Raw genomic sequence first — 178,235 nt, forward strand, 5'->3', positions numbered from 1 at the left:
GCATTATAGGGAGTTCTGATTTGGGCGCAAGGGGTTTTTCTACGATCACCGATCGCAAGACGATCTTTTAATCGCTTTGCTGAATTAACTAGCAATACGCGTCGAATTTAGACAAATCAGGACGAAACCTTTTATATCAAACCTAGCTAAAGTTCGTTTTTTCATCAATATACTAGTGTAATTGCTAATAATTCATTACCATATACGAGCTGTTAACAGTTAATTATCAATTCTTCAGAGAACCAATTATATGCAAAAGCCATTTCTTATTGTTTTGATAGTCGCCATCCTTGGCGCATTGGCAATATCTCAATTCACACCAGAGCTTTATTCGGCAATCGCATTTTTTACTGGTGCCATTATCGCTAGTGTTATTTTTACGCTGCAATCATCACCTTCTGCTGCAGGTACCGCCGAGACCTATACCGGACCAACCATGACACTCTATGTTGGAAACCTGCCTTATCGTGTTCATGAGGGTGAAGTTAAAGAGTTATTTGGAAAGTTTGGCCCGGTTAACTCGGTTCGCCTAGTACGCGATCGCAAGACTGGCCGTCGCAAAGGCTTTGGCTTTATCGAAATGTCTGAGGCGGGCGCGAAAAAGGCAATGAACAAACTAAACGAATTTGAATTTCAGGAGCGTACACTGAAAGTTCGTGAAGCTAAGTCTCAGGACGCTGATAAAAACGAGACCACGCAAGAAAGCTAAGCTTTAAACCACTTAGCCTATTACCGACACTAGCTGCCTGTCTCTATCGCACATTCTGCAAAAGATACTACCGATGAGAATCCCCAGGTAGCCAAGGTCGTTTTAAGACCTTCCGCAATAGTAGTTGTTGTATAGAAAGCCTGGCTTTGACCACGGAGCCCTTGTTTACCTTCCATCTGAATTAAAGTCATCACCCTAGCTGCAATTGCACGGGATGAATCCAGCAGTGTAACTCCCTCACCTAAATAGTCTTGTAGCTCAGATGCTAAAATCGGAAAGTGAGTACAACCTAAAACCAAGGTATCTAACCCAGACTCCTTTATAGGCTTAAGCACCTCATGTAAGGTCTGAAGATCTAATGGCTGCTGTGCCATCTTAGCTTCGGCTATATAGACGAGTTCAGAAGAGCCAAAGCGATCGACTCGGCAGTCACGGGCAAATTTATCGATCAACTCCTGAGTATAACGACGATTCACTGTACCCGGCGTCGCCAGTAAACCGAGGTGTTTATTCTTCGATAGGCGCGCCGCCGGTTTGATGGCTGGCACCACGCCGACAACAGGGATAGTTAAAGTCTCTCGCAACGCTGGCAGAATCAAAGTGCTGGCGCTGTTACAGGCCACGACTACAATATCAGCTTCGCTCAGAGTGACGGCTCGAGCTATCAGCTCAACACAACCTTGGATCAACTCCTGCTCGTCGAGCTCACCATAGGGCAGTCTGGCATTGTCGAACAAATAACAATAGTTGGCCTGAGGAAGTTGTTTGCGCACTTCGGCCAAAATAGATAGGCCCCCTACCCCAGAATCAAACACGAGTATATTTGCAGACAAATTGGCTCTCCGATAAAGATATATGACACTCGAGCAGCGATTTTTTCACATTCAGTGCAAAAGCTAAAGCTGATACGTGCAGATTTGTATCTCATGCGACAAACCTGACTCTATAGACACTTGGAATGTAAAACACCCCCTAGACATCAACGACAGGTAGTATACTATTTGCGCCCCCAATGATAGTAACGGTGTTAAGAAATGAATTTAGACGCAATGGATCCTAAGCAATACGATAAGCAACTCGATGCGAAACGTGAGAAATTAGCTCAGCTATTTGCCGACTTCGAAACACCTGAATTGGAAGTCTTTGCTTCACAAGACGCACATTATCGCATGCGCGCCGAATTTCGCGTCTGGCACGAAGGGGAAGACCTCTACTACTATATGTTCGATAAGGCACTTAACCAGAAGGTGCGTTGTGATCAATTCTTGCCGGCGAGCAAACTGATCAACGAAGTGATGCCAGAGTTGATGGCCGCCCTGCGCCCCAATCAGACACTCAGACACAAGCTGTTTCAGGTGGACTTTTTGTCGACCCTTAGCGGCGAGATCTTAATTTCACTCTTATACCATAAACAGCTAGATGCCCAGTGGGAAGCCGAAGCTAAAGTACTGAAGCAACAGCTATCAGACAGATTCAATGTCAACATCATAGGCCGTGCTCGCAAGCAGAAGCTGGTGCTGGATCGCGACTTCGTAATAGAAACCCTGCCAGTTAACGGGCAGCAGCTAGTCTATAAACAGGTCGAAAACAGCTTTACCCAACCCAATGGCGAAGTCGCCATCAAGATGTTGGAGTGGGCCATAGACATCACTCGTGACAGCAGTGGCGACCTGCTAGAGCTGTATTGTGGCAACGGCAACTTCTCCATCGCTCTGGCACAAAATTTCAATCGCGTCCTAGCCACAGAGCTGGCTAAGCCTTCAGTCGACTCGGCGCAGTACAACATTGAAGCCAATAAAGTCGAAAACCTGCAGATCATTCGCATGTCGGCTGAAGACTTTACCGATGCTCTAGCAAAGAAGCGCAGCTTCAGACGACTAGAAGGGGTGGATTTAGACAGTTACAACTGCAATACCATCTTCGTCGATCCGCCACGGGCAGGGCTCGATGACAATACTCTGACCATGGTGCAAGGCTACGAGCGGATCATGTATATCTCGTGCAACCCTAATACCTTACTCGATAACCTTAAGGTATTAGATAAGACCCACAAGATCACTCGCTTCGGGCTATTTGACCAATTCCCCTATACGGATCATATGGAGTCTGGCGTCCTGTTGGAACGCCGATAATCCGCGATAAAACAAAAAGGGCCAAATGGCCCTTTTTTATTTTATCGTTTTGATAACGCACCCTAGCGATGTTCCATCTTCTGCTGCAAAGATTCGGCGCCTTTCGCCACCATGCGCAGTTGGATCACCAAGCGGTCGGCTAAAATCTTACGATCGACACGTTTCATATCCAACGCCGCCGCGCCGGCATTAAAGACCAAGGTCACCAAAGCTTCGGCCTGCGCCCTGGCCAGTTCAGGCGTACGTTTGGCAGTCGCCTCGGTATAGTGGGCCAACTCAGAGATAAAGTGTTCAATTTCTCGGGCTACCGCGGCGCGAAAAGGTGCTGAAGTGCCCGAGCGCTCATGCAACAAAATGCGAAAGACGTTAGGGTTAGACTCCAACACTTCCATAAAGGTATCGACAGAAATACGAATTACGCTGCCGCCGGCTTCCGCGCGCTGACGCCCTTTACGCATCATCTGTCTCAGGGTCAATCCGCCTTCATCCACCATAGTCAGACCCAGCTCGTTCATATCCTTAAAATGGCGATAAAACGAAGTCGGCGCAATATTGGCTTCACGGGCCACCTCTCGCAAACTCAGACTAGAAAAGCTGCGCTCGGCACTTAATTGATTAAATGCCGCATCGACCAAGGCGCGACGCGTTTTTTCTTTTTGCTGTGCTCTGATACCCATCATGATGAATCCGCTAGATAAAACTCAATCTGCCAATAATACCTTCTTTAATACAAAAACGCAGCCCGCCTTGATCTCTCCAGCGAAGTCAGTAAAATTGGCTTACAGCTGTACGCTCAATATAAACCCTGGAAACAATAATGAAAAAACCTCCCCTCATCTGGACCAATATTTTGCTCTTTGCCATCACCTTCTTGGGTGCTGCCATTCTCGTCCCTTGGTACGGCATTACCCATGGCTACGGCCTGGCAGAATGGGCAGCCTTTATTGGCCTCGCCTTTGCCAGTGGTTTGTCGATAACCGCCGGATACCACAGGCTCTGGTCACATAGAACCTACAAGGCACACTGGTCAGTGCGTTTTCTTTTTGCCTTGGGCGGAGCACTTGCACTGCAAAACAGTGCCCTGCATTGGTCATCGGATCACCGTATCCATCACAAGCATGTCGATGACAACGATAAAGACCCCTATTCGGCTAACATGGGTTTCTGGTACAGCCACATCGGCTGGATGCTAAGAGAGTATCAGGCCCAGCGTTATCACGATTATAAGAACGTACGAGACCTGCAAAACGAAAAAATTGTGATGTGGCAGCACAAATACTATCTGCCGCTGGTCATCCTGATGAATATAGGTCTTCCTGTATTCTTAGGCTGGCTGAACGGCGATATCTGGGGCATGTTGCTGATGGCGGGGCTGCTACGCTTAGTTGTAGTCCATCACTGCACCTTCTTTATTAACTCCCTCGCCCATATCTGGGGAAGCCAGCCTTATACAGACAAAAACACGGCGCGGGACAATGGCCTGTTAGCGGTATTTACCTATGGTGAGGGCTACCATAATTTCCACCATATTTTCGAAAACGATTACCGCAACGGCATCCTCTGGTGGCACTACGATCCAACCAAGTGGCTGATCAACACCCTGGCCTGGACGGGACTGGCCCACAATCTCAGAGTCACTCCCCAGGAGCGTATCGAGAGCGCCAAACTGCAGATGCAACTGAAGAAGGCACAGCACAAGGTCACCCAGCTGGCCAATCACGAAGAGATCCTCGAGAAGATCCATACCGAATATGAACTGCTAAAAAACCATATCGCCGATTACTATCAGGCGCAAAAGGAACTGCTGGAGGCCAAGCGCAAACAGCTGACCACACAGCATTTAATGCAGCAGGTTGAGCATCTCAAACAAGAGCTGATGGCGCGTAAAAAGCAGTGGAAAAACCTCACCACTGGATTTGCCTAACATCCGACTTTCAATAGCCACCCAAACTGGGTGGCTTTTTTATCTCAATAGTACGAAGGTCGTTCTCCCCCTTAGGCACCAGCTTCTGCGTTCACATCTGTAGCGCTGGGCGATTGAAGTGCCGCACCTATGGGTCTATCATGAGCGGCTCATCCTTCATCTAGAGATAGTTTGCGTTCATGTCAGTAGAAAAGATTAAACTCACCGAATATAGCCATGGCGCCGGCTGTGGCTGCAAGATATCGCCAAAGGTACTGGGCACCATACTAGCTTCCCAACTGCCCACCTTCGACGACCCAAACATTCTGGTGGGTAATCAAACCCGCGATGACGCCGCTGTGTATCGTCTCAATGATGAAACCGGCATTATCAGCACTACTGATTTCTTTATGCCGATTGTTGATGACCCCTTTACCTTCGGACGCATCGCCGCCACCAATGCCATTAGCGACATCTATGCCATGGGCGGCACGCCTATGATGGCTATTGCCATTCTTGGGTGGCCGGTCAATACGCTACCCGCAGAGATAGCTCAGCAGGTCGTCGATGGCGGACGCCAGGCCTGTAAAGATGCCGGCATCATGTTGGCCGGTGGCCACAGTATCGACGCCCCAGAACCTATTTTCGGCCTCGCCGTGACCGGACAGATCCCCTTAACCGAGCTCAAACAAAATAATACGGCTAAGGCTGGCGATAAGTTATACCTCACCAAACCTTTAGGAATAGGTATCTTAACGACGGCGCAGAAACAGAAAAAGCTGGCCGAGCAAGATATCAATATCGCCCCTGATGCTATGTGCCAGCTCAACAAGGCAGGGCCGACCATCGCCAAGATCCCAGGCGTTACCGCCATGACTGACGTGACCGGATTTGGTCTGGCGGGCCACCTGATCGAGATGTGCCAAGGGGCTGAACTGGCCGCCAAAGTTGATCTAGCCGCCCTCCCTTTACTACCCAAGGCGATGGATTACCTCAAGCTTGGCTGTATTCCCGGCGGCACTCATCGCAACTACGACAGCTATGGTGAGCACCTCCCCAAGGTCACTGATGAACAAAAAGCGCTGTTATGCGACCCTCAAACCAGCGGTGGCTTATTGATTGCGGTCTCGGCCAGCCATGAATCTCAGCTGCTTGCACTGCTCGAGAAAGAGGGACTCCCGACCCAGTGCATCGGACAATTGGTGCCGCCAACCGAGGCGCAGGCTCTGGTGGAACTGATCTAATGAGCAATCAAATGGGCAGAGTTATCCCCGCGAGCGAATATGCCCGTATCCTGGCCGGCGATCATCCCATCATGGATGTACGCGCCCCGATAGAATTTACCAAGGGCGCCTTTCCCGCCAGTAGCAATCAGCCCCTGATGCAAGATGATGAGCGACAGAAGGTAGGCACCTGTTACAAGGAGCAAGGACAGGACGCCGCCATCGCCCTCGGCCATTCGCTGGTATGCGGCAGCGTCAAGCAACAGCGCGTAGACGCTTGGCTCACCTATCTGAACCAGCACCCCAACGCCTATCTCTACTGTTTTCGTGGCGGCCTGCGTTCACAGCTGACACAACAGTGGCTTAAAGAGGCGGGCAAAGAGGTACCCTATATTCAGGGCGGCTATAAGGCGATGCGCCAGTGCCTAATCGACACCATAGATACGGCGCCGCAGGTCAAGCCCATGCTGATCCTAAGCGGCATAACAGGCAGTGGTAAGACAGACTTTTTGCTGCAACGTCCAGAATCCGTCGATCTTGAGGGCTTGGCCCACCACAGAGGCTCCAGTTTCGGCCGCTATCACGAAGAGCAGCCAACACAGATCAACTTCGAAAATAGCTTGGGTGTCGCGCTACTAAAGCATCAGCAGAGCCAAGCACGAGATCTGTTACTGGAAGATGAGAGTTATCTGATTGGTCGCTCAGCTCTGCCTAAAGCTTTCTACATGGGGATGCAGGCGGCCAAGGTCGTGATCCTAGAGGAACCGATGGAGGCCAGGCTCACCCGATTGCTCGACGAATATGTGCATAAGATGCATCAAGGTTATGTCGAGCGTCTGGGTGAAAAAGCTGGCTTTGAAGCCTTTGGCCATTATCTGGCCAATAGCATCAGCGGCATCAAAAAACGCCTGGGCGGCAAGCAACATGATGAGCTACAAGCCATAATCAAACAGGCATTAGCTGTGCAATGGCAAGATGGGGATACCCAGGCTCATCTGGAGTGGATCGCCCTACTACTCAATAAATATTACGATCCCATGTATCAGTATCAGATAGAGAAAAAGGCCGAGCGGGTGATCTTCCAAGGTGACCATCAGGCTATGCATCAATGGCTGGATGACTACGCCAAGCGATAGAAACAACAAAAAAGCCAGACAAAACGTCTGGCTTTTCTCTTTGTGCATAGCGTCTCTACGACTCAGATAACATGGTCTCAACCCGTTCGCGCAGCTGATGGCGATTGGCCTCTGTACCGGAGATCACATCGGCCAGTCTCACCGATATCTTTGACCAGAAGCGCTTCGGACGCGTACTGAGAGCATGCCCACCATGGTGGCTGAAATAGGAACCCCAGAGGCCGTTGAGCGCCATGGGGATCACAGGCACAGGATCTCGTGCCAATATCTTATCTATCCCAGGTCTGAACTCACCCAACTCGCCGTTAGGCGTCAGGCGTCCCTCAGGGAAGATGCACACCAACTCCTCATTGGCCAATGCCTGATGAATCGACTCGAACGCCTGCTCATAAGTGGCTTCACACTGGCGCGGCGAACAGATGGGGATCACCCCTGCGTGTCTAAACAGATATTTCAGCAAAGGTATCTCGCTGATCGACTTATCCATCACAAAGCGAATCGGTCGAGTCGACGCGCCCATGATGATCAGAGCGTCCACATAACTGACATGATTACAGACTATAATGCCGGCGCCTTCAGTGGGCAGCTTTTCGCGACCAGACACAGTGACGCGATAAAGAATATGACTCAGCAAATAGCTGACAAAGCGCTGGGTAAACTCTGGCACCTGACTATAAACATACAAGGCCACCACGGCATTAAGCAGCGCCAACAATAGAAACAGCTCTGTGATCTGCCACTCAAACACTTCTAGCAGCAAGATAGATAAGAGTGCCGAGACCACCATAAACAAAGCATTCATTATGTTGTTTGCGGCAATCGCCTGAGCACACTCGCCTCTCTCTGCCCTCGACTGAATAAAGGCGTAAAGAGGCACGATAAACAAGCCACCACTCACACCCACCATAAACAGGGCAAACATCACCCGATAGTGTTGTGACTCATCAATAAAGCTACTGAAGGTATAGATCGCCTGTCCCTGAGCAGGTAAGTCGGGAAGCGCCCACAAGAGATCGACCCCAAACAATGTCAGACCCGCCACCCCAAAAGGCAACAACCCCAGCTCGACATGGCCATAGGAGAAACGTTCACACAGAAAGGAGCCTACCGCGATACCAATTGAGAAGAGCGCCAGTAGCAGTGAAACGACAGTAGCGTCTGCGTGCAGATGTAACTTGGCAAAGTTAGGAAATTGGGTCAGATAGGTGGCACCTAGAAACCAAAACCAGCTGATCGCCAAGATTGCCATCCAGATACTTGGCGTATTTCTCACCTTAGCGATACTGCGCCAAGTGCCAGACAAGGGTGCAAAACGTATTTTAGTGATCGCCCCCTGAGGCGGCATGGCAGGTATCGCTCGACTGGCTAAGTATCCAGCGATAGCCAGTACAAATACTGTTAGTGCCGTGGCGATAACGCCTTTATCACTGGCCACCAAGAGCCCGGCGCTTAGGGTACCGATCAAGATAGAGAGAAAGGTGCCCATCTCCACCCAGGCATTGCCCGTCACCAGTTCATCTTCAGCCAACGCTTGAGGCAGCAGAGAGTATTTCACCGGACCGAAATAGGCCGACTGACTACCGGTTAAGAAGAGCAGTACTAACATCACCATATAGCTTTGGGTCAGTATCGCCATGGCCGCGCAGGACATGATCACCAGCTCAAGCTGTTTTAAGCGTCTGATCAGTTTCGCCTTATCCATATTATCGGCCACCATTCCCGCATGAGCGGAAAACAGAAAAAACGGCAAGATAAACACGCCAGCGGCGAGGTTGACGAATAGGTTCACACTAATGGGCAGGGCGTCTATCTGGCTATAGGTCACCATCAGCAGCAGCACATTCTTATAAATATTGTCATTAAGTGCGCCCAGGCACTGAGTGGCAAAATAGGGAAAAAACCGTCTGGTTAGCAGCATAACGTCTCCTTGTGATAACCCAATCCTTTAAGTTGAACCTCTAAATGATGCTGGATGGCTTGGGTAAGGCTAACCCCAGGCGCAAAAAGCTTGTCATCCAGATCCAGACTCACCAAACCATGCACCCCAGCCCATACAGCACGACTTGCCAGCAGACATTGCTGCTGAGGTAGTTCCGGTAACAAACTCGCCAGACGCGACTCGACCAAGGCAAACAACTGCTCAATTAGCCTGGCATGACGCTCGCTTATCCCCTGCTCTTTGGTGGCCTTAAGTTCAAAGATCAATTGAAAGGCTCTTGGCTGTTCAAAGGCAAATTCTTGATAGGCGGCAGCCATAGCCGTTAATCCACCGAACTCTGGCGTTTGCGCTTGACCTGCCAATCGCTCAAATAGCTCACTCAGGGTCTGCTCGGCGACCGCCAGCAACAATCCCTGATAACTGCCAAAGAGATTTACCAGCGTGCTAGGCACATAGCCAATAACCGCCGCCACTTTGCGTAAACTGAGGGAATCGAGCGATTCATTCTTAAGATGCGCCAACACAGCCGCGATGGCCATTACCTTAATCTCTTCATGAGTATGTTCTTTGCGCCTAGCCATCTCATCCCATCCTTTTTAGCTTTTGGGTTAAGTTAGCAGCAAACAAAATAAAAAACAATGTTCATAATAAGTTTGTTTTTTAGCTCTATGTTTAAAAGGGAAGTTTTAACGATCGAGGATCATCAGGATGCGATCTTCATGGGGACCGAAGTAGTCGACTTCTAAACCCTGCTCAATAAACCCCAACCTGGCGTAGAGATGGCGGGCTGGATTGTCGGGCGAGACAGTCAATTTAACTTGCCTGACCTCGGCAGGCAGCGAGGCTAACGTCTCGACAATCAACCGCTTGCCTATTCCTTTGCCCTGAGCGGCACTATCGACAGCCACCGAAAGGATCCAGGCGCAAGCAGGCTGTTCACTTCTGGCCAGCAGGATATAGCCCAGCACACAGCCCAGTGCATCACAGGCAACACGCAGACCACTGGGCCAGCAATCATAACTCTGACGAAAGAAAAAATCGGGGTAGGCATGCTCGCCAAACAGCTGCTGCTCCAAACGATAGAGTGGCAACAACTGCGACTTAGCGGCTGCTTGAATAACAATAGATTGGGGATTATTCACTGGTTAACAGTTTATCCCAAGGCAGGTGGGTTGAGCCCACAACGATAAAATTGGGATTCTCTAACGACTCACGCTCGTTATAACTTAGGGGCTGCAATTCAAGATCCATCACCTGGCCGCCGGCCTCTTCGATGATGATCTGCGCCGCGCCTGTATCCCACTCGCCGGTGGGGCCGATGCGCACATAACAGTCGGCTCGCCCTTCTGCCACCAGGCAGCTCTTTAGTGCTGCGCCCCCCAAAACCACGAGTTCGCAGTGTTTAGGATGATGGAATAACTTCAGCACTGAATGAGGATCTTGACGGCGACTCACCGCCAAGCGTAGACAGGGTTCATCGTCAGTGGTGAGCTGTTTACTGGCGATACGTACCTCACCCTTACTGCTACGTTTGTAGGCACCCAGGCCCGCCACCGCATAATAGACCACGTCCGTCATGGGCACATAGACGATCCCCATGATAGGGCGATTATGCTCAACCAGGGCGATGATCACCGAGAAGTCGCCGCTGCCGGCAATAAATTCACCGGTACCATCCAAGGGATCGACCAACCAGTAGCGTTGCCAGTCGGCGCGCTCAGAGAAAGGAATATCAGCATCTTCTTCGGATAAAACGGGGATATCAGGCGTTAGGCGCTCAAGCTGTGAAGAGATAATCTTATGAGCCGCGATATCGGCAGAGGTCACAGGGGTATTGTCAGACTTTACTTCTCGCTCGAAGCTCCCCTCGAGGTAGATAGTCTTAATCGCCTCTCCCGCCTCGATGGCAATACTTATCGCCTGCTCAATATACTCTTCTGGCTTCATCACAACTCCAACAGCCTACATCTGGCAATGCCTATTTATCGTTTAGATTAACTACTTTAGTTTTAGATGTTTCTGCGCCAAAAACAAGGCGCTAACGCTTCTAGACTCGGAAAAGTCGTCTTCTAATAACAGCTCAGACCACTGACTCAAGGGCCAACGCACCACTTCTATCGGTTCTGGCTCATCACCTTGCAGTCGACTCTCATACAGATCTTCGGCTACGAAGATCTGCATCTTGCTGGCAAAATAGCCTGGCGCCAGACTTAGCTCCATCAGATGGGTCAACTTATGGGCGCCAAAGCCTATCTCTTCTTGCAGCTCTCGATTGGCCGCCTCGGCGTGACTCTCACCTGGATCAACCAAGCCCTTAGGGAAGCCAAGCTCATAGCTATGGGTTCCCGCCGCGTACTCGCGCCCTAAAAGGAGGTCTTTACCATGCACTGGCACCACCATGACGGCGCCACGGGCATTGCCTTTCATGCGCTCATACTGGCGCTCAACCTGATTCGAAAATTTTAAATGCACCTGCTCAATCTGAAATAGACGGCTTTGTGCAACAACTTCGGCATGTAGGATCTGCGGCTTTTTGTCCGGCATGAAACTTCCTGATAAAAATGGCGTTTGCTTAACCACTCAATCTTACTATGATGTGCCTAATCCACAACTCTCACCAAGGAATTTTTTTCACACCTTTATGTTTCCCTGGAATAAGATAGATACTGTGCTGCTCGATATGGACGGCACCCTGCTGGATCTGCATTTCGATAATCACTTCTGGCTCAGCCTGGTTCCTCAATCCTTGTGCCAAGAGAAACAGATCCCCTTAACTGAGGCGCAGCAACTGGTCGAAACCGCCTATGCCAAGGTATTTGGCACCTTAGAATGGTATTGTCTGGAATATTGGCAGCAAGAGCTTGGCCTAGATATTCTTGCCCTGCACCACACTCTGGTAGACAGAATCCAACTGCGCCAAGACAGCATGCCCTTTCTCTCGGCACTTGCCAGGCACAACAAGCAGCGTATCTTAGTCACCAACGCACACCCACAAAGCTTGTCATTAAAGCTCAAACATACCGAGCTGGCTTCCGGGTTAGATCATATGCTCTCAAGCCACCACACTGGTTACCCCAAAGAGCATCCCCAGTTTTGGCTTAGCCTATTTGAGCGCTTCTCCCTAGATCCAAGCCGTTGCCTGTTTATCGACGATAGCGAACCCATCTTGCAGGCTGCCAAAGCCGCAGGAGTTGGCTATCAACTCGGCATCAAGAATCCCGACAGCCAAAAGCCACACAAAACCTTTACCGATTTTCCCGCCATCGATGATTATCATCAGCTGTTGATCTCCCTTGAGAAAACGATTACCGGCTAAATATTCGTGGGGTTAACTCGCTAACCATTTGAGCTGATTGATAGAAAAACTGGTTAATACTTGCACTGTATAAAATACTGTATATACTGACAGGTACTGTATGGAAAGACAGGATTAATCATGAGACCCTTAACACCAAGACAAGCCGAGATTTTAGAGCTAATAAAACGCAATATTGCAGACACGGGCATGCCACCAACCCGTGCCGAAATTGCGCGCCGATTAGGCTTTAAGAGCGCGAATGCCGCCGAAGAGCACCTTAAGGCACTGGCCAAAAAAGGTTGCATCGAGATCATGCCGGGCACCTCTCGCGGCATTAAGCTGACTCAAGAGGAAGAGCCTGAAGATCTCGGTTTACCTCTGATTGGACAGGTAGCAGCCGGTGAGCCGATTCTGGCACAGGAACATGTTGAACAGCACTACCAGGTTGACCCGAGCATGTTTCGCCCAAGTGCCGACTTTCTGTTGCGTGTAAGAGGCGACAGTATGAAAGATATCGGCATCCTTGAGGGCGACCTGCTAGCGGTACATAAGGTCGAACAAGCAAGAAACGGACAGATAGTCGTTGCTCGCGTAGAGGATGATGTGACGGTCAAGCGCTTCGAGAAGCGTGGCAGCACAGTTTATCTACATGCAGAAAATGAAGAATACTCACCTATCGTTGTTGATCTGACGACTCAGAGCCTGAGCATAGAAGGTTTAGCCGTCGGCGTGATTCGTAATGGAGACTGGCAATGAATAATCTCATGGGTATGGCACCTCGTCATCCGGGGCTTTGGATCGATCTCGACAGTTCGCTTAAAAGCGGCAGCAAGAACACTATTTCAACGGTTTCCAGTTCGACTCAGGGCAAGCAAGAGTTACAGAGCCTTACACCTGAACTGGCGAGACTCAGCCAGCAAGGGCAATGGGTCGTTCTGATCAGCCCACCCAATATTGGCTATAAGCAGATGTTGGCCGACGGCGGCGTGCGGATGGATCGCATCTTGCTGGTCCACACTAAAGATGAAGTTGAAGCGCTTTGGGCTATGGAAAAGGCTCTCACAAGTGGTACATCCAGTGCCGTGATCAGCTGGACACAATCATTGGATGCACGGGACAATCGCCGCTTGCAGATCGTCGCGAAAAACACCCGCGCCTTAGGGGTGGTTATCGAAGATGCGAACAGTCACTTACCTGCCAACCCTTTTAGCCAAGAGGATCTTGGTACCAAGGCCACCAATCAGTTTACCTCTCTTCACTGATCATCCTTGCCAATTCTTTCCATACTAACGCCCCGAAAGGGGCGTTTTTGTATCTGTTTTATTTAGCAAAATAAAATAAAAGTGATCTTGATCAATATTTAAACAGCCATTAAGTTAGTAGTAGATATCAACGATTATTTGTTATGTCGAACAATTTGGTTGTCGGCTTGAGCGGCGAATAAATCTGTACCAGATCGCCCTAAGAGCTGAAATTCGTCTGATATATTCAGCCGTAAGTGCAAGCGTGGTTACCACCAGCAAAACAAAAGATTCACCACCGACGCACTTTGAAGTCATCGTTGCTTTTTTGGGAACTGAAGAGTTTGCATAGAGCCGAGACATACTGTGTGGCTCTTCTTTGTAGTTGCCTTCGCAATTGACAGAGGAGAAGTCTAGTGAAGCAAGTGTTGTGTTGTTTGCTGGCGTTGCTAATTACGCCCACCATACTCGCAGCCGATATGCCCCTTAACATGACATCAGGGGTCACAGAGATCAGTAATCAGGTGTTTAGCCTGCATATGACGATTCTCTATATCTGCTGTGCCATAGGCCTGGTCGTCTTTGGGGTGATGATCTATTCCATCATCAACCACAGACGCTCAAAGGGTGCCGTTGCGGCAAACTTTCATGAGAGCACCAAGGTTGAGATCGCCTGGACCATTGTCCCTTTCGTGATCTTAATCGTGATGGCCATCCCGGCAACCAAGACACTTATCGCCATGGAAGACCCCAGCAATGCGGACCTCACCATTAAGGTTACTGGCTCTCAATGGAAGTGGCATTACAGCTACTTTGATCATGACATTGCCTATTTCAGCCTATTGTCGACGCCAAGAGACCAAATAGAGGGCAAAGAAGCCAAAGGCGAGCACTACCTTCTTGAAGTCGACAAACCGTTAGTCCTTCCAGTTAACCGTAAAGTTCGTTTCTTGATGACTTCAGAGGATGTAATTCATTCTTGGTGGGTCCCCGCCTTTGCGGTGAAAAAAGACGCCAACCCCGGCTTTATCAACGAGGCCTGGACCCGCATCGACAAACCCGGCATCTATCGTGGCCAATGCGCCGAACTATGCGGAAAAGACCATGGATTTATGCCTATCGTGGTACAGGTTCTTTCCGAAGCCGACTTCGATAAATGGGTGGTCGATCAAAAAGCCCTGGCCAACGCCGCTGCGGCCGAAGCTCAGGCAGCCCTATCTAAAACTCTGTCGAAAGAAGAACTCATGAGCCGAGGTGAACAGGTCTATATGGCGCAATGTGCAGCCTGCCACCAGCCAAATGGTGCCGGCTTGCCAGGAGTCTTCCCGTCACTGATTGGCAGCCCAGCTATTAAAGGCCCAGTTGCCGAGCATATCGATGTGGTCTTAAATGGCAGAACAGGCACAGCGATGCAGGCGTTTGCGCAGCAGCTGACCGCTACCGATATTGCCGCTGTCGTCACCTTCGAGCGTAATGCTTGGGGTAATGATTCAGGCGACACGGTTCAAGCCGCCGATGTCAGCAATGTAAGCACGCCGTCCGGCAGTGAAGCGACAACACCAGCGGCCAGCGCCGATCAAGTGGCACCCGAGATGGCCACAGAAGAACCTAAAGCTGTTGTGTTAGATGATTTAACCATGGATGAACTGATGACCAAGGGGGAGCAAGTGTATCTGTCCCATTGTGCAGCCTGCCATCAGGCTAACGGAATGGGATTGCCCGGCGCCTTCCCTGCTATGAAAGGTAGCGCCATTGCCACGGGGCCTATGAGTGATCACCTAGAGATGGTGATAAAAGGGAAGCCAGGAACTGCCATGCAGGCATTTGGCCCCCTATTAACCCCGCAAGAACTAGCAGCCGTGATCACCTATGAGCGTAACGCCTGGGGAAACAATACGGGCGATGCGGTTCAGGCAACAGACGTTAACCAACACGGTCAATAGGGAGGCATTATGAATGCAATAACGCGTGAAGCAGAAATGGATGCCACTCATATTGGCGAACATTCAGATCACCACGAGGAGCATCCAACGGGCATAAAACGTTGGTTGTTTACCACTAACCACAAAGATATCGGCACTCTTTACCTCTGGTTCAGTTTCATCATGTTCTTGACCGGTGGCGCCATGGCGATGGTGATCCGTGCCGAACTGTTCCAACCGGGTTTGCAACTGGTGGAGCCTAACTTCTTCAACCAGATGACGACAGTTCACGGCCTTATCATGGTGTTCGGTGCTGTGATGCCAGCCTTTACCGGCCTGGCCAACTGGCTGATCCCTATGATGATAGGGGCGCCCGATATGGCGCTACCGCGCATGAACAACTGGAGCTTCTGGATCCTACCCTTTGCCTTTGCGATCCTCCTTAGCTCACTGTTTATGGAAGGGGGCGGCCCTAACTTCGGTTGGACCTTTTATGCTCCTCTATCGACGACCTACAGCCCGGACAGCACGGCGCTCTTTGTCTTCTCGGTTCACATCATGGGGATCAGCTCCATCATGGGTGCCATCAACGTGATCGTCACCATAGTTAATATGCGTGCCCCCGGCATGACCTGGATGAAACTGCCTCTGTTTGTCTGGACCTGGTTGATCACGGCCTTCCTGTTGATCGCAGTAATGCCGGTGCTCGCCGGTGTGGTCACCATGGTTCTGACCGACAAGTTTTTCGGTACTAGCTTCTTCGATGCCGCCGGGGGCGGGGATCCTGTGATGTTCCAGCATATTTTCTGGTTCTTCGGCCACCCCGAGGTCTATATCATGATCTTGCCATCATTCGGCATCATCTCAGCTATCGTACCGGCTTTCAGCCGTAAGAAACTCTTTGGTTACTCCTCCATGGTTTACGCCACGGCCAGTATCGCGATCCTCTCCTTTCTGGTCTGGGCACATCACATGTTTACCACGGGGATGCCAGTATTTGCAGAGCTCTTCTTTATGTACTGCACCATGCTGATTGCGGTGCCAACAGGGGTCAAGGTATTCAACTGGGTGGCAACCCTCTGGCGTGGTTCGCTCACCTTCGAGACGCCCATGCTATTCGCACTCGCCTTTATCATTCTCTTCACCATAGGGGGCTTCTCCGGGCTGATGCTGGCAATCACGCCAGTCGATTTCCAGTACCATGATACCTACTTCGTTGTGGCTCACTTCCACTACGTATTGGTCTCGGGCGCCATCTTCTCCATCATGGCGGCGGCCTACTATTGGCTACCTAAGTGGACCGGACACATGTACAGCGAGAAATTGGGGAAACTACATTTCTGGTGTTCGGTTATCTCGGTCAATGTACTCTTCTTCCCCATGCACTTCCTGGGACTGGCAGGCATGCCAAGACGTATTCCCGATTACGCGATTCAATTTGCCGATGTGAACCAAATTGTTTCTATCGGCGGTTTTGCCTTCGGCTTGTCGCAATTGATCTTTTTAGTGGTAGTGATCAAGTGTATTCGCGGTGGCGAAGCGGCACCGAGTAAACCTTGGGATGGTGCAGAAGGCTTAGAGTGGACCCTACCGAGTCCAGCACCCTACCATTCATTCTCGACACCACCCGAGGTGAAATAGCATGTCAGACACTAAGGCGCACTCCAACCGTAAACTGATCGGCCTGCTACTGCTTGGTTGCGTGGGCATGTTTGGCTTTGGGTTCGCCTTAGTGCCTCTTTACGATGTGCTGTGCGAAAAATTAGGCATCAATGGCAAAACGCAGTCGACGCCCGCCGAGTATAAACCAATGACCATAGATACCAGTCGCACGGTAACGGTCGAATTTATGGCTCAGACCCAGAAAGATATGCCCTGGGTCTTTGCTCCTGAGGTGAAACGTATGCAGGTGCATCCCGGTGAAGTCATTCGCACCCAGTTTAATGCCAAGAACCTCTCGACGCTGCAGATTGTCGGACAAGCTATCCCCTCCGTTTCTCCAGGACAGGGCGCCGCTTACTTCCACAAGACAGAATGTTTCTGCTTCAACCAGCAGTTACTCGATGCTAATGCCGATGCACAATTACCTTTGATCTTCTATGTCGATACCGAGCTACCAGAGCAGATATCGACACTGACTCTCTCTTATACGCTATACAACATCACCGACAAGGGGTACGTGGGTGCTGTTGAGCAAGGAGCTGTGAAATGACAAGCAAACATGAACATTATTATGTCCCCGCCCAAAGCGCCTGGCCCATTATTGGCGCCATTGGTCTCTTCCTGATCGCCTTCGGCGCAGGCAGCTATATACAACAGTTACAAACGGATAAAACCAGTGGCGGCTACATTCTCACCGCAGGCATTGCAGTTATCCTCTATATGATATTTGGTTGGTTCAGAACCGTGATCAATGAGTCCATGTCCGGGCTCTACTCTAAACAGATGGACCGCTCCTTTCGCCAAGGCATGAGCTGGTTTATCTTTTCTGAGGTGATGTTCTTTGCCGCCTTCTTTGGAGCCCTGCTCTACGCCCGCACTATTTCCGTGCCTTGGCTGGGCGGCGCCTCTAATAACGCTATGACCCACGAGGTGCTCTGGCCAACCTTTCAGGCGGTATGGCCCTTAGTCACCACGCCAGATGGCACTAAGACGGAGGCCATGGGCTGGACAGGCCTCCCCCTATACAACACCATCATACTGCTGACCTCATCAGTCACCCTGCATTTTGCCCACGTAAGCTTAGAAAAGAGCAAGCGCACGGCGCTGACACTTTGGCTCGGCATCACCATACTATTAGGCCTGGTCTTTCTCTACCTGCAGGCGAAAGAGTATGCCCACGCCTACCAAGAGATGGGACTCACCCTCACCTCAGGCATCTATGGCAACACCTTCTTCTTACTCACAGGGTTTCATGGTATGCACGTGACCCTAGGTACTGTCTTCCTGTTCGTGCTGTTTTTACGAGTTCTAAAAGGTCATTTTACACCGGAGAAGCATTTCGCCTTTCAGGCAGGCAGTTGGTATTGGCACTTTGTGGATGTGGTCTGGCTCTGCCTATTCGTGTTCGTCTATGTGCTTTAGCGACAAATCGACAGGCTAATAGGGTCTGGGGTTAGGTGCGATAATGCCGAGCCCCATCGCAATCAAGAGTAAAAGTACCACCAGCACAGAGAAGAGCACGCGCCGACCCAGATACTGGCTCATGGGCGCCTTACCCTCTCCCTTCACCAAGACAAATAAGGCTCTACCAAGATTAAAGATAATGAAGACTAATAGCAGTACTAAGACGATCTTAAACAGCAATATTTCGCTCATGAAGGCTCCCACAATTCGCGGCGGCACGATTTTTATCGTTTTAGTTACTTTGCTGGTATTCGCTATCTTGGTCAAGCTAGGTCTTTGGCAACTCGAAAGAGCGACCGAGAAGCAGGCGCTTGAGCAAACGCTTGAACTCAGGCAAGCAGAGGCACCCCTAACTTATTCCCAGCTTCTGGCGCTGGGAAAAACTGAATCGTTAACTGGTTATCGGCTAGCGGTAACGGCGAGTCCAGTCGATGCGCCAATCATATTGCTCGACAATCAGGTTTACGAAGGACGGGTCGGTTACCTGGCCTACCAAGTCATGCGTGTTGAGGAAAACGGCCCACGACTCTTGGTAGAACTTGGTTTCATTACAGGGGGCCCAGATCGTCGCCAGTTACCTCATCTGGACAGGCTCACCGCCCCCATATTTCTCGAAGGGCGTGTGTACCAGAAATCCACTAACCCCTTGAGTGAACAGCTGCTGGCGGAAACCGGTAACCCCATGCGCATACAGAACCTTAATCTGCCGGAACTGGCACAGCGGCTCCAATTTGCGCTTGCCCCAGCCATACTGCAGCCTCAAGTGATACCCGGTAATGATTTACCTCATCCCTGGCAACCCATTCCCTTGAGCGCGCAGAAGCATCAAGGCTACGCCATACAGTGGTTTTCAATGGCTGGCGCCTTTCTACTACTAATGATTTACCTGTTGATATTGAAGAGGAAAAATAAAAATTTCAAAGACAAATAAAGAGGTTTGTCAAATGTTGCGCTAATGAACCAGACCCTGTAGGTTAAACACTAAGTACTTCTGATCACAGGCGTACTAAACGCAATAAATCGTCACTTCCTAGCCGTCTCGGGGAGTTGATAATTTTTCGGTGTCTGGCCAGCGCTAAGCCCATAAAATAATCAACCAGAGGATTAAGATGAAATCCCCAAAGACACGAGGCGCGAAACCTTTACTCATACTGTTACTGGTATTTGTCTTACCGGTCGCTGTCGCTAAATTGGTGCTCAGCCTTAACCTCTATCATGGTGGCGCCACCAATAAGGGCGAGCTATTACCGCCCGATACCAACTATGCTAGCCTGGCAATGACCAATCCCATGCCTAAGCACTGGCAGATGATCTATCTGCTACCCCAAGATTGTGCTCAAGCCTGTCAGGATAGGCTCTACATACTGCATCAGAGCCAAATAGCACTCGGACGCGATCAACGTAGGGTCAATCCGATTATTTTACTGCAAGAAGATAGCGATCTTGCTGCATTAGAAAAAAGCACATTTAGCTTTATCACGGCCAAGGCCACTGAGGCGATGAGCCAGATGCTCACCCAGCAAGAGATCATCATAGTCGATCCCCTAGGCTCCCTGGTTATGCGCTATCAGCAGGTAGACGATGAACAAGCCCAAATCATGCTTGGCAAGGCGCTGATCGCCGACTTAAGAAAGATGCTTAAACTGTCGAGGGTTGGCTAATGCAGATCACATCCCTACTTAAACTCACCTTAGTCTTTACCCTGTGCGTCATTCTCATGGGTGCCTATACGCGGCTGTCTGACGCGGGTTTGGGGTGCCCAGACTGGCCAGGCTGCTATGGCATGCTCAAGGTGCCTACTCAAAGCCATGAGCTGGCAAAAGCGCAAGACAACTTTCCCGAACACACGATAGAACAAGATAAAGCCTGGCTTGAGATGATACACAGGTATATTGCCGGAACGCTTGGGCTGTTGGTGCTATACATTCTCTTTATCAGCTTCAGACAAGCTGACGCGCCGAAGAAACTGCCCAGTTTCATCGCCTTGCTGATCCTGTTTCAGGCGGCATTAGGGATGTGGACGGTAACGATGAAGCTCATGCCCATAGTAGTGATGTCTCATCTAATCGGCGGCTTCGCCCTCTTCTCCCTGCTGTGGGTGCTTTACCTTAGAACCAAGCCACTACGAATCCCCGGCGGTGACCCCAGGCTCCGAAAGCTGGCCCCCTATGCCCTGCTCTGCCTCATATTACTCATACTGCAGATCATCCTGGGCGGATGGACCTCGTCTAACTATGCTGCGCTGGCCTGTACCACATTGCCAATTTGCGAAGGCGACTGGATGAGCAACTTAGATCCACTGCACGCCTTCTACCCTCTGCATACGACAGAGGGCAGCTATGAGTTTGGCATCCTGGACTATTCATCGAGAATGACGATTCATGTCGCCCACAGGTTTGGGGCAATCATCACCGCCTGCGCCATATTATGGTTGGTGTATCGCATGGTCACACTGTCCCAGTCTCAGCTAATGAAACGCAGTGCCTGGATACTGCTGGGCCTGTTATGCCTTCAAATAGCACTGGGTATCAGCAATGTAGTGCTGCACCTGCCGTTAGGGATAGCCGTCTCTCACAATGCTGGTGCTGCACTCTTATTACTCACGTTAGTCTTCATCAACTACGCCCTGTGGCGTAAAGCATAAGGAGGCACTGCCATGGCCAAACCTATGATAATGACCAAGCATGCCGTAACGCCCCTTCCCTGGCGAGCCTATCTAGAGATGACCAAACCTAAGGTGGTCGCCCTCATGTTACTCACAGTATTAGTGGGGATGTGCCTGGCGGTTCCGGGTGCAGTCCCCCTGCAGCCCTTGGTTGCAGGCCTGGTCGGGATAGGCATGATGGCTGGCGCAGCAGCGGCCTACAATCACCTGATCGATCGCCGCATCGACGGTCTGATGGCTCGCACCTACAACCGACCGCTGCCTAAAGGGCGCGTCTCTATTTCTAAGGCTTTGACCTTTGCCACCAGCATGGCGGTACTTGGCTTTTGGCTACTCTATTGGGCCGTTAACCCGCTTACCGCTTGGCTCACTTTCGCTAGTCTTGTTGGCTACGCCGTGATCTACACCGCCTACCTGAAACGAGCCACACCACAAAACATCGTCGTTGGCGGACTCGCTGGGGCCATGCCACCGCTGCTGGGCTGGACGGCGATCACCGGTGAGTTTCATGGCCATGCCCTGCTGCTGGTCATCATCATCTTCGCTTGGACACCACCCCATTTCTGGGCGCTGGCGATCCACAGACGTGCGGAATACGCCAAGGTCGATGTACCTATGCTGCCCGTCACCCATGGCGTTGAGTTTACCAAGACCTGTATTTTGCTCTATACGGTACTGCTGGCTCTGGCTTGTCTCTACCCTGTGCTCGTGGGCATGTGCGGCCCCCTCTACCTTGTAGGCTCTACCTTGCTAAGCTGCGGCTTTATCTACAAGGCCTGGCAGCTCAAATACCAGGATGAACCGGGTCTTGCCATGCAGGTATTTCGCATCTCAATCTACCATTTGATGCTGCTATTTTTGCTGCTCTTGGTCGACCACTATCTTTGGAGCTAACTCGATGAAGCCAGTATTTGTTATCTCAGCCTTACTCGCTTTTGCCCTGCTGGGAACGCTGGCTGCCGTCAGTTACACGCGGCCTACACCGCCGCCCGAACTACTCACCAGCTACATATATCCTCAGCAGCGGCCACTGTCGCCCTTTGTCCTGACAGATCAGCGAGGAAACCCTTTTACCAATGCGCAGCTAAAAGATAAATGGAGCCTGTTTTTCGTTGGCTACACCTCCTGCCCGGATGTCTGCCCCACCACAATGGGAAAGCTGGCGGCGGCTTATCAGCAACTCGAAGGCGTCGTTGATCTGCAAGTGATCTTTCTCTCCGCGGACCCCGCCAGAGACACCCAGCAAAAGCTCTATGATTACATAAACTTCTTCAATCCAAACTTCATCGCCGTCACGGCACCCCACGCCCAGTTACTCCCACTGACACGGGAGCTGGGTTTCGTCTACACCATGGTGGGTGACGGAGAAAACTATCAGGTCGACCATAGTGCCTCTATGGTACTGATCTCACCCGATGGCACGCGGGTGGCAACGGTAAAGCCTAGCAGCCAAGATCCAAAGCAAATCCCGCAAATCCGCAATAAAGATCTCATCCATGACGTGATCGCTGTCGCCACTCGCTATGGTGAATAGCAGCATAGCCCTACCAACATCCTCTAAGTGGTGGTGACTGGGTCGCTGCCATTACATCAGATTTAGCTAAAAAACTGTTATTTTTCAGGCAAGCCTCTAAATTACCGTCTATCTTTTGATCTTAGTGGAGTTTTAATAACAGGGATTGTAGAGGAGCCCGTCATGACCCAGAGTCCGATTCGCTTAGCATCTGAGCTGACGATTCGTAACATCCAGCAGGTTCACCACGATATTGTCGAACAACTCGCCAATTCTGATGCTTTACATGTCGATGCCAGCCAGTTGTCTCGTATCGATACTGCCGGAGCTCAGCTGCTTTATTTTCTGAGCCACTATTGTCAATCGCATCACCAGAACATCCAGTGGACCCGCCCCGCCACAGAAGTCGATCAGATCTTGGCCGAACTGGGGCTGGACGCTACCCAGATATTTGCGCTTGCCCAGGAGACAAAACAGGAATGAAGAAAATATTAGCTGTGGATGATTCTGCCTCTATGCGCCAAATGGTGGGATTTACCCTAAAAACGGCAGGATTCGATGTAACCGAAGCCTGCAACGGCGATGAAGCACTGACTCAGGCAAAAAGCCAAGACTATGACTTGGTGATCTCGGACGTCAACATGCCTGTTATGGATGGTATCACCCTGATCCGTAATCTACGCAGCCTACCCAACTACAAGTTTACTCCCTTGTTGATGCTCACCACTGAATCGGGCAGCGACAAGAAACAGGAAGGACGTTCGGCTGGCGCTACCGGCTGGATAGTTAAGCCTTTCAATCCAGACCAGCTGCTCGCCACAGTCAACAAGGTCTTACGTTAATCTGATCGCGGATGGTATTGATATGGAAATTGATCTCAGTCAATTTAGCCAAGTCTTCTTCGAAGAAAGTCTAGAAGGCTTAGAAAATATGGAGTCAGAGCTGCTAAAGCTCGATATCTCCTCGCCAGATCCCGAGGCCATCAATACAATTTTTAGGGCTGCACACTCCATCTAGGGGGGCAGTGGTACCTTTGGATTTAACCAAGTCGCCAATTACACCCACCTACTTGAAACTCTACTCGACGAAATCCGTGATGGCCGCCGCGAGATGACTGGTCATCATCAAGATATCTTACTGCTATCGGTCGATTTGCTACGCAACATGCTAGACGCTGTGATGCATCAGCGCACCTTCGACGATCCTATGCTCGCCGAACTGGAACAAAAGTTTGCCGCCGAGTTAAGTCAAGCTCAGCCCCAAGGAGAAACTGCACAAGAAGACACTCCAGCTGAACTCACCACCTGGCAGATCACCTTTAAGGCTGGTATCGACATACTGCGTTACGGCAATGATCCTATCTTGATGTTTAACGAACTCAGACAATGCGGCGAGCTAAGCGTTGAGCTTATTCCTCAGGAGATCCCAGATTTTACCCAGTATGACCCTGAAGCCTGTAACCTCAGTTGGTCTCTTAGCCTTACCACAGATGAGCCACTATCACGTATCAAGGAAGCCTTCGAGTGGGTCGAAGATGAATGCGAGATCGACTATCAGGCTCAGCCCAAGACTCAAGAAGTAAAAATAGATGACAAGCCAGCATCACCAGAACCAACGGCAGCGTAAGTGCGCCAGTTGAAAAGATCGCCCCACCGGCTAAATCCAGCCCTGTCAGCAATAAAACCCAAGACGCTGGCTCTATCCGCGTCAGCATAGAAAAAATTGATCTGCTGATTAACATGGTGGGTGAGTTAGTGATCACCCAGGCGATGCTGAGTCAGATTGGCCAGCAGGACGAGATCACCCCAGAATCCTTTATCACCATGAAGCAAGGGCTAGAGCAGTTGGCCAGCCATACCCGGGATCTTCAAGAGAGCGTCATGCAGATACGCATGCTGCCCATCAGTTTTGCCTTTAACCGCTTTCCTCGACTAGTGCGGGATATCGGCCAACAACTTAACAAGAAGGTTGAGCTTGTCCTTAAAGGGGAAGATACGGAACTTGATAAAACCGTGATGGAAAAAATCGTCGATCCTATGGTGCACCTGGTGCGCAACTCCCTCGATCACGGCCTGGAAACGCCAGAAGTGCGCAAACAGAAAGGTAAGGCGGAAACTGGCACTCTGACACTGAATGCTTTCCATCAGGGCGGCAATATCATCATAGAGATTATCGACGATGGTGCAGGGCTAAACACGCAGAAAATTCTAGCTAAGGCAAGAGAGAAAAGTTTGGTCGGCGCAGAAGAAGAACTGAGTGAAGAAGCAATTCATCAGCTCATCTTTAAGCCTGGATTCTCCACCGCAGAAGCCGTATCTGACCTCTCTGGGCGTGGCGTCGGCATGGATGTGGTACTAAGAAACATTCATGAACTCAGCGGCACCATAGAGCTTAAATCCTCACCAGATAAAGGCAGTCGATTTACCATACGCCTGCCACTGACCTTGGCCATTCTCGACGGCCAGCTGGTGCGCATAGGCAGCCATACCTATGTGATCCCTCTGGTCTCGATCCACGAATCCTTAGAGGTACCACCAGCCCACATCAACCGCCTGGGTGAAGAACATGAAGTGATCCGTTTACGGGACGAGTATCTTCCTGTGATCAAGGTTTTTGATGCCTTTAAACATGACGCCGATGCCAAGAAGATAAAGGATGGCTTGGTGATGGTGGTCGACGCCAATAATGACAAGGTGGGCCTACTGGTTGATGAACTCTTATCCCAACAACAGGTCGTGATTAAGAGCCTGGAGGACAACTACAGCAAAGTTGCGGGGATATCTGGCGCAACCATATTGGGTGATGGAACGGTCGCTCTGATCATAGATATTGCCGGACTAGTAAGCCTCACCGGGATCAATAGCGTCCAAGAACACGCCGCCTAACTTCCGAAATTACAGATGGAGACTCAATCATGACTCTGGCAGATGAAGAGACAATCACCCTAGCGGCAAAAGATGACAGCAGCGCTCAATACCTTACCTTCATCATGGCAGACGAAGAGTACGGTGTAGACATTCTCTCGGTACAAGAGATCCGTGGCTGGGAACCCACCACTGTGATTCCCAATGCCCCTAGCCATGTAAAAGGTGTGATTAATCTGCGGGGCACCATAGTCCCCATCATAGATCTCAGGCAAAGATTTGGTATCGCCAGCCTAGATTATGGCCCCACCACCGTAGTGATCGTTATCAAGGTGAGTGTCGCCGAAGAGCAGAAAGTTATAGGCATTGTGGTCGATGCCGTATCCGATGTCTTTAGCGTCCAGCCAAAAGATCTCAGAGATGCACCCGACTTTGGCGAAGATACAGATCTTACCTTCATTAAGGGGCTGGCCAACCTGGACGACAAGATGGTCATTCTTTTAGATATCAATACCCTGCTAAGCAGTGAGGTACTGCCAGAGGCGGCCCAACTGTCAAACATCATTAATCATATTGACGCTGAATTAACACAGGCTGTCAGCGCCTAACTCGGCATAAGAGGAATTGAGAATGGATGCAATGAACACTAAGACTGACAAAACAAACAGTCTACCGGTAATCGGACTGCTAATCGCAGCCGTAGCAGCCTTATTGGCTTTCACTCAGCAACCGTCGCTGTGGGTGGGGATCACTCAGGTTATTGCCATTGCCATCATCGCCATGGGGATACCGCAACAGGGGCAGATGAAACAAAATCTGCAACAAGCCTTCGAGGAGATCCACCATGCCATTAGCGGCAAGAATCCTCCGAGTTTTTCCTCCTTCGATTACCCTCACTGGAGCGAAATAAGCCAGGGTCTGACCCAGCTTTGGCAAGCCAACCAAAGTCATCAGGCACAACTTAAAGCGCTGGAAATATGTCAGGCAAATGTGATGTTGGCCGATCCACAAGGGAATATCAACTTCCTCAATCAATCGCTGCGTCATACTTTAGAAGAGGCTGAGTCAGATATAAAACAGGCTATCTCGAGTTTTAGTGTCGACACTTTAATCGGCACCAATATGGACACCTTCCACCAACGTCCCAGCCACCAGCAAAAAATTATCGCCGATCTTAAACGTCCTCACTCAGCCCAAATCGAGGTGGGCAACCGCATTTTTTCTTTGATCGCCTCCCCCGTATTTGATGACGATAATCAACGTATTGCTACCGTAGTCGAATGGCAAGATAAAACAGAAGCCCTGGCCAAGGCCGCAGAAGAAAACAAACGAGCCCAGGAGAATAGTCGCATCAAACAGGCACTGGATGTCTGCCGTGCCAATGTGATGGTAGCCGATGCCGACTACAACATCATCTATCTCAACGACTCTGTCACGCAAATGCTCAAAGATAACGAGCCAACGCTACAACAGACGTTAAGCCAGTTTAATACCGATACCCTGGTTGGCAGCAACATAGATATCTTCCACCAAAACCCGGCCCATCAACGCAAGATGCTCGACAAGCTTACCAACAGTTATGACACCAGCATCCAGGTGGCAGGACTCGACTTTACCCTGATCGCCACCCCAGTGTTTGAAAACGGCGTACGCACAGGTACCGTTGTTGAGTGGCAGGATGTCACCGAAAAGCTGGCCAAAGAGGCCAAAGAGCGCCAGCTGGCCGCCGAAAATGCCCGAATCAAGCAGGCTTTAGACAATGTGTCTTCCAATACTATGGTTGCCGACGCCGACCTAAACATCATCTACATGAATAAGGCGGTTAGCCAGATGTTTAAACAGGCCCAAAAGGATATCGTCAAAGATCTGCCTGAGTTCGATGCCAACAAGCTGCTCGGCATCAACATAGACAATTTCCACAAAAATCCTAGCCACCAACGAAACCTACTAAAGAGCCTGACAACTACCTATACCAGCCAACTCAAGGTGGGTGGCCGTACCTTCCAGGTCGTTGCTAACCCTATTCGTGATCCTAACGGTGAGAGCATAGGCACTGTGGTGGAATGGGCCGACAGAACCGCCGAAGTCGCCATAGAACACGAAATTGACTCCATCATCAGCGCCGCAGGTAAAGGCGATCTCTCTCTAAGAGTCGATACTCAGGACAAAGAAGGCTTCTTCCTCAACCTCTCTAATGGCCTTAATCGTCTGGTCGGTATTGCCGATCAAGTGATCGGGGATGTAGTGAATATGTTCGATGGCTTGGCTAAGGGCGATCTTAACCGCCAGATCCAAGGTGAATACCAAGGGCAATTTGGTAAATTGCAGGCCGATGCCAATGCCACCGCTGCCAAGCTGACGGAAGTGCTCGATGGCATCAACCAGTCAGCCAATACCGTCACCTCAGGCGCAGAAGAGATTGCTCAGGGTAATGCTGACCTGAGTCAGCGCACGGAAGAACAGGCCGCCTCGCTGGAAGAAACCGCTTCCAGCATGGAAGAGATGACAGCAACTGTGACCCAAAGTGCACAAAATGCCACAGTTGCCAACCAACTCGCCCAAGAAGCTAATACTAAGGCCGCCCATGGTGGCAAGGTGGTAGAGCAGGCCGTCACCGCGATGGACGCAATCAACGAATCGAGTAAACGCATTGCCGATATCATAGGGGTGATCGACGAGATCGCCTTCCAGACCAATCTACTGGCACTAAACGCTGCCGTCGAAGCCGCAAGAGCCGGTGAGCAGGGACGAGGTTTTGCTGTGGTCGCCGGAGAGGTTCGCAACTTAGCTCAGCGCAGCGCCGGCGCCGCCAAAGAGATCAAGGAGCTGATCCGTGACAGTGTCACCAAGGTAACAGACGGCACCCAGCTGGTTAATCAATCAGGAGAAACCCTTGAGGATATCGTGCAGGCTGTGACTAAGGTGGCCGACATGATAAGCCAGATCAGTATCGCCTCTGATCAGCAATCGGCAGGCATACAAGAGGTCAACAAGGCGATCTCACAGATGGATGAGATGACTCAGCAAAATGCTGCCCTGGTAGAACAGGTATCCGCCGCCGGAGATGCCATGGCCGAACAGGCACGTAACATGAAGGCTCAACTTGGTTTCTTCCAATCTCAGGCACCAGCCCATTCAGGAATGATATCGGCGCCACTCTCGTTAGTGTCGGGCGACAGCCATGGTCCACTGAACATCAGCAACGAAGAGTGGAACGAGTTTTAACTGAGTATCGGCGCCAAGGAATGGCGCCGACACAGTCCACAGTCGAGAGCCACCGCTAGGGGAAAAGATTGGAACAAAGCAACGAAAAGGAATTTCCGATGACGCGGCAAGACTTCGAGTTTATTCGACAGCTTGCCTACAGAGAATCGGGCATAGTGCTGCCTGACAGGAAGCAGCATATGGTCTATTCCCGCCTCAGCAGACGCTTACGCTCGCTCAAATTGAGCAACTTTAATCAGTATTGCCAGCTGTTGCAAAGCGACGCCAACGAGCTGAACAACTTCATCAATGCGCTGACCACCAATCTCACCTCTTTCTTTCGTGAGTCGCATCACTTCGACTATCTGGAGCAGCACCTGGTGCCAACATGGCAAAAAAAGCGCCAGCGTCGACTCAGAGTCTGGTCGTCGGCCTGCTCAACAGGTGAAGAGGCCTACAGCATTGCCATGACCCTCGCCAGACACTTTCCTCCCGCTCACTGGGATCTTAAGATCCTCGCCACAGATCTCGACACTAACGTGCTGGATAAGGCGCGGACCGGTATCTACAACATAGAGGCGATGGCTAACGTGCCCAAGTCACTGCTTAACCAATGTGTCGAACCTGGGCCCAGTCAGGGCGAGGTGCACTTTAACGAATCGATCAAACGGCTCATTCACTTTAAACAACTGAACCTACTGGGAGAGTGGCCTATGCAGGGCCCCTTCGATCTTATCTTCTGCCGCAACGTGCTCATCTATTTCGATGTCCAAACTAAGATTAAGATCATTCACAAATTCAGGAAGCTACTTGCCGACGATGGTTATCTGTTTATCGGTCATTCAGAGACACTGCATAATATCTCCAGTGACTTCAAATTGATCGGTCAAACCATCTATCAACCTCAGCATGCGGCCCTGGTAGGACAACGAATAGGCGTAGGCACATGACACGGATAAATAAACAACAGGAGAGCGTATCATGATAAAGGTGTTGGTCATTGACGATTCTCCCTTGGTCAGACAGATGTTAACCCATATGCTCACCCAAGCACCCGACATTCAGGTTGTCGGTACGGCTGAGGATCCCTACGAGGCGAGAAATCAGATCAAACAGCTGAATCCCGATGTGCTGACACTCGACATTGAGATGCCCAAGATGGACGGCATCGCCTTTTTACGCAATCTGATGAAGCTCAGGCCTATGCCCGTGGTCATGGTCTCCACCCTGACCCACAAGGGCGCAGAGATCACCTTAGAAGCACTGGCATTAGGGGCCGTTGACTTTATCTCAAAACCTAAGTCGGATCTCACCAACACACTATTGGATTATACCGATGAGCTGATCGAAAAAGTTCGCACGGCCGCCGTTAGCCATGTTAATCCACTCACCAACACAGTTAGCAAGATAGTCCAGCCAGGCCGCGAATCGCTCACCAAAAACAAGCTGATTGCCATCGGCGCCTCGACCGGCGGTACCGAGGCTATCCAGAGGGTGATCACGCCATTACCTGCTAATACCCCGCCTATCCTGATCACCCAGCACATTCCGGCGGCCTTTAGCCTCTCCTTTGCTAAACGTCTGGATAGTCATTCGGCAATGAGGGTCATTGAATCACAAGGTGATGAGGCGATAGAAGCCGGCACAGCATATCTGGCCCCCGGAGATGCCCACCTTACGGTCGAGAAGCGTGGTTCCAAACTCTACACTAAGCTGTTGGACTCAGATCCCGTCAACCGGCATAAACCGGCGGTGGACGTGCTGTTTCATAGCATAGCCCAATGCTATGGCGCCAATACCATAGGGATCTTACTCACGGGGATGGGAAAAGATGGTGCTCAAGGACTCAATCAGCTCAAGGCGGCTGGCAGTCATACCATTATTCAAGATGAGGCCAGTTCTGTGGTCTGGGGCATGCCCGGCGCGGCGGCCGAGCTCAATGCTCACAAGGAGATCCTCCATCTAGACAAGATCCCCGCCAGACTCATGCAGTTGTTGCACTCACCTAAAGCAGCCGAAGTCTCTTAGACTGACCTACTCCTCTACCCAGGTGCCATCGTTTTGGGGCCTCACCCAGGCCTGAGAGAACCAGTAATAGCGACCCGTGGCCTTACTCGGCGCGGTACAGTTATAGCGAGAGCGCCCGGGTGGCAGATCCATCAAAGCTTGAATGCTAAATTGATCCTCGCTGATCCAGGTAGGTTTCATTGCACCTTGTCCCTGTACAAAACACATTACCTGACTCGCGATAATATCTGTCATATCCAAGGTGACACGCATCTCTGGGCGCCACTGCCCGGTTGCCAGTTGAGTATTCTGTGGCGAGAGCGCCTGTACCGGCATATTCAAGCTATAGAGTTTGACCTTAAGCGTAGCGAGATCGGCATAGGCTCCTGCAACAGGAAAACGCGGCAGCGAGGTTAGCGAAGAGTAGCTTCCCGCAGCGCCAGACTGCTGGCCAAATCCCACAAAGCCTAAGCTATCGACGAGAGTTTCCAGTGCACTGTTATATTCCCCATAGGGGTAGGCCAGCATCTTCACGCTCTGACCTGTTTGTGCCAATATCTCCGCTTCGGTCGCCAGTAAGTTGCTTTTTACTCTTGCCAGCCAGTCCGACTCACTCTCCCCATCTAAGCGGCGAATCAGATGTTCATGACCCCAGCTATGATTAGCCAAGGTGACACCTTCGTCGCTCAGGCGTTTCAGGGTTGCCCAACTCATCACATTTTTATATTTGCTCTCTATAGGATCGATAGAGATGAAAATCGTGTAGGGATAACCAAACTCTTTTAAAATGGGATGCGCCGTATCGGCAATATTCTGGTAGCCATCGTCAAAGGTGATCACCACTGTCTTGTCAGCCAGCTCTCGCCCTTGTTTTATTGCCTCCACCACCTCAGTTAGGGGTTTCACCTTAAAGCCATTCTCGCTAAGGTAGCTCATCTGCTCGTGAAACTGAGCAGGCGTCACGCTGGTGAGCTTGGGGGTATCCTCTGAGACATGATGATATTGTAAAATCACCACGGCCTGGGCCGAATAGCTAAGACAGACCAATAGCGCCGCCATTAAGCTTCTAAACATATTGAATAACCTCTGAGAGTCTATGTCACCACTAAAGTTATTGTTAAATAAACAGAAAAATGCTCGGCTGTTCGCGCTTGCCGTGCCAATGATTCTGTCTAACATTACGGTTCCCCTGTTAGGCTTGGTGGATACCGCTGTCGTGGGACATCTAAGTAACGCCTATTATTTAGGGGGAGTCGCCGTTGGGTCAACGGTGATCACCCTGATTTTATGGATATTGGGCTTTCTGCGCATGTCCACTACGGGTCTGGTAGCCCAGACCTATGGTGCCAATGACACTCAAGGCCAGTATCGCCTATTGATTCAATCCGCCAGTCTCGCCCTGTTATTCTCACTGCTGATACTCGCACTACAGCAACCTATTATAAAGGCCGCTATGGCGCTATCCGATGCCAGTGAGCAGGTACAATATTACAGTCAGGCCTATTTCAACATCCGTATATGGTCCACGCCTTTTGCCTTGCTGAATCTGGCCCTGCTGGGTTGGCTATTGGGCCGTCAGCAACCTAGAGCCGCCATGTGGCAATTGATCGCCGCCAACCTGTGCAATATCGTATTGGATATCTTGTTTGTGATCGGCTTTGACTGGGGCGTCGAAGGCGCTGCATTGGCTTCGGTACTGGCAGATATCACAGGCTTTGCCGTAGCAGCCACCATGGTCGCCCGAGTCATTGGCCAGCAAGGCAACTTTGCCTTCTTACCTTTGTGCAAAAGCCTGTCACTACAATGCTACCAGCGCCTAGTGCACCTTAATCTAAATATCTTTATTCGCAGTCTCTGTCTGCAACTGGCCTTCGCCTTTATGACATTTCAGGGCGCGAACCTTGGAGACACCACTGTCGCCGCCAATGCCGTACTGCTAAACCTGCTCCTCCTGATCTCCTACGCCCTAGATGGCATCGCCTACTATGGCGAGGCAGAGGTCGGCCGGGCTGTCGGTGAGCGTAATGCCAAGCACATGAATCAGAGCGTGACACTTGCCGGTCTATGGTCAGGGATATTTGCGCTGCTATTTGTGCTGTTCTTTGCCCTTTGGGGTAAGCAAATCATTCAGTTACTCACCAACATACCGCAAGTTCGTCAGGAGGCCGAGGCCTACCTGGGTTGGGTGATCGCAATGCCCCTACTTGCCTTCGGCTCTTACCTGTTCGATGGCGTCTATATTGGCGCCGCCCAAGGTAAGGCAATGCGCAACACCATGATTATAGCAACCTTTGGCGTATTTTTTCCCACATGGGGCCTATTACAAGACTACGGCAATCACGCGCTATGGGCAGCCATGAGCCTGTTTATGCTGACACGCAGCCTGAGCCTGGCATTGGATTACCGCTACCGTCTCAGCAAGATGTTGACCCCAACGAAAACGGGATGACCTAAGTCATCCCGCTGCATCTAATCTTCAAGATTACTGGTAAGAATGTTCACCATGCTGATGCTCGGTGACATCACGCACGCCAGTTAACTCACCTGGGAACAGATCCAGTAGCTGCTTCTCGATACCATCTTTAAGGGTAACATCCACCATAGAACAACCGTTACAACCGCCGCCGAATTGCAAAATAGCGACACCGGCTTCATCGATATCCACTAGCATGATGTTACCACCATGGCTGGCCAGCTGAGGATTGATCTCCGACTGGATAATATACTCGATACGCTCTTTCAGCGGTGCATCGGCGTCAACCTTACGCATCTTGGCATTCGGTGCCTTCAGGGTCAGCTGAGAGCCAAGCTGATCGGTAACGAAATCGATCGAAGCGTCTTCAAGAAATGGTGCACTCTTCTCATCCACCATGGCGTGAAAGCCATTAAATTCGAGTTCGATATCGTCTGCCTCAACGGCATCTGGCGGACAGTAAGACACGCCACATTCAGCCGATGGTGTACCAGGGCTGATAACAAAAACGCGAATATGAGTTCCTTCAGGCTGGTCAGCGAGTAGCTTAACAAAATGCGCCTGAGCTGCATCGGAAATGGTGATCATTAAGACATGCTCCGTCAGGATAAACCCGAGTGTTTTAGTAAGAATTAAGGCTATAATACTCCGACTGTCTTCAGCTTTGTAGCCCCTTTGACGAATAGTCACGAGTTTTTTGCCTAAATCCCTAGGCGTAAAGTCAGGTCGGAAGCTGGAAACTCGCTAGCCTAACTGTTAATTTAGCCTTTATATACAATAATAAAGAGCATTACCATGCTGCGACTCTGCCTTTTGCTGCTTTCTATCGTCCCACTGCTATCTAGCTTCGCATCAATTCGCCAAAGCGTGATCTCAGTCTCGTCCCCTACTCAAGCGGCGGCCAGCATAGAATCACCCAGCCAGTTTTTAGGTTATCCCCTAGGTCACTGGCATCTGCGCCATGATCAGGTCAACTATTATCTCAAGCAACTGGCACAGCAAAGTCCCAGAGTCAGCCTGGAATCCACAGGCCAAAGCCACGAAGCCAGACAACAGATAACGGCGGTGATCACTTCGGCGGCCAATCAAGCCAAGCTGGATGAGATCATCGCTGGACGCCAAAAGGTCAAGTCGGGGCAGGCGCCTGACGGGCCACTGATCATTTGGCTGGCTTATTCGATCCATGGTGACGAAGCCAGCGGTGCTCATGCCGCACTGGAGGTCAGCTATCAACTGAGCCAGAGCCAAGATCCCTGGATTAAGGAGCTACTCGACAAGGCGGTAGTATTAATCACCCCATCTCAAAATCCCGACGGTTTAGATCGCTTCTCCACCTGGGTCAACAACTACCGCAGCAAGATAGAGGTCAGCGACGAGAATCATAATGAGCACAGGCAAAACTGGCCTGCGGGTAGACGCAACCACTATTTTGCCGATCTCAATCGCGACTGGTTATTTGTGCGCCACCCCGAGTCGCAGGGTCGCATCGCACTGTTTCATAAGTGGCAACCTCACTATCTGGGCGACTTCCACGAGATGGGCCACAATCAAACCTTCTTTTTCCAGCCCGGAGTGCCTAGCCGCACACACCCGCTCACCCCCCAAGAGAATCAGGCCATCACCGAAAAGCTTGCCAGCTTCCACGCCAAGGCGTTAGATGAGAGCAAGCAGCGTTATTTTACCAAGCAACAGTTCGATGATTTTTATTACGGTAAAGGTTCGACTTATCCGGACATTAACGGCGCCGTCGGCATCTTATTTGAGCAAGCCAGCGTACGTGGTCAGCAACAAGATTCCGAAAATGGACTGCTGCGATTTAGTCAGGCCATCGAAAACCAGATCGCCACCTCCTTCTCCAGCCTGAAAGGCTCGCTGGCATTAGAAACTGAGCTGAAGCAATACCAGAAGCGTTTCTACCAGCGCAAAGATAAACATCTGCCTTCGGGCCGCGAAGCGGGTTTTCTGGTGAGTGCCAGCGGCGATCCGGCCAGACGCGATGATCTAGCTAACCTGCTGAAACAGCATGAAATACATTTCTTCTATTTGAAGGAGAAGATGAAACAGGGACGCCATCAATATACCCAGGCTGACAGTCTGTTCATCCCCATTAATCAGCCACAAAAATCGTTACTCTTAGCCATGTTCGACCTTCGTACCGAATTTGAAGACGCTACCTTTTACGATGTATCCAGCTGGAACCTCGCCTTCTCCTACAACCTGCAGATGGCGCGTAACGTGAACCTGAATGTGGATGATCTCCTCACCAGCCCACCACAACTTAAGGCCAATCGACTCAGCACATCTAACGTTGCGGTATTGATAGACTGGTGCCAGCAAAATGCGGCTCCACTGCTACAGCAGTTACTCGCTGATGGTATCAAGGTAACATTTGCTGCCAAGCCTTTTAGCCTAAACGCCGATGGTCAAACGCTTGATCTACAAGCCGGAGCCTTGCAGGTCCCAGTTGCTCAAGCCACCCATACGCCCAAGGCGCTGATTGAGAAACTGACCAAACTAGCCACTCAATACGGCGTCCAACTAAAAGGAGTCGACACAGGTTTAGCGACGACAGGCATTGACCTTGGCAGCCCAGATTTTCATGATATCGCCCCCATTAAAGCCATGGTGGTAACTGGCTACGGCACCTCATCGGCTGAAGTCGGCGAACTCTGGTATTTCATGGATAATCTGATCGGTGCCCCTCTCACTCAGGTCGACATCAGCCGCCTGCCCAGTATAGATCTAGACGCCTACACGCATATCTTCTTGGTCGATGGAAGCTACGCTAATTTAGAAGAGAAACATGCACGAAAACTGGGGCAGTTTGCCAATGAAGGCGGCGTGATAGTGGCTCAAAAAGGGGCGCTGCAATGGCTTTCAAATGGTAATTTACTCAAGAGTGATATCCGAGAGAAGCGCTACTTCAGTCAGCTCTTTGCCACAAACGGTTTAACCTTTGGCGACAAGGCTAAACTGGATGCCCGTCAGGCGATAGGCGGCGCCGTTTTGGCACTGGATCTCGATACCAGTCACCCTATCACTTTTGGCTTGGGTGGCAATCGTCTTCCCGTGATGAAAAACAAAGTATTTGGCCTTAGCAAGACACAAGCTCCCTTTGTCACAGCGGCAACCTATGCCGACGAACCTCTGCTAGATGGCTTCTTGGCGATGGAGTACCAACGTAGCCTCAGCCAGACCCCGGCGATCATAGTTGAGCGTCATGGCAAGGGCGCGCTAGTCGCCTTAGCTGACAATCTGTTGTTTCGGAATATCTGGCTAGGTTCACAGAAGGTCTATGCCAATAGCCTCTATTTCATTCCAGCCTTACATTGATTAATCGCTAATTAACCCTTTGCGATGCTAAGGGTTAATTTTACTTTTCAAGCGTGCTGACTATGACCCAATTTCGCCCTATCCTGTTACTCACCCCAGGCGCGGCGGTCTGTCAGCCCGACCTTCAAGTAGCCTTTGCCCCTTACCCTGCGGCGAGGTGATTGAGCATTGGCAGCTCTAATACTAGGAGCACAAAGGTGGCACGTTCCTCCACAAAAAAAGCACCCTAAGGTGCTTTTTATCTTTGCTATTTAGCCAATAAAGCTCAGATAGCCCTGCAGAATCACGGCGTTCACTATGTCGATAAAGAAGGCCCCGACAATAGGCACCACCATAAAGGCTTGCGGTGATGGACCTGTCCGGGTGACCAAGGCCCCCATGTTCATCACGGCCGTGGGCGTAGCCCCCATCCCGAAACCACAATGACCACCGGCCATGACTGCAGCATCATAGTTGCTACCCATTAGCCTAAAGGTGATCCAATAGGCAAATAATGCCAGCACTGCCGTCTGCACCAGCAAGATCATTAGCAGCGGCACAGCCAGGTCAAAGATCTCCCATAGCTTAAGGTTCATCAGTGCCATGGCAAGGAAGAGTGCTAAGGAGACTGTGCCTAGCACGTCAACACATTCACGATTGATCTTAAAGCCGCGTGAGACCTCGGTAATGTTAGTAATCACCACCCCGAAAAATAGTGCATAGACAAAATCAGGCATCTTTAACCAACCTATCCCCAAATAGGCAACTAAAGAACCGAACCACTTGGCACCAGCCACACACAGCAGCAAGATGAAGAGCACCTCTAAGATACTCTTAGCCGTAACCCTATCCTCTTCTAACTGATCATAGGTCACGAGGTCGGGATGATCTTTGTGATGGTTACCACCAACGCCATAGTCGGAGACCAAGCCATTTTTATTAATCAATCGCTGCGCCACCGGGCCGCCTATGATGCCACCCATGACCAAACCAAAGGTCGCAGCGGCCATCGCCAGCTCCAAAGTATTAATACCATACTCATCAGAAAACGTTTGTGCCCAAGCTGCACCAGTACCATGGCCACCCGACAGGGTTATGGAGCCGGCAATCAGTCCCATCAAAGGTTCCAGCCCCAGAGCTGTCGCCATGCTGACACCAACGCCGTTCTGTATGATGATGTAAAGTGAGGCAATCGCCAGGAAGACAAACACCTTACTGCCTCCCTTCATCAACAGCTTATAGCTCGCCGCTAACCCAACGCTGCTAAAGAACATCAACATGAGTGTATTTTGCATCGACAGCGAGAACTCTACCGAAATCTTGTAAAAGTGCAGCAAGGTGATCACAGCGGCGACCAACAAGCCACCCACTATGGGTTCGGGAATATTATATTTTCGAAATGACGCCACATGACGATTAACCGAGTGGCCAATAAAGAGCACTAAAATCGCCACTAGAAATGACTCCAGCTCTCCTACGGTATAAACAGTATTCATGGTTCTCCTTATTCGGTGAGAAGCGATGTCATCATCCAACTCACCAGTTCATCAGGCCGGGTTAATCACAAAGGCCCAACCATTACCCAGCTCAGGAGAGCGATCGCCAACACATCTCCAATTGTAGCCTGTCATCAGACAGTAACCAGAAATGAGCCGCCAATGGGCTCCCAGCATGGGAAAATGATAATAACTAGCGGAAGGTCTCTAGTCTAAGAGACAGATTCTGAGGGTGGTTCGTCTGCCATAGCGAGTCGTTCTCGCTCGGCTTTAGCAATATACTTAGGCTTACCTGAGCGATGAAGTTTAGCATTTGCTTTCTTCGCCTTGGCCTTAAGTGTTTGATTGATCTTTTTCTTTCTATTCATGGCGGCGATTATAGCCTAAAACACCGCCGCAGTGGGTTATCAGAAAGTTAACAGCACAAATTTAGTGCTTATTGCTATCGCTAATAGCTGGTAAATGTCCGCAATCGGACACAAAAAAGCGCAGCCAGGCTGCGCTCTATCTGTGGCCTGCAAACAAGACCTAAGACTTAGTAACCACCCAGAGGGCGTGTAACAAGCCTGGGATAAAAAACAGCAAGCAGAGAATGATGTTGATCAGTAGATCCTTACCGACACCACTCTTTAAAAATACAGCCACTGGCGGTAGCAAAATGGCGATAATCACAAGCAGCAGTTTATTGGTATCCATAACCTAAGTTCCTTCATTTAACTCAATTTCGTTTTGGCCAGTCTAACTTCTCAGGCTTACTCCATGTTTGCAAATGGTTTTTTACTCCATCGAGCGCAAACACTTCGCCCTGGGTTGGCATCTCAACATAATGATAATCAGCCCCCTGCCAATGAAACCCCAGCGCTAAGGCATGCAGATAACCTCGGTCGGCCACTTCGCCCCCATAGAGCTGATCCCCAAGCATGGGGACCCCAAGACTCGCCAGCGCCACTCTGAGCTGATGTGTCTTACCGCTCAGCGGCTTAAGCAGATAGAGACGCAAACCATCGGCCACAGATTGAGAGAAAAATTGAGTGATCGCCGGATTCTCTTTACTGCGTAGCAGTTTATACATACTGCGGCGCGACTTGGCCATGTCACCCACTATGCTCCCCTGCTTTTTCTTCGGCTTGCCTTTCGCCAGCGCCACATAGTACTTCTGCACCTTGTGCTCGCTAAATAGCTGGGTAAAACCTGCCGCGGCTTCGCTAGACTTGGCAAACAGCAGCAAGCCCGAGGTCATGGTATCGAGTCGATGCACTGAATAGAGCTTAATTCCCAGATCGGTCTCAAGCTGCGCCATCACACCGGCATGGCCATCCTGACTATGAAAGTGAACGCCTGGCGCCTTGTCAATCACCAGGAAATCGGCCTCGTCGGCAATAATCTTATACATGGCAGTAGCCCTATGAAAAACTGATGGTCACCAGGAGGCCTGGCTGATTATCGGCCAGCTCAATGCGGGCGTTATGACGCTGCAAGATCGCCTTCACCAGCGAGAGCCCAAGGCCTGTACCCTTGTTGTGGCGGCTTGGATCCAGACGCACCAGACGATCGAACACCCTCTCAGTGGCCTCCGCGGGGATACCCGGACCATTGTCGCGGATCAAAATACGATTCCCCTGCTGAACGATCTCAACCTTAGCGCCTTCACCCGAATATTTAATGGCATTATCCACCAGATTAAACAAGGCCTGGAACAGCAGATACTTATCCCCCATCACGCTGTAATCCTCATCCAGCGACAGGCTTAAGGTCTGGCCATTGGACTCGGCCATCGCCTCGGCCATCTCGAATAGATCCTGACACAAGGCATTCAGGCTCAGAGGCTGCAATTCTAGATCTTGCTGCCCCTCCTCGATGCGAGTGAGTGACAGCATAGCGTCGAAGGTCGCCAGGCAGTGATCCAGCTCCTCGATCAAAATCGCGCTGGCCTCATCTAGCTCCTCTGCAGGCTTTTGCGGTAACTGCTCAAGCCCTATTCTAAGATGCGATAAGGGGGTTCTGAGATCGTGGGCAATATTGTCTGTTGCGCCGCGCACCGCATGCAAGTTGGCCTCCAGGGTATCCAGCACCTGGTTAAAGTTACCCGCCAACATGTCAAACTCATCCTGGCGCCAGCTTACTGGCAGGCGGGTGGAATACTCGCCGCGCTCGATGCGCCTGCTTAAACGGTTGTACTGTACCAGACGGCGTAAGATAGCCTTGGAAAACAGATAACCCAAGGCGAGCGTCAGCACGATTGTCAGCATCAGGGCAGTAATTGCCGCATTGACGAAGCGCTCGATCAGGGTCGCCAATTGGTCGGTTCGGGTCGCGATGAGCACGGGGCCATAACGGGTGATCACCAGGCCGCCGGTTAAGATGTGCAGTTTATCCGGCCCACTGGTGAGAATGGGAAAATCCCGAGTTTCTGGCAGCAAGGGCATATCATCTGGCATCAGACTCAGGGCCCCGACCAGATCCAGCGAGCTGCGCCACACCACCAGCGCCGTCTTAGGATCGGCGGCGCGGATCTGAGTGGCGAAGCTACGCCTGTCCAAAGTGAGCGCCATCTGTTGATAACGCAACTTTTCCGCCGCAAGGTGTTGGTTAGTCTGTAACTCCTGCTCGTTGATCAGCTGACGATACATGCCAAACAACAAGGTGCCGATAATCAGGGTCACCAAAGCAGAGAAAATAATAGTAATGCGCCAGGCACTACTCTGATAGGGTCTAATGCCCTTGACGGAGGCGATAGCCAGCCCCTCGAACCGTTTCAATTAACTCGCCAAAGCCCAGCTCTTCAAACTTACGTCTCAGCTTAGCGATATGCACGTCGATCACATTGGTACGCGGGTCGAAGTGATAATCCCACACAGCCTCGAACAACAAGGTGCGGCTGATCACCTGATTAGGGTGTTCCATCAAATATTTAAGTAGCTGAAACTCTTTGGGTTGCAGCATGATCTCACTGCCCGCCAAGGTCACCTTACGGGTGAGTAGTTCCATCACTAACTCGCCGACCTTAAGCTCAGTCTGAGCTGGCGCCGAGTTACCACGCTGCATCAATTTTTCGGCGCGCACCAAGAGCTCAGAGAAGGCAAAAGGTTTGGTCATATAGTCGTCGCCGCCAGCCCTGAGCCCTTTCACGCGCTCATCCACATGGCTCAGTGCCGAGAGGATCAACACTGGGGTCTGATTGCCGGTTGCTCGTAGTGCGGCCAGCAGTTTTAGGCCGTCGAGTTGTGGCAACATGCGATCTAAGATCACCAAATCATATTGCATACTGGTAGCCAACAAGAGTCCCTGATGACCATCGCTGGCGGTTTCGATATTGTGTCCCTGCTCGGCAAATCCCTTGACCACATAATCTGTGGTGGTCGCATCGTCTTCTACCAGTAATATTTTCATCTGTTAATCCCACTTCAACAGGGGCAAAGGCCGCTGATTTTCGATATCGAAGGCAATCCTATGTTTGCCATTGGCGTCGATAAGCTTGAGTTCTAAATAGCTGATACCCAGATCATGATCCAGCTGGGCTTCCAAAATATGCGCACCGCTTCCACCCATGGCCAACTTGAGCAGTTGAGAGAAGCTCTGATCCATCTCTTTAAGCAGCTTAACCGCCTTGAGTTCATCTTTATCGTCGGCCTCTAAACCTTCTACCTTCTGACGAATGAGTCGGCCATCTTTTGCCCAAAACTCAAATTCGGTAATGGCATCTTCTTTGGTATTGATCATACTGAGCTCATAGATCAGCTGGCCATTTTCCACATCTATCTGAAATTCAGAGATCACTCCAGGGTAGGTTTTTTCCGCCTGCTCGATCATCTTTTGCGGAGTCAGGCTTTGGCTATCCGAAAGCAACTCAAGCACTGCCGGATTTGCCAAGGCGACATTCGTCCCAGCCACTCCAGACAACAGCATTAACCTGATTAACCAACGAGCCATGGCTCCTCCATTAAATTCTTCAATATCGGTATCTTACACGCAAATAATCCCAGTACCAATGGGATAGACAAGGGGGCCTTCGGCTTTCAAGATTAAATTTAGTTTAAACTCAATCTCGCTTTATGCCTTTATCGCCACCTTCACCCAATCATTCAGCTTGACCCACTAGCTCCATACTGTCGATCTCGATCTCCAGTCCACGCCACTCATCATCCACCTCACCTCTGAGAGTCACAGTGTTGTCGCTAGTGATCTCGATATCACGCCAAAGGGCATTATCTATCGCAACTTCGACTTCGCCGCTGGCATCGCGAAACAGATACTTTTCATCTCCTAAGCTCTTGATTAATTTACCTGTTAACTCGACCTGCGTGTCATCTTTGGCCGTCTTGGCATCGGCAGCCTGCTGGATAACACCCGTTGCTTTAAGGCTATTAGAGGCGGCAAAGGCCGGTAAGGTGAGTACCGCAGATAAAATAAGGGTGCCTGTCAGTTTCTTCTGCATCATGTTTCTCCTCGATTCTAGACGCTTAGCATAAGCCAGGGCGATTATCGGGGAGATGGAAACCATATTAAGCTTTGATCATATTGTATTCAGCTGTGCATCAGCTTAGTCATTTTCCAGGATATGAATGAGATCTGACTTGAGCGCCACCTCTGTCTCGACCCCAGGTGACAAGCCCATCTTTTGGGCAAAATGTAACGGCACCTCTGCATTGAGATGGTGTTTAACCCCTTTGATACTGGCAACCAGACGCATGGTTTCTCCCATGCTGAGACAGGACTCTATGGTGATGGCCAGTTTGTTAAAGCTGCGGCACAGGCGCCCCTTGGTGATGGAGTTAAAGCGCACCCCCTGATTGGGGATCACCCAGCGCACCTTAGCGCCGATAGCCAACTGCTCAGAGTAGTTGCTGGCAAGCAGATGCTCACCAAACTTAAGCCAGGTAATGTCGCGCTCTGCCTCTTGGGCTACCACATGGGCATCGAACAGGTTTCTCAAGCCCATTTGCTTGGCAACCGCCTCGTTACGCGGGCGACTTAACACATCGCGGGGATGACCTTGCTGCAGTAAGGTTCCCTGACTAATCAGTATCATACGGTCGGCTAACAGTAGCGCCTCATTCAAATCGTGAGTCACCATGATCACGGGGATCGCTAGCTGTTCCTTGAGCCTCGCCAGCTCCAGGTAGAGTCGCTCGCGAGTTTCTCTATCGACCGCCGAAAAAGGTTCATCTAATAACAAAACTCTGGGCTCTCTTGCGAGTGCTCGGGCCAGCGCAACCCTTTGCCGCTGACCACCTGAAAGGTTTGCCGGCAGACGATCCGGCAGACCATGTAGGTTCACCCGCTCCAGCCAATCTTTAGCCCTGGCCACCCGCTCAGCCTTGGGAATATGATCCAGCGCCGCCACCACATTCGCCAGCGCCGTCATGTTGGGAAACAGACCAAAGTGTTGTGGCACATAGCCCAAGTGACGCTGCTGGGGCGTCAAGTAGCGCCCTGCCTCACTGCTAAACCAGATGTCGTCGCCATAGCGTATCTCGCCCGACTCAGGCTTGGTCAATCCGGCAATCATTCGCATCAGGGTCGATTTACCGCCCCCCGAGGGGCCGACAACTGCCAACACCTCTCCGGCGCGGCAGACAAACTCGGCGTCTAGGGCGATGCCCTCTTGTTGAAAGATCTTACAGCTCAGATCAGCGACGTCTTGAGACACTCACCCCTCCTAATCGACGGGACAGACTGGTGGTCAGCGCCAACGCGGTAATGGCAAACAGCAGGAGCAGCAGCGACATCTGTCCGGCAGAGGCAAAATCGAACGCCTGCACACTGTCGTAGATTGAGATGGCAATCGTCTTGGTCTCGCCGGCAATATTACCGCCCATCATCAAGACCACACCAAACTCGCCGAGCACATGGGAGAAACAGAGCACCAACGCCGTGAGTACCCCGGGCCACACTAAGGGCAGCTCTATCTTAAACAAGACTTTGGCCGGACTCATGCCGCAACAGGCGCCCGCATCACGCACCTCTTCGGGCACAGACTCGAAGGCGCGCTGAATCGGCTGTATAGCAAAGGGAATATTGACCAATACCGAGGCGACAACCAGCCCCGAGAAATGAAACACTAATTGCTGGCCCAACAGGGCCTCTAGGGTCTGCCCCAGCCAGGACTGACTACCAAGCCCCACCAGCAAATAGTAGCCGATCACCGTCGGCGGCAATACCAGAGGCACCATGATCAATGCCTCCACCCAAGACTTGCCCCTAAACTGGCGATACGCGAGAAAACGTCCAGCCCAGATAGCAAAAGGGATCAGCACCAACACGGTAACACAGCTTAATTTGATCGAAAGCAGCAGCGCCTGCCAATCCATTACTGGTCTCCACCTTCACTGACAAGGGGCAGGCCAAAGCCAAATTCGGTGAATATCGCCCTCGCCTTTGGATGACTCAGATAAGCATAAAAAGCCTTGGCCGTTTCTCCCGCCTTAGGAGTAAGCACCATGCGCTGATTCATCGGTGAGTGCCACTCGCTCGGCAGCGCCACATAATGACTGGCGGCGCGAAATTGGGGCGCCATCGCCAGCGACAAGGCGACAATACCGCCATCGGTAGAGCCACTAAGGGCAAATTGCGCCGCCTGCGACACATTCTCGCCATAGATAAGATGCGCTTGCAGCGGCTGCCACAGCCCTAAGCGTTGCAACACCTCCTTGGCGCGTTCACCATAGGGGGCATGTTCAGGGTTGGCGATGGCAAATCGCTTTAGTTTCCCTTGCTCCAGCAGTTGCTTAAGCCCGGCAAGTTCAGCATCAATCACTAAGGGTGAGCGCTTGGGCGCCGCTAATGCTAACCGACCGATAGCGTATACCTCACCATCGCTGTCTGTGACGCCCAGTTTGTGAAGCTGGTAGATATACTTATCATCTGCCGACAGAAACAGCTCAAACGGTGCACCGTGGCGCAGCTGAGCCACAAAGTTACCCGATGAACCATAGGAGATGCGCACCCTTTTGCCCGTATCTTGGGTAAAGTCGGCGGCAATCTTATCCAGCGCAAACTTAATGTTGGCAGCCGCCGCAATAGCCGACACCTCGCTCGCCCAAGCCATAGGCGCCCCCAACAAGATGAGGCAACCTAAGATTAAACCTCTGAGCATATCCATTTCAGCCCTTCCCCATGGTCGCAGCTTAAGCCACGGCTTACTGCTTGTCCCACATCTTGGCCGCCTGTTCATCGGCGTCCTTAGCTTCGACCCAGTTCTTACCCTGATCGCCGGCTTCTAACTTCCAGAACGGCGCCTTGGTCTTGAGAAAATCGATCAAAAATTCACAAGCGGCAAACGCTGCCTTGCGGTGGGCACTGGTCACGCCGATAAAGACGATCTGCTCACCCAACGCCATGGTACCGACTCGGTGAATAATGGTTACATGGGTCAGCGGCCAGCGCTCTCTAGCCTCGACGGCAATTTGATTCAGCACAGCTTCAGTCATACCTGGATAATGTTCCAGCGTCAGATCGGTCACCGCACTGCCATCGTTGAAGTCGCGCACCTTACCCACAAAGGTCACCACGGCGCCGTCACTGTCATCTGCGGCGATACGGGCATATTCATCGGGAACGCTAAAATCCTGAGTCTGCACCAGCACTCTGTCGATCGCTTGGCTCATAATTAACCTCCGGTGACGGGGGGGAAGAAAGCGACTTCGTCGCCATCTTCAACCTGAGTATCCCAGCTACTGATGGTTTGATTGACCGCCACCAACAGCTTATCGGAGGCTAATACCTTGCCCCACTTGTCATCTTTGGCCGCCAATAAGGCTCGTAAACCTTCGGCGGTGGTGGTCTGCTCGCTTGCCTCGACACTTATTGTGCTTTCACCTAACAGCTCGCGCACTTGAGCAAAAAATAGCACATTAATCATTACGTTACCTCTAACCTGTTCAAGGCCTAAACCTTGACTTAAACCTTAAAATGTCCCGACTTACCGCCACGCTTTTCCAGCAGACGCGTCTGAGAGATCACCATATCTTTCTGCACCGCTTTGCACATGTCATAGATGGTCAATGCCGCCACCGAGGCTGCGGTTAGCGCCTCCATCTCGACACCTGTCTTACCCGACAGCTTGCACAGGCTGGTGATACGCACTCGGTTATGCTCGGGCTGCGCTTCGAGATCCACCTCGACCTTGGTCAGCATCAGGGGGTGACACAAAGGAATCAAGTCTGAGGTCTTCTTCGCTGCCTGGATCCCCGCGATACGGGCCGTGGCAAAGACATCCCCCTTATGGTGGCTGCCGCTCATGATCATCTCAAGCGTCTCAGGCGCCATCTCGATAAAGGCCTCGGCACGGGCTTCGCGCTCAGTAACCGCCTTCTCGGTGACATCCACCATATGGGCATTGCCATCGGCATTAATATGGGTAAATTCACTACTCATCAATTGCTACCTTCTTCACGTGCATCACAAAGTTACAGGGTCTGTGAGTGGCATCGAGTTGTTCTTTTAAAATTTTGTTCCAGCCAGTCTTGCAGGCGCCAGTCGAACCCGGCAGACAGAAGATGGCAGTCTTGTTAGCAAAGCCACCCAAGGCTCGGGACTGTACCGTTGAGGTGCCTAGCTCGGTATAAGTGATATGACGAAACAGCTCGCCAAATCCTTCGATTTCGCGGTCAAACAGCGGCTTGACGGCCTCTGGCGTGTTATCCCGCTCGGTAAAGCCTGTGCCGCCGGTGGTAATGATCACCTGTACATCACCTGATGCGATCCACTGAGACAATACCGAACGTATCTGATACTTGTCATCTTTGATCAGTCGACGTTCAGCCAGCTTGTGTCCAGCCTCCAGTAAGGCCTCTTGTAAAAATTGTCCCGAGGTATCTTGGCTTAAGTCTCGACTGTCGGATAGGGTTAATACTGCTATGTTGAGCGGTTCAAATTGAGTTCTCGTACAATGACCCATAACGTCTCTCTTCACTCTTGATCTGTTTTGCTAAAAACTGATGTGCCTACAGGAATACTGGGCAGAGTATACCCAGATAGCGAACGGAATATCTTGCGCTAGCGCAAGCCCGACTAGCCTCCGATAGACGCCAGGTGCTGTGTTACACCCGTAATACCATCGTGGAGGAAGTGGGTCTCTTTCTTAGCCCTGAGCTGACCATGTAAACGCTCGATCAACTCGTCTCGCTGAGTGTGTGACTGAAGTAGATCCCGCAGGTCAACGCCATGCTCGGTAAAGAGGCAAAGATGCAACTTACCCTTGGCCGAGACACGCAGGCGGTTACAGCTGGCGCAGAAGTTCTTCTCATAGGGCATGATCAAGCCTATGCGACCCTTGAAGTCATCATGGCTAAAGTTTTGTGCCGGTCCATCGTCGACAGCCGACTGATCGAGCTGCCAGCCATCCTGAATCAGCTGCGACTTAATGTCGGCACCCGCCAGGTGATGAGCCTTGAAATACTCACGCCCCAGACCGGTTTCCATCAGCTCGATGAAACGCAGATCGATTGGAGTGTGCTTGATCCAGTGCAGAAAGCGGGGCAGGTCTTTATCGTTTAAGCCCTTGAGCAGCACTGCATTGATCTTCACCCGCTCAAAGCCTGCCTCGAGGGCCGCATCGACGCCGCGCATCACCTCATCGAATTTATTTTCGCCGGTGATCTGATAAAACATGCGTGGGTCTAAGCTATCGACCGAGACATTGATACGGCGTAAACCAGCATCGAACCACTCTTTGGCGTGCTTCTCGAGACGATAGCCGTTAGTGGTGGTTGCCAATGTCTTGATCTTGTCGTTGTCGGCCACGATACGCACGATATCGGTAAAATCTTTACGCAGAGTGGGCTCGCCGCCCGTGATGCGGATCTTCTGGGTGCCGACCTCGGCAAAGGCGCCCACCAGATTTTCGATCTCATTGAGATCTAAAAACTTAGGCTTACCATCGGGACGATAACCATCAGGGAGGCAGTAAGTGCATTTGAAGTTACAGACATCGGTAACTGACATCCGTAAATAGTGAAATCTTCGACCAAAATTGTCTTGTAGTTGAGACATGATCACCTTTCCAAGTAAGGGGAGGTGAGTCAATTTCTTTCCTCACCCCGGTGGCATTATTGCCACGGCTGACTCTCCCTATCTGCGGACGTAGGAGAGAAAGCTCGGAGAACCGTCGTTTATCAATTATAGGCTGATATAGACCGAGTTTTATAGTACTAACTTTCCATTTCTTGTCTGAAATCAATCAAGCGTTAACATAATGTGACACCGCTCACGAAGATTAATACTATCAATTAGTCTATCCTGACTGCTTAAACTCTGTGCCATTTCACCATTTTAAGGTAAGGTGGATACAAAGAATAAAACACCCGTTTCAATCGGGGGAAAGCTAAAAAGAGGTGAAGTGATGGAACGCGAATCGATGGAGTTCGACGTCGTAATCGTTGGTGCAGGCCCAGCCGGTCTGGCTACCGCATGTCGACTAATGCAAATCTCTCAAGACTCAGGCCAAGAGCTAAGTGTCTGTGTAGTCGAGAAGGGCTCAGAAGTGGGCGCACACATACTCTCGGGAGCCGTGTTCGAACCTAAGGTGCTCGAAGAACTGTTCGGCGATTGGAAAGAACTGGACGCGCCGCTGCATACGGCCGTCACCCATGATGAGCTCCATATGCTCAGCTCAGACTCGGCATCACGCGCCATGCCCAATGCCTTTATCCCTAAGACGATGCACAACGATGGCAACTATATCATCAGTGTCGGTAACCTGGCTCGCTGGTTAGCAGAACGCGCCGAAGCGCTTGGCGTCGAGATCTTTCCTGGCTTCCCCGCCAGCGAGCTGTTGTTCAATGAAGATGGCAGCGTCAAGGGTATTATCATAGGCGACATGGGCATAGGCGCCGATGGCGAGCCAAAGGACAGCTATGAACCCGGCATGGAGCTGCATGCCAAGTACACAGTATTTAGCGAAGGCTGCCGTGGCCACCTGGGCAAGCAGCTGATTGAAAAATTCCACCTGGACAACGGCAAGACGCCGCAGCACTACGGCCTGGGGTTCAAGGAGATCTGGAAGGTCCCCAGCGAGCAACATGAACAAGGCAAAGTGGTTCACACTGGCGGCTGGCCACTGACCGACGGCACTTCAGGTGGCGGCTTCCTCTATCATATGGAAGACAACCAAGTAGCCGTAGGTCTTATCATAGATCTCAACTATCAGAATCCGCACCTGAGCCCGTTCGATGAGTTCCAGCGTTACAAAACACATCCAGTGATCAGCCAGTACCTCAAGGGTGGTGAGCGCATCAGCTATGGCGCCCGCGCCATCACTAAAGGCGGACTCAACTCTCTGCCTAAGATGAGCTTCCCTGGCGGCCTCATCATCGGCTGTGATGCCGGTACCCTGAACTTCGCCAAGATCAAGGGCACCCATACGGCAATGAAGAGCGGCATGATCGCGGCCGAAACCATCTGTCATGCCCTGCATGCCGGTGTGGAAGGTGGCAAAGATCTCGACTGCTACCAAGAAAAGTTTGAGCAGAGCTGGCTACAAGAAGAACTCTATAGTTCACGCAACTTTGGCCCAGCGATGCACAAGTTTGGAGCCTACCTGGGGGGTGCCTTCAACTATATAGATCAAAACTGGTTTGGCGGTAAGTTCCCTATTACTCTAAGGGACGAAAAAGCCGACTACGCCCAGATGGCCGACGTCAGTGCCTACAGTAAGATTGACTACCCTAAGCCAGACGGTAAGCTCAGCTTCGACAAGCTCTCTTCTGTTTACCTGTCGAACACCTACCATGAGGAAGATCAGCAGTGTCATCTGCGTCTCAAAGATGAGCGGATCCCTATCGAGGTCAATCTGGTTAAGTTCGACGAACCTGCCCAGCGTTACTGTCCTGCGGGGGTATATGAGATAGTGGAAGAAGCTGGCGAGAAGAAGTTTGTCATCAACGGTCAGAACTGCATTCACTGCAAGACCTGTGACATCAAAGACCCAAGCCAGAACATCACCTGGGTGACTCCTGAGGGCGGCGGCGGACCTAACTACCCGAATATGTAATCCGGCTATTAGCACGATAAACGTACAGAATGTAAACGCGCCTTAGGGCGCGTTTTTACTTGCGATTAACATTCTTCGCAACCATAATGGCGCCATACCTACAAGCGTTTTCAAAACGTACCATTTGAATCCAAATGGAACCCTACCTAAAAAAGTTCAATGGTTTAGCGTGTTTAGTAAACAGCGACTAACCTTAAATCAAGTATTCACAACTCCGATAACACTCGGACAGAGTAGATGCGAGTCATAAACGATGAAACTAAACATGCTCACCATAAAGCAGAAGATCTTACTCACGGTTACCGTTGCCGTTTTGCTATCCACGGTACTGGTCGGCGTCTTAAGTCAGCGCAGCGCCAAGGAAGTTGTCGAGCAGCGCATGCTCAGCTCAGAACTGCCTAACACCTTGCAAGCGATACGCAACAAGGTCGAGATGGATATCGCCACCTTGATGAATGCCGCCGAGCAGCTGGCCAGTAGCAAGATGCTCAAGCAGTGGCTGGTCGAGGGTCGCCCGGCCGAGACCGAATCTCTGGTGATCGCCCAACTCAAAGACATTCAGAATCAATACCAGCTGGTACAAGCCTCCTATGCCGACAGGCAAACCGCCGCCTACTACACTCAGGACGGTTTCCTGCGAATTCTCACCCCAGATCAGGATGGCTGGTTCTTCAACTATAAAGATAGCGGCACAGAGCGCATGCTCAATGTATTTACCGAGGCCAATGGTGAGGTCAAGCTGTTCATCAACTACCAGCAACCCAATGATCGCGGTCTAGTGGGACTAGCTAAATCACTGGATGACATGGTGCGCCTACTCAAATCTTTCAAGATTGAAGACACAGGCTTTGTCTACCTGGTGGATGCCAAGGGCGATGTGAAACTGCATTCAGACACCAGCCAGATCGGCAAGGCCAGCCTAGCCTCGCTCTATGGTGGTGACGTGACTCGGCAGCTACTCAACCGTAGCGATTTTGGCCTAACACAGACAGAGCTAAACGGCGAGACACTGCTGGTTGCCAGCAGCTATATTCCTTCTATGGATTGGTATCTGGTCGCCCAAGTGCCTAGGGCCGAAGTATTTGCCCTGCTGGAAGAGTCCGCCTACCAGATCCTTATCTGGACAGTGCTTATCGCCGCCGCCTTTATCGGCCTCTCCACCTTAGTCTCAGCCTCGGTCAGCCAACCTATCGCCAAGGTCGCCGATATGCTACAGGATATAGGTCAGGGCGAAGGCGATCTGCGCCAACGCCTGCCTGTCGAGGGCAACGATGAACTGGCTCAACTGGCCAAGGGCTTCAACAGCTTTATCGAGAAGATCCAGCACTCCATCATAGAGGTGACCGACACCAGTGTGCAGCTGAGTCATGCGGCCAAAGATGTTGCCCATCAGGCACAGCAAACCCAGGATGACAGCCAGCTGCAGAAAGATCAGACCATGATGGTAGTCACCGCCATCAATGAGATGGGTGCCACAGTGCATGAGATCGCCGGCAACGCCGCCCAGGCCGCCGACAATGCTAAAGATGCCGACAACGCCTCCAACAGCGGCCAAGTCGTGGTCACCCGAGCACGTGACACCATCAACCAACTCTCTCTGGATGTGGAGCAGGTGGGCAATGTGATTGAGTCTCTGGCTACCCACACCACCTCGATAGGCAGCATCTTGGATGTGATCCGCGCCGTATCAGATCAAACCAACCTGCTGGCGCTCAATGCCGCCATCGAAGCCGCCAGAGCTGGTGAGGCAGGCCGAGGCTTCGCCGTGGTCGCCGAAGAAGTACGTAACCTCGCCTCACGCACCGCCGCATCGACCGATGAGGTGCAGAAGATGATCGACAACCTGCAAAGTGAAGCGGCTCGCGCCGTCGAAGCCATGACCCAGAGCAAGAGCCGCAGCCAGGAAGGTGTGCAGGCGGTCGATGAGGCCAGCCATGCTCTGACGGAGATCAGCCAGCAGATTGGCGCCATTACGGACATGAATATTCAGGTCGCGGCTGCCACCGAAGAGCAATCCACAGTAGTGGAAGATATCAATCGCAATGTCACAGAGATCAGCGAGATCACCCAGCGTACCAGCGAGACCTCGCAAGCGGTGGCTCAGGCCAGTCAGTCGCTCAATCAGCTGGCCCATCGCCTCGACACCCTGGTCGCTGGCTTCAAGGTATAGCTTTGGCCCCATCAAAAAAGCCCGCGATTGCGGGCTTTTTATTTTGTGCTTAGTGATTAGGGCTTAAGAAACTTAATCGTCAACGGATACTGGTAGCTAATCCCTTCGCTAGCCTTCATGGCGGCAATGATGGTGACGACGATATCGAACACGGCCAAGATACCCAGTAAGATAAAACCGATACCGACAAACATAAGGATCATGCTGATCACCGCATACACCATGACGCTTATCTTAAAGTTCAGGCAGTTGCGGCCACAGGTGTCGACAAAGGCGATCTCCTCACGCTTCATCAACCAGACGATCAGTGGCCCCAAGATAGATCCAAAGGGAATGAGATAACCTGAAAAACTGGCTAAATGTACCGCGACCCCCATGTTTTTATCGTCACGGGATAAGGTTTCAAATTCTGACACGAATGACTCTCCTTGATGATTCATAATCAATGACTACACAATTACTGACCCTTAGGTCCAAATAAGCGCATTTCCCACGCTTCTATCTTCTGACTTTCCAGACGGCGCTGCAAGCTGTTAACCCAAGAAAGCGCCAAGCCCTCAGTGCTGGCCAGTCTATCATAGGCCTTAGCATCAAACTCGGTGGCGAAATAGATGCTCATCGCCTGACGCAGGCTCATATCGCTGCGGCGCTCCAGCAGACGAATGCTATCGCCTAGCCCTATCTCGCCCGGTGTTAACACGCGATAAAACCAGCCACACAAGCCTGAGGTCTGCATGGCCAGGGCAAATTCGGGATGACCAAATTGGTGATTCAGCTTAAAGCAGGGGGAACGCGGCTGAGTCACCTGCAATTCAACGTCGCCAATCCCAATGATGTCGCCGATATTCACCTGGGTCTCATCCAGCCCAACGGTACTGATGTTCTCACCCATAGCGGGCACATCTTTAAATCCCTGCATCATGTCCCAGCGACGATACTGACCATAATGTTCACGAGGAAAATGGTGTAACACTCTGTCGGCGCCGCCGTGATGTTTAGGATCGGCTTGACCATCACCTTGCACACTCATTTCACCCACCACTAAGCGGGAACATGACTGCTTGGCATCGATCATGCTGTTCACCCCAGCATGGACTTTGGCCTGATCACCACGGTACAGACCCGAAATCTTATTCACCAACACACTCATCTCGACAACACTCCCTAATGACCGACCTAGTAGCTCACAGATTCAAGCGCCCCACCCTCAGCGAGCGAGACATTATCATGGCATTTCTGACTTCGTCAGACTAGAAGATTATGTTACAGACAAAAAAAAGCCCCAGAAGATGGGGCGAGAGAACAGAAAAACACGCTATGTTAAAAAAGAAGCTACACAAAACAAGGTCAGGGAACTGCTTGCGACCAATGCAGCTACTCTAGCCCGAGATAATGACATTATGATGACAAATCTCTGCAGCTTAGTGAGTCGCGTGTTCCAGGTAGTCTTTTAACTGTTCTCCCGGTATCGAGCTCTCTGTCGCCACCGCAAACGCCGCCCAACGGGCGCCTTCTGCCATCGCCAGCGTATAATCATCTCCTCGAACCAGGCCGTGAATTAAACCAGCCGCATAGGCATCCCCCGCCCCCGTAGTATCCACTACATCGGCAGGTTCGGCTGCCACTCGAACCTCACCGTCAGCCTGATAAAGCACGGCACCAGAGGCGCCATCGGTCACGATAAAGGCCTGTAAACTGTCACCGGCAATAGAGAGACCATACTCCCAAGGCGATAGCTCACTGCGCCCCTGCATATCGGCACGCGAGGCGATCAATACATGGCAGGGCCGGGTGCGATCATCTTTGGCCAGCTGCGCCACCACCAGACTGTGGGGTAAGGCGGTCTTGGCCCAACTCACCGCGCCTTCAGCCGATGAGTTAATATAGAAGGCATCCCAATTGTGCCAGTTTGGCGGCGCCGCCAACTCAAACTTGGGGCGTTCGGGACGTATGATGGTACGTTCACCATCCGGGGTCATCACCAACAACATCTCACAGGTATGTTGCTGATAACGCTGCATCAGACGACAATCTATGCCCAGAGTGCTCGCCTCAGCCAGCAGCCAATCACCAATCTCATCGCGGCCCACCTGACTCACTAAAGCCACATCATGTCCGGCCCACACCAGACCAATACCGGTATTGGCGCCGCCGCCACCAAGGCGCTGTCCGCCATCTTGATAATGAAAGCGCCCTCCCATCTTTAACGGCTTATTCAGCCTGAGGATACGATCGCAATTAAGATTGGCAACCAGCAAGATATTGGCCATGAATGCTCCGGGTAATAGCGGATCAGCAGAAGATAAGATCGCCTAAACAAGAATGAGGTTTTAGGCCCACATGCTAAATAAACGGGGCCTGCCAAGCTTCATTTATATCAAGGCCTGAAGGCCAGCTCAACTAATTAAGGCTGCAGCAGATACATGCCTTCACTCGCCGGTCGCGAGTACTTAAAGCCAAATTTCAGATAAAGGGCTGGCACATCAGCCATTAAGGTAATGTAGGCGCCCTTTGGCGCCTCGATGTCTAGATAAGCCATGATGTTCTCCATGATCGTACTTCCCAGGCCTCTCCCCTGATATTCAGGGTCTACCGCAATATCCACCAGCTCGAAATTTAGCGCACCATCACCCACCACACGGCCCATGGCAATCACCTTTTCGCCATCTAAGATATGTACGCCAAACAGGCTAAGCGGCAGCCCCTTTTCTGCTGCGCTGCGGCTTCTCGGAGTCAACCCCGTTATCTGCCGAAGATGCAGGAAATCATCCAATGGTGCCACCCGCTTTATCAGGCGAAAACCTTGTATACTCTCTGCCTCATGTACTTCTCGCCACTCACTCGCTAGCAGGGCGTAGCCATACTCGCTGCCCCAACTGCCCTTGAAGAAGATATTGTCCCGATAGTGTGCCTCGCGGCGAAATCCAACACGCTCAAGCAGGCCCCAGGCGGCATGGTTGTCTACATCTGTGATAGCCGAGACCCTGTGTTTCCCTAAGGTCTCAAACAGGTAAAGCAATAATCCCTGCACTGCCTCTCGCGCCAAGCCCTGACCCTGATACTCGCTCGCCAAGGTAAAGCCTATCTCAACCTGCTGCTCATCGATAAAATGCAGCGCCAGATCTCCCAGCAAACTCTTAGTTTGACGACATTCCAGAGCCAGCTGCATCCAGGTGCCCTGCGTGCCAAAGGGGGTTTGTCGCAGCCCCTCAAAGAGCGTCAGCGCATCTTGATATTGGTAATCTTGCCAGCTTTGATAGCGGGCCACCTCAGGGTCGGCGCGGTAGGCGGTAAAAAGCTTTAGATCGGCCAATTCAAAGGCGCGGCAGAGCAGTCGCTGTGTCTCAAAGTAGATCATCTCAGTTGCCTTCGCTTCAGCTAAGCCAGCGCGTAATAACTGCCGCTTGGCGGTGCGGCGAAGAGCACCATGGCCTCTTGCATCTTGTCACTGGGGTAAGCCTGCACCGAGGCGCGGTGCTGCTCGGCAGACGCCCAACGCTCGACCACGACGAAGCGCCCTACTTCATCGAGCGGACACAAGACTTCGTAACTTAGGCAGCCGGGCGATGCGCAAATATAATCACTTAAAGATAAGAGGAAGGCCTTTAATTCGTCAGCCTGACCTGTGGCGGCCTGAAATTCACCTATACGTACTATCATCTGATTTCCCTGTACACAATGAAGAAGTCACCAAACTACCCTATTCACAACGACGTCGCAAAGCTTAGCGGCTATTCATACTGACAGCTTAAAAAGCTTATTTAGATCTCCTCGGCCAACTGCGCGAGAAAGTCTTGCATCACTCTGGTACGATGCTCCGCCTCCTCTTTAGCAGACGCAGTTTGCATGGTATCCGCTAAGGTAAACAGCTTCTGCTTAAAGTGATCTAAGGTGTAGCGGCTATCATCCACCACTCTGGAGTGGCAGAAGGGATCTTCCGAATGATACAGGGCTCGTCCCAAAGAGGTGCCCACCTGCAGGCAACGCACCACGCCAATGGCGCCCAGAGCATCTAGCCTGTCGGCGTCTTGCACTATCTTGGCTTCCAGCGTTTCGGGGGCGATACCAGCACTATAGCTGTGGGCTAAAATGGCATGATGAATCGCCGCCAAATACTGCTCTGGATAGCCAACCTCGGTGAGAAACGCGATCGCCTTGTCGGCAGCCAAAGTAGAACAGAGGTGGCGCTGAGGATCGTCTTTGGCCAACGCCACACAGTCATGCAACCAAGCCGCTGGCACCACCACTTCGGCGCAGGCAGATTCGCTTGCGCACAGGCGCTTGGCCGTTTTCACCACACGGGCAACATGCTGCAGGTCATGGGCAGCATCGCTTGGTGTGATACCTTGTAGAAATTGTGCAAACAGGGGGTCAAAGGCCTGCATTGGTAAAGCTCCGGCAATAAAAAAGGCTGATCTATGATCAGCCTCTTTAGCTCAGATGGCAAATGCCCCTTACATATCACAGGGCTTAAGCGGCTTACGCAGCTGCGCACGCACGTTATCCATGCCTGAGTAGAACTCTTTCATCATCAAGAGGCCCATCATCTTACCGTTATCTGTAACGATCAGGTTATCGGGATCGCTGGGGTCATTCTTGATGGCACCGATCGCCTTCATCGAGGTCATCTCTTTAAAGAGCGCCCAATCCAAGTTCACGCCAAAAGTATCACGGAAATACTTGCGCGACAGACGACCTGAGAACATGCCCAGCAGGAAGCGATACTGCATCACATCTTTCTGGCTGTAGTTCTTCTGCTGCTCAACCCCCATACGGCCAGCGGCAATGTTTTCCTGATACTTGCGCAGAGAGAAGGTATTCACATACAGGGTATCGTTGAGGAAACTGAAGGAGCCTGAACCAACCCCAAGATATTCGTCATAATCGATCACATACTCATCGAAGCCTTCGTTGTTGGCCTTACCGAACGCCCAAGCCGACAGCTGGTTATACTGACCGTTGAGGCTATTGAGGATTTGGCGATACTGACGCGCCATATCCCCTTGAGGGGCCGCCAGCTTACCCTTAACGCTTTTGCGGGTCTGATGAGTGATCATCAGCGGATAGGTGGTGATCTGACGAGGATCGAGACGCGAAGCCATATCCAGATCGTGTTGAATCACTTCATCTGTCTGGCCGCGGAAGCCGAAGATGAGATCCACGTTAATGATGGGAAACAGCTCCTTGGCTGCCATGATCTTATCGAAGGTTTGCTGACCCGAGCCAAACTTCTCCAGACGATCTGTCATGGCAAGAATGTCGTCGTTGAAGCTCTGTACCCCGATAGACATGCGATCCACCAAGCCTTCCAGCAGCTTAAAGCCGGGGCTGTCGAGGTGTTGAGGGTCCGACTCGCAGGAGACCTCTTTTATGCTAGGGAACAGCGTCTTGGCATATTCGATGGTGCGGGCCAGCTCGTCTTCCAATACCGTAGTCGTACCACCGCCGATATACATGGACTCGAAGTCATAACCCAGCGCCTTGACCATCTCCATCTCTTTACGCAGCGACACAAAATAAGCGCGCGCCTTCTCCTCTTTAAACAGGAAGCGATGGAAGGTACAGAAGGAGCATAGCGTATGGCAAAAAGGCACATGGGCATACAGCATATACTTCTTGCCTTCCACAGGAGCAGGCATCATAGAAGCAGACTGGGTATCTAGTCGTAGATTCTTATCAACATAGTACTGCATCACTCGTTCCATCGAGTTCAGCATCCAGTTGGGGACAGTAATATTAGCTTGATAAGGCGTAATCAATTCACCTGGCGCCGTTTGAATAATAGAAGACGAAGACATAGATATTCCTAGCTGAACCGGCCTTGAGAACAAAGCCTTTTAATAAATAAGGACTTAAAGCGATACACATCCATTTGCGGAACACAAAAGTATCACTAAAGGAATATATAAAACGTGAACTGGCTTAGAGTTACAACACCTAACATTAGATTAGCTGAAGAATTGTTAAGCATGTCATGTTTTAGTAAACATTGAACAAAGGTGATCACCCATTATGACCCAATACCAGTAACAATATGGCTTCGCTAGGGTTTTGCAAAAATCGATATGTTGCAGCGATGAACTAAATAACGTAGGTTAAATAACTAATAAAAATAAAGATGTAGGCTCAAGCCCTGCTGGCTCAGCGCTACTCTATACAAGGACGTTAATGATGAAATGGAATTTATTGGTTTCGGTGTTGCTCACCGTCTCACTCGCTCTCTTTGGCTATATCAAATACACCGAACTCGCCGCCAATACTCTCGCCAACAGCCAACGGGTCATCGCCCTTAGCAAACAGATCGCCGAATCCGGAAGCATCATTCCAGCCGGGACTGTTGCCTATTTCGAGCTGGCCAACTGCCCAGAGGGTTGGCAGCGCTATAACGAGGGGGTTGGTCGCGTTACCTTGGCGGCAAATGATCAAGAAAATGATCTGTCTGTACGCAAGCTCAAAGCTATCGGCGGCGAGGAAAAGCATAAACTCACGCTCGCCGAATTACCCAAGCATACCCACGTCTATGACGATTGGTACTACTATGACGCGGGAGACGAGCCGGAATATGCGACTGGCGAAGGCGATGATGTCGGCATGCGACAACACCAAAAGCGTCGCACCGAACCTGAAGGTCACAGCATAGCTCACAACAATATGCCGCCTTTTATCGTCTTATTACAGTGCATCAAGCTGTAACAAGGCTCACCTGACACACTCTCCCGGACTCTGATTAAAGTAGCGCTTAAACTCTCGACTAAACTGAGCCGGGCTTTCATAACCCACCGCGATTGCCGCCTCTTTAACTTTTACGCGCCGTTGCAGCAACAGCTCCTTTGCCTTATTCAGGCGCAGCTTCTTCAGATATTGGATCGGTGATGAGGCGGTGACCTCCTTGAAACAGCGATGAAACGCCGAAGGGCTCATATTTACCAAGGCAGCCAATTGGTCGACCTCTATGCTGGAAGCAAAATGCTTATGCAGATAGCTTAGCGCCTTATCGATACGTGATAGCCGAGTGTGACTCAGCGCTAAGGCATACAGAGGCGCCGCATTGGGCAAAGCCAACAAACGATATAAGATCTCCAGCACCATGGCCTCCCCTAAGGCCTCGGCCTCGAGCGGAGACTGCATTGCCTGCAATAAACGATGAATGCTGCATTCGAGCGACTCGCTGGTCGGTGCAATAAAATAACCTGGCAGGCGTGACTCATTAAGGGACTGGGGTACCTTGTGATAGCTGTCCATGATGGGAATGAGACGATTAAGCTGTGCCAACTCGATATCTATCATCATCACCAGCACGGGCTCCTCTTGGCTGGCAAAGGTTTCACACTCCACCGGCATAGGCACAGTCATCACTAAGGTGTTTTGCGGATCATAATCAAACACCTTGTCATCGAGATAGATCCGCTTCTTGCCTTGGCCGACAATCATGATCCCTTGGGAATAACACAGTGGACCACGTGCGCCATAAGCCGATCCCCGAAACAGCTTGATCCCCGGCAATACGCTGTCATTCATTCCCTCATCGGGAGCCAGCTCAGACATCAATTCGGCAACACTCTTCACGCTTCACCTCAATAACCAGACACAACAAACTGAGGCAATACTACCACCAGGGCAGGAAAAGGCATCAAAAAAGGCCATTTAATTATCATTAAACAGAAATTGAGTAGAAATAGGCAAGCACTGTCCAGCAATAGGTATTTAAAACTCGCGCCAGAAGACTAGTATGTGCAGCATATTCTTAGGTGACACAAGGTATCCCCATGCTTAATTTCGATTATCGCAATCCCACACAGATCGTTTTCGGTAAAGACCGCCTGGCCGAACTAGACAAATTGATCCCTACAGACGCCCGTGTCATGGTGACCTATGGCGGCGGCAGCGTGAAACGCTTCGGCACCTTAGACAAGGTTCTCGGCGCCCTGGGTAATCGCACCGTCGTCGAATTTGGCGGCATTGAGGCCAACCCACAATATGAGACCCTGGCCAAGGCGGCCAAGCTAGCTAAAGAGGAGTCTATCGACTTCCTGCTCGCGGTCGGTGGGGGGTCTGTGATGGATGGCACCAAGTTCATCGCCCTGGCAACACGATTTGAGGGTGACAGTGCCAGCCTACTGTTCCACGGTTTCGCCCCTGTGCCAGTCGAGGCAGATCGAGTTTTGCCACTGGGCACCATAGCCACACTGCCAGCCACAGGCTCTGAAATGAATGCTTTCGGCGTAGTGAGTTATCAGGGCGGTAAGTTTCCTGTCAATCACCCCAGCATCTACCCAAGCTTCTCGCTGCTGGATCCGACCCTGACCTTCACCCTGCCTAAGATCCAGGTAGCGAACGGTGTTGTAGATGCCTTCGTCCATGTGCTGGAGCAGTATGCCACCTACCCTGTCGATGGTCGGGTTCAAGACAGAACCGCCGAAGGGATCATGCGCACCCTGATCGAAATTGGCCCTATCACTCTGGAAGAGCCCGAGAACTACAACGCCAGAGCCAACCTGATGTGGAGCGCCACCTCGGCCCTCAACGGCATGATAGGCGCTGGCGTGCCATTCGACTGGACAACCCATATGATTGGCCACGAACTAACGGCACTGTTTGGCGTTGATCATGCGCAAACTCTGGCCGCAGTGCTGCCATCGGTCTGGCGTGTCCGCAAGAGCCAGAAGCACGCCAAATTGCTGCAATATGCCGAGCGCGTGTGGGATATCACAGAGGGCGACGAAGCGAGCCGCGTCGATCAGGCGATCGACAAAACGGAGCAGTTCTTCCAGCAACTGGGCCTTAAGACCCGCCTGCGTGATTATGATATCGCCCGGGAACAGATTGGTGACATCATAGCTGCACTCGAAGCCCATGGCATGACGGCGCTATCTGAATCTGGCGATCTCAGCCTGGATATCAGCCGTGAGATCTTAGAGATGGCCTGGTAAACACCCAGAGCAGACACTCAAGGCACCTCCACAGGAGGTGCCTTTTTGCTATATCGTCCCTTCTCCGCCTAAGACCTGACGCCAGAACGCTAGGCTCTACTCTACGCCATTATTCCAAGCCACCATGGGTCAGACGCTCGGGGTCAAGTAGCTGCTTAAGCTCTTCATCGCTAAGGTCGGTGAGAGCCTTAGCCACCTCGAAGATAGGTCGCTGCTCCTGATAGGCTTGCTTGACGATTTTAGCGGCTTGCACATAACCCACCTTAGGGCTCAAGGCGGTGACCAGTATCGGATTGCGATGCAGGGAGTCCTCGATTCGCTCGCGATTCACCGTAAAACTGGCAATCGCCTTGTCGGCCAACAGGCGCGAGACGTTACTAAGGATATCTATGCTCTCCAACAGGTTGACCGCGATCAGCGGCTGCATCACGTTCAGTTCGAAGTTCCCTGACTGACCAGCGATGGTGATCGCCATATCATTCCCCATCACTTGGGCGGCCACCATGCAGGCAGACTCAGGGATCACAGGATTCACCTTACCCGGCATGATAGAGGACCCAGGTTGCAGCGGCTGCAGACTAATCTCACCCAGGCCCGCCAGCGGGCCAGAGTTCATCCAGCGCAGGTCATTGCTGATCTTCATGATCGCGACAGCCAGGGTCTTCAACTGGCCCGATAGCGCGACAGCAGTATCATGGCTAGCCATACGGCTAAACAGATTGTCAGCCGGGCGGAACTCGGTACGAGTCAGCGCCGAGAGCTTTTCGCAAAACTGCGCCGAAAATTCCTTATGGGTATTGACCCCAGTCCCTACTGCTGTGCCCCCCGCGGGCAGCTGTGCCAGCTCGCCGCGCAGTCCCTTAATCATATCGCTGCACTGCTCGATTTGACTCGCCCAGCCCCCCAGCACCTGGTCGAAGCGTACCGGCATGGCATCCATCAGATGGGTTCGCCCCGTCTTGGTGATGTCGTTGAGCTGCAGGGCCTTGTCTTGGATGGTTTGGAATAGAAGCGCCAATGAGGGCAGAAGTGACTGCTCTACGGCTAACAAGGCACTAATATGGATTGCGCTGGGAATGATGTCGTTACTGCTTTGGCCCAGATTGATCACATCATTGGGATGCACCTGTGTCCCGAGACTCGTCGACACCAGCGTCGCCAGCACTTCGTTGGCATTCATGTTCGTGCTGGTCGCCGAGCCGGTCTGAAACATATCTATGGGGAAATGGCTCATCATCTGAGGATCTGCCAATAGCTGCTGCACTACCTTGGCCATCGCCTGGCCTATCGGTGGCTCAAGCTGCTTTAGTGCTACATTGGCTTCAGCTGCAGCAAGCTTGGCTAACAATAAGGCGCGAATGAAACTGCGCGGCAGGGTGCGGCCGCTTACCGGAAAGTTCTTAATTGCCCGCGCAGTTTGCGCGCCATATAGGGCGTCTGCGGGAATGTTGAGATCGCCCATACTGTCGCTAACCCGCTTGTTATCCATCTCTGTCTCCTACTTGATGAGGCTACCTTGAGCTTAGGTCAAATCTGTGTGACTGGCGATCAGCGACGAATGTTCCAGACAAGTCGCAACAAGCAGACCTATTCAGAGTGGAAAACTCTCTCAAGCTGAATACTGAGGTCGCCCGAGTCACCAGCAAGATAGTATGAAATCGGGAGTGCGGGTTAAATTAACCGAGCATTGAGCAATAAACTCGGTTTATCCGCTGACCTTGTTGATGAGAAAACGAAACTGTTGATCATCAAAGTCGAGTACGACGGCTTTATCCAAGTCGATAAGCACCTGAGACTGGGTATCATAACCCTTGCCGCTCAGGCTGAAATCGACCAAGACCTGAGCTTCATTGTGTTGGGTCACGTTGACGCTGAACCGATACAGATCGCCCAGTATCACATACTCGGCCTCGGCCTGATTAACCAACAGGGTTGGCGTGCCAAGCAACTCATCTTTCAAGGTGATCTGCGAACTCACCTGAAAATCGTCGGCAAGGCTCACGCCACTGGCAACTAAACCGATTGCCAACAGTATCCCTCTATACATTATTCAACTCCCTTTAAATCATTCATTGCTAACAGCTTAAGCTAGTCGCTTTAGGAAAGTTGTCAATCATCCACCACAGGTTTTCAACACAGGAGTCTTGCCGACAAGGTAAAAATCCACCTTCATAGAAGGTGGCTTTGATTGGCCCCCTATAAGGGGGCTGATTCATTAATCAACGTTCAACTGCAATTGACGCTCGGCCTCTTCCTTCTCTTGTTTGTCCTTATGCCGCACATATCGCCTAATTATTTCTTCGTTTGCTCCTACCGAATCAACAAAATACCCTCGTTGCCAGAAATGATTACCCCACAACTTCTTCTTTCTTAAATACGGATACTTCGCAAACAATCTAATCGCTGTTCTCCCCTTTAAGACACCTACTAATTCTGACACGCTTAAACTCGGCGGGGTTCTCACAACAAGATGAACATGATCCAACTGAACGTTTAATTCGACTACTTTACATTTCTTCATATTACAGAAGATGTAGATACTACGATGAACCTCTTTACCCACATTTCCTTTTAGAATTCGATATCTATACTTTGGAGTCCAAACTATGTGATATTGGCACCTGTAGAAAACATGTGAAGCTGATTCATATCTGCTCATGCTATTTACCTCTCTTTATTTGCTGGTTACAAACAAAGTTAGTATTTAGCATGAGCAACCTTCAGGCATAGCCTAAATCAGACGTTCACCACCTCCATAGGAGGTGGTTTTAGAATGACAATAAAAAAACACCCCGTCAGAGACCCGACGAGGTGTTTGTGTTGTTGAGCGTCGCTTAAAGATTACTCTTTATATTTTAGCGTACCGTTGGCCTTGATCTCATCATACCAAAGGTTGTGATGCTGGCTTGCCCAGTTCTCATCACAGTAACCCGACACCATACACTCCATACCGCCTTCTGACATCACAGTTGCCATGAAGATATGTACGATAGAGAAGGCACAGATGATGATGGCACTCACGGAGTGAAGCACCAAGGCAATCAGGCTTAGGGTGCGGCTAGGCTCGAACAGGTTCGGGAACAGTAACAGCATACCTGAGGCTGAAATAATCAGACCAAATAATGCAAAGGCCCAGAACCACATCTTCTCACCGGCGTTAGCAAAACCAGCATCAGGGTGCTTACCTTTAAACGGACCGAAGTTGATGTAACCACCAACGACCAGGAACCATTTAACGTCATACATCTTAGGTAGCTGGTTCTTTGCCCAGAGTGTGGTCATCAGCGCCCAACCAATCATGAACGGAATCGCCATGAAATCGTGGATCTGCTTGGCGCCATACACTAAGCCAGCCCAGAACCCTTCACCCAGATACGGCTGGAAGAAGAAACGACCCGCCAGCAGCGTCAAACCCGTGAGGATCAACAGCAGACAAGGGATCGCCCCTAACCAGTGAATAGAGACATCAAATTTCGACCAGCGATAGACCATCTTGCCCGAGAAGCCATGATGCAACTTGGAGATACCATTCACCTTGATGAACAGTACGAAGATGATGATCATGCCAAACAGCGCCGCCATTAAGGCAGGTGCCAGCCAATCGCTGCGCAGCTCCAATACCCGCAGATCATAGCTGTTGATCGGCTGGTTATGGAACTCACCGTGAGAGGTAGTGTATCCGGTAGCGCCTGACTGTAGCTCAGACCAGATCTGCCCCTCGGTGGCGGCATGGCTATGGTCGGTCGCATCGCCATGGGCGAACGACAGGGCACTGAATGTGGTACCTATCACTAGCGCTAAGATCACGCTAAATTGTTTGAACCATTTGTTCATATTACATCCTTATCGTCCACACCGGGCGAGCCCGGTGTGGATTGTTGTGGCCTTATACAAGCTGGGGATTAGCCCCAAATCGCATTTTTCGAACCACGGTATGCAACACGCTCGCGGAAGATGTTTGAGATAACCTCAGCATCACCGGCAAGTAGCGACTTAGTCGCACACAACTCGGCACACATTGGCAACTTACCTTCAGCAATACGGTTAGAACCATACTTCTGACGCTCTGCATCTGAATGGTTCTCTTCAGGACCACCAGCACAGAAAGTACACTTATCCATCTTACCGCGGCTGCCAAAGGCACCCTTTTTAGGGAACTGAGGCGCACCAAACGGACAAGCGTATAGGCAGTAACCACAACCGATACAGGTATCTTTGTTGTGCAGCGTCAGACCATCTTCCGTCTTGTAGAAGCAGTTTGCAGGACAAACCGCCTGACAAGGGGCGTCGGTACAGTGCATACAAGCCACAGAGATAGAGGCTTCGCCTGGCTGACCGTCATTGATGGTCACCACGCGGCGACGTTGAATACCCCACTCCAACGCAGAGTCATTTTCGTTTTTACATGCCGTGACACAGCCGTTACATTCGATGCAGCGCTTGGTATCACATAAAAATTTCATTGTAGCCATATTGGCAAATCTCCCGATACTTAAGCTTTAGTGATCTGACAAAGCGACGCTTTGGTCTCTTGCATCTGCGTGACAGGGTCATAACCATAGGTCAATGCCGTGTTTGCAGACTCACCAATCACATAAGGCACAGTACCTTCTGGATAGTTATTCTCTAAGCTCTCACCGTGCATAACACCGGCGAAGTGGTATGGCATCCAAGTCACGCCTGGTTTCACACGAGGTGTCACCATAGCCTTGATCTTGATGCGGCCACCTTCGGCGCCTTCCAGCCATACAGTGTCACCGTTGCGAATGCCACGATCTGCCGCATCGCCTGGGTTGATCTCAACAAACATCTCTTGTTGTAGTTCAGCCAGCCATGGGTTAGAACGCGACTCTTCACCACCACCCTCGTACTCAACCAAACGACCAGAAGTCAGACCCAGTGGGTACTTAGCTGCTGTGTCTTTCTCTTGGATTGACTTGTACAGCGTTGGTAGACGGTGAACTTGCATGTCATCATATGTTGGGTACTTAGACACAAGATCACGACGTGGTGTGTACAGCGGCTCACGGTGTACAGGCACTTGATCAGGGAAGGTCCACACGATACAACGTGCTTTGGCGTTACCAAATGGAATACAACCGTGCTTCATTGCGACACGCTGGATACCACCTGAAAGGTCGGTCTTCCAGTTCTTGCCTTCCGCTTCAGCTTTCTCTTCAGCAGTCAGGTCATCCCACCAGCCAAGTTGCTTAAGCAGCTTGTCGCTAAACTCTGGGTAACCGTCTTGGATTTCGCTGCCCTTAGAGAAGCTACCTTCGGCCAATAGGTTCTTGCCTTGGTATTCAACACCATAACGTGCACGGAAGTTACCACCACCTTGCAGTACGTGCTTGCTTGTGTTGTAAAGAATCTGAGTACCAGGGTGTTTCTGCTCAGGTGTACCCCAACATGGCCATGGTAGACCATAGGTTTCACCCTTAGCTGGGCCACCCTCAGCCTCTAGTGTCTTGTTGTTGAAAGTGCCCCAGTTTTGGGTGTGCAGCTTCAGACGCTCTGGGCTCTGGCCAGACATACCGATAGTCCACATACCGCGGTTAATCTCGCGGGTAATGTCTTCGATCACTAGCATGTCATTGGCATCTTTCGCGATGCGCTTGGTGTACTCTTTATCGAAGCCAAGCTTTTGCGACAGACGGTACATGATTTCGATATCTGTCTTAGATTCGAATAGCGGCTCGATCACCTTCTCACGCCACTGCTGGCTACGGCCAGAGTTAGACACTGAACCTTCGGTCTCGAACTGAGTCGATGCTGGTAGCAGATAAACACCATTCTTACGACGGTGCATAACACCCGCCATGGTTGGGAATGGATCCACAACAACAACTGTGTCCATCTTATCCAGAGCATCACGCACTTCGCGCTGGCGGGTTTCTGTGTTGACAGACTGTCCCCAGAAGAACGCCATACGGACGCGATCTTTTTGCGCTAATTTCTCTGGCGTTTCCAGTACACCATCGTGCCAACGAGAACACGGAATACCAGGAGTGTTCATTGGCACACGACCTAGGTATTCGTTTTGGTCGAAGCGACCCTTAACCCAGTTTAAGTCGAGCTCCCATACATGACTCCAGTGCGCCCAAGCGCCAGAGCTCAAACCGTAGTAACCAGGAAGGTTATCGAACAGTAGACCTAAGTCAGTTGCACCCTGTACGTTATCGTGACCACGGAAGATGTTAGTACCACCACCAGATACACCCATGTTACCCAGGGCTAACTGAAGGATACAGTAGGCACGAGTGTTAGCGTTACCTACGTGGTGCTGGGTACCACCCATACACCAAACTACAGTACCTGGACGGTTTTCAGCCATCAGCTTAGCGGCTTGGTAAACTTCTTCTTCACTACAACCAGTGATGTCCGCAACCTCTTTAGGTGGGAACTTCTTCACTTCTTCGCGAATTGATTCCATCTCGAACACGCGCTGCTCGATAAAGGCCTTATCTTCCCAACCATTTTCGAAGATATGCCACAACATACCGTAGATGAATGGGATATCGGTACCTGGACGCAAAGCACAGTGCAGATCAGAGTGTGCCGCAGTACGAGAGTAACGTGGGTCAACAACGATGATCTTAGCGTTGTTCTTCTCTTTGGCGATCAGAATATGCTGCATGGCAACAGGGTGTGCCTCGGCAGGGTTTGAACCGATAAAGAAGATCGCGTTCGCATTCTGAATGTCGTTAAAAGAGTTAGTTTGCGCACCGTAACCCCAAGTGTTAGCAACACCGGCTACAGTGGTAGAGTGACAGATACGTGCCGAGTGGTCGACGTTGTTAGTACCCCACATGGCCGCAAATTTACGGTACATGTAGCAGCCTTCGTTAGAAAACTTAGCACTACCCATGAAATAGAGTGAATCTGGGCCTGACTCCTGACGGATGCTCTGCATCTGGTCGCCAACTTCATTGAAGGCCTGCTCCCAAGAAAGTCTCTTCCACTTACCGTCAACCAGCTTCATTGGGTACTTAAGACGCTTCTCACCGTGACCATGTTCACGCAGTGCAGCGCCCTTGGCACAGTGACCACCGGCGTTGAATGGGTGATCGAATGCAGGCTCTTGACCAGTCCAAACACCATTTTGTACTTCAGCATATAGACCACAACCGACCGCACAGGCACTACATACTGTGCGCTTGATCTCGATAGGTGCGTCGTGTGGAATATCTTTCGCTTCGGCACGGCGCATCATGCCGGTACCGAGAAGAGAGGCTGCAGCGATGCCACCAGTGGTGATACCTGCGTGCTTCATAAATTGACGACGGCTGATGCCTAAACTTGGCTTAGCCGCTGTTGCTGCCTCATTTGTTTTGCGCGTTAACTTCATCGCTCAAATTCTCCTAATTAGCTACGCAAGCTATTGTAATAACTGCGGATATGTGCAGTTTCATGGTAGCCATCGGTATGTTTTTCTTGAGATTTATTCTCTGTTGCATGGGCAACACTCACACCGCTGGCGGCAATGGCCACACCGGCCGTACCACCAATGGTGAGTGCTTTCAGCAAAGATCTGCGATTCAGATCGGGCTGTTGCTTCTTCATTCTTGCTCCTAGTGGATTTAGGAAATTTCGATTAGTAGGGATGGTTCTATTCAAGCGAAGCCCCTGAACATTGGTTACAGCAATGTTATTTACAGGTGGCTTTTTAGTGAAATTGCTATATTTATTAAAAACATCCGATTAATTGCCGGGGCAATATAGGCAAGAAACAGACAACGGATATTGATCTAAACAGGGGTGGATAAGTAGAAAAAGTGAATAAATGACCAAAGTGTTAAGTCTGTCATGTTTTATTTGGTGCGCTATGATGGCAAACGCCAAAAAAAGGCAAAATCGGGATCCAGCAGATGTAATGAAGTTGTTGTTATTGAAAATAAAAATATCGCTTAAAATATCAACAAAGGTGATCTAAGTCCGCTTCCCCCCCTGTTCATTTCCCCATAAAAAAACACCCCACCTGATAACCAGGAAGGGTGTTTTCTCGATGTGCTTTATTCAAGCTTGAGCGGTCGCTCAGATCTACTATTTGTAGGTCAATGTACCGTTTTCTTTGATCTCGTCGTACCAAAGGTTGTGGTGCTGTATAGCCCAGTTCTCATCACAGTAACCCGACTTCATACACTCCATACCACCTTCACTCAATACTGTCGCCATCCAGATGTGGACGATAGTAAAGGCGATGATGATGATGGCGCTCAGGCCATGGATCAGTAGTGCCGCCATAGACGCTTCGCGAGGTAAATCGAGCGCTGGCATTACCAGCATAATGCCAGAAACAGCGATAAAGAGGCCGAACAGGGTTAGTGTCCAGAACCACATCTTCTCACCAGCATTGGCAAAGCCACTGTCTGGGTGCTTACCCTTGAAAGGACCAAAGTTGATGTAACCACCAACCACAAGGAACCACTTCAGGTCATACAGTTTAAATGTCTGCATCGGCATCCATTTAACCACACATAATGCCCAGGCGACGATAAACAGCGGACCCACATAATCGTGGATAGTCTTACTGCCGTAGATCAGCGAACCCCAAACACCTGTGCCCACATAGGGCTGTAGTACATGCTTACCCAACATGATGTTAAGACCGGTAAAGATCAACGCCAAGCATGAGATAGCCAATACCCAATGTATCCAAAGATCGGCCTTGGTCCAGCGCAATATCATCTTGCCAGAGAAACCATGACTTAACTTTGAAGAGCCATTCACCAGATAGAAGAGCAAGAAAGCACCAAATACACCCATAACGGCTAGTGCCATGATAGGCGTGAGATATTCATTCTTAACATTAGTGCCTTCAATAGCCGACACGTTAATCATGACCCCACCCTCAGCGTCTTTCGCTGTAGTGTATCCTTCGTCTCCTGACTTCACGGCTCGCCATAAATCAGCGTCGCTGGTGTTTGCCATTTGCTGACTGGTTTGGTCGTCAACGGCATAGGCTGACGCTGTCAGACCTAAACCCATTGCCAAGACCAATGGCAATAACAACACAGTGAATAGGCTGCGCAGTGATTTTAATAACATAGTCACTCCTTTACAGACCGTAAGCCCGAAGGCTTACGGTACTATTCACTTTAAACGCCAGTCTTAGGGGTGTAGCCCCAGATCGCATTAGGGTTACCACGTGCTGCCATACGCTCACGGTAGATATTGGAAACCACTTCAGCATCACCGGCAAGCAGCGCTTTGGTTGCACAAAGCTCGGCACACATAGGTAACTTACCCTCGGCCAGACGGTTAGCACCATACTTGGTACGCTCCGCCTCAGAGAAGGTCTCTTCTGGGCCACCGGCACAGAAAGTACACTTATCCATCTTGCCGCGGCTGCCAAAAGCGCCCTTCTTAGGGAACTGAGGCGCGCCGAATGGGCACGCATACAAGCAGTATCCACAACCGATACAGGTATCTTTGTTATGCAGCGTTAGGCCATCTTCCGTCTTGTAGAAACAGTTTGCTGGGCAAACAGCCTGACAAGGGGCGTCGGTACAGTGCATACAAGCCACAGAAATCGAAGCTTCACCTGGTTGACCATCGTTGATGGTCACGACGCGACGGCGTTGAATACCCCACTCGAGAGCGGAATCGTTTTCGTTCTTACATGCTGTGACGCAACCGTTACACTCGATGCAGCGTTTGGTGTCACATAGAAATTTCATGACTGCCATAATGGCTTATCTCCTCATCAAGTTCCGTTAGGCTTTAGTGATCTGACACAAGCTAGACTTAGTCTCTTGCATCTGAGTCACAACGTCATAGCCATAGGTCAATACGGTATTGGCTGATTCACCAATGATGTAAGGTACTGTACCTTCTGGGTAGTTCTTCTCTAGGCTCTCGCCTTCGAACATACCTGCGAAGTGGTACGGCATGAAACACTCGCCTTCGATCACACGCGGTGTCACCATTGCCTGCACCTTGATCTTGGCGCCTTCAGGGCTGTGAACCCATACTTCGTCACCATCACGTAGACCACGATCCGCCGCATCAGCTGGGCTGATTTCGATGAACATCTCTTGCTGCAGCTCGGCTAACCATGGGTTAGAACGTGTCTCTTCACCACCGCCTTCGTACTCAACCAAACGACCAGAGGTCAAGGCGAGTGGGAAGTCTTTAGCAAAGTCCTGATCCTGAATTGACTTGTATAGGGTAGGAAGACGCGCAACCATACGGTCATCGTAAGTTGGGTACTTAGACACAAGATCACGACGTGGCGTATACAGCGGCTCACGATGAACCGGAATATCATCTGGGAAGTTCCAAACGATACAACGTGCCTTAGCGTTACCAAATGGAATACAACCGTGCTTGATAGCAACACGCTGGATACCACCAGAAATGTCTGTCTTCCAGTTCTTACCTTCGGCTGCCGCTTTCTCTTCCGCAGTCAGGTCATCCCACCAACCAAGTTGCTTAAGCATCTTGTCGGTAAACTCTGGGTAACCATCCTTGATCTCACTGCCCTTAGAGTAAGAGCCTTCAGCCAGAATGTTGTTTCCATTGTGCTCAACACCATAACGAGCACGGAAGTTACCACCACCAAAGCGGACTTCACGGTCTGTGCGGTAAAGGATCTGAGTACCTGGATGCTTCATCTCAGGAGTACCCCAACATGGCCAAGGCAGACCATAGGTTTCGCCCTTAGCTGGGCCACCTGGCGCTTCCAGACTCTTGATGTCGAAGGTGCCCCAGTTTTCCTGATGCATCTTGAGACGTTCTGGGCTCTGGCCTGTGTAACCGATGGTCCACATACCCTTGTTGAATTCACGAGTGATATCTTCGATCAGCGGCTCATCACCGTTCACCTTGATATGCTTGCAGAACTCTTTCTCTATACCCCACTTCTTGGCCAACTTGTACATGATGACGTGATCAGGCTTCGACTCAAACAGAGGCTCGATAACCTGTGAACGCCACTGCAGTGAGCGGTTAGAAGCAGATACTGAACCATAGGTCTCGAACTGAGTCGCCGCAGGTAACAGATAAACGCCGTCGGTACGAGTATGCATCACACCCGCCATGGTTGGGAATGGATCCACAACCACCACAGTATCCATCTTGTTCAGTGCTTCACGCACCTCACGGCCACGGGTTTCTGTGTTGACAGACTGACCCCAGAAGAAGGACATACGGATATTGTCTTTCTGAGCGATCTTAGACTTGTCTTCGAGCACACCGTCGTGCCAACGTGAACAAGGAATACCGGTAGAGGTCATAGGATCTTGACCCAAACGTTGTTCCTGGTCGAAGCGGCCTTTCACCCACTCATAATCTAGATCCCAAACATTACACCAGTGCTTCCAAGAACCGGTCTTGAGGCCATAGTAGCCAGGCAGAGTATCGAACAACAGACCGAAGTCAGTCGCGCCCTGTACGTTATCGTGACCACGGAAGATGTTAGTACCGCCACCTGAGATACCCATGTTACCCAGGGCCAACTGCAGAATACAGTAAGCACGGGTGTTGGCATTACCTACGTGGTGCTGAGTACCCCCCATACACCAAACGATGGTGCCTGGCTTAGTCTCGGCCAAGGTCTTAGCCACGCGGTACATCTGTTCTTTTGGTACACCAACAACGTTCTCAACCTCTTCAGGTGTCCACTTAGCGGCAGCTTCGCGAATACGCTCCATGCCGTAAACACGTTGGTCGATAAAGTTTTGATCTTCCCACTTGTTTTCAAAGATATGCCACAGCAGACCATAGATATAAGGAATATCGGTACCAGGGCGAATATGCACGTACTCGTCGGCTTTTGCCGCAGTACGGGTGAAACGAGGATCGACAACGATAATTTTCGCGCCGCGCTCTTTACCTTCCAGAATGTGCTGCATCGCCACAGGGTGAGCTTCTGTAGGGTTAGAACCGATAAACATCATCGCCTTGGCGTTGCGGATATCGTTGAAAGAGTTGGTTTGCGCACCATAGCCCCAAGTGTTAGCAACACCGGCTACAGTGGTAGAGTGACAAATACGTGCCGAGTGGTCGACGTTGTTGGTGCCCCACATGGCAGCGAATTTGCGGTACATGTAAGCCTGCTCGTTAGAGAACTTAGCACTACCCATGAAGAAGATTGAATCTGGACCTGATTCCTTGCGGATATCCAAGGCCTTTTGACCGACTTCTTCGATTGCCTGATCCCAAGAGATACGCTTCCACTTACCGCCTTCTAACTTCATGGGGTACTTGAGGCGCTTCTCACCATGGCCGTGCTCACGCAGTGACGCACCTTTAGCACAGTGACCACCAGCGTTAAATGGATGGTCGAAAGCAGGTTCTTGACCTGTCCACACACCATTTTGAACTTCGGCATAGATACCACAGCCCACTGAACAGTGAGAACAGATGGTACGCTTCACTTCAGTTGGCGCATCATGTGGCACTTCTTTCGCTTCGGCTTTGCGCATCATACCAGCGCCAAGCATAGAGGCCGCGGCAATACCACCAGTTGCAAGACCTGCAGACTGAAGGAACTGACGACGACTGAGACCTAGGGCAGGCTTTTTAGCGACATCTGCCTGGTCTGTTTTGCGGGTTAATCGCATCACACTCTCTCCTAATGTTATTGAATTACTGCGAAATTACTCGTCCAAGCTTACTTGGTACGTAATGACGCGTAATAACTACGAATATGATCTGTCTCGTGGTAGCCATCGCCTTTTGCTGCATCTTTTTCAGGTGCAGGTGTTGCTGCCATAGCTTGACCACTCACGGTTGCCACGGCACCCGCTGCGCTGCCTAGAGCTAATGCTTTTAGCAATTGACGACGACCCATATCGGAAGCTTGCTTCTTCATAGTGTCTCCTAAATGTTGACTCAATTTAGGCACTAGTCTCATCATCTCGGTCAACTCGGCTTACTCTGCCAATTAACACTAAGACCAGAACCCGACGCTTGTTGGGGGCGAACCCCCGGTTTCATTATGTCGGCACTGTACTGCGTGCCGACAACCAAACTAAACCACAACCTAGGACGCGAGCTCGCTGGCTGTAGGTTCAATCTTCTCCGCTTCGCTGCCAGGGCAGTTCACCGGAATATCTAATTGGAGTTGTTCAAATTCATTGGCTTCGACAACAAAGAAGGCCTTGGCCAGTTGCGCCACTGTGGCATAGAAGGCGGCACTCGGCGCCCTGCCCAAATGGTCACAGAAACGATCTATCCAGCTACCAATATGGCGCTGATAGAAGGCCAGCTGACGGAAGCCTGGGGCTTCAAGGATCAAGGTACCCATCACCTCACACAGGGCGGCCACGTGATCTTCAGGCTCTTTAACCTCTTCGCTACGCTCAAAGCCCAGCTGCGCCAGATCTTGTCTGAGCAGAGCCAATGGCTTGTCCATCAAAGACCCTGTCATAAACCAACTACCATAGGGCAAGATCTCACCGCTACCCACCCCAAGGAAGATGTTGAAATACTCATCTTCCAGTTGCTCAGGGGTAAACTGGCCCGCGGCTAACTTTAGCGCCAACCAGGCTTTGGTCATGTCGCTGTCGTCATCTGCGTCTATCTCTAGATTGGCAAGAAACTGCAACAGTTCAGCACTGGGCTGCTTGCGTAATAGCGCCGCCAAAAGCTGGTAAATATCGGCTCTTAACTGATCGTTTTCTGAAACTTCTCTTACTAATTCGGTCATGGCTAAACTCTTATCGCAGTTGCTTTTCAGGATCTTGAAGTATGTCTTCAAACATGTCTTTTACCCGGCAGTCGCTACACATCTTCAGGCGCTCTGTATTGGCACTGAAGGCACTGTGTCCACCGACTACATCCAGCATCCGTTGCACCATGGACTGGGTGGCGAAAGGCGTACCACAACGAATACATTCGAACGGCGCCTCCTCATTCAGGGTTTGACGGCTCTGACGAGCCGCCGCATCAAAGTTAATTTGTGGCGTCAGGCTGATCACCTTCTCGGGACAAGCTGACTCACATAGACCGCACTGCACACAGGCTTGCTCAACAAAATAGAGCGCCGGCTTCTCGCCGCCGTCGGTCAGTGCTTGAGTTGGACAAGTTGACACACATGAGAGACAAAGGGTGCAGTTATCGGTATTAACACTGACCTTACCGTAAGGAATATTGCTCCGGCTCAGGCAAGCATCCGAGGCAGCCGCTTGACTATTGAGATGATCGATCGCTGCATAGAGAGTTTCACGCTTAGTGGTCGCAGCAAACTCACCGGGGACTATCATGGGCCAGCTCGCGCTAGGCTCAATCAGGTCAGTAAGCTCTGACATCTGCTCGACATTAATCACGCTGACTCTTTGTGGCTGACCCATCTCATCAAGGATCTCACTCGCCAGCTTTAGCTCACCATTTAGCATCTGTGTCAGAGTCGGCGCGGTAGCATCAGTGTTAAGTACCAAGATCTGACGGGCACCCCATGCAAGTGCTGACATCCAGTGGTCGATACTGGCAACTGTGATCTCTTCCAACTCTACAGGCAAAATCGCACCTGGCAGGTCGTCGTTGATCAAAGATGCGCCCTTACCCACATCGTGAAACAGGATCACAGGAGCTGTCTGCGCCGCGCTGCGAAAACGTGTCACTAGCTTATTGAGATAAGAGTGCAACGCCTGTGGCGTAGGCAGGTCATAGCTAATCGCGCCGGTTGGGCAGGCGTTGGTACAGCTACCCGCGCCGTGACATAGGTATGGATCTATCTCTATCTTATGATCGACACTGGCAATGGCGTCGGCGGGACAGAAATTTAAACAGCGGTTACAGCCGTCGATACCGTTTCTGTGGTGAGCACATATATCACTGTTCACCTTAACGTAACGCGGCTTATCGAACTCCCCGATCAACTCGGGCAGCTCGGCAATTGCGTCTGCTAATTTGGCTTCATCCTGGCCTACATAGAAATAGCCAGGTGGCAACATTTCTAGGTTAATACAAGGAGATTGGCTTAAATCGAGGATCAGATCGAAGTGGGCCTTACGGATGGCCACCAGACTCAGATCGGCGGTGCCGTTATCATGCTCCACCTTAACTTGGAACTGACCCAAAAAACCTTTGATATCGATGAGTTTATTGTAATAACTCTCGACCCCTTCGGCGGCATTCATCACCTTCTCAAGATGGTCTTCATCTTGGCTGGTAATTGATTCATTGGCCAAGATAGCTCGTTGGCCCATGTTAGACAGTCTATCGGCTGCCAGCCGTGCCAAATCCTCCGGGCCAATGACTAATACATTGCCTTCTGTGGTGTAACTTACCGTTGGCGGGATCAGATTTTGAAGAATTTGCGTCTGTCCCAACACTTGTTGACGCACCTGTTTCAGGTGGGCCAGGTTGTCGCTCGTCTCTAAATGCATGCTCACATTGCGTTCCTAAGCAGTATTGGCTGCTGTATCAGCCCGGGTGGCTGTTGTGCTCTTACGGCATGCGCTTTTCGCGCCAGCTTCACCCGATTTTCAACGAGTTACGACTCGTTGTTACTTGTGGTTAACACAGCAATTCACGTACCAAAATTATGGTTTTAAAAGCACTCTAAACTGACCTTAAACAACAGGTGGTTTAGTTATTGTTTGTATTTCTGGTTCATTTTGGGACACCTCCTCGGGGTCTCTGTCCAAAATGTCCTCGACCTGTGACACCTCTTGCTCACCCTGCTGTGCCAGTTGCTCGGTCGGGGTTTCAGCCTCTGCTTCACCCTCTTCGTCATCCTTCATGATGTGCCTGAAGACTTTCTTAGCCAGTTCGGCGGAGACTTCGGCAGTCAATTTGGGTTGGTTGGTATAATCCAGTGCGTATTCCAGCAGGCCATCTATCTCGCTATAGTGTGGCTGCTTCCACAGTGCTCTTAAGGCGGCGGTTTTCGCATCAGGATCCACGTTGTCGGCCATGAAACTGGCAAAACTACCACCGACCTCAATCTTCTCTGGGTCAGGCAGCTCCTCGGCGGTTAACACCTGCTTATCTTGTTGAACAGGCTCAGCTTGCTCGGCGCTGGTTTCCACCTCAGTTTGCTGCTCTAAGGCTGCCTCTTCTTGAGCCTGTTCGGCTAAACGTGCCGCTTCCTCTTCCGCCTCTACTTCTTGGCGACGCTGGGTCCAGCGTGCGAACAGTCCGCTTGGTTTATCACTCATTAGGACACTATCCCCCGGTTTGGATTGGTGCTTGGCCCCTCGTTCTTACGGCGATTAACATGCTTACGACGGTGAGCGCAGATCTCCACCTCACCATGACGAGTAATGTATGCTTCTATCCAGCAGGCGATCGCCTTGGGCATAGGGAAATTTAAAACCGGGGTGTCCCCCTCAAGGCAACCTGCTGCGACATTTTGGTCGGCCGAGATATAGGCGGGTATCCAGGTACCATCTTCTAACTCGTCACACACCACGTACAGCATGGCATTGTCCATATCGAGATTGATGCGATAGCTGCCACGCTCATCCTTATGCAGCTCCAACATGACTATGTGCGCTCCAGCGGGGGCTGGCTGAGTGGCGGGAACGATTTGATCTAATTCCCAACTTTCAGCTGTCCAGCGTCCCACCTGTTTTTCCACCTTTTTCAGTGAAACATACATGGGCCATTGACTTTCGGTATGTTGCATTCCGTCTCCGTTTTGCCTAACTGGCCGGCCTTTAGAAGATGCGCCGGGCATTGGGTTAGCGATATATCCTACCGAAGCAATTTACGTGCCATCGCTAGAGTCGAAATAGTTTGAACTGGATCATCAAATCCCTACCAAGCGTAGGACAATTTGTCCTAAATGCCATCTTGATAGGGACATAAAAGGGCGACCGCTACCGAAGTCGGCGTCTAGATCACGCATTTACACACCAATTGCTTGCATAGGAACGATAATTGCTATGCTGAAGGCGCCCCAAAGCAACAAGATGAGATTCATGACAACGACTAAACACCCCACTCTGGTTAAGACACAGGCCGATGCGCCGCTCACCCTGGCAGTTAAGGCTGTCAACGAGCAGGGCGAACTGGTTGATAAATTTATCGCCTGCGAACGCCCCCTCACCCTCTATTTGAATTGGCGTCCCATAGTGACACTAATGACACTCGGTGCCCGTCCTGAAGCGCTTGCACTAGGCTATTTGAAAAACCAAGGCTTTATCAGCGATGTTAAGCAGCTAGAGTCTGTGATCGTCGATTGGGGGGTTAACTCGGCGGCGGTGATCACTAAAGAGTCAACCGAGCATCTCGATGAAAAACTGGCAGAAAAGACGGTGACTACAGGTTGCGGACAAGGCACAGTCTATGGCGGTTTTATGGATGGCGTCGATGATATTCGTCTGCCCACACCTAAGCTGAAACAGAGCATGCTCTACAGCCTACTCAACAATATCAGCGCCTACAACGAAACCTATAAGAATGCAGGCGCAGTCCACGGCTGTGGCCTCTGCGAAGGCGACCAAATCATCGGCTTCGTTGAAGATGTGGGACGCCACAATGCGGTAGACACCTTGGCCGGTGAGATGTGGCTTAAACAACAGGGCGGCGGCAACAAGCTGTTTTATACCACGGGACGTCTTACCTCCGAAATGGTGATCAAGGTGGCCAAAATGGGGATCCCGGTGCTACTTTCGCGCAGCGGCGCGACCCAGATGGGACTGGAGTTAGCCCAGAAGCTGGGGATCACCATGATAGCCCGGGCTAAGGGACGTCATTTCCTTATCTACCATGGGGCAGAAAATATCGAATTCGATGCGACGCCGCCGAAACGCAACCAAGGTTAACTGTAGAGGTGTAAAGAATTATCCATGACTGAGCCCAGCGAACTCGTCTACATGAGTGCAAAACAGGTGGCCGAATATCTCGATCTGAATGAGAAAAAGGTCTATTCCATGGCCAACGACCGCATTTTGCCCGCGACAAAAGTTACAGGTAAATGGTTATTTCCAAAGATATTGATAGACCGCTGGGTCATGGACTCTTGCCATAGCGGCATGCTGTCGGATCGCATGCACATCACCGGCAGTGACGATCCGCTGCTCTCTATGTTGGTAGCACGCCTCATGTCTAAGATCGGCAAGAGCGATTTGATCAGCTATAGCGCTACCGGCTCGCGCATGGGGCTGGATCTGCTGTCTCGCGGCTATGCCGATGTCTGCACTCTGCATTGGGGTAATGTCGAAGAGCGCAATATACGGCATCCGGCGCTACTCAAGGGCTATCCCAACCACCAGCAATGGGTCATGGTACACGGCTACACTCGCCAGCAAGGTCTGATGATGCGCAGTGACATGCACCACAGGTGTCAGGAAGAAGACAAGGTGATCTCACTTCCGTGGCGCTGGGTGGGCCGTCAAGCGGGCGCCGGCAGTCAGCAGCATCTGGAACATTGGCTTTTGAAACAAGGCGCTAGCATCACTCAGCTCAATCCCCAGATAACCGCTTACAGTGAGCGGGAACTGGCGGGCTTTATCGCCCGCAACGAAGCCGATATAGGTTTCGGTTGTCAGTCAGTCGCTCTGGAGAGTGGCCTGAGCTTCGTACCTCTGGTGACCGAATCATTCGACTTTGTCATGCCCCAGGGGATTTACTTCCGCCGCCAGTTACAGGCGCTGTTTGACCTGCTGGGTAGCCCTCAAGCTCGGCAATTGGCGGCGCAGCTGGGCGGCTATGATCTCAGTCAGTGTGGCCAGATGTTATGGACGGCGCACTAAAGCAAGGGATCTTTTTAGCTCTTTCACCTCACAAAGCTAAGGCGATGGGTTAGTATGTAAAGCATTGTTGGAGTAAACCCTTGCAGGCAAGCTGATGGAAGCAGAGTTAAACGAGATCCAAAACTTCTTAGTCCAGTATCCACCGTTTAACGCCTTGCCCGAAGAGGTGGTCAGCATGGTGAGTCATCATGTGGAGATCGCCTACTACCGCCAGGGCACACCCATCATTCACTTTGGCGACCAAATCCACGACCTCTACATGGTGCGCAGCGGCGTGGTAGAGGTGTATCGCCGTAAGGGTGAGTTGTATAACCGCCTGGACAGCGGCGACCTATTCGGTCAAATGGGACTGCTCACCAATAACAAGGTGCGCTTTCCGGTTACAGCCATCGAAGACACCTTGGTCTATTGCATCTCTGAGGAGATCTTCCAGCAGCTGTATGAGCAACACGATACCTTTGCCGACTTCGTCGAGGTAGAAGACAATGCCCGCCTGCGACAGGCGGTTTCAAACTCCAACGTTCAGAACGATTTAACTACCTCAAAGGTGAGTACTCTGCTCACCCGTGACGCCCCCTTCATCCATAAAGGCGAGAGCATTCAGCAGGCCGCCATCCTGATGGCACAAGAAAATGTCTCCTCCCTATTAGTCATAGATCCAGACTTACTGGACGACGAAGAATCCGATAGCTCCCCGCTGATGGGGATCATTACAGACAGAGATCTCTGTACCCGGGTGCTGGCAGAAGGGATAGATCCCTCCTCTGAGCTGGCTAACGTGGTCACCCCGGAGCTGATTACCCTTGACCATAACGCCTATGTCTATGAAGCCATGCTCACCATGCTGCGCTACAACGTGCACCATCTGCCGGTATTCAAGGGACGCGACCCCATTGGCATAATAGAAGCCACAGATATCGTCCGCTACGAGTCGCAAAACTCGCTGCTGCTGGTCAGCAGTATCTTTCAGCAACAAAGCCTGGAAGAGCTGGCAATCCTATCGACTCAAGTGAAAGACAGCTTTGTACGCCTGGTAAACGAAGACGCCAACTCACACATGGTCGGCAGCGCCATGTCTGTAATTGGCCGCAGTTTTAAACAGCGCATACTGGAAATGGCCGAAGAGAAATTGGGGCCACCTCCTATTCCCTACTGCTTTCTGGCACTCGGTTCCATGGGGCGGGACGAACAACTGATCGTCACAGATCAGGACAACGCCATCATACTGGATGATAGCTTCGATAAAGCAAAACACGATGAGTACTTTAGCCAGCTGGCCACCTTTGTCTGCGATGGGTTAGATCTCTGCGGCTACAGCTACTGCACTGGCGACATCATGGCGACTAATCCCATGTGGCGCATGACCCGCAAAGAATGGGAAGAGTGCTTCGCCGACTGGATAGATGACCCCAACCCTAAGGCGCTGCTTAACGCTTCAATCTTTTTCGATCTCGATGGTGTCTATGGCCGCCTAAAGTGGGCCGAACAACTCAACGGCTTTATCGTGCGCCGGGCGCGTAAGAATAACCGCTTTCTGGCCTGCCTGGCGCGTAATGCGCTGAATCGTACGCCGCCACTGGGCTTCTTTAAAGACTTTGTGATGGAGAAAGATGGCCGCCATAACAACTCCATCAATCTCAAACGCCGCGGCACGGCACCACTGGCCGATCTGATAAGGGTGCACGCCTTGGCGGTAGGCTCGCGATCGCGCAACTCTTTCGAGCGTTTGGACGACATTATCGATGCCAGCATATTACCCAAGGGCCGTGCCCAGGATCTGCGTGATGCCATGGAGTTTATCTCCATGGTACGTATTCGCCACCAAGCTTTTGATGTCGAGCAAGGCATAGAACCAGATAACAATATAGAACCTGAGCATCTGTCCGATTTTGAGCGCCGCAACCTCAAAGATGCGTTCCAGATCTTAAGTAACGCCCAGAATTTCCTGAAGTTCCGCTACAACGCTAGCAACCAATTTAAGTGAGTCCAGCATGCTGAAGAAGCTATTGTCGCCCCCAAGCATCGACTGGCTGGGCAAGTTTGAGCAGAAGCTTAAGACCACTCAACACAGTGGGCTGCTGCAGTACTATAGTACGCCATTGCCCGACCCACATACGCCGCTGTCTGAGATCGAGTTTCTTGCCATGGATTTTGAAACCACTGGCCTTAACCCCGACAAAGACGATATTGTCAGCATAGGCACTGTGCCTTTCACCTTAAGACGGATTTTTCTCAATCGCGCCCAACACTGGACCGTAAGACCTAGGGACAACCTGGCCGATGAGTCGGTGATCATCCATGGTATCACCCACAGCGACATTCTCGATGCACCGGATCTCTCCGCCATCTTCGAGCAGGTACTGCAGCAGATGGCGGGTAAGATAATGGTTGTGCATTGCCAAGCGATCGAACGGCAGTTTTTCGAACGTGCCCTGCAGCGGCGAATTCACCAAGGAATAGAGTTTCCGGTAATAGATACCATGGCGCTGGAATCGCGCATTCAGCAGCTAAACCATGGCGGTCTGTGGCGACGACTCAAGGGTGAGAAACCCGGTTCGGTAAGGCTCGGACTGAGCAGATTGCGTTATGGCTTACCCAGCTATCCTCCCCACCATGCCCTCACCGATGCCATTGCCAGCGCCGAACTGTTACAGGCACAGATCGCCCATCATTTCGATCCCAACCGTCCCATCAAAGACTTTTGGTGCTAGTTCTGATGTTAGTTCTGGCAATAAAAAAGGAGGCTCAATGGCCTCCTTTTTATAACGCTGAGTCGTGACTAGAAGCGCTCGGTTCGCATCCCCTTGAGCAGGCTGACACACATCAAGAGCAATATCACGGTAAAGGGCAGCGCAGTCGAGATAGCGCCGGCCTGAAGCGCCTGAATCGCCTCTGTGCCGCCAATCCATAGCAAGGCAATCGCAATCGCCCCTTCTAGTAAGGCCCAAAACACACGTTGCGGCACGGGCGCATCTATCTTACCACCCGCTGTAATGCTGTCGATCACCAAAGAACCCGAGTCCGATGAGGTGATAAAAAACACCAATACCAAGACCACGGCGACAATGGATAACAGTGTGCCGAACGGCAGCACATCAAACATCTGGAACATGGCCAAAGGCACATCGGTTAAGCCCTTGGTACCGAGCTCACCCACCTTGTTGACCACCTGATCGATCGCCATACCACCAAATACCGACATCCAAATCAGGGTGACAAAAGTCGGCACCAGCAGGACTGCGGTAATAAATTCACGTACGGTGCGCCCTTTAGATACTCGGGCAATAAACATACCAACGAAAGGAGACCAAGAGATCCACCAAGCCCAGTAGAAGACAGTCCAGCCTTGGAACCACGCCTCATCTGTACGCCCATGAGGATTACTCAGGGGAATGATATTTTCTACATAAGCCATCAGCGTCGTCGGAATCGTCCCCAAGGTTACTGCGTAACCTATCATGGCAACCATGATAAGCAGCACAAAGGCGACAATCATGTTGACATTACTGATCACCTTAACGCCACCATCTATGCCTCTGACCACAGAGACCACAGCCAGTAGGGTAACAGCCACAATCACAATGATCTGCAATCCGATACCGGCATCCAAACCGAACACATGGTGGATACCACTAGCGGCCTGCTGTGCCCCCAAGCCTAATGAGGTCGCCAGACCAAACAGGGTAGCCAGCACAGCCAAGATATCGACAATATGTCCCGCCCAGCCCCAAGCTCTATCCCCAAGTAATGGGTAAAAGATGGAACGAATAGAGAGCGGCATCCCCTTGTTATAGGCGAAAAAGGCCAATGACAGCGCGACGACACCATAGATGGCCCAAGGGTGTAGACCCCAGTGGAACATAGTGGCACCCAGAGCCATTTTTGCCGCCTCTGGTGTGTAGGCCTCAACCCCTAAGGGCGTTTCATACCAGCCGGTAAAGTAGGCTACTGGTTCGGCCACACTCCAGAACATCAGGCCGATTCCCATCCCTGCAGCAAACAGCATAGATAGCCAAGAGAGGAAGGAGTAGTCTGCCGTCGCCTCGTTTCCGCCTAATCGGATTTTACCGTAAGGAGAAACAATTAAGCCTAAGCAAAACAGTACAAAAACATTGCCCGACCAGATAAATAACCAGTCGAAGGAACCAATAATTTTCCACTTGATACCGTCCAGCACAGACTTGGCCGTCTCGGCATCAGTTATCAGGGTGGCCAGCAAAAAAGCGGCAATGAGACCTGCGCTGACCCCAAACACGGGGTTATGCACGTCAAAACCCCACTTCTGCACATTATCCTGGCCGATCGTATAGTCGGTACTTTCTATGCTGTATTTATCAATACCTTTCGTCATCGATTCTCTCCGTTAAAACCTCAAAGAATCACCACCAGGCAATCATTTAGATTTGACTAAAATGATTTGAACTCATAGCAATATGGTAGGAATAATCGCATCTATTGTAACGCCATAGACGCTTACGTCCAATAGTTCCCTATTTTTTAGCCAATTAATGACACAAAAAGGTGCTTAAACGTCTATTAACGTCACAGTCACTACCATGACCCATTGTTTGAGCACTAACAATAAGGCTTGCTTTTGCAATAGATAAACATGCAGTAAAGAGACAAGCCAGCAGCACACTGACACTCTCTTCTATCGACAAATCACTTGAAAGCCCGATTGCGCCACCGCTACTATCAAGGTCACTCACTTACGGCGATAAAAAGGACAAGGATGCAAAACACCATACTCATCACAGGCGTTGGTAAACGCATAGGTCTCTACCTGGCGCAGGCATTTATTGCTCGGGGAGACAAGGTGATTGGCACCTATCGTCGCCACTATCCCAGCATAGAGACTTTACGAACCCAGGGCGCCGACCTCTACCCTTGCGACTTTACTGACCAAATCCAAATTGATGAGCTGATAGCGACATTGCTGCAGCATTATCAAAGTGTAGATGCTGTGATCCATAATGCCTCACTCTGGCTAAGCGACGATGATCCTTTAGGTGCCGATAAAATTATTGAACAGATGATGCAGGTACATGTGTATGCCCCTTACCAACTCAATCAGGCATTAGCGCCGCTGTTGCAGCGACAAGATAAACTGACCGATATCATCCATCTGACCGACTATGTGGCACAAAAGGGCAGCAAGAAACATATCGCCTATGCAGCCAGTAAGGCGGCGCTGGAAAACATGACCCTTTCCTTCGCCGCTAAGCTGGCACCCAAGGTAAAGGTAAACGCTATTGCACCTGCACTGATCTGTTTCAACGAGCAAGATGACGCCGACTATCGTGAAAAAGCGTTGGCCAAGTCGGTATTGGCCCGAGAGGGCGGTGAATTAGAGATGTTACAGGCGATCGACTACCTGATGCAGAGTCAATATATTACCGGGCGCAGCTTGGCGCTGGATGGCGGCAGGCACCTCAAATAGCCTCTTTTAGTGACCACTGAAACAGCAGGGCAAACTCAGGCACAGATCAATCATTGAGGCACAAAAAAGCGAGGCTCATGCCTCGCTCTCTTTAATCACACCAAGCGTAAATCGACACTCACTCCCGACATACAGGGCAAGCAGTCTGCTTAGGAAGCTTCATTTCACGAAACTCCATGGTCATGGCATCTATCATCAAAATACGACCACTGAGGGTTTTCCCCATCTTGGTCAGTACCTTGATCGCCTCGACCGCCTGCAGACAGCCTATCATACCGACCACAGGTGCCAGGATACCGGACTCGACACAGGTCAGCTGCTGATCGCCAAATAACTTGCTGTAGCAATGGTAACAGGGGCTCTGCTCACCATAATCAAACACGGTTACCGTACCTTCCATACGAATAGCAGCGGCAGAGACCAGGGGGATCTTGTACTTAAAACAGGCCTGATTCAATTGCTCGCGCACCACGATATTGTCGGTGCAATCCATCACCAAATGATGCTCGGCTACCAGCGCCAGAATCTGCTCATCATCGAGTACGGCGTTGATAGTCTCAACCTTTAAATGAGGATTGAGCTGTAGCAGGGACTCTTTTGCCGATTCTACCTTAGGCTGACCTATGTTGGCGTCATGGTGCAAAACCTGACGCTGCAGATTGGACAGCTCCACGGTATCGAAGTCCACCAGAGTCATCTGACCCACCCCGGCAACCGCCAGATATTGTGTCGAGGCGCAGCCTAAACCACCGGCACCTATCACCAGCACCTTGGCTTGCTTAAGCCGCTCCTGCCCCTCGAAATCCATCGCCTTGATCGAGATATGACGGCTATAGCGTAATATCTCCTTGTCAGAGAGGATCTCCTCTTGTGTGTTAGGCTCCATTGCCATTCTCCCTACAGTGCCAGCACTGTGTTGAAGGGCTCAACCGTGACTAGGCTGCCCTCAGGGGTATCACCCTGTTCCTGGGCCAAAATAATGAAGCAATTCGCCAGACTCATAGAGGTGAGCATGCCAGAGCCTTGGCCGCCGGTAACACTTACCTCGACTTCGCCCTGGGCGTTTTGACTGAGCACACCGCGCTGGTATTCGACACGCCCTGGAAACTTACGCAGATTGCCCTTAAGTTTGGCCTGCAACTGCAACGGCTTCACCTGAGGCAAACCCTGCATCTTGTTCAGCAAAGGCCACACCAGCTTATAGAAGGTCACCATAGAGGAAACAGGATTACCCGGCAGACCACAGAATACCGCCTGGCCGAGACGGCCAAAGGCAAAGGGTTTACCAGGCTTGATGGCTAGCTTCCAAAAGGTGATCTCTCCCTCTTCGTCAAGGATCTGCTTAGTGTAATCGGCATCCCCGACGGAAACGCCACCCGAGGTGAGCACCATATCGGCATTGGCTGCGGCGTGACGAAAAGCCCCACGGATCGCCTCGGGATCATCTTCAATCACCCCAAGATCCATCCACTCCACATTGGCGCGGCTCAGTAACCCCTGAATACTGTAACGGTTTGAGTCATAGATCTGACCCGGTGCCAACTCGCTGCCCACTGGACGCAGCTCATCACCGGTCGAAAAGAAGGCAACCTTGACCTGACGAGTCACCCGAACTTGATTTGCCCCTATGGTCGCTAGCACCCCCATCTCGGCAGCGCCTATCTGAGTTCCGGCGCAGAGCACTTTAGCATGCCTCTTCACTTCTTCACCGCGAAGGCGCACATTGGCACCTAACACCTTGGGCGCCTCGATAACGATGTCGTCACCATCAACCTCTACCTTCTCCTGCATCTGCACTGTGTCATAACCCGGTGGCACTGGTGCACCCGTCATAATACGCACGCAGGTATTAGCCCTGGCCTCACCCTCAAAAGGATGCCCGGCAAAGGACTGACCTATCAAGGTGAAACGATTTCCCTGAGCTAGATCCTCGAAGCGGAAGGCATATCCGTCCATTGCCGAGTTATCGAAGGGAGGCAGATCTATGCTAGACGCTAAATCTTCTGCCAACACACGTCCCAAGGCGTGGGGCAGCTGCACCATTTCTGACTCTTCCAGCGGACGAACTTGTTCCAATAGCTTGATGATGGCTTCATCGGGATGCATTAGGCTGGGTTTTGCACAGGGATCGGCTTGCATAGACATAATGTACCTTAGCGTTAACTGTAGGATATGAGTAAAAGCGAATATTGCCGCTCATTATGCCACGCTCAGATCAGAAGACTATGATCTCAACGGCAGTTTTTGGCGGCAGCCAGCCCCTATTTAACCAAAAACAGCCACCAACTCCTACTGCCTCTATACGACTTATCCCTAAAGGCATAGATCAGCGCTAACCTATGCCGAAGTATTTGCCTTTAACCTTAACTTGTTGAGGAACATCTTTTATCCCATTCGGGAGGTATCTGGCTATACGGGGGTTATGACCTTTATTTCTCGACCCTAAAACCTAAAGACAAAATACTCATCCTTCCAATAGGATGGTCAATGCAACAGCACAACCAAGCAATATAGCACCGAGCCTCGAACGATAATTATTTGTATTTAAAAACATTAAGTTAAGTAAATATGGTTGCAATTCATCGGCGGCTTAAACACAATAGCCGGGCATAAAAAGATGACCACAACGAGGATGTAACTATGCTGGCACAAACGATGATAGATCAGTTGAACGCGCAAATTAATGTGGAGTTCTTCTCCTCTAATCTCTACCTGCAGATGAGCGCCTGGTGCGAAGACAAGGGCTTTGAGGGTGCCGCAAAATTTATGCGAGCGCACGCCGATGAGGAGATGCAGCACATGCATCGCCTGTTTACCTATGTAAGCGAAACGGGCGGCATGCCACTACTGGGCGCCATTGAGGCTCCTGAGTCACAGTTCGACTCACTGCTGGCACTATTTGAATACACCTATGAGCACGAGCAGATGATCACCAGCAAGATCAACGCCCTGGCTCACACCGCCTTTACCAATCAGGACTACTCGACCTTTAACTTCCTGCAATGGTATGTGTCTGAGCAGCATGAAGAGGAGAAGCTGTTTAAATCTATCGTCGATAAGATCCGTCTGGTTGGCGAAGATGGTAAGGCGCTCTTCTTTGTCGATAAAGATCTGGCGCAGATGGCGCAGCAAGAGTCTGGCAGTGTGATGACAGCAGGCGAATAAGCCGTCAGCGGGGTCAACAGGCCCCGCGTTCTGCCGTTTAGGACTGAAGCACAGGGCTGGTTTTTACCATGCCGCGTAATATGGGTTCTATCTCCTCCAGCGGCATTGCCTTTGAAATCAAATAACCCTGAACGAAATCACAACCCAACCCCTGCAGAAAACTACGTTGAGATTCGGTCTCTACTCCTTCCGCCACCAGGCGCATATCCAAGCTCTGCCCCATGTTGATGATCGCCTTGATCAGGTTGGCATCCGCCCTATCCTCCATCATGTTGTAAACGAAACTCTTATCTATCTTAATCACAGAGATGGGGAACTGCTTGAGGTAGCTGAGGGAAGAGTAGCCCGTACCAAAATCGTCCAGATAGATCTCGACCCCAAGATGACGAATGGCCGTTAAAGCTTTAAGGGACAGTTCGGTATCGGCCATCAGGATAGATTCGGTGATCTCTATGTGTACATATTGAGGGGCCACATCATACTTCTGCAGCAAGCCGTTGAGCATACAGGCAAAATGATTTGGGTCGCCATGGTTGAGCTGACGACTAGAAACGTTGATGGCCATGTCGATCATCAGTCCCTGGCTATGCCAATGACTCAGATCCCGCAGCGCCTGCTGGATAACCCACTCGCCTATGGGTTCGATTAACCCTGTTTCTTCGGCAATGGGGATAAATTCATCGGGCGACACGAGTCCCTTCTTGGGGTGATGCCAACGCAGCAGCGCCTCAACGGCTACACACTCACCACTACTGGTCTCGACAATCGGCTGATAATGCAAGCAAAACTCATGTTGTAGGACGGCGCTGCGTAACGACTGTTCCAGCGTAATACGTGCTAACATATTGCTGTTCATGTCGGCAGAGAAATAGCCGAAACAGTTACGGCCATCCTGTTTAGCCTGATACATGGCGGTCTCGGCGTTGCGCGTTAACACCTCCACACTGCTGCCATTACCGGGATAACAGCCGATGCCGACACTGGCGGAGATCAACAGTTCGTTGCGATTGATACCGAAGGGCGATGACAGATGCTTCAAGATCTGCTTTGCACGCTGCTCTATCTCCCCTTGATGTTGAGTATGCCCCATCACCACCACAAATTCGTCACCACTGAGACGCGCCACGAAATCGTGTTGCTCAAGCAATGACTCAAGCCTGGCTGCGGCAACCTGCAGAAGCTCATCACCCACCGCATGGCCATAGATATCGTTAATGTATTTGAACCTGTCCAGATCGATAAATAGCACGGCCACGGCGCAGCAACGCTGCTCGGCGAGTTGTAACATCTGCGACAACTTGGCGTTATAGAGCTGACGATTGGGCAAGTTGGTCAGGGCATCATAGTTAGACTTGTACCAGATATCCTGCTCATATTTCTTGCGATTACTGATATCCAGGAATAGACCTATGTGTTGCACCACACGCCCCTTTTCATCCTTTACTACCGTAATGGCGAGGTATTCGGGATAGATCTGGCCATTCTTTCGCTTGTTCCAGATCTCCCCCTGCCACTTACCATACTGCTTAAGTGACTGCCACATCTGCTCGTAAAAGTGGCGGGGCTGCTGATGAGAGTTGAGAATCGCCGGACTACGCCCCTTGACTTCCTCCAGGCTATATCCCGTGATCTGAGTAAAGGCAGGGTTAACCGCCTCGATAAGATTATCCCTGTCAGTAACCACTATTCCTTCGGTGCAATACTCAAACACCGCCGAGGCCAAGGAGAGTTCGCGATTGGCCTTCTGACGCTCGCTCAACATAGCGTTTAACGCCATCGACATCTTGGCCACCTCATCATTGCCATCCACGGGCACAGAGAGTTGCAGTTGGGTATCCTGCGCCATACGCTGCATCAAAGAGGCGACCGTACCGATACGGGTCACCAGATTATTTACAATAAGTCGTCCCAAGATCACCAAAAACAGAAAATTACACAGGGCCGCCACTATGCCTAACAGCAAGAGTGACTCAGCCTCACGCCCCTGACGTTCAGCGACTCGGGCGATATTGCTACTCAAAGTTAAACTGGCTTGATTCATCTGCCCCAAGGCATCGCTGGATAATGCCCACCAAGATTCACTACTGACGATAGGTGCTTGATGTTGCAGCTGCGCCAGCGCAGCTAACATAGCTTGATCTTCTGTGCCGGAGCGGCGCTGTTCAGGCAGTGGACCAGCATTACCCGCCCGCTTGTGTGCCCGCTCGGCATCGACCGACTGACGATACTGCTCCACCGTACTGGCAATGGTTTGCAGGGCCTGACGCTGATGCAAGGTGAGGTAAGGCAAGGTTTGAGCCTGTTGCAATAGCGCCTGAATCGCTAGGCTATCTTCGGCAAACAGCAGCAGGTGAGCCTCTTCACCCGAGAGCAAGAAATCCTGATAGTGATCGATCAATCCACCAAAGCCGAGTCGATTCCTAAGTTGGTTCGCCATGGAGATCAGACTTACCTGTCCTCTCACTCGCTCCTTAATCTCATTCAGCTCCTGAAGCGCTTCGTTATCTAGGGTCTCCTCGACTAAGGCGCGGTCGGCGGCAGAGGTGGTCGACAACATCTCATGAAAGGCATCAAGCAGATCATTTTTCATCGCGTACTGAGAAAGATAGGCTTGAGGATCCAGGCTGTCGGCAGACAAGAGGCGATTCATCAGGTCACGATCTTTTCCCACCAGCTCCTGCAACTTCAACATATGGATTAGATCGTTATAGGCCTTAGCCAGTTGAATATTTTGCACCTGAGATTGTATCTGAGAGATGAGCACCAAGAGGTGTTGGGTAAACTCGCTGTAATAGTTAAAGCTTACGCCCTCATTGCCCCTGTCGATATCCTGGCGAATCGTCTTTAGCCGGTCGGCTAAGGCATGAATGGTTGCGACACTCTGCTGCAAATTAACGCTGGGCCGGTCAACATCATTGAGGGAGCGATTTAAGGCGGCAATGTCGGGCGCATCTAACAGCTCATGCAACAGCTTGTCTGCTTGGCTTCGCTGAGCTAAAAGACGCTGCTGAAACTGAGCCCCCTGACTGGCGACTATGCCCGCAGACAAGCCACGTTCATTTTGCAGAGCAAAGATCAATTTCTGGCTCTGCTCGGTGATCACAACACCAAGGGCGTTACGCTGTGCCGTCTGCTGGCGTTCAACAAGATCGAACATACGCAAGCTGCCGAAGATCAACAGCAGCAACATAGGGATAGTCGCCAACAAAATTAACTTCTGGCTCAGACTATACCGATTCAGCATAGATGACATCTAAAGCGCTCCTTGCTCGATAACCACAAAAGCAGACGCTACGAAAAATAGGGTCTGAGAGTAGTAACATAGCCGAACGTTGGCGTCATACCTATTTCACCAAAGTCTAATCTAGGTCACGAAAATAGAAGCGCAGGGATACAGTGTTTACTAAGTTGTTATTTTTAATTGGCATTTAGGGAAGCGAATAAGAGTACGGCTACAAATACCAACAAACAAGAGACATGCTTATCCCTGATTGTCGATGAATTGAACAGGGGTTTTAGCTTATATTGATAAACAAAGAGCCAAATATTGGCTCTTTGTTTATTTTAATTTAACTCGCTTTTAATTAACTCACTTTCTCAAGCAAAGACTTACGATAGCAGACGATATCTTCTATGGTCAGTACCGGCATCTGATGCTGCTGGCCGAAGGCGATGATCTCAGGCAGTCGCGCCATGGTGCCGTCGACATTGGTGACCTCACAAAGCACACCAGCAGGCTTAAGGCCGGCCAGCTTCATCAGATCTATGGTGCCCTCTGTATGCCCGCGGCGGGTCAATACACCACCCGGCTGTGCCCTTAGTGGGTAAACATGGCCAGGACGTGCAAGGTCGCTTGGCTTGGCGTCATCGGCTATCGCGGCCTTGATGGTAGTAACGCGATCGGCGGCAGAAACCCCGGTTGTCACCCCAACCTTTGCCTCGATGCTCACAGTAAAGGCGGTGCCATACTGACTGGAGTTATCTTGAACCATAGGTGGCAGGTCCAGCTGTTTTACCCGTTCGTCGGTCAGACAGAGACAAACAATGCCGCTGCATTCACGGATAAGCAGGGCCATCTGCTGATTAGTAAGATGCTCGGCGCTATAGATAAGGTCGCCTTCATTTTCGCGATCTTCATCATCGACCACCAATACACCTTGGCCGGCACGCAGCGCCGTTAAGGCAGCTTCGACACGGGTAATGGCATCACCAAAAGGAGAAAGTAGAGACTGATTCATGGTTAAATCCTTAGTAAGACTAATAAAATGGTTTTTTCCAGAATCAGGGCATGCAGAAAATGGCTTCGCTAGGATGAGACTCCCAGACTCGCCGAATAAGAGGTGTACAGACGCAAGCATCACCCAGGCATTCGCCAGGCTGCTCACGGTCACGCTATCTTATATTCTCTTTCATCCGGACTTAGTGCACCTAGGTGCTCATTACCGTCGGCTCTGGAATAAGTGGCTAGTCGCGCACGTCACCAGATCTGCTGACCCTATCCCGCAGGATAGGCGCTCGCGGGCTTACATCGCATAAGATGATCACCGCCGGTGGGGAGTCTCACCCCGCCCTGAGAACTTACTTTCCATCGCAGGAAAGCGCCGCTATGGTGCGCCTAAATCCACCAAAGTACAAGTCCAAGGGGTGACAAGTGTAAGGCAGATCACCTAAGCTCATGCTTCAAGCTCAGCTCTCTTTTTGCTAATACAAGGTCAGCCCAATGCCAGGGATAAATCCCCCCATCGCTCACAAACACCCCCATCGACTCAAGCATCATGGCGGTGAGCGTATTGATAACTACTTTTGGCTCAGAGACGATACTCGCCAGTCTCCCCAGGTATTGGCACATCTTGAAGCGGAAAACCGCTACCATGAAGCCTGTTTTGCTCCCTTTAAGCCTTTGCAGCAACAGCTGTTTGACGAGTTGATCAACCGTCTAGACAGGGATGAGTCGAGCGTACCCTATCGCTGGCACAGCCATTGGTATTACAAGCGTTATCAAGGCGAGGGGGAATACCCGCTATTTGCCCGAAAACCTGTACAGGAGGGCGATGAACAGCTGCTACTGGATGCCAATCTTAGAGCGGAAGGCCAGGAATTTTATAGCCTGGGAGCTCTTAGTGTCAGCCCCAACGAGTCCTTGCTCGCAATCAGTGAAGATACCCTGAGTCGGCGCATCTACACCATCAGCATTAAACGCCTGGACACCGATGAATGGCTCAATGACACGCTAACAGATACCGATGGCGAAATAGTGTGGGCCAACGATAACCGGCACCTGTTTTATATCGCCAAAGATCCGCAAACCCTATTAGGTAATCGTGTCTATTGCCACCGTTTGGGTGAGCCACAATCGAGCGACCGTCTGGTCTATGAGGAAAGCGACGACAGCTTCTATTTGTCGATTTCAAAAAGCCTGGATGAGTCGCGTATCTTGCTGACTCACGAAAGCACAACCACCAGCCAGGTCTCGGTGCTCAATGCCGATCTGAGTGATGGGAAATTTGAGCCTCTACTGGCGCGTGAGACAGGGCACGAATACTCGGTGGCCAAGCGCGGCGATGAATATTACATACTCACCAATTGGCAGGCGGTCAACTTCCGTCTGATGAAAGCCAAGGAAAGTGAGATCGGCGATAAAAACCGTTGGCAGGAGGTGATCGCGGCCGATGACGCTCGCCGCCTGGAAGATCTTTTAGTACTGAGAGACTATCTGGTGGTGCAGTATCGCCATCAGGGACTGAGTCAAATACGCATCTTGCCCCTCAACGGCCAACCTGAGTATGAGCTTGCCTTCGACGACGCCGCCTATGTGGTAGGGCTAGACGTCAACCCCAGCCAGGATAGCCATTATCTGCGGATCTACTACGCCAGCCTCTCGACACCCGAGTCCATCTACCAACTAGATCTTACCCAGACAACGGCCAGACAATTGTTGAAGCAGGAGAAGGTTCTCGGTGGTTTCGACAGTCAAGACTATCAGACAGAACGACTCTTCATCGATGCCAGAGACGGCGCCAAGGTGCCAGTGACCTTAGTGTATCGCAAAGACACCTTCCGCCAAGATGGCAGCAACCCCTTGTATCAATATGGTTATGGCGCCTACGGTTACACTATAGAACCCGATTTCGACAGCGCCATTGTCAGTCTGCTGGATCGAGGCGTCGTCTATGCTATCGCCCATGTGCGTGGCGGTGAGATGCTGGGACGCCCCTGGTATGAGGCGGGCAAACTCATGCACAAACAGAACAGTTTCAACGACTTTATCGATGTCACCCAAGCCTTAGTTGAACAGGGCTATTGCGCCAAAGATAAAGTGGTCGCCAGCGGTGGCAGCGCCGGTGGACTGCTAATGGGAGCCGTGATCAATCAGGCTCCACAGCACTATTTTGCTGTCGGGGCCCATGTACCCTTTGTCGATGTCGTCACCACCATGTTAGATGAATCGCTGCCACTAACCACCAATGAATACGATGAGTGGGGGAATCCTAACGAGGCCGAGGCCTACCACACTATGCTGAGCTATTCGCCTTACGATAACGTCAGTCGGCAGGCCTACCCTCACCTGCTGGTGACCACAGGGTTACATGACTCTCAAGTGCAATATTTCGAGCCCGCCAAATGGGTCGCGAAGCTTAGAGAATATAAGACTGACGATCATCTACTCTTATTTCATATCAATATGGAGGCGGGTCATGGCGGCAAAAGCGGCCGCTACCGTCACTATGAAGACACGGCCGAAGAGTATGCCTTTTTCCTCGGCCTGCTGGGGTTGGCGTAATATGACCCAGACAGCTGCTGCGCTGTGGAGTCTTTATATGATCCGCTGCGCCAAGGGACAACTCTATACCGGCATCACCACAGATATAGACCGCCGTTTCAAGGAGCATAGCGACAACGGCCCCAAGACCGCCAAGTTTCTGCGGGGCAAGGGGCCCCTGGCCTTAGTCTACCGTGAACAGGTGGGTAGCCACTCGGCGGCACTAAAGCGTGAAATAGCCGTGAAAAGGCTCACAAAAACACAAAAACTCGCGCTCATACAATTTGATGCAAATACCGAAAAGCCATGACATCTATGTGGATAAAAAACTAAAAATCATAGATTAAGGGTGAAACAAACCAAATAGCCAAACCCAAAGAGATATTAATCAAAGATTTAACACAAGCTAAACACCTTTACTTCCCCATAACAAACCTCTATCTTAGGCGGGCGCGTTTATGTGGAAAAACAATGAAATTACTAAAACAAGCAAAGGCAATGGGAATGCCTGCGCAAGACAGTTACCAGGGACGCGGCTTTATTGGATTACTATTGATTCTGCTCTGTCTGCACCTCGTGCTGTTAAACACCACGATCAATCTATCCCTGTTTCGATTCTTTAACGGCATCGCGGCTTTTGCGCCCGTAGACCTGCTCCTACTCATCACAGATCTTGGTAATGGCGTCACCTTAGGGGTGATCACTCTCTGCTGTCTGGTCAAGCGCCCCGAGCTGCTAGTCAGAGTCATTATCGCAAGCGTGCTGTCGCTGATTTTGGTACCTCTGCTAAAACAGACCTTTGACGCTCCTCGCCCAGCCGCATTGCTGGAAACCCTAAATATTGTCGGCGAAATCCGTCTCACGCACAGTTTTCCATCTGGCCACACCGCCACCGCCTTTCTATTTGCCGGTACCCTGTTTTTTGCTTACAAGCAGACACAAATCAAGCTATTGGCAATCAGTTTCGCCGCCCTGATAGGTCTATCCCGCATTGTTGTGGGGGCTCACTGGCCAGAAGATGTGGTCATGGGCGCCTTCGTCGGTCTCTTTTGTGCCTACGCCGCGGCGCATTGCCCCGAAATCAGCTTATCTCAGCGCCATAAGGCCCTCATTCTGAGCTTTCTCTGGTGTGTGTTAGTCGTAAGTGAGTTAGACAAGAGTTTCGATAAAGAGGTCACTTGGTCAATCCTGACATTAAGATGGGGACTACTGAGCACGGCCGCAATCTTGATCTGGCGAGAGTATGGCACCGCGCAGCGAGTTAAACGCTGGCTAGCCACACAGAGCTAACGCTTAAGGTAACATTCACGCTTTCTTCACACTTTGCAGCCTACACTAGGCGCTTATTAGATGAAGAGATATGTGATGTTTCAACCAAATCAGACACTGACCAGCAGGGACAGTCCGCAGGCATTGACCACTGACCGCAACCACTATGGCATGCTGCTGTTCCTCTTCGGCATCCTGATGCTGCTCTGTTTGAATAAGGAGCTCAACCAAGGGCTCTTTGCCGCCATCAATGGCCTGTCACCACATCTTCCTCAATGGCTGCAACTTGGGATTACCGATTTAGGCCACGGCAGCACCTTAGGCACCATAGTGCTCATCTGTCTGCTGCGCCGCCCAGAGTTAATGCCCAGAGTATTGGTCGCTAGCCTGCTATCGATGATTTTAGTGCCACTGTTGAAACAATATTTTGATGCCCCCAGACCCGCTGCGACCCTCGATTTTCTCTATATCGTTGGCGAAACGCGCCTGAACTACAGTTTTCCCTCGGGCCACAGTACCAGCGCCTTTCTATTTGCAGGCACCCTTCTCATGGTGGCGCAGCAAAATAAAATTAAGCTGGCACTCCTGTTCGGAGCTAGCCTGATCGCCCTATCGCGCATCTTAGTCGGTGCTCACTGGCCAATCGACACACTGGCAGGCGCCTTGTTGGGACTTAGCTGCGCTTATCTGGCTTCGTTCGTTCCTCTGCTGCGCGTCAGCGACAGGCACTGGCGAATCATCTTAGGCATACTACTTATCACCCTGATGGTGTGCCAGTTTAAAGAGACTTCATCGCATATGGCGTGGCAGATCATTGGACTGCGCTGGGGATTGCTGATGCTGGCAACGGCGCTGCTGATCAGACAGCAGCTGAGATCTCAGCAGCAATTGACACTAGGTAAATGGGTGAAAGCCTGACCCACTTGCCTAATAGTAAAGGGGTGGGCAGCGGCTAACCAAGGACTCAAATTCAGACCTTAGATTAGCCTCCGCGCCGGGAAGTCCTAGCCTTAGTCTATGGTGACCTGGCCCTGAATATTGTCGAAGCTAAGGCTGCCAGAACCCGCCTCTATGATGTGCAAACCTTGAGAGCCCGCGACGCGAATACCGCCTGAACCATCATCTATGGTCACCTTACCCTCAACCTCTCTTACTTCGATGCCACCAGAACCGTCTTCAATCGTCACATCACCCTTGACCAACGCTATGCTAAGGTTACCTGAGCCGTCATTGATATCGATATTCCCCATCACATTAGTCAGGGTAATACTGCCAGAACCATCGTCGATACTGAGCTTTTTGCCACCGTCGATATCTATCGCTCCAGAACCATCTTCAATCTGCATATCCGCCAGCACGCCGCGAATCGCTATGGCACCTGAGCCATCATTAATATCCAGCTGCATGTGGGCTGGCACCTTGACCACAAGATCTATGTAAGGAGAACGGCTGCTCGAAAAAGAGAGTCGGCTGAATGAGTCGAAGTTAGCAACCAGCTTAGCCTTGTTACCAGAACGAACTAAGGTTAATTCTGGCTCGGCGCCGTCATAACCATAAATGTCTGCATCCAAAGTAATACTCTCTACCGACGCATCTCCGATCACCTTCAGGGCACCGGCCCCGGTGTGCGCCACCAGGGTATCTAATTCACTCGCTGCCAATGTCAATTGCACCTGCTTGTGATAGTCGAAGCTATCCCTTCCCGCGCTATTCACATTCACAATACATCCTGTGAGTCCGAAAATCAGAGCCGTAACCATAGCCAGTGAGCGAGCCAACATAAAAACCTTCCTTAATATCTGCTAAAAATTCCAAACGCCGCAGCGCTTTGCTAGCTCATCTAAAGCAGATAACATGCCAAAAGTTATCTAGTTGTTTTTAATATGTTATTATCCACAGAGTGGCATTTCGCTAAGGATATATCACCATCTCAATCGTGGGATTAGTTACTATTTAGTGAAATACATCATCAACTTATAAGGCAAAGGCATGGACTATTTAACCCTCAACCGAACAGCCTGGAACCACAGAACCCTAGAGCATCTGGACTCAAGCTTCTACGATGTGGATGGCTTTCTTGCCGGCAGCAGCTCGCTGCAGGAGATAGAACTGGCCGACCTGGAAGTGAAGGGGAAAAGCCTATTGCACCTGCAATGTCACTTCGGCTTGGATACCCTCTCCTTTGCGCGCATGGGTGCCAAGGTAACAGGGGTGGATCTCTCCGATACCGCCATCCATCATGCAAGACGACTGGCCGATGCCTGCCAGCTAACCGCAGACTTTATCTGTTGCGATCTTTACGAGGCCGCCGATCGACTGCAACAACAATTTGATATCGTCTATACCTCCTATGGCGCCCTCTGTTGGCTACCGGATCTCAGCCGCTGGGCCAAGCTGATTCATCAGTCGCTAAAGCCCGGTGGCCAGTTTTATATGGTGGAGTTTCACCCGGTACAGGCGCTGATGGAAGGCTACAGCTACTTTGCCCAGCAAGAGCCAGATGTGGAGGAGGAAGGCACCTATACGGAAAATGCCAGCGACAACAAACACACCATGGTGACCTGGCCACACTCTCTGGCCGATGTGATAAACGCTTTAGTTGGCGCAGGGCTGAGAATCGACGTCATACAGGAATATCCCTTCAGCCCCTATGACACCTTTGACAATCTGGTGACGGGTGAAAGTCTGGGGCTGACTAGTGACAGACCCAGATATTATCAATTGCATCAAGGCAAGCCCATTCCTCTGGTCTATAGCGTGTCGGCCAGCAAACCCGAGTAGCGAACTTTCCCTTGGAATAAAAAAAGCAGGCTAAGCCTGCTTTTTTGTTTAGTCTCTCAGCACGGGATAAACCCTGTACTGCTTGTCATAGTAAGGGCTACGCTCATAGAACCAACGCAGTCTCGCCTGGGCATCCTTGGCGAACTCAGGATCTTTTAACGCGGCCTCAAACTCGGCCGCCAGGGCTGGATCTTCTTTCAGCATCTTAACCGCCAAAGGCTCTACCGCATAATGCTCGATATATTCGGTACGGGTAAATATGGGATTAAAGAAGCCCCACTGTAGCAGCGAGTCGGGTGATTGCGGCTCCAACAAGAGAATGGCCAGGTCACCTAGTGGCTGCTGTGTGCTGATCTTTACAGTGCCAGCAGGCAACTCAAGCTTCGTCTTATGGCTCGATACGGGCGCAGAGACTCGCTGGCGTCCCTCGTAATCCTTAGCGGCAAACGTCGGCTCCCCAAATTGATATTGAGTCAGGGTCAACTCGGTGGGCTGCTCCAAACGCGTCATGCGTATGCCATGAATGTTCAGGCGCTCGATCACCTCTTGCCACTGGGGTGGAATATAGTAAGCCGAAGGGCGATTCACCTTAATCTCAGCCTGGGTATTACCGATAACGGATAAATTCTCATATAGCTTGGGCTCGCCGGTCCAACGCACTACCGTCTCACCACTAATGGGACTCTGCTCCAGGCGATAGTCGATCCCCTTGAAGTCCCATCCTTTAGGCTGCTTCTCCGACTGCCAGGTCAGAGTGATACGATCGCTATAGCGGTAGCTATCCTGCTTGATGGCACTGCGCAGCGACGTGCCCTGTTCACCTAAGATCTCCAGAGTCGATGCCAGCATCACATAGGTGCCGAGTACCCTCTGCTTAAAGGGCTTAAGGCTGTGATTTTCGATCAATATGGTGGGCAGATGGCGTGCGTCACCATAACCGTTTGAGTAACGTGGGCTCGCATTCCACAAGGACATGCCCTGACTCATGTCGCGATTGTCGATGGCAAACACCAAGGGGCCGGGCACATGCCCTTGAGCTGTCAGCGCCTGTTCGACCAAAGGTCGATACTTATCATTGAGCCAGCGATAACTGGCCGGGCTAAGTCCCTGAGCCAAGTTGTAGCCAAAGGTGACGTCATATTGATAGTCGATACCGTCGGTAACATGCACATCGATATAGAGATCTGGTTGCCAGCGATTAATCGCCGCCAACATATGCTGCATCTCTAAGCTATCGGCCTTGGCATAGTCACGGTTGAGGTTGAGGTTGTTGGCCGTGGTGCGCCAGCCCATCTCCACCGGGCCTCGTTGATTCACGCGATTAAATTGCCCGCTACGTTCATGGGCATCGACGCTGAAGATAGGTACAAACAGGAGATTCGCCCCATCTAGCAGGGCCTGCTTATCTCCCATAACCATGTCGCGCAGCAACATCATGCCCGCATCCTTGCCATCAATCTCACCCGAGTGAATACCTGCCTGCACCAGCAAACTGGGCTTGCCGTTAGCCTGCAGCTCCTCAGGAGTATTAACGCCCTCTTGCGATGCCACTATCATCCAGATATCCCGCCCCTGAGGGCTCTTGCCCAGCGAAACCTTGTGCAGCTTGTCGCTGGTGGCAATCAACTTATCCAACCAGCTAAAGGTCTCGTCATAGTTGGGGCTGGTTTTTAATCCCCCTAACTCGAAGGGCGTTGCCCAAGGGTCATCCAATCCACGCAGCAAGGTCTCGCTAGCCCCCTGCCAAGTGATGGTCGGCGGCAGGATGGCATCATTAACATAAGTACTATTTAACGAGGGTTGAGCCACTTGTGGATCGCTGGTTTCTGCCATGGCAGATGCGCCGAAGGCGGCAAGGCAGAGAAGTGTAGCGCGAGAATATAGGGACATCTTAGATTACCTAACGGCTTATTATTAGCCGATTATCTTTCAATAAATAACCTGCAAGTGCAATACCTTAGGCAATAAAAAGCCCGGCTTAAACCGGGCTTTTTGATTAACTCGCTAACGCTTATTCTTCAGAGGGTGACTCAGCAGCTTGTTGCGCCGCACCCTTTTTCTCGCGCTTACTAAAGATACGCTCGACGATCACGAAGAAGATAGGGATAAAGAAGATCCCCAGGAAGGTCGAACTCATCATACCGCCCAATACACCTGTACCGATGGCGTTCTGACTGCCCGAACCCACGCCCGAACTGATCGCCAGCGGGACAACACCAAGACCGAAGGCCAGTGAGGTCATCAGGATAGGACGCAAACGTACCCGCACCGCATGCAGAGTCGCATCCACCAATCCAGCGCCCTTATCGTAAAAGTCTTTGGCAAACTCAACGATCAGGATGGCGTTCTTGGTTGCCAAGCCCACGGTCGTCAGCAGACCCACCTGGAAGAATACGTCATTGGGCAAACCGCGACCATTCATCGCCAGTAAGGCACCGATAATCCCCAGCGGTACCACTAAGATCACCGCGAAGGGTACAGACCAGCTCTCATATAGAGCCGCCAGTACCAGGAAGACCACCAGAATAGACAAGGCATACAAGGCTGGCGCCTGGTTACCCGAGAGACGTTCCTCATAAGAGAGGCCGTTCCACTCAACACCAAATCCAGGTGGTAGCTTAGCCACCATAGCTTCGATGTCAGCCATAGCCGCACCCGTACTGTAACCCTGAGCCGTACCACCCTGGATGTTCATCGCAGGTAGACCGTTGAAACGCTCAAGACGCGGTGAACCGTATTCCCAACTGCCGGTTGCAAAGGCAGAGAATGGTACCATCTCACCCTGACTGTTACGCACATACCAGGTATCAAGATCTTCTGGCTGCATGCGGTATTCGGCATCACCCTGTACATAAACTTTCTTCACACGACCACGATCGATGAAGTCATTTACATAGCTACCACCCCAGGCGGTCCCCAGGACACTGTTTACGGCGTCGATGTCGATGCTCAAGGCACGAAGCTTAGCGTGATCGACATGAATACGGTACATAGGCGCATCTTCCTGACCGTTAGGACGCACGCCCACCAGGTTTGGATTTTGTGCAGCCATGCCCAGCAACATGTTACGGGCTTCGAGCAGCTTATCATGGCCTTGACCATTTCTATCTTGCAGATAGAAATCGAAACCGTTTGCCGTACCCAGCTCGATCACCGCAGGGGGCACGAAGGCAAATACAAAAGCTTCTTTAATCTGCGAGAACATGCCCATGGCTCGTCCAGCAACAGAATTCACATCCTGTCCAGGCCCAGTACGCTCTGACCAATCCTTCAAGCCAATGAAGGCAATACCCATGTTTTGTCCACTACCAGCAAAACTGAAGCCCGATACGCTAAACACCGACTTAACACTATCTCCCGTCTCATTGAGATAGAAGTCAGTGACCTTATCCATCACATTTTTGGTGCTTTCCTGAGTCGAGTTGGTCGGCAAAATAGCCTGGGTAAACAAAATACCTTGGTCTTCATCAGGTAAGAAGGCTGTCGGCATGCGCATGAAGATCCAGCCCACAGCAACGGTCAGGGCCAGATAGATCAACATGACGCGTCCGGCGCGCTTGATCATCGCTGCGACACTCGCCTCATAACGCGAGGTCATCTTGTCGAAGCTACGGTTAAACCAACCGAAGAAACCGGTTTCGATGCCATGATGCCCTTTGGCAATAGGTTTCAGCATGGTGGCACACAGGGCCGGCGTCAGAATAATCGCTACCATCACAGATAGCGCCATCGCCGATACGATAGTCACAGAGAACTGACGATAGATAACGCCGGTAGAACCCGACATAAACGCCATAGGCACAAATACCGCCGACAGTGTCAGACCGATACCCACCAAGGCGCCGGTGATCTGATCCATCGACTTCTTAGTGGCCTCAATAGGGCTCAAGCCCTCTTCTGACATCACACGTTCGACGTTCTCCACCACCACGATGGCATCATCCACCAGCAGACCGATGGCCAATACCATAGCGAACATGGTGAGGGTATTAATTGAGAAGCCGGTTGCCGACAAGATAGCAAAGGTACCGAGCAACACCACAGGTACCGCAATAGTCGGGATAATGGTGGCGCGAAAGTTCTGCAAGAAGAGGTACATGATCACAAACACCAGGACCACAGCTTCTAACAGAGTATGCACTACGCCCTCGATCGATTTCTCAACGAAAGGAGTTGTATCATATGGATAAACGACTTCAAGCCCCTGAGGGAAGAAGGGTTTCATCTCATCAACTTTTTCACGCACTAGCTCGGCGGTCTGCAAGGCGTTCGCACCGGTAGCCAACTTGATGCCTATACCTGCCGCTGGGCGGCCGTTATAGAAAGACTCGACCGAGTAACTCTCTGCACCTAGCTCGACACGCGCAACATCTTCGAGGAAAACCTTGGCACCAGAAGTGTCCGACTTGATGATAATCTTCTCAAACTCTTCTGGCGTCTGCAGACGACTCTGAGCTGTCACAGTAGCATTTAGCTCCTGACCCGCAATGGATGGCGCCCCCCCAAGCTGACCGGCAGATACCTGAGCATTCTGCTCACGAATCGAGGCTATGATGTCAAGGCTGGTAAGGTTGTATTGCGTCAGCTTAAGTGGGTCGAGCCATATACGCATGGCGTACTGAGCACCAAACAGCTGGATCTCACCCACACCCGCGACACGACTCATAGGATCCAAGACATTGGAACCCACGTAGTCAGAGATATCATTCTTGTCCAGAGAACCATCTTCTGAAACAAAGCCCAATACCATCAAGAAACCCGAGCTGGATTTGTTAACCTTAACCCCTTGCGCCTGCACTTCTTGAGGTAACAGAGGCATAGCAAGTTGTAACTTGTTCTGCACCTGAACCTGAGCGATATCAGGCTCTGCCTCGGCATTAAAGGTCAAGGTGATCTGAGCATTACCAAAGCTGTCACTGGTTGACGAGATATAACGTAGATGGTCAATACCCGTCATACGCTGCTCGATCACCTGAGTCACAGTATCTTCCATGGTTTTAGCAGATGCGCCTGGATAAACAGCACTAATCGTCACTGTTGGCGGTGCGATACTCGGGTATTGAGACACGGGAAGCTTCATAATAGAAAGCACCCCGGCCAACATAACAATAATTGCAATCCCCCAGGCAAAGATAGGGCGATCGATGAAAAAACGAGCCATAACTTTACCTTACTTTTGTTGTTGCTTGTCTGATTGCGTCTCACTTAACGGCTTAGCCACCACGGGAGCACCCGGACGAATCTTTTGTAGCCCTTCGACAATCACCTGCTCACCAACCTTGAGACCACTGGTAATACGCCACTGATGGTCAATCACCTCAGCGGTGGTTACCACTCTTGGCTCAACCTTATTATCAGCACCAATCACCATGGCGACGGCCTGGCCCTTGGTATTACGGGTTATCGCCGACTGTGGTACCAAGATAGCCTTAGGATCTGTGCCCGCATTGAGCACGGCGCGAACATACATACCAGGAAGCAAAACACCATCTGGATTAGGGAACTCAGCTCTTAATGTCACAGAACCGGTATTCTCATCCACGCTGACTTCGGCGAATCTAAGAGACCCCATATGCTCATATACGGTGCCATCTTCCAAGATCAGACGCACATCGGCGTTATCGGCCGCCTGCAACTGGCCCTGCTTAAGCTTGGCTTTTAAACGCAATAACTGGGCGCTTGACTGGGCGATATCCACATTGATGGGATCCAACTGCTGGATCGTCGCCAGTGCAGCACTCTGATTGGCTGTCACTAGGGCACCAGCGGTCACCGATGACTTACCGATACGGCCAGAGATAGGCGCCTTCACCTGAGTGTATTCCAGGTTGATCTTAGCGGTATTGATAGCCGCTTTAGCCACAGTCACATTAGCCTGAGCCTCTTTATAAAGAGCATCGGCTTCATCAAAATCTTGCTGGCTAATGGCATCTGTCTTAATCAATGCCTTGTATCTAGCAGCCTTAGCCTTAGCCGATACTAAACCAGCATTGGCTCTCGCCAGATCCGCCTCGGCACTAACCAAAGCAGCCCTGTATGTAGAAGAGTCGATTTGATAGAGCGACTGACCTTCGGTCACCTCTCCCCCTTCAACAAAGCCACGCTCGGTAATGATACCTGTGACCTGGGGGCGTACTTCCGCTTCAAGAAACGCTTTGCTGCGACCCGGTAGTTCCACTTGAATAGCCTGAGGTTGCTCAACAACCTTTACCACGCCAACTTCCATACTCTGAGGGGCTGCAGCAGACTGACCTTGGTTCTCGTCTTGGCCACAACCTGTTATCCATAACGCCACACTAACTAACGAGGCAATTTTCACTATTTGCCGCATGAGAACTCCTAATCAAAGCCGCAACAAAAAACACCCATGCACAAATGAGTGCTATGGGGTTGTCTTGTATAAGCAAGTTTATAAAATAGATCGAGATGACTATTTATCTCATACCTTGCTGGGGGCAACAAGAACTTAAGGGTGTAGATATTGTAAGTTAATGCAAATTTTTATTTTTAATCACGCCACATTGTAAAAACATAGTTAAATATGGCGCATTATTCCGCCGTTTTAGTGTTTTTTGTGTCTACCTTGTGATCTACCTCCCTCTTGGATGATGAAAAGCAACACCAAAATATATATAGCGTTTAGCCTTATATATTCATACTTTTTCACATCTTTATTTCATCAGTTCATCTGCTGCGATAAGGCCGTTCACAACTTCTCCTTATAGTCGGCTCATCGGCCAAATAACCCGCTAGATGAGATAATGATGATGAAGACTTTAACCCAGATAAAATACTCGCTCCTCCTTGGCAGCCTGCTGGTATCTACTGGCATTATGGCGACGCCACAAGACTCCCAATTATTGGGCGGCACGGTAACCGGCAAGCTGACGTTCGCTTCAGACTATGTCTTTCGTGGTGAATCAGAAACCATGGACGGCGATGTCCCTGTTGTACAAGGCACCTTAGGCTGGGGTAACGATAAGGGATGGTATGGCGGCGTGTACGCCTCAAATATCAAGTTTGCCGATCCCAACCTCGAAATAGTCACGGCTCCTTATATTGGTAAGGCGGGCACCTTCGGCGACTCAGGTATTACCTATGATGTCATGCTCTTCTCCTACCTCTACCCAGGCGCCTCCTACTCCAACTACACAGAGTTATGGCTTAAGGTCGGTAAGCAGTTCGGCCGAACCAACTTACAACTGGAAGTGACGCCCACCGTCGATGACTGGTTTGGTGTCGATGGCTGGCAAGGGGTCAACTACGCCATCCACCCAAGTTACCAGTTCGACAATGGCATTAACCTCTCGGCAAGTGTCGGCTATCAGGATTTAGACGGTAACGGCGCCGAAGGCTGGGGACATTGGAACCTAGGTGTCAGCAAAACGTTTGCCGGCCTGAGTTTCGATCTTAGATACCACGGCAGTACGGTAGATGAGAGCCATAAAGTCTACGGCACACAAACCAAGATTTTTGATGACCGAGTAGTCATCGGCGTTAGTAAGAGCTTTTAGTCACAGTAATATAGTTTCCATCTCTGCACGTTTTGCCAGCCCCTAAAAAGGCTGGCTTTTTTGCACATGGATGGACAGAGAGGGCATTTCCCCTTCCATGAGGGTCAGAATATTTATCCCCGGTGCTCAAGGCCTTTGGTGTTCCCGGCATCAAGTGGTATTTCCTTTATCCAAGAATATCAGTGCACATGGAGTAATATAGCTAAATACGGTTATCACCCACGCCGCAGGCAAGAATACGACTGATCTCGGCCAGCGAGCGGCCCGATTGCGCTTGCCACTCATTGAAGACCGCCTGCACCTGTTCTAATCCCCGCTTAGAGGTAAATCCATAGTCGATAAGCTTATGGGCCTGAAAATACCCTTTAACATCCTCGCTCAGAAGAAAGGTATCTTTGCCTATGGTACGTAAAAAATAGGGGCCGGTATTTCCCCCTAGGCGACAACCTAAACGTTTCAGTTCACTCCACAAGCCTATGATATTGTCACAGGGCCAATCGGCGATGTACTTGGCAAAGCTACCATGAGCCAGCTTAATCTCATGGATCATCAAGGCATTATCATAAATCGCCATGGTCTTTTTCAGGTGTCGAATCAAGCAGGGGTCACTGGCGCGCTGCTGAATCTGCTCGGGTGACAGCATTAAGATTTTATGAGGTTCGAAACCGAAAAAAGCCTCTTCATAGGCAGGCCACTTGTTCTCAACAATGCGCCACACAAACCCAGACTGAAACACCTTCTTGCTAAGCTCTGATAAGAGTTCGGCATCTGAATATTGAGCAATCTGAGATTGCGTTATAACCTCAGGCAGCCGCTCGGCCAGTCCCAGCTCTCCTCCCTTGCGCTCACAAGCACGCTGGTAGAGGCTATCGAAAGTTTCTTGTCGCGCCATCTTTACTGCTTTTCCTTATTAGCTAGATATTCTCCGATACGCACCCTGCCGCCACTAAGATCAGCCTGATTGGCTCAATTGGTTTACAAGCAAGGCAAATAACTCATGTTATCGGATGTTTTTACAACTATAGTAAACAATAACCCCTATTTATGGCGAAAATTCGCCTTGGCAGAGAGGTTTCCATGGATGCAGCTCAACTCTATCGCATGCTCGTCTTCGCCAGCGTCGTAGAACAGGGATCGCTGACACGAGCGGCAGATTCACTCAACATCAGCCGTTCCATGGTCAGCCAACATCTCAAGCGGTTAGAAGATCGCTGTCAGTATAGCCTGTTACATCGTACCACTCGGCGAATCGCACTCACTCAGGAGGGTGAAGCCTTTTATCACTACTGCGCCGAGTTGCTCAAACTCGCCAAGCAGGCTGAAGCTTCTATTATTCCCGCTAACGACCAACTGCAAGGCAGCGTCACTCTTACCGTACCTGAATCGCTTGGTGAACAGATTATCGCGCCAATCCTCAAGGCATACCACCAGCGTTACCCTCAGGTGCACCTGTCTCTATTACTCCAAGATAGCCAGCTTGACCTGGCGGAACATCAGATAGATATCGCCATTCAAATCGGCAAGAGCAATGGTGCAGAAACCAGGGCAACTAAGCTAACCCAGTATCACGAACGCTTAGTCGCAAACCCTGATTATATTTCACGTCACGGCGCCCCCTTGCACCCGGACAACCTGGCCCACCATCAATGGATCTTGCTGTCCAATAATCAATTGCCCAAACACTGCCAATTTGAAAATAGCGATGGCGACAGTTTCAAACTGCAACTCACCCCTTTTATCAACTGCAATAGCCTACAGGGAAGTCTAAGCCTGGCATGCCAAGGACTGGGGCTGACACTCTTGCCCGACCCAGTGATCAAACCCTACTTAGCCAATGGGGATCTAGTGCAGCTCTTACCCGACTACCATATAGGATGTGCCGCGCTCTATCTGGTTCACCCCTATGCAGAGGTGATCCCCCCCAGAGTCATGGCTATGATTAGCTTGCTTAGCGAGCGACTGACAACGGCTGAAGAGCTTTAAACAGCGATAAAAAGCAGGCCAGATAATGGATTTCGAACTACCATTAACTTATTGGTTCTGGGCAAATGGGAGGTGCATTTGATGGAACTGTTTTACCATCCCTTGTCACGATATTCCCAAAAAGTCTTGATTGCCCTCTACGAGAAACAAGCCAATTTTTATCCTAGGGTGATCGAACTCAGCGATCCCTTCTCGCGTAATGAATTTAAGCAGCAATTTCCCTTGGGTAAGCTACCACTGCTCAAGACTCGCACCGGAGAGTTATTACCCGAATCCAGCATCATCATAGACTACATAGATCATGAGTTTGCCACAGGCACCCAACTACTTCCCCAGAGTTATGCGGAGCGACTTCAGGTGCGTCTATATGATCGCATCATAGACAACGACTTAAATAATCAACTCTATCTATTGGAGCAAATTGATGCGCGGAAAGAGGAAAACCCGATAAAGGTGAAGCAGTTAGAAAAAGATATCGCTCACTTGCTAAGCGAGCTGAACAACAAATTAATGGAACATCACTGGCTCTGCGGTGACGCTTTCACCATGGCAGATTGCGCCTTGATCCCCTGCCTGATCCATGCCAAACATCGCTTTAAACTCTACCAGTTCGATCCCTTAGACAGATACCTGAATCAAGCCCATATTCGGGGAGCCTGGATTCAAGTGCAAGAGGAGATAGACCTAATACAGGCCGCAGTGCAAGCCGGCTTCCGCCCCATTCCCTAGGGTCAGCTAACTTTTATCATTTGTTTCTTCGCCAGTTTGAAATCGATCTATATAGGCAGAGTCGACACTGTCATCTAACCAAGCCAGAGATAGCAAAGAAGAGATAAACAACATAAGCAGACCAAAGCGTTAACCTCAACCTGTACTACTTAATATGACAAGCATCCAGCTTTTCAGCGTCAGTCCAGCCAAGCAGTAAAAAATCGTTCCTGACGATCTCTTACTACTCACCATTTATATCGTCAAATTAGGTAGCATGGCTCGCGCGGCGAACAAAACCCGTTTAGCTTGAACAGAAATCAAACCTGAAAGATAAACTGTTCCTAAGCAAGGTTTCTCTCTTTTTTAAGCGTGAGGAATGCCTTCCATTTCTCCACTTCCGGCGGCAAGCTGGGCGCTGGACCGTCAAACCCCGCCTCTTTCAACATCTCTTCAATAGGCACCTGTTTGCGGTTATTCACAAAGACTCCGCGAACATGCACTATGCAGTGCAGCGTACCTTCACTGACAAAGCGCTGCTCCACATAGAAATATTTCTCATCCCAGCCCACGACCTTGCTCTCGATATCGAAGCGGCGCAAAGGTTTGATGTCACGTATATAGGTAAATTCGGCGGCGTTAACGATCGGCAACCACTTAAGCTTCAAAAAACGCTTAAGCAATCCCATCTCGGCAAGCATATAGGTGCGCGCCAGATCCATCAGCGCAGGATAACGAGAATTGGTCAGGTGAAAGTTAATGTCACAATCCAACGGTAAGGCACGATAACTGATCTTGCTCGTTCCCAAAAAATCGATACGACCACAGTGACGCACACGCCAAAACATCAACCAAAACAAACGAAAATAAAGATTCATCTCACTCTGCCCCCAAAAATGAAGGCAAAAAGGCTAACAGAGGTCAGACCAGGAGACAAGCAAGATCGTACAGAGGTGGTAAACCACCTCTGACGCTATCAATACTATTTGGCTTTCAGAGTCAGCAGATGTTCGGCGTACACCTTGACGTCATCCCAGTCAGTGTAATCGATAACGGCTTTCGGATCGGTCGGGCCGTCGGTGATCTTCATGATCAGCTGAATCATCCATCTGTCATACCAACGCCAGGAGGGATAATCCACCTTACCGGCAATCACCTTAACGTCATAGGGTTTCCAGGGTGAGAGTTCGATAAACTTCTGCAGATACTTGTTGTTCTCTGGCACTCGCTTCTCAGGATTGCGCGCGACTACGTTTACACTAAAGAAACTGTTGGGTTTGGCCGCCAATTCAGCCTGATAACGAGTAGCAAATTCAAACACAGACTTATGATAACTACCGTAAAGTACACAGGCCCCTAGAGCGACATAGTCATACTTACCCCAATCAATACTGTCGAACTCGCCAATACGCATGGCATCACAGCTGTGGCCTAACCCACTCAAGTGCGTCGCCATCGCCTGGGCTATCTTGGCCGTATGGCCACCGCGAGAATAGTAAACAATTAGTACTGAAGCCATAAACGACTCATCTGTATCGGAAAAGATAACCACATTGTTGCAGTAAAGTGCCGCAGAAACATCAAATTGGATCACAATTTAGTTAAGGATTTTGTGAAATACACCACCAATTAGATATTTTACTCAAGGTAAAATAGACGCAAAATATAGAGCAATTCACATAAGACACGAGTCGGCGTAGGTTTGAGTTATCAATCCGTGCTAAGTATCATTGCTTCCACTTCCTAATTCAATTAGAATCATCTAATTAAAAGAGTACATAGAGAGTTGCCGTATGCAAAAAGATATTGATGTAAATGCAATGGTCACCAATGCTCAAAGCGCAGCAAAATGGCTTAAAGCGATAGCAAATCCATATAGATTGATGATCTTATGCCAGCTGCTCGATAATGAACTTAGCGTTACTCAGCTAAATGAAAACGTGCCCTTGAGCCAGTCTGCACTGTCACAACACCTGGCGGTATTGCGCGCCGAAGATCTGGTCGCCACTCGTAAGAGTTCACAGATCGTCTACTACACGCTGAAGAACGAGCAAGTCACCGAGGTGATTTCGATTCTCTACAAGCGCTACTGCGCATAGCCCTTGCGAAATAGAAAGCCTTTAACGCTCGCTAAAGGCTTTCGCAAATTCCCGCACCTTGTCCCAATCGGTAAACTCGAAGGTACCTGAAGTATCTGTCGGGCCTTTAGTGATCCACATGATAAAACGGATCATAAACTTATCGAAGAAGCGATATTTGGGGTAATCGATCTTGCCAGCAAACACCCCAAGTTGCTGCGGCTGCCATAATGACAGCTGCAAAAATTTCTTCATATAAGGGTTGGTTTCTGGCGTGTTTTTCTCTGGCTTTCTGGCCACCACATTCACAGTAAAGAAGGCGTTCTTCTTACTGTTAAGCACGGCTCTGTGACGATTCACATACTGGAACAGTTCAGGTCTGTGTTTACCATAACGTATACTGGCCCCTATGATGACCTTATCAAAATAGGAAAGGTTAACCGACTGCGCCTCTTCCAGGCTGACCATGGTTACCAGTTGAGTATCAGACTTGCACTGCTCGGCAATCTGATCACAGATGGCTTTCGTCTGACCATCTACGGTCGAATATATAATTAGGGTACGACTCATTAATTCTTCCAAAAAGTCGGCGTAAACAACACCAATAAGGTAAACACTTCCAGCCGCCCGAATAGCATGGCCACCACCAGCACCCACTTCTCACCATCACCGATACTGGCATAGTTGCTGGCCACCTCGCCGAGCCCTGGCCCCAGGTTATTCAAACAAGCCGCCGTGGCACTAAAAGCCGTAATATTATCCATGCCCAGCGCCATCAGGATCAACATACAAACCACAAAAACGAGGGCATAGGCAGAGAAGAACCCCCACACGGCATCGATAACCCTATCGGGCAAGGCCTTGCCACTAATACGTATCGAAAACATGCCTCTTGGGTGCACCAGGCGTTTCAGTTCACGGGAGCCCTGTAACAAGAGTAATATCATCCGCATCACCTTGATACCACCCGCAGTTGAACCGCCACATCCCCCAATGAAACTAGAGAATATCAATAACATGGGCAGAAATAGCGGCCACATATGAAAGCTTTCTGTGCCAAAACCGGCAGTGGTAGAGATAGAAACCGCCTGGAACAGGGCAAAGTCAAATGTCTCCTCGGCGCTGTCATAAATACCGGACTGATAAAGTGTGCCAAAACAGATCAGCGTCAGCGCCAGCTGAATCACAATCAAGGCCTTAAATTCGGCGTCTCGAAAATAAACCTTAAGATTAATGCCCCGGCGGGTAAAGGCGGCAAAGTGCAGGCTGAAATTCAGCGCTGCAATCAACAAGAACACCACACACACCATGTTGATCGCCGTGCTATCAAAGTAGCCCATGCTGGCATCATGGGTCGAGAAACCGCCGATGGCAATGGTCGAAAAAGAGTGACAGATGGCATCAAACACATCCATACCCGCAATCCAATAGGCAAAGGCACAGGCGATGGTCAAGGCAAGATAGATGTACCAGAGCGCCTTAGCGGTCTCGGCGATCCGCGGCGTCATCTTACTGTCTTTTACAGGCCCAGGGATCTCCGCTCTATAGAGCTGCATCCCGCCAATACCGAGTACTGGCAAGATCGCCACCGCCAATACAATGATCCCCATGCCACCGAGCCACTGAAGTAGATGGCGGTAGAAGAGAATAGCCTTAGGTAAACTGTCCAGGCCAACTAAAACCGTTGCCCCTGTGGTGGTTAATGCGGAAAACGATTCGAAAAAGCTATCTGTTAACGAGAGATCGGGTTGGCTGGAAAAGATAAAAGGCACGGCACCTATAGATCCCAGTACGCCCCAGAAAAGCACCACCAACAAAAAGCCTTCTCGGGTACGCAGATCTTTCTTGTGGCGACGATTGGGATACCAGAACACAAAACCAAGCAACAAGCTGAGAACAAAGGCTTGAAGAAAGGCGGTACCACCGCCATCTTTGTAGATCACGGCAACCAGCGCTGGCGGCAGAAGCGACAAAGAAAACAACCCCATCAAGAGGCCTGTAATTCTTATAATGGTTCTATATTGCATTAGGGCGTTTTTATTATTCCGTTAGCGATGACGCACTTGCGCATTCTCGCATAGTTTAACCACGCTGTTGTATAAAATTTATTGGGTCCGTATCGCCAAAAGGAAAATATTTACCGAAAGCCTTGAACTAGACCAGCGCTAATCGGCGAAATCCGCCTCTAATCGGCCCTGACTTAACGTCGCCAGCTCACGATTGAATCGTGCCTGCATCGCTTTTGGCATTTCAAAGGTCAATGTCACCTTATCGGTAAACACTTTATCATTCACCTCTGCCTCACACAGTTGCAGAAAGTGTTCTACATCTTTGAGTTGGTGATAGTCACATACGAGGCGACCCGGATAGCGGATCAGCTTGATCTCAGTTTGCAGCTGAGTAAGTCCCTGTTTTATCCCCGAGCTATAGGCCCGTACTAAACCGCCCACTCCCAACTTAGTGCCACCAAAATAGCGTACAACGATGGCACCAATCTCTCCCATGTGAGCCCCTTGCAGCGTGGCCAACATGGGACGCCCAGCACTACCTGAGGGCTCGCCATCATCACTACTGCCCATGGCCACGTTATTGTCAGGCGCACCTGCGATAAAAGCATAGCAATAGTGATTTGCTCCAGGGTATAGCGCCTTAATGTTAGTGAGTGCACACTTCAGCGATTCTTCCGATGGACAGTGAAATAGAAAAGAGATAAAGCGGCTATGCTTTATCTCTTCTTCTATGGTGATCGGCTCGGCCGGAATAGGATAACTCTCGCTCAACAACCCTTACCTTTTATCCTTGCAGACCCAGATCGCGAGTCATATTTTCATTGTGATCGCTATGAACAATCACGTTGTCTTCGATACGTATACCGCCAAATGGACGTATCAGATCGACCGTTTGCCAGTTAATCAGATTACCGCGGCCATCCTGTCTTAACTCGTTAAGCAGGCTGTCGATGATGTAAAATCCAGGCTCTATGGTCAGCACTTGGTTGGCCGCCAAGGTTCTGGTACAACGCAGAAACGGATGAGCCTCAGGTGGGGCAATATGAGTACCACGCTCATCATGCAAGAAGCCACCCATATCATGCACCTGCAAGCCCAGCATATGCCCGAGTCCATGGGGGAAGAAGGCGCTGGTTACACCCTGCTCTATCAAGGCTTGCTTTTCACCGTTAGCCAGCTTGAAATCGAGCAGCAACTGCGCCAGTTTGTCGTGGGTAGCTAAGTGAAGATCCACATATTTCACGCCAGGGCGCATCATATCTATGATGGCCAACTGCAGCTTATCCATGGCGGCAATCAGATCACCAAACAGGTTTTTCTCAAAAGCATAGGTACGGGTAATGTCCGAGGCATAGCCATGGAAACTCCCACCGGCATCAATTAGAAATGACAGTCGCTGCTTAGGCGACTGATGCTCGAGCGCCGTATAATGCAATATGGCTGCATTTTGGTTTAAGGCGATAATATTGCCGTAGGGCACATCATTCTCACCCATATCTGTCGCCGCCAGATAGGCCCGCTGGATCTCAAACTCACTACCGCCGCCATAGAAGGCATCTTTTGCCGCAACATGACCACGCACGCCAATCTCACTCGCGCGGCGCATACAAGCCAGCTCATATTGTGTCTTTGTGGCTCTGTGATAGTGAAGATAACTCATCACCGACTCTGGATTGCGGGAGGTAAAACCGAGCACCTCGGCAACATCCAAATGCTCACCTATGTAGCCCCAATCCTGAATATTGTCTGGCAGCAACTCGGCCACTTTATCGGCCTTGGTCAGCAGCTTAATCTCTACCTCTGAGATCCAAAAAGCATCGGGAAAATCGGCAACCTTGTGCCAAAAGTCCACTGGACGATAAAAGATCAGTTGTGGCTTATCGCGACCATTCACCACCAACCAGCAGTGGGGGTTATCGATAACAGGAAGCCAGGCCTTGAAATGCGGATTGACCTTGAAAGGGTAATCCAGATCATCGAGAAACTGACGATGGGGCTGCCCTGAATGTATCACTAAGCCAGCTAGCTGCTCTCTTGCTGTGATCTCGGCAACGCGTCGATTTAGCTCGGCGATATGGGCGGGATAGAGGGGGGCTAAGTTTTCCATATTAGGCTTCCTGTTATTCTTCTGCGGCACCTTTTTAGCTAAAAAGGACCTGTTTTTAGCACAGAGACTATGATCTAGTGAGTCTAACATAAAGGGCAAAAATCCCCCTAATGGAACAAAATTAAACAAGTGTTTAAATTGGGTGTTGAAATTTAGTTGATTTAGACGCACACTGAGCAGCAACTGGTCAAATGATGGCCTGCTGTAAGATAGAGATTATACCTACAAGATAAAAACCCAATAGTAGGTGGCGCTCTTATAAGCAATAAGGAAGCAAGCAATGATCTACCAAAGTCCTACGATTCAAGTGGAATTACTTGAAGACAATATCGCTCGGCTCTGTTTTAACGCCGAGGGCTCAGTCAACAAGTTTGATAGAGAAACCCTCAATGCGCTAAGCGACGCACTCGATGCCCTAAAGCAAACCCAAGAGGTCAAAGGGCTGATGCTCACCTCGGGTAAAGACGCCTTCATCGTAGGCGCCGATATCACAGAGTTCTTAGGACTTTTTGCACAGGAAGACAGTGTGCTACTTGGCTGGCTCGAAGATGCCAACAAGGTATTCAATAAATTAGAAGATCTGCCGTTCCCTACCATCTCGGCTATCAAAGGCTTTGCCCTGGGCGGCGGCTGCGAAACTATCCTAGCAACCGACCTACGTATCGCAGATACAACGGCTCGAATCGGTCTGCCTGAGACCAAACTAGGCATCATCCCAGGTTTTGGCGGTACCGTGCGTCTGCCTCGCCTAATCGGTGCCGACAACGCCCTGGAGTGGATCACCACAGGTAAAGATCAACGCCCTGAGTCAGCCCTTAAGGTTGGCGCCATCGACGCGGTTGTCGCCCCTGAAGCACTGGAAAGTGCAGCACTGCAGATGCTACATGATGCCATCAACGAGAAGATCGATTGGCAAGCGCGTCGCCAGCGCAAGCTGTCACCGCTTACGCTGCCGAAACTGGAAGCCATGATGTCTTTTGCTACCGCCAAAGGCATGGTATTCAAAGTCGCTGGCAAACATTATCCCGCGCCTATGGCGGCTGTGGATGTTATCGAAAAGGCGGCCACCAGTGAACGCGCCCAGGCGCTGCAGGTTGAGCATCAAGCCTTTATCAAGCTCGCCAAGACAGATGTGGCCAAGGCACTTATCGGTATCTTCCTAAACGACCAGCTGGTTAAAGGTAAGGCGAAGAAGGCAGCTAAACAAGCACAGGCGGTAAACTCGGCAGCAGTATTGGGTGCAGGTATTATGGGTGGCGGCATCGCCTATCAGAGTGCGAGCAAAGGCACCCCCATTGTGATGAAAGATATTAATCAGGCCGCGTTAGATCTTGGTCTGGGCGAAGCCGCTAAACTGCTTACGGCGCAGATCAACCGTGGTCGCTCTACCCCAGCTAAGATGGCGGGCGTGCTAAACAATATTACAGCGACACTGGATTATAACGCGCTTAAAAAGGCCGACGTTGTCGTTGAAGCCGTGGTTGAACACCCTAAAGTGAAATCAAGCGTATTGGCCGAAGTAGAGCAAGTCGTGGGCGAAGATGCCATCATCACTTCGAACACCTCGACCATCTCCATCAACCTACTGGCCAAGAGCCTGCAAAAGCCCGAGCGCTTCTGTGGTATGCACTTCTTCAACCCGGTCCACAAAATGCCGCTGGTTGAGGTAATTCGCGGTGAGCATAGCTCAGATGAAACCATCGCCTCAGTGGTCGCTTACGCCGCCAAGATGGGTAAGACGCCTATCGTGGTCAACGATTGCCCAGGTTTCTTCGTCAACCGAGTACTCTTCCCCTACTTCGCTGGCTTCAGTGGCTTGCTAGAGGATGGCGCTGATTTCGCAGCCATCGACAAGGTAATGGAGAAGCAGTTCGGCTGGCCAATGGGCCCAGCTTATCTGCTGGATGTGGTTGGTCTGGACACAGGTCACCATGCACAAGCTGTGATGGCCGAAGGTTTCCCTGACAGAATGGCCAAACAGGGTAAAGATGCTATCGACGTGATGTTCGAAGCAGAGCGATTCGGTCAAAAGAATAGCAAAGGCTTCTATCAATATTCAGTCGATCGCCGCGGTAAGCCAAAGAAAGACGTTGATCCTCTAAGCTATGAATTGCTGGGCAACGCCTTTGGTGAGCTGAAAGAATTTAGCAGTGATGAGATCATCGCACGCACCATGATCCCTATGATCATCGAAACGGTTCGTTGTCTGGAAGAAGGTATTATCGCCTCGCCGGCCGAAGCCGACATGGGACTGGTTTACGGACTCGGTTTCCCTCCATTTAGAGGAGGTGTGTTCCGCTATCTAGACACCTTAGGTGTTGCCAACTTTGTCGCCCTAGCGGACAAGTACGCCCATCTAGGCGGCCTGTATCAGGTGACAGACAAGATGCGTGAACTGGCTGCCAACAACGGCAGTTACTACCCAGCCTAATCACCCGGAAGGAATAGAATAATGAAACAAGCAGTTATTGTAGATTGCATCCGTACTCCCATGGGCCGCTCTAAGGCGGGAGTATTTAGAAACGTACGCGCAGAGACATTGTCTGCCGAGCTGATGAAGGCCCTATTGGTGCGTAACCCTCAGCTCGATCCCAACACCATAGAAGACGTTATCTGGGGCTGTGTACAACAGACGCTGGAACAGGGCTTCAACATTGCACGTAACTCAGCGCTACTGGCGGGTATACCTAAGCAAGCCGGCGCTGTCACGGTAAACCGCCTGTGTGGTTCTTCGATGGAAGCCATCCATCAGGCGGCTCGCGCCATCATGACAGGCATGGGCGATACCTTTATTGTTGGCGGTGTCGAGCATATGGGTCACGTCCCGATGAATCATGGTGTCGACTTCCACCCAGGCCTGGCCAACAATGTCGCCAAAGCCTCGGGCATGATGGGACTCACCGCCGAGATGCTGGGCAAGATGCATGGCATCACGCGTCAGCAGCAAGATGAATTTGCCGTACGCTCGCACCAACGCGCCCACGCGGCAACTCTCGAAGGACGCTTCGCCAGCGAGATCCATGCTATCGAAGGTCATGACGCCAACGGCGCGCTGATCAAGGTGATGCACGATGAAGTGATTCGCCCAGAAACCTCGCTAGAGTCTTTAGCGGCACTGCGCCCTGTCTTCGACCCAGCCAACGGCACAGTCACCGCAGGCACCTCTTCGGCACTGTCTGACGGCGCATCAGCCATGTTAGTGATGGAAGAAGAAAAGGCCAAGGCCTTAGGTCTGCCGATTCGCGCCCGTATTCGCTCCATGGCCGTAGCTGGTTGTGATGCGGCTATTATGGGCTATGGCCCGGTTCCGGCGACTCAAAAGGCACTGCAGCGTGCAGGCCTCACCATTGCAGATATGGATGTTATCGAGCTAAACGAAGCCTTCGCCGCGCAGTCACTGCCTTGCGTAAAAGATCTTGGCCTGATGGATCTGGTAGACGAGAAAGTGAACCTCAATGGTGGCGCCATCGCGCTGGGCCACCCACTGGGTTGTTCAGGCGCACGTATCTCGACCACACTGATCAACCTGATGGAAAGCAAAGATGCGAGCCTAGGTCTGGCAACTATGTGTATCGGTCTTGGCCAAGGTATCGCGACGGTATTTGAACGCGTTTAACGCTTCCCTTACCCTTTAGCGTTAAAAATGGAGCGGCTCTGTCGCTCCATTTTTTTGTTTCACGTGAAACCACAAACCGAAAAGCATTACCTATCCCCCTGTATACCTTTATCTTAATTCCCACTGCTGTAGTATCGACTAGAGTTAACCCGGTTAAGGCAAAATGAGCAGTGAAGATCATAAAGCTGATAGAGCAACCAGAGGCGATCGATCAACTCGGCTACTGGTATCACAATGAGTGGGGGCACCTGGGCAGCAATCGAACCCAGTCCGAACAGGTTCACAGCCTGGGTCAATACTTGCAATATCAGGGAATTCCACAGCTTTGGCTCGCGCAGGATGAACACCAACCCATTGGAGCCATACAATTAAGATACCAAGAGAACAGTAACTATCCCTCTGATAGCGTCTGGCTAGGAGGCATCTATGTGGTGGAGCAACACAGGGGAAAAGGAGTGGCGACCAAGCTGGTCCGCGAGGCACAAGACTATGCAGCCAGCCTTAACGTTAAGACACTCTACCTACAAACGGAAGCGAAAAACCTCGCCCTCTATCACAACCTAGGCTGGCAAATTGTCGCTACACTAAGCTACTGTGACCTCACAATTAATGTAATGGCCAAAAACCTGTAAAGAGAGATCCATGACACCCGCTACCAAAACGTTAGACAAGGCTAAAATAGTCTACAAAATACATGAATATCAACATGATGTCAGTGCAAGCGCCTATGGTCTCGAAGCGGCAGAGAAACTTAATTTACCCACAGATCAAGTATTTAAAACCTTAGTAGCCGAGCTCGATAGTGGCGCTCTCGTTGTGGCCATCATCCCTGTCGATAAAAAGCTAAATATGAAACAGCTGGCCAAGGCCGCAAAGGCAAAAAAAGCGGCTATGGCAGCTCCGGACAAGGTGCAACGTTCTACAGGTTATGTTCTCGGCGGCGTCAGCCCTATCGGTCAAAAAAAACGCCTAGCCACCTTTATCCATACCAGCGCAGAAACTCTAGAATCCATTTACGTCAGTGGCGGCCGTCGCGGCTTAGATATCCAACTCTCGCCCCAAGATCTACAAGCTTTAACTCATGCAACAATGGTAGATTTGACATAGACAAGGAAACAACTTCATCCAACGTTAAGTTAGCTATACTATAAAAACTTAAGTGCAATTTAAAATTATTGATAGATACATTCATAGCAAATGGAGTTGGAATGAATCAAACTAATCAAACTCTTTTTGAACAGATGCGGATTACCGAACTAGAAATAGAGTTTCGTAAATCACTTTTTCTTCTTACAACACAAGATACCAAACTATTAGCGTCTTGCCGGCCAACTATTCAATTATATATCGATGATATTGTCGAAGAGTTTTACTCGATGCAAACTGATGTGTCTGAGATAGCCTTATTAATTGGTGACTCAGACACTTTAGAGCGTCTGCGGGCTGCACAAAAGCGATATGTACAAGATTTATTTCTAGGGGAATACGATCTCGAATATGTTAATAATCGATTGAGAATAGGCCTAGTACATAAGCGTATCGGAGTTGAACCCAAGCTCTATCTATCCGCAGTACATACCCTTAAAAATTTAATTAATAAGAATATAAATAAGGCCTTTAAAAAAGATCCGGCTAAAGCTGAAGCCGTTATACTCGCTCTCGACAAATTAATCCTCTTCGACGTTAGCCTGGTTTTCGACACTTACATCAGAAGCCTAGTATCAGAAATAGAAACGGCAAAACAAAAAGCTGAGACATATGCCAACAACATGGAGACAAAAGTAAAAGAGCGAACCCAACAACTTGAAGAATTATCACGTACAGACCCGCTTACAGGATTACTAAACGTACGTCATCTAAATGAGATAGTAACCAGAATTCTTAGAGCAGCACAGCGTCGATTAGAGCCCGTTAGTATCTGTTATATTGATATCAATGATTTCAAAAAGATAAACGACACTCAAGGACATCAGGCTGGCGATAATATTCTGCAAAATATTGCCAAAATTATTGCAAGCGCGGTACGAGGAGAAGATTGTTGCTTCCGTTACGGTGGAGATGAGTTTTGTATTGTATTACCAAACTGTAATGCAACAGACGTTCAAAATGAATTTATAGTCAGGTTAGAAAAAAAACTTAAACAAGAGTTGGTTCCTGTGACGCTCAGTTATGGGATCGTAGATACTGGCCCACAACACTATATGGAAGCCAGCGAAATAATTAACCTTGCAGACAGCAAAATGTATCAACATAAACGAAACTTGAAATCTATACCGGCAAGTACAGACAAAAAGAACCTCGTGAAATTGGATTCAATAAAACGTTAATCCAATGTTCCACGTGAAACGCTTCGCTATGATTTATCCCTATTAGTAATAGCTCACAAAATCCTGAACGCAACTTGGCACAACGGTGTGGCTAGCGTAATATTAGTCCCTTCTGTTTAACCAGGTCTCACACCAGTTAAGGTTTATGATATGAGCGATCCCTTTGCACAAGCACAACACCAACTCGATGCCCTTGGGTTGCGTTGTCCAGAGCCTGTCATGATGGTGAGAAAGTCTGTCCGTAAGATGAGCGAGGGCGAAACCTTGTTAATCATCGCTGACGACCCGGCCACGACAAGGGACATCCCAAGCTTCTGCGAATTTATGGACCACACCCTGATTGCGAGCCAGACCGAATCGACGCCCTATCGCTATCTGATCAAAAAAGGGCTCTGATCCGCTAACCTTAACAGCTAACCACTCTTCTATCCCCTTCGCAGACGCTCTGCTGTAACTTACACCCAGTGTTTGCCATAGGCTTAGTCCCCCCGGATTAGTCCCACCGATAGCGCTTGCCAGCAGTTTGAGTCGCAGTTTACACTGAGAGTCGGCTTTCAAAAGGATTGAGATAAGATGGCAAGTTTACAAGGCATTAGCTACAGGGTTGTAAAGGGTGGTCCAATGCTTGAAACCTCGGCGGCATTAGTGACTACAAGTACAGGAGTCGCACAGGACGTTTTTGGTAAACCAGGCAAACGGCAAGTCACCCTGCTTTCATCCCACCAGTGGATGCAGGCCTGCAATGACTTAGGTGTCGATCTCCCCTGGACAGCCCGCAGAGCCAATCTACTCATAGATGGCATCAATTTCGGTCCACAGGACAAGGGTAAAATCATTCAGATCGGCGCGTTGCAGCTAGAGATCACTGGCGAGACAGATCCCTGTAAGAAGATGGAAAAAGTCAGCCAAGGATTAGAAGCTGCCTTACGCCCAGACTGGCGTGGCGGCGTAACCTGCCGCGTTCTCAATGATGCCGAAATAAGTATCGGTGATACCGTCACCCTCTAGCATTCGGCGCAACAAAGCCCTTTCTGCCGGCAGCCTTTCTTAGGCTGCCTAGTTTTCTCTTTGCGCTCACCACGATCCGCTATAACTGTCATTACATTCACTAAATGTCACAGAATTTAGGTTTTACTGTTATCAAATTTATGCGATAACTAACGCTGATTGTATACACTCCCCTCTGTATTCGTGTTAAGCACCCAACTAAGGATAATAATGAAACTGGGAACTCCTATGCTAAAACAAAAAATCACACCTCTATGCGCGGCAATCGTTCTAAGCTTTTCGCTACCGAGCTGGGCCACAGAAACTGATACCCCAAGCTGGCAAGTCAATGCTCCGGCAAATGCGCCGTTAGAGCAGGTGAAAATTGATGTCACTGAAGGTACCTGGATGAACGTCAGTGTCAGTCCAGACGGCAAACATATAGTGTTCGACCTCTTAGGCGATATCTATCAGATGCCTATCGAAGGTGGCGAAGCCAAACCCTTAGCCCAAGGCATCGCCTGGCAGATGCAACCCGTCTACAGCCCAGATGGTAAATATATCGCTTTTACGTCAGATGAAGATGGCGGAGACAATATCTGGGTGATGAATGCCGATGGCAGCAACCCTCGCCCTGTCACCAAAGAAACCTTCCGCCTGCTAAACAGCCCAGCGTGGAGCCCAGACTCTCAATACCTTATCGGTCGTAAACACTTCACCGGCAGTCGTAGTCTGGGAGCAGGCGAAGTCTGGCTATATCATGTTGCCGGCGGCACAGGAGTAAAACTTACCGAGCGACCAAACGAGCAGAAAGATTTGGGTGAACCGGCCTACTCACCCGATGGTCGCTATGTCTACTTCAGCCAGGACGCGACACCGGGTAAGACCTTTCACTACTCTAAAGACTCTGTCAAAGGCATCTATAAGATCAAACGTTACGACACCCAAACCGGTGACATAGAGGTATTGATTGAGGGTACCGGCGGCGCGATTCGGCCAACCCCTAGCCCAGATGGAACTAAGCTGGCCTATATTAAACGCGACGGCTTCCAATCGACCTTATACCTTCAGGATCTAAAGTCGGGCGAGCAAACCAAGCTGTATGACAAGTTAGATCGTGATATGCAGGAAACCTGGGCCATCCATGGTGTTTACCCCACCATGAGCTGGACTGCCGATAATCAGGAGTTGGTGTTCTGGGCTGGTGGTAAGATCAATCGCTTAGATGTAGAGAGCAAGTCAGTTAAAGAGATCCCTTTCAAGGTCAAAACTGAGCTTGCTGTACAACCCTCTGTGCGCTTCAAACAGAATATCGACCTGGATAGCTTTAACGTTAAGATGCTGCGCATGGCACAGGTGTCACCCGATGGCGAGAAGGTTATCTATGAGGCGCTAGGGAAATTATGGGTTAAGCGCCTGCCTGATGGAAAGGTGTCTCGCCTAACGGACCTTGATAACGATATTAGAGAGCTATATCCTCAGTGGTCTCGCGACGGTAAGAAGATCGTCTTCACTACTTGGGACGATGAAAACCAAGGCAGTGTTCGCATAATCAATGCACGAGGTGGACGCAGCAAAACCTTGACCCAAGAGCCTGGAAAATATGTCGAACCCACCTTCTCACCCGACGGTGAGCAAGTGGTCTATCGCAAAATCAAAGGCGGTAACATTACCCCACGCACCTGGTCACAAGAGCCTGGCCTTTATGTTGTCGATACCAAAGGCAAAGAGAGCCGTAAGATCACTCCTGATGGCTATCAACCACAATTTGGCGCCGAATCAGACCGTGTCTACTTCATGGACTACGGCGAAACACCCCAGCTAGCCTCAATCAACCTGCACGGTTTCCAGAAGCGGGTGCATTACACTAGCAAGCATGCCACCGAATTTAGAGTCTCTCCAGATGGTAAACAATTGGCCTTCGCCGAACGTTTCAAGGTTTGGGTAACGCCCTTCGCCAAGCATGGCGAAACCATAGAGATAGGCCCTAAGGCAGACAATTTGCCAGTAACTCAGTTAAGTGTTCGCGCCGGTGAAAGCATCAGCTGGAGTGGCAAGAGCGACCAACTCTACTGGACTTTAGGCCCAGAACTGTACCAGATGGATGTTGATGCCGATTATCAGGCAGATGAAAAGGCATCTTCTGTTGAGCCAAAGGTCACCCAAATAGGTTTCGAGAAGAAGGCTGATGTTCCACGTGGAACAGTTGCCTTTGTCGGCGGTCAGGTGATCACCATGGAAGATGACAAGGTGATCGACAATGGTATCGTCATCGTTGAGAACAACAAGATCCTTACCGTAGGTGATGCCAACACCCAGATTCCTAAAGGAGCCCAGGTAATCGACATCAAAGGCAAGACCATCATGCCAGGACTTTTCGATGCCCACGCTCACGGCTCTCAAGGTGAAAATGAGATCATCCCACAGCAAAACTGGGAACTCTACGCCAACCTAGCGCTGGGGGTGACGAGCATTCACGATCCTTCAAACGACACCACCGAGATCTTCGCCGCCTCTGAGCAGCAGAAGGCTGGCAAGATAGTCGGCCCGAGAATCTTCTCTACCGGCACAATCCTCTACGGTGCCAACATGCCGGGCTACACCTCTCACATCGACTCCTTGGACGATGCCAAGTTCCACCTGGAACGCCTCAAGAAGGTCGGCGCCTTTAGCGTTAAGAGCTACAACCAGCCAAGACGTAACCAGCGTCAGCAGGTGATTGCTGCGGCCAGAGAACTGGAGATGATGGTGGTACCAGAAGGCGGTAGCCTGCTGCAACATAACCTCACCATGATCGCCGATGGCCATACCACGGTTGAGCACTCTCTACCGGCGGGGGCCATTTATAGTGACGTAAAACAGCTCTGGAGCCATACCGATGTTCACTACACCCCAACACTGGTTGTGGCCTATGGCGGCATCTCGGGTGAGAACTATTGGTACGACAAGACAGATGTCTGGGCTCACCCGCGCCTATCTAAGTATGTGCCAGGCGATCTGCTGCAGGCGCGCTCGATGCGTCGCCCTACTGCGCCCGATGGTCACTATAACCACTTCAATGTTGCCCGTGTCGCTAATGAACTCAACGAGCTCGGCGTTAAGCCAAACATTGGTGCCCATGGTCAGCGCGAAGGTTTAGCTGCCCACTGGGAGATGTGGATGTTTGCTCAAGGTGGCATGAGTAATATGGAAGTGCTCAAGACGGCTACCATTAATCCAGCAGAGACCTTTGGTATGGATCACCAGCTAGGTTCCATTAAAGCGGGTAAGTTAGCAGATCTAATCGTCATCGATGGTAATCCGCTGGAAGATATTCGCGTAACCGACAGGGTGACTTATACCATGGTGAACGGCAAGTTGTTCGACGCCGAATCGATGAACCAACTCAATGGAGACAAAACGCAGCGCAAACCGTTTTTCTTCGAACTTTAGATCAATTTTTAATTTTAAAATCTGGCTAAGATAAGCCACAAATTTTAATTTCATAAAAATTTTAAATTGATTCAAAAGTGAGTCTATGAACAGGTAAAGGGTGTTCCACGTGGAACACCCTTTTTTATGTTTCATTGGAATCAGGTCTCACATCTTTACATCTGATGGTAAATCAGCCTAAGCTAATCGACTGTTCGGCTCAATCGGAAGAGCCCCACCGAAAAGGAATTTAAACGATGAAATCTATCACATTCACCTTATTGCTCCTCTTAAGCCTCTCAGCCATTGCCTACCTGATCTTTGAAGAGCGTCAAGATGGTCAGTCTCAAGACAAACTTGCCACCGAGACCAACAGCCCCACGAGCGAAAAAACAAAGCCGCTTGCAAGCGAGGCCTTACCCACTGAGCAAGGGATCGCACAACCACAATCAGATGATAACCATAGTGACAATCAGGCACCTTTGGTAATCACCTCATCGAAACAACTCGTTGCTCAGATGATAGATGACAATGACATTATTGATGGGGAACAGGTTACAAAACTACTTAACGGTGATTTCGCTGACTATCTCGATCTTATCCAGTCCCAGGAAAACCAGGACGAGATGGGGAGTAAACGCCAGTCTTCATTAGCAGACAGTTTGGCCAACCTGCAAGAGACCATATATAGTGAAAAATACGCCTGTGCGGGGCGAATCTGCACCTTAAGCCTGACAACCGACACAATGAGTCAACAAAGCATTGATAAATTGAGTGAATTTGATAAGAACTATGCATTTATCAAGCAGACTCAACTCGACACTGGCGAGACACTGTTTCAGGCCATCTATCTACAAACAGATGACCCGTCCACTATGCGATTTAAAGGTTATTAAGCACCTTAGTTAGGCTTATCTTGATAGCAGAAACAGTCGGCGCTGTGGTCGTTCACCATGCCCACCGCCTGCATGAAGGCATAGCAGATAGTCGGCCCAACAAAGTTAAATCCTAATTTTTTCAATGCCTTTGACATAGCCTCAGACTCTGGCGTCTGCGCCGGAAGCTGATCCAATCGTTGAAAATGATTGAGCTTGGGCTGCCCGCCGACAAAACTCCAGAGAAACTCAGAAAAATCATTGCCCTGCTCGACAAAAGCGATATATCCCTTGGCATTTTTGATGATGGAATTGACCTTAAGCCGATTACGAATTATGCCGGGATTTTGTAGTAATTCCTCTACTTTAGCCTCATCAAACTGAGCGATCACATAGGGGTCAAAATCGGCAAATGCCGCCTCATAATTTTGTTGCTTCTTGAGTATGGTGATCCAGGAGAGTCCTGCCTGCTGACCATCCAGACAGAGCTTGGCAAACAGCTCTTTACTGTCATACACGGGACGACCCCAAACCTTATCATGATAGGCTTGATAAAGCGGATCTTCGCTAACCCAGCCACAACGCTTTACATCCATGGTGTTTTTTCCCAATTTTCCGCCGTTAAGGTAAAAAATAACCTACATAAGCCTTTTTCAACAAGGTATAATCGAAACCATTTTCTATCACAAGCCGACAGTAGTAGACATGACGACGAAACATGACGTAAAAACATTCCAGGGTTTCATCTTAACCCTGCAGGAATACTGGGCGCAGCAAGGTTGCGCCATCGTTCAGCCGCTGGACATGGAAGTAGGTGCGGGCACCTTCCACCCCATGACATTCTTACGTTCTCTTGGCCCTGAGCCGATGAGCAGCGCCTATGTTCAGCCATGTCGCCGTCCTACCGATGGTCGTTACGGTGAAAACCCTAACCGCCTGCAGCACTACTATCAGTTCCAGGTGGTTCTCAAGCCCTCTCCAAGTAACATCCAAGAACTCTACCTAGGTTCTCTAGAGGCACTAGGGGTCGACATGGGCATTCATGATGTTCGCTTCGTTGAAGACAACTGGGAATCCCCAACTCTCGGTGCCTGGGGCCTTGGCTGGGAAGTCTGGCTTAACGGCATGGAAGTGTCTCAGTTCACCTACTTCCAACAGGTCGGTGGCCTGGAATGTAGCCCTGTAACAGGCGAGATCACCTATGGTCTTGAGCGTCTGGCTATGTATATCCAGGAAGTCGACAGTGTCTATGATCTAGTCTGGACCGATGGTCCTATGGGCAAGATCATGTACGGCGATGTGTTCCATCAGAACGAAGTCGAGCAATCTACTTACAACTTCGAGCACGCCAACGTCGAGGTGCTGTTCAAGCAATTTGACGATTGCGAGAAGGCCTGTAACGAGCTATTGGCATTAGAAACGCCACTTCCCCTGCCTGCCTATGAGCAGGTAATGAAAGCCTCGCATGCCTTCAACCTGCTCGATGCGCGCCACGCTATTTCGGTTACCGAACGTCAGCGTTACATTCTGCGCGTACGCACCATGGCCAAGTCAGTGGCTGAGTCCTATTATCAAGCCCGTGAAGCACTCGGCTTCCCAATGTGTAAGTAGAGGTATATGAAGATGAAATTTGAAAACTTACTCATTGAAGTAGGCACAGAAGAGTTACCGCCAAAATCGCTAAAAACCTTAGCCGAATCTTTCTTGGCCAATTTTGAAGAAGAGCTACAGAAGGCTGAATTAAGCTACGAATCGGCAACCTGGTATGCTGCGCCTCGTCGTCTGGCATTAAAGATCAATGCCCTGGTATCAGCTCAAGCCGACAAAGTCGTCGAAAAGCGCGGCCCAGCAATCGCCCAGGCCTTCGATGCCGATGGCAACCCGACCAAAGCCGCTATGGGCTGGGCTCGTGGTAATGGCATCACAGTCGAGCAGGCCGAGCGTCTGACCACTGACAAAGGCGAATGGTTATTACACAAGGCCAAGGTGGTCGGTGTTGAAACCAAGTCACTGGTTGCCGACATGGCACAGCGCGCCCTAGATAAGCTGCCGATCCCTAAGCCGATGCGTTGGGGCAGCAGCAAGACCCAATTTATTCGTCCGGTACATACAGTTACCATGCTGATGGGCAGCGAGCTGATCCCTGGTGAATTACTGGGTATTGAGTCGGCGCGCACCATCCGCGGCCACCGCTTCATGGGTGTCGACACCTTTGAATTAGATCATGCCGACAACTATCTCACTGCACTGGAAACCCAGGGCAAGGTAAAGGCTGATTATCAGGCGCGTATGGCCCTGATCAAAGCCGATGCCCAAGCGGCAGCCAGCGCCATAGGTGGTATCGCAGAAATCGATGAGAATCTACTGGAAGAGGTTACCTCTCTAGTCGAGTGGCCCGTGGTTCTCACCGCTAACTTCGAAGAGAAGTTCCTCGACGTGCCAGCAGAAGCCTTGGTCTACACCATGAAAGGCGACCAGAAATACTTCCCAGTATTCGATAACGCAGGCACCCTACTTCCTCACTTTATCTTCGTGACAAACATAGAATCGAAAGATCCTGCGCAGATCATCGCGGGTAACGAGAAAGTGGTTCGCCCACGCCTTGCCGACGCCGAATTCTTCTTCGAAACCGACAAGAAGCATAGTCTGGAATCACGTCTCGCCAGCCTTGAAACCGTGGTCTTCCAGCAGCAGCTCGGTACCATCAAAGACAGAGTCGAGCGCATCTCTGCCCTCGCCGCATTTGTGGCGCAAGGTATTGGCGCCGACAGCGAACAGGCAGCACGCGCCGGCCTGCTCTCTAAGTCAGATCTCATGACCAACATGGTGATGGAGTTTACCGATCTGCAGGGCACCATGGGCATGCATTATGCTCGCCTGGACGGTGAAACTGAGGCGGTTGCACTGGCACTTGAAGAGCAGTACAAGCCGAAATTCTCAGGCGACACTGTACCGACAGCCGCTATCTCTATCTCTGTGGCATTGGCTGAAAAGCTCGATACCTTAGTGGGTATCTTCGGTATTGGTCAGGCCCCTAAAGGCGCTGCAGACCCGTTCGCCCTACGCCGCGCTGCTATCGGTATTTTGCGTATCTGCGTCGAAAACAATTTACCACTAGACCTGGTCGATTTGATTGCCAAGGCACAAGAGCTTCATGGTGATAACCTCAGCAATGCCGACACCGCAGAACAGGTGCTGGAGTTCTTGATGGGTCGTTTCCGCGCCTGGTATCAAGATCAAGGCATCAGCGTCGATGTGATCCTGGCAGTATTGGCTCGTCGTCCAACCTCGCCAGCCGATTTTGACAGCCGCATCAAGGCAGTTACCCACTTCAGAAGCCTGGAACAAGCTGCCGCTTTGGCCGCTGCCAACAAGCGTGTATCCAACATTCTGGCCAAGGTTGAGGGTGATATCGCCAGCGATATCGACAGTAGTTTGCTACAAGAGAGCGCCGAACAAGCTCTGGCCAACAAGCTTAACGAGCTACAACCTCAGCTTGAGCCCCTGTTTGCCAATGCTGATTATCAACAGGCACTGGCCCTGCTGGCTAGCCTGCGTGAAAGCGTCGACACCTTCTTCGAAGATGTGATGGTGATGGCTGATGACGAAGCACTCAAGCAAAACCGTCTGGCGCTGCTGGCAAAATTAAGAGCCCAGTTCCTGCACGCCGCCGATATCTCGCTGCTGCAGTAACTCTCTGCCGGTGAAACAAAAAACGCATCCTCAGGGATGCGTTTTTTTATGTCCGGACATGGAATAATGGCTATTGCGACGCAAGCTGGTTAGACTAAATCCATCATATTCACTCGCAGGTTAAGTTGTGGCGTTACAGACTCAAATCTATCCCCTAGGCGAACGCGCTCTCGTATTAGATCCCTCCCCCCTCGAGCCCCTATCTTGGGAGCTACAAGCCAAGTTGTGCTGGTTAGCCACAGAGCTGCGCCTCGACAACAGATTGCTAGAAGTCATTCCAGGGATGAACAACCTGACACTGGTGGTTAAAGAACCCGGGCAGCTCAAATCTGTCAAGGCCAAACTCGATGAGCTTTGGCAACGGGCACCAGACACAGCCTTTGAGCCACAAACCGTCACACTACCGGTAAGCTATGGGGGTGAGTTTGGCCCCGATCTTATCAAGGTCGCTCAATATCATGACATCACCCCCGAAGAGGTCGTTCACCTGCACACCCTGGCCAGCTACAAGGTGTTCTTCATTGGTTTTCAGCCTGGATTTGCCTATCTTGAAGGTCTCCCGCACGCGCTACATACCCCTAGGCTGGCAACCCCCAGGCTAAAGATCCCAGCAAGCTCAGTTGGCATCGGCGGCGAACAGACGGGGGTCTACCCTTTAGCCAGCCCAGGCGGCTGGCAGCTCATAGGTCAAACCCAAACGCCGCTGTTCGATCCCCTTAGTGATATCCCCTGCCTACTCGCTCCCGGCGATATCGTTCGCTTCCAGGCAAAGGAGATCTGTCTATGATAAGGCTCGCTCAAGTTAGTGGACTGGCCAGCATTCAAGATCTCGGCAGGCAGGGACAGGGGCACCTAGGTATCCCAAGTGGTGGCGCCATGGATAGATTTGCCTTGATACTCGCCAATCGTCTACTAGGCAATGATAACACCGCCGCTGGCATAGAGTTGTCCTCAGGCGTGTATGAACTCGTCTTCGACATCCCGAGTTGGGTTGCCCTGTGCGGCGCCCCCTTCGAAGCCAACATAGACTCGCGCCCCTTGTGGAACGGTTGGCGTGGGCGCATTAACCCGGGGGAACGCTTAACCATACGCGGCCCCAAGCAAGGTGTGTGGGGCTACCTCGCCGTACTCGGTGGTATTCAAGTCCCTAGCGTCCTTGGCGGATGCGGCACTTTTTTGGCCGGTCAATTTGGCGGTCATCAGGGCAGACCACTCATGTCTGGGGACGTGCTGGCGTTAAACCCAGCAACCGAAGCCGGTTTCAGCCGCCCGGTGGGCGCGGTACAAAGGGCCAATGATGGGATATTACGCGCCCTACCCGGGCCGGAAATGACCCGCTTTAGCGACCAAGATCGCAAAGCCTTCTGGCATCATAGCTGGACAGTGTCGCAACAGAGTGATCGTATGGGGACTCGACTCGATGGTCAGGCTCTCACCTCGGCTAAAAACCTGAGTTTACGCTCCCACGCCGTATTGCCGGGCGCAGTTCAGGTTCCACCTGGTGGCCAACCCATAGTGCTTCAGGCCGACGCACAAACCAGTGGTGGCTATCCCAGAATGGCGGTGGTGATCGAGGCAGACAGATGGAAACTAGCGCAATGTCGAGGCGGTCAAAAGGTGAGTTTTCAGCATGTGAGTCCGAACCAGGTGGAAGAGGCGAATCTGGAATGGCAACACTATTTCTATCGTTTAGCGAGGGCAATGGATGGCAGTTAATCCACTCAAAATAGACCTCAATGCCGATCTCGGCGAAGGGGGCACACAAGATGAGGCGCTTATGCCGTTGATATCTTCGGCCAATATCGCCTGTGGCGGTCATGCCGGCGATACCCAATCCATGCGCCGTACCTTATTACTAGCCAAGCAGTATGGTGTCAATGTCGGCGCCCACCCCAGCTATCCTGACAGAGAACACTTTGGCCGAATCTCGATGACACTCTCACCCGAGGCGCTGTACGCCACACTCCACCAGCAAATTAGCATCTTAAAGGCCCTGTGCGATGATTTAAGCATAAAACTGACCCATATTAAGCCCCATGGAGCCCTGTATAACGACGCCGCTAACAATAAGGCTCTGGGCCAAATTATCATAAAGGTGATAAAAGCTATCGACCCCAGACTCAAACTGATGATTCTCGCCGGTAGCCCATTGGTGGAACAGGCCAAAGCCGCTGGTATAGAGGTAATAGAGGAAGCCTTTGCCGATAGAAGCTACCTGGCCGATGGCACCCTGGCCCCCCGTTCACAGCCAGGCGCGGTATTGCATGATGCAGATAAGATGCTGGCTCAGGTTAGCGCCATAATAGAGCGGCGCCAACTGACCGCCATCACTGGCGAGACCATTCCATGCTCTGCCACCAGCCTTTGTCTACATGGAGACAATCAAGAAGCGCTGAGGTTTGCAAAGCTGATCCGCTCTTACGTGCAACAATGAGCCAAAAGAGACGACTCAGCGTTTATGGTAAATAAGCAAGAGATCGCCACTGGCGGTGGAAACGCCTGTTATCTCTAACTCGGGATGGCTCTGCTGGTAGCGATCAACATAGTCTCGAAGAAAGGTCACAGAGTCGTGATTTGCCCTCAGCAGACAAGCATCCTGCTTACAATAGTGATAACTGACTCTTAACTCACTAAAATCGCCACCCCAATTATCAGCATACTCGCCATCGCTCTGGTTAAATTCCTCGACCTTAAGCTCCATAAGCTGATCAGGGTCATCCAACATCAGGGCGTTATACTCAGGCGGAGAGGCCAGAAAATAGGGATCTCCCTCATTTTCAAAATAGAGATAAGCTGTACCATCTCGCATAAAAGGACCAGCTTCACGCCGATACTGACGTAGGAGATCGGCATAGTCAGCGTGAGATGACGTTATCTTAAAGGGTTCAATGCTGGCAATGTCGAACTCGGTACTGGTCGCAGGCGTCTCGCTGTCCAGGTTATCGATTGTGCCAAGCTTTTGTTCACTCTCAAGGCTTGCTACCGATGTTTGCCCTGGCGAGTGAGCGGGTTTAACCTGACCACTAGCGACCGACATTGACTCGCCAGCTGTTTGAGAAGCGTAGGATTGGCTATCGATATATGCGGTAAGGGGCTTATCGTGGTTTGCCCATGTACCCAGTAACCAGGCAAGCCCCAATATACACAGCAGTCCCCATCCTAGGTATATTCCTTTCATCCTTGATATCCATTTCGCAGCCAATAATTTATCTTAAGCTAAACGCCTGACCACAATATGTAAAGTGATGACTCAAATACAAAAAACCCCGGAAATATCCGGGGTTTTGAATAAATCTTAATCGCCTGTTATACGTCCAGGTTAGCCACGTTCAGGGCGTTAGATTCGATGAAGTCGCGACGCGGCTCAACCTGATCACCCATCAAGCAGGTGAATAGCTGATCGGCGCCGATGGCATCTTCGATGGTCACTCTTAGCATACGACGTGACTCTGGATCCATGGTGGTTTCCCATAATTGCTCAGGGTTCATCTCACCCAATCCTTTGTAGCGCTGAATATAAAGACCACGCTTAGAATCATTCATCAACCAATCCAGTGCCTCGACAAATGAGGTAACCTCTTTTATGCGCTCACCGCGCTTCACATAGCCACCCTCTTCGATCAAACCTTCCAAGGCGTTAGCCAGGCTGGTCATGCGCTGATAATCACTCGACTGTAAGAAGTCGTATGAGAACAAGTAGTGGGTATCGATACCATGCTTACGAATGGTGATCTTAGGCAGATAGACCTGACGCTCAGGGTCGAGGAACGCCTCGGCGCTAAAGATAAAGCCACCCGATTCGGCCTCTTTCAATGCTGCCACATAGTTATCACACCACTGCTTCACCTTGGCCTCGTCGGCCAGAATGTCACTGGTTAAGCCAGGCTGATACAACATGCGCTCAGTCAACATGATAGGGAAACGCTGCTCAAGACGATCGAAAATCGCTTCTACCTCACGGTACTGGTAGACCAGCTTTTCGAGTGGCGCACCAGACATGGCCGGAGCATCTTGTGACGGATGGATCTCACCACCGTCCAACGCCAAGTTCGTCAGGTATTCGGTCAGCGCCGGATCATCCTTCAGATACTGCTCCTGCTTACCTTTCTTCACCTTATACAGCGGTGGCTGGGCGATAAACACATAACCACGCTCGATAAGCTCAGGCATTTGACGGAAGAAGAAGGTCAACAGCAAGGTACGAATGTGCGAGCCGTCGACGTCAGCATCGGTCATGATAACGATGTTATGGTAACGCGTCTTATCGGGATCATATTCATCGCGACCGATGCCACAGCCTAATGCGGTGATAAGCGTCGCAACCTCTTGTGAAGAGAGCATCTTATCGAAACGGGCTTTCTCCACGTTAAGGATCTTACCCTTAAGCGGCAGAATCGCCTGGTTCTTACGGTTACGACCCTGCTTGGCACTACCACCCGCAGAGTCACCCTCCACTATGTAAATTTCAGAAAGCGCTGGGTCTTTCTCTTGGCAATCCGCCAGCTTACCCGGCAGACCACCTAAATCTAAAGCGCCTTTACGACGAGTCATTTCACGGGCCTTACGGGCCGCTTCACGGGCGCGAGCCGCGTCGATGATCTTACCGACAATCAGCTTAGCCTCGTTAGGATTCTCAAGCAGGTAGTCACCTAGCTTTTCGCCCATGGTCTGCTCTACAGCCGTCTTAACCTCACTGGAAACCAGCTTGTCTTTGGTCTGAGAGCTGAACTTAGGATCTGGCACCTTAACCGAAATAACCGCAGTCAAACCTTCACGAGCATCATCGCCTGTCGCGCTGGTTTTGCCTTTCTTATTGAAACCTTCGCGGTCCATATAAGTATTTAGGTTACGCGTCAGCGCACTGCGGAAGCCCGCCAGGTGGGTACCACCATCACGCTGAGGAATGTTGTTGGTGAAACAGAAAATATTTTCCTGGAAGCCATCGTTCCACTGCATCGCAACTTCAACGGTAATACCATCTTCACGTTCTTGTACGAAGTGGAAGATCTCTTTGTTTACCGGCGTTTTGTTAATATTGAGGTAATCAACAAAGGCACTGATACCGCCTTCGTACTTGAAGAATTCATCCTTGTTGTCGCGCTCGTCGACCAGGCGAATACCAACACCTGAGTTCAGGAATGACAGCTCGCGTACACGCTTAGCCAGAATATCGAAGTGGAACTCGACATCCGAGAAGGTCTGGCTGCTTGGCCAGAAACGAATTTCAGTACCTGTATTGGTCGCGTCGCCTATCTCTTTGATCGGCTCATCTGGCTCACCCATGGTATAGAACTGCTCATACAGTTTACCTTCACGACGAATGGTTAACTGTAGCTTTTCAGACAGGGCGTTAACCACTGAAACACCCACGCCGTGTAGACCACCGGATACCTTATAAGAGTTATCATCGAACTTACCGCCAGCATGCAGTACCGTCATAATGACCTGAGCCGCCGAAACCCCCTCTTCAGGGTGAATAGCAACCGGAATACCACGTCCGTCATCCTTTACCGATACTGAACCGTCGGCATGGATAGTAATGATCACGTCATTACAGTGGCCCGCTAACGCCTCATCGATAGAGTTATCGACCACTTCGAACACCATGTGATGCAGACCCGTACCATCGTCGGTGTCGCCAATATACATCCCAGGTCTCTTCCGTACCGCATCAAGGCCTTTTAGTACCTTAATACTCGAAGAATCGTAACTATTCTCTGACATATTATTCTCTCGTCGGTTATTCAATTACCGTTACACGCCCTTGTTCCACATGGAACACCTTAACGGGTGGCGTGTTTAACGAATCCATTATTGCCGCAGGCTCGATAGCGGTCACAAATACTTGCGCGCCTGTATCGCTTAGCTGCTGCAGCAAGAGTTTCCTGTGCCTAGCATCCAACTCTGATGGCAAATCATCCACCAGATAAATACTGTTTTTATCTATTTGTTGTTTGAGCAACTTTCCCTGTGCAATACGCAGTGCGCACACGAGCAACTTTAATTGTCCGCGGGATAAGGCATCTTGTACCGGCAGCGTTCCGACCCTTAATCTCAGGTCAGCCTTATGGGGACCACTGGCCGTGTGTCCTGCCGCTAAATCCCTGGGATATTGCGCCTGTAACAGGGACTGATAATCAGTTTTGCTATCCCAACCTCGGGTAAAGGAAACCTTAACATCTACCTGAGGTAAAAACTCTTCGATTATACCCTTAAGTCGTTCATTTAACGAGCCTACATATCGCTTTCGTATATCCGTCACGATTTCGGCGTAACGCACTAATTCCTTATCCCAAAACTGAATTTGCTGATAGGGGGTTTCGCTTTTAAGCATCTGATTTCTATGCTTTAAAATCCGCCTAACATTCGCCCAGGCACTATAGAAGCTCTTGTCGGTATGGAAGGCACCCCAGTCAATAAACTGCCGGCGCGATTTTGGCCCCTCAAAAAGCAACGAAAAACTCTCCGGCGTGATCACTTGTATGGGTAAAGTTTCGGCCAAAGTCGACAGTCGCTTCACTCTATCACCGTTCATTTTGACTTCGGTTTCACCCGAGCGATAACGACGCAGGCCGATCTTGGTTTCTTGGTCACCCGACTCTAGGTTGGCAAACAGCGTCAGTTGATCCTGATCGCTCTTAATCACCCTCTGAGACAGATGACTGCGAAAGGAGCGCCCCATGCCCAGAAAATAGATGGCTTCGAGGACACTGGTCTTGCCGCTGCCATTTTGGCCGTAGATAAGATTCAGACCATCGCCGAGTTGCAACTGAGCACTGGCGATATTACGAAATGAATCGATATGAAGGCGAGATAGACTCATCAAATACTCGTGGAGATGGCCTGAGCCATCGAAGAAGGTGCACGCCTAACGCAAAATCAGGCGTGCAGACAGACACTAGAGTCTCATAGGCATGACGACATACATCGAATCTTCTTCGACGTGGTTTTCAATCAAGGCACTGGAGTTACCATCGATAAGGGTAATACGCACATCATCGGACGGCAGGTTGTTAAGCACGTCGAGCAAGTAGCTGACGTTAAAACCAATTTCCAATGGTGTATTGTCATATTCGATATCGAGAATCTCTTCCGCTTCTTCTTGCTCTGGGTTGTTAGCGGTGATCTTAATCAGATTCTGCTCCAACTGAACGCGTACGCCACGGAACTTCTCATTCGAGAGGATTGAGGCGCGCAGCAAGGCTTGCTTAAGCTGGTTACGACTGGCGATAACCACCTTGTCACCGCCCTTAGGCAGCACACGACGATAGTCTGGGAAACGACCATCCACCAGCTTACTGGTAAACACGGCGCTTTGAGTCGTGGCGCGAATCGCGTTTTCACCGATTGCCAGGGTGACATCCAGATCTTCCCCTTCAAACAGACGTTGAAGTTCGAGTACCCCTTTACGAGGCACGATCACCTGCTTCTCAGGCAAGGAGTCTTCCACCATGCGGTGGCTCAATGCCAGGCGGTGGCCGTCGGTGGCAATAGCGCGCAGCACGTTGCCTTCGGTTTCAAGCAACAAACCATTGAGATAATAGCGTACATCTTGGTTCGCCATGGAGAACTGGGTAGCATCGATCAGCGACTTTAAGGTGCCCTGCTTGAGGGTAAATTCGATATCCGCCTGGAAGGCATCGACATTGGGATACTCCTCCGCTGGCAGGGTCGCTAAAGTAAAACGGCTGCGGCCCGAACGTAGTAGCAGACGATTTTCTTGCTGCTCTATCTTGAGTTCAACCTGATCGGGAAGGGATTTAACGATATCGAGAAATTTCTTGGCGGGGACTGTGGTACGTCCCTCTTGCACTTCGCCTTGTAGTTGAGCCTGGCCGACTAATTCGACCTCTAAATCTGTACCGGTCAACTTAAGTGAGTGACCACTTACTTCAACTAAAAGGTTTGCCAGAATAGGTAAGTTATGTCGTCTCTCCACCGCTCCACTCACGAGTTGAAGCGGCTTTAATAGGGCATCCCTATCAATTGAAAATTTCATCAGTTTCAATTTCCCAGATTTATGAAGATAACGTACGGATTAAGTTAGCATAATCTTCTTTAATGTCATGACTTTCTTCACGTAGCTGTGCAATTTTGCGACATGCATGCAGCACTGTCGTGTGATCACGGCCACCAAAGGCATCGCCAATCTCAGGCAAACTCTGGTTAGTTAACTCTTTCGACAATGCCATCGCCATCTGTCTTGGTCTGGCAACACTGCGTGAGCGGCGTTTAGACAGCATGTCGGCCATCTTGATCTTGTAGTATTCAGCTACGGTTTTCTGAATATTGTCTATAGTGACCAATTTTTCTTGTAGAGCCAAGAGATCTCTTAAGGCTTCACGTACAAAATCGATAGTGATCGGACGACCGGTAAAGTTAGCGTTGGCAATAACGCGATTCAATGCCCCTTCCAATTCACGCACGTTCGAGCGCAGGCGCTTGGCAATAAAGAAGGCCACTTCATCGGGCAGGTTGATACCACTCTCTTGTGCCTTACGCATCAAAATAGCCACACGGGTTTCTAACTCGGGCGGCTCGATAGCTACCGTTAATCCCCAACCGAAGCGAGACTTAAGGCGATCTTCCACGCCATCGATCTCTTTAGGATAGCGATCTGAGGTCAAGATGATCTGATGATTGCCTTCTAATAAGGCATTAAAGGTATGGAAAAACTCTTCCTGGGATCTGTCTTTGTTGGCAAAGAACTGAATATCATCGATAAACAATGCATCGACGCTACGGTAATAGCGTTTGAACTCTTCGATCGCATTATTCTGTAGCGCCTTCACCATATCCTGCACGAAACGCTCAGAGTGCATATAGACCACCTTGGCATCTGGCTTGTTCTTAATGATGCCATTACCAACAGCGTGCAATAGATGTGTCTTACCTAAACCGGTTCCACCATAGAGAAACAGGGGGTTATAGGCACCACCAGGGTTTTCAGACACCTGTAATGCAGCCGCCTTACCCAGCTGGTTAGACTTACCCTCGACAAAGTTATCAAACTGATAAGTCGGGTTCATATTGCTTCTGTGGTTAACCGTCGTCGCAGGTTCATTGGTATTAAATGACGGCGCACTGTGCGACTTGCTGGCCGCAGGCTTAGCAGGGCTTTTAACTGAGGCAGTTTGTGCTACTGGTTTACTCGCAGGTCGGCTACCAATATCGAAACGCAGCTTGGGCGCTTCGCTACCCATCTGCTCGGTGAAGAACTGATTGATAGTATTCAGGTACTTGTCTCTCACCCAATCGAGCACGAATCGATTCGGTGCGTAAAGCACTAGAGTATCCCCGTCCATTTCGGCTTGTAACGGTCTGATCCACATACTAAATTGCTGAGCGGAAAGCTCGTCTTGTAGTCGTCCGATACATTGCTGCCAAAGTGAAACCGCCACGTACTTATCCCCAAAAGATCATACAAAAGAGGTGTATTCTATAGTGAGATCACTAGGATCGCTATCCTTTAAATGGATTTATCCCCAGTAAGATCATCTTTATTTCTTTACACAGATCCCTAACGATCCTCATCGATCAAAATAATCTGATAAAGCTGCAAACTCAGCTTTATTAAGCGATCCAGATCGATCTATAATTAGCGACCTTCGATCAGGCTAATGATCACTAGATCCACAAGATGTAGTGGCCATTCACAGAGTTATCCACACTAGATAGTGTATATGGACAACTTGATAAGAAGATTTACAGGCAGATTTTACTCACTTAACGGTTTTGCATGTTGACGGGCTTAACTAAAGTGATTACAATTCGGCCTCTTTTTTGCCCTTACCTCTTTTATAGGGATAAGGTTTATTCACCTAACAAAGACGGATTGCCATAATGAGTAAACGTACTTTTCAACCTAGCAACCTGAAGCGCAAGCGTTCTCACGGCTTCCGCGCTCGTATGGCTACTGTTGGTGGCCGTAAGGTCATCGCACGTCGTCGTGCAAAAGGTCGCGCTCGTCTTTCTGCTTAATTAAGTAGAAATGCAAGTGACCAGCTATACCTTTACGCGGGAGTTACGTCTGTTAACTCCCGCGCAATTCAAATCTGTATTCTCCAATCCCATCAAAGCTTCTTCTGCTGAAATAACCTTACTTGCCATCCCCAATGAGCTACAGCATCCTCGTATTGGATTAACTGTTGCTAAGCGTTATGTTAAGCGAGCCAATCAGCGCAACAGAATTAAACGTATCATTCGCGACAATTTTCGTTTGCACCAACACGAATTACCGCCGCTTGATATTGTTGTGCTCGTCAGAAACGGCGTATTGGATATGGACAATGCAGCATTGCACAAACTGGTAGAGAAGTTATGGCGCAAACTCAGTCGCCGTTACAATGGCTAGCCACCAAGCTGATTCGTGGCTATCAAATCTTTATCAGCCCTATACTAGGGCCCAAGTGCCGTTTTCATCCCACATGTTCCAATTACGCACTCGAAGCGATTCGATTGCATGGATTTGTGAAAGGGAGTTGGTTTGCAGGGAAACGCGTATTAAAATGTCACCCTTTACATCCGGGCGGAGAAGATCCCGTCCCCCCAAAAAATAACAGGTGTAATAAATAGGCTATGGAATCTCAACGCAATATATTGCTCATCGGTCTGCTTTTTGTCAGCTTTTTGCTGTGGCAGCAATGGCAAACAGACAAAAATCCGCAACCCGTTGCCACTGAATCTTCAGTTGTAGCTTCAACCGTCACAGATTCACACAGTGCTGATGTTCCTGATGCCGATGCTGCCCTTCCAGAAGCAGTTACAGCCTCTAAAGAACTCATTACCGTAACGACTGACCAACTGGTGTTGAAAATTAACCCAGTGGGCGGTGATATCGTTTATTCGGCCTTGGTTCGTCACAAGTTAGAAGAAGATAAAGAAGACCCATTTGTTTTGCTACAGCAAACCAATGATATCTTCTATATCTCTCAGAGTGGTCTTATCGGCCGTAACGGTATCGACAGCAGCAGTAAGGGACGTGCCCATTTTGCAAGCCAGGCTCAGACCTATACCCTTGCCGATGGCCAAGATACCCTAGAAGTGCCGCTGACCTATGTTGCCGACAATGGTGTGACCTACACTAAAGTCTTTACGCTACACCGTGGCAAATTTGATATTGGCGTCGATTACCGCATCAACAATACCTCAGCCGAGCAGTTGCAGGTACAGATGTATGGTCAGATCAAGCACAGCATCAAGAAAAGCGAAAGCAGCATGATGATGCCGACTTATCGCGGTGCCGCCTTCTCAACAGCCGATACCCGCTACGAGAAGTACAGCTTCGAAGATATGGCTGATAAGAACCTGGACAAGAAGACCTTAGGCGGTTGGGCAGCAATGCTACAACACTACTTCGTGTCGGCTTGGGTGCCACCAGAAAACGATCAAAACACTATCTTCTCTAGCGTAAGTGCCGGTGGCCTAGCCAATATCGGTTTCCGCGGCGCCGTGTATGATATTGCTCCTGGCACACAACAAACCATTGGCGCTCAGTTCTACGTAGGTCCTAAGGATCAAGAAGCCCTATCGGCCATCTCTGAGTCACTGAACTTAGTAGTGGATTACGGTTTCCTATGGTGGCTGGCTATCCCTATTCACTGGCTATTGATGTTCTATCAATCTTTCGTGGGTAACTGGGGTGTGGCAATTATCCTGATCACTCTGACCGTGCGTGGCTTTTTGTACCCGCTCACCAAGGCGCAGTACACCTCTATGGCCAAGATGCGCAACCTACAGCCTAAGCTGCAGGATATGAAAGAGCGCTTCGGTGATGACCGTCAGAAGATGGGTCAAGCCATGATGGAACTGTACAAGAAAGAGAAAGTGAACCCTATGGGTGGCTGTCTACCTATCTTGCTACAGATGCCTATCTTCATTGCACTCTACTGGGTACTGCTAGAAAGCTATGAGCTACGTCACGCGCCATTCATGCTATGGATCACCGACTTGTCGGTACAAGATCCTTACTATGTACTGCCGCTGCTGATGGGTGTATCTATGTTCCTGATGCAAAAGATGCAGCCAATGGCACCGACTATGGACCCAATGCAGGTGAAAATGATGCAGTGGATGCCAGTTATCTTTACTGTCTTCTTCCTCTGGTTCCCAGCAGGTCTGGTACTTTACTGGTTGGTCGGTAACTTAGTGGCCATTACCCAGCAGAAGATCATCTATGCCGGTTTGGAGAAAAAAGGGTTAAAATAACCTCTAACTCCAACTAATGAAAAAGCGGTCGGATACTCAGTATTGACCGCTTTTTGCTTTTTAATAAAGACAGCTTTCACTCCATCAGCGCAGGAAACAGAGTAATGACGACAGATACTATCGTGGCACAAGCAACCGCACCCGGACGTGGCGGCGTAGGTATCATTAGGGTCTCAGGCGATAGGGCCAGCGAGGTGGCTATGGCGGTACTAGGGCACCTTCCCAAGGTACGCTATGCCGACTACTGTGACTTTAAAGGCGCAAATGGCGAAGTGATAGACCAAGGCATAGCCCTGTTTTTCAAAGGACCCAACTCCTTTACCGGTGAAGATGTTCTCGAGCTTCAGGGACACGGAGGCCAAATCGTCCTCGACATGCTGATCAATCGGGTCATGGATGTCGACGGTGTACGCATTGCCAAGCCAGGGGAGTTTAGTGAGCAGGCCTTTATGAATGACAAGCTGGATCTCACCCAGGCAGAGGCCATTGCCGATCTGATTGACGCTACCAGCGAACAAGCCGCCAAGAGCGCCCTCAATTCACTTCAGGGCGAGTTTTCCACCCAGGTACATGAGCTGGTGGATCAGGTCACCAATTTGCGTCTCTACGTGGAAGCCGCGATAGACTTTCCTGACGAGGAGGTCGATTTTCTCTCCGACGGTAAAATTGCCGCTTCACTTAGCAAGATCATCCATAAATTAGATTCGGTACAGTCCAGTGCCAAGCAGGGCGCCATTATTCGCGAAGGAATGAAGGTGGTGATTGCCGGTCGCCCTAACGCAGGAAAATCCAGCCTGCTCAATGCCCTGGCCGGTAAAGAATCAGCCATTGTCACCGAGATAGCTGGTACCACTCGCGACGTGTTACGTGAGCATATTCATCTCGATGGCATGCCACTGCACATCATAGATACGGCTGGCCTACGCGACACCACTGACACAGTTGAGCAGATAGGTATCGAACGGGCCTGGGCAGAGATAGAAACCGCCGATCAGGTACTCTTCATGGTTGATGGCACCACCACAGATGCTGTCGATCCTCATGATATCTGGCCAGATTTTATCGATCGTCTCCCAAAAAATCTGGGGGTTACCGTGGTGCGCAACAAGGCGGATCTTACTGGAGAAGCCTTAGATGCCACAGATGAACAGGGCCACAAGGTGTTTCGTTTGTCAGCCAAGACAGGCTCGGGTGTCGATGAACTCAAGGCACACCTTAAGTCGCTAATGGGATATCAGAGTAATTTAGAAGGCGGCTTTATTGCCCGTCGTCGCCATCTCGAGGCACTGGAACTCGCTGCGAGTCATCTCACCTTGGGACAGGAACAGTTAGAGGTGTATCAAGCGGGTGAGCTCCTGGCAGAGGAGCTGCGTATGTGTCAACTCGCCTTATCAGAAATCACGGGTAAGTTCACTTCAGATGATCTACTAGGCAAAATTTTTGGCTCCTTCTGTATCGGCAAATAAGCATATCTATTGCACTATTAAAGGGCGCTTTTCAAACAGTCATTAGAAGCGCCCTTACCTCAGTATCAGCACCAGCGCTATTTTGCGCCTTACCTATATATTTTTTAAACACCAAACCTAAGATCGCTGCGGGATCTTTCCTCATATTGGTGCATAAACATCCAAGATGGCGATCGAATTAATCAACAGAGATATCAACAAGTAATCCACTTTGCGATCAAAATTGGTGCATAACTCATTAAACGCTATAAGTTGTTGTTTTTTATTTATTTTAAGTTAGGTATATCTTAACATCTGCTAAATTTGGATCCCGTAAAGCGATCGAATCAAAAAAGTTATACTCAAAACCATCTCGTTATTTTTTAGCGCGATCGACTGGGATCTCATCCTTACACAACATCTATGACACGACTGGCCTTCTTATACCTTACCCGCCATCCCTGCCAGCGTGGCAGTTCCCAGCGTTTTGGCCCAGATTTTCGCTGACCACTAAGGTAAGTTAACTCTACCCATCTGCCCTTCACCTGATAGCTCACACTCATCCTAAGATCCGACAGTATAACTTCACGAGGATAAGCCTGATCAAACTCTTGCCTGAGCCAATCAGGGATCCCTTCAAACTGAAGATCCTCTGCTTCTATCAGCTCAAAATCCGCAATAGACTCGACGCCAAGAGTCGAGAGCCGATGAGCTAAGAATTCTTCAAAGACAACAATATCTGGACTTGCCAAGCAAATCCCTGCTGCTTTAGCCTCCTCATAGCCACCAAGCTTAACCCAGATATTCCAGGCATCGATATCTTGGCGCACGGCTTCGGCTATCCCAGGAAAAACCAAGCCCTCGGCTATGCTGGTGATCATGGCCTGAATGACATTCTGTGGCTCGACTCTCTCGCTACGAACTTCAAGCACCCGACCGGCATAAACACGTTCGACACATACCTCATCCAAGCTCAATTGCTCGGTTACGCGATCTTGTCCTAGCCCCGCAGCCAAGAGCCATGATTTATCGACGGGAGCCATACAGAGTGCCAGATTAAGAGTTTGTTTTACTCCTCGACCCGGCGTCGCATGTTGATCAAATACCAGGGCAGCAATGGGGAGAGTCACACCATCTTGCGGCAGGTGAAAGCGGGATTCCCGAGCAATCAATACCTCACTTATCCCATTGCCTAAGGCATTGTCTCGCTTGAGTCGGCAAATAAAGGCCAATTCGGGCAGAGCCTGCATCACGGCAATCGCCCAGGTGCGTCTAAGCAAAGGATCGCTCAAGTCAGCCTTAGGGAGTGACGGACATTCCAGTGCCGCGCGGATCTGTTTAGCGAGTCGCCTGGCCTCTTCAATGGCTTGCAGATTGAGCTCCACCAGAGGAATTTCGTCATCATGGCAACGCAGAAGCTTAATCAAGGTATAGGCATCGCAGCCAAAAGGCTCCCACTGCAACAAGGTTAATCTCTCTGCCTCATCTTTCGGCAGACGATAAAACTGTCCAGGCGTCGTCAGCGCGGCGGCAAGATCTATCATCAAATCCAGGCAATCCCCATCAGGCATCACACTGATAAGGTGAGCAAACTGGGTATCGATAGGCAGTGGAAACAGGCGCTGACCATGGGAAGTCACCCGTCCCAGCTGATCTAACGCACCAATAAGCATTAACTTGGCACTCGCCTTTTCCAGTGACTTAGCCGGCAGAGGGTCAACAAAATCCAGCTGTGCCAATTCGGCACCGGCGCAGGCAGCGGCCAACATAGGCTCAACTAACTCCTCCCGTTGTAACTCGGGTGGCGTAGCAGCCAGTAAAGGAGCCGCCTTGCCCCATAGCCGAATGCACAGACCCACCTGGGTTCGCCCAGCGCGTCCCATACGTTGTTCGCTACTGGCCTTTGAAATGTGAGATAAAGACAAAACCGTTCGGCCATTACGTTGATGAGTACGGCGCTCCAGCCCCGAATCTATCACCCCTGTAATACCGGGAATCGTTAATGAAGTTTCGGCTATATTGGTCGCAAAGATCACCCGCCTACTGCTGCTCGCCCGCAATACTTGGACCTGCTCTTCGGCCCCTATGCTGCCATGAAGAGCTAACAAACTTATCTGCTCGTCCAGTTCGCCCAATGGCCCACGACACTTGTGTATTGCCGCCGTGATCTCGCGTTTACCTGGCAGGAAAACCAGTATATCCCCTTGGGTATCTTGCAAGGCCTGCTTCAGGGCAACAACAAGGCGCTCCTCTAGACCCCGAATATCCGGCAGATGGTGACTCTCGCTCGCCAGATACCTAAGTTCCACGTGAAACCTCTTGCCTTGCGTCTGCAGACAAATAGCATTAACGTGTTTATTATCAGATAGATAATTACACAACACCTCGCCTGACAGGGTTGCAGAGGTCAATAGTAGCCGGTGGCGATCGCGATGTTTTAGCAATGCCAGCAGCAGATCTGTGTCCCAACGCCGCTCATGAAACTCATCAATCATCAGGGTATCGAATTCACCAAGTCCGGCCATATCCCCAGACAACCAGCGCAAAGCAATCCCTGGTGTCACGAAGACTATCTGAGTATCTAGTGTCACAGTACAATCGAAACGAATGGCGTACCCTACTTTTAAATCAGTCAAGCCTTGTACATATTCAGCCAGTGCCAAACAGGCTACCCGCCGAGGCTCCACCACTAATACTCTGGGGCGTTTACCCTGCACGTCCGGTTCGGCGCACCACAATGGCAGACGTGTCGATTTACCCGATCCCGTATCAGATTCGATCACCAGATGATGGCTAGGATAGGCAGCTTTAAACTCTGCGTAGAGGGTATCGATTGGTAGAGATAAACTCGTCATGGCAACTGTTGTCGGTAAATTTACACCCGGGGATCATAACCCGCAGCGGGCCCAAAACGAAAACGACATTAATTAAGCCATCGCTGATATAAACTAGATCTTGTAATTGAAATACTTGCGATTTTCAGGCCCGGCCAGGTTACTGTTGATCTTTAGCTCATGCTTATATTCATCCCAGCTGGCCACATTTCGTCCTCGATTGAGATGCGGAAATTCAGACTCAGAGCTGGCTACCGCAATATCCACACCAATGAAGCTAGCTAAGCGAGATAAACTCTGGGGCTGATCCAGCTGCAAACTCAGAAACTGCTGTGTAAACGCCTGGCTTTGATGAAAAAACTCAAACACCTGCTGCTTATGCACCTGATAGCAAGTCTTTAGATGCTCTGCATCCATAGGATCAGCTACTCGATAGATACCAAAGGTATAGTCAAAACTGCGCTTAAGCAGAGGATGAAACCGCCCTCGCCCTTGATCCAGATGCACCAGCATTCGGCTCAGCAGCATCTGCATCGAGGGCACCCAGGCATCTAATGGCCTATCCAGATAAACAAATTTAGCGTCAGGATACAGGCTATGTAGCTGTCGATAATCGCTAAAACAAGGCGCGTCGGAAACGGCATCGGCGAGAATAACCGCCTGTTTGGTAAAGGCCTGATGCGCCACTCTAAGGCCCATCTCCAGCAAGGCAACACTTACGCTGGTGGTACCGGTTCGAGGCAATCCTATGATGAAGATTTTAGTGGCAGGTCTTCCTTGATAAGTAGTCGGTACGGGCTGATGAGACTTCATAGATATGACTCGGCACAAATGGAAGCGCAGTATAGTTAAAATACCTAGGCAGGAAAACAGGCTCTAGCAACCTTTACCTGTTTACTATCAAGCGTAAAGCTTAGCTGCCAACACCATATCGGCTTTAACTATGAGATCACTGTTAATCTACTACTAACCCTGTACAATCCGCGCCTTGTTTGACCCTAAACGACCAAATTTTTGCAAATATCATGATAGATCTGGCGCTTCTTCCGCTTTACCTCACCACAGTGATCGCTCTGCTCCTTATTCCTGGCCCCGATATGTTATTGATCGCCAGCTCCAGCCTAAGTTATGGCAAGAAGGTCGGCATCTACGCCAGCTTTGGCAATGCCACCTCGGGATTGATCTTAACCCTGCTGGCGGCGCTCGGGGTATCGGCATTGATAGCAGTAACCCCACTTGCTCTGGAGCTATTACGGATAGTCGGCGGCCTCTACCTGCTAAAGATGGGCTGGGATTGTCTGCGCGCCACGCCGGCCCAAACACCCGAACTGGTTCAAGAAGACAAAATTGCTAAGCAACTCTATCGCCGTGCAGTAGTAAGTAACCTATTAAATCCAAAGGCATTACTCTTTTTCGTGCTGTTTCTACCCCAGTTTGTCTCCAGTCAATTAGCCGTCAGTTCGACCCAGCAGATGCTCGCCTTAGGGCTAGTACTTAATCTGATGGGCCTAGTGTTTAACTTGATGCTGGTGGCCTTGGTTGGCAGCTTAGGTCAATCCCTGCTTAATAATGAAAAATTCAGGGTCAATCAGAATAAATTCATGGGCGTTATCTTCATAAGCCTGGCCTTCTGGTTACTCGCCTCACAACTGCAAACAATCGGCTAACTCCGTCCAGGCTTCACTTTAGCTTAAGACGGATTACCGTAGGCCACCAAAGTCTCACGATACAGGCGTAATAGACGCTTATCATCAACCCCAACGCCGATACGCTGTGAAGCTTTGTCACGCCAATCATCATGAGGATACTGACGCCCATCAAACTTCTGTAAGGTATGACCTTCGGCCGGTCCATCTGTCACCACGCGAACCGGTCCCTCCCTCAGACTAAACAGGCTCTTGTCGATCACATAGGCAATGGCAGATGGATCATGCACATGACAACCCTCAAGTCCCAGCTTTTGTGAGTAAAAATCGAGATAAAAGCGGCTAATTTGCCAGATAAATTGCCCGAGCTCGCCCGCTTCATCACGCAATTCGTCGAGATACTGACGAGTAAAAAAGCTTTCTTGGGTTACATCCAAACCTATGATGGTCACAGGCCATCTGGCGGTAAACACCAGATCGGCCGCATGGGGATCATCATGAATGTTGGCTTCAGCGTAAGGCGTTACATTACCGCGATGACCATTAACGCCAAAGGCCCCGCCCATCACCACGACCTCTTTAACCAGATCGACGATATCCGGCGCAGCCTGAAGCGCCAACGCCAGATTGGTTAGCGGCCCAACTGCCACTAGAGTTATCTCACCGGGCTGCGCCCTCACACTGTCGATAATATATTGATAGGCGGGTCTGGGATCGGCTTGTAAATCATTAGATTGAGGCGCATTAAAGTCACCAAAGCCGGTTTCCCCATGAACGATCACTGTAGGCCCAACCGGTGGACGTACCAAGGGCTTTTCGGCTCCTTTTACCACATCGGCCTTAAGCGAATACTTTTTCTTTAAAAACAGTGCATTTGCCGTAGCATTTTCTATGGTGGCGTTACCATAAACACAGGTGATTGCCTCAAGCGATATGTCAGGATGCGCCTCGGCAAATAAGATCGCCATGGCATCATCTATACCAGGATCCGTATCTAAAATAATTTTCTGCATCAATTCCCCTTCCTTGAACAGACAAAAAGCGTGGGCTAACCATAACCCGATCGCCAGCAAACTAACGTGATCTTGCTTTGAGGTCTGGCAAGGCCCTACTTATCTATAATAAGTTGCTAAGATATGAGGTGAGCCAAACCTTATTGCTCAACGTATAGATGTTTAACCTTAAACTATAAGATACGCCATAATGCTAGACAAAAGTCGATTGAGCCGTTTCAAAACTGCGATAGATCTCCAGGCCGAGATAGGTAAGTTCGATGCCCTTGCAAAGGAGTGGCGCGATCCCAACGGCAAGTTTAAACACGTGCTCAGTTTCAACCAAACCCGTCTACTCGCCATAGAAAAAGCGATCGCCAGCCATTTTAACCGGGACCTAAATCAGGATGTTCCCTTCGAAGATCTCAAGATACTAGATATAGGCTGTGGGGTAGGACTCTTGTGTGAACCTTTAGCAAGCCAAGGCGCACAAGTCGTCGGCATAGATGCCAGCGAACACAATATCACCCTAGCCCGCCGACATGCCGAGAGCTGGTCACTTCCCATCGACTATCGTCATTGTTTAGCCGAAGATCTGCAGCAGCATGCATTATATGATGTGATCTTAAACACCGAAGTGATCGAACATGTCGAGGATCAGGCGGCACTGGTCGACACCTGTTGCAGACTCCTTGCACCGGGTGGATTACTGATTATGGCAACGCTGAACCGCACCCTAAGTGCCTTTGTAATAGCCATTATCGGCGCCGAATATGTCATGCGTTACCTGCCCATTGGTACACATGATTGGCATCACTTCGTAAAACCCCAAGAACTGGTAGAGATGATCACACCTCATGGTTTATCTAACATCAGTGTTGAAGGCATGCGCTTTAATCCATTGACCCGCCGTTGGCGGATCACCGAGAGTCACTCGGTCAACTATTTGCTTTACGCCAGTAAAACCTAACAGCCACTAGCCAAACGGAAATCGATCTTCATTCGCTAAATTGGCACCTCACACAAGACCAACACAGATATTTCGCATATGATTGCCTGCATGATATTGGAATTCAGAGGCCTACACAGGTGTTGGTCTCTCCCTCTTACAGCGTGAATTTAGGAAGCAAGATGGCAAAAATAGAACTTATCGTCGGTACTACATTAGGCAGCGCCGAGTATGTGGCCGATGAATTAGCCGCTCAGTTAGAAGATCTTGACCATGAAACTCAGGTACATCTCACCGCAGAATTAAGCGTATTAGATCCCAAATGTCTATGGTTGATCGTTTCATCGACTCACGGCGCTGGCGATCTACCGGAAAATATTCAGCCTTTCTTCGAGGAAATTGAACGTGAAAAGCCAGATCTGAGCCGAACCAAATACGCCTTGTGCGCTATCGGTGACTCAAGTTACGACACCTTCTGCCAAGGGCCGGAAAAATTAATCGAAGCAATGGAAAACTGCGGTGCACAAGTCTATGTGGATAAGATCCAGATCGATGTGCAATACGATCCCATCCCTGAAGAACCCGCCCAGGCTTGGTTAAGCAGCTGGCAAGACAAACTTTAGATCCTTCCCCTCTCGATAACTAAGATCTCACCCACAGATTAGATCTACTTTATCCACATATTACGATCTCAAATGATAAATATGTGGATAAGGTATTATTTAGATCTGATCTAACTCTGTATTATTCACCACCCCAAACCAGCAAAGATCGCGCCTGTGGATAAGTAGGCGATCTACCCACAAGCTTATTCGAGTTAGATCGCGATCAGATCACAGGATCAAGATGCCGTTATCTTTTGATTTATATAGATAAATAGACTTACCCACAGAAGATCGCGATCCTAATAGTAAACATAATAAGAGATCTATATAAAGATCTTAAGATCTATTAAGCAGATCCTTTGGCGATCGAAAGGCCTAAATTGATCTTTCACCAAAGGCTTTCCAGGTGCTAAAATATGCGGCTACTCCTTGAGTAACTCTGTCCTTTCACTGGGCAATGTCATTTTATTTTCGATATAGGTTTTAAGGTATTCTGATGCATTTTCATGAGCGGTTTGATGTTATTGTTGTTGGCGGTGGACATGCCGGAACCGAAGCAGCATTGGCATCTGCTAGGATGGGATCAAAAACATTATTATTGACTCATAATATTGATACCTTAGGACAAATGTCCTGTAACCCTGCGATTGGCGGTATTGGTAAGGGTCACCTTGTCAAAGAGATCGATGCGATGGGTGGTGCAATGGCCATTGCAACTGACCATGCAGGCATTCAATTTCGTACCTTAAATTCAAGCAAAGGCCCTGCGGTTCGTGCTACTCGAGCACAGGCGGATCGCGCACTTTACCGGGCTAAGATTCAACAGATCTTACAAAACCAGCCTAATTTACGTCTTTTCCAACAATCGGTTGATGATTTGATTGTTGAAAACGATCGTGTGATTGGTGTGGTTACTCAGATGGGATTAGCCTTCGAAGCCCCAGCTATTGTGTTAACCGCAGGCACTTTCTTAAGCGGTAAGATTCATATCGGCTTAGAAAATTACAGCGGTGGTCGAGCAGGCGATCCGCCATCGATCTCATTAGCAGATCGTTTGCGTGAATTACCTATTCGCGTTGGTCGTTTAAAAACAGGTACTCCACCGCGTATCGATGCTAATACGATCAATTTTGACCTGATGACAGAACAAAAAGGCGATGATCCTCTGCCTGTGATGTCATTTATCGGTGATGTGAAAGATCATCCAAAGCAGATCTCCTGTTTCATTACTCATACCAATGAGCGTACCCATGAGATTATTCGCGGTGGATTAGACAGAAGCCCTATGTACTCTGGTGTTATCGAGGGTATAGGTCCGCGTTACTGCCCTTCTATCGAAGATAAGATCAATCGTTTTGCCGACAAGAATTCTCATCAGATCTTTATCGAACCCGAAGGTTTAAATACCAATGAAATCTATCCAAATGGTATCTCAACCAGCTTGCCTTTCGATGTGCAGCTAAATCTGGTGAGATCGATTCAAGGGATGGAAAACGCCGAGATCATTCGTCCTGGTTATGCGATCGAATATGATTACTTCGATCCGAGAGATCTAAAAAACTCCCTAGAAACCAAAGCCATTTCAGGCCTGTTCTTTGCTGGACAGATCAACGGCACCACAGGTTATGAAGAGGCTGGCGCCCAAGGATTACTGGCTGGTATGAACGCTTCGCTTCAGGTGCAAGGCAAAGAAGCCTGGTGTCCACGTCGTGACGAGGCATATTTGGGCGTATTGGTTGACGATCTATCCACCCTGGGTACCAAAGAACCTTACCGCATGTTTACTAGCCGTGCGGAATACCGCCTGTTGCTGCGTGAAGATAATGCCGATCTGCGTCTCACCGAGAAGGGACGTGAATTAGGTTTGGTGGACGATGATCGCTGGGCGAAGTTTAATGCCAAACGCGAAGCGATTGAACTTGAGCTGCAGCGTCTGCGTAGCCAATGGATACATCCAAACTCGCCTCTGGTCGATGCCCTTAATCCGCATCTAAAGACGCCTATTACCCGTGAAGCGACCTTCGAGGAGCTGTTGCGTAGACCTGAGCTGGATTACCCTAAGTTAATGAATGTCGAAGGGTTTGGTCCGGCCATTGAAGATCCGCGTGCTGCGGAACAGGTGCAGATCCAGGTGAAATATTCGGGTTATATCCAACGTCAGCAAGATGAGATCGACAAAGCGATCCGCCATGAAAAGACTGGGCTTCCTCAGAATCTCGATTATCAAGAGGTTCCAGGTCTGTCTAATGAGGTGATTGCTAAGCTTAATGACCACAAACCCGATACGGTCGGTCAGGCATCACGCATCTCTGGGGTGACTCCGGCGGCAATCTCTATTTTGTTGGTTCACCTTAAAAAACGCGGTTTGCTCAAAAAAAGCGCGTAATATCTCGTAATTAATCATTTTGATGACCGGTATGGGAGGCTAAGCCCTTCCCATACCGGTCACTCGGCTTCATAATATCCCATTGTTTATCGAGGATACTTCAGTGTTATCAGCCCAACTAGAAACCTATCTTGCCGAGATGCAGATGACGGCAACGCCGAAACAGAAACAGCAATTGCTTGATTTTGTTGGCATGTTATCCAAATGGAATAAGGCCTATAACCTGACATCTGTGAGAGATCCTGAGCAGATGTTGATTCGCCATATCATGGATAGCCTTGCGGCGAGCCCTTATCTGGTGGGTGAACGTTTTATCGATGTGGGGACTGGCCCTGGTTTACCTGGGATCCCGCTGGCGATCATGAACCCAGACAAAGAATTTGTATTGCTCGACAGTTTGGGTAAACGTATTCGTTTTCAAAAACAGGTTCAATTTGAGCTGGCGATAGGTAATATAAGTTCGGTCGAGAGTCGTGTTGAAGCCTATCAACCCGAAGAGAAGTTTGATGGCGTACTCAGTCGTGCTTTTGCGTCTATCCAGGATATGCTGCACTGGTGTCACCATCTGCCTAAATCGACAGGGTGTTTCTATGCCTTAAAGGGGCAGCTGAGCGATGAAGAGATGGCCAGTATTCCTGATGGTTTTACCCTGACCGATACCATTGAATTACGCGTCCCTCGTCTCGATGAACAGCGCCACCTCTTGCGGGTGGTCAAAGCGGCTTAGTTCCCAGGGTTATAAAGTTGCATTATTTAACCAGTTCAAGCAATTTGATAAAGAGTTTTACTATCGAATCGGCGAACGTGATAGACAGGATGATATTGTGGGTAAAGTGATAGCCGTGGCTAACCAGAAAGGTGGCGTCGGAAAAACAACGACTTGTGTGAACTTAGCGGCTTCATTAGCGGCCACTAAGCGTAAAGTGTTGCTTATCGATCTCGATCCTCAAGGTAATGCGACTATGGGGAGTGGCGTCGATAAGTATAGTGTCGAGAATACCGCCTATGAACTCTTGGTCGAGGAAAAAACGGTCGAGGAAGTGGTTTATCGCAACACAGCAGGCAAATACGATCTGATTGCCGGTAATGGTGACGTTACCGCCGCCGAGATCAAATTGATGGAGTTTTTCGCTCGAGAGATCCGTCTGCGTAATGCCCTGGCTCCCGTCAAAGATTATTATGATTTTATCTTTATCGACTGCCCGCCTTCATTAAACATGTTGACGGTCAATGCCATGTCGGCAGCCGATTCTGTCTTGGTGCCAATGCAATGTGAGTATTACGCCCTAGAGGGACTCACTGCCCTGATGGATACCATCAGCAAGTTGGCCGCCATGGTCAATCCTGGATTAGCGATCGAAGGGATCTTGCGTACTATGTACGATCCCCGCAATCGATTGGCCAACGATGTATCAGATCAACTTAAACAGCATTTTGGCGATAAAGTATATCGCACCGTTATCCCTCGCAATGTGAGACTAGCTGAAGCGCCAAGTTTTGGTGCACCGGCCATGTATTATGATAAGTCCAGCGCCGGCGCCAAGGCTTATCTTGCTTTAGCTGGTGAGATCATTAGACGTGCAGAGCAACATTCTCAGTTAGAGCAAGCTTAAGGAAAAACAGATGACACCCAAGAAACGTGGTCTAGGCAAAGGATTAGACGCACTGTTAAGCACTAGCCATGCGGCAGCTAAGCAAGGGCACAATGAAGAGTCGAGCCTGAGCACCAATGAAGAACTCAAGATGATTGCGCTGGATCTGCTGCAGCCGGGTAAGTACCAACCGCGTAAGGATATGTCACCTGAGGCGTTAGAAGAGCTGGCTGAGTCGGTAAAAGCCCAGGGTATCATTCAGCCTATCGTAGTACGTAAGGTGTCAGATAAAGGTTATGAGATCATCGCCGGTGAGCGTCGCTGGAGAGCATCTCAATTGGCTAAACTCGACAAGGTGCCATGTATCGTCAAACAGGTGCCAGACGAGGCGGCCGGTGTTATTGCCTTGATCGAGAACATTCAGCGCGAAGATCTTAACGCCATGGAAGAAGCCATCGCCTTGAACCGTCTGATCGAAGAGTTTGATCTGACCCATCAACAAACGGCTGATGCTGTAGGTAAGTCGCGTACAACTGTATCAAATCTTTTACGTTTGAACGGATTAGAAGAGCCTGTAAAACGTATGTTGGAGTATGGCGATATCGATATGGGTCATGCTCGAGCCTTGCTTGCCCTATCAGGGGATGAGCAAACTAATCTGGCCAGAACGGTCAGTGCTAAAGAACTAACTGTTCGTGAAACTGAACGATTAGTTAATAAAACCTTAAATCCACCTGAAATTGTCGATAAACCCGCAAAAGATCAGGATGTCGCCCGTTTAGAGAGCCAATTAATTGAAAAATTGGGGGCTAAAGTTTCCATTAGCCACAACAAAAAAGGCAAGGGCAAAATGGTAATTAACTATCAAAATTTGGCAGAATTAGATGGAATTATTGAGAAAATCCGATAATTTTCCTAAGTTAACGCAATATTATGTAACTTTGTGACATCTGTTAATCTTCTACTTTTAGACTTTTGGCGTAGATCACGTTAAAAGTCCCCTTTTTTACTTACCTTGAACTTGCTTTGAATGTGCGAAAAGGTATACTTTCGCAAGCTTTTTGTACCTCTAGATGGCCTAATAAATTCTAATCTGGTCACAGAAACAAAAAGTATGAATGCGGAGAAGATGAATTGAGCAAGGTTTTAGCACGTCGTGGCCGGTGGTCTGCCTATAAATTGGTGTTGGCGCAGGCGGCGGTGGCTGGGGGTGTTTCAATTGTCTTTTTCGCCGTGTGGGGAGCTCAGTATGGATTATCTGCTTTAGCAGGTGGTGCAATTGCTGTACTCCCTAATTTTGTATTCGCGACCCTCGCTTTTTCCCACACGGGAGCAAGTTCAGCAGGAAAGGTTATGAAAACCTTTTACTGGGGGGAAGCGGTAAAGTTGCTGTTAACCATAGCAATGTTTTCGCTGGTATTTATCAATCTTCAAGTGGTCTTTATGCCGCTTTTTGTTTGCTATATCTCGGCGCTAATAGTGCATTGGACAGCTCCTTTATACTTCAAGCAAAGTTAAGTGGGATGAATCATGGCTGCAACTGGTGAAGCGTTAACACCGCAGGGCTATATCCAGCACCACCTTACCAACTTAAGTGTTGGTGAAGGCTTCTGGACATGGCACATTGATTCGTTGTTCTTTTCGGTTGGGCTTGGTGTTCTATTCTTGTGGCTATTCCGCAGCGTTGGCAAGAAAGCAACGACAGGAGTTCCCGGTAAGCTTCAGTGCTTTATCGAGATGATTGTTGAATTTGTTGATTCTAGCGTGAAAGAAACCTTCCATGGCCGCAATCCTGTTATTGCTCCGTTGGCATTAACTATTTTTGTTTGGGTATTCATGATGAACTTCATGGATATGGTTCCAGTTGACTGGATTCCTGAACTAGCGATGGCTGCTGGTATCCCATACATGAAAGTGGTTCCAACGACTGACCTAAACATCACCTTCAGCTTAGCTATTGGTGTGTTTGTGCTGATTATTTACTACAGCATCAAAGTCAAGGGCGTTTCAGGTTTTGTTAAAGAACTGACATTACAGCCTTTTAACCATAAGGCAATGATACCCGTCAACCTCCTATTAGAGTCGGTTACTCTGATTGCTAAGCCTATTTCATTGGCATTGCGTCTGTTCGGTAACTTGTACGCAGGTGAGTTGATCTTCATCCTTATTGCGCTGATGTATGGTGCTAACATGGCGTTATCTGCCCTAGGTGTGACTCTACAACTAGGTTGGTTAATCTTCCATATTTTGGTTATCACTCTACAGGCGTTTATCTTCATGATGTTGACGATCGTGTATCTCAGCATGGCACATGAAGATCATTAAGGGTTGCTGAAGAAATTTTTTTTAAGCTAAATCACAAACTAACTAAAGATTTAGAATATTGGAGATAGAGATGGAAACTGTATTAGGCATGACAGCTATCGCTGTTGCTCTACTGATTGGTATGGGTGCTCTAGGTACCGCTATCGGTTTCGGCCTACTAGGTGGCAAGTTCTTGGAAGGCGCTGCGCGTCAACCAGAAATGGCTCCTATGCTACAAGTTAAGATGTTCATTGTTGCTGGTCTATTGGATGCGGTAACCATGATCGGTGTAGGTATTGCACTATTTATGCTGTTTACTAACCCACTGGGTGCAATGCTGTAATCAACGCTTCTGTCTTTAATCTAAATAGGAGGCTGTTGTGAATATCAACGCTACCCTAATCGGTCAGACGGTTGCCTTTATTATCTTCGTGTGGTTCTGCATGAAGTTTGTTTGGCCCCCTTTGATGAATGCCATCGAAGAGCGCCAAAAAAGGATCGCCGACGGTCTAGCTGATGCTGATCGTGCTGTAAAAGACCTTGAGTTGGCTCAAGCGAAAGCTACCGACCAACTAAAAGAAGCTAAGGCAACTGCTAACGAAATCATTGAGCAAGCTAACAAGCGTAAAGCTCAGATTGTCGATGAGGCCAAAGCCGAAGCAGACGCTGAGCGTGCGAAAATCATCGCTCAGGGTAAAGCAGAAATTGAAGCTGAACGTAATCGCGTGAAAGAGGACTTGCGTAAGCAAGTTGCTGCTCTGGCCATCGCTGGTGCAGAGAAGATCCTTGAGCGTTCGATTGATGAAGCCGCCCACAGTGACATAGTTAATAAACTAGTTGCTGAACTTTGATAAGGGAGTGAGTTATGGCTGAAATAAGCACCATCGCTCGCCCTTACGCAAAGGCAGCATTTGACTTTGCTATTGAAAAAAATGCAGTAGAAAGCTGGGCCGAAATGCTTAGCTTTGCCGCTCAAGTCAGTGAAAACGAGACGATGAAGCCGCTGCTGTCTGGTGCACTTGCCAGCAATCAGCTCGCCGACCTTTTTATTAAGGTGTGTGGTGAGCAAGTCAATGAGCAAGGTCAAAATCTGATAAAGGTAATGGCTGAAAACGGTCGTTTGGAAGTACTTCCTGCTGTATATGAACTATTTCATGAGTTCAGCAACGAGTGGGCGAAAGAGGTTGAAGCAAATGTTGTTTCTGCCACTGAGCTTAGCGAAGAGCAACAGCAGCAAATTAGTGCTTCTCTAGAGAAACGTCTCACACGCAAAGTTAAGCTGAATTGCAGCGTAGATGCCAGCCTGGTGGCTGGTTTAATCATCACGGCAGGCGACCTAGTCATTGATGGCTCGGTCAGCGGTAAACTAAACCGTCTGTCTGATAAGCTGCAGTCGTAATTGGGAGTTTGAGCATGCAACTGAATTCCACTGAAATCAGCGATCTGATTAAACAGCGGATCGAGCAGTTCGAAGTCGTTAGTGAAGCTCGCAACGAAGGTACAATCGTTGCAGTGAGCGACGGCATTATTCGCGTTCACGGCCTTGCCGATGTAATGCAAGGTGAGATGATCGAACTGCCTGGTAACCGTTATGCAATCGCGTTGAACTTAGAACGTGATTCTGTAGGTGCCGTAGTTATGGGTCCTTATGCCGATCTGGCAGAAGGTCAAAAAGTAAAGACAACTGGTCGTATCTTGGAAGTGCCTGTTGGCCGTGGTCTATTAGGCCGCGTAGTTAACACTCTGGGCCAACCAATCGACGGTAAAGGACCTATCGACAACGATGGTTTCTCTCCTGTTGAAGTGATCGCACCAGGCGTTATCGAACGTAAGTCGGTTGATCAGCCAGTACAAACTGGTTATAAAGCCGTTGACTCTATGATCCCAATCGGTCGTGGTCAGCGTGAGCTAGTCATCGGTGACCGTCAGACTGGTAAAACAGCCCTGGCAATCGATGCCATCATCAACCAAAAAGATTCAGGCATTAAGTGTGTATACGTAGCGGTAGGCCAGAAGGCTTCTACCATCGCTAACGTGGTACGTAAACTTGAAGAACACGGCGCACTCGCGAACACAGTCGTTGTTGTTGCAACCGCTTCTGAAGCTGCTGCACTGCAATACCTGGCACCATACTCTGGTTGCTCAATGGGTGAATACTTCCGTGACCGCGGTGAAGACGCACTGATCGTCTATGATGACCTGTCTAAGCAAGCTGTTGCTTACCGTCAGATCTCATTGCTACTTAAGCGTCCTCCTGGACGTGAAGCATACCCTGGTGATGTTTTCTATCTTCACTCTCGTCTACTTGAACGTGCTTCACGCGTTAACGCTGAGTACGTTGAGAAGTTCACTAATGGCGAAGTTAAGGGCACAACTGGCTCTCTAACTGCACTGCCTATTATTGAAACTCAAGCGGGTGACGTTTCTGCATTCGTACCGACCAACGTAATTTCGATTACCGATGGTCAGATCTTCCTTGAAACTGACCTATTTAACTCAGGCCTACGTCCTGCTGTTAACCCAGGTATTTCGGTTTCTCGTGTTGGTGGTGCGGCTCAGACTAAGATCATCAAGAAACTGTCTGGCGGTATCCGTACTGCACTTGCACAGTATCGAGAGCTTGCAGCGTTCTCTCAGTTTGCATCAGATCTTGACGATGCAACACGTGCTCAGCTTGAGCATGGTGAGCGTGTTACCGAACTCATGAAGCAAAAGCAATACGCGCCAATGAGCGTAGCCGACCAGTCTGTGTCTATTTTCGCAGCTGAAAAAGGTTACCTAAAAGGCGTTGAGCTGAACAAGATCGGTGATTTCGAAGCTTCTTTGCTCTCTTACATGAACAGCGAGCATGCTGACCTAATGAAGACTATCAACGAGACTGGCGACTACAATGCCGACATCGAAGGTGGTTTGAAGGCTGGCCTCGACAAGTTCGTAGAAACCCAAACCTGGTAAAGACACAGAGGTGTCTTAAGGCACCTCAGGTCCAGATTGGAGAGTAAAGATGGCCGGCGCTAAAGAGATTAAAACCAAGATCGCGAGTGTTCAGAACACTCAGAAGATCACATCCGCAATGGAAATGGTTGCAGCCAGCAAAATGCGCAAGGCGCAGGATCGCATGGCAGCGAGCCGTCCATACGCGGAAAATATGCGTAAGGTGATCGGTCACGTGGCGCAGGGTTCTCTCGAATATAAGCATCCATATTTGGAAGTGAGAGAAGCCAAGCGAGTTGGTTACATTGTTGTGTCAACCGACCGTGGTCTTTGTGGTGGTCTTAACGTCAACCTATTCAAAAAGGTTGTCGCGGACGTGAAGAAGCAGCGTGAAGCCGGAGCGGAAGTTGAATTCTGCCCAATTGGCGCACGCAGCGTACAATTCTTCAACAGCTTTGGCGGAAAAGTGTCTGCTCATGCTTCAGGATTAGGCGATACACCAAAACTCGCCGACCTGATCGGAACAGTACGCGTAATGCTACAAGCTTACAACGAAGGCACGCTAGACCGTCTGTATGTGGTATTCAACAAGTTTGTAAATACCATGAGCCAGACGCCTGTGATCGAACAGCTGCTACCTTTGCCTAAGTCAAAAGATGATGAGATTGCTCATCACTGGGACTACCTATACGAGCCAGATCCAAAAGAACTTTTGGACACCTTATTGGTTCGTTATGTGGAGTCTCAAGTGTATCAAGGTGTTGTTGAAAACATCGCATCTGAACAAGCAGCCCGTATGGTTGCGATGAAAGCTGCGACAGACAACGCTGGTGAACTTATCGATGACTTGCAGTTGGTCTACAACAAGGCCCGTCAGGCTGCGATTACGCAGGAACTGTCGGAAATTGTTTCTGGTGCCGCTGCGGTTTAGGCTGGGTAACGAATACAAGTTTTAGAGGATTAATCATGAGCACAGGTACTGTTGTCCAAGTAATTGGCGCGGTTGTGGACGTTGAGTTTCCACATGATGCCGTACCTCAGGTCTATGACGCTCTAGAGATCAAAAGTGAAGGCTTGGTGCTGGAAGTTCAGCAGCAGCTTGGTGGTGGTGTAGTTCGTACCATCGCTATGGGTTCTTCAGATGGTCTGCGTCGTGGTATCGAGGTAGTAAACACAGGTTCACCTATTACTGTTCCGGTTGGGAGTGCAACTCTTGGCCGTATCATGAACGTACTAGGTCAGCCAGTTGATGAAGCGGGTCCTATCGGTGAAGATGAGCGTTATGTGATTCACCGTGAAGCTCCTTCATATGAAGATCAATCAAACACGACTGAACTGTTAGAGACTGGTATCAAGGTTATCGACCTTGTATGTCCATTCGCTAAGGGTGGTAAAGTAGGTCTGTTTGGTGGTGCGGGTGTTGGTAAGACAGTTAACATGATGGAACTGATCAACAACATCGCTAAAGCACACTCTGGTTTGTCAGTATTCGCCGGTGTAGGTGAGCGTACTCGTGAGGGTAACGACTTCTACTACGAGATGGAAGAATCTGGCGTACTCGACAAAGTGGCCATGGTTTATGGTCAGATGAACGAGCCTCCAGGAAACCGTCTTCGCGTAGCACTGACCGGTCTGACTATGGCTGAGAAGTTCCGTGATGAAGGTAAAGACGTACTATTGTTCGTCGATAACATCTATCGTTACACCTTGGCGGGTACCGAAGTATCTGCACTGCTAGGCCGTATGCCATCAGCGGTAGGTTACCAGCCAACACTGGCTGAAGAGATGGGTGTTCTTCAGGAGCGTATTACTTCGACTAAGACAGGGTCTATTACCTCTGTTCAAGCGGTATACGTACCTGCGGATGACTTGACGGATCCGTCACCAGCAACAACCTTCGCTCACTTGGATGCGACTGTTGTATTGTCACGTAACATTGCTTCTCTGGGTATTTACCCAGCGGTTGACCCACTGGATTCGACTTCACGTCAGCTAGATCCACAGGTTGTTGGCCAAGAGCACTATGACGTAGCTAGTGGTGTACAGAACGTACTACAGCGCTATAAAGAGCTGAAAGATATCATCGCGATTCTGGGTATGGACGAACTATCTGATGAAGATAAGACGACTGTTGCCCGTGCGCGTAAGATTGAAAAATATCTTTCTCAGCCATTCTTCGTAGCAGAAGTATTCACCGGTTCTCCAGGTAAGTACGTATCTCTAAAAGACACTATCCGTGGCTTTAAGGGACTTTTGGATGGTGAGTTCGACCACATCCCAGAGCAAGCGTTCTACATGGCAGGTTCAATCGACGAAGTTATCGAGCGAGCTAACAAAAAATAATCGAGCCTTAGGCTTGGTATTTTAAGGAGAACGGATGGCAGCCATGACAGTACAACTTGATATTGTAAGCGCAGAAAGTAGCATCTTTTCGGGTCTGGTAGCACACCTACAAGTCTCAGGTGCTGAGGGTGACTTAGGTGTTATGCCTGGTCATGCTCCTTTGCTTACCCATATCAAACCTGGCATGGCGCGCATCGTCAAACAAGATGGTAAAGAGGAAGTGTTTTACCTTTCGGGTGGTATCCTGGAAGTGCAACCTTTCTCAGTATCAGTATTGGCTGACGTAGTATTGCGTGCCGAAGAGATTGATGAGCAGGCAGCCGTAGAAGCCAAGCGTCGTGCAGAAGCCCATATGGCTAACGCTGGCGCAGACTTTAACTATGCCGCTGCAGCGATTGAATTAGCTCAGGCTATCGCTCAATTGCGCGTTGTAGAGACCATCAAGAAGAACATTGCCAGATAAGGTTATTGTTTGATGATAAAAGGCGGAAACCGAGAGGTGACCGCCTTTTTTGTATCTTTTTCCCATCTATGAATCCCCTGTTGACTCCTTTTACGTGATCGAGTCAGACGTTTCGCCTTAATGGCAATGATAGGCTTATGCTCCTGTTTTTAGTGAGAGATGATTCCATGCAACAAGTCTTAATCGTCATCAATGACGCGCCTTACGGGTCTGAGAAACTCTTTAATGCCTTACGTTTGGCAATACAGTTAAATGAACAGGCTACAGCCCCCAAGGTAAAATTGTTTCTATTGTCCGATGCTGTGACAGCCGTGTTACCTAAGCAGCAACCGGGCGAAGGTTACAACCTACAACAGATGCTGGAGATTATTCTGGCGCAGGGGGCTGAGATTAAGTATTGCACTTCTTGTGTGCAGGCTCGCGGTCTTATTGAACTTGATGTGATCGAGGGATGTGTTAAGGCTACCATGGACGACCTGGCACTGTGGCTGCTCGAATCTGACAAGGTGATCACCTTCTAACTGGGTTAAAGAAGCCACAGTGTGTCGCTTTTGGCGGCGCGATCTATTAAAATCAGCCGACTCAATTTGAGCTTAACCAAATACCACCAGCAATTACCCAAGGATATCTTCATGGCACTGAATGTCGTTATTTTGGCCGCAGGCAAAGGAACCCGCATGCGTTCAGATCTTCCTAAAGTTCTCCACCCCATCGCCCATAAGAGCATGGTTCAGCATGTGATAGATACCGCGCATCAGGTAGGAAGTGACACGATTCAGCTGGTTTATGGTTATGGCGCCGACAAGCTTAAGGCCAGCCTGGGTGAGCAGGCATTAAACTGGGTGCTGCAAGCTGAGCAGTTGGGTACGGGTCACGCCGTGGCGCAGGCCAATGACAATATTGGCGATGATGATACCGTGTTGATCCTTTACGGTGATGTACCACTGATCCAGGCATCAACCTTGGAAGCCCTGTTGGCGGCGCGCGATGACAACGGCCTGGCTATTCTTACCGTTAATCTACCTGATCCTACTGGCTATGGCCGCATCGTACGTGAAGCGGGACAGGTTGTGGGTATTGTCGAGCAGAAGGATGCTAATGCTGAGCAGCTTAAGATCAACGAGATCAATACCGGCATTATGGCTGCGCCAGGTAAACAGCTTAAAGCCTGGTTGGGTCAGTTGTCATCGGACAATGCCCAAGGGGAATACTATCTCACCGATATCGTAGCCATGGCTCATCGAGACGGTGTGAGCATCACCACGGCGCAGCCTGAATCTGCTATTGAGGTGGAAGGCGCTAACAATCGTGTTCAACTGGCTCAGCTAGAGCGTGCCTATCAGGCGCGCGCAGCGGAAAAGCTGATGCTTGATGGGGCTAACCTGCGTGATCCAGCTCGTATCGATGTGCGTGGCGAGGTCACTGTCGGTATGGACGTGATGATAGATGTGAATGTGATATTCCAGGGTAAGGTTACTATTGGCAACAATGTCACTATTGGTGCTGGTGCTATCCTGATCGATTGTGAGATTGGCGATAATGCCGAGATCAAACCTTACTCTATTATTGAAAATGCCATTGTCGGTGAAGCTGCCAGCGCAGGGCCATTCGCTCGTTTACGCCCCGGCGCGGAGCTCAAGCGCGATGCCCATATCGGTAACTTCGTCGAGATGAAAAAGGCGGTGCTGGGTGAAGGCTCTAAGGCGGGCCATTTAGCCTATATTGGCGACGCTCAGGTAGGGGCTGGTGTGAATATCGGAGCCGGCACCATCACCTGTAACTATGATGGTGCTAACAAGCATCTGACCATTATTGAAGACGACGTGTTTGTGGGTAGCGATACTCAGTTAGTGGCGCCAGTGACTATTGGTAAGGGTGCTACTTTGGGGGCTGGCTCGACCATTACTCGTGATGTGGCGGCCGATGAGCTGGTGATCACCCGAGTGAAACAGCGCCATCTGACAGGCTGGACACGTCCGGTGAAAAAGAAGAAATAAGCTTACAGTTGTAGAAGAAGCGACCCAGGTGGTCGCTTTTTTTATGCCCCTAACTTAATTATCCAGTTAACCAGGCTTTTGCTATTGCGCCTGAGAGTGAGCGAGATCTCTCTCTAATGTAAAGGGATGTAAATTAGCTTAAATAAAAACGATTCTCATTTATATTGGCGGCAACTTTCGTTTCCTATGTTGTTGAGTGGTGAGGTTTCCATGGCATTTAAGCTGTATTCGTTTAATTATTCTCCTGTTGGTTTTGCAGTGCTAGCGGCATTGGCCAGTACCCCTGTATTGGCTGAAGATGGTGAGAAGAGCAGTGTGGTTGAAGCCAATATAGAACGCATTACGGTTTCAGGCCGCACCTTTAACGACTATAAAGTGGGAGTTGCATCCGGTGCCATGAGAGGTGATATCGATCTGATGGACACACCACAATCTGTTGCGGTTATTCCAGACTTTGTGACCGATGAGCAGCTGGCCACCAATCTGTCTGAGGTACTGGTGAATGACTCCAGTGTGACCAGCGGCAGTGAGAAATGGAACCGCCAAGTATTTAATATTCGTGGTTTTGAGCTGTCATCGGGGTCGGGGTATCTGATCAATGGTCAGCAGCAATGGTCTCACTATGTGCAGCCTATCGAAACTCTGCAACAGGTAGAAGTGCTAAAGGGACCATCAAGCATGCTTTATGGCCAGTCTGGCCCGGGCGGCTTGATCAACATGGTCACCAAGAAACCCACCTACGATAACTTGTTTGAATTTGGTTTTGATACCGATGAGCATGGCTCTACCCGTTTCCAGCTGGATGCCGGTGGTAGCCTCAATGAAGCGCAAACCATTCGTTATCGTACCGTGTTGGTTAAGCAAGACACCCAATACTGGAGAGAGTATCAGGATGGCACTAATCAGGAGCGGGATCGCTGGCTTGGATATCTGAACCTGGAGTTTGATATCACTGACGATCTCATGTTGTCACTTAAGTATGATCATACTCAGGATAGGACGGGCATAGACCGCGGTGGCTGGCTTAACAGTCAAGGCGAGCTCATTGGTGGCCGTGATATCATTTGGGATCAACCCTGGGCCTTTACCGATAATACTATCTCAAATCTGGGTGCCGAACTGACCTATCATCTCAGCGACAACTGGCAGATCAAGGCGGGTTATAACGACCAGCAGTTTAATCGTCAGCGTTTAGATTCTTCCCCTAGCCTGGTAAATGGCTCAGAAGATCCTTTCACGGATGGCTACACCATTAGCCCGTTCGACCGTTATGACGACTGGCAACATAAGACGGGCTTTATCGACTTTACCGGTGACTTTAGTACCGGCGATGTCGAACATAAGTTGTTGGTCGGCGCCAATATGCTGGACTACTACTATGGCCAGCTCAAAGAGGCGGGTGACAAGAATCAGTTGGTGATGCCGGGGCAGCCTGTGCCTCGCCCGGACTTGGACTATCATCGCGACACGACTAAGTCTGAGTCTGACTACAAGCATTACGGTTTCTATATTCAAGATCTCATTACCCTTAATGATAGCTGGCAGCTATTGGCTGGCGTGCGCTACGACGAGCAGAAGAAGGACGGTGAGGGTAATAACAGTTATGCCGTATCACCTAAGTTTGGGGTGATCTATTCACCCGCGGAGAACGGTAGCATCTATTTGAACTACTCAAAGAGCTTTACGCCTCAGGGAATGGTCAATGATCCTGATGATGTGAATGACAAAATGAATTTGGATCCCGAATATGGTGAGCAGTATGAGATAGGTACCAAATGGGAGCTTTTCGATGGCAGTCTACTGTTAACCGGTGCGCTATTCGATATTACGGTATCGAATGTCACAGTGACTCAAGATCTTGAGGTGACCCCGACGAGTGGCGACAAGACGATTACCACTCAATCTGGTGAGCAGCGTCATAAAGGCTTCGAGATGGGCGCCCAGGGTCAGCTCACTGAGAAATGGTTTATGTCGGGGTCGATGATGTATCTCGATGCTGAATATGTTCGTCCAGAAGAAGATCGTTTAGATGGTAAGACACCTGTGGATGCACCTGAATGGTCGGCTAACATCTGGACACGTTACGAGGTGACTGAAGCGCTGGCACTTAACTTTGGTGCCGTCTATGTGGGTGAACGTTTCGCTAATACAGACAATACGATTAGCAAAGATGCTTATGTTCGTTTTGATATTGGCGCCGCTTATACCATGGATATCAAAGGTACTGATCTGAGTGTTCGCCTTAATGTGAAGAACCTATTCGATCAGGATTATCTAGCTGGTGGAACCAATACAGATGTGACTGTGGGTGAGGGACGTCATTTCGGTCTTGCACTGGAAGCCAAGTTCTAATTTATTATCCGATACCGTAAAACCTAAAGCCGCTATCTCACATAGCGGCTTTTTTGTTTTTCAGGGGGCTTTTTAACCTGAGGGACTGGTAAAAAAGTTTCGAATCACTATAATCTATCTTTCGAAACGAAACCTAAGTGAAACTCTTTGTGAATAAACGAAACACACAACAGCGCCGCCACAGCATCATTGCCGTCTTGAACGAAACAGGCGAGGTGAGTGTGGATGAGTTGGCGAGTCGTTTCGAAACTTCTGAGGTCACCATACGTAAAGATCTGGCTGCGCTAGAGAAAACCGGGCTATTGCTTAGACGTTATGGTGGTGCGGTGGCTATCCCTGATGAGGTGACACAACAGTTTAGTGCCAAAATCGCGCCTAATAAGTTGTCGATTGCCGAGACGGCGGCCAGGCTGATTAAAGATCATAACCGCATCATTATCGATAGCGGCAGCACCACGTCGGGATTAGTGCAGCAGCTTAACGCTAAGCGGGGTTTGGTGGTGATGACCAACTCGCTGCAACTGGCCAATGCCATCCATGAGTTGGAAAATGAGCCAACTCTGTTGATGACTGGCGGTACATGGGATCCCCATTCTGAGTCTTTTCAGGGGCAGGTCGCCGAGTTAGTGCTGCGCTCTTATAACTTCGATCAGTTATTTATCGGTGCCGATGGCATTGATCTGACCCGCGGCACAACCACCTTTAATGAGCTGACCGGTCTTAGCAAGGTGATGGCAGAGGTCTCCCGAGAAGTGATAGTTATGGTGGACTCAGACAAGATAGGCAGGCGCATTCCCAACTTGGAACTGGCGTGGCAGCAAATAAGTGTGCTGGTGACCGATGACAGAGTCGATGAGCAAACGGTAAAACAGATCACCGAGCAGGGGGTAGAAGTAATACTCGCCCCCTACTCAAAGTAAATTTTTTAATATTAGTATTGAGTCAGTAGGAAAAAATTATGTGCGGAATCGTTGGCGCAGTGGCGCAAAGGGATGTTGCGGAAATTCTACTCGAGGGGCTACGCCGCCTCGAATATCGTGGTTATGACTCTGCCGGTGTGGCGGTGATCCATAACAATGAACTGGAAAGCACTCGCCGTGTAGGTAAGGTGCAGGAGCTATCCAATGCGCTAGAAGAAGCGCCGCTGATTGGCGGTACGGGTATCGCCCATACTCGCTGGGCGACCCATGGTGAGCCGAGTGAGCGCAATGCCCACCCTCATCAGTCAAGTGGCGATATTGCCGTAGTACATAACGGCATTATCGAAAACCATAACAAGCTGCGCGATATGCTGAAGGGCTTGGGTTACACCTTTAGTTCAGATACCGATACCGAAGTGATCTGTCACCTGGTGCACCATGAGCTTAAGTCTCACGATACCCTGCTCAGCGCCGTACAAGCCACGGTGAAACAGCTTGAAGGTGCTTACGGTACTGTTGTGATCGACCGCCGCGATAGCGAGCGCATGATTGTGGCCCGTTCTGGTAGCCCACTGGTGATAGGTTTTGGCCTGGGCGAAAACTTTGTCGCTTCTGATCAGTTAGCATTGCTGCCTGTGACTCGCTCGTTCGCCTTCCTCGAAGAGGGTGATGTCGCCGAAGTCACACGCCGCACCGTCAGCATTTATGATCTGGATGGTAATCCGGTCGAGCGTGAAGTCAAAGAGTCGGAAGTGACTCATGATGCCGGTGATAAGGGTGAATACCGCCACTATATGCTCAAAGAGATCTACGAGCAGCCTCGCGCCATTGCTCACACCCTAGAGGGGCGCATTGCCGGTGGTCATGTGCTGGATTCGGCATTCGGTGAGAATGCCGCCGAGTTTTTAAAAGATATCAAACACGTACAGATCATTGCTTGTGGTACCAGTTACCATGCGGGCATGGCCGCACGTTACTGGCTCGAAGATTGGGCCGGTGTTTCATGTAACGTCGAGATCGCTTCTGAGTTCCGTTACCGCAAGTCGCACCTATTCCCTAACAGCCTGTTGGTGACTATCTCTCAGTCAGGCGAAACCGCTGACACCTTGGCGGCACTACGCCTGGCTAAAGAGATGGGCTATAAGGCGACCATGACCATCTGTAACGCGCCGGGTTCTTCTCTGGTTCGCGAGTCGGATATGGCGTACATGATGAAGGCGGGCGCCGAAATTGGTGTGGCTTCAACCAAGGCCTTTACCGTACAGTTAGCAGGTCTTCTGATGCTGACCGCTGCCATTGGTCGTCACAACGGCATGTCTCCAGAGATGCTGGCCGAGATCACTCAGAGCCTGCAATCTATGCCGGCTAAAGTTGAGCAGGCGCTGGGCTTGGACGATGCCATTGCCGAGCTGGCTGAAGACTTTGCCGATAAGCATCACGCCCTCTTCCTGGGCCGTGGCGATCAATACCCTATCGCGATGGAAGGTGCGCTTAAGCTTAAGGAGATCTCCTACATCCACGCCGAAGCTTATGCTTCTGGTGAGCTTAAGCATGGTCCGCTGGCACTGATCGATGCAGATATGCCGGTTATTGTGGTCGCTCCAAACAACGAACTGCTTGAGAAACTCAAGTCGAACGTCGAAGAAGTTCGCGCCCGTGGTGGTCTGATGTATGTGTTTGCCGACAAAGATGCCGAGTTCGAGTCAGATGACACCATGAAGGTGATCCCTGTGCCACATTGTGACGATTACATGGCGCCACTTATCTACACCATTCCACTGCAGCTGCTTTCTTATCACGTCGCCTTGATCAAGGGGACCGACGTAGATCAGCCACGTAACCTGGCAAAATCAGTTACGGTAGAATAATTTAGCGGGTATCCGTTAGATTTCTAGATTCAAAAGCAGCCTCTGAATAGGCTGCTTTTTTTATGTTTTCTCCATTCTCTTCACTTTTTCGGCTTTTTCTTCTTTTGTTCCTTGACCTGTGTCTAACACACAGGTTTATAGTCAATGTAACAGCGATACTAAGGTCTCTAGTTGGAGTGGTTATGCGTGTTAATCAATTAGCGAAAAACCTCAATATCACGGGTGATACCGTGCGTTTCTATACCCGCATCGGCCTGCTGACGCCGACTAAGTCTTCGGTCAATGGCTACAAGGACTATAGCGATAAGGATCAATCGCGCATGCAGTTTATCCTAAGCGCCAGGAGCCTTGGGTTTAGCGTCGATGAGATTAAGGTGATCTTCTCCCGAACCGATCAGGGGGAGAGTGCCTGCGGCTTAGTCAGGCAGATGATTCAGCAAAAGCTCGATGAGACAGAGAAGCAGTTTGAAGAGATGGTGAAGCTGAGGAGCAAGCTGTCGAACGCGGTGAAGGATTGGTCCCACAAGCCAGATAAAGCACCGACTGGCAATATGATCTGCCATCTAATCGAAGGCACATACGCAGAAGGCAGTTACACTGAAGACAGCTATGAAGAAGGCGTCGATGAGCCAAGCGTTATGGCGAGCTAGGAGAACATAAGATGGATAGTAAGAGAGTACAACTCAACATCATTGGCGCTGGCTGTGCTAGCTGCGTTGGTAAGATTGAAACCGCATTAAAGGCCGTACCCGGAGTCACCTCGGCGGAGATGAATTTTGCCGAGCGTATCGTCGATGTCTCGGGCTCGGCAACGCCTGAGCAGTTAATTGCAGCCGTCGAGGCGGCTGGCTACAACGCGACTCAGCTACAGGGCGAGGCGAGTAGTGATGCCATGGATGAGAAGGAGCAGGCCGATCTCGACTATTATCGCAGCCTGCTGCGCCATACTTTTATCGCCTTATCTGTGGGTATTCCCTTGATGGTCTATGGCCTGTTTATCGGTGAGATGACGGTCACTACCACGACCGAGCAGCTGGCCTGGGGGCTGGTGGGCTTAGTTACCCTAAGTATCATGATTTTGTCAGGCAAACACTTTTATGTGGGGGCATGGAAATCTTTTGTGCACCACAACGCTAACATGGACACGCTAATTGCCTTGGGTACGGGGACCGCCTGGCTCTATTCCATGCTGGTGGTTGCTTTCCCAACGCTGCTACCCGAGATGGCGCGCCATGTCTATTTTGAAGCCACAGCGATGATCATAGGTTTGATTAACCTTGGCTTAGCGTTAGAGGTGAAGGCTAGGGGAAAGACCTCTGAAGCTATCAAGCGTCTCATTGGCTTACAGGCTAAGACTGCGAGGGTAATTCGTGACGGTAAAGAGCTGGATATCGATATCGCCCAGGTGCTGCAAGGTGACAAGGTGAGGGTCCGCCCTGGTGAGAAGATCCCTGTCGATGGCGTGGTCATTGAGGGTAATACTAGTGTCGATGAATCTATGCTGACTGGTGAGCCTATGCCGGTAGAGAAAACCATCGACAGCGAGGTGGTCACTGGTACCTTAAATAAGTCAGGAGCTATCGTCTTTAGCGCTACCCGAGTGGGTAAAGACACAGCCCTTGCCAGAATCATCGCCATGGTGAAGCGGGCGCAAAATTCAAAACCGCCAATTGGCAGGCTTGCCGATGTGATTGCCAGTTACTTTGTACCGGCAATTATGATCATCGCCATCGTTAGTGCCATGGTCTGGTTTAACTTTGGTCCTGAGCCATCTTTAGTATTTGCTATCGTCTCGGCCACCACAGTGTTGATCATCGCCTGTCCCTGTGCCTTGGGGTTGGCGACACCTATGTCGGTTATGGTTGGCGTGGGTAAGGCCGCCGAGTCGGGTGTGCTAATCCGTAACGGCGAAGCGCTGCAAACCGCCTCTAAGATCAGTGTCATGGTGTTAGATAAGACGGGCACTATTACTCAAGGTTCACCTCAGGTAACAGATATCCTGCTGGCCGAGGAGACTGAGTTAGATGAGCAAGGCGTTCTAGCCCTAGCCGCCAGCATAGAGCGTCATTCTGAGCATCCCCTCGCCGAGGCCATCGTCGAGACGGCTAATAGCCGAGATATCAAACTTGAGTCTGTCGAAGACTTTAATGCCATCTCTGGACGCGGCGTAGAGGCAAAAGTTAACGGACACTCTATTTTGTTTGGTAACCAGGCCTTGATGCAGGACTTAGGTGTAGACATTCAGGCACATCAGGCTAAGGCGCAGCAATTGGCTGCAGAGGCTAAGACACCTATGTATCTGGCACGAGACAATAAGCTCATCGCCATCATTGCAGTGGCCGATCCTATTAAACAGGATTCGGTTGAGGCGATCGCCAGGCTTAAGCGTAATGGCATAAAGGTGGTGATGTTGACGGGAGATAATCAGGCTACGGCTGCGGCCGTGGCTGCTAAGGTCGGCATAGAAACCTTTTTTGCCGAGGTGATGCCTCAGGATAAAGCCAGCAAGGTGGCCGAGTTGCAAAAAACGGGTGAGATAGTGGGCATGACGGGAGATGGTATCAATGATGCCCCCGCGCTGGCGCTGGCTAACGTTGGCTTTGCCATTGGCACGGGGACGGATGTGGCCATCGAGAGTGCCGATATTACTTTGATGCGCGGCTCTTTGCATGGCTTAGCCGATGCGATAGCGGTCAGCAAGGCGACACTGAGGAATATTAAGCAGAATCTGTTTGGCGCCTTTATCTATAACGCCGCTGGTATCCCTATTGCCGCGGGAATTCTCTATCCCATGTTTGGGGTTTTGCTCAGTCCGGTTATTGCCGGTGCGGCCATGGCCTTCTCATCACTGACTGTGGTGAGTAACGCCAATCGCCTGCGTCTATTTAAAGCCAAAGCGCATTAGGAGGCTGGTATGTTATTTATCAATTTATTTTGTCTCGCTTTAATTGGCTTTATTGTCTGGTGGTTCTGGCTTTATTCGCCAGAGACTCCGGTGAGCCAGGAAGGGATAAAGATAGTCGTTAAAGATGGTGTTTATACGCCGTCGCGCATCAAGATTACAGCGGGTCAGGCCACGACACTTACCTTTTTAAGAGAGGACAAGTCGGCCTGTTCGGCGACTTTACAGCTGCCTGAACTGGAGATCAGCGAGGAGCTGCTGCTTGATAAACCTACGGTTATCAATATTCCGGCCACGAAAGCGGGAGAGTATGCCTTCCATTGCCAGATGCAGATGTATAAAGGCGTGCTGGTGGTTGAATGAAGGTGGTGAATAATGATAGTAGGGCAAATGCTATTACTAGATTTGCCCTAAAAACTGATCACGGCACTAAAAACGATAGCCCAGAGCAAAAGTCATTGTCTGGATATCGAGTATATCCATCGCCTGATAATGGTAGGTCAGGCCGAGATCCATGCCGGATGCGAACTCTACACGCCATCCTAATCCCGCAAGTAGGCCGGTATTATTCGATGAGAAGCGGCCACCGCTATTACTTTGGATGTCGCTAGAGTTCATTTTAGTGTGGTTGATGCCGAGTTTAAACACTAAGCGATTTCTTTTAGATAAGGGAAGGGTATACAGGGCAGATGCCCGGAAGCTATCGATATCTGTCTGTTGATTGCTCACTCTAAAGACGGGTTCTTGCTGCATATAACCTACCTCAACTCCCCATTCGGAGGTAAATTGGTAGCGATAGGCTAGATCATAGTGAGCCTGTGAATCACTAGAGTGGTCTGTTGAGTCCTTGGTATCCCCAAAACCGGCACCGGCTGATAGGGCGTGTTGATAATCTGATGCGGATGAGATAGGAGCGAAAAGGAGACAAGCTGCGGCAACAATAGCTTTCATAACAATCCTTTGAAGTGTGACAACAAGTTAGTTTGTAACCGTTTTGTAACATTGTTTTTGTGTTCACAATATCGACTGCATCACAGCGTTAGGCTTTGAATTGGCTATTTTTTATGTGCTTAGTTTGATTTGAACTTACGAAGACTGAAAGCGCTAACTCATCACTGGGGTAATCTTATCAAATCATTAGTGCCTTTTGCCTGTGCTCTATCTGTTTCCACACCTTATCGTGGAAGTAGAACACGACAGTATTAATCGCCGGTTCAATCAGTGCCACCGCGCCGCCAATCACTATGCTACCGGTTAACAGGTAGGTAATGGTGAACGCGACACCAAAGTGTAGTATCGCAAAAGTAAATGTTTTAGCCATGATGCAACTCCTCTTTAATTATTCCAAATGATAATTGTTATCATTTGCGGCGTAAAGTAGGAGAGTTCGATTGCCTTAATTCAGCAGGGCGATTAAAAAGGCGAGCGTATCTAGAAAAAAGCCGCCTCAAGTAAATCGCTTGGGGCGGCTGGTGTCGATTTAGCTAATTATGGTCAGAATTAATAGTGCCAAGGGAATTTTGAGAAATCCTGATCCCGTTTTTCCAGGAAGGCATCGCGTCCTTCAACGGCCTCGTCGGTGCCATAGGCTAGGCGGGTGGCTTCCCCGGCAAACAGTTGCTGACCCACAAGGCCGTCGTCAGGTAGGTTGAAACCATATTTCAACATACGCATGGCAGTAGGAGACTTAGAGTTGATCTCTTTGGCCCACTTTAGGGCTTCAGTTTCCAACTCGGCATGGGGAATGGAGCGATTGACCATACCCATGTCGAAGGCCTCATCGGCGCTGTAGTTAAAACCGAGGAAGAAAATTTCCCGGGCACGTTTCTGACCTATCATTTTGGCAAGATAAGCACTGCCGTATCCTGAGTCGAAGCTACCCACGTCTGGGTCGGTTTGTTTAAAGACGGCGTGATCTTTCGAGGCCAGCGTTAGATCGCAGACCACATGCAGGCTGTGGCCACCACCAACGGCCCAACCGGGCACCACGGCAATCACCACCTTAGGCATGAAACGGATCAGGCGCTGCACCTCTAAGATATGCAGGCGGCCCATGCGTGCCAGATCGGGTGTATCGGTTTCCTCGCCCTCATACTTGTAGCCATCTTTACCGCGAATACGTTGATCGCCGCCGGCACTGAAAGACCACTGCCCCTTGGCTGATGGGCCGTTGCCTGTCAGTAGGACACAACCGACATCTGACCATTGGCGGGCATGATCCAGTGCGGTGTAGAGTTCATCTACTGTCTTAGGGCGAAATGAGTTGAGACAATCTGGGCGGTTAATGGCGATTCGTACCGTGCCCTGATCTTTTGCTCTATGGTAGGTAATGTCTTCAAATGTAAATCCAGGTACCAGATCCCAGGCTGATGGATCGAAGATATCGGAAACCTTGTCTGTCATGTTCGTAACCCTATATTTGTCGCATCGAGAAGATGAGCCAAGGCTAGGCTCAATATGGAAAGAGATCAATTGGGAAGCAGAAAACCGTGCTCTTGGCTAAGGTTTCTGCTTCCTAAAGGGGTTTATCTGATCTTATCGCAGATAAATTGTTGGTTGTCTTTGCTCAGCTCGTCAAAACGATTACCGCTGTTGTCGCAATACTTCTCTTTAAACTCAAGTACCGACTCAGGCGATTCGAGAATATTGTCCAGTGCAGCCAACTCCTTTCGAGTCAGTCGCTCGGCAATTTGCGTCTTGAACATTGCAATGTTCTTGTCTACTCGGATGATCTTTGTCCCTGTCATCGAGTCGAGTTTACGCTCGATGCGCTTCATTAGCGCATCAGTCTGCGCTATGGGTTCATCGAGTTTGTCTGTTTCGGTCGCTAGATAATAGAGTAATCCTATCCCTGCACCTAAAATAATCCAGCCTCTCATTATTTATCCAACCATGGTGAACAATTAGTATTAGAAATGTATAATAAGCCAGTTTTCATGGAATATTAAAGCTGTAAGGCTGTTAAATATGAACGCAGAATCAAATAAAAAGGATTATTCCAAGGCTGAGCGGATCAAAATACATCAGCCCGATGAGAACAAATCCGATCGTTTTAATCCCCGCAATCGTATTTACGTTAGAGCAATAGAAGGATTTTGGACACAGCTACGTCGCCGTCTCGGCTGGGTCGCAATGCTCTTTTTCCTGATTTTGCCTTGGATCCCCTGGGGTGACAGACAAGCTGTCTGGTTTAACCTAGGTGAACAAAAATTTCATATCTTCGGTTTAACCATTTGGCCCCAAGATCTTACCTTACTCGCTGCACTCTTAATGATAGCCGCATTTGGTCTATTTTTTGTGACAACCTATCTTGGGCGTGTCTGGTGCGGTTATACCTGCCCTCAAACGGTTTGGACTTTTATCTTCATCTGGTTCGAAGAGAAATTTGAAGGTGCGCGTAACAAGCGCATTAAATTGGATCAGATGCCATGGAGTTTTAATAAGGCTTGGCGAAAGACGGCAAAGCATGCCTCTTGGATATTGGTCTCCTTATTAACCGCCATGACCTTCGTTTCGTATTTTGTACCGACTAACGAAGTCTATATCGATGTCTTTAGTGGTAACGCCTCGGGCGCTATCTACTTTTGGGTGAGTTTGTTTACCGTAGCGACTTATGGCAATGCCGGCTGGATGCGTGAAATCATGTGCATCCATATGTGTCCCTATGCCCGTTTCCAGTCTGCTATGTTCGACAAGAACACTTATATTGTGGGTTATGACACTAAACGTGGTGAAAATCGCGGTCCCCGTTCTCGTAAGGCCGATCCTAAGGCGTTAGGCCTTGGTGATTGTATTGACTGTGACTTATGTGTACAGGTTTGCCCTACCGGGATCGATATTCGTAATGGTTTGCAATATGAATGTATCAACTGTGGCTCTTGTATCGATGCCTGTGATACCACCATGGATCGCATGGGCTACGATAGAGGTCTTATCGCCTATACCACAGAGAATAAGCTTGAAGGTGTTAAAGAGAAGGTGATACGACCTAAGCTGTTAGGTTATGGTGCCGTATTGGCATTAATGATCTTTGTCTTTATTTATGCCACTGTGACTATCGCACCTGTGCGGGTCGACATTATTCGCGATCGTAATCAGCTCTTTAGAGTGAACAATCAGGGTCTGATAGAAAATACCTTTACCCTGAAGATACTCAATAAGACAGAAGCTAAGCATGAATATCAGCTCAGCGTCGAAGGCTTAACCGATTACCAATGGTATGGTCCACAAACTGTCACTATCGACGGCGGTGAGGTACTGACTCTGCCTGTTAGTGTGGCCGTCGATCCCGTAAACCTGTCTCGAGCCATGACTAAAGTTAACTTTAAGGTCACCACTGCATTAGATGGTGAAACGGTCGAAGCGGTGCAAGAATCTCGCTTCTTTAGCCAGTAACTTAAATCAATAACTTCGCTACTAACGGTGAATGGTCAGAAAAAGGGGCTTTTTAGCCCCTTTTTTATACGTATTGCGTGATAAATATTCGCTTGATCATCTAAGTGTCTTTTTCTTTCAAAAAGCCCTTGCGTAAAAGTTTAGTCTCCCTATAATGCGCATCCACTGACACGGCACAGCAACTTCTTCAACTGGTGAAAGCCAGATAAATAAAGGAGTTCAGCTTAGTCAGCGACTCAGATTTAGACGCGGTTTAACGCACTGGATTGAGTCGGGCAGAAAGTGGTTTAAGGCTTTCAAATGTCGTCTTCTGGTTAAAGAATCGACGCTTGAAAAGCTTCTTAAAATTAGCCCTTGACGCCAACATTTGGATGTGTAGAATACGCATCCCTAAGCCGACGGCCCAGCGCCAAAGGCGGCATCGAATAATAAGATGCAATGCTCTTTAACAAGATGAAACAAGAAATCTGTGT

165 protein-coding genes, 3 pseudogenes and 2 riboswitches are annotated in these 178,235 nt (G+C 50.1%); of the genes and pseudogenes, 89 read left to right on the plus strand and 79 right to left on the minus strand.

Annotated elements, in window-relative coordinates; translation table 11 throughout:
* The first annotated feature begins 250 nt into the window (after positions 1 to 250).
* A complete protein-coding gene (locus tag NY07_RS08015; protein WP_033538834.1) occupies positions 251 to 709 on the plus strand; it encodes an RNA recognition motif domain-containing protein in 459 nt (152 codons plus the stop codon).
* Positions 710 to 738: 29 nt separating this feature from the next.
* Here the strand turns inward: NY07_RS08015 and murI are convergent, their stop codons facing one another.
* Entirely contained in the window at positions 739 to 1,542 is an 804-nt protein-coding gene (murI, locus tag NY07_RS08020) for a glutamate racemase (RefSeq protein WP_033538835.1), read from the minus strand.
* Between the two features lie 201 nt (positions 1,543 to 1,743).
* Between murI and trmA the strand changes: the two genes are divergently transcribed.
* The gene (gene trmA, locus NY07_RS08025) at positions 1,744 to 2,841 is read left to right on the plus strand and encodes a tRNA (uridine(54)-C5)-methyltransferase TrmA (RefSeq protein ID WP_033538836.1); all 1,098 of its coding nucleotides are present in this window, start codon (positions 1,744 to 1,746) and stop codon (positions 2,839 to 2,841) included.
* Positions 2,842 to 2,903: 62 nt separating this feature from the next.
* Here the strand turns inward: trmA and fabR are convergent, their stop codons facing one another.
* Positions 2,904 to 3,518, minus strand: a complete 615-nt coding sequence (fabR, locus tag NY07_RS08030; protein WP_033538975.1) for an HTH-type transcriptional repressor FabR — start codon at positions 3,516 to 3,518, stop codon at positions 2,904 to 2,906.
* A gap of 140 nt (positions 3,519 to 3,658) precedes the next feature.
* Here fabR and NY07_RS08035 point away from each other — a divergent pair, with 140 nt between their 5' ends.
* The 3 genes from NY07_RS08035 (at position 3,659) to mnmH (ending at position 7,103) form a co-directional block, all read left to right on the plus strand.
* The gene (locus NY07_RS08035) at positions 3,659 to 4,765 is read left to right on the plus strand and encodes a fatty acid desaturase (protein WP_033538837.1); all 1,107 of its coding nucleotides are present in this window, start codon (positions 3,659 to 3,661) and stop codon (positions 4,763 to 4,765) included.
* A gap of 179 nt (positions 4,766 to 4,944) precedes the next feature.
* Positions 4,945 to 5,988 (plus strand): selenide, water dikinase SelD, encoded by a 1,044-nt coding sequence (selD, locus tag NY07_RS08040; protein ID WP_033538838.1) that lies wholly within the window; start codon positions 4,945 to 4,947, stop codon positions 5,986 to 5,988.
* Positions 5,989 to 5,999: 11 nt separating this feature from the next.
* Positions 6,000 to 7,103 carry a tRNA 2-selenouridine(34) synthase MnmH gene (gene mnmH, locus NY07_RS08045; protein ID WP_033538976.1) on the plus strand — a complete coding sequence of 368 codons (1,104 nt, stop codon included), beginning with the start codon at positions 6,000 to 6,002 and terminating at the stop codon, positions 7,101 to 7,103.
* A 55-nt stretch (positions 7,104 to 7,158) separates the two neighbouring features.
* Here mnmH and NY07_RS08050 read toward each other — a convergent pair whose 3' ends face one another.
* From NY07_RS08050 to nudE, 5 genes are all read right to left on the minus strand, one after another.
* The gene (locus tag NY07_RS08050; protein ID WP_033538839.1) at positions 7,159 to 9,021 is read right to left on the minus strand and encodes an MFS transporter; all 1,863 of its coding nucleotides are present in this window, start codon (positions 9,019 to 9,021) and stop codon (positions 7,159 to 7,161) included.
* The gene (locus tag NY07_RS08055; RefSeq protein ID WP_033538840.1) at positions 9,012 to 9,623 is read right to left on the minus strand and encodes a TetR/AcrR family transcriptional regulator; all 612 of its coding nucleotides are present in this window, start codon (positions 9,621 to 9,623) and stop codon (positions 9,012 to 9,014) included. Before NY07_RS08055 ends, NY07_RS08050 begins: the two co-directional genes overlap by 10 nt.
* A gap of 105 nt (positions 9,624 to 9,728) precedes the next feature.
* Positions 9,729 to 10,184 carry a GNAT family N-acetyltransferase gene (locus NY07_RS08060; RefSeq protein ID WP_033538841.1) on the minus strand — a complete coding sequence of 152 codons (456 nt, stop codon included), beginning with the start codon at positions 10,182 to 10,184 and terminating at the stop codon, positions 9,729 to 9,731.
* Positions 10,177 to 10,989: a 3'(2'),5'-bisphosphate nucleotidase CysQ gene (gene cysQ, locus NY07_RS08065; protein ID WP_033538842.1), complete on the minus strand. Its 813-nt coding sequence runs from the start codon at positions 10,987 to 10,989 to the stop codon at positions 10,177 to 10,179. The genes NY07_RS08060 and cysQ overlap by 8 nt, the downstream gene beginning before the upstream one ends.
* A 51-nt stretch (positions 10,990 to 11,040) precedes the next feature.
* Positions 11,041 to 11,586: an ADP compounds hydrolase NudE gene (gene nudE / locus NY07_RS08070; RefSeq protein WP_033538843.1), complete on the minus strand. Its 546-nt coding sequence runs from the start codon at positions 11,584 to 11,586 to the stop codon at positions 11,041 to 11,043.
* Positions 11,587 to 11,683: 97 nt separating this feature from the next.
* Here nudE and yrfG point away from each other — a divergent pair, with 97 nt between their 5' ends.
* The 7 genes from yrfG to NY07_RS08105 all read left to right on the plus strand — a co-directional run bounded on the left by yrfG (position 11,684) and on the right by NY07_RS08105 (position 18,587).
* Positions 11,684 to 12,358, plus strand: a complete 675-nt coding sequence (gene yrfG / locus NY07_RS08075; protein WP_033538977.1) for a GMP/IMP nucleotidase — start codon at positions 11,684 to 11,686, stop codon at positions 12,356 to 12,358.
* Positions 12,359 to 12,478: 120 nt separating this feature from the next.
* Positions 12,479 to 13,096, plus strand: a complete 618-nt coding sequence (lexA, locus tag NY07_RS08080) for a transcriptional repressor LexA (RefSeq protein ID WP_033538844.1) — start codon at positions 12,479 to 12,481, stop codon at positions 13,094 to 13,096.
* Entirely contained in the window at positions 13,093 to 13,602 is a 510-nt protein-coding gene (locus NY07_RS08085; protein WP_033538845.1) for a cell division inhibitor SulA, read from the plus strand. The genes lexA and NY07_RS08085 overlap by 4 nt, the downstream gene beginning before the upstream one ends.
* A gap of 395 nt (positions 13,603 to 13,997) precedes the next feature.
* Positions 13,998 to 15,524 carry a cytochrome c oxidase subunit II gene (gene coxB, locus NY07_RS08090; protein WP_033538846.1) on the plus strand — a complete coding sequence of 509 codons (1,527 nt, stop codon included), beginning with the start codon at positions 13,998 to 14,000 and terminating at the stop codon, positions 15,522 to 15,524.
* 9 nt (positions 15,525 to 15,533) lie between these two features.
* Positions 15,534 to 17,144, plus strand: a complete 1,611-nt coding sequence (gene ctaD / locus NY07_RS08095; RefSeq protein ID WP_052125561.1) for a cytochrome c oxidase subunit I — start codon at positions 15,534 to 15,536, stop codon at positions 17,142 to 17,144.
* Between the two features lies 1 nt (position 17,145).
* Positions 17,146 to 17,715 (plus strand): cytochrome c oxidase assembly protein, encoded by a 570-nt coding sequence (locus tag NY07_RS08100; RefSeq protein WP_033538847.1) that lies wholly within the window; start codon positions 17,146 to 17,148, stop codon positions 17,713 to 17,715.
* A complete protein-coding gene (locus NY07_RS08105; protein ID WP_033538848.1) occupies positions 17,712 to 18,587 on the plus strand; it encodes a cytochrome c oxidase subunit 3 in 876 nt (291 codons plus the stop codon). The genes NY07_RS08100 and NY07_RS08105 overlap by 4 nt, the downstream gene beginning before the upstream one ends.
* A gap of 15 nt (positions 18,588 to 18,602) precedes the next feature.
* Here NY07_RS08105 and NY07_RS08110 read toward each other — a convergent pair whose 3' ends face one another.
* Entirely contained in the window at positions 18,603 to 18,821 is a 219-nt protein-coding gene (locus NY07_RS08110) for a DUF2909 domain-containing protein (protein ID WP_033538849.1), read from the minus strand.
* Here NY07_RS08110 and NY07_RS08115 point away from each other — a divergent pair.
* The 12 genes and pseudogenes from NY07_RS08115 to NY07_RS08175 all read left to right on the plus strand — a co-directional run bounded on the left by NY07_RS08115 (position 18,820) and on the right by NY07_RS08175 (position 30,903).
* Positions 18,820 to 19,560 (plus strand): SURF1 family protein, encoded by a 741-nt coding sequence (locus tag NY07_RS08115; RefSeq protein WP_033538850.1) that lies wholly within the window; start codon positions 18,820 to 18,822, stop codon positions 19,558 to 19,560. The genes NY07_RS08110 and NY07_RS08115 overlap by 2 nt on opposite strands.
* A gap of 178 nt (positions 19,561 to 19,738) precedes the next feature.
* Positions 19,739 to 20,290 (plus strand): hypothetical protein, encoded by a 552-nt coding sequence (locus tag NY07_RS08120; RefSeq protein WP_033538851.1) that lies wholly within the window; start codon positions 19,739 to 19,741, stop codon positions 20,288 to 20,290.
* The gene (locus NY07_RS08125; protein WP_033538852.1) at positions 20,290 to 21,273 is read left to right on the plus strand and encodes a COX15/CtaA family protein; all 984 of its coding nucleotides are present in this window, start codon (positions 20,290 to 20,292) and stop codon (positions 21,271 to 21,273) included. The genes NY07_RS08120 and NY07_RS08125 overlap by 1 nt, the downstream gene beginning before the upstream one ends.
* Positions 21,274 to 21,285: 12 nt before the next feature.
* Complete coding sequence (gene cyoE, locus NY07_RS08130) at positions 21,286 to 22,188, plus strand: heme o synthase (protein WP_052125562.1); 903 nt, start codon at positions 21,286 to 21,288, stop codon at positions 22,186 to 22,188.
* Between the two features lie 4 nt (positions 22,189 to 22,192).
* Positions 22,193 to 22,828 carry an SCO family protein gene (locus NY07_RS08135; RefSeq protein ID WP_033538853.1) on the plus strand — a complete coding sequence of 212 codons (636 nt, stop codon included), beginning with the start codon at positions 22,193 to 22,195 and terminating at the stop codon, positions 22,826 to 22,828.
* 162 nt (positions 22,829 to 22,990) lie between these two features.
* Positions 22,991 to 23,290, plus strand: a complete 300-nt coding sequence (locus tag NY07_RS08140) for an STAS domain-containing protein (protein WP_033538854.1) — start codon at positions 22,991 to 22,993, stop codon at positions 23,288 to 23,290.
* Positions 23,287 to 23,649 (plus strand): response regulator, encoded by a 363-nt coding sequence (locus NY07_RS08145; protein ID WP_033538855.1) that lies wholly within the window; start codon positions 23,287 to 23,289, stop codon positions 23,647 to 23,649. The genes NY07_RS08140 and NY07_RS08145 overlap by 4 nt, the downstream gene beginning before the upstream one ends.
* Before the next feature lie 22 nt (positions 23,650 to 23,671).
* A pseudogene (locus NY07_RS19880) lies at positions 23,672 to 25,692 on the plus strand (chemotaxis protein CheA).
* Between the two features lie 29 nt (positions 25,693 to 25,721).
* Positions 25,722 to 26,279, plus strand: a complete 558-nt coding sequence (locus NY07_RS08160; protein WP_033538857.1) for a chemotaxis protein CheW — start codon at positions 25,722 to 25,724, stop codon at positions 26,277 to 26,279.
* Positions 26,280 to 26,301: 22 nt separating this feature from the next.
* Entirely contained in the window at positions 26,302 to 28,896 is a 2,595-nt protein-coding gene (locus NY07_RS08165) for a methyl-accepting chemotaxis protein (RefSeq protein WP_033538858.1), read from the plus strand.
* A gap of 98 nt (positions 28,897 to 28,994) precedes the next feature.
* Positions 28,995 to 29,825 (plus strand): CheR family methyltransferase, encoded by an 831-nt coding sequence (locus NY07_RS08170; RefSeq protein WP_052125565.1) that lies wholly within the window; start codon positions 28,995 to 28,997, stop codon positions 29,823 to 29,825.
* Between the two features lie 31 nt (positions 29,826 to 29,856).
* Complete coding sequence (locus NY07_RS08175) at positions 29,857 to 30,903, plus strand: protein-glutamate methylesterase/protein-glutamine glutaminase (RefSeq protein WP_033538860.1); 1,047 nt, start codon at positions 29,857 to 29,859, stop codon at positions 30,901 to 30,903.
* 6 nt (positions 30,904 to 30,909) lie between these two features.
* Here NY07_RS08175 and NY07_RS08180 read toward each other — a convergent pair whose 3' ends face one another.
* A complete protein-coding gene (locus NY07_RS08180; protein WP_033538861.1) occupies positions 30,910 to 31,956 on the minus strand; it encodes a polysaccharide deacetylase family protein in 1,047 nt (348 codons plus the stop codon).
* A gap of 22 nt (positions 31,957 to 31,978) precedes the next feature.
* Here NY07_RS08180 and NY07_RS08185 point away from each other — a divergent pair, with 22 nt between their 5' ends.
* Positions 31,979 to 33,331, plus strand: a complete 1,353-nt coding sequence (locus NY07_RS08185) for an MATE family efflux transporter (RefSeq protein WP_033538862.1) — start codon at positions 31,979 to 31,981, stop codon at positions 33,329 to 33,331.
* Positions 33,332 to 33,364: 33 nt separating this feature from the next.
* On the opposite strand, the gene nfuA is transcribed toward NY07_RS08185, so the two are convergent.
* Positions 33,365 to 33,943: a Fe-S biogenesis protein NfuA gene (gene nfuA, locus NY07_RS08190; RefSeq protein WP_033538863.1), complete on the minus strand. Its 579-nt coding sequence runs from the start codon at positions 33,941 to 33,943 to the stop codon at positions 33,365 to 33,367.
* A gap of 207 nt (positions 33,944 to 34,150) precedes the next feature.
* Here nfuA and NY07_RS08195 point away from each other — a divergent pair, with 207 nt between their 5' ends.
* Positions 34,151 to 36,688, plus strand: a complete 2,538-nt coding sequence (locus NY07_RS08195; RefSeq protein ID WP_033538864.1) for a M14 family zinc carboxypeptidase — start codon at positions 34,151 to 34,153, stop codon at positions 36,686 to 36,688.
* A gap of 251 nt (positions 36,689 to 36,939) precedes the next feature.
* On the opposite strand, the gene gltS is transcribed toward NY07_RS08195, so the two are convergent.
* The 16 genes from gltS to moaA form a co-directional block, all read right to left on the minus strand.
* Entirely contained in the window at positions 36,940 to 38,163 is a 1,224-nt protein-coding gene (gene gltS, locus NY07_RS08200; RefSeq protein WP_033538865.1) for a sodium/glutamate symporter, read from the minus strand.
* A gap of 212 nt (positions 38,164 to 38,375) precedes the next feature.
* On the minus strand, positions 38,376 to 38,531 hold the full coding sequence (locus NY07_RS19170) for a DUF2986 domain-containing protein (protein ID WP_088903514.1): 156 nt from the start codon (positions 38,529 to 38,531) through the stop codon (positions 38,376 to 38,378).
* A 160-nt stretch (positions 38,532 to 38,691) separates the two neighbouring features.
* Complete coding sequence (locus NY07_RS19175) at positions 38,692 to 38,859, minus strand: YqaE/Pmp3 family membrane protein (protein ID WP_011863909.1); 168 nt, start codon at positions 38,857 to 38,859, stop codon at positions 38,692 to 38,694.
* 22 nt (positions 38,860 to 38,881) lie between these two features.
* Positions 38,882 to 39,556 (minus strand): TIGR01621 family pseudouridine synthase, encoded by a 675-nt coding sequence (locus tag NY07_RS08210; protein ID WP_033538866.1) that lies wholly within the window; start codon positions 39,554 to 39,556, stop codon positions 38,882 to 38,884.
* A gap of 10 nt (positions 39,557 to 39,566) precedes the next feature.
* Positions 39,567 to 40,826 carry a sensor histidine kinase gene (locus NY07_RS08215; protein ID WP_033538981.1) on the minus strand — a complete coding sequence of 420 codons (1,260 nt, stop codon included), beginning with the start codon at positions 40,824 to 40,826 and terminating at the stop codon, positions 39,567 to 39,569.
* 49 nt (positions 40,827 to 40,875) lie between these two features.
* A complete protein-coding gene (locus NY07_RS08220) occupies positions 40,876 to 41,553 on the minus strand; it encodes a response regulator transcription factor (RefSeq protein ID WP_033538867.1) in 678 nt (225 codons plus the stop codon).
* A 3-nt stretch (positions 41,554 to 41,556) separates the two neighbouring features.
* Entirely contained in the window at positions 41,557 to 42,093 is a 537-nt protein-coding gene (locus NY07_RS08225) for a PepSY domain-containing protein (protein ID WP_033538868.1), read from the minus strand.
* 148 nt (positions 42,094 to 42,241) lie between these two features.
* On the minus strand, positions 42,242 to 42,601 hold the full coding sequence (locus NY07_RS08230; RefSeq protein ID WP_081953797.1) for a YgiW/YdeI family stress tolerance OB fold protein: 360 nt from the start codon (positions 42,599 to 42,601) through the stop codon (positions 42,242 to 42,244).
* A gap of 102 nt (positions 42,602 to 42,703) precedes the next feature.
* Positions 42,704 to 43,813 carry an ABC transporter ATP-binding protein gene (locus NY07_RS08235; protein ID WP_033538870.1) on the minus strand — a complete coding sequence of 370 codons (1,110 nt, stop codon included), beginning with the start codon at positions 43,811 to 43,813 and terminating at the stop codon, positions 42,704 to 42,706.
* On the minus strand, positions 43,794 to 44,474 hold the full coding sequence (modB, locus tag NY07_RS08240; protein ID WP_033538871.1) for a molybdate ABC transporter permease subunit: 681 nt from the start codon (positions 44,472 to 44,474) through the stop codon (positions 43,794 to 43,796). Before modB ends, NY07_RS08235 begins: the two co-directional genes overlap by 20 nt.
* On the minus strand, positions 44,474 to 45,265 hold the full coding sequence (modA, locus tag NY07_RS08245) for a molybdate ABC transporter substrate-binding protein (RefSeq protein ID WP_033538872.1): 792 nt from the start codon (positions 45,263 to 45,265) through the stop codon (positions 44,474 to 44,476). Before modA ends, modB begins: the two co-directional genes overlap by 1 nt.
* Positions 45,266 to 45,302: 37 nt before the next feature.
* Positions 45,303 to 45,770 carry a molybdopterin synthase catalytic subunit MoaE gene (gene moaE, locus NY07_RS08250; protein ID WP_033538873.1) on the minus strand — a complete coding sequence of 156 codons (468 nt, stop codon included), beginning with the start codon at positions 45,768 to 45,770 and terminating at the stop codon, positions 45,303 to 45,305.
* A 2-nt stretch (positions 45,771 to 45,772) separates the two neighbouring features.
* Entirely contained in the window at positions 45,773 to 46,024 is a 252-nt protein-coding gene (moaD, locus tag NY07_RS08255; protein WP_033538874.1) for a molybdopterin synthase sulfur carrier subunit, read from the minus strand.
* A 38-nt stretch (positions 46,025 to 46,062) separates the two neighbouring features.
* Positions 46,063 to 46,539: a cyclic pyranopterin monophosphate synthase MoaC gene (gene moaC / locus NY07_RS08260; protein ID WP_033538875.1), complete on the minus strand. Its 477-nt coding sequence runs from the start codon at positions 46,537 to 46,539 to the stop codon at positions 46,063 to 46,065.
* Positions 46,532 to 47,062 (minus strand): molybdenum cofactor biosynthesis protein B, encoded by a 531-nt coding sequence (moaB, locus tag NY07_RS08265; RefSeq protein ID WP_033538876.1) that lies wholly within the window; start codon positions 47,060 to 47,062, stop codon positions 46,532 to 46,534. The genes moaC and moaB overlap by 8 nt, the downstream gene beginning before the upstream one ends.
* A 113-nt stretch (positions 47,063 to 47,175) precedes the next feature.
* Positions 47,176 to 48,156, minus strand: coding sequence for a GTP 3',8-cyclase MoaA (gene moaA, locus NY07_RS08270; protein WP_033538877.1), 981 nt, complete (start codon positions 48,154 to 48,156; stop codon positions 47,176 to 47,178).
* Positions 48,144 to 48,278, minus strand: a riboswitch (molybdenum cofactor riboswitch). It overlaps the preceding gene by 13 nt.
* A gap of 227 nt (positions 48,279 to 48,505) precedes the next feature.
* Between moaA and NY07_RS08275 the strand changes: the two genes are divergently transcribed.
* Together NY07_RS08275 and NY07_RS08280 are read left to right on the plus strand one after the other, a co-directional pair.
* Positions 48,506 to 50,155 (plus strand): electron transfer flavoprotein-ubiquinone oxidoreductase, encoded by a 1,650-nt coding sequence (locus tag NY07_RS08275; protein ID WP_033538878.1) that lies wholly within the window; start codon positions 48,506 to 48,508, stop codon positions 50,153 to 50,155.
* 253 nt (positions 50,156 to 50,408) lie between these two features.
* Entirely contained in the window at positions 50,409 to 52,325 is a 1,917-nt protein-coding gene (locus tag NY07_RS08280; RefSeq protein ID WP_033538879.1) for a methyl-accepting chemotaxis protein, read from the plus strand.
* Between the two features lie 56 nt (positions 52,326 to 52,381).
* Here the strand turns inward: NY07_RS08280 and NY07_RS08285 are convergent, their stop codons facing one another.
* The 8 genes and pseudogenes from NY07_RS08285 to NY07_RS08315 all read right to left on the minus strand — a co-directional run bounded on the left by NY07_RS08285 (position 52,382) and on the right by NY07_RS08315 (position 58,123).
* Positions 52,382 to 52,702 carry a DUF4870 domain-containing protein gene (locus tag NY07_RS08285; RefSeq protein WP_033538982.1) on the minus strand — a complete coding sequence of 107 codons (321 nt, stop codon included), beginning with the start codon at positions 52,700 to 52,702 and terminating at the stop codon, positions 52,382 to 52,384.
* Between the two features lie 80 nt (positions 52,703 to 52,782).
* Complete coding sequence (locus NY07_RS08290) at positions 52,783 to 53,475, minus strand: MOSC domain-containing protein (protein WP_033538880.1); 693 nt, start codon at positions 53,473 to 53,475, stop codon at positions 52,783 to 52,785.
* Between the two features lie 271 nt (positions 53,476 to 53,746).
* Positions 53,747 to 54,595 (minus strand): PfkB family carbohydrate kinase, encoded by an 849-nt coding sequence (locus NY07_RS08295; RefSeq protein WP_033538881.1) that lies wholly within the window; start codon positions 54,593 to 54,595, stop codon positions 53,747 to 53,749.
* A 134-nt stretch (positions 54,596 to 54,729) separates the two neighbouring features.
* Positions 54,730 to 55,107, minus strand: a complete 378-nt coding sequence (locus NY07_RS19180; protein WP_258311758.1) for a GNAT family N-acetyltransferase — start codon at positions 55,105 to 55,107, stop codon at positions 54,730 to 54,732.
* Positions 55,108 to 55,158: 51 nt separating this feature from the next.
* Positions 55,159 to 55,683, minus strand: a pseudogene (locus NY07_RS08300) (GNAT family N-acetyltransferase); the annotation flags it as partial.
* Positions 55,684 to 55,703: 20 nt separating this feature from the next.
* Positions 55,704 to 55,985, minus strand: coding sequence for a putative quinol monooxygenase (locus tag NY07_RS08305; RefSeq protein WP_033538882.1), 282 nt, complete (start codon positions 55,983 to 55,985; stop codon positions 55,704 to 55,706).
* A 101-nt stretch (positions 55,986 to 56,086) separates the two neighbouring features.
* The gene (locus NY07_RS08310; protein ID WP_052125570.1) at positions 56,087 to 56,710 is read right to left on the minus strand and encodes an HD domain-containing protein; all 624 of its coding nucleotides are present in this window, start codon (positions 56,708 to 56,710) and stop codon (positions 56,087 to 56,089) included.
* Between the two features lie 69 nt (positions 56,711 to 56,779).
* The gene (locus NY07_RS08315; protein ID WP_033538883.1) at positions 56,780 to 58,123 is read right to left on the minus strand and encodes a coproporphyrinogen III oxidase family protein; all 1,344 of its coding nucleotides are present in this window, start codon (positions 58,121 to 58,123) and stop codon (positions 56,780 to 56,782) included.
* A gap of 370 nt (positions 58,124 to 58,493) precedes the next feature.
* Here NY07_RS08315 and NY07_RS08320 point away from each other — a divergent pair, with 370 nt between their 5' ends.
* Entirely contained in the window at positions 58,494 to 59,018 is a 525-nt protein-coding gene (locus tag NY07_RS08320) for a phage baseplate protein (protein WP_140946846.1), read from the plus strand.
* 6 nt (positions 59,019 to 59,024) lie between these two features.
* On the opposite strand, the gene NY07_RS08325 is transcribed toward NY07_RS08320, so the two are convergent.
* The gene (locus NY07_RS08325) at positions 59,025 to 59,891 is read right to left on the minus strand and encodes an AraC family transcriptional regulator (protein WP_033538885.1); all 867 of its coding nucleotides are present in this window, start codon (positions 59,889 to 59,891) and stop codon (positions 59,025 to 59,027) included.
* 200 nt (positions 59,892 to 60,091) lie between these two features.
* Here NY07_RS08325 and NY07_RS08330 point away from each other — a divergent pair, with 200 nt between their 5' ends.
* Positions 60,092 to 61,255, plus strand: a complete 1,164-nt coding sequence (locus tag NY07_RS08330) for an iron-containing alcohol dehydrogenase (RefSeq protein ID WP_033538886.1) — start codon at positions 60,092 to 60,094, stop codon at positions 61,253 to 61,255.
* Between the two features lie 109 nt (positions 61,256 to 61,364).
* On the opposite strand, the gene NY07_RS08335 is transcribed toward NY07_RS08330, so the two are convergent.
* The 15 genes from NY07_RS08335 to NY07_RS08405 form a co-directional block, all read right to left on the minus strand.
* Positions 61,365 to 62,744 (minus strand): class II fumarate hydratase, encoded by a 1,380-nt coding sequence (locus NY07_RS08335; protein WP_033538887.1) that lies wholly within the window; start codon positions 62,742 to 62,744, stop codon positions 61,365 to 61,367.
* A 216-nt stretch (positions 62,745 to 62,960) separates the two neighbouring features.
* Positions 62,961 to 63,302, minus strand: coding sequence for a hypothetical protein (locus tag NY07_RS08340; RefSeq protein WP_033538888.1), 342 nt, complete (start codon positions 63,300 to 63,302; stop codon positions 62,961 to 62,963).
* Between the two features lie 168 nt (positions 63,303 to 63,470).
* A complete protein-coding gene (tnpA, locus tag NY07_RS08345; RefSeq protein ID WP_033538889.1) occupies positions 63,471 to 63,914 on the minus strand; it encodes an IS200/IS605 family transposase in 444 nt (147 codons plus the stop codon).
* Positions 63,915 to 64,096: 182 nt separating this feature from the next.
* The gene (locus NY07_RS08350) at positions 64,097 to 65,089 is read right to left on the minus strand and encodes a formate dehydrogenase subunit gamma (RefSeq protein WP_033538890.1); all 993 of its coding nucleotides are present in this window, start codon (positions 65,087 to 65,089) and stop codon (positions 64,097 to 64,099) included.
* 68 nt (positions 65,090 to 65,157) lie between these two features.
* Entirely contained in the window at positions 65,158 to 65,727 is a 570-nt protein-coding gene (gene fdh3B / locus NY07_RS08355; protein WP_011863874.1) for a formate dehydrogenase FDH3 subunit beta, read from the minus strand.
* Between the two features lie 20 nt (positions 65,728 to 65,747).
* The gene (locus tag NY07_RS08360; RefSeq protein WP_033538891.1) at positions 65,748 to 68,603 is read right to left on the minus strand and encodes a molybdopterin-dependent oxidoreductase; all 2,856 of its coding nucleotides are present in this window, start codon (positions 68,601 to 68,603) and stop codon (positions 65,748 to 65,750) included.
* A gap of 17 nt (positions 68,604 to 68,620) precedes the next feature.
* Positions 68,621 to 68,818: a twin-arginine translocation signal domain-containing protein gene (locus NY07_RS08365; RefSeq protein WP_033538892.1), complete on the minus strand. Its 198-nt coding sequence runs from the start codon at positions 68,816 to 68,818 to the stop codon at positions 68,621 to 68,623.
* Between the two features lie 480 nt (positions 68,819 to 69,298).
* On the minus strand, positions 69,299 to 70,303 hold the full coding sequence (locus NY07_RS08370) for a formate dehydrogenase subunit gamma (protein WP_033538893.1): 1,005 nt from the start codon (positions 70,301 to 70,303) through the stop codon (positions 69,299 to 69,301).
* Between the two features lie 50 nt (positions 70,304 to 70,353).
* Positions 70,354 to 70,944 (minus strand): formate dehydrogenase FDH3 subunit beta, encoded by a 591-nt coding sequence (gene fdh3B, locus NY07_RS08375; RefSeq protein ID WP_033538894.1) that lies wholly within the window; start codon positions 70,942 to 70,944, stop codon positions 70,354 to 70,356.
* Between the two features lie 27 nt (positions 70,945 to 70,971).
* Complete coding sequence (locus NY07_RS08380; protein WP_033538895.1) at positions 70,972 to 73,821, minus strand: formate dehydrogenase subunit alpha; 2,850 nt, start codon at positions 73,819 to 73,821, stop codon at positions 70,972 to 70,974.
* A 50-nt stretch (positions 73,822 to 73,871) separates the two neighbouring features.
* Positions 73,872 to 74,072, minus strand: a complete 201-nt coding sequence (locus NY07_RS08385; RefSeq protein WP_033538896.1) for a twin-arginine translocation signal domain-containing protein — start codon at positions 74,070 to 74,072, stop codon at positions 73,872 to 73,874.
* Between the two features lie 171 nt (positions 74,073 to 74,243).
* Positions 74,244 to 74,909: a TorD/DmsD family molecular chaperone gene (locus tag NY07_RS08390; protein WP_033538897.1), complete on the minus strand. Its 666-nt coding sequence runs from the start codon at positions 74,907 to 74,909 to the stop codon at positions 74,244 to 74,246.
* A gap of 10 nt (positions 74,910 to 74,919) precedes the next feature.
* Complete coding sequence (locus NY07_RS08395) at positions 74,920 to 76,590, minus strand: 4Fe-4S binding protein (protein ID WP_033538898.1); 1,671 nt, start codon at positions 76,588 to 76,590, stop codon at positions 74,920 to 74,922.
* Between the two features lie 186 nt (positions 76,591 to 76,776).
* Complete coding sequence (locus NY07_RS08400) at positions 76,777 to 77,364, minus strand: DUF3306 domain-containing protein (RefSeq protein ID WP_033538899.1); 588 nt, start codon at positions 77,362 to 77,364, stop codon at positions 76,777 to 76,779.
* Positions 77,364 to 77,834, minus strand: a complete 471-nt coding sequence (locus tag NY07_RS08405) for a DUF3305 domain-containing protein (protein WP_033538900.1) — start codon at positions 77,832 to 77,834, stop codon at positions 77,364 to 77,366. Before NY07_RS08405 ends, NY07_RS08400 begins: the two co-directional genes overlap by 1 nt.
* 295 nt (positions 77,835 to 78,129) lie before the next feature.
* Here NY07_RS08405 and NY07_RS08410 point away from each other — a divergent pair, with 295 nt between their 5' ends.
* The 4 genes from NY07_RS08410 to NY07_RS08425 all read left to right on the plus strand — a co-directional run bounded on the left by NY07_RS08410 (position 78,130) and on the right by NY07_RS08425 (position 82,616).
* Positions 78,130 to 78,975, plus strand: coding sequence for a formate dehydrogenase accessory sulfurtransferase FdhD (locus tag NY07_RS08410; RefSeq protein ID WP_088905832.1), 846 nt, complete (start codon positions 78,130 to 78,132; stop codon positions 78,973 to 78,975).
* Between the two features lie 24 nt (positions 78,976 to 78,999).
* Positions 79,000 to 79,905: a helix-turn-helix transcriptional regulator gene (locus tag NY07_RS08415; RefSeq protein ID WP_033538902.1), complete on the plus strand. Its 906-nt coding sequence runs from the start codon at positions 79,000 to 79,002 to the stop codon at positions 79,903 to 79,905.
* A 94-nt stretch (positions 79,906 to 79,999) separates the two neighbouring features.
* Positions 80,000 to 81,889: a putative nucleotidyltransferase substrate binding domain-containing protein gene (locus tag NY07_RS08420; RefSeq protein WP_033538903.1), complete on the plus strand. Its 1,890-nt coding sequence runs from the start codon at positions 80,000 to 80,002 to the stop codon at positions 81,887 to 81,889.
* A 7-nt stretch (positions 81,890 to 81,896) separates the two neighbouring features.
* Complete coding sequence (locus NY07_RS08425; RefSeq protein WP_033538904.1) at positions 81,897 to 82,616, plus strand: 3'-5' exonuclease; 720 nt, start codon at positions 81,897 to 81,899, stop codon at positions 82,614 to 82,616.
* 68 nt (positions 82,617 to 82,684) lie between these two features.
* Here NY07_RS08425 and NY07_RS08430 read toward each other — a convergent pair whose 3' ends face one another.
* Positions 82,685 to 84,256, minus strand: a complete 1,572-nt coding sequence (locus NY07_RS08430) for a BCCT family transporter (protein ID WP_033538905.1) — start codon at positions 84,254 to 84,256, stop codon at positions 82,685 to 82,687.
* 381 nt (positions 84,257 to 84,637) lie between these two features.
* Between NY07_RS08430 and folM the strand changes: the two genes are divergently transcribed.
* The gene (gene folM / locus NY07_RS08435; protein ID WP_033538906.1) at positions 84,638 to 85,345 is read left to right on the plus strand and encodes a dihydromonapterin reductase; all 708 of its coding nucleotides are present in this window, start codon (positions 84,638 to 84,640) and stop codon (positions 85,343 to 85,345) included.
* A 118-nt stretch (positions 85,346 to 85,463) separates the two neighbouring features.
* On the opposite strand, the gene moeB is transcribed toward folM, so the two are convergent.
* Together moeB and moeA are read right to left on the minus strand one after the other, a co-directional pair.
* Entirely contained in the window at positions 85,464 to 86,231 is a 768-nt protein-coding gene (moeB, locus tag NY07_RS08440; protein WP_373681763.1) for a molybdopterin-synthase adenylyltransferase MoeB, read from the minus strand.
* Positions 86,232 to 86,242: 11 nt separating this feature from the next.
* The gene (gene moeA / locus NY07_RS08445; RefSeq protein WP_033538908.1) at positions 86,243 to 87,490 is read right to left on the minus strand and encodes a molybdopterin molybdotransferase MoeA; all 1,248 of its coding nucleotides are present in this window, start codon (positions 87,488 to 87,490) and stop codon (positions 86,243 to 86,245) included.
* Between the two features lie 495 nt (positions 87,491 to 87,985).
* Between moeA and ftnA the strand changes: the two genes are divergently transcribed.
* Positions 87,986 to 88,510 carry a non-heme ferritin gene (gene ftnA / locus NY07_RS08450; protein ID WP_033538909.1) on the plus strand — a complete coding sequence of 175 codons (525 nt, stop codon included), beginning with the start codon at positions 87,986 to 87,988 and terminating at the stop codon, positions 88,508 to 88,510.
* 37 nt (positions 88,511 to 88,547) lie between these two features.
* On the opposite strand, the gene NY07_RS08455 is transcribed toward ftnA, so the two are convergent.
* Both NY07_RS08455 and ribB read right to left on the minus strand, forming a co-directional pair.
* A complete protein-coding gene (locus NY07_RS08455; RefSeq protein WP_033538910.1) occupies positions 88,548 to 91,763 on the minus strand; it encodes an EAL domain-containing protein in 3,216 nt (1,071 codons plus the stop codon).
* A 331-nt stretch (positions 91,764 to 92,094) separates the two neighbouring features.
* On the minus strand, positions 92,095 to 92,748 hold the full coding sequence (ribB, locus tag NY07_RS08460; protein ID WP_033538911.1) for a 3,4-dihydroxy-2-butanone-4-phosphate synthase: 654 nt from the start codon (positions 92,746 to 92,748) through the stop codon (positions 92,095 to 92,097).
* 159 nt (positions 92,749 to 92,907) lie between these two features.
* Positions 92,908 to 93,092: riboswitch (FMN riboswitch) on the minus strand.
* A 138-nt stretch (positions 93,093 to 93,230) separates the two neighbouring features.
* Between ribB and NY07_RS08470 the strand changes: the two genes are divergently transcribed.
* From NY07_RS08470 to NY07_RS08485, 4 genes and pseudogenes are all read left to right on the plus strand, one after another.
* Complete coding sequence (locus NY07_RS08470) at positions 93,231 to 95,291, plus strand: S9 family peptidase (protein ID WP_033538913.1); 2,061 nt, start codon at positions 93,231 to 93,233, stop codon at positions 95,289 to 95,291.
* Positions 95,292 to 95,310: 19 nt separating this feature from the next.
* Positions 95,311 to 95,580: pseudogene (locus tag NY07_RS08475) on the plus strand (GIY-YIG nuclease family protein); the annotation flags it as partial.
* 161 nt (positions 95,581 to 95,741) lie between these two features.
* On the plus strand, positions 95,742 to 96,560 hold the full coding sequence (locus NY07_RS08480) for a phosphatase PAP2 family protein (RefSeq protein ID WP_033538915.1): 819 nt from the start codon (positions 95,742 to 95,744) through the stop codon (positions 96,558 to 96,560).
* A 75-nt stretch (positions 96,561 to 96,635) separates the two neighbouring features.
* Entirely contained in the window at positions 96,636 to 97,457 is an 822-nt protein-coding gene (locus NY07_RS08485) for a phosphatase PAP2 family protein (protein ID WP_161783158.1), read from the plus strand.
* 92 nt (positions 97,458 to 97,549) lie between these two features.
* Here NY07_RS08485 and NY07_RS08490 read toward each other — a convergent pair whose 3' ends face one another.
* Complete coding sequence (locus NY07_RS08490; RefSeq protein WP_309147289.1) at positions 97,550 to 98,260, minus strand: hypothetical protein; 711 nt, start codon at positions 98,258 to 98,260, stop codon at positions 97,550 to 97,552.
* A gap of 268 nt (positions 98,261 to 98,528) precedes the next feature.
* Here NY07_RS08490 and NY07_RS08495 point away from each other — a divergent pair, with 268 nt between their 5' ends.
* Positions 98,529 to 99,320 (plus strand): class I SAM-dependent methyltransferase, encoded by a 792-nt coding sequence (locus tag NY07_RS08495; RefSeq protein ID WP_033538917.1) that lies wholly within the window; start codon positions 98,529 to 98,531, stop codon positions 99,318 to 99,320.
* Positions 99,321 to 99,368: 48 nt separating this feature from the next.
* Here NY07_RS08495 and NY07_RS08500 read toward each other — a convergent pair whose 3' ends face one another.
* The 3 genes from NY07_RS08500 to NY07_RS08510 all read right to left on the minus strand — a co-directional run bounded on the left by NY07_RS08500 (position 99,369) and on the right by NY07_RS08510 (position 105,651).
* The gene (locus NY07_RS08500) at positions 99,369 to 101,210 is read right to left on the minus strand and encodes a M14 family metallopeptidase (protein WP_033538918.1); all 1,842 of its coding nucleotides are present in this window, start codon (positions 101,208 to 101,210) and stop codon (positions 99,369 to 99,371) included.
* Positions 101,211 to 101,331: 121 nt separating this feature from the next.
* The gene (locus NY07_RS08505; protein ID WP_033538919.1) at positions 101,332 to 104,481 is read right to left on the minus strand and encodes an efflux RND transporter permease subunit; all 3,150 of its coding nucleotides are present in this window, start codon (positions 104,479 to 104,481) and stop codon (positions 101,332 to 101,334) included.
* Between the two features lie 9 nt (positions 104,482 to 104,490).
* A complete protein-coding gene (locus NY07_RS08510; protein ID WP_033538920.1) occupies positions 104,491 to 105,651 on the minus strand; it encodes an efflux RND transporter periplasmic adaptor subunit in 1,161 nt (386 codons plus the stop codon).
* A 436-nt stretch (positions 105,652 to 106,087) separates the two neighbouring features.
* Between NY07_RS08510 and NY07_RS08515 the strand changes: the two genes are divergently transcribed.
* On the plus strand, positions 106,088 to 106,834 hold the full coding sequence (locus NY07_RS08515; RefSeq protein ID WP_033538986.1) for a TorF family putative porin: 747 nt from the start codon (positions 106,088 to 106,090) through the stop codon (positions 106,832 to 106,834).
* Positions 106,835 to 107,036: 202 nt separating this feature from the next.
* Here NY07_RS08515 and NY07_RS08520 read toward each other — a convergent pair whose 3' ends face one another.
* Positions 107,037 to 107,726, minus strand: coding sequence for a DNA-3-methyladenine glycosylase I (locus tag NY07_RS08520; RefSeq protein ID WP_033538921.1), 690 nt, complete (start codon positions 107,724 to 107,726; stop codon positions 107,037 to 107,039).
* Between the two features lie 185 nt (positions 107,727 to 107,911).
* Here NY07_RS08520 and NY07_RS08525 point away from each other — a divergent pair, with 185 nt between their 5' ends.
* Both NY07_RS08525 and NY07_RS08530 read left to right on the plus strand, forming a co-directional pair.
* The gene (locus NY07_RS08525; protein ID WP_033538922.1) at positions 107,912 to 108,817 is read left to right on the plus strand and encodes a LysR family transcriptional regulator; all 906 of its coding nucleotides are present in this window, start codon (positions 107,912 to 107,914) and stop codon (positions 108,815 to 108,817) included.
* Positions 108,818 to 108,898: 81 nt separating this feature from the next.
* Positions 108,899 to 109,546 (plus strand): glutathione S-transferase family protein, encoded by a 648-nt coding sequence (locus NY07_RS08530; protein ID WP_033538923.1) that lies wholly within the window; start codon positions 108,899 to 108,901, stop codon positions 109,544 to 109,546.
* 323 nt (positions 109,547 to 109,869) lie between these two features.
* Here the strand turns inward: NY07_RS08530 and NY07_RS08535 are convergent, their stop codons facing one another.
* Together NY07_RS08535 and hemG (NY07_RS08540) are read right to left on the minus strand one after the other, a co-directional pair.
* Entirely contained in the window at positions 109,870 to 110,403 is a 534-nt protein-coding gene (locus NY07_RS08535; RefSeq protein WP_033538924.1) for a thioesterase family protein, read from the minus strand.
* Between the two features lie 104 nt (positions 110,404 to 110,507).
* On the minus strand, positions 110,508 to 111,044 hold the full coding sequence (hemG, locus tag NY07_RS08540) for a menaquinone-dependent protoporphyrinogen IX dehydrogenase (protein ID WP_033538987.1): 537 nt from the start codon (positions 111,042 to 111,044) through the stop codon (positions 110,508 to 110,510).
* A gap of 274 nt (positions 111,045 to 111,318) precedes the next feature.
* Between hemG (NY07_RS08540) and NY07_RS08545 the strand changes: the two genes are divergently transcribed.
* A complete protein-coding gene (locus NY07_RS08545) occupies positions 111,319 to 111,624 on the plus strand; it encodes an ArsR/SmtB family transcription factor (protein WP_033538925.1) in 306 nt (101 codons plus the stop codon).
* Between the two features lie 21 nt (positions 111,625 to 111,645).
* Here the strand turns inward: NY07_RS08545 and hemG (NY07_RS08550) are convergent, their stop codons facing one another.
* From hemG (NY07_RS08550) to pepQ, 4 genes are all read right to left on the minus strand, one after another.
* Positions 111,646 to 112,173, minus strand: coding sequence for a menaquinone-dependent protoporphyrinogen IX dehydrogenase (gene hemG / locus NY07_RS08550; RefSeq protein WP_033538926.1), 528 nt, complete (start codon positions 112,171 to 112,173; stop codon positions 111,646 to 111,648).
* Entirely contained in the window at positions 112,173 to 113,630 is a 1,458-nt protein-coding gene (locus NY07_RS08555; protein ID WP_033538927.1) for a TrkH family potassium uptake protein, read from the minus strand. The genes hemG (NY07_RS08550) and NY07_RS08555 overlap by 1 nt, the downstream gene beginning before the upstream one ends.
* 138 nt (positions 113,631 to 113,768) lie before the next feature.
* Positions 113,769 to 114,383, minus strand: coding sequence for a YigZ family protein (locus tag NY07_RS08560; RefSeq protein ID WP_033538988.1), 615 nt, complete (start codon positions 114,381 to 114,383; stop codon positions 113,769 to 113,771).
* Between the two features lie 13 nt (positions 114,384 to 114,396).
* The gene (pepQ, locus tag NY07_RS08565) at positions 114,397 to 115,719 is read right to left on the minus strand and encodes a Xaa-Pro dipeptidase (RefSeq protein WP_033538928.1); all 1,323 of its coding nucleotides are present in this window, start codon (positions 115,717 to 115,719) and stop codon (positions 114,397 to 114,399) included.
* A gap of 280 nt (positions 115,720 to 115,999) precedes the next feature.
* Between pepQ and fadB the strand changes: the two genes are divergently transcribed.
* From fadB to NY07_RS08610, 9 genes are all read left to right on the plus strand, one after another.
* Complete coding sequence (gene fadB, locus NY07_RS08570) at positions 116,000 to 118,150, plus strand: fatty acid oxidation complex subunit alpha FadB (protein ID WP_033538929.1); 2,151 nt, start codon at positions 116,000 to 116,002, stop codon at positions 118,148 to 118,150.
* Positions 118,151 to 118,171: 21 nt separating this feature from the next.
* Entirely contained in the window at positions 118,172 to 119,335 is a 1,164-nt protein-coding gene (gene fadA, locus NY07_RS08575; protein WP_033538930.1) for an acetyl-CoA C-acyltransferase FadA, read from the plus strand.
* 170 nt (positions 119,336 to 119,505) lie between these two features.
* Positions 119,506 to 119,967, plus strand: a complete 462-nt coding sequence (locus NY07_RS08580; protein ID WP_033538931.1) for a GNAT family N-acetyltransferase — start codon at positions 119,506 to 119,508, stop codon at positions 119,965 to 119,967.
* 10 nt (positions 119,968 to 119,977) lie between these two features.
* Positions 119,978 to 120,442, plus strand: a complete 465-nt coding sequence (ybaK, locus tag NY07_RS08585; RefSeq protein ID WP_033538932.1) for a Cys-tRNA(Pro) deacylase — start codon at positions 119,978 to 119,980, stop codon at positions 120,440 to 120,442.
* A 101-nt stretch (positions 120,443 to 120,543) separates the two neighbouring features.
* A complete protein-coding gene (locus tag NY07_RS08590; protein ID WP_033538933.1) occupies positions 120,544 to 121,662 on the plus strand; it encodes a GGDEF domain-containing protein in 1,119 nt (372 codons plus the stop codon).
* 150 nt (positions 121,663 to 121,812) lie between these two features.
* On the plus strand, positions 121,813 to 122,058 hold the full coding sequence (tusA, locus tag NY07_RS08595; RefSeq protein WP_033538934.1) for a sulfurtransferase TusA: 246 nt from the start codon (positions 121,813 to 121,815) through the stop codon (positions 122,056 to 122,058).
* A gap of 177 nt (positions 122,059 to 122,235) precedes the next feature.
* Positions 122,236 to 122,670 carry an MOSC domain-containing protein gene (locus NY07_RS08600; protein WP_033538935.1) on the plus strand — a complete coding sequence of 145 codons (435 nt, stop codon included), beginning with the start codon at positions 122,236 to 122,238 and terminating at the stop codon, positions 122,668 to 122,670.
* 228 nt (positions 122,671 to 122,898) lie between these two features.
* Positions 122,899 to 126,081: an amidohydrolase family protein gene (locus NY07_RS08605; protein ID WP_033538989.1), complete on the plus strand. Its 3,183-nt coding sequence runs from the start codon at positions 122,899 to 122,901 to the stop codon at positions 126,079 to 126,081.
* Between the two features lie 236 nt (positions 126,082 to 126,317).
* Entirely contained in the window at positions 126,318 to 126,956 is a 639-nt protein-coding gene (locus NY07_RS08610) for a hypothetical protein (protein ID WP_033538936.1), read from the plus strand.
* A 5-nt stretch (positions 126,957 to 126,961) separates the two neighbouring features.
* Here NY07_RS08610 and NY07_RS08615 read toward each other — a convergent pair whose 3' ends face one another.
* Positions 126,962 to 127,531, minus strand: coding sequence for a DNA-3-methyladenine glycosylase I (locus tag NY07_RS08615; protein WP_033538937.1), 570 nt, complete (start codon positions 127,529 to 127,531; stop codon positions 126,962 to 126,964).
* Positions 127,532 to 127,640: 109 nt separating this feature from the next.
* Here NY07_RS08615 and glyQ point away from each other — a divergent pair, with 109 nt between their 5' ends.
* The 5 genes from glyQ (at position 127,641) to pxpA (ending at position 133,062) form a co-directional block, all read left to right on the plus strand.
* Positions 127,641 to 128,546, plus strand: a complete 906-nt coding sequence (gene glyQ / locus NY07_RS08620) for a glycine--tRNA ligase subunit alpha (RefSeq protein ID WP_033538938.1) — start codon at positions 127,641 to 127,643, stop codon at positions 128,544 to 128,546.
* Positions 128,547 to 128,558: 12 nt separating this feature from the next.
* Complete coding sequence (glyS, locus tag NY07_RS08625) at positions 128,559 to 130,628, plus strand: glycine--tRNA ligase subunit beta (protein ID WP_033538990.1); 2,070 nt, start codon at positions 128,559 to 128,561, stop codon at positions 130,626 to 130,628.
* A gap of 127 nt (positions 130,629 to 130,755) precedes the next feature.
* Positions 130,756 to 131,415 (plus strand): 5-oxoprolinase subunit PxpB, encoded by a 660-nt coding sequence (gene pxpB, locus NY07_RS08630; protein ID WP_033538939.1) that lies wholly within the window; start codon positions 130,756 to 130,758, stop codon positions 131,413 to 131,415.
* Complete coding sequence (locus NY07_RS08635; RefSeq protein ID WP_033538940.1) at positions 131,412 to 132,344, plus strand: biotin-dependent carboxyltransferase family protein; 933 nt, start codon at positions 131,412 to 131,414, stop codon at positions 132,342 to 132,344. The genes pxpB and NY07_RS08635 overlap by 4 nt, the downstream gene beginning before the upstream one ends.
* Complete coding sequence (gene pxpA, locus NY07_RS08640; protein WP_033538941.1) at positions 132,334 to 133,062, plus strand: 5-oxoprolinase subunit PxpA; 729 nt, start codon at positions 132,334 to 132,336, stop codon at positions 133,060 to 133,062. The genes NY07_RS08635 and pxpA overlap by 11 nt, the downstream gene beginning before the upstream one ends.
* A 15-nt stretch (positions 133,063 to 133,077) precedes the next feature.
* Here the strand turns inward: pxpA and NY07_RS08645 are convergent, their stop codons facing one another.
* From NY07_RS08645 to dnaA, 5 genes are all read right to left on the minus strand, one after another.
* Positions 133,078 to 133,806 carry a hypothetical protein gene (locus NY07_RS08645; RefSeq protein WP_140946843.1) on the minus strand — a complete coding sequence of 243 codons (729 nt, stop codon included), beginning with the start codon at positions 133,804 to 133,806 and terminating at the stop codon, positions 133,078 to 133,080.
* A gap of 128 nt (positions 133,807 to 133,934) precedes the next feature.
* Positions 133,935 to 136,352 (minus strand): DNA topoisomerase (ATP-hydrolyzing) subunit B, encoded by a 2,418-nt coding sequence (gene gyrB / locus NY07_RS08650; protein ID WP_033538943.1) that lies wholly within the window; start codon positions 136,350 to 136,352, stop codon positions 133,935 to 133,937.
* A 16-nt stretch (positions 136,353 to 136,368) separates the two neighbouring features.
* Positions 136,369 to 137,451, minus strand: a complete 1,083-nt coding sequence (gene recF, locus NY07_RS08655) for a DNA replication/repair protein RecF (protein WP_033538944.1) — start codon at positions 137,449 to 137,451, stop codon at positions 136,369 to 136,371.
* A gap of 75 nt (positions 137,452 to 137,526) precedes the next feature.
* A complete protein-coding gene (dnaN, locus tag NY07_RS08660; protein WP_033538945.1) occupies positions 137,527 to 138,627 on the minus strand; it encodes a DNA polymerase III subunit beta in 1,101 nt (366 codons plus the stop codon).
* 19 nt (positions 138,628 to 138,646) lie between these two features.
* Complete coding sequence (dnaA, locus tag NY07_RS08665; protein ID WP_033538946.1) at positions 138,647 to 140,029, minus strand: chromosomal replication initiator protein DnaA; 1,383 nt, start codon at positions 140,027 to 140,029, stop codon at positions 138,647 to 138,649.
* Positions 140,030 to 140,471: 442 nt separating this feature from the next.
* On the opposite strand from dnaA, the gene rpmH reads away from it, so the two are divergent.
* From rpmH to mnmE, 5 genes are all read left to right on the plus strand, one after another.
* The gene (gene rpmH, locus NY07_RS19185; RefSeq protein WP_011867659.1) at positions 140,472 to 140,609 is read left to right on the plus strand and encodes a 50S ribosomal protein L34; all 138 of its coding nucleotides are present in this window, start codon (positions 140,472 to 140,474) and stop codon (positions 140,607 to 140,609) included.
* Between the two features lie 16 nt (positions 140,610 to 140,625).
* Positions 140,626 to 140,982: a ribonuclease P protein component gene (gene rnpA / locus NY07_RS08670; RefSeq protein WP_088906014.1), complete on the plus strand. Its 357-nt coding sequence runs from the start codon at positions 140,626 to 140,628 to the stop codon at positions 140,980 to 140,982.
* The gene (yidD, locus tag NY07_RS19190; protein WP_081953798.1) at positions 140,949 to 141,203 is read left to right on the plus strand and encodes a membrane protein insertion efficiency factor YidD; all 255 of its coding nucleotides are present in this window, start codon (positions 140,949 to 140,951) and stop codon (positions 141,201 to 141,203) included. The genes rnpA and yidD overlap by 34 nt, the downstream gene beginning before the upstream one ends.
* A 3-nt stretch (positions 141,204 to 141,206) precedes the next feature.
* Positions 141,207 to 142,835: a membrane protein insertase YidC gene (gene yidC, locus NY07_RS08675; RefSeq protein WP_033538948.1), complete on the plus strand. Its 1,629-nt coding sequence runs from the start codon at positions 141,207 to 141,209 to the stop codon at positions 142,833 to 142,835.
* Positions 142,836 to 142,939: 104 nt separating this feature from the next.
* Complete coding sequence (gene mnmE / locus NY07_RS08680; RefSeq protein WP_033538949.1) at positions 142,940 to 144,301, plus strand: tRNA uridine-5-carboxymethylaminomethyl(34) synthesis GTPase MnmE; 1,362 nt, start codon at positions 142,940 to 142,942, stop codon at positions 144,299 to 144,301.
* 389 nt (positions 144,302 to 144,690) lie between these two features.
* On the opposite strand, the gene NY07_RS08685 is transcribed toward mnmE, so the two are convergent.
* Together NY07_RS08685 and NY07_RS08690 are read right to left on the minus strand one after the other, a co-directional pair.
* Positions 144,691 to 147,135 (minus strand): helicase-related protein, encoded by a 2,445-nt coding sequence (locus NY07_RS08685; RefSeq protein ID WP_033538950.1) that lies wholly within the window; start codon positions 147,133 to 147,135, stop codon positions 144,691 to 144,693.
* A gap of 93 nt (positions 147,136 to 147,228) precedes the next feature.
* On the minus strand, positions 147,229 to 147,927 hold the full coding sequence (locus NY07_RS08690) for a sulfotransferase family protein (RefSeq protein WP_033538951.1): 699 nt from the start codon (positions 147,925 to 147,927) through the stop codon (positions 147,229 to 147,231).
* 212 nt (positions 147,928 to 148,139) lie between these two features.
* On the opposite strand from NY07_RS08690, the gene NY07_RS08695 reads away from it, so the two are divergent.
* Complete coding sequence (locus tag NY07_RS08695; protein WP_181404197.1) at positions 148,140 to 148,781, plus strand: LysE family translocator; 642 nt, start codon at positions 148,140 to 148,142, stop codon at positions 148,779 to 148,781.
* 23 nt (positions 148,782 to 148,804) lie between these two features.
* Here NY07_RS08695 and NY07_RS08700 read toward each other — a convergent pair whose 3' ends face one another.
* On the minus strand, positions 148,805 to 149,776 hold the full coding sequence (locus NY07_RS08700) for a nucleoside hydrolase (RefSeq protein WP_140946956.1): 972 nt from the start codon (positions 149,774 to 149,776) through the stop codon (positions 148,805 to 148,807).
* A gap of 187 nt (positions 149,777 to 149,963) precedes the next feature.
* Here NY07_RS08700 and ubiG point away from each other — a divergent pair, with 187 nt between their 5' ends.
* The 23 genes from ubiG (at position 149,964) to NY07_RS08815 (ending at position 173,730) form a co-directional block, all read left to right on the plus strand.
* Complete coding sequence (gene ubiG / locus NY07_RS08705; protein ID WP_033538953.1) at positions 149,964 to 150,722, plus strand: bifunctional 2-polyprenyl-6-hydroxyphenol methylase/3-demethylubiquinol 3-O-methyltransferase UbiG; 759 nt, start codon at positions 149,964 to 149,966, stop codon at positions 150,720 to 150,722.
* Between the two features lie 161 nt (positions 150,723 to 150,883).
* Complete coding sequence (gene mioC, locus NY07_RS08710; RefSeq protein ID WP_033538954.1) at positions 150,884 to 151,324, plus strand: FMN-binding protein MioC; 441 nt, start codon at positions 150,884 to 150,886, stop codon at positions 151,322 to 151,324.
* Between the two features lie 478 nt (positions 151,325 to 151,802).
* Positions 151,803 to 153,692: a tRNA uridine-5-carboxymethylaminomethyl(34) synthesis enzyme MnmG gene (gene mnmG / locus NY07_RS08715; protein ID WP_033538955.1), complete on the plus strand. Its 1,890-nt coding sequence runs from the start codon at positions 151,803 to 151,805 to the stop codon at positions 153,690 to 153,692.
* A gap of 103 nt (positions 153,693 to 153,795) precedes the next feature.
* Complete coding sequence (gene rsmG / locus NY07_RS08720) at positions 153,796 to 154,419, plus strand: 16S rRNA (guanine(527)-N(7))-methyltransferase RsmG (RefSeq protein ID WP_033538956.1); 624 nt, start codon at positions 153,796 to 153,798, stop codon at positions 154,417 to 154,419.
* A 97-nt stretch (positions 154,420 to 154,516) separates the two neighbouring features.
* A complete protein-coding gene (locus NY07_RS08725) occupies positions 154,517 to 155,305 on the plus strand; it encodes a ParA family protein (RefSeq protein WP_033538992.1) in 789 nt (262 codons plus the stop codon).
* Between the two features lie 10 nt (positions 155,306 to 155,315).
* On the plus strand, positions 155,316 to 156,194 hold the full coding sequence (locus NY07_RS08730; RefSeq protein ID WP_033538957.1) for a ParB/RepB/Spo0J family partition protein: 879 nt from the start codon (positions 155,316 to 155,318) through the stop codon (positions 156,192 to 156,194).
* Positions 156,195 to 156,418: 224 nt separating this feature from the next.
* On the plus strand, positions 156,419 to 156,802 hold the full coding sequence (locus NY07_RS08735) for an ATP synthase subunit I (RefSeq protein WP_033538958.1): 384 nt from the start codon (positions 156,419 to 156,421) through the stop codon (positions 156,800 to 156,802).
* A gap of 12 nt (positions 156,803 to 156,814) precedes the next feature.
* Complete coding sequence (gene atpB, locus NY07_RS08740) at positions 156,815 to 157,609, plus strand: F0F1 ATP synthase subunit A (protein WP_033538959.1); 795 nt, start codon at positions 156,815 to 156,817, stop codon at positions 157,607 to 157,609.
* A 70-nt stretch (positions 157,610 to 157,679) separates the two neighbouring features.
* Positions 157,680 to 157,931: a F0F1 ATP synthase subunit C gene (atpE, locus tag NY07_RS08745; RefSeq protein WP_011639455.1), complete on the plus strand. Its 252-nt coding sequence runs from the start codon at positions 157,680 to 157,682 to the stop codon at positions 157,929 to 157,931.
* Between the two features lie 37 nt (positions 157,932 to 157,968).
* Positions 157,969 to 158,439: a F0F1 ATP synthase subunit B gene (atpF, locus tag NY07_RS08750; RefSeq protein WP_033538960.1), complete on the plus strand. Its 471-nt coding sequence runs from the start codon at positions 157,969 to 157,971 to the stop codon at positions 158,437 to 158,439.
* A gap of 14 nt (positions 158,440 to 158,453) precedes the next feature.
* Complete coding sequence (atpH, locus tag NY07_RS08755) at positions 158,454 to 158,987, plus strand: F0F1 ATP synthase subunit delta (RefSeq protein WP_033538961.1); 534 nt, start codon at positions 158,454 to 158,456, stop codon at positions 158,985 to 158,987.
* Between the two features lie 14 nt (positions 158,988 to 159,001).
* Positions 159,002 to 160,543 carry a F0F1 ATP synthase subunit alpha gene (gene atpA / locus NY07_RS08760; protein WP_033538962.1) on the plus strand — a complete coding sequence of 514 codons (1,542 nt, stop codon included), beginning with the start codon at positions 159,002 to 159,004 and terminating at the stop codon, positions 160,541 to 160,543.
* Between the two features lie 49 nt (positions 160,544 to 160,592).
* Positions 160,593 to 161,453 carry a F0F1 ATP synthase subunit gamma gene (gene atpG / locus NY07_RS08765; protein ID WP_033538963.1) on the plus strand — a complete coding sequence of 287 codons (861 nt, stop codon included), beginning with the start codon at positions 160,593 to 160,595 and terminating at the stop codon, positions 161,451 to 161,453.
* A 35-nt stretch (positions 161,454 to 161,488) separates the two neighbouring features.
* Complete coding sequence (gene atpD, locus NY07_RS08770) at positions 161,489 to 162,865, plus strand: F0F1 ATP synthase subunit beta (RefSeq protein WP_033538964.1); 1,377 nt, start codon at positions 161,489 to 161,491, stop codon at positions 162,863 to 162,865.
* Between the two features lie 34 nt (positions 162,866 to 162,899).
* Positions 162,900 to 163,328, plus strand: a complete 429-nt coding sequence (locus NY07_RS08775) for a F0F1 ATP synthase subunit epsilon (protein WP_011867635.1) — start codon at positions 162,900 to 162,902, stop codon at positions 163,326 to 163,328.
* Between the two features lie 167 nt (positions 163,329 to 163,495).
* The gene (locus NY07_RS08780) at positions 163,496 to 163,849 is read left to right on the plus strand and encodes a DsrE/DsrF/TusD sulfur relay family protein (RefSeq protein WP_033538965.1); all 354 of its coding nucleotides are present in this window, start codon (positions 163,496 to 163,498) and stop codon (positions 163,847 to 163,849) included.
* Positions 163,850 to 163,960: 111 nt separating this feature from the next.
* A complete protein-coding gene (glmU, locus tag NY07_RS08785; protein ID WP_033538993.1) occupies positions 163,961 to 165,325 on the plus strand; it encodes a bifunctional UDP-N-acetylglucosamine diphosphorylase/glucosamine-1-phosphate N-acetyltransferase GlmU in 1,365 nt (454 codons plus the stop codon).
* Positions 165,326 to 165,535: 210 nt separating this feature from the next.
* The gene (locus NY07_RS08790; RefSeq protein WP_033538994.1) at positions 165,536 to 167,677 is read left to right on the plus strand and encodes a TonB-dependent receptor; all 2,142 of its coding nucleotides are present in this window, start codon (positions 165,536 to 165,538) and stop codon (positions 167,675 to 167,677) included.
* Between the two features lie 149 nt (positions 167,678 to 167,826).
* Complete coding sequence (locus NY07_RS08795; protein WP_033538995.1) at positions 167,827 to 168,597, plus strand: DeoR/GlpR family DNA-binding transcription regulator; 771 nt, start codon at positions 167,827 to 167,829, stop codon at positions 168,595 to 168,597.
* 38 nt (positions 168,598 to 168,635) lie between these two features.
* The gene (glmS, locus tag NY07_RS08800; protein ID WP_033538966.1) at positions 168,636 to 170,465 is read left to right on the plus strand and encodes a glutamine--fructose-6-phosphate transaminase (isomerizing); all 1,830 of its coding nucleotides are present in this window, start codon (positions 168,636 to 168,638) and stop codon (positions 170,463 to 170,465) included.
* A 182-nt stretch (positions 170,466 to 170,647) separates the two neighbouring features.
* Complete coding sequence (locus NY07_RS08805; protein ID WP_033538967.1) at positions 170,648 to 171,115, plus strand: MerR family transcriptional regulator; 468 nt, start codon at positions 170,648 to 170,650, stop codon at positions 171,113 to 171,115.
* 11 nt (positions 171,116 to 171,126) lie between these two features.
* Positions 171,127 to 173,370 (plus strand): heavy metal translocating P-type ATPase, encoded by a 2,244-nt coding sequence (locus NY07_RS08810; protein ID WP_033538968.1) that lies wholly within the window; start codon positions 171,127 to 171,129, stop codon positions 173,368 to 173,370.
* Between the two features lie 9 nt (positions 173,371 to 173,379).
* On the plus strand, positions 173,380 to 173,730 hold the full coding sequence (locus NY07_RS08815) for a cupredoxin domain-containing protein (protein WP_033538969.1): 351 nt from the start codon (positions 173,380 to 173,382) through the stop codon (positions 173,728 to 173,730).
* A gap of 66 nt (positions 173,731 to 173,796) precedes the next feature.
* Here NY07_RS08815 and NY07_RS08820 read toward each other — a convergent pair whose 3' ends face one another.
* The 4 genes from NY07_RS08820 to NY07_RS08835 all read right to left on the minus strand — a co-directional run bounded on the left by NY07_RS08820 (position 173,797) and on the right by NY07_RS08835 (position 176,246).
* The gene (locus NY07_RS08820) at positions 173,797 to 174,318 is read right to left on the minus strand and encodes a porin family protein (protein ID WP_033538970.1); all 522 of its coding nucleotides are present in this window, start codon (positions 174,316 to 174,318) and stop codon (positions 173,797 to 173,799) included.
* A 178-nt stretch (positions 174,319 to 174,496) separates the two neighbouring features.
* The gene (locus tag NY07_RS08825; RefSeq protein ID WP_033538971.1) at positions 174,497 to 174,688 is read right to left on the minus strand and encodes a DUF2061 domain-containing protein; all 192 of its coding nucleotides are present in this window, start codon (positions 174,686 to 174,688) and stop codon (positions 174,497 to 174,499) included.
* 179 nt (positions 174,689 to 174,867) lie between these two features.
* On the minus strand, positions 174,868 to 175,770 hold the full coding sequence (locus NY07_RS08830; protein WP_033538972.1) for a 1,4-dihydroxy-2-naphthoyl-CoA synthase: 903 nt from the start codon (positions 175,768 to 175,770) through the stop codon (positions 174,868 to 174,870).
* A gap of 122 nt (positions 175,771 to 175,892) precedes the next feature.
* Positions 175,893 to 176,246 (minus strand): hypothetical protein, encoded by a 354-nt coding sequence (locus NY07_RS08835; protein WP_033538973.1) that lies wholly within the window; start codon positions 176,244 to 176,246, stop codon positions 175,893 to 175,895.
* An 88-nt stretch (positions 176,247 to 176,334) separates the two neighbouring features.
* Between NY07_RS08835 and ccoG the strand changes: the two genes are divergently transcribed.
* A complete protein-coding gene (gene ccoG / locus NY07_RS08840; protein WP_033538974.1) occupies positions 176,335 to 177,762 on the plus strand; it encodes a cytochrome c oxidase accessory protein CcoG in 1,428 nt (475 codons plus the stop codon).
* The last annotated feature ends 473 nt before the right edge of the window (positions 177,763 to 178,235 follow it).

Origin of the sequence: Shewanella sp. ECSMB14101, assembly GCF_000773485.1 — a bacterium.
GTDB lineage: Bacteria > Pseudomonadota > Gammaproteobacteria > Enterobacterales > Shewanellaceae > Shewanella > Shewanella marisflavi.

Bases quoted from the DNA above. Each gene is read 5' to 3' on its own strand.
- NY07_RS08015 (WP_033538834.1), top strand. From the start codon at position 251: ATGCAAAAGCCATTTCTTATTGTTTTGATAGTCGCCATCCTTGGCGCA.
- trmA (WP_033538836.1), top strand. From the start codon at position 1,744: ATGAATTTAGACGCAATGGATCCTAAGCAATACGATAAGCAACTCGAT.
- fabR (WP_033538975.1), bottom strand. From the start codon at position 3,518: ATGGGTATCAGAGCACAGCAAAAAGAAAAAACGCGTCGCGCCTTGGTC.
- NY07_RS08035 (WP_033538837.1), top strand. From the start codon at position 3,659: ATGAAAAAACCTCCCCTCATCTGGACCAATATTTTGCTCTTTGCCATC.
- selD (WP_033538838.1), top strand. From the start codon at position 4,945: ATGTCAGTAGAAAAGATTAAACTCACCGAATATAGCCATGGCGCCGGC.
- mnmH (WP_033538976.1), top strand. From the start codon at position 6,000: ATGGGCAGAGTTATCCCCGCGAGCGAATATGCCCGTATCCTGGCCGGC.
- NY07_RS08050 (WP_033538839.1), bottom strand. From the start codon at position 9,021: ATGCTGCTAACCAGACGGTTTTTTCCCTATTTTGCCACTCAGTGCCTG.
- NY07_RS08055 (WP_033538840.1), bottom strand. From the start codon at position 9,623: ATGGCTAGGCGCAAAGAACATACTCATGAAGAGATTAAGGTAATGGCC.
- cysQ (WP_033538842.1), bottom strand. From the start codon at position 10,989: ATGAAGCCAGAAGAGTATATTGAGCAGGCGATAAGTATTGCCATCGAG.
- nudE (WP_033538843.1), bottom strand. From the start codon at position 11,586: ATGCCGGACAAAAAGCCGCAGATCCTACATGCCGAAGTTGTTGCACAA.
- yrfG (WP_033538977.1), top strand. From the start codon at position 11,684: ATGTTTCCCTGGAATAAGATAGATACTGTGCTGCTCGATATGGACGGC.
- lexA (WP_033538844.1), top strand. From the start codon at position 12,479: ATGAGACCCTTAACACCAAGACAAGCCGAGATTTTAGAGCTAATAAAA.
- NY07_RS08085 (WP_033538845.1), top strand. From the start codon at position 13,093: ATGAATAATCTCATGGGTATGGCACCTCGTCATCCGGGGCTTTGGATC.
- ctaD (WP_052125561.1), top strand. From the start codon at position 15,534: ATGAATGCAATAACGCGTGAAGCAGAAATGGATGCCACTCATATTGGC.
- NY07_RS08100 (WP_033538847.1), top strand. From the start codon at position 17,146: ATGTCAGACACTAAGGCGCACTCCAACCGTAAACTGATCGGCCTGCTA.
- NY07_RS08105 (WP_033538848.1), top strand. From the start codon at position 17,712: ATGACAAGCAAACATGAACATTATTATGTCCCCGCCCAAAGCGCCTGG.
- NY07_RS08115 (WP_033538850.1), top strand. From the start codon at position 18,820: ATGAAGGCTCCCACAATTCGCGGCGGCACGATTTTTATCGTTTTAGTT.
- NY07_RS08110 (WP_033538849.1), bottom strand. From the start codon at position 18,821: ATGAGCGAAATATTGCTGTTTAAGATCGTCTTAGTACTGCTATTAGTC.
- NY07_RS08120 (WP_033538851.1), top strand. From the start codon at position 19,739: ATGAAATCCCCAAAGACACGAGGCGCGAAACCTTTACTCATACTGTTA.
- NY07_RS08125 (WP_033538852.1), top strand. From the start codon at position 20,290: ATGCAGATCACATCCCTACTTAAACTCACCTTAGTCTTTACCCTGTGC.
- cyoE (WP_052125562.1), top strand. From the start codon at position 21,286: ATGGCCAAACCTATGATAATGACCAAGCATGCCGTAACGCCCCTTCCC.
- NY07_RS08135 (WP_033538853.1), top strand. From the start codon at position 22,193: ATGAAGCCAGTATTTGTTATCTCAGCCTTACTCGCTTTTGCCCTGCTG.
- NY07_RS08140 (WP_033538854.1), top strand. From the start codon at position 22,991: ATGACCCAGAGTCCGATTCGCTTAGCATCTGAGCTGACGATTCGTAAC.
- NY07_RS08145 (WP_033538855.1), top strand. From the start codon at position 23,287: ATGAAGAAAATATTAGCTGTGGATGATTCTGCCTCTATGCGCCAAATG.
- NY07_RS08160 (WP_033538857.1), top strand. From the start codon at position 25,722: ATGACTCTGGCAGATGAAGAGACAATCACCCTAGCGGCAAAAGATGAC.
- NY07_RS08165 (WP_033538858.1), top strand. From the start codon at position 26,302: ATGGATGCAATGAACACTAAGACTGACAAAACAAACAGTCTACCGGTA.
- NY07_RS08170 (WP_052125565.1), top strand. From the start codon at position 28,995: ATGACGCGGCAAGACTTCGAGTTTATTCGACAGCTTGCCTACAGAGAA.
- NY07_RS08175 (WP_033538860.1), top strand. From the start codon at position 29,857: ATGATAAAGGTGTTGGTCATTGACGATTCTCCCTTGGTCAGACAGATG.
- NY07_RS08180 (WP_033538861.1), bottom strand. From the start codon at position 31,956: ATGTTTAGAAGCTTAATGGCGGCGCTATTGGTCTGTCTTAGCTATTCG.
- NY07_RS08185 (WP_033538862.1), top strand. From the start codon at position 31,979: ATGTCACCACTAAAGTTATTGTTAAATAAACAGAAAAATGCTCGGCTG.
- nfuA (WP_033538863.1), bottom strand. From the start codon at position 33,943: ATGATCACCATTTCCGATGCAGCTCAGGCGCATTTTGTTAAGCTACTC.
- NY07_RS08195 (WP_033538864.1), top strand. From the start codon at position 34,151: ATGCTGCGACTCTGCCTTTTGCTGCTTTCTATCGTCCCACTGCTATCT.
- gltS (WP_033538865.1), bottom strand. From the start codon at position 38,163: ATGAATACTGTTTATACCGTAGGAGAGCTGGAGTCATTTCTAGTGGCG.
- NY07_RS19170 (WP_088903514.1), bottom strand. From the start codon at position 38,531: ATGAATAGAAAGAAAAAGATCAATCAAACACTTAAGGCCAAGGCGAAG.
- NY07_RS19175 (WP_011863909.1), bottom strand. From the start codon at position 38,859: ATGGATACCAATAAACTGCTGCTTGTGATTATCGCCATTTTGCTACCG.
- NY07_RS08210 (WP_033538866.1), bottom strand. From the start codon at position 39,556: ATGTATAAGATTATTGCCGACGAGGCCGATTTCCTGGTGATTGACAAG.
- NY07_RS08220 (WP_033538867.1), bottom strand. From the start codon at position 41,553: ATGAAAATATTACTGGTAGAAGACGATGCGACCACCACAGATTATGTG.
- NY07_RS08225 (WP_033538868.1), bottom strand. From the start codon at position 42,093: ATGGCTCGTTGGTTAATCAGGTTAATGCTGTTGTCTGGAGTGGCTGGG.
- NY07_RS08230 (WP_081953797.1), bottom strand. From the start codon at position 42,601: ATGATGCAGAAGAAACTGACAGGCACCCTTATTTTATCTGCGGTACTC.
- modB (WP_033538871.1), bottom strand. From the start codon at position 44,474: ATGGATTGGCAGGCGCTGCTGCTTTCGATCAAATTAAGCTGTGTTACC.
- modA (WP_033538872.1), bottom strand. From the start codon at position 45,265: ATGGATATGCTCAGAGGTTTAATCTTAGGTTGCCTCATCTTGTTGGGG.
- moaE (WP_033538873.1), bottom strand. From the start codon at position 45,770: ATGAGCCAAGCGATCGACAGAGTGCTGGTGCAGACTCAGGATTTTAGC.
- moaD (WP_033538874.1), bottom strand. From the start codon at position 46,024: ATGATTAATGTGCTATTTTTTGCTCAAGTGCGCGAGCTGTTAGGTGAA.
- moaC (WP_033538875.1), bottom strand. From the start codon at position 46,539: ATGAGTAGTGAATTTACCCATATTAATGCCGATGGCAATGCCCATATG.
- moaB (WP_033538876.1), bottom strand. From the start codon at position 47,062: ATGGGTCATTGTACGAGAACTCAATTTGAACCGCTCAACATAGCAGTA.
- moaA (WP_033538877.1), bottom strand. From the start codon at position 48,156: ATGTCTCAACTACAAGACAATTTTGGTCGAAGATTTCACTATTTACGG.
- NY07_RS08275 (WP_033538878.1), top strand. From the start codon at position 48,506: ATGGAACGCGAATCGATGGAGTTCGACGTCGTAATCGTTGGTGCAGGC.
- NY07_RS08280 (WP_033538879.1), top strand. From the start codon at position 50,409: ATGAAACTAAACATGCTCACCATAAAGCAGAAGATCTTACTCACGGTT.
- NY07_RS08285 (WP_033538982.1), bottom strand. From the start codon at position 52,702: ATGGGGGTCGCGGTACATTTAGCCAGTTTTTCAGGTTATCTCATTCCC.
- NY07_RS08290 (WP_033538880.1), bottom strand. From the start codon at position 53,475: ATGAGTGTGTTGGTGAATAAGATTTCGGGTCTGTACCGTGGTGATCAG.
- NY07_RS08295 (WP_033538881.1), bottom strand. From the start codon at position 54,595: ATGGCCAATATCTTGCTGGTTGCCAATCTTAATTGCGATCGTATCCTC.
- NY07_RS08305 (WP_033538882.1), bottom strand. From the start codon at position 55,985: ATGATAGTACGTATAGGTGAATTTCAGGCCGCCACAGGTCAGGCTGAC.
- NY07_RS08310 (WP_052125570.1), bottom strand. From the start codon at position 56,710: ATGCAGGCCTTTGACCCCCTGTTTGCACAATTTCTACAAGGTATCACA.
- NY07_RS08315 (WP_033538883.1), bottom strand. From the start codon at position 58,123: ATGTCTTCGTCTTCTATTATTCAAACGGCGCCAGGTGAATTGATTACG.
- NY07_RS08320 (WP_140946846.1), top strand. From the start codon at position 58,494: ATGATGAAATGGAATTTATTGGTTTCGGTGTTGCTCACCGTCTCACTC.
- NY07_RS08330 (WP_033538886.1), top strand. From the start codon at position 60,092: ATGCTTAATTTCGATTATCGCAATCCCACACAGATCGTTTTCGGTAAA.
- NY07_RS08335 (WP_033538887.1), bottom strand. From the start codon at position 62,744: ATGGATAACAAGCGGGTTAGCGACAGTATGGGCGATCTCAACATTCCC.
- NY07_RS08340 (WP_033538888.1), bottom strand. From the start codon at position 63,302: ATGTATAGAGGGATACTGTTGGCAATCGGTTTAGTTGCCAGTGGCGTG.
- tnpA (WP_033538889.1), bottom strand. From the start codon at position 63,914: ATGAGCAGATATGAATCAGCTTCACATGTTTTCTACAGGTGCCAATAT.
- NY07_RS08350 (WP_033538890.1), bottom strand. From the start codon at position 65,089: ATGAACAAATGGTTCAAACAATTTAGCGTGATCTTAGCGCTAGTGATA.
- fdh3B (WP_011863874.1), bottom strand. From the start codon at position 65,727: ATGGCTACAATGAAATTTTTATGTGATACCAAGCGCTGCATCGAATGT.
- NY07_RS08360 (WP_033538891.1), bottom strand. From the start codon at position 68,603: ATGAAGTTAACGCGCAAAACAAATGAGGCAGCAACAGCGGCTAAGCCA.
- NY07_RS08365 (WP_033538892.1), bottom strand. From the start codon at position 68,818: ATGAAGAAGCAACAGCCCGATCTGAATCGCAGATCTTTGCTGAAAGCA.
- NY07_RS08370 (WP_033538893.1), bottom strand. From the start codon at position 70,303: ATGTTATTAAAATCACTGCGCAGCCTATTCACTGTGTTGTTATTGCCA.
- fdh3B (WP_033538894.1), bottom strand. From the start codon at position 70,944: ATGGCAGTCATGAAATTTCTATGTGACACCAAACGCTGCATCGAGTGT.
- NY07_RS08380 (WP_033538895.1), bottom strand. From the start codon at position 73,821: ATGCGATTAACCCGCAAAACAGACCAGGCAGATGTCGCTAAAAAGCCT.
- NY07_RS08385 (WP_033538896.1), bottom strand. From the start codon at position 74,072: ATGAAGAAGCAAGCTTCCGATATGGGTCGTCGTCAATTGCTAAAAGCA.
- NY07_RS08390 (WP_033538897.1), bottom strand. From the start codon at position 74,909: ATGACCGAATTAGTAAGAGAAGTTTCAGAAAACGATCAGTTAAGAGCC.
- NY07_RS08395 (WP_033538898.1), bottom strand. From the start codon at position 76,590: ATGCATTTAGAGACGAGCGACAACCTGGCCCACCTGAAACAGGTGCGT.
- NY07_RS08400 (WP_033538899.1), bottom strand. From the start codon at position 77,364: ATGAGTGATAAACCAAGCGGACTGTTCGCACGCTGGACCCAGCGTCGC.
- NY07_RS08405 (WP_033538900.1), bottom strand. From the start codon at position 77,834: ATGCAACATACCGAAAGTCAATGGCCCATGTATGTTTCACTGAAAAAG.
- NY07_RS08410 (WP_088905832.1), top strand. From the start codon at position 78,130: ATGACAACGACTAAACACCCCACTCTGGTTAAGACACAGGCCGATGCG.
- NY07_RS08415 (WP_033538902.1), top strand. From the start codon at position 79,000: ATGACTGAGCCCAGCGAACTCGTCTACATGAGTGCAAAACAGGTGGCC.
- NY07_RS08420 (WP_033538903.1), top strand. From the start codon at position 80,000: ATGGAAGCAGAGTTAAACGAGATCCAAAACTTCTTAGTCCAGTATCCA.
- NY07_RS08425 (WP_033538904.1), top strand. From the start codon at position 81,897: ATGCTGAAGAAGCTATTGTCGCCCCCAAGCATCGACTGGCTGGGCAAG.
- NY07_RS08430 (WP_033538905.1), bottom strand. From the start codon at position 84,256: ATGACGAAAGGTATTGATAAATACAGCATAGAAAGTACCGACTATACG.
- folM (WP_033538906.1), top strand. From the start codon at position 84,638: ATGCAAAACACCATACTCATCACAGGCGTTGGTAAACGCATAGGTCTC.
- moeB (WP_373681763.1), bottom strand. From the start codon at position 86,231: ATGGAGCCTAACACACAAGAGGAGATCCTCTCTGACAAGGAGATATTA.
- moeA (WP_033538908.1), bottom strand. From the start codon at position 87,490: ATGTCTATGCAAGCCGATCCCTGTGCAAAACCCAGCCTAATGCATCCC.
- ftnA (WP_033538909.1), top strand. From the start codon at position 87,986: ATGCTGGCACAAACGATGATAGATCAGTTGAACGCGCAAATTAATGTG.
- NY07_RS08455 (WP_033538910.1), bottom strand. From the start codon at position 91,763: ATGTCATCTATGCTGAATCGGTATAGTCTGAGCCAGAAGTTAATTTTG.
- ribB (WP_033538911.1), bottom strand. From the start codon at position 92,748: ATGAATCAGTCTCTACTTTCTCCTTTTGGTGATGCCATTACCCGTGTC.
- NY07_RS08470 (WP_033538913.1), top strand. From the start codon at position 93,231: ATGCCAGGGATAAATCCCCCCATCGCTCACAAACACCCCCATCGACTC.
- NY07_RS08480 (WP_033538915.1), top strand. From the start codon at position 95,742: ATGAAATTACTAAAACAAGCAAAGGCAATGGGAATGCCTGCGCAAGAC.
- NY07_RS08485 (WP_161783158.1), top strand. From the start codon at position 96,636: ATGTTTCAACCAAATCAGACACTGACCAGCAGGGACAGTCCGCAGGCA.
- NY07_RS08495 (WP_033538917.1), top strand. From the start codon at position 98,529: ATGGACTATTTAACCCTCAACCGAACAGCCTGGAACCACAGAACCCTA.
- NY07_RS08500 (WP_033538918.1), bottom strand. From the start codon at position 101,210: ATGTCCCTATATTCTCGCGCTACACTTCTCTGCCTTGCCGCCTTCGGC.
- NY07_RS08505 (WP_033538919.1), bottom strand. From the start codon at position 104,481: ATGGCTCGTTTTTTCATCGATCGCCCTATCTTTGCCTGGGGGATTGCA.
- NY07_RS08510 (WP_033538920.1), bottom strand. From the start codon at position 105,651: ATGCGGCAAATAGTGAAAATTGCCTCGTTAGTTAGTGTGGCGTTATGG.
- NY07_RS08515 (WP_033538986.1), top strand. From the start codon at position 106,088: ATGAAGACTTTAACCCAGATAAAATACTCGCTCCTCCTTGGCAGCCTG.
- NY07_RS08520 (WP_033538921.1), bottom strand. From the start codon at position 107,726: ATGGCGCGACAAGAAACTTTCGATAGCCTCTACCAGCGTGCTTGTGAG.
- NY07_RS08525 (WP_033538922.1), top strand. From the start codon at position 107,912: ATGGATGCAGCTCAACTCTATCGCATGCTCGTCTTCGCCAGCGTCGTA.
- NY07_RS08530 (WP_033538923.1), top strand. From the start codon at position 108,899: ATGGAACTGTTTTACCATCCCTTGTCACGATATTCCCAAAAAGTCTTG.
- NY07_RS08535 (WP_033538924.1), bottom strand. From the start codon at position 110,403: ATGAATCTTTATTTTCGTTTGTTTTGGTTGATGTTTTGGCGTGTGCGT.
- hemG (WP_033538987.1), bottom strand. From the start codon at position 111,044: ATGGCTTCAGTACTAATTGTTTACTATTCTCGCGGTGGCCATACGGCC.
- NY07_RS08545 (WP_033538925.1), top strand. From the start codon at position 111,319: ATGCAAAAAGATATTGATGTAAATGCAATGGTCACCAATGCTCAAAGC.
- hemG (WP_033538926.1), bottom strand. From the start codon at position 112,173: ATGAGTCGTACCCTAATTATATATTCGACCGTAGATGGTCAGACGAAA.
- NY07_RS08555 (WP_033538927.1), bottom strand. From the start codon at position 113,630: ATGCAATATAGAACCATTATAAGAATTACAGGCCTCTTGATGGGGTTG.
- pepQ (WP_033538928.1), bottom strand. From the start codon at position 115,719: ATGGAAAACTTAGCCCCCCTCTATCCCGCCCATATCGCCGAGCTAAAT.
- fadB (WP_033538929.1), top strand. From the start codon at position 116,000: ATGATCTACCAAAGTCCTACGATTCAAGTGGAATTACTTGAAGACAAT.
- fadA (WP_033538930.1), top strand. From the start codon at position 118,172: ATGAAACAAGCAGTTATTGTAGATTGCATCCGTACTCCCATGGGCCGC.
- ybaK (WP_033538932.1), top strand. From the start codon at position 119,978: ATGACACCCGCTACCAAAACGTTAGACAAGGCTAAAATAGTCTACAAA.
- NY07_RS08590 (WP_033538933.1), top strand. From the start codon at position 120,544: ATGAATCAAACTAATCAAACTCTTTTTGAACAGATGCGGATTACCGAA.
- tusA (WP_033538934.1), top strand. From the start codon at position 121,813: ATGAGCGATCCCTTTGCACAAGCACAACACCAACTCGATGCCCTTGGG.
- NY07_RS08600 (WP_033538935.1), top strand. From the start codon at position 122,236: ATGGCAAGTTTACAAGGCATTAGCTACAGGGTTGTAAAGGGTGGTCCA.
- NY07_RS08605 (WP_033538989.1), top strand. From the start codon at position 122,899: ATGCTAAAACAAAAAATCACACCTCTATGCGCGGCAATCGTTCTAAGC.
- NY07_RS08610 (WP_033538936.1), top strand. From the start codon at position 126,318: ATGAAATCTATCACATTCACCTTATTGCTCCTCTTAAGCCTCTCAGCC.
- NY07_RS08615 (WP_033538937.1), bottom strand. From the start codon at position 127,531: ATGGATGTAAAGCGTTGTGGCTGGGTTAGCGAAGATCCGCTTTATCAA.
- glyQ (WP_033538938.1), top strand. From the start codon at position 127,641: ATGACGACGAAACATGACGTAAAAACATTCCAGGGTTTCATCTTAACC.
- glyS (WP_033538990.1), top strand. From the start codon at position 128,559: ATGAAATTTGAAAACTTACTCATTGAAGTAGGCACAGAAGAGTTACCG.
- NY07_RS08635 (WP_033538940.1), top strand. From the start codon at position 131,412: ATGATAAGGCTCGCTCAAGTTAGTGGACTGGCCAGCATTCAAGATCTC.
- pxpA (WP_033538941.1), top strand. From the start codon at position 132,334: ATGGCAGTTAATCCACTCAAAATAGACCTCAATGCCGATCTCGGCGAA.
- NY07_RS08645 (WP_140946843.1), bottom strand. From the start codon at position 133,806: ATGAAAGGAATATACCTAGGATGGGGACTGCTGTGTATATTGGGGCTT.
- gyrB (WP_033538943.1), bottom strand. From the start codon at position 136,352: ATGTCAGAGAATAGTTACGATTCTTCGAGTATTAAGGTACTAAAAGGC.
- recF (WP_033538944.1), bottom strand. From the start codon at position 137,451: ATGAGTCTATCTCGCCTTCATATCGATTCATTTCGTAATATCGCCAGT.
- dnaN (WP_033538945.1), bottom strand. From the start codon at position 138,627: ATGAAATTTTCAATTGATAGGGATGCCCTATTAAAGCCGCTTCAACTC.
- rpmH (WP_011867659.1), top strand. From the start codon at position 140,472: ATGAGTAAACGTACTTTTCAACCTAGCAACCTGAAGCGCAAGCGTTCT.
- yidD (WP_081953798.1), top strand. From the start codon at position 140,949: ATGGCGCAAACTCAGTCGCCGTTACAATGGCTAGCCACCAAGCTGATT.
- yidC (WP_033538948.1), top strand. From the start codon at position 141,207: ATGGAATCTCAACGCAATATATTGCTCATCGGTCTGCTTTTTGTCAGC.
- mnmE (WP_033538949.1), top strand. From the start codon at position 142,940: ATGACGACAGATACTATCGTGGCACAAGCAACCGCACCCGGACGTGGC.
- NY07_RS08685 (WP_033538950.1), bottom strand. From the start codon at position 147,135: ATGACGAGTTTATCTCTACCAATCGATACCCTCTACGCAGAGTTTAAA.
- NY07_RS08690 (WP_033538951.1), bottom strand. From the start codon at position 147,927: ATGAAGTCTCATCAGCCCGTACCGACTACTTATCAAGGAAGACCTGCC.
- NY07_RS08695 (WP_181404197.1), top strand. From the start codon at position 148,140: ATGATAGATCTGGCGCTTCTTCCGCTTTACCTCACCACAGTGATCGCT.
- ubiG (WP_033538953.1), top strand. From the start codon at position 149,964: ATGCTAGACAAAAGTCGATTGAGCCGTTTCAAAACTGCGATAGATCTC.
- mioC (WP_033538954.1), top strand. From the start codon at position 150,884: ATGGCAAAAATAGAACTTATCGTCGGTACTACATTAGGCAGCGCCGAG.
- mnmG (WP_033538955.1), top strand. From the start codon at position 151,803: ATGCATTTTCATGAGCGGTTTGATGTTATTGTTGTTGGCGGTGGACAT.
- NY07_RS08730 (WP_033538957.1), top strand. From the start codon at position 155,316: ATGACACCCAAGAAACGTGGTCTAGGCAAAGGATTAGACGCACTGTTA.
- atpB (WP_033538959.1), top strand. From the start codon at position 156,815: ATGGCTGCAACTGGTGAAGCGTTAACACCGCAGGGCTATATCCAGCAC.
- atpE (WP_011639455.1), top strand. From the start codon at position 157,680: ATGGAAACTGTATTAGGCATGACAGCTATCGCTGTTGCTCTACTGATT.
- atpH (WP_033538961.1), top strand. From the start codon at position 158,454: ATGGCTGAAATAAGCACCATCGCTCGCCCTTACGCAAAGGCAGCATTT.
- atpA (WP_033538962.1), top strand. From the start codon at position 159,002: ATGCAACTGAATTCCACTGAAATCAGCGATCTGATTAAACAGCGGATC.
- atpG (WP_033538963.1), top strand. From the start codon at position 160,593: ATGGCCGGCGCTAAAGAGATTAAAACCAAGATCGCGAGTGTTCAGAAC.
- atpD (WP_033538964.1), top strand. From the start codon at position 161,489: ATGAGCACAGGTACTGTTGTCCAAGTAATTGGCGCGGTTGTGGACGTT.
- NY07_RS08775 (WP_011867635.1), top strand. From the start codon at position 162,900: ATGGCAGCCATGACAGTACAACTTGATATTGTAAGCGCAGAAAGTAGC.
- NY07_RS08780 (WP_033538965.1), top strand. From the start codon at position 163,496: ATGCAACAAGTCTTAATCGTCATCAATGACGCGCCTTACGGGTCTGAG.
- glmU (WP_033538993.1), top strand. From the start codon at position 163,961: ATGGCACTGAATGTCGTTATTTTGGCCGCAGGCAAAGGAACCCGCATG.
- NY07_RS08790 (WP_033538994.1), top strand. From the start codon at position 165,536: ATGGCATTTAAGCTGTATTCGTTTAATTATTCTCCTGTTGGTTTTGCA.
- glmS (WP_033538966.1), top strand. From the start codon at position 168,636: ATGTGCGGAATCGTTGGCGCAGTGGCGCAAAGGGATGTTGCGGAAATT.
- NY07_RS08805 (WP_033538967.1), top strand. From the start codon at position 170,648: ATGCGTGTTAATCAATTAGCGAAAAACCTCAATATCACGGGTGATACC.
- NY07_RS08810 (WP_033538968.1), top strand. From the start codon at position 171,127: ATGGATAGTAAGAGAGTACAACTCAACATCATTGGCGCTGGCTGTGCT.
- NY07_RS08815 (WP_033538969.1), top strand. From the start codon at position 173,380: ATGTTATTTATCAATTTATTTTGTCTCGCTTTAATTGGCTTTATTGTC.
- NY07_RS08820 (WP_033538970.1), bottom strand. From the start codon at position 174,318: ATGAAAGCTATTGTTGCCGCAGCTTGTCTCCTTTTCGCTCCTATCTCA.
- NY07_RS08825 (WP_033538971.1), bottom strand. From the start codon at position 174,688: ATGGCTAAAACATTTACTTTTGCGATACTACACTTTGGTGTCGCGTTC.
- NY07_RS08830 (WP_033538972.1), bottom strand. From the start codon at position 175,770: ATGACAGACAAGGTTTCCGATATCTTCGATCCATCAGCCTGGGATCTG.
- NY07_RS08835 (WP_033538973.1), bottom strand. From the start codon at position 176,246: ATGAGAGGCTGGATTATTTTAGGTGCAGGGATAGGATTACTCTATTAT.
- ccoG (WP_033538974.1), top strand. From the start codon at position 176,335: ATGAACGCAGAATCAAATAAAAAGGATTATTCCAAGGCTGAGCGGATC.